205 protein-coding genes, 1 other RNA gene, 8 pseudogenes, 1 riboswitch and 1 other annotated feature are annotated in these 230,686 nt (G+C 35.2%); of the genes and pseudogenes, 87 read left to right on the forward strand and 127 right to left on the reverse strand.

The genetic code is table 11. From position 1 onward, the window contains the following. The 12 genes from EVI01_RS00005 to EVI01_RS00060 form a co-directional block, all read left to right on the forward strand. On the forward strand, positions 1 to 376 hold a 376-nt coding region (locus EVI01_RS00005), incomplete at its 5' end, for an LPXTG cell wall anchor domain-containing protein (RefSeq protein ID WP_261766368.1). Between the two features lie 854 nt (positions 377 to 1,230). After that, a complete protein-coding gene (locus EVI01_RS00010) occupies positions 1,231 to 2,505 on the forward strand; it encodes a GHKL domain-containing protein (RefSeq protein WP_010750902.1) in 1,275 nt (424 codons plus the stop codon). A gap of 2 nt (positions 2,506 to 2,507) precedes the next feature. Further along, positions 2,508 to 3,251 carry a LytR/AlgR family response regulator transcription factor gene (locus EVI01_RS00015; protein WP_010750903.1) on the forward strand — a complete coding sequence of 248 codons (744 nt, stop codon included), beginning with the start codon at positions 2,508 to 2,510 and terminating at the stop codon, positions 3,249 to 3,251. 113 nt (positions 3,252 to 3,364) lie between these two features. Then, the gene (locus EVI01_RS00020; protein WP_010750904.1) at positions 3,365 to 3,946 is read left to right on the forward strand and encodes an accessory gene regulator B family protein; all 582 of its coding nucleotides are present in this window, start codon (positions 3,365 to 3,367) and stop codon (positions 3,944 to 3,946) included. After that, entirely contained in the window at positions 3,943 to 4,101 is a 159-nt protein-coding gene (locus tag EVI01_RS00025; protein ID WP_010750905.1) for a cyclic lactone autoinducer peptide, read from the forward strand. The genes EVI01_RS00020 and EVI01_RS00025 overlap by 4 nt, the downstream gene beginning before the upstream one ends. A 675-nt stretch (positions 4,102 to 4,776) precedes the next feature. Continuing rightward, positions 4,777 to 5,340 carry an alkaline shock response membrane anchor protein AmaP gene (gene amaP, locus EVI01_RS00030; protein WP_010750906.1) on the forward strand — a complete coding sequence of 188 codons (564 nt, stop codon included), beginning with the start codon at positions 4,777 to 4,779 and terminating at the stop codon, positions 5,338 to 5,340. Between the two features lie 12 nt (positions 5,341 to 5,352). Beyond that, positions 5,353 to 5,541 carry a DUF2273 domain-containing protein gene (locus tag EVI01_RS00035; protein WP_010750907.1) on the forward strand — a complete coding sequence of 63 codons (189 nt, stop codon included), beginning with the start codon at positions 5,353 to 5,355 and terminating at the stop codon, positions 5,539 to 5,541. 12 nt (positions 5,542 to 5,553) lie between these two features. After that, positions 5,554 to 6,096 (forward strand): Asp23/Gls24 family envelope stress response protein, encoded by a 543-nt coding sequence (locus tag EVI01_RS00040; protein ID WP_010750908.1) that lies wholly within the window; start codon positions 5,554 to 5,556, stop codon positions 6,094 to 6,096. 55 nt (positions 6,097 to 6,151) lie between these two features. Further along, complete coding sequence (locus tag EVI01_RS00045) at positions 6,152 to 6,394, forward strand: GlsB/YeaQ/YmgE family stress response membrane protein (RefSeq protein WP_010735387.1); 243 nt, start codon at positions 6,152 to 6,154, stop codon at positions 6,392 to 6,394. Between the two features lie 282 nt (positions 6,395 to 6,676). Beyond that, a complete protein-coding gene (tnpA, locus tag EVI01_RS00050; RefSeq protein WP_010750909.1) occupies positions 6,677 to 7,132 on the forward strand; it encodes an IS200/IS605 family transposase in 456 nt (151 codons plus the stop codon). Positions 7,133 to 7,489: 357 nt separating this feature from the next. Beyond that, complete coding sequence (locus EVI01_RS00055; protein WP_010750910.1) at positions 7,490 to 9,250, forward strand: 1-deoxy-D-xylulose-5-phosphate synthase; 1,761 nt, start codon at positions 7,490 to 7,492, stop codon at positions 9,248 to 9,250. A gap of 217 nt (positions 9,251 to 9,467) precedes the next feature. Beyond that, positions 9,468 to 9,941 (forward strand): YbaK/EbsC family protein, encoded by a 474-nt coding sequence (locus EVI01_RS00060; protein WP_010750911.1) that lies wholly within the window; start codon positions 9,468 to 9,470, stop codon positions 9,939 to 9,941. A 42-nt stretch (positions 9,942 to 9,983) separates the two neighbouring features. Here EVI01_RS00060 and EVI01_RS00065 read toward each other — a convergent pair whose 3' ends face one another. Beyond that, positions 9,984 to 10,757 carry an ankyrin repeat domain-containing protein gene (locus EVI01_RS00065; RefSeq protein WP_025480636.1) on the reverse strand — a complete coding sequence of 258 codons (774 nt, stop codon included), beginning with the start codon at positions 10,755 to 10,757 and terminating at the stop codon, positions 9,984 to 9,986. 541 nt (positions 10,758 to 11,298) lie between these two features. Then, a riboswitch (M-box (ykoK) riboswitch) is annotated at positions 11,299 to 11,464 on the forward strand. Positions 11,465 to 11,579: 115 nt separating this feature from the next. Between EVI01_RS00065 and EVI01_RS00070 the strand changes: the two genes are divergently transcribed. From EVI01_RS00070 to pbp4, 3 genes and pseudogenes are all read left to right on the forward strand, one after another. Further along, entirely contained in the window at positions 11,580 to 12,773 is a 1,194-nt protein-coding gene (locus EVI01_RS00070) for an FtsW/RodA/SpoVE family cell cycle protein (protein WP_010750913.1), read from the forward strand. A 79-nt stretch (positions 12,774 to 12,852) separates the two neighbouring features. Beyond that, positions 12,853 to 13,737: pseudogene (locus tag EVI01_RS00075) on the forward strand (LCP family protein). 105 nt (positions 13,738 to 13,842) lie between these two features. After that, positions 13,843 to 15,888, forward strand: a complete 2,046-nt coding sequence (gene pbp4 / locus EVI01_RS00080; protein WP_146811477.1) for a penicillin-binding protein PBP4(5) — start codon at positions 13,843 to 13,845, stop codon at positions 15,886 to 15,888. 130 nt (positions 15,889 to 16,018) lie between these two features. Here pbp4 and EVI01_RS00085 read toward each other — a convergent pair whose 3' ends face one another. From EVI01_RS00085 to EVI01_RS00120, 8 genes and pseudogenes are all read right to left on the reverse strand, one after another. After that, positions 16,019 to 17,224 carry an MFS transporter gene (locus EVI01_RS00085; protein WP_010750917.1) on the reverse strand — a complete coding sequence of 402 codons (1,206 nt, stop codon included), beginning with the start codon at positions 17,222 to 17,224 and terminating at the stop codon, positions 16,019 to 16,021. A gap of 741 nt (positions 17,225 to 17,965) precedes the next feature. After that, positions 17,966 to 18,418, reverse strand: coding sequence for a MarR family transcriptional regulator (locus tag EVI01_RS00090; protein ID WP_010750918.1), 453 nt, complete (start codon positions 18,416 to 18,418; stop codon positions 17,966 to 17,968). Between the two features lie 74 nt (positions 18,419 to 18,492). Next, complete coding sequence (locus EVI01_RS00095) at positions 18,493 to 19,644, reverse strand: cation:proton antiporter (protein WP_010750919.1); 1,152 nt, start codon at positions 19,642 to 19,644, stop codon at positions 18,493 to 18,495. 336 nt (positions 19,645 to 19,980) lie between these two features. Beyond that, entirely contained in the window at positions 19,981 to 20,505 is a 525-nt protein-coding gene (locus EVI01_RS00100) for a DUF308 domain-containing protein (RefSeq protein ID WP_010750920.1), read from the reverse strand. A gap of 69 nt (positions 20,506 to 20,574) precedes the next feature. Continuing rightward, positions 20,575 to 20,925 carry a DUF2200 domain-containing protein gene (locus EVI01_RS00105; RefSeq protein WP_010750921.1) on the reverse strand — a complete coding sequence of 117 codons (351 nt, stop codon included), beginning with the start codon at positions 20,923 to 20,925 and terminating at the stop codon, positions 20,575 to 20,577. A gap of 125 nt (positions 20,926 to 21,050) precedes the next feature. Beyond that, positions 21,051 to 22,586: an alkyl hydroperoxide reductase subunit F gene (gene ahpF, locus EVI01_RS00110; protein WP_010750922.1), complete on the reverse strand. Its 1,536-nt coding sequence runs from the start codon at positions 22,584 to 22,586 to the stop codon at positions 21,051 to 21,053. Between the two features lie 11 nt (positions 22,587 to 22,597). Further along, complete coding sequence (ahpC, locus tag EVI01_RS00115; RefSeq protein WP_010750923.1) at positions 22,598 to 23,161, reverse strand: alkyl hydroperoxide reductase subunit C; 564 nt, start codon at positions 23,159 to 23,161, stop codon at positions 22,598 to 22,600. A 211-nt stretch (positions 23,162 to 23,372) separates the two neighbouring features. After that, positions 23,373 to 24,922: pseudogene (locus EVI01_RS00120) on the reverse strand (helix-turn-helix domain-containing protein). A gap of 145 nt (positions 24,923 to 25,067) precedes the next feature. Here EVI01_RS00120 and EVI01_RS13555 point away from each other — a divergent pair. Both EVI01_RS13555 and EVI01_RS00125 read left to right on the forward strand, forming a co-directional pair. Beyond that, positions 25,068 to 25,205 carry a hypothetical protein gene (locus EVI01_RS13555; RefSeq protein ID WP_010750926.1) on the forward strand — a complete coding sequence of 46 codons (138 nt, stop codon included), beginning with the start codon at positions 25,068 to 25,070 and terminating at the stop codon, positions 25,203 to 25,205. Continuing rightward, positions 25,174 to 26,121 (forward strand): LPXTG cell wall anchor domain-containing protein, encoded by a 948-nt coding sequence (locus EVI01_RS00125; protein ID WP_010750927.1) that lies wholly within the window; start codon positions 25,174 to 25,176, stop codon positions 26,119 to 26,121. Before EVI01_RS13555 ends, EVI01_RS00125 begins: the two co-directional genes overlap by 32 nt. 176 nt (positions 26,122 to 26,297) lie before the next feature. Here EVI01_RS00125 and EVI01_RS00130 read toward each other — a convergent pair whose 3' ends face one another. The 5 genes from EVI01_RS00130 to EVI01_RS00150 form a co-directional block, all read right to left on the reverse strand. Next, positions 26,298 to 27,323 (reverse strand): AI-2E family transporter, encoded by a 1,026-nt coding sequence (locus EVI01_RS00130; RefSeq protein WP_010750928.1) that lies wholly within the window; start codon positions 27,321 to 27,323, stop codon positions 26,298 to 26,300. Positions 27,324 to 27,449: 126 nt separating this feature from the next. Continuing rightward, positions 27,450 to 27,881 (reverse strand): MarR family winged helix-turn-helix transcriptional regulator, encoded by a 432-nt coding sequence (locus tag EVI01_RS00135; RefSeq protein ID WP_010750929.1) that lies wholly within the window; start codon positions 27,879 to 27,881, stop codon positions 27,450 to 27,452. A 58-nt stretch (positions 27,882 to 27,939) separates the two neighbouring features. Continuing rightward, a complete protein-coding gene (locus EVI01_RS00140; RefSeq protein WP_010750930.1) occupies positions 27,940 to 28,350 on the reverse strand; it encodes an organic hydroperoxide resistance protein in 411 nt (136 codons plus the stop codon). 391 nt (positions 28,351 to 28,741) lie between these two features. After that, complete coding sequence (locus EVI01_RS00145; protein WP_010750931.1) at positions 28,742 to 29,590, reverse strand: YitT family protein; 849 nt, start codon at positions 29,588 to 29,590, stop codon at positions 28,742 to 28,744. Positions 29,591 to 29,848: 258 nt separating this feature from the next. Beyond that, complete coding sequence (locus EVI01_RS00150) at positions 29,849 to 30,211, reverse strand: PaaI family thioesterase (RefSeq protein ID WP_025480637.1); 363 nt, start codon at positions 30,209 to 30,211, stop codon at positions 29,849 to 29,851. Between the two features lie 126 nt (positions 30,212 to 30,337). Between EVI01_RS00150 and menB the strand changes: the two genes are divergently transcribed. The 18 genes from menB to EVI01_RS00235 all read left to right on the forward strand — a co-directional run bounded on the left by menB (position 30,338) and on the right by EVI01_RS00235 (position 50,892). Further along, positions 30,338 to 31,153, forward strand: a complete 816-nt coding sequence (gene menB, locus EVI01_RS00155; RefSeq protein WP_010750933.1) for a 1,4-dihydroxy-2-naphthoyl-CoA synthase — start codon at positions 30,338 to 30,340, stop codon at positions 31,151 to 31,153. Further along, a complete protein-coding gene (gene menE / locus EVI01_RS00160; protein WP_010750934.1) occupies positions 31,098 to 32,627 on the forward strand; it encodes an o-succinylbenzoate--CoA ligase in 1,530 nt (509 codons plus the stop codon). The genes menB and menE overlap by 56 nt, the downstream gene beginning before the upstream one ends. Beyond that, on the forward strand, positions 32,608 to 32,778 hold the full coding sequence (locus EVI01_RS13935; protein WP_010750935.1) for a hypothetical protein: 171 nt from the start codon (positions 32,608 to 32,610) through the stop codon (positions 32,776 to 32,778). The genes menE and EVI01_RS13935 overlap by 20 nt, the downstream gene beginning before the upstream one ends. A gap of 2 nt (positions 32,779 to 32,780) precedes the next feature. Further along, a complete protein-coding gene (locus EVI01_RS00165; protein WP_503327669.1) occupies positions 32,781 to 33,968 on the forward strand; it encodes an isochorismate synthase in 1,188 nt (395 codons plus the stop codon). Next, positions 33,965 to 35,674, forward strand: a complete 1,710-nt coding sequence (gene menD, locus EVI01_RS00170; protein ID WP_010750937.1) for a 2-succinyl-5-enolpyruvyl-6-hydroxy-3-cyclohexene-1-carboxylic-acid synthase — start codon at positions 33,965 to 33,967, stop codon at positions 35,672 to 35,674. The genes EVI01_RS00165 and menD overlap by 4 nt, the downstream gene beginning before the upstream one ends. A gap of 73 nt (positions 35,675 to 35,747) precedes the next feature. Continuing rightward, positions 35,748 to 36,527, forward strand: coding sequence for a 2-succinyl-6-hydroxy-2,4-cyclohexadiene-1-carboxylate synthase (menH, locus tag EVI01_RS00175; protein ID WP_257006897.1), 780 nt, complete (start codon positions 35,748 to 35,750; stop codon positions 36,525 to 36,527). Continuing rightward, entirely contained in the window at positions 36,493 to 37,605 is a 1,113-nt protein-coding gene (gene menC, locus EVI01_RS00180) for an o-succinylbenzoate synthase (RefSeq protein ID WP_010750939.1), read from the forward strand. The genes menH and menC overlap by 35 nt, the downstream gene beginning before the upstream one ends. Before the next feature lie 172 nt (positions 37,606 to 37,777). Beyond that, positions 37,778 to 39,547 carry a glycoside hydrolase family 13 protein gene (locus EVI01_RS00185; protein ID WP_146811479.1) on the forward strand — a complete coding sequence of 590 codons (1,770 nt, stop codon included), beginning with the start codon at positions 37,778 to 37,780 and terminating at the stop codon, positions 39,545 to 39,547. A 98-nt stretch (positions 39,548 to 39,645) separates the two neighbouring features. Beyond that, positions 39,646 to 40,905, forward strand: a complete 1,260-nt coding sequence (locus EVI01_RS00190) for an extracellular solute-binding protein (protein WP_010750941.1) — start codon at positions 39,646 to 39,648, stop codon at positions 40,903 to 40,905. A 326-nt stretch (positions 40,906 to 41,231) separates the two neighbouring features. Then, on the forward strand, positions 41,232 to 42,530 hold the full coding sequence (locus EVI01_RS00195) for a carbohydrate ABC transporter permease (RefSeq protein WP_010750942.1): 1,299 nt from the start codon (positions 41,232 to 41,234) through the stop codon (positions 42,528 to 42,530). A 3-nt stretch (positions 42,531 to 42,533) separates the two neighbouring features. Next, complete coding sequence (locus EVI01_RS00200) at positions 42,534 to 43,385, forward strand: sugar ABC transporter permease (RefSeq protein WP_010750943.1); 852 nt, start codon at positions 42,534 to 42,536, stop codon at positions 43,383 to 43,385. Between the two features lie 12 nt (positions 43,386 to 43,397). Then, a complete protein-coding gene (locus EVI01_RS00205) occupies positions 43,398 to 44,231 on the forward strand; it encodes a maltodextrose utilization protein MalA (RefSeq protein ID WP_025480640.1) in 834 nt (277 codons plus the stop codon). Positions 44,232 to 44,355: 124 nt separating this feature from the next. Continuing rightward, positions 44,356 to 45,525, forward strand: coding sequence for an SAM-dependent methyltransferase (locus EVI01_RS00210; protein WP_010750945.1), 1,170 nt, complete (start codon positions 44,356 to 44,358; stop codon positions 45,523 to 45,525). Positions 45,526 to 45,669: 144 nt separating this feature from the next. Beyond that, complete coding sequence (locus EVI01_RS00215) at positions 45,670 to 46,296, forward strand: PepSY domain-containing protein (RefSeq protein WP_010750946.1); 627 nt, start codon at positions 45,670 to 45,672, stop codon at positions 46,294 to 46,296. 75 nt (positions 46,297 to 46,371) lie between these two features. Then, a complete protein-coding gene (locus EVI01_RS00220) occupies positions 46,372 to 47,307 on the forward strand; it encodes a dihydroorotate oxidase (RefSeq protein WP_010750947.1) in 936 nt (311 codons plus the stop codon). Positions 47,308 to 47,560: 253 nt separating this feature from the next. Continuing rightward, complete coding sequence (locus tag EVI01_RS00225) at positions 47,561 to 49,006, forward strand: amidase (RefSeq protein ID WP_010750948.1); 1,446 nt, start codon at positions 47,561 to 47,563, stop codon at positions 49,004 to 49,006. A 197-nt stretch (positions 49,007 to 49,203) separates the two neighbouring features. After that, positions 49,204 to 49,893 carry a hypothetical protein gene (locus EVI01_RS00230; RefSeq protein ID WP_010750949.1) on the forward strand — a complete coding sequence of 230 codons (690 nt, stop codon included), beginning with the start codon at positions 49,204 to 49,206 and terminating at the stop codon, positions 49,891 to 49,893. Between the two features lie 6 nt (positions 49,894 to 49,899). After that, positions 49,900 to 50,892: a sce7725 family protein gene (locus tag EVI01_RS00235; protein ID WP_010750950.1), complete on the forward strand. Its 993-nt coding sequence runs from the start codon at positions 49,900 to 49,902 to the stop codon at positions 50,890 to 50,892. Here the strand turns inward: EVI01_RS00235 and EVI01_RS00240 are convergent. Further along, positions 50,889 to 51,449 (reverse strand): guanylate kinase, encoded by a 561-nt coding sequence (locus tag EVI01_RS00240; RefSeq protein WP_010750951.1) that lies wholly within the window; start codon positions 51,447 to 51,449, stop codon positions 50,889 to 50,891. The two genes, EVI01_RS00235 and EVI01_RS00240, sit on opposite strands and share 4 nt — an antisense overlap. A gap of 202 nt (positions 51,450 to 51,651) precedes the next feature. Further along, positions 51,652 to 52,833: a NupC/NupG family nucleoside CNT transporter gene (locus tag EVI01_RS00245; protein WP_010750952.1), complete on the reverse strand. Its 1,182-nt coding sequence runs from the start codon at positions 52,831 to 52,833 to the stop codon at positions 51,652 to 51,654. 460 nt (positions 52,834 to 53,293) lie between these two features. On the opposite strand from EVI01_RS00245, the gene EVI01_RS00250 reads away from it, so the two are divergent. From EVI01_RS00250 to EVI01_RS00265, 4 genes are read left to right on the forward strand one after another with little or no spacing between them, the layout of a single operon-like run. Continuing rightward, positions 53,294 to 54,181: an ABC transporter ATP-binding protein gene (locus EVI01_RS00250; RefSeq protein ID WP_010750953.1), complete on the forward strand. Its 888-nt coding sequence runs from the start codon at positions 53,294 to 53,296 to the stop codon at positions 54,179 to 54,181. After that, positions 54,165 to 55,019: an ABC transporter permease gene (locus EVI01_RS00255; RefSeq protein ID WP_010750954.1), complete on the forward strand. Its 855-nt coding sequence runs from the start codon at positions 54,165 to 54,167 to the stop codon at positions 55,017 to 55,019. Before EVI01_RS00250 ends, EVI01_RS00255 begins: the two co-directional genes overlap by 17 nt. A gap of 41 nt (positions 55,020 to 55,060) precedes the next feature. Next, a complete protein-coding gene (locus EVI01_RS00260; protein WP_010750955.1) occupies positions 55,061 to 55,522 on the forward strand; it encodes a LytTR family DNA-binding domain-containing protein in 462 nt (153 codons plus the stop codon). Then, positions 55,515 to 55,922, forward strand: coding sequence for a DUF3021 domain-containing protein (locus EVI01_RS00265; RefSeq protein WP_010750956.1), 408 nt, complete (start codon positions 55,515 to 55,517; stop codon positions 55,920 to 55,922). The genes EVI01_RS00260 and EVI01_RS00265 overlap by 8 nt, the downstream gene beginning before the upstream one ends. Before the next feature lie 246 nt (positions 55,923 to 56,168). Here EVI01_RS00265 and EVI01_RS00270 read toward each other — a convergent pair whose 3' ends face one another. Further along, positions 56,169 to 57,671, reverse strand: coding sequence for a DUF1846 domain-containing protein (locus EVI01_RS00270; RefSeq protein ID WP_010750957.1), 1,503 nt, complete (start codon positions 57,669 to 57,671; stop codon positions 56,169 to 56,171). Positions 57,672 to 58,103: 432 nt separating this feature from the next. Here EVI01_RS00270 and EVI01_RS00275 point away from each other — a divergent pair, with 432 nt between their 5' ends. From EVI01_RS00275 to EVI01_RS00325, 11 genes and pseudogenes are all read left to right on the forward strand, one after another. Next, positions 58,104 to 58,295 (forward strand): hypothetical protein, encoded by a 192-nt coding sequence (locus EVI01_RS00275; RefSeq protein WP_010750958.1) that lies wholly within the window; start codon positions 58,104 to 58,106, stop codon positions 58,293 to 58,295. Positions 58,296 to 58,571: 276 nt separating this feature from the next. Further along, positions 58,572 to 59,459: an HlyD family secretion protein gene (locus EVI01_RS00280; protein ID WP_010750959.1), complete on the forward strand. Its 888-nt coding sequence runs from the start codon at positions 58,572 to 58,574 to the stop codon at positions 59,457 to 59,459. After that, the gene (locus EVI01_RS00285) at positions 59,456 to 60,514 is read left to right on the forward strand and encodes a hypothetical protein (RefSeq protein ID WP_010750960.1); all 1,059 of its coding nucleotides are present in this window, start codon (positions 59,456 to 59,458) and stop codon (positions 60,512 to 60,514) included. The genes EVI01_RS00280 and EVI01_RS00285 overlap by 4 nt, the downstream gene beginning before the upstream one ends. Before the next feature lie 286 nt (positions 60,515 to 60,800). Continuing rightward, positions 60,801 to 61,664: pseudogene (locus EVI01_RS00290) on the forward strand (cation diffusion facilitator family transporter); the annotation flags it as partial. Positions 61,665 to 61,846: 182 nt separating this feature from the next. Beyond that, positions 61,847 to 62,635 (forward strand): AzlC family ABC transporter permease, encoded by a 789-nt coding sequence (locus EVI01_RS00295; RefSeq protein WP_010750962.1) that lies wholly within the window; start codon positions 61,847 to 61,849, stop codon positions 62,633 to 62,635. Further along, entirely contained in the window at positions 62,628 to 62,945 is a 318-nt protein-coding gene (locus tag EVI01_RS00300) for an AzlD domain-containing protein (RefSeq protein ID WP_010750963.1), read from the forward strand. The genes EVI01_RS00295 and EVI01_RS00300 overlap by 8 nt, the downstream gene beginning before the upstream one ends. Positions 62,946 to 63,082: 137 nt before the next feature. Beyond that, positions 63,083 to 64,681 (forward strand): polysaccharide biosynthesis protein, encoded by a 1,599-nt coding sequence (locus tag EVI01_RS00305; protein WP_010750964.1) that lies wholly within the window; start codon positions 63,083 to 63,085, stop codon positions 64,679 to 64,681. A gap of 178 nt (positions 64,682 to 64,859) precedes the next feature. Continuing rightward, the gene (locus EVI01_RS00310) at positions 64,860 to 65,708 is read left to right on the forward strand and encodes a DegV family protein (protein ID WP_010750965.1); all 849 of its coding nucleotides are present in this window, start codon (positions 64,860 to 64,862) and stop codon (positions 65,706 to 65,708) included. Between the two features lie 157 nt (positions 65,709 to 65,865). Then, the gene (locus tag EVI01_RS00315; protein ID WP_010750966.1) at positions 65,866 to 66,345 is read left to right on the forward strand and encodes a DUF6530 family protein; all 480 of its coding nucleotides are present in this window, start codon (positions 65,866 to 65,868) and stop codon (positions 66,343 to 66,345) included. A gap of 19 nt (positions 66,346 to 66,364) precedes the next feature. Next, positions 66,365 to 68,608: an AAA family ATPase gene (locus EVI01_RS00320; RefSeq protein WP_010750967.1), complete on the forward strand. Its 2,244-nt coding sequence runs from the start codon at positions 66,365 to 66,367 to the stop codon at positions 68,606 to 68,608. 342 nt (positions 68,609 to 68,950) lie between these two features. Then, on the forward strand, positions 68,951 to 70,588 hold the full coding sequence (locus EVI01_RS00325; protein WP_010750968.1) for a glycoside hydrolase family 13 protein: 1,638 nt from the start codon (positions 68,951 to 68,953) through the stop codon (positions 70,586 to 70,588). 371 nt (positions 70,589 to 70,959) lie between these two features. Here EVI01_RS00325 and EVI01_RS00330 read toward each other — a convergent pair whose 3' ends face one another. From EVI01_RS00330 to EVI01_RS00340, 3 genes are read right to left on the reverse strand one after another with little or no spacing between them, the layout of a single operon-like run. After that, the gene (locus tag EVI01_RS00330) at positions 70,960 to 71,514 is read right to left on the reverse strand and encodes a TIGR01440 family protein (RefSeq protein ID WP_010750969.1); all 555 of its coding nucleotides are present in this window, start codon (positions 71,512 to 71,514) and stop codon (positions 70,960 to 70,962) included. Positions 71,515 to 71,531: 17 nt separating this feature from the next. Then, positions 71,532 to 72,026, reverse strand: a complete 495-nt coding sequence (locus EVI01_RS00335; RefSeq protein WP_010750970.1) for an ECF transporter S component — start codon at positions 72,024 to 72,026, stop codon at positions 71,532 to 71,534. Beyond that, entirely contained in the window at positions 72,020 to 72,826 is an 807-nt protein-coding gene (locus EVI01_RS00340) for a hydroxymethylpyrimidine/phosphomethylpyrimidine kinase (protein ID WP_010750971.1), read from the reverse strand. The genes EVI01_RS00335 and EVI01_RS00340 overlap by 7 nt, the downstream gene beginning before the upstream one ends. 298 nt (positions 72,827 to 73,124) lie before the next feature. On the opposite strand from EVI01_RS00340, the gene EVI01_RS00345 reads away from it, so the two are divergent. Both EVI01_RS00345 and EVI01_RS00350 read left to right on the forward strand, forming a co-directional pair. Beyond that, entirely contained in the window at positions 73,125 to 74,768 is a 1,644-nt protein-coding gene (locus EVI01_RS00345) for a hypothetical protein (RefSeq protein ID WP_010750972.1), read from the forward strand. Between the two features lie 167 nt (positions 74,769 to 74,935). After that, entirely contained in the window at positions 74,936 to 76,378 is a 1,443-nt protein-coding gene (locus EVI01_RS00350) for a DNA binding protein (protein ID WP_010750973.1), read from the forward strand. Between the two features lie 220 nt (positions 76,379 to 76,598). Here EVI01_RS00350 and EVI01_RS00360 read toward each other — a convergent pair whose 3' ends face one another. Then, the gene (locus EVI01_RS00360) at positions 76,599 to 78,119 is read right to left on the reverse strand and encodes an AMP-binding protein (protein ID WP_010750974.1); all 1,521 of its coding nucleotides are present in this window, start codon (positions 78,117 to 78,119) and stop codon (positions 76,599 to 76,601) included. Positions 78,120 to 78,270: 151 nt separating this feature from the next. After that, positions 78,271 to 79,308 carry a tyrosine-type recombinase/integrase gene (locus tag EVI01_RS00365; protein ID WP_010750975.1) on the reverse strand — a complete coding sequence of 346 codons (1,038 nt, stop codon included), beginning with the start codon at positions 79,306 to 79,308 and terminating at the stop codon, positions 78,271 to 78,273. A gap of 240 nt (positions 79,309 to 79,548) precedes the next feature. Between EVI01_RS00365 and EVI01_RS00370 the strand changes: the two genes are divergently transcribed. Further along, a complete protein-coding gene (locus tag EVI01_RS00370; RefSeq protein WP_010750976.1) occupies positions 79,549 to 79,926 on the forward strand; it encodes a hypothetical protein in 378 nt (125 codons plus the stop codon). Positions 79,927 to 80,212: 286 nt separating this feature from the next. On the opposite strand, the gene EVI01_RS00375 is transcribed toward EVI01_RS00370, so the two are convergent. Together EVI01_RS00375 and EVI01_RS00380 are read right to left on the reverse strand one after the other, a co-directional pair. After that, a complete protein-coding gene (locus EVI01_RS00375; RefSeq protein WP_010750977.1) occupies positions 80,213 to 81,547 on the reverse strand; it encodes a sensor histidine kinase in 1,335 nt (444 codons plus the stop codon). Between the two features lie 6 nt (positions 81,548 to 81,553). Continuing rightward, a complete protein-coding gene (locus tag EVI01_RS00380) occupies positions 81,554 to 82,228 on the reverse strand; it encodes a response regulator transcription factor (protein ID WP_010750978.1) in 675 nt (224 codons plus the stop codon). 279 nt (positions 82,229 to 82,507) lie between these two features. Between EVI01_RS00380 and EVI01_RS00385 the strand changes: the two genes are divergently transcribed. Genes EVI01_RS00385 through EVI01_RS00395 form a run of 3 tightly spaced genes read left to right on the forward strand, consistent with a single transcriptional unit; the run spans position 82,508 to position 84,889 of the window. Next, the gene (locus EVI01_RS00385; protein ID WP_010750979.1) at positions 82,508 to 83,581 is read left to right on the forward strand and encodes an ABC transporter permease; all 1,074 of its coding nucleotides are present in this window, start codon (positions 82,508 to 82,510) and stop codon (positions 83,579 to 83,581) included. Positions 83,582 to 83,586: 5 nt separating this feature from the next. Continuing rightward, entirely contained in the window at positions 83,587 to 84,291 is a 705-nt protein-coding gene (locus tag EVI01_RS00390; RefSeq protein ID WP_010750980.1) for an ABC transporter ATP-binding protein, read from the forward strand. Further along, positions 84,284 to 84,889: a TetR/AcrR family transcriptional regulator gene (locus EVI01_RS00395; protein ID WP_010750981.1), complete on the forward strand. Its 606-nt coding sequence runs from the start codon at positions 84,284 to 84,286 to the stop codon at positions 84,887 to 84,889. Before EVI01_RS00390 ends, EVI01_RS00395 begins: the two co-directional genes overlap by 8 nt. Positions 84,890 to 85,133: 244 nt before the next feature. Here the strand turns inward: EVI01_RS00395 and EVI01_RS00400 are convergent, their stop codons facing one another. Further along, on the reverse strand, positions 85,134 to 86,006 hold the full coding sequence (locus EVI01_RS00400) for a MurR/RpiR family transcriptional regulator (protein ID WP_010750982.1): 873 nt from the start codon (positions 86,004 to 86,006) through the stop codon (positions 85,134 to 85,136). A 195-nt stretch (positions 86,007 to 86,201) separates the two neighbouring features. Between EVI01_RS00400 and EVI01_RS00405 the strand changes: the two genes are divergently transcribed. The 7 genes from EVI01_RS00405 (at position 86,202) to EVI01_RS00435 (ending at position 91,988) form a co-directional block, all read left to right on the forward strand. Continuing rightward, positions 86,202 to 87,230: a Gfo/Idh/MocA family oxidoreductase gene (locus EVI01_RS00405; RefSeq protein ID WP_010750983.1), complete on the forward strand. Its 1,029-nt coding sequence runs from the start codon at positions 86,202 to 86,204 to the stop codon at positions 87,228 to 87,230. Between the two features lie 178 nt (positions 87,231 to 87,408). After that, positions 87,409 to 87,705 (forward strand): hypothetical protein, encoded by a 297-nt coding sequence (locus EVI01_RS00410; RefSeq protein WP_010750984.1) that lies wholly within the window; start codon positions 87,409 to 87,411, stop codon positions 87,703 to 87,705. Between the two features lie 194 nt (positions 87,706 to 87,899). After that, a complete protein-coding gene (locus EVI01_RS00415) occupies positions 87,900 to 88,130 on the forward strand; it encodes a hypothetical protein (protein WP_010750985.1) in 231 nt (76 codons plus the stop codon). A 378-nt stretch (positions 88,131 to 88,508) separates the two neighbouring features. Further along, entirely contained in the window at positions 88,509 to 89,453 is a 945-nt protein-coding gene (locus EVI01_RS00420; protein ID WP_010750986.1) for an L-lactate dehydrogenase, read from the forward strand. A 761-nt stretch (positions 89,454 to 90,214) separates the two neighbouring features. Continuing rightward, a complete protein-coding gene (locus EVI01_RS00425) occupies positions 90,215 to 91,063 on the forward strand; it encodes a hypothetical protein (protein WP_146811481.1) in 849 nt (282 codons plus the stop codon). A 272-nt stretch (positions 91,064 to 91,335) separates the two neighbouring features. Continuing rightward, the gene (locus EVI01_RS00430) at positions 91,336 to 91,581 is read left to right on the forward strand and encodes a hypothetical protein (RefSeq protein WP_010750988.1); all 246 of its coding nucleotides are present in this window, start codon (positions 91,336 to 91,338) and stop codon (positions 91,579 to 91,581) included. A 158-nt stretch (positions 91,582 to 91,739) separates the two neighbouring features. Next, positions 91,740 to 91,988 carry a hypothetical protein gene (locus EVI01_RS00435; RefSeq protein WP_010750989.1) on the forward strand — a complete coding sequence of 83 codons (249 nt, stop codon included), beginning with the start codon at positions 91,740 to 91,742 and terminating at the stop codon, positions 91,986 to 91,988. 540 nt (positions 91,989 to 92,528) lie between these two features. Here the strand turns inward: EVI01_RS00435 and EVI01_RS00440 are convergent. From EVI01_RS00440 to EVI01_RS00455, 4 genes and pseudogenes are all read right to left on the reverse strand, one after another. Further along, positions 92,529 to 94,134 (reverse strand): annotated as a pseudogene (locus EVI01_RS00440) (type 2 periplasmic-binding domain-containing protein). Between the two features lie 27 nt (positions 94,135 to 94,161). After that, positions 94,162 to 95,076, reverse strand: a complete 915-nt coding sequence (locus EVI01_RS00445) for a carbohydrate ABC transporter permease (protein ID WP_010750992.1) — start codon at positions 95,074 to 95,076, stop codon at positions 94,162 to 94,164. A gap of 16 nt (positions 95,077 to 95,092) precedes the next feature. After that, complete coding sequence (locus EVI01_RS00450; RefSeq protein WP_010750993.1) at positions 95,093 to 96,046, reverse strand: ABC transporter permease; 954 nt, start codon at positions 96,044 to 96,046, stop codon at positions 95,093 to 95,095. A 14-nt stretch (positions 96,047 to 96,060) separates the two neighbouring features. Then, positions 96,061 to 97,431: an alpha-L-fucosidase gene (locus tag EVI01_RS00455; protein ID WP_010750994.1), complete on the reverse strand. Its 1,371-nt coding sequence runs from the start codon at positions 97,429 to 97,431 to the stop codon at positions 96,061 to 96,063. 158 nt (positions 97,432 to 97,589) lie between these two features. On the opposite strand from EVI01_RS00455, the gene EVI01_RS00460 reads away from it, so the two are divergent. Both EVI01_RS00460 and EVI01_RS00465 read left to right on the forward strand, forming a co-directional pair. After that, positions 97,590 to 97,931, forward strand: a complete 342-nt coding sequence (locus tag EVI01_RS00460; protein WP_010750995.1) for a DUF624 domain-containing protein — start codon at positions 97,590 to 97,592, stop codon at positions 97,929 to 97,931. Between the two features lie 324 nt (positions 97,932 to 98,255). After that, on the forward strand, positions 98,256 to 98,756 hold the full coding sequence (locus EVI01_RS00465; RefSeq protein WP_010750997.1) for a hypothetical protein: 501 nt from the start codon (positions 98,256 to 98,258) through the stop codon (positions 98,754 to 98,756). Positions 98,757 to 98,887: 131 nt separating this feature from the next. Here EVI01_RS00465 and EVI01_RS00470 read toward each other — a convergent pair whose 3' ends face one another. The 9 genes and pseudogenes from EVI01_RS00470 to EVI01_RS00510 all read right to left on the reverse strand — a co-directional run bounded on the left by EVI01_RS00470 (position 98,888) and on the right by EVI01_RS00510 (position 110,292). Then, complete coding sequence (locus EVI01_RS00470; protein WP_010750998.1) at positions 98,888 to 101,041, reverse strand: helix-turn-helix domain-containing protein; 2,154 nt, start codon at positions 101,039 to 101,041, stop codon at positions 98,888 to 98,890. A gap of 373 nt (positions 101,042 to 101,414) precedes the next feature. Next, positions 101,415 to 101,699 carry a hypothetical protein gene (locus tag EVI01_RS00475; protein WP_174270064.1) on the reverse strand — a complete coding sequence of 95 codons (285 nt, stop codon included), beginning with the start codon at positions 101,697 to 101,699 and terminating at the stop codon, positions 101,415 to 101,417. Positions 101,700 to 101,806: 107 nt separating this feature from the next. After that, a pseudogene (locus EVI01_RS00480) lies at positions 101,807 to 103,996 on the reverse strand (type IA DNA topoisomerase). A gap of 146 nt (positions 103,997 to 104,142) precedes the next feature. Then, positions 104,143 to 105,345, reverse strand: a complete 1,203-nt coding sequence (locus EVI01_RS00485) for an LCP family protein (protein ID WP_010751002.1) — start codon at positions 105,343 to 105,345, stop codon at positions 104,143 to 104,145. 125 nt (positions 105,346 to 105,470) lie between these two features. Continuing rightward, entirely contained in the window at positions 105,471 to 106,328 is an 858-nt protein-coding gene (locus EVI01_RS00490) for a shikimate dehydrogenase (protein WP_010751003.1), read from the reverse strand. A gap of 252 nt (positions 106,329 to 106,580) precedes the next feature. Then, positions 106,581 to 107,351, reverse strand: coding sequence for an ABC transporter ATP-binding protein (locus EVI01_RS00495; RefSeq protein WP_010751004.1), 771 nt, complete (start codon positions 107,349 to 107,351; stop codon positions 106,581 to 106,583). Positions 107,352 to 107,353: 2 nt separating this feature from the next. Continuing rightward, on the reverse strand, positions 107,354 to 108,235 hold the full coding sequence (locus EVI01_RS00500; protein ID WP_010751005.1) for an ABC transporter permease: 882 nt from the start codon (positions 108,233 to 108,235) through the stop codon (positions 107,354 to 107,356). Next, positions 108,232 to 109,281 (reverse strand): tryptophan ABC transporter substrate-binding protein, encoded by a 1,050-nt coding sequence (gene trpX / locus EVI01_RS00505; RefSeq protein ID WP_010751006.1) that lies wholly within the window; start codon positions 109,279 to 109,281, stop codon positions 108,232 to 108,234. The genes EVI01_RS00500 and trpX overlap by 4 nt, the downstream gene beginning before the upstream one ends. Positions 109,282 to 109,662: 381 nt before the next feature. After that, on the reverse strand, positions 109,663 to 110,292 hold the full coding sequence (locus tag EVI01_RS00510; protein ID WP_010751007.1) for a hypothetical protein: 630 nt from the start codon (positions 110,290 to 110,292) through the stop codon (positions 109,663 to 109,665). Positions 110,293 to 110,494: 202 nt separating this feature from the next. On the opposite strand from EVI01_RS00510, the gene efbA reads away from it, so the two are divergent. Continuing rightward, entirely contained in the window at positions 110,495 to 112,207 is a 1,713-nt protein-coding gene (efbA, locus tag EVI01_RS00515) for a fibronectin-binding protein EfbA (RefSeq protein ID WP_010751008.1), read from the forward strand. A gap of 175 nt (positions 112,208 to 112,382) precedes the next feature. Here the strand turns inward: efbA and emtC are convergent, their stop codons facing one another. The 21 genes from emtC to EVI01_RS00620 form a co-directional block, all read right to left on the reverse strand. Next, entirely contained in the window at positions 112,383 to 113,198 is an 816-nt protein-coding gene (emtC, locus tag EVI01_RS00520) for a metal family ABC transporter substrate-binding protein EmtC (protein ID WP_010751009.1), read from the reverse strand. Between the two features lie 10 nt (positions 113,199 to 113,208). Next, a complete protein-coding gene (gene emtB, locus EVI01_RS00525) occupies positions 113,209 to 113,880 on the reverse strand; it encodes a metal ABC transporter permease EmtB (RefSeq protein ID WP_010751010.1) in 672 nt (223 codons plus the stop codon). Beyond that, positions 113,877 to 114,599, reverse strand: coding sequence for a metal ABC transporter ATP-binding protein EmtA (gene emtA, locus EVI01_RS00530; RefSeq protein WP_010751011.1), 723 nt, complete (start codon positions 114,597 to 114,599; stop codon positions 113,877 to 113,879). The genes emtB and emtA overlap by 4 nt, the downstream gene beginning before the upstream one ends. A gap of 845 nt (positions 114,600 to 115,444) precedes the next feature. Next, positions 115,445 to 116,350, reverse strand: coding sequence for a LysR family transcriptional regulator (locus tag EVI01_RS00535; protein ID WP_010751012.1), 906 nt, complete (start codon positions 116,348 to 116,350; stop codon positions 115,445 to 115,447). Continuing rightward, on the reverse strand, positions 116,347 to 117,051 hold the full coding sequence (locus EVI01_RS00540) for a carbonic anhydrase family protein (protein ID WP_010751013.1): 705 nt from the start codon (positions 117,049 to 117,051) through the stop codon (positions 116,347 to 116,349). Before EVI01_RS00540 ends, EVI01_RS00535 begins: the two co-directional genes overlap by 4 nt. Positions 117,052 to 117,083: 32 nt before the next feature. Beyond that, on the reverse strand, positions 117,084 to 117,725 hold the full coding sequence (locus EVI01_RS00545; protein WP_081181469.1) for a YfbR-like 5'-deoxynucleotidase: 642 nt from the start codon (positions 117,723 to 117,725) through the stop codon (positions 117,084 to 117,086). Between the two features lie 440 nt (positions 117,726 to 118,165). Next, positions 118,166 to 118,801, reverse strand: coding sequence for an orotate phosphoribosyltransferase (gene pyrE / locus EVI01_RS00550; protein WP_010751015.1), 636 nt, complete (start codon positions 118,799 to 118,801; stop codon positions 118,166 to 118,168). A gap of 2 nt (positions 118,802 to 118,803) precedes the next feature. After that, the gene (gene pyrF / locus EVI01_RS00555; RefSeq protein WP_010751016.1) at positions 118,804 to 119,514 is read right to left on the reverse strand and encodes an orotidine-5'-phosphate decarboxylase; all 711 of its coding nucleotides are present in this window, start codon (positions 119,512 to 119,514) and stop codon (positions 118,804 to 118,806) included. Then, positions 119,511 to 120,443: a dihydroorotate dehydrogenase gene (locus tag EVI01_RS00560; RefSeq protein ID WP_010751017.1), complete on the reverse strand. Its 933-nt coding sequence runs from the start codon at positions 120,441 to 120,443 to the stop codon at positions 119,511 to 119,513. Before EVI01_RS00560 ends, pyrF begins: the two co-directional genes overlap by 4 nt. After that, positions 120,440 to 121,216, reverse strand: a complete 777-nt coding sequence (locus EVI01_RS00565; RefSeq protein WP_010751018.1) for a dihydroorotate dehydrogenase electron transfer subunit — start codon at positions 121,214 to 121,216, stop codon at positions 120,440 to 120,442. Before EVI01_RS00565 ends, EVI01_RS00560 begins: the two co-directional genes overlap by 4 nt. Before the next feature lie 204 nt (positions 121,217 to 121,420). Further along, complete coding sequence (gene carB / locus EVI01_RS00570) at positions 121,421 to 124,606, reverse strand: carbamoyl-phosphate synthase large subunit (RefSeq protein WP_010751019.1); 3,186 nt, start codon at positions 124,604 to 124,606, stop codon at positions 121,421 to 121,423. A 2-nt stretch (positions 124,607 to 124,608) separates the two neighbouring features. Next, positions 124,609 to 125,685: a carbamoyl phosphate synthase small subunit gene (locus EVI01_RS00575; RefSeq protein ID WP_010751020.1), complete on the reverse strand. Its 1,077-nt coding sequence runs from the start codon at positions 125,683 to 125,685 to the stop codon at positions 124,609 to 124,611. Between the two features lie 5 nt (positions 125,686 to 125,690). Further along, positions 125,691 to 126,971 (reverse strand): dihydroorotase, encoded by a 1,281-nt coding sequence (pyrC, locus tag EVI01_RS00580; protein WP_010751021.1) that lies wholly within the window; start codon positions 126,969 to 126,971, stop codon positions 125,691 to 125,693. A gap of 18 nt (positions 126,972 to 126,989) precedes the next feature. Continuing rightward, positions 126,990 to 127,916 carry an aspartate carbamoyltransferase catalytic subunit gene (locus EVI01_RS00585; RefSeq protein ID WP_010751022.1) on the reverse strand — a complete coding sequence of 309 codons (927 nt, stop codon included), beginning with the start codon at positions 127,914 to 127,916 and terminating at the stop codon, positions 126,990 to 126,992. Positions 127,917 to 127,928: 12 nt separating this feature from the next. Next, the gene (locus EVI01_RS00590; protein ID WP_010751023.1) at positions 127,929 to 129,212 is read right to left on the reverse strand and encodes a solute carrier family 23 protein; all 1,284 of its coding nucleotides are present in this window, start codon (positions 129,210 to 129,212) and stop codon (positions 127,929 to 127,931) included. Between the two features lie 13 nt (positions 129,213 to 129,225). Next, complete coding sequence (gene pyrR, locus EVI01_RS00595) at positions 129,226 to 129,765, reverse strand: bifunctional pyr operon transcriptional regulator/uracil phosphoribosyltransferase PyrR (protein ID WP_010751024.1); 540 nt, start codon at positions 129,763 to 129,765, stop codon at positions 129,226 to 129,228. A gap of 239 nt (positions 129,766 to 130,004) precedes the next feature. Next, entirely contained in the window at positions 130,005 to 130,916 is a 912-nt protein-coding gene (locus EVI01_RS00600) for an RluA family pseudouridine synthase (protein ID WP_010751025.1), read from the reverse strand. Continuing rightward, the gene (gene lspA, locus EVI01_RS00605) at positions 130,913 to 131,377 is read right to left on the reverse strand and encodes a signal peptidase II (RefSeq protein ID WP_010751026.1); all 465 of its coding nucleotides are present in this window, start codon (positions 131,375 to 131,377) and stop codon (positions 130,913 to 130,915) included. The genes EVI01_RS00600 and lspA overlap by 4 nt, the downstream gene beginning before the upstream one ends. A 4-nt stretch (positions 131,378 to 131,381) precedes the next feature. Then, positions 131,382 to 132,080 carry a CBS domain-containing protein gene (locus EVI01_RS00610; RefSeq protein WP_010751027.1) on the reverse strand — a complete coding sequence of 233 codons (699 nt, stop codon included), beginning with the start codon at positions 132,078 to 132,080 and terminating at the stop codon, positions 131,382 to 131,384. Continuing rightward, entirely contained in the window at positions 132,067 to 132,453 is a 387-nt protein-coding gene (locus EVI01_RS00615; RefSeq protein WP_010751028.1) for a hypothetical protein, read from the reverse strand. The genes EVI01_RS00610 and EVI01_RS00615 overlap by 14 nt, the downstream gene beginning before the upstream one ends. Before the next feature lie 261 nt (positions 132,454 to 132,714). Then, a complete protein-coding gene (locus EVI01_RS00620; RefSeq protein WP_010751029.1) occupies positions 132,715 to 134,385 on the reverse strand; it encodes a formate--tetrahydrofolate ligase in 1,671 nt (556 codons plus the stop codon). A gap of 183 nt (positions 134,386 to 134,568) precedes the next feature. Here EVI01_RS00620 and EVI01_RS00625 point away from each other — a divergent pair, with 183 nt between their 5' ends. Beyond that, entirely contained in the window at positions 134,569 to 134,772 is a 204-nt protein-coding gene (locus EVI01_RS00625; protein WP_010751030.1) for a cold-shock protein, read from the forward strand. Positions 134,773 to 134,969: 197 nt separating this feature from the next. Here the strand turns inward: EVI01_RS00625 and EVI01_RS00630 are convergent, their stop codons facing one another. Together EVI01_RS00630 and EVI01_RS00635 are read right to left on the reverse strand one after the other, a co-directional pair. Further along, positions 134,970 to 135,323, reverse strand: coding sequence for a VanZ family protein (locus EVI01_RS00630; protein WP_081630625.1), 354 nt, complete (start codon positions 135,321 to 135,323; stop codon positions 134,970 to 134,972). Between the two features lie 272 nt (positions 135,324 to 135,595). Beyond that, positions 135,596 to 136,021, reverse strand: coding sequence for an EbsA family protein (locus EVI01_RS00635; protein ID WP_146811485.1), 426 nt, complete (start codon positions 136,019 to 136,021; stop codon positions 135,596 to 135,598). Between the two features lie 75 nt (positions 136,022 to 136,096). Between EVI01_RS00635 and EVI01_RS00640 the strand changes: the two genes are divergently transcribed. Continuing rightward, positions 136,097 to 136,498 (forward strand): ribonuclease HI family protein, encoded by a 402-nt coding sequence (locus EVI01_RS00640; protein WP_010751033.1) that lies wholly within the window; start codon positions 136,097 to 136,099, stop codon positions 136,496 to 136,498. A gap of 410 nt (positions 136,499 to 136,908) precedes the next feature. Here the strand turns inward: EVI01_RS00640 and EVI01_RS00645 are convergent, their stop codons facing one another. Further along, the gene (locus EVI01_RS00645; protein ID WP_010751034.1) at positions 136,909 to 137,505 is read right to left on the reverse strand and encodes an ECF transporter S component; all 597 of its coding nucleotides are present in this window, start codon (positions 137,503 to 137,505) and stop codon (positions 136,909 to 136,911) included. A gap of 358 nt (positions 137,506 to 137,863) precedes the next feature. Then, complete coding sequence (alaS, locus tag EVI01_RS00650; RefSeq protein WP_010751035.1) at positions 137,864 to 140,506, reverse strand: alanine--tRNA ligase; 2,643 nt, start codon at positions 140,504 to 140,506, stop codon at positions 137,864 to 137,866. Positions 140,507 to 140,876: 370 nt separating this feature from the next. Here alaS and EVI01_RS00660 point away from each other — a divergent pair, with 370 nt between their 5' ends. Further along, the gene (locus EVI01_RS00660; RefSeq protein ID WP_010751036.1) at positions 140,877 to 141,305 is read left to right on the forward strand and encodes a GNAT family N-acetyltransferase; all 429 of its coding nucleotides are present in this window, start codon (positions 140,877 to 140,879) and stop codon (positions 141,303 to 141,305) included. A gap of 343 nt (positions 141,306 to 141,648) precedes the next feature. On the opposite strand, the gene EVI01_RS00665 is transcribed toward EVI01_RS00660, so the two are convergent. Continuing rightward, a complete protein-coding gene (locus EVI01_RS00665) occupies positions 141,649 to 142,998 on the reverse strand; it encodes a DEAD/DEAH box helicase (protein WP_010751037.1) in 1,350 nt (449 codons plus the stop codon). Between the two features lie 99 nt (positions 142,999 to 143,097). After that, positions 143,098 to 144,248, reverse strand: a pseudogene (locus tag EVI01_RS00670) (VanZ family protein). A gap of 123 nt (positions 144,249 to 144,371) precedes the next feature. On the opposite strand from EVI01_RS00670, the gene EVI01_RS00675 reads away from it, so the two are divergent. Then, positions 144,372 to 144,698 carry a hypothetical protein gene (locus tag EVI01_RS00675; protein WP_010751039.1) on the forward strand — a complete coding sequence of 109 codons (327 nt, stop codon included), beginning with the start codon at positions 144,372 to 144,374 and terminating at the stop codon, positions 144,696 to 144,698. A 175-nt stretch (positions 144,699 to 144,873) separates the two neighbouring features. Here EVI01_RS00675 and EVI01_RS00680 read toward each other — a convergent pair whose 3' ends face one another. From EVI01_RS00680 to EVI01_RS00730, 11 genes and pseudogenes are all read right to left on the reverse strand, one after another. Further along, entirely contained in the window at positions 144,874 to 146,424 is a 1,551-nt protein-coding gene (locus EVI01_RS00680; protein WP_010751040.1) for an AbgT family transporter, read from the reverse strand. Between the two features lie 156 nt (positions 146,425 to 146,580). Then, the gene (gene sdaAA, locus EVI01_RS00685; protein WP_010751041.1) at positions 146,581 to 147,441 is read right to left on the reverse strand and encodes an L-serine ammonia-lyase, iron-sulfur-dependent, subunit alpha; all 861 of its coding nucleotides are present in this window, start codon (positions 147,439 to 147,441) and stop codon (positions 146,581 to 146,583) included. 50 nt (positions 147,442 to 147,491) lie between these two features. Further along, entirely contained in the window at positions 147,492 to 148,910 is a 1,419-nt protein-coding gene (gene pepV, locus EVI01_RS00690) for a dipeptidase PepV (protein ID WP_010751042.1), read from the reverse strand. Positions 148,911 to 148,982: 72 nt separating this feature from the next. After that, positions 148,983 to 149,393, reverse strand: a pseudogene (locus EVI01_RS00695) (serine dehydratase beta chain); the annotation flags it as partial. Between the two features lie 35 nt (positions 149,394 to 149,428). Further along, on the reverse strand, positions 149,429 to 150,784 hold the full coding sequence (locus EVI01_RS00700) for an APC family permease (RefSeq protein WP_010751044.1): 1,356 nt from the start codon (positions 150,782 to 150,784) through the stop codon (positions 149,429 to 149,431). A gap of 550 nt (positions 150,785 to 151,334) precedes the next feature. Further along, positions 151,335 to 152,012 carry an HD domain-containing protein gene (locus EVI01_RS00705; protein ID WP_010751045.1) on the reverse strand — a complete coding sequence of 226 codons (678 nt, stop codon included), beginning with the start codon at positions 152,010 to 152,012 and terminating at the stop codon, positions 151,335 to 151,337. Between the two features lie 3 nt (positions 152,013 to 152,015). Next, a complete protein-coding gene (locus EVI01_RS00710; RefSeq protein ID WP_010751046.1) occupies positions 152,016 to 153,536 on the reverse strand; it encodes a carboxypeptidase M32 in 1,521 nt (506 codons plus the stop codon). Positions 153,537 to 153,572: 36 nt separating this feature from the next. Further along, positions 153,573 to 154,730, reverse strand: coding sequence for a THUMP domain-containing class I SAM-dependent RNA methyltransferase (locus tag EVI01_RS00715; RefSeq protein ID WP_010751047.1), 1,158 nt, complete (start codon positions 154,728 to 154,730; stop codon positions 153,573 to 153,575). Between the two features lie 225 nt (positions 154,731 to 154,955). Beyond that, positions 154,956 to 155,326: RNase P RNA component class B (gene rnpB / locus EVI01_RS00720), an RNA gene on the reverse strand. 20 nt (positions 155,327 to 155,346) lie between these two features. Then, entirely contained in the window at positions 155,347 to 155,763 is a 417-nt protein-coding gene (gene gpsB, locus EVI01_RS00725; RefSeq protein WP_010751048.1) for a cell division regulator GpsB, read from the reverse strand. A 90-nt stretch (positions 155,764 to 155,853) separates the two neighbouring features. Further along, positions 155,854 to 156,393 carry an SLOG family protein gene (locus EVI01_RS00730; protein ID WP_010751049.1) on the reverse strand — a complete coding sequence of 180 codons (540 nt, stop codon included), beginning with the start codon at positions 156,391 to 156,393 and terminating at the stop codon, positions 155,854 to 155,856. Positions 156,394 to 156,455: 62 nt separating this feature from the next. Between EVI01_RS00730 and recU the strand changes: the two genes are divergently transcribed. Beyond that, complete coding sequence (recU, locus tag EVI01_RS00735; protein ID WP_010751050.1) at positions 156,456 to 157,103, forward strand: Holliday junction resolvase RecU; 648 nt, start codon at positions 156,456 to 156,458, stop codon at positions 157,101 to 157,103. Next, the gene (locus tag EVI01_RS00740; protein ID WP_010751051.1) at positions 157,093 to 159,465 is read left to right on the forward strand and encodes a PBP1A family penicillin-binding protein; all 2,373 of its coding nucleotides are present in this window, start codon (positions 157,093 to 157,095) and stop codon (positions 159,463 to 159,465) included. The genes recU and EVI01_RS00740 overlap by 11 nt, the downstream gene beginning before the upstream one ends. 46 nt (positions 159,466 to 159,511) lie before the next feature. Here the strand turns inward: EVI01_RS00740 and nth are convergent, their stop codons facing one another. The 10 genes from nth to EVI01_RS00790 form a co-directional block, all read right to left on the reverse strand. Next, positions 159,512 to 160,171, reverse strand: coding sequence for an endonuclease III (nth, locus tag EVI01_RS00745; protein ID WP_010751052.1), 660 nt, complete (start codon positions 160,169 to 160,171; stop codon positions 159,512 to 159,514). A 1-nt stretch (position 160,172) separates the two neighbouring features. Beyond that, a complete protein-coding gene (locus tag EVI01_RS00750; RefSeq protein ID WP_010751053.1) occupies positions 160,173 to 160,874 on the reverse strand; it encodes a DnaD domain protein in 702 nt (233 codons plus the stop codon). 330 nt (positions 160,875 to 161,204) lie between these two features. Beyond that, on the reverse strand, positions 161,205 to 161,492 hold the full coding sequence (locus EVI01_RS00755) for a DUF5960 family protein (protein WP_010751054.1): 288 nt from the start codon (positions 161,490 to 161,492) through the stop codon (positions 161,205 to 161,207). 227 nt (positions 161,493 to 161,719) lie between these two features. After that, positions 161,720 to 162,883 carry a hypothetical protein gene (locus tag EVI01_RS00760; RefSeq protein ID WP_010751055.1) on the reverse strand — a complete coding sequence of 388 codons (1,164 nt, stop codon included), beginning with the start codon at positions 162,881 to 162,883 and terminating at the stop codon, positions 161,720 to 161,722. 174 nt (positions 162,884 to 163,057) lie between these two features. Next, the gene (locus tag EVI01_RS00765; RefSeq protein WP_010751056.1) at positions 163,058 to 164,410 is read right to left on the reverse strand and encodes an NADH oxidase; all 1,353 of its coding nucleotides are present in this window, start codon (positions 164,408 to 164,410) and stop codon (positions 163,058 to 163,060) included. 318 nt (positions 164,411 to 164,728) lie between these two features. Continuing rightward, positions 164,729 to 165,163: a Fur family transcriptional regulator gene (locus EVI01_RS00770; RefSeq protein WP_025480644.1), complete on the reverse strand. Its 435-nt coding sequence runs from the start codon at positions 165,161 to 165,163 to the stop codon at positions 164,729 to 164,731. A gap of 180 nt (positions 165,164 to 165,343) precedes the next feature. Then, positions 165,344 to 166,279: a cysteine synthase A gene (gene cysK, locus EVI01_RS00775; protein ID WP_010751058.1), complete on the reverse strand. Its 936-nt coding sequence runs from the start codon at positions 166,277 to 166,279 to the stop codon at positions 165,344 to 165,346. 406 nt (positions 166,280 to 166,685) lie between these two features. Then, positions 166,686 to 167,567 (reverse strand): glucosaminidase domain-containing protein, encoded by an 882-nt coding sequence (locus EVI01_RS00780; RefSeq protein ID WP_010751059.1) that lies wholly within the window; start codon positions 167,565 to 167,567, stop codon positions 166,686 to 166,688. 526 nt (positions 167,568 to 168,093) lie between these two features. Further along, on the reverse strand, positions 168,094 to 170,088 hold the full coding sequence (tkt, locus tag EVI01_RS00785; protein ID WP_010751060.1) for a transketolase: 1,995 nt from the start codon (positions 170,086 to 170,088) through the stop codon (positions 168,094 to 168,096). 98 nt (positions 170,089 to 170,186) lie between these two features. Further along, positions 170,187 to 170,441 (reverse strand): DUF896 family protein, encoded by a 255-nt coding sequence (locus tag EVI01_RS00790; protein ID WP_010751061.1) that lies wholly within the window; start codon positions 170,439 to 170,441, stop codon positions 170,187 to 170,189. A 146-nt stretch (positions 170,442 to 170,587) separates the two neighbouring features. On the opposite strand from EVI01_RS00790, the gene lexA reads away from it, so the two are divergent. Together lexA and EVI01_RS00800 are read left to right on the forward strand one after the other, a co-directional pair. After that, positions 170,588 to 171,211, forward strand: a complete 624-nt coding sequence (gene lexA, locus EVI01_RS00795; RefSeq protein ID WP_010751062.1) for a transcriptional repressor LexA — start codon at positions 170,588 to 170,590, stop codon at positions 171,209 to 171,211. A 519-nt stretch (positions 171,212 to 171,730) separates the two neighbouring features. Beyond that, a complete protein-coding gene (locus EVI01_RS00800; protein ID WP_010751063.1) occupies positions 171,731 to 171,949 on the forward strand; it encodes a hypothetical protein in 219 nt (72 codons plus the stop codon). A gap of 342 nt (positions 171,950 to 172,291) precedes the next feature. Here the strand turns inward: EVI01_RS00800 and EVI01_RS00805 are convergent, their stop codons facing one another. The 7 genes from EVI01_RS00805 to obgE form a co-directional block, all read right to left on the reverse strand. Further along, a complete protein-coding gene (locus tag EVI01_RS00805) occupies positions 172,292 to 172,804 on the reverse strand; it encodes an adenine phosphoribosyltransferase (RefSeq protein ID WP_010751064.1) in 513 nt (170 codons plus the stop codon). Positions 172,805 to 172,817: 13 nt separating this feature from the next. Then, positions 172,818 to 175,115 carry a single-stranded-DNA-specific exonuclease RecJ gene (gene recJ / locus EVI01_RS00810; RefSeq protein ID WP_010751065.1) on the reverse strand — a complete coding sequence of 766 codons (2,298 nt, stop codon included), beginning with the start codon at positions 175,113 to 175,115 and terminating at the stop codon, positions 172,818 to 172,820. A gap of 232 nt (positions 175,116 to 175,347) precedes the next feature. Then, positions 175,348 to 175,782 carry a LapA family protein gene (locus EVI01_RS00815; RefSeq protein ID WP_010751066.1) on the reverse strand — a complete coding sequence of 145 codons (435 nt, stop codon included), beginning with the start codon at positions 175,780 to 175,782 and terminating at the stop codon, positions 175,348 to 175,350. 10 nt (positions 175,783 to 175,792) lie between these two features. Continuing rightward, entirely contained in the window at positions 175,793 to 176,581 is a 789-nt protein-coding gene (locus EVI01_RS00820; protein ID WP_010751067.1) for an SDR family NAD(P)-dependent oxidoreductase, read from the reverse strand. Further along, on the reverse strand, positions 176,578 to 177,519 hold the full coding sequence (gene rnz, locus EVI01_RS00825) for a ribonuclease Z (protein ID WP_010751068.1): 942 nt from the start codon (positions 177,517 to 177,519) through the stop codon (positions 176,578 to 176,580). Before rnz ends, EVI01_RS00820 begins: the two co-directional genes overlap by 4 nt. A 173-nt stretch (positions 177,520 to 177,692) precedes the next feature. After that, entirely contained in the window at positions 177,693 to 178,244 is a 552-nt protein-coding gene (locus EVI01_RS00830) for a hypothetical protein (protein WP_010751069.1), read from the reverse strand. A gap of 405 nt (positions 178,245 to 178,649) precedes the next feature. Further along, a complete protein-coding gene (obgE, locus tag EVI01_RS00835; protein WP_010751071.1) occupies positions 178,650 to 179,963 on the reverse strand; it encodes a GTPase ObgE in 1,314 nt (437 codons plus the stop codon). Between the two features lie 325 nt (positions 179,964 to 180,288). Here obgE and gap point away from each other — a divergent pair, with 325 nt between their 5' ends. Then, positions 180,289 to 181,299, forward strand: a complete 1,011-nt coding sequence (gap, locus tag EVI01_RS00840; protein WP_010751072.1) for a type I glyceraldehyde-3-phosphate dehydrogenase — start codon at positions 180,289 to 180,291, stop codon at positions 181,297 to 181,299. A 118-nt stretch (positions 181,300 to 181,417) separates the two neighbouring features. On the opposite strand, the gene EVI01_RS00845 is transcribed toward gap, so the two are convergent. From EVI01_RS00845 to EVI01_RS00855, 3 genes are all read right to left on the reverse strand, one after another. Continuing rightward, positions 181,418 to 183,334, reverse strand: a complete 1,917-nt coding sequence (locus EVI01_RS00845) for a hypothetical protein (RefSeq protein WP_010751073.1) — start codon at positions 183,332 to 183,334, stop codon at positions 181,418 to 181,420. A gap of 375 nt (positions 183,335 to 183,709) precedes the next feature. After that, positions 183,710 to 184,645 (reverse strand): alpha/beta hydrolase, encoded by a 936-nt coding sequence (locus tag EVI01_RS00850; RefSeq protein WP_010751074.1) that lies wholly within the window; start codon positions 184,643 to 184,645, stop codon positions 183,710 to 183,712. A gap of 339 nt (positions 184,646 to 184,984) precedes the next feature. Then, complete coding sequence (locus EVI01_RS00855; RefSeq protein ID WP_010751075.1) at positions 184,985 to 186,079, reverse strand: DUF871 domain-containing protein; 1,095 nt, start codon at positions 186,077 to 186,079, stop codon at positions 184,985 to 184,987. Positions 186,080 to 186,266: 187 nt separating this feature from the next. Here EVI01_RS00855 and EVI01_RS00860 point away from each other — a divergent pair, with 187 nt between their 5' ends. After that, positions 186,267 to 187,022, forward strand: coding sequence for a peptidylprolyl isomerase (locus EVI01_RS00860; RefSeq protein WP_010751076.1), 756 nt, complete (start codon positions 186,267 to 186,269; stop codon positions 187,020 to 187,022). A gap of 140 nt (positions 187,023 to 187,162) precedes the next feature. Here the strand turns inward: EVI01_RS00860 and fabZ are convergent, their stop codons facing one another. Then, positions 187,163 to 187,603 (reverse strand): 3-hydroxyacyl-ACP dehydratase FabZ, encoded by a 441-nt coding sequence (fabZ, locus tag EVI01_RS00865; protein WP_010719274.1) that lies wholly within the window; start codon positions 187,601 to 187,603, stop codon positions 187,163 to 187,165. A 216-nt stretch (positions 187,604 to 187,819) separates the two neighbouring features. On the opposite strand from fabZ, the gene fabI reads away from it, so the two are divergent. Further along, positions 187,820 to 188,575, forward strand: a complete 756-nt coding sequence (gene fabI / locus EVI01_RS00870; RefSeq protein WP_010751077.1) for an enoyl-ACP reductase FabI — start codon at positions 187,820 to 187,822, stop codon at positions 188,573 to 188,575. A gap of 74 nt (positions 188,576 to 188,649) precedes the next feature. Here the strand turns inward: fabI and EVI01_RS00875 are convergent, their stop codons facing one another. Continuing rightward, positions 188,650 to 189,663, reverse strand: a complete 1,014-nt coding sequence (locus EVI01_RS00875; protein ID WP_010751078.1) for a branched-chain amino acid aminotransferase — start codon at positions 189,661 to 189,663, stop codon at positions 188,650 to 188,652. A gap of 163 nt (positions 189,664 to 189,826) precedes the next feature. On the opposite strand from EVI01_RS00875, the gene EVI01_RS00880 reads away from it, so the two are divergent. Then, positions 189,827 to 190,744, forward strand: a complete 918-nt coding sequence (locus EVI01_RS00880; RefSeq protein ID WP_010751079.1) for a mechanosensitive ion channel family protein — start codon at positions 189,827 to 189,829, stop codon at positions 190,742 to 190,744. 108 nt (positions 190,745 to 190,852) lie between these two features. Here EVI01_RS00880 and cbpB read toward each other — a convergent pair whose 3' ends face one another. From cbpB to EVI01_RS00915, 7 genes are all read right to left on the reverse strand, one after another. After that, positions 190,853 to 191,353 (reverse strand): cyclic-di-AMP-binding protein CbpB, encoded by a 501-nt coding sequence (gene cbpB / locus EVI01_RS00885; protein ID WP_010751080.1) that lies wholly within the window; start codon positions 191,351 to 191,353, stop codon positions 190,853 to 190,855. Positions 191,354 to 191,456: 103 nt separating this feature from the next. Then, entirely contained in the window at positions 191,457 to 191,972 is a 516-nt protein-coding gene (locus EVI01_RS00890; protein ID WP_010751081.1) for a metallophosphoesterase, read from the reverse strand. Further along, complete coding sequence (gene rph / locus EVI01_RS00895) at positions 191,972 to 193,321, reverse strand: ribonuclease PH (protein ID WP_010751082.1); 1,350 nt, start codon at positions 193,319 to 193,321, stop codon at positions 191,972 to 191,974. Before rph ends, EVI01_RS00890 begins: the two co-directional genes overlap by 1 nt. 3 nt (positions 193,322 to 193,324) lie before the next feature. Beyond that, positions 193,325 to 194,146: a glutamate racemase gene (gene racE, locus EVI01_RS00900; RefSeq protein WP_010751083.1), complete on the reverse strand. Its 822-nt coding sequence runs from the start codon at positions 194,144 to 194,146 to the stop codon at positions 193,325 to 193,327. Between the two features lie 199 nt (positions 194,147 to 194,345). After that, the gene (locus EVI01_RS00905; protein WP_010751084.1) at positions 194,346 to 194,735 is read right to left on the reverse strand and encodes a DUF4430 domain-containing protein; all 390 of its coding nucleotides are present in this window, start codon (positions 194,733 to 194,735) and stop codon (positions 194,346 to 194,348) included. 49 nt (positions 194,736 to 194,784) lie between these two features. Continuing rightward, on the reverse strand, positions 194,785 to 195,345 hold the full coding sequence (locus EVI01_RS00910) for a cob(I)yrinic acid a,c-diamide adenosyltransferase (RefSeq protein ID WP_010751085.1): 561 nt from the start codon (positions 195,343 to 195,345) through the stop codon (positions 194,785 to 194,787). A 15-nt stretch (positions 195,346 to 195,360) separates the two neighbouring features. Beyond that, a complete protein-coding gene (locus tag EVI01_RS00915) occupies positions 195,361 to 197,865 on the reverse strand; it encodes a vitamin B12-dependent ribonucleotide reductase (protein ID WP_025480647.1) in 2,505 nt (834 codons plus the stop codon). A 149-nt stretch (positions 197,866 to 198,014) separates the two neighbouring features. Between EVI01_RS00915 and EVI01_RS00920 the strand changes: the two genes are divergently transcribed. Further along, the gene (locus tag EVI01_RS00920; RefSeq protein ID WP_010751087.1) at positions 198,015 to 198,542 is read left to right on the forward strand and encodes a DUF6580 family putative transport protein; all 528 of its coding nucleotides are present in this window, start codon (positions 198,015 to 198,017) and stop codon (positions 198,540 to 198,542) included. Positions 198,543 to 198,738: 196 nt separating this feature from the next. Here the strand turns inward: EVI01_RS00920 and EVI01_RS00925 are convergent, their stop codons facing one another. The 4 genes from EVI01_RS00925 to EVI01_RS00940 are packed head-to-tail and all read right to left on the reverse strand — an operon-like array spanning position 198,739 to position 201,637. Continuing rightward, positions 198,739 to 199,395, reverse strand: coding sequence for an amino acid ABC transporter permease (locus EVI01_RS00925; RefSeq protein WP_010751088.1), 657 nt, complete (start codon positions 199,393 to 199,395; stop codon positions 198,739 to 198,741). Positions 199,396 to 199,410: 15 nt separating this feature from the next. Beyond that, the gene (locus EVI01_RS00930; protein WP_010751089.1) at positions 199,411 to 200,058 is read right to left on the reverse strand and encodes an amino acid ABC transporter permease; all 648 of its coding nucleotides are present in this window, start codon (positions 200,056 to 200,058) and stop codon (positions 199,411 to 199,413) included. A gap of 12 nt (positions 200,059 to 200,070) precedes the next feature. After that, positions 200,071 to 200,886, reverse strand: coding sequence for a transporter substrate-binding domain-containing protein (locus EVI01_RS00935; RefSeq protein ID WP_010751090.1), 816 nt, complete (start codon positions 200,884 to 200,886; stop codon positions 200,071 to 200,073). A gap of 13 nt (positions 200,887 to 200,899) precedes the next feature. Continuing rightward, the gene (locus EVI01_RS00940; protein WP_010751091.1) at positions 200,900 to 201,637 is read right to left on the reverse strand and encodes an amino acid ABC transporter ATP-binding protein; all 738 of its coding nucleotides are present in this window, start codon (positions 201,635 to 201,637) and stop codon (positions 200,900 to 200,902) included. A 254-nt stretch (positions 201,638 to 201,891) separates the two neighbouring features. Here EVI01_RS00940 and trpS point away from each other — a divergent pair, with 254 nt between their 5' ends. Continuing rightward, positions 201,892 to 202,902 carry a tryptophan--tRNA ligase gene (trpS, locus tag EVI01_RS00945; RefSeq protein WP_010751092.1) on the forward strand — a complete coding sequence of 337 codons (1,011 nt, stop codon included), beginning with the start codon at positions 201,892 to 201,894 and terminating at the stop codon, positions 202,900 to 202,902. 54 nt (positions 202,903 to 202,956) lie between these two features. Here the strand turns inward: trpS and pheT are convergent, their stop codons facing one another. From pheT to EVI01_RS00980, 6 genes are all read right to left on the reverse strand, one after another. Next, a complete protein-coding gene (pheT, locus tag EVI01_RS00950; protein WP_010751093.1) occupies positions 202,957 to 205,377 on the reverse strand; it encodes a phenylalanine--tRNA ligase subunit beta in 2,421 nt (806 codons plus the stop codon). 6 nt (positions 205,378 to 205,383) lie between these two features. Next, positions 205,384 to 206,427: a phenylalanine--tRNA ligase subunit alpha gene (gene pheS, locus EVI01_RS00955; protein ID WP_010751094.1), complete on the reverse strand. Its 1,044-nt coding sequence runs from the start codon at positions 206,425 to 206,427 to the stop codon at positions 205,384 to 205,386. A gap of 48 nt (positions 206,428 to 206,475) precedes the next feature. Beyond that, positions 206,476 to 206,681, reverse strand: a binding site (T-box leader). 42 nt (positions 206,682 to 206,723) lie between these two features. Then, positions 206,724 to 207,065 carry a winged helix-turn-helix transcriptional regulator gene (locus EVI01_RS00960; protein ID WP_010751095.1) on the reverse strand — a complete coding sequence of 114 codons (342 nt, stop codon included), beginning with the start codon at positions 207,063 to 207,065 and terminating at the stop codon, positions 206,724 to 206,726. A 69-nt stretch (positions 207,066 to 207,134) separates the two neighbouring features. Beyond that, on the reverse strand, positions 207,135 to 210,851 hold the full coding sequence (addA, locus tag EVI01_RS00965; RefSeq protein WP_010751096.1) for a helicase-exonuclease AddAB subunit AddA: 3,717 nt from the start codon (positions 210,849 to 210,851) through the stop codon (positions 207,135 to 207,137). Continuing rightward, positions 210,848 to 214,381, reverse strand: coding sequence for a PD-(D/E)XK nuclease family protein (locus EVI01_RS00970; RefSeq protein ID WP_010751097.1), 3,534 nt, complete (start codon positions 214,379 to 214,381; stop codon positions 210,848 to 210,850). Before EVI01_RS00970 ends, addA begins: the two co-directional genes overlap by 4 nt. Positions 214,382 to 214,784: 403 nt before the next feature. Further along, a complete protein-coding gene (locus tag EVI01_RS00980; RefSeq protein ID WP_010751098.1) occupies positions 214,785 to 216,251 on the reverse strand; it encodes a peptide MFS transporter in 1,467 nt (488 codons plus the stop codon). Positions 216,252 to 216,612: 361 nt separating this feature from the next. On the opposite strand from EVI01_RS00980, the gene EVI01_RS00985 reads away from it, so the two are divergent. After that, the gene (locus tag EVI01_RS00985; protein ID WP_010751099.1) at positions 216,613 to 217,209 is read left to right on the forward strand and encodes a nitroreductase family protein; all 597 of its coding nucleotides are present in this window, start codon (positions 216,613 to 216,615) and stop codon (positions 217,207 to 217,209) included. Positions 217,210 to 217,389: 180 nt separating this feature from the next. Here the strand turns inward: EVI01_RS00985 and EVI01_RS13560 are convergent, their stop codons facing one another. From EVI01_RS13560 to EVI01_RS00995, 3 genes are all read right to left on the reverse strand, one after another. Further along, complete coding sequence (locus EVI01_RS13560; protein WP_010751100.1) at positions 217,390 to 217,566, reverse strand: hypothetical protein; 177 nt, start codon at positions 217,564 to 217,566, stop codon at positions 217,390 to 217,392. A gap of 741 nt (positions 217,567 to 218,307) precedes the next feature. Beyond that, positions 218,308 to 218,796 (reverse strand): hypothetical protein, encoded by a 489-nt coding sequence (locus EVI01_RS00990; RefSeq protein ID WP_010751101.1) that lies wholly within the window; start codon positions 218,794 to 218,796, stop codon positions 218,308 to 218,310. A 110-nt stretch (positions 218,797 to 218,906) separates the two neighbouring features. Beyond that, positions 218,907 to 219,104: a hypothetical protein gene (locus EVI01_RS00995; protein WP_010751102.1), complete on the reverse strand. Its 198-nt coding sequence runs from the start codon at positions 219,102 to 219,104 to the stop codon at positions 218,907 to 218,909. Between the two features lie 326 nt (positions 219,105 to 219,430). Between EVI01_RS00995 and EVI01_RS01000 the strand changes: the two genes are divergently transcribed. Both EVI01_RS01000 and EVI01_RS01005 read left to right on the forward strand, forming a co-directional pair. After that, the gene (locus EVI01_RS01000; protein WP_010751103.1) at positions 219,431 to 220,174 is read left to right on the forward strand and encodes a C39 family peptidase; all 744 of its coding nucleotides are present in this window, start codon (positions 219,431 to 219,433) and stop codon (positions 220,172 to 220,174) included. A 59-nt stretch (positions 220,175 to 220,233) separates the two neighbouring features. After that, on the forward strand, positions 220,234 to 220,659 hold the full coding sequence (locus EVI01_RS01005) for a hypothetical protein (RefSeq protein ID WP_010751104.1): 426 nt from the start codon (positions 220,234 to 220,236) through the stop codon (positions 220,657 to 220,659). 189 nt (positions 220,660 to 220,848) lie between these two features. On the opposite strand, the gene EVI01_RS01010 is transcribed toward EVI01_RS01005, so the two are convergent. Together EVI01_RS01010 and ykzS are read right to left on the reverse strand one after the other, a co-directional pair. Then, positions 220,849 to 221,220, reverse strand: a complete 372-nt coding sequence (locus tag EVI01_RS01010; protein WP_010751105.1) for a YxeA family protein — start codon at positions 221,218 to 221,220, stop codon at positions 220,849 to 220,851. Between the two features lie 197 nt (positions 221,221 to 221,417). Further along, positions 221,418 to 221,606, reverse strand: coding sequence for a protein YkzS (ykzS, locus tag EVI01_RS01015; protein WP_010751106.1), 189 nt, complete (start codon positions 221,604 to 221,606; stop codon positions 221,418 to 221,420). A 362-nt stretch (positions 221,607 to 221,968) separates the two neighbouring features. On the opposite strand from ykzS, the gene EVI01_RS14210 reads away from it, so the two are divergent. Next, positions 221,969 to 222,226: a hypothetical protein gene (locus EVI01_RS14210; RefSeq protein WP_025480649.1), complete on the forward strand. Its 258-nt coding sequence runs from the start codon at positions 221,969 to 221,971 to the stop codon at positions 222,224 to 222,226. A 146-nt stretch (positions 222,227 to 222,372) separates the two neighbouring features. Here EVI01_RS14210 and EVI01_RS01025 read toward each other — a convergent pair whose 3' ends face one another. Next, entirely contained in the window at positions 222,373 to 222,564 is a 192-nt protein-coding gene (locus tag EVI01_RS01025) for a hypothetical protein (RefSeq protein WP_010751107.1), read from the reverse strand. A gap of 255 nt (positions 222,565 to 222,819) precedes the next feature. Next, positions 222,820 to 223,254, reverse strand: a complete 435-nt coding sequence (locus EVI01_RS01030) for a universal stress protein (RefSeq protein ID WP_010751108.1) — start codon at positions 223,252 to 223,254, stop codon at positions 222,820 to 222,822. A gap of 343 nt (positions 223,255 to 223,597) precedes the next feature. On the opposite strand from EVI01_RS01030, the gene apf reads away from it, so the two are divergent. Beyond that, positions 223,598 to 224,194: an aggregation-promoting factor gene (apf, locus tag EVI01_RS01035; protein WP_010751109.1), complete on the forward strand. Its 597-nt coding sequence runs from the start codon at positions 223,598 to 223,600 to the stop codon at positions 224,192 to 224,194. Positions 224,195 to 224,258: 64 nt separating this feature from the next. On the opposite strand, the gene EVI01_RS01040 is transcribed toward apf, so the two are convergent. The 5 genes from EVI01_RS01040 to EVI01_RS01060 all read right to left on the reverse strand — a co-directional run bounded on the left by EVI01_RS01040 (position 224,259) and on the right by EVI01_RS01060 (position 229,565). Beyond that, a complete protein-coding gene (locus EVI01_RS01040; protein WP_010751110.1) occupies positions 224,259 to 224,630 on the reverse strand; it encodes a ClbS/DfsB family four-helix bundle protein in 372 nt (123 codons plus the stop codon). Between the two features lie 277 nt (positions 224,631 to 224,907). After that, positions 224,908 to 225,915 (reverse strand): bifunctional threonine ammonia-lyase/L-serine ammonia-lyase TdcB, encoded by a 1,008-nt coding sequence (gene tdcB, locus EVI01_RS01045; protein WP_010751112.1) that lies wholly within the window; start codon positions 225,913 to 225,915, stop codon positions 224,908 to 224,910. Then, positions 225,916 to 227,025: an alanine dehydrogenase gene (ald, locus tag EVI01_RS01050; protein ID WP_010751113.1), complete on the reverse strand. Its 1,110-nt coding sequence runs from the start codon at positions 227,023 to 227,025 to the stop codon at positions 225,916 to 225,918. A gap of 1,066 nt (positions 227,026 to 228,091) precedes the next feature. Beyond that, the gene (locus EVI01_RS01055; RefSeq protein ID WP_010751114.1) at positions 228,092 to 228,856 is read right to left on the reverse strand and encodes a class I SAM-dependent methyltransferase; all 765 of its coding nucleotides are present in this window, start codon (positions 228,854 to 228,856) and stop codon (positions 228,092 to 228,094) included. A 463-nt stretch (positions 228,857 to 229,319) separates the two neighbouring features. Further along, positions 229,320 to 229,565 carry a hypothetical protein gene (locus EVI01_RS01060; RefSeq protein ID WP_010751115.1) on the reverse strand — a complete coding sequence of 82 codons (246 nt, stop codon included), beginning with the start codon at positions 229,563 to 229,565 and terminating at the stop codon, positions 229,320 to 229,322. A gap of 546 nt (positions 229,566 to 230,111) precedes the next feature. On the opposite strand from EVI01_RS01060, the gene EVI01_RS01065 reads away from it, so the two are divergent. Both EVI01_RS01065 and EVI01_RS01070 read left to right on the forward strand, forming a co-directional pair. Continuing rightward, entirely contained in the window at positions 230,112 to 230,447 is a 336-nt protein-coding gene (locus EVI01_RS01065) for a hypothetical protein (RefSeq protein ID WP_010751117.1), read from the forward strand. Between the two features lie 20 nt (positions 230,448 to 230,467). Next, positions 230,468 to 230,659: pseudogene (locus EVI01_RS01070) on the forward strand (hypothetical protein); the annotation flags it as partial. Positions 230,660 to 230,686 lie beyond the last annotated feature (27 nt).

Here is a 230,686-nt window from a genome sequence, read left to right on the forward strand (position 1 = left end):
CGACAAAGCGGTACCGAAAAATTCCTATACGGTTACCTTAGATCCCGAGACAGAAATGGATACCTCTTCTGTAGGAACACGAACAGCCAAATTAGTCGTGAAAGTAGATCGTGCTTATGGCGCTTTTTCAACCACAACCGAAGCGACTTATCATGTGGTGGAAGAAGGTGCAGCAGGTGACAATGCCACTGGAGGGGATCAAGAAGGAAATGCCGACAATGATGGAGCTAATGCAGATGGCAGTGCAGACGGTAGCTTACCAAAAACCAATGAAACAAAAAATGCGACCTTTTCTATACTAGGTGCTTTCCTTGTCAGTGTCGCAGGAATGACGCTATTTTGGAAACGAAGAAAAACGAATGAAGAAAAAAAATAAGTCGTTTGTTCTTTTAGAATGAACTTGTTCGTCTCGTTAATTTCTAAAAAACACGCAATCTTAATGGATTGCGTGTTTTTTATTTTTTTATAGAGCAAAACCAATAGGATACACTAGACAACAATTAAATGGCATGTTTTCACTCATTTATTTCATTTTTTACTCTTTTTTAAAATTTATCCTCTTGCTAAGAAAATCGTTGAATATTTCACAAATATGATCAATTGCAGAAGCAAGGTGAAAAAGCTACTAGGCACATGATCAATAAAAAGAAATAGAAACAAAATCATTAAAAAAATGAACGAACGCCTTTTCTGTTTCAGAAAAGGCGTTCTAACGAATCAATATTATATTCTAAAGCTGTAAAACTATTACTAAAAATCCATTATTTCTCATTTAAACAATGTATTCCCTAACCACTAATACATCCTTGTAACCCTGAAGTTACGCCAGTGGGATTAAATTTCATCAAAATAAATGAAAGTGTCGCATAAAATACTTATCGTAATACATTAAGTATATCATAATTTATAAAAAAAATATATTTTCCAGCATAACAATTATCAAAAAATAAAAATAACTTTTTTATGTACTCCCAAAACTTCGTGAAATATGCTACAATCCCTTTAGAAAAAAAGGGGGGACAATTATCCATCGTTTAAAAATATTTTTAACAACTAGTTAGTGGTAAAAGAAATAACAAATTATTTAGTTAGCTAAATAAATGACGATAGATGAAGAATCAGTGGAACAATCATTTCAGAGTATAAAGGATTTCAAAGTATGTTAGTCGATATTTTTGAGTGTTTTTACTCTTGCCTATCCGGCAAAATAAGTTGTTAGGGGTATTAAATATGAGTTTAGAATTATTAATTATTATGCTAGTCCAAGTTGGTAGCATTACTTTAGGTGTCGGGTTTTTAGCGGATTTACTTCAAAGTAAAAGCTATTTGTTTTTTTGTTTAACAAGCACTTGTGTTTATTTGTTCTTGTATGATCACATCGACATCGTTGCCTCTATTCTTTTATGGAGTACGTTATGTTTGATTATTTATTTTATTAAAAATAATGGTCATATTGCCTTTTTTTATCCTTCACTTACCTTATTTATTTATATTTTTTCAGATAGCCTTTCGGATTACCTTTATAGCGTATTTGATTTGTCGTTAAGCATCTTTAGGCAATTTGCTTTTGGTGTTTGTTATTTTTGGATCATAACGTATTGTATAAAAAAGTTTCTTTTAAAAAGAATAGTTTATGAGGAAGAGCGCTTAAAAATTGCTTCTTATATTTTCGCTTTTACAACCGTTATTTATTTTTCCATCATTTGTGCAGATCGGTTTCCTATTTTAAAGAGACATATCGCCATAGCGAATGAATTATTTATGATCATTTATGGTGTTATGTCAACGTTAATCTTTATTACATTATTATGGATGAAGAAAAAGGAATTTGAAACTAGGGAACAACAAAAAGACTTGCAACACTTAATCGAACATAGTGAACAGATTGAAAAAAGTTATGCAGAATTATTGAAATTCAAGCACGACTATAAAAATATTTTGATTTCTCTGGAAGATTATATTCAGACCAATGACATGGAAGGCTTACAAACTTATTTTTATAAAAGTATAAAAGCAACAGAAACTATTTTTGATAAAAATAATCTTCACATGTCTTCGATATCAAACCTTAAAATCAAAGAGCTAAAAAGTATTATCCTAAGTAAATTATATATGGCAAGTCAAAAAGGGGTAGAAGTCAGGGTAATGATCCCAGAAATCGTTACTCACATTGACCTTCCTGCGATTACATTAGTACGTATGTTGGGGATTATATTGGATAACGCCATTGAAGAATCGGAATTGATCGTCGAGCCTAAAATAGATTTGATGATTTTGAAAAAAGAAAAGCATCATAGCATTATATTGATTAATCAATGCCGCCCTAATATGCCCAAATTACATGAAATCAAACAAATCAACTTCACGACTAAAAAAGGAAATCAAGGGTTAGGATTAACCAATTTAGATGAACTGGTACGTTCAAATAGAAATGTCTATTTAGAAACAGAAATAGCAGAGAAACAATTCACACAAATTATTACGGTTCAAGAAAAGAGGGAATAGTTATGTTAAAAATATTTGTTTGCGATGATGAATTTGTCTATCGAAATAGAATAACAAATATGGTAAAAAATTATCTTTTAATGAAAGATTATGACATTCGTTTTCAGTTGGCTACTGACGACCCGTTAGCTATTTTATCTTATATTTCAGAAAATAAAACTGAAGGAATTTATTTTTTGGATATTGATTTAAACTCCTCTTTAAATGGGATTGAATTAGGAGAAAAAATTAGAGAATACGATCCTGCAGCAAAAATTATTTTTGTGACATCCTATACTGATTTAGCATATTTAACTTTTATATATAAGGTCGAAGCACTAGATTATATCGTTAAAGATAACGTAGAAACTCTTCAAAAAAAGGTTACAGAATGTATCGATATTGCATTAAAACGGTACCTTAACACAGCGCAAGAAGTAAGACCACAGATTTTGGTGAAAAGTGGTCCGATCAATATCAAATTATATGTAGATGAAATCTTATATTTTGAATCCAGTCCAACACCTCATAAATTAATTATTCATTTAGACAATCGGATGATTGAATTTTTGGGGAAAATTAAAGAGGTAGAAGCAATCAATGATCATTTTTGTCGTTGCCATCAATCATTTGTTGTGAATTTATTAAACATTAAAGAAATCAATAAAAAAGAAAGAATCATCACCATGAAGAATGGCTCTAAATGCTTCATTTCAACCAGGCATTTAAAAAAAGTAGTAAAACATTTTGAAGAAATGGGAAAATGAGCATGTTATCACACCTGAATAATGCACTTTTGATTAAATAACGTGCACTTTTGAGAAAAACACCTACACTCCAAAAAAATAACTATAATATTGGTTAAAGGGAGCGATGCAAAATGTCAGAAGAATATACTTCTCTAGAAGAAAGAATCTCAAGAAGTATCAGTAAAAAATTTGGAATGAAACTGCAACTTTCTGAGCTTGATACAGCAAAAATGGAATATGGGTTATCTATTCTGTTGGTTGATGCATTTAAATTACTATTTATTTATGCAAGTGCATTCATACTTCATATTGTTCCAGAGGTTTTTATGACACATTTATCGTTTGTCATGCTTAGAAGAACAACGAAAAGTTACCATGCCAGCAATAGTACAATATGTACGGTACTAAGTATTTTTTTCCTTGTCTTTTTATCGTTTTTAGCCACCCATTTTGAACTAAATACTACACGAAGTGCTTTTGCAATTATCACATTCATACTTTGTGGCGTGTTGGGGATGAAAGGGCGAGCTATCACACAAAAACGAGTGAATTTTTTTTACAATGGAAAGATACGAATGGTTTGTGTAGGTTTCTTTCTAATGGGGATTGGCTTGATCCAACCGAGTGATCAAATCAGAACTTTGATATTTTTAGGCATGGCCGTTGCGACCTTTTTAATGTTTCTTCAAAAAAGAAAGGATGAAGTAAAATGATCAAAAAATTAAAAGGACAAAAATTTAACTTATTACAAATGATTGCTACAGTAGCGATTGCCGTAGCAACACAAGCACTAGCACTTCAAACTCCTTGTACTGTAGCAGTTTACGAACCAAAAGTACCTGAAGCATTAAAAAAAGAAATGAAATAAACCTCTTATAAAAAAATAAGGCTAAAGTCTGCGGACTTTAGCCTTATTTTTTACGATAATTTTGGAATAATAAAACAAAAATGAAAAAGAATAGTGATTCCCACAAGGTAGTGGTCCAACTAAATTCTTTAGAAATACCAAAAAATAAATTTCCCGCATTTGAAACAAGTAGATAAAGCAACGTAGTTACCGTTGCATAAAAGAATCTTTTTAGCAAGCGCCATCACCTCAGGTCTATTTTATAAGCCATTCTTTTTTTACCCAGCTTATTTTATTAAAAAGATTAAAAATCCTCTCTATAAGTATAAATCATTTCAGAAGGAATTGAAAAGGGATTCAATGTTTTGTTCTCAAAAATAAATGATATTTAAATTGAAAGGATAAATCGAAGCTTTTCAGAAAATTCTAATAGTAATAATGATATTTTTGTAATAATAACTGAGCATTATCTTTGCATTTTTTAATGTAGACTACTATCCTTTAAATATACCCAATAGAAAAAAGCGTAAAAATGCTATTGGTTGTAGTCGTTATTTATGAATGATCCATCAAGTAGAATAGAAGATAGTAAATGTTATAGAATTAATTGCATATGGTAGCGCTTTCTATAATTGTGTGGGTACATCATTCTAAATAGCAAAGGTCATTACGGTCATCAGAAGTAGGAGGTGGAAAATGAATAAAGGGTGGAAGATTATCGGTATTCTTGCAAGTTTATTCTTGCTGTCGGTGCTTTTAGGGGTTGCTATAATTAGCGCACCGTATATTATGCCGGAACAGTTGGAACGTTTTCGATTTTTTGTCATAACTAACTACTATATGCAACAATACCTATTTTGGACAGCTGTCGTATTTGCTATACTTGTGCTTATTTTGTTATTGGTTGTTCTTTTCTATCCAAAATCAAGAGGAACGTTTGTCTTAAAACAAAAAGACGGCAAACTAACTTTAGACAAAAAAGCCATTGAAGGTCTGGTTCGGTCACAGTTGCATGAAGAAGAGTTTGTCCGTTCACCAAAAGTACGTGTAAGATCAACAAAAAATAAAATTCACGTACATGTTAAGGGCGACTTAAAACGAACTTCTTCACTACTTGGCAAAACAAGTGCGTTGATGCGTGATGTTGAGCAACAAGTATCACGTGTACTTGGTACAGAACATCGGATTGCTGTTGCAGTTACTTACAGTGGGTATGAAGATCATGATACTACCGATTACAAGCATTCTCGAGTGGAATAGGAGGGCCTAATCATGAAAGAGTTATTTTCAGCATACAAGCTCCCTATTATCTTCGGGGGACTTGGATTATTACTAGCAATTCTATGGATAACAGTCGGATTTTTTAAAACATTACTGCTTTTAATTATGACTGCTATTGGGATAGGAATTGGTTTTTATCTGAAAGAAACAAAGATGTTAGACCATTATTTTAAATCTTAGGGGGAAATGAACATGGAAAACAAATCAATCAATCCTGTAAACACAACAACTGAACACAACCATATTGAAAGAGGCGAATTGACTTACGAAGACAAAGTCATTCAAAAGATTATTGGATATGCCTTGAAAGATGTGGATGGCTTATTAACTCTTGACGGAGGATTCTTCTCAAACATTGCTGAAAAATTAGTGAACACAGACAACGTCACTGCAGGCATCAACGCCGAAGTTGGGAAAAAACAAGTTGCTGTTGATTTAGACGTAGTCGTTGAATATGGCAAAGATATCGAAAATATCTATGACCAAATCAAAGAATTAATCAGCACTGAAGTAAATGAAATGACACATTTGGATGTTATTGAAGTAAATGTGAATGTAGTAGACATCAAAACTCAAGAAGAATATGAAAAAGATCAAGAAACTGTACAAGACAAAGTAACTGGTGCAGCTAAATCAACTGGTCAGTTTGCTTCAAAACAAACAGATAAAGCCAAAGCAGCAGTCAATAAAGGTACACAAAAAGTAAAAGAAAATAATGAACCACGTGTACAGTAAACAGTAAATAGAAAAGATAAAAAAACGTAGTAGAAAGAAATAGGAGGAATTTAAAATGGGATTTATTTGGTCATTAATCGTTGGTGGTATTATCGGAGCAATTGCAGGAGCTATTACAAATAAAGGTTCTTCAATGGGAATCATTGCAAATGTAATCGCTGGTTTAGTTGGTTCAGCAATTGGACAAGCTTTACTTGGTACATGGGGACCAGTCATTGGTGGTATGGCAATTGTTCCTTCATTAATTGGCGCAATTATTTTAGTCTTAATCGTATCATTCTTTGCTCGTAAATTATAAGAAACGACTAAGAGCCTCTCTGGTTGAAAAACCAATAGAGGAACTAAAAGAATTTTAGTTTAGTGATTATAATTGAATGCAAGAAAAAGATGGAGAAGCTGAGGCGATGATGCCTCAGCTTTTTTGTTATTGTCTTTAGACCTAGTTGAGCTCGCAAAGCGAGTGAAACATAAAACCACCTGCTATGCGGGTGGGGAATAAAGGGGTTCTACCAAAAAGCCCTTCAAGTCGTTAAAATATGATTGTTCAGGCCATATTGATAACGAAAGGAAGGGATAAGAAATGGCTACTAAAGCAAATAGTTTAGCCCATACAAAGTGGCTATGCAAATACCACATTGTATTCACACCAAAGTATAGAAGAAAAATCATTTATAATCAATATCGATCAAGTATTCAAGAGATTATCAAACGATTATGTAAATATAAAGGAGTAGAAATATTGGAAGGGCACATGATGCCAGATCACGTTCATCTATTATTGAGCATTCCACCTAAAATAAGTGTGTCCAGTTTTATGGGCTATCTAAAAGGAAAAAGTGCGTTAATGATTTTTGACAAACATGCGAATTTAAAATATAAATTTGGGAACCGACATTTTTGGGCAGAAGGGTATTATGTCAGTACAGTGGGATTGAATGAAGCGACCATAAGAAAATACATTCAAGAACAAGAAAAACATGATATAGCACTAGATAAATGGAGCGTTCGAGAATACGAAGACCCTTTCAAGGGTTAGAGAGTAATACAAATACCTTTTTAAAGGTGGGCAAAAGTGGCAAAGGCAATATGGCTTGAACATGAAATGAGAGAGCCAGCGTCTTTAGGCGCTGGCCGGTGTTAAGGGCTTATAGCCCTGGTGCAAACCACCCTTTTGAAGGGGGGGTTATGATTTTCATCGTAGTAATAAAGAGGAAGGCATAAAATTACTTTAGTAAAAAGCTTCATAATGGATGTTATTTATATCATGTGATTTTTTTCTCAAAAATTTTCTTGACTGATAGTGAACTCTCAATTGTACAATGGATACTGTAATAGTAACAACTAAGAATAAACCTTTTATTAGTTGATTTATTACAAAAGGAGAGAGAAGAGAATGAGTAAAAAAGCAGGAATTTTAGAAAAAATCAATGTGCCACAAGATGTGAAAAGATTAACGATGGATGAATTGACATTGTTAGCTGAGGAAATGCGTCAATTAATTTTGGAAAAAAATAGCGCAATCGGAGGTCATGTAGGGCCTAATCTTGGTGTGATCGAACTAACCATTGCTTTTCACTATGTGTTCGACTCACCTCAGGATAAAATCGTCTGGGATGTTTCCCACCAATCTTATGGACATAAATTATTGACAGGACGCAAACACGGATTTACTTCAGGTCATTATCATGAGATAAGTGGATATTCCAATCAACATGAAAGTGAGCATGACTTTTTTACGGTAGGGCATACCTCCACTTCAATCAGTTTAGCAGTTGGCCTTGCAAAAGCGCGTGATTTAAAGAAAGAAACGGGAAATATTCTCGCATTTATTGGGGATGGCTCTTTAAGTGGCGGTTTAGCCTTTGAAGGCTTGAACAACGGTGGAGCGTTACAATCAAATTTGATTGTTTTAGTCAATGACAATGAAATGTCAATTGATGAAAATCAAGGAAGTTTATATCAACATTTAGCAGAACTACGAAAAAGTAATGGTACAAGTAAGCATAATTTCTTCAAAGCGATGGGATTTGACTATCGTTATGTCGCAGATGGAAATGATTTGGCACAAGTGATTCGCACTTTTGAAGAAGTGAAAGACAGTGATCATCCTATCGTGCTACACGTTCATACTGAAAAAGGACGTGGTTATGAACCAGCAGTAAAAAACAAAATGAAGTATCATTGGCATGTTCCTTTTGATTTGTCGACTGGGGAGGTAAAAAAAGCAACGTCAGCAGAAAACTTCAATCAAATAATCATGAATTATTTAGATGAAAAAACAAAAAATAACGCTGACCCAATTGTAGCAATAAATGCAGCGATACCAGGCATGTTTGGTTTAAAAGAGTACCAAAAGAAACATCCTGATCATTATTTCGATGTTGGAATAGCCGAACAACATTCCATCACGTTCGCTTCTGCATTAGCTTCTCAAGGCGTACGTCCGGTTGTTTTTCATTCAAGTGTATTCTTACAACGTGCCTATGATCAATTGTCTCACGATCTAGCTATCAATGAAAATCCAGCAGTCCTTTTGATTGGTGGGGCAAGTATTTCTGCCAGTGACCGTACGCACCAAGGAACATTTGATATCCCATATCTTTCAAGTATCCCGAATATTAAGTACTTGGCGCCTGCAACCAAAGAAGATATGCTTTCAATGTTAGATTGGGCTTTATCACAAAAAGATAGTCCTGTGGCTATTCGTATACCTGCACATGGTGTATTTTCTGGAAAAGCTATTGCAAAAGATTACCATTTGCCACGTTATCAAGTGATCAATGAAGGTAGCAAAGTAGCTATTTTAGCTTTAGGTGGTTTTCTTGAGTTAGGAAAGAAAACGGTGAAAGAATTTGCCGATCAGAAGATTCAAGTCACACTAATCAATCCAGGAACAATTACAGAATTAGATACAAACACGTTAGAAAAGTTAAAAGAACAACATCAAGTCATTCTTACTTTAGAAGATGGCAGTTTATCAGGGGGATTTGGCGAAAAAATCAGTCGATACTATGGTAGTTCTTCCATGAAAGTCCTTAATTTTGGCGCTCAAAAAGAATTTACGGATAGTATTTCAACTCAAGAATTGTATAAACGTTATCACTTAACACCTCAACAAATCGTAGAGGATACGCAAGCCATTTTGAAGCACTAAAACCAGCTGAACAAGTTCGTTGAAAAGACGAATTTGTTCAGTTTTTTTATATTGATAGTTTTAGTTATTTATAATTTTTTTATGTAAATTAAAAAAGAATGATTCATTTTAACTACCACTCGAAAAAAACGTAAAAATTGCCTTTTCATAAAAGAGTAACATAAAATAGAAATATAGAAATTTTATACATCAATACCACGACAAAGGAGACGATCTTTTGATTCATTTAGCGGAAATATTTACACAAGAACGAATTGACTTTGAACTTTATCACCATCGACCAATTTATACCAATGAAGATGCTGTAGTTGTAAAAGAAGAACAGGGGTTTCATGGTACAGAAACAAAGAGTTTATATCTAAAAGATAAACAAAATAACCGCTATATTTTTTTAACTTTTACGACGAAAAGAAGTGATTTTAAAAAACTGAGCCAACTCGTCGGGCACAGAATTTCAGTGGTATCAGCCGAACAAATGGAGCAAGAGACAGGTCAAAAACCAGGAGCTGTTTCACCTTTTGGTTATGAAACCCAAGTTCCAGTGATTGTGGACGAAGAATTACTTTCACATGAAAAACTTGTTTTTGCTCCTGGTCGCCCTGACCAAACAATGGTAGTGAAAGTAGCAGATTTAGAAAAAATTAGCCAAATTTTAGGTCTAAAAATGTATTTGTTGCCTCAAGAAAAATAAGCAATAATTGAAGGTTTAGTGAAAGAAAAAAGTATGCCTTAGTTATTGTGTCGTACGCAATTGTTTTAAAATTTGGGAATAGCCTAATTCTTTGGCGTAATCTTCGGCTGTTTTTCCTTCATTGTCACGCAAATCTTTATTTGCTCCATACGCCAATAACTCGTGAACAATTTCTTGATAGACTTTTGAGCCATCTCTTAAGGCAACGGCTTCAATTAATGCCGTATAACCAAAATTATTTTGATGATCAATCTGAACACGACCATCAGCTAAAAGAAGTTTCACATTGGCTAAATGTCCTTTTTCTGCTGCTGGAATTAGTGCATTTCCGCCGAAGCGATTGACGATCGTTTGATCCGGTTCGCTTTTTTCGAGCATGTAATCAAGTATCTCGGTTTTTCCTTGGGCCGCTGCGTACAAATAAGGACTATCTTTTATCTCATCTTGCAAATTGATATCTGCCCCATGATCGATCAGAAGTTTCGCAATCTCAATCATATTATGGTGAACCGCCACTAATAAAGGCGATTCGCCTTTTTCATTTTGTTCATTGATGGATGTGGTTGACTGGTTTAATATTAGTTGCACTTGGTGTTTGTCTTTCGCTATAACGGCTTGCAATAAATGACTTGAATCAGTTGACATTGGTGGTCCCTCCTTCAATTTTTTGGTTGGTGATGGCATTGTGGGTCTTGCTGGTTCAGATTCTCTATGGGTGCTACTGGATGAAAGAGCTGTTTGTGGTGCTTCTTTGTTGGCGCAACCAACAAGTATTAAAAATATGCCCAACATCCACAAAACAAAATATCGCCTCATAAAAGCACCCCCTTTTTTTAGTTTATCTGAATCGGCAGGAAACAGCAAAAAGGTTACTTGATAAAAGATGAACTAAATCGCAAGTATTGTTAGGGGACAAGAAAAGACAAAAAAAAACACCATTTCAGTAAAGTTGATCGTTAAATGGGAAATAATAGCATACCTATTTTTAGTAATATTATAAAATCAGACTTGGAAAGTAGAAAAAAGTTTGGAGAATAGTCTGTCGAAATAAGCAAGAAAAAGGATAAGGTGAGGGGAAAAGACAGTTATTTCAGTAATTTAAAATGATAGGAGCAAATAAGGATAGAGAAGCTAGTCTATGTTAAAGTCAAGCTAACTTTAATTTATTCCGAAAAGTGAAAATGCTAAAACAAAATTAAATAAACCCTACAATTAGTTAGCAAAATAAGCTTGCCTTTCATACTTATAAAACTGTATAAATATATTAAAGAATAATTAATTTTGTTTTTTTATGAAAGAAATGATTGATTAAATAGTAAAAGAAGATTACTATTAATTTTGTAAAAAATAAAAATAGTAATAACCTTGTTAGGTGAGGCTCCTATACAAACACACGCTATTGCTCAGAAACGTCGAAAGACGCCAATGAGTCAAACAGGAATTGTCGGATTAAGGCTTTTTCAAATAGCTAAGAAACCTTCTTTACGTTGTATAGTGCTAAAACTCGGACGATGAGATGATGCTAGGTCAGAATTCTTGTTCGAAAAGGTTTCTGGCCTTTTCTTATGTTATTTAATCACTGATTCTATATAAACTGCTCGTGTTCACCTAACTTGTGTCATAGGAAGGAGATATGCGATGTGGAAAAATAGAAAGATCGACTGGTTGATTTTAGGCCCTTATTTGGCTTTATCAATTGTCGGTCTTTTAGAAATTTATAGTGCTAGTTCCTATCATTTATTAGTTGCAGGCAATGACCCGAAAAGTTTGTTTATTCGACAATTGTTCTTCATTATTCTTAGTTGGGGCATGATTGCATTAACGTATTCGATCAGGTTACAAGTGCTATTAAAACCTAAAATTATCAATTTTGGCTTAGGCTTATCAGTATTGTTGTTAGTTATGATGAAACTTGGAATTTTTGCTGTAACGATCAATGGGGCTCAACGCTGGGTCTCTATTGCAGGCATACAATTTCAACCTTCTGAAATTGCAACGATTTTTCTAATTTTATACCTCAGTCGATTTTTTAGAAATGGACAGACTGTTCCTCAAAATCTCCATATCCCACTGCTGGTGGTTGGAGGCATTGCGATGCTCGTACTATTTCAACCAAAAATTGCGGGAGCAATCATGATTTTAGCTATTGCAGGTGCTATTTTTTGGGCAGCTGCAGTATCGATTAAAAAAGGCCTGCTTATTATTGGATTAGCCATCTCTTTGTTGATACTGGCAGCGGATCTCGTCTTATTATTGGAAAAATATGATTTGCTTCCTTCATTTTTTGAACATGCTTACAGTCGAATCGCGATGGTTCATAATCCATTTTTAGATGAACATGGGGCAGGTTATCAGATGAGTAATTCTTATTATGCGTTGTATAATGGTGGTTTATTCGGTCGTGGAATGGGAAATAGCATTACCAAAAAAGGCTATTTACCTGAGTCAGAGACAGATTTTATTTTTTCTGTCATTGCTGAAGAGTTTGGATTAATTGGCGCATTGCTTGTCTTGTTTTTACTGTTTCTTTTGTGTCTTCGAATTTTTCAAAAAAGTACAAAACTTGAAAATCAACAAGCTACATTAATTTTAATCGGTGTCGGTACATGGGTACTTATTCAAACAAGCATCAATGTCGGCAGTATTTTAGGATTGATTCCGATGACAGGTGTACCCATGCCATTTATTAGTTACGGTGGTACAAGCTATTTGATCTTATCTTTTGCTATCGGGTTAGTCTTAAATATCTCTTCTCGACAAAAGAAGGTAAAAGAGCAACAGATAAATGAGGTAGCCCTCAAGCGTCCTGTATTACTAAAAAAGAATCATTGAAAATCTCCAAAATGAACAATCTTTATCAAAAAATTGTTATTTTTCAAGGAAGGAGTTCTTTTAGAACGAGGTAGCTAAAATGAGAACATTTCAAAAAGTAATTTTAGGTCTTTTAACGGTGGCTGTAGTCGTCATTGGTTATTTTTCTTTTGAATTCATTCAAGGGTATTCATCTGCTAATCAATCTTCTGCTGATGTGCAAAAAGTAGATGCCAAAGATGTTCCAAGTATTATTAATGTAGCTTTAATTGGTTCAGATGCTCGCTCAAATGATGAAAATGGTCGGTCTGATTCTTTGATGGTGGCGCAATACAACCAAAAAACTAAACAGGCAAAATTGATTTCGATCATGCGTGATTCCTATGTGGATATTCCTGGCTACGGACAAGACAAGATTAACGCTGCTTACTCTTATGGTGGGATTGATTTGTTGAATCAGACACTAAAAGAAAATTTTAAATTAGAAGCGCCGTATTATGCGAGTATTACTTTCCAAGATTTTATTGATTGTGTTGATGAATTATTTCCAGCTGGTGTGAAGATTGATGCAGAAAAGGATTTAGACCTTGACGGTGTTTACATCAAAAAAGGGGAGCAAACCATGGATGGAAATACCTTGTTGCAATATGCCCGCTTTAGAGAAGACGAAGAAGGTGATTTTGGTCGGATCAGAAGACAGCAACAAGTCATCAAATCGATCTCTAACCAACTAAAGGATGTCACTTCCATTCTTAAACTTCCTAAAGCAATTGGAAAACTTCTTGGTAGCATTAAAACGAATTTACCTGAGAGTATTTTGATTGATTGTGGTATGGATTTCTTAAAAGACGATAAAACAATCGATACATTATCTATACCAGTAGACGGTAGTTAGAACTTTAACGATTATACGCCTTCAGGTAGTGTTTTAGAATTAGATTTAACAAAAAATCAAGAAGCAATTAATCAATTTTTAGATAAGTAAAACAACTATTTTTCTTCAATGAAAGAAGTTAGATACTAGCAGTCGTTCTTTTCTTGTGGTAGAATAGGAGAAGTCAATAGCAGATAATAAGAGCGGAGGGACAACATGAAGCGAAGTGACACGCATCGCAAGAAAGGAAAAGGATCAGGTATTTTTTATCTAGCGGGAGCTGCAATATTGATCCTTGCGGCTGGCGGTGGCTATTATTATTATCATCAAACACAAGAAGCTTTAGCAATTTCAGAAGGAGAAAAAACGATTCAACAGTTTATTGATCGTTTAAACACTGGTGATTATGAAAAAGCAATGTCATACACTCAAATCAATTCAAAAGAAAAAGCGGCTCTTTCTGAAAAAGAAGCATTAGAAAAATACCAAAACATTTATGGCTCAGTGAATGTTAAGGGCTTAGAAATCTCTGACTTAGAGATAACTAAACAAAAGAGCAACACTTATTCTTTTTCTTATAAAGCTAAAATGAATACGAGCTTAGGAGAATTAAAAGATCTTTCATATAAAGGCACCTTATCAAAAGACAAGGAACAGTTCAAAATTAATTGGCAGCCAAACCTTATTTTTCCTCAAATGAAAGGTACAGATAAAGTTAGCTTAGTTAGTGAGGAAGCAAAAAGAGGAGATATTCTAGACCGAAATGGCAAACCTTTAGCAACGACTGGTAAGCTAAAACAATTGGGAATTGTTCCAGGAAAACTAGGGAGCGGTGATGAAAAAGCAGCTAATATTAAAGCAATTGCTGATGCTTTTGATCTTTCAGAAGATGAAATTAACCAAGCGATTTCTCAAAGTTGGGTACAACCAGATTATTTTGTTCCTTTAAAAATCATTGATGGTCAAACTCCTTCTTTACCTGATGGTGCAACAATTCAAGAAGTGGACGGTCGTACCTATCCCTTAGGAGAAGCAGCAGCACAACTGATTGGCTATGTGGGCGACGTCTCAGCAGATGACATTAAAGAAGATGCCACGTTGAGCAGTTCAGGGAAAATTGGTCGATCTGGTTTAGAAATGACTTATGACAAAGAACTACGTGGTACAAATGGCGGAAAATTAAGTATTACTGATGCAGATGGAAAAGAAAAGAAAGTTCTGATTGATCAAGAAGTAAAAAATGGGCAAGACATCAAGTTAACGATCGACTCAGATGCGCAAAAGATTGCATTTGATAGTCTAGGAGGAAAAGCAGGTTCTACAGTAGCTACTTCGCCAAAAACTGGGGACTTATTAGTACTTGCTAGTTCACCAAGCTATGATCCTAACAAAATGACGAATGGTATTTCACAAGAAGAGTACAAAGCCTATTCAGAAAATGAAGACCAACCATTTATCAGTCGTTTTGCTACCGGTTATGCACCAGGCTCGACTTTTAAAATGATCACTGCGGCAATTGGCTTGGATAACCAGACCATCAATCCAGAAGAAGCTTTGACAATTAATGGTCTGAAATGGCAAAAAGATGCCTCTTGGGGCTCTTATCAAGTGACACGTGTTAGTGATGTACCGCAAGTTAATTTGAAAGATGCACTGGTATACTCTGACAATATCTATATGGCACAATCAACATTGAAAATGGGTGAAAAAGCGTTTCGTGAAGGGTTAAATAAATTTATTTTTGGTGAAGAATTAGATTTACCAATCAGCATGAACCCTGCCCAAATCTCAAACAAAGATAGCTTCAATTCTGAAATTTTATTGGCCGATACTGGTTATGGTCAAGGGGAGTTATTAATCAATCCTATCCAACAAGCGACCATGTATTCGGTTTTTGCCAACAACGGCCAACTTGTTTATCCAAAATTAGTAATGGACAAAGAAACAAAAGTGAAGAAAAACGTTGTTGGAGAGTCTGCCGTTCAAACTATTTTGCCAGATTTAAAAGAAGTCGTCCAAGATGCCAATGGAACCGCTCATTCGTTAGCCTCATTAGGTATTCCATTAGCTGCAAAAACAGGAACTGCAGAAATCAAAGAAAAACAAGATGAAAAAGGGCAGGAAAATAGTTTTCTTTTCGCTATTAACCCCGATACAAATGGATACTTAATGGTAAGTATGCTTGAAAACAAAGCAGAAGGAGACTCTGCAACAAATCGAGCACCTGAATTATTACAGTATTTAAATCAGAATTATCGATAAGCTCGTTCAATAAAAAAAATTAGCCGATCGTTCATTCGATTGACTAATTTTTTTTATACATAATTGATTTTGATCGGATCAAACGAGTGACAATTAATGGGGTAAAAGGTTTTGTAACCTAAAGAATGGGTCATTCTACTTTTGGCGATTTTTCTCGATTAAGTAGTGCCACAGCAAAGCCAAGTAAAACGATACCCGCAATTACTGGCACCGTATGATGGAAGTGGACATACAGTTGTCCACCAAGGATAGGACCAATGACTCTAGCAAGAGCTTGGATACTCTGAGAAGCTCCTTGGATTTTTCCTTGCTCCATTTTATTCGCTTGTTTGGAAAGTAATCCATTAAACGAAGGGCTAAAAATGGCATCACCAAATCCAAAAAAGAGCATACCAAAGACGAATAGACTAACCGCTCCACTAAAAACAGAAAGAACAATCAAGAAATAACCCATGATCTCGCTGGAAATTCCGACTTTCAAGATCCGTTGGTCGTTCCAATGCCGTAATAAAACAGGCATAATCAACAATTGAGAAAAAATATCGATCACACCAATTAAAGAAAACGTCAATCCAATCATCACAGGTTTTAACGTAAAAGTATCAATAGAAAATTGGGCAAAAATGGCTTGAAACGATCCATTTGGTAGCCAAATGAAAAAACCTGATAGTAACAACCATTTCACTGAATGAATCGAAAAAATGGAACGAAACTGGAGAATAGGGTTGATTTGTTGGAATGAAAGGCGAGATGTACGGTCTTTTATTGCTAAACTTTCTGGCATGAAGAAGTAGCCATATAATCCATTGGTAAAGCTCAATAAAGCAGCGACATATAATGGAACTGTAGGACCAAATTGAGCAAACACCCCACCGATTAAAGGACCACTTGCCGTACCTATACCCACGACCGCACTGATCCAACCAAAATATTTCGTCCGATTTTCTTCGGTGGTGATATCAGCAAAATAAGCTAGAATAGCAGAGATCTCGCCACCAGTCAATCCTTCAATGATTCGGCTTAAAAAAAGCACCCATAAAGCGCCACCTAAACCAAATAGAAAATAGCCAATCGCTGAACCAAACAAACTACTAACTAAAACAATTTTCCTGCCAAATCGGTCGCTAAGTGCACCTAAAATAGGTGCAGATAAAAACATAGAGAACGCATAAATAGAAGTCAATAAGGTAACAGCTGTTGCTTGTTGCTGAGAATTATCTGTGTATTTTGCGACAATAAATGGGATAACAGGGTTAATAATTGTTAAACCTAAGCCAATCAGAAAAACCGAAGTAAAGCCAAAAACAAGTGCATGTTTATTAATGGTTGTATTCATAAAAAAACTCCTTCACACAATATTGTTTACCAAGAAACAATAAATAGATTAAAGCATTTTTGTTTCTTTGTCAACAAAAACATTTTTCAGAAGTTCTATGAAATCGCCTTATCAACTCGTAAAACACCAAAACCAAACCCCTTCATAGATGAACATACCAGAATAAATTAGTAGAAACTTTTTACAGCAGAAAATACCAAGCTAATGAAGCAAAGATCATTCTATAATTGAAAAATATCACTTATTCATCACTATTTTACTTTTGGTCGCACACAAGCACTATAAAAATGTTGTTTTTAGAGAATTAGAATGATGTATTATAAATAGAAAAACTGGGGTATTGGCGGAAAGGCTGATTGATTCTAATGATTTTTTAGATAAATAGATAATAGAAATCTAGATAAAATAATAAATTCTTATATAGTCGAATGTTAAATCGCATGTCATAGGATGTGTCTGTTCTAACAGTAATTAAAAACAGCAAAAATAATAAAAAAGTGTCACTAAATACTTGATTAAAAAATTTAGTAGTAGAATCTGTGAAGGCTATTTATAAGTAAAAAATCGAAAAAAGTTCCGTATTGGTGGAGAGGAAGGGGAAAAGAGAGGGGTGACATTCATCAGTTTTTGATGGAAGTTGTTTGGTTGTTTGTCTTCTATTTTTTTAACTAGCCCCTTTGTCATGTCCTTAGTAATGTTTGACAAAGGGGCTAATTAACCTGCTTATTTTACATATTTTTTTTACTTTTCTAGCTTTTTACTTTTCAAATTTTCTCTAAAGCGTCCAATAAAGCGAAAAACAGTATCATATTCCTCTTTTGTCATGCGTTGAAAAACCATCTCGTTTTCCTCCAAAAATTCTTGATGGAGTTTTTGATGCAACTGATTCAACCGCTGACCTTCTGCTGTTAAACGAAAATAACGTTCTTTTTTATTTTCTGGTTTTTGATAACTTTCAATTAACCCTTGACTTAGCATTTTTTTTGTTTGTTTGCTAATAGCGCCACGAGTCATATAACTAGCATTAGCTAATTTTGTGACGTTTGGATGAGGAATTTTTGCAATTTTTTCGATTAATTCGATTTCATTTAGGGAATATCCCTTAAGCGCTTGTTCTAATTTTGGTTTATTTAGCCAAGTGATTTCGTTTGCTAATTCTAACATTTCGCTAATCAAAGCGAGTCTTTTATCCATGACTTGTCTTCCTTTTTCTTCTAGTATAACGAAAGTCTATTTTGATCACAATATCCTATCTAAGAAAAGCACGCTCAATCAACATAGACTTTCTTTGTAAAATATTTAAGAATTAGAGGTGAAATCAATGTGCTTAGCAAAATAACAATCACTAGAGGAGAGTAGTAATGACTTTCGATTAATTGACTTTGTTGTCCAATCTGTAAAATGATTAGCGCCATCTCTCCTCGGGATATCATTCCGGCGCCTACCATCAAAGAACTAGTTGCAGAAAATCCAGAAAATTTAGCACCAATGTATCCGCCGAAAAGTTTGGTTAAAATCGCTACAAGTGTCAGAATCAGTATAAATAAAAGCTGTTCACTAAAATTAGAAAAATCAACTTCTAATCCGACACTTACAAAGAAAACTGGAATAAATACAGCATATCCTAAGGCTTCTACATTGTGATAAACTTCGTGTTTTACCTTTGTTTGACTAACCGCAATTCCCGCAAAAAAGGCACCAATGACCGAACTTAGACCAATTAAATCAGCCATATAAGACATACCTAAGCAAATGACTAGCGACATGATAATAATCGCAGAGTTGGCATAGATTTTTTCAGCAAATGACATTAAAAATGGTGCAATCCATTTTACTAATAAAAAGATAAATAAAAAATAAAGTAATTGTTCAAGCAATAATAAGGAGAGAGGAAGATTGCTGGATGATTTTCCAGTGAGAAAAGACAAACTGAAACTCAAGACAAGTACGACTAGAATATCATCAACCACTGAAGCACCTAGAATCGTTGAACCTTCTTTGGTATTGACGACATTTAATTCTTTCAATACTTCAACAGAAATACTAACAGAAGTAGCAGCCAGAATAATCCCAAAAAATATCGCTTCATTATTGGTTACTTGAAAAGCTTCACCCGTCAACCAACCAAAAAAGACAGGGAAAACAATACCTAAAAGCGCCACAAACATTCCTGGTTTAAAATATTTTTTTAGTAACGATAAATCACTTTCTAGTCCGGCTAAAAACATTAATAAGATTACTCCGATTTCAGAAAAATCATGGACTAAAATGTTTGGATGAACCCAACCTAAACCTGCTTGACCCAATATTACTCCTACTAATAATTGACCAATAACCGCAGGGATTCCAATTCTTCTTGAAAGATGAGAGCCAATCGTAGTAGAAATAAGAATAAGACATAATATGCCAATAAATTCCATCAATAAGTCAATCCTTTCTTCATTTATTTTCTTTATAAATATAATAACTACGTTTATTTTATTGGCGAAAAAAAAGAGTACTTCGAATTATTTTAAGAAAGAACCAAAAAAATAAAGCCACATGAATTATATAAGAAAAAAGAAGGGCAATAGCCATTGTTCAACTGGTAAAATAGCATGTGAGAAATAAAAACTCCTTTGAAAAACAAGCCGAAATTCACAAAGAATGTGAAAAGTAATTTTTGTGAATGATTTCTTATTAATGGGAGCGAAACTCATTTGTTTTAGTCGCTCTTTTTAGTAGTTAAACGAAAGAATACTTATTGCCCTTTTTTATTATGAATACATTTTTCTGACTTTGAAATAATTAACAATTTCTGAAATGCCCATAAAAATCAATATTCCACCAAATAGTTGGAATAAGATCATCACACTTGTAAATGGATTGAATAATACTAGTAAACCACCAATCAGCAGCAAAATACTATAAATACTCCAGCCTTTTGATTTTGTATTCAAACCGATGAATAGTTGGAGAATACTTTTTAGAACAATCACTAAACCTAATATAACCGGTAAAATAGAAACGATCGCTGAAGCAAAGACGAAAACAACTAATGCAGCAATGAAATAGAAGATCGCACTAATTAAATTAAATCCCCATGTTCCTGTCTGTTTTCTATATTTATTTGCTTCTAAAAAATTCAAAATGCCCAATAAAACAAAATAAGCGGTGATCAAGTAGCCAATAAAATGAAAGACAGCGCGAGGATCGATAATGATCGCAACACCAGCAATGATATAAATAGCCGCCCTTAAAATGGCATAACGTTGGATATTTTGACGGATAATTTCAAACATAACATAACCTCCTTTTTTCTATTGTACCTTCAAAGCGTATTTTCACCAAATAATAACTTGCTTTTGACTTTATTTTCTGAGGATTTTTTCCATTTTTTTTCCTTTTGCTAGTTCATCAATTAATTTATCTAAATAACGTATTTCCTGCATTAGTGGATCCTCAATAGACTCAACTCGTACACCACAAATGACACCAGTAATCAGCTGGCGATTCGGGTTCAATTTTGGTGCTTGTGCAAAAAAAGTCTGAAAATTGACTTCAGCAATTATTTGTTTTTGTAAGTTGTCGAAAGAATAACCCGTTAACCAACAGATAATTTCATCTACTTCTGCTTTTGTTCGCCCTTTTTTCTCTGCTTTTGCTTGGTAAAGAGGGTAGACCTTTGAAACGCTCATTTTAAAAATTCGATGTTCAGCCATAGAACCTCCTAGATATTTTTTCTTTTATTATCTCAATAAAGTGTACTTATCAAAAGCAAAAAGATTAAGAAAAGAATGAATTCTACTCTTTTCTTAATCTCTCATACTTATCATAATTTTGTTTCTTATTTTCTCATCAAGTAATCAAATGCACCAAGAGCCGCAGTAGCTCCTGATCCCATAGCAATAATGATTTGTTTATAAGCACTATTCGTACAATCACCCGCAGCAAATAAGCCAGAAACACTAGTTGCGCCGTGACTATCTATGAGGATTTCACCACGATCATTCATATCAAGAGAGCCGTTTAACCAATGCGTATTAGGAACTAGTCCAATTAAGATGAAGACACCAGCAACAGCTAATTTATGTTCTTGATTGGTCGATCGATCCAAATAAGTTAATGATTCGACGTGACTATGACCATTAATTTCTTTTGTCTGTGCATTTAGAATAACCGTTACATTGGGAAGGGTAGCTAACTTGTCTTGTAAAACTTTATCTGCTTTAAGTTCTGGTAGAAACTCTAAAACGTAAACATGTTTTGCTAATCCTGCCAAGTCAATCGCTGCCTCAATTCCAGAATTTCCGCCACCGATTACTGCAATTTCTTTTCCAGTAAAGAGAGGGCCGTCGCAATGCGGACAGTACGCAATCCCTTTGTTTTTAAATTCTTTTTCACCTGGAACATTGATTGAACGCCAACGGGCACCAGTCGCAATGATCGCAGTTTTTGCTGCTAATTTATTGCCACTTTTTAGAGCAATTTCAAAATGGTCCGATTGTTTTTTTAGGGAGAGGACTTGCTGATTCGTCATGACATCAACAGGATAAGAACGTAAATGTTCTTCGACTTGTTTCATTAATCTTGGTCCTTCTGTGTAGGAAGTACCAATCATATTTTCAATTCCTAAAGTCTCCACTACTTGGCCTCCAATAGAATCAGCAACAAGACCTGTTCGAATCCCTTTTCTGGCAGCATAGATAGCGGCACTACTTGCTGCGGGTCCGCCACCGATGATCATGACGTCAAATTTTTCTTTTAAGCTTAAATCCGTTTTTCCTTGTTGCGCTGGATCAATTATTTTTTCAAGAATCTGTTCAATTGTCATCCGACCACTAGTGAATTCTTGCCCATTCAGCAAAACCGTTGGCACTGCCATAATCTCTTTTTCTTTGACTTCTTCTTGATACATTCCGCCTTCAATCATGGTGTGGGTAATCAAGGGATTCAATACAGCTAAGATGTTTAATGCTTGAACCACATCTGGACAATTGTGGCAAGTCAAACTAACATAGGTTTCAAAATGTAACGGTTGATTGATTTTCACGATATCTTGGATCATGGCATCAGAAATCTTTGGTGCCCGTCCGCTTACTTGTAGTAAGGCCAATAGGAATGAAGAAAATTCATGTCCTAAGGGAACACCAGCAAAAGCAATACCACTTTCATTTTGCAAAGAGTTAATTTCAAAACTAGGTGTTCGTAAGAGTTGTTTTTTCTCAACAGATATTTTCTCACTCATAGCAGCTACTTCATTAACAAAAGCCAGGGTTTGTTGAGATGCATCTGTTCCATCGACGCTTACTGAAAAACGAATCGGTGCTTCGATTAATTCGAGATATTGCGCTAAATTTTTTTTGGTTTCATTATCTAACATAGCGCCACCTACTATATCTTTCCAACAAGATCAAAGCTAGGTTTTAGCGTTTCACCACTTTCTTTCCATTTAGCAGGGCATACTTCGCCTGGATGGGTACGTACATATTGAGCAGCTTTAATCTTATCAATTAATGTGCTTGCATCACGACCGATACCATCTGCATTGATTTCCATCGCTTGGACAATGCCATCTGGATCAATAATAAATGTTCCTCTTTGGGCAAGACCATTTTCTTCATCTAAGACTTCAAATAAGCGAGAAATATGATGAGAAGGATCACCAATCATGGCATATTCAATCTTACCAATAGCATCTGAAGTATCATGCCAAGCTTTATGCGTAAAATGAGTATCAGTTGAGCAAGAAAAAACTTCAACCCCTAAAGATTTTAATGCTTGGTAGTGCTCTTGTAGGTCTTCTAGTTCAGTCGGACAAACAAAGGTAAAGTCAGCAGGATAAAAGCAAAGGATGCTCCAATTACCAGTAAAATTCTGATCTGTGACTTCAATAAATGCGCCATTGTGATATGCTTGTGCAGTAAATTCTCCAACTTTTTTTCCAATCAATGACATAAAAAAACCTCCAATTTAAATTATATTTTTATTTATAATTAATATAATTTAATAACGCTTATAAAGTCAAAGGTTTTTTCGTTATTTAATTATATTACATAGAAATCGGAGGTTATTTATACTCTGAGAAAAAAGGATGAATACTAGGTATTATTATTTAAACCTTGAATTAACAAGGTTTGTATAGGTTGAATGTCGGACATTTGCTTTTTTATCTTTCATTAAAAAATAAGGAGGAACTGGTGTAATCATTTTCTTGTTTTAGTTCAAAAATGTATTCTGCGATCTTTGTAATAACGTTTTTCCAATCTTGAGGGGTGACATAATTATCTAAAAGATAGATTTTCTTTATATGAGAGGGAAGATGTTCTAGTGGACAATCGCTCACAACAATATCACATTCATCCATATAATTTTTCTGGATAGTCACCGATTCTGAAGAGAAAATTTGTTCAATTTTCACCAATAAATCTTTACTAACATAAAAATCTTTCGTGTAATTGATTCCGATGACAATCGAGTGTTGTGGCTTAAACCGATCATAAAGATGCAGTAAATCTTCTACGATCCATTGTACGTTTTCTCTAGCTAACACTTTTGGGAAATCCTCCCAATTTTTTTGTCTAAATTGCAAATAGAAAGTTTCAATCTTTCGTTGTAAAGTAGCAAAATTTTCCTTTCCTTCATACAAAGCAAAAGTAGGTAATGGCGTATTCGGTTGATCATGATTTAAAAAGGTGCTGAAAAGTTTATTACGTGCAAAATTAAGAGCATAGATTTTTTGATAATTGTTTGGAATGGATAAATGAAAAGATTCACTGAATGCTTCTACTAATTTTTTTGAATAAACGATATATGGGACATTTTCTTCTAGTAAGGTTTGGTAATGATGAAAACTAAGTTCGTCGCTTTCTAATTTTGAAATAGCTAAACGGGCCAATATATTGATCAACATTCGCTGTTCAGGGCAAAGAGGCAAATGACGATGAAGTAAATCAAACTCAGGTCTAATCAGATACTCGATATATTTATGTTCCTTTAATTCCTTTTGAACAGTTTTTAAAGAGGTAACAGGAAAATTTTCTCGGCATATTTTTAATAATAAGAATAACTTTTCTTTCATTCCACCACTAAGAGCAGCCAGTAAACTTTTCTTAAAATAAGCCGTTAACTCGTAGTTCATTGATTGGTCCGTATCTTTTGTGTAGGGAAAAGAAGTAGTTGAAAAGATATTCCAATACACATCTAAAAAGCAGTACTGAATCTGGACTTCCGTTCCTGAGATGATCTGTCTTCCTTTACTTGAAAACTTAAAGGCAATCCCGTAAAGAGCGAGAAATTGATTGACCGACTTCATCTTAGAATAGAGGTAAGAAGGGCTATAATTTGTTATTTGACTGATACTGACCATTGACGTACTAGAAGGCTTTAACAAAGCAGTTAAAATTTGAAAATTCGTTGATTCTAAACAATATTTTCCAAACAACTCATAGTAACATTTCGCAATATCTATCTTGCCTAAGTCTAATTGAATAAACTTCTTTTGTTTAATTAATGAAATTTCTTTTAAACCAAGAGCTGTGAAATCTTGTTCTAGTTCTTGAATATAAAGCAAAAAATTTGAATCAGACATACTGAAATAATCGGCTAAATAGTGAGTTGTAATAAAAATTGATGTTCTGATAAAAAAAGAAAAATATCAAGTTTTGTGACACTTTTTTTCTTTAATAAATACTTTTTTACTGCTTCTTGAGTTTGCATGTCATTCCTCCTGTTTCTTTTTCCATCCGTCATTTTACTAAAAAATTCGTTGTTTTGTACAAAAAAACAGTAAAAATAATTGAATGATTTATATTATCTTATCATATGTGTTGCACAAAAAAAGTGTTAGAAATGGGGAGATATAATGAAATACATCAATTTTTTATTGGTTGCTGTCGCTCTAATCGGAGGATCCTTACCGATAAGAGCAACAGCAACCAATAAACGAAAACAAGGAACCAAATTCACTTGTGGCAAAATCAAAGGAACCTGGTTGGGCTAATGTGAATCGGATTACACTCCAAGAAGAATTTTCTACTACAAATTCAGGAGTCATGAAACTTGCTGTTGGTGAAAAAATCACTGTTAAAGCAACCGTTGATTATTCAGGAGATAGTCAACCAATCTTACAATCGAGTGTTCAATTCGAAAATATTGATCCTGCTTTAAGCATCGAACATGATCCAAGTTCTCTTGTCATAAATCGAAGAAAAGCAAGTTTTTTCTTTACTATCACACTAACCCAACATTTAACACAGCCAGCATTATTTACAATCAAAGTTGCTGATCGTCATCCAGAAGATAATCAATACCTTACGCCGTACAGTCAAAGACAAGCAGTGGAAGGAGGAGCAAGTACTGGAAACAAAGATTCTACTGAACCAACAGATGAAGGAAAAACTGGTAGTTCCACATCAACATCAGAAGAAAAACCAAATTCAACTAACACCACGTCAGATGAAAATTTTGATACAACTGACACAACAACAGAAGAAACATCAGATTCAACTGACATGACGACAGAAGGAACACCAGACATCACTGATTCAACAACAGAAGAAACACCAGATTCAACTGACACGACAACAGATGGAACACCAGATTCAGCTGATATAACGACAGAAGAGAAAAAAGAACCAATTGATATTACTTCAGAAGAAAGCAATTTGACTGAGGAGGCACACCGAATTTTAACCAATAAAGAGAAATCAACGACAACAGATAGCGCATCAAAACTCTTGCTAAGTAAAAATGAAAACAAGCATGAAATAAACCATGATATTTTCTCTAACGAAGGTAACACATCGAAAACCGAGAGAAGGAGACAGTTACCACAAACGGCGGACAAAAATAATCCAGTTTTTATCTATGTAGGTTTTGCTACTATAGCTTATCTAATATTTAGAATAAAAAAATAATTCTTTGAAAAGGTAACCCACTTATTGATTGTTTACCATAAATATTTATCAAATAAAGCCCTCTATTCAATAGAGGGCTTTATTTGTTCTAATTTTTCTCCTGATAGATATTTCTTAAGGAAAATAATTTTTTCATATTAGTATTAAAAGAATAGGAGGAAAAGTCTTAAAAGATGTCATTCCTTCAATGGATGGTTAGGTATTTCTTTCACTTTTAGTACATCTAAAAAGAAAGTAAAAATAGGGATACCGACGATTAATCCCCAAACACCTAAGAAACGTTTACTAAGCAATAAGACGATAAAGGTGTAAAAAATGGGTAATTCCGTTTTACTAGACATCAGTTTTGGGTTCAAAACGTAAGATTCAATTAAATGGACGATCAAAATGGTTAACAATATATAAACAACGTCTTTGATGCCACCTTGTGAGTAAGCAATGAAGGATAAAGGGACACAAGAGACGATAACACCAGCAACTGGTATCAGACTCAAAATAAAAATCATAATTGCTAAACTTAATAACTGATGGAACCCAAAAGCAGCTAAGGCAATCGTCGTTAGCAAAGTATTTAACAATGCAATAATAAATTGCGCTTCTAACACTAATCCAAATGTATTAACAAATTTATCAGCGAAATAATAGATATCCTGGAAAAACCAAGCAAATTCCCCTTTTAGAAATAGTTTTGAAAAGACAATGGTTTTTTTCTTTTCAATCATAAAAAAGAAACTTAAAATAAAGGACATCGTAAAAGCAACTGCTAATTTTCCAACATCTTGCAAGTAACCTAACGCAATAGACGCACCATTTTGTAATTGTTCAAAAAAGTCATTTCTTTCAATATAAGTGTGAATATACTGTAATACCGGATCAGCATCTTTTGGTTGGTGCTCATAAAAATTAATGACCGATTGAATCATATCAACCGTTTGATGGATCAGAAGCGGTACATAGATCGTTAACGCCAAATAAATCAAATAAACAACCAAGGCATAAACCAGTATAGTTAATACACCTGTAGGAATTTTGATAAAACGTTGGATGATGTGCACTAAATGAATCATTAAGTAAGTAAAAATAAACGTCAGTAAAATGGTGGTAATCATGCTTTTTACTAGAAAAAGAACCACAATAATGGATAAGAGAACAGTCATGCGGCGAATTTTTTCATTCGTGATAAAACGCTGGTAAACGGACAAATCAATAACCTCCAATAATTAAGTGATAGCATACATAATTGATTATAAGTCGGAAGACAGTAATTAGAAAGAAAAAAATAAGACTACTAACGAGAATCGACCGTCAGTAGTCTTAAGGACTAATTTTTATTGATTTTTGCGAAAATTACCAAGCATTTTTTTGGTTAGTTTTTGCAAAAGAACCAGTTCATCTTCTTCTAGTGGCAAATAAGCTAAAATTTTAGCTGGGATATCCTTTGCTTTTGGTTCTAAAGCTTGACCTTTAGAGCTGAGAGAAAGGATCGTGATACGTTCGTCTGAAGTATCTCTTTTTCGTTGTAATAACCCTTTGTCTGCCATTTTTTTGACAACTGGGGTTAAGGTACCAGAATCTAAACAAAGCAGATTTCCTAACTCTTTCATTGTAAGTTGTTTATTTTCCCACAGCACAAGCATGACTAAGTATTGCGTATAAGTCAATCCTAAAGGTTTTAACAAAGGAGTATAGTATTTAATGATTTCTTTAGAGGTGGCATACAAAGGAAAGCACAATTGGTTTTCTAAATATAATTCTTCCATTTTATCCACCTCATTTCTTTTATTCCCTTGCTAGCATAGCTGAATTTTACTAAAAAGTCTAGCCTTCAACAGCTGTTAGTGTCACTTCAATATTTCCTGCCGTTGCTTTTGAATATGGACATACTTTGTGAGCTGCTTCAAGTAATGCTTGTGTCTCTTCTAACGAAAGACCTTCAATGTGACCTTCAATTTCAACACCTAAAACAAAACTCATTTCACTTTCAGCGTATAATGAAACTTGTGCACTGATCGTTGAAGCTCCAGGGATATTTTTTTGTTGTTTGATCAAATCTAATGCACTGTTAAAACAAGCGCTAAATCCAGCTGCAAAAAGTTGTTCTGGATTTGTTGCATCAGCAACACGACGTCCAGGTGCCGCAATATTTAATTCAAATGAATGATCAGGGCTATGAACTTCTCCAGAACGGCCACCAGTATTAATCATTTTTGTAGAATACATTTTTTTCATAAGAAACACTCCTCTAATTATTTATTTTACACAATTATATTGTACACAATTTAATTGTGTAATGCAAATAAATAGTTTATCATTTAATGAATTTCGAAATAACAAGCAATACTAAAAAACAAGCGAGAAGACACGAAAAGAAAATAGTGTGTCACTCGCTTGTTTAGAAACTGTCCAATAACAAACAGTTTCATAGGAGGTTAAAAAGTATAAAAAGGGAAATACGAAATGAAAAAACTTGGGCTACCATTAGGATAGAAAATGAACCTTAAAGTAAACATAAAGTAGACTATTTATCTAAAATAATCCATGCTTATTTTAGTCAACCTTTCATCAAATGGATAAAAAAGAATCGGTTAGCTAAAATGGTGAATTATTTTTATTCCCTATCTTACTCAATTGGATGATACGTAAATCCACTTCCGGTTACCTCAGCTACACTGCTAACAATCACAAAGGCTGTTGGATCAATTTCTTCAATGATTGGTTTGATTTTTGAAAATTCATGATCGGTAACTACAATTAATAGAACTTCTTTTGATTTCCGATTGTAGCCACCTTTTGCTTCTAGTAATGTAAGACCACGTCCAATTTCTGCACTTAATCGTTGACGTATTTCTTCCAAATAATTCTCACTCATGACCATAAGCGATTTTTTCCGATTCATACCGGTTTCAATATACGTCATGACAATAGAGGTGATGACGATGGAAAGAATAGCATATAAAAATTCTTCAAATCCAAAAATAAATAAATTAAGTGAGACTACAAATGCATCAGTCACTAACAAGCCAATAGAAGTATTTAGATGAAAATACTTTTTAAAAATCAGTGGAGGGATAGTTGTACCTCCACTAGAAGAATTATTTTTATATAAAATCGCTACTCCAAGAGCAAATATAGCGCTACCAAAGATAACTGATAATAATCGGTCAGGTGTCACCATGGTTTCAGGTATGAGGGCGATAATCAACGGGAAAACAAGGCTTCCAAAAAGTACCTTAAAAAAAGGCTTTTTCCCAAGAAAAACTAGCGCTAACACTAACATTACACTATTTAACACTAATATAACCAGCGCTCGATTAAAACCAAAAGCTGATTCTAAAAGAATACCTAAACCACTCACACCACCAGCGGCAATATGGTGAGGACCTAAAAACATGTTGATACTCACACCTAAAATTGTTAAAGCAAATACTATTTTTGTATAAATCCAAGTAATTGATTTGATTTGTTTCATTTATTCACATCCATTAATTATTTTATTCTAATATTCTAGCTATTTTTTCATTATAACGTATTTTTGTTCATAAGTTAATAGATATTTAAAAACAAAGTTAGGTATAGCTAACTTTGCTCATGATTTTTATTATTTTACTTGTTTTTCAAATTTTATTTGCTTTTTTATTAATTAGGAATAGGTAAGACAGCTCCATATACCAAACAAAGAGAAGCATTGCCACGATAAAAGGCACGTATTGTTAAAAAATATCTATTCTTATCCTTTGACCGTTAAAGTGCAAGAGCCATTTGCTACGATTGTTTCTCCATCTAAATAAACTTCAGCTGTCCAAAATTGAATTGCTCGACCAATTTTAACAGGCTGTGCAACTACTCGTAACTGCCCCGTTTGAGCTTTATTTAAATGATTGACATGTAAATCTAAACCAATCGCAACTTGTGAAGCTGTAAGATGTTGATTGGCACCAATACTACAAGCTGTTTCGATCAATACACCACTAATCCCTCCATGAAGATAACCAAACGGTTGGTGGTGTATTTTTGAAAGAGGTAATAACAGTTCCACACGTTCTTTAGATACGTAAGAAGTTTCGATTTTTAAATAATCAATTAAGTTCATCATTTGTCGCATTCCTTTTTTCATTTTTTGAATAGTATAACAGAAAAAGAAAAAAAATATAAAATAACAAATGTTTCCTTTTTCTTTTGTGTATAATAAGGATGTTCGAATTAAAGGAGGAAATATATGAGAGAGTGGAAAACAATCAAGCAGTATGAAGAAATTTTATTTGAAAAGTATGGAAAAATAGCCAAAATAACTATTAATCGTCCGCAGGTGCACAACGCTTTTACACCTAAAACAGTTTTTGAGATGATTGAAGCTTTTTCAATTTGTCGAGATCGTCAAGATATCGGTGTGATTATTTTAACAGGAGCAGGAGATCAAGCTTTTTGTTCTGGTGGCGATCAAAAAGTCAGAGGAAATGGCGGCTATGTTGGGGAAGATCAAATCCCTCGTTTAAATGTTCTAGACCTTCAACGATTAATTCGCGTGATCCCTAAACCCGTGATTGCTATGGTAAAAGGTTGGTCGATTGGTGGTGGTAATGTATTACAACTTGTGTGTGATATCACAATCGCTGCTGAAAATGCTAAATTTGGGCAAACAGGACCTAATGTAGGTAGCTTTGATGGGGGCTATGGCTCTGGTTACTTAGCTCGCGTAATTGGACATAAAAAAGCCAAAGAAGTATGGTTTATGACGAAACAGTATTCCGCAAGTGAGGCTTTAGCGATGAATTGGATCAATACTGTCGTTCCTTTAGATACAATTGAAGACGTCACTATTGAATGGGCAGAAGAAATGTTGAAAAAAAGCCCCTTAGCGCTACGAATGATCAAAGCCTCATTAAATGCTGACACAGATGGTTTAGCAGGTATTCAACAACTAGCAGGTGATGCTACTTTACTATATTATACGATGGATGAAGCACAAGAAGGTCGAGATGCATTTAAAGAAAAACGAGAACCTGATTTTGATCAATTCCCAAAATTTCCGTAACAAGCAACCAAAAAGTTGGTTACAAAGACAAGCTTTGCTTCATCCAAACCATTTAGCGTTTACTTCAAATAATTGTCAGTTCACTTTTAGTGAACTAAATCACTATATACAAAAATATGTTTCTTTTTTTCAAGAAGAAATGAAAAACCAGAATAAAGAATATAAAAGAGTGGCTATTTTAAGCAACAACCACCCAAAAATGTACTTCACTATCTTAGCATTATGGGAACTAGGAATAGAGGTACAGCTACTAAATACACGATTAACTAAAGAAGAGTTAATGTATCAGCTAAAAGATGCAAATACACACTTACTGATTACCGAACTTTATGAAAAGACAGAAATCAGGACCACCCTTCTTTCGTTTCCAAAAAGCGAAGAGTTGAAAAATATAATGGAAGGACATTTTATTGATCTTGGATATCAAGATGAACATATCGCTTCGATCATGTATACATCTGGTACGACAGGAAAACCCAAAGGCGTTCCCCAAACATTTGGAAACCATAAAGCCAGTAGTCTAGCTACACAAAAGAGTATGAATATAAACTCTGGAGAAAGTTGGCTTTGCTGTGTTCCTTTATATCATATTAGTGGTTTGTCGATTCTCTTACGTTCTTTAGTTTTAGGTATTGGTGTGCATTTATGTGAAAATTTTGATCCAAAAAAAGTCAACCAATTCATTCTAGAAAGTAAAGTAAATTATCTCTCACTGGTAACAAAAATGTTAAGAGAATTAATCGCTTACGTTTCAATAAATGGGTACCCAGAACATTTTAAGCAGATTTTACTTGGCGGGGGACCAGTAGAGTTATCTCTTCTTGAAACATGCAAAAAAAACAATTTATCTGTCATGTTTTCTTATGGAATGACTGAAACATGTGCGCAAGTGGTTGCTGGTCAGAACAAGTTAAGCACCGAGAAAAAAGGAACTGTAGGCAAGCCACTTTTTCATGTCCAACTAAAAATCAAAGAAGCAAGTCAACCTTATGAAGCAGGAGAAATTCTTTTGAAGGGGCCTTCCATTGTCACTCGTTATTTGAATGACCGAGAAAAAGCTTGTTGGAATGACGATGGTTGGTTTAGTACGGGAGATTGGGGTTACTTAGATCGTGATGGGGACTTATTTATTCTTAGTCGAATGAGCGAGCGAATTATTTCAGGAGGAGAAAATATTTATCCTTCAGAGATCGAAACGGTATTTTTGAAAAGTAAAAAAGTGGCAGAAGCTATTGTTGTAGGGAAAAAAGATGCCATATGGGGGCAACGTCCAGTGGCTTACATTAAATTACAAAAAATGTCAACGTTAACTCATATGGAGATCCAGGAACTCTTGCAATTTCTTGCTCCGTATAAACATCCGGATGAAATTTTTATCGTCCATGAGATACCTAAAACAGCTTCAGGAAAAACTTTAAAAAGACTTTTTTTAACAGAAGAAAGAGTGAATTATATTGACTACCAGCTTAGATAATTTAAAGCTAACAAATGTACCTAAAGAATCCTATTTGAGCTATAGTTTTGAAGTGCCTTACGAACCGTTGGAACATATTTTTGCTAAAACTACTGAATTAAAAGGTCAACGTTTTTTTGGCAAACACCCGATCGTCAGTTTGGCTTACTAGGGATTGGTCAAAATCTAATTAAAGAAAAAAGGAGCTGGTCTACAACAGACGTGATTGAAACAAAGAAAGAGTTTTTAAAAAAACTTTTATTTGTAGGAGATAAACAAGTTTCTCCGATCCTCTTTGGTGGACTGCCCTTTGATGCGAATAATAGGAAAAATGAAGTGATGTGGGGAGGGCTAGAAGAAGGTCATTTTATTTTACCAACTATCTTATTCAAACAAAAACATCAACGATTAGAAGTTGTTTTAACAGTAAAAAACCACTTTGAAACTTTAAAAAAACTCGAGTATGCATTCACTGAAAAGATCACTCAAGTAAATGAGATACTAAAAAGAAGTATCCCAACTTTTTTTAAAGGTCAAATAGATAGTGAATGTGAAAGACATGTACCTGAATTTTTACAGGCAGTAAAAGAAACCGTCCAATGCGTTTCAGACCCTAAAGAAATACTAAAGAAAGTCGTATTGGCTAGACAGCTTCAAATCAAAGGATCTTCAATTTCGACTGAAAGAATTTTATTTCACTTGATTCAGCAACAACCAAACACTTATCGTTTTGTCCTAGAAAAAAAAGAAAAAACTTTTATAGGTGCGACACCAGAACGATTAATTCAAGCGACGAATACTCATTTTTTGACAGCTAGTATCGCTGGATCAACGACTCGTGGATCAACTGAAAAAGAAGACCAAACCCTAGGAGAAAACCTTTTAAAAGACTTTAAAAACCTCTCTGAACATCAATTAGTTGTGGATCGATTATCCAAGCAGATGACCTCATTTATTGATGGAAATCTAGTCATTTCTAGTAAAAGTCTTTTAAAAAACCGTGATATTCAACACCTCCATCTTACTTTGAAGGGACTTCGTAAGAAAGAAATATCATTTTTAGAAGCGGTAAAAGAACTTCATCCCTCACCAGCTTTAGGAGGGGAACCAAAACAACTAGCAATGGATTGGTTAGCCGAAAAAGAACTTTCTGGAAGAGGGTTATATGGCGGTCCGATTGGCTGGTGTGAGGTTGTTGATGATATCGGTGAGTTCGCTGTTGGCATCCGTTCTGGTGTTGTGGATTCGTCAGGTGCACTTTTATATGCTGGTTGTGGCATTGTCAAAGATTCAACACCAGAAGCTGAATATGCAGAAACGGCTTTGAAATTTCAACCAATGCTTAGAGGAGTAAAGGAATGACAACGAAAAAAGAAACAACCGCCTATTTATTGGCTTTTATTCACGGACTAAAACAGAGTGGTTTAAAAGAGATAGTGATCAGTCCTGGTTCACGTTCTACACCCTTGGCATTACTAGTTTATCGTGATCCAAAAATCAAGTGTTACGTCAATGTTGACGAACGATCAGCAGCTTTTTTTGCGCTAGGATTAGCAAAAGGAACTGGTCAACCAGTGGGCTTACTTTATACTTCAGGAACAGCAGCAGCTAATTATTATCCAGCCATTTGTGAAGCAGAAGCTACTCAAGTTCCTTTAGTTGTCTTAACAGCGGATCGTCCACCAGAAGCTTTAGGAGTTGGAGCACCGCAAACCATGAATCAAAACAGCTTATATGGCAGTCATGTCAAAAAATACCTTGGAATGGCGGTTCCTGAAGCGGGTGAAACTTTTGAAAGATATAGTTTTTGGCATGGTTGTGAAAGTGTCTCAATTGCTAAAAAATCACCGAAAGGACCAGTCCATATCAATTTTCCTCTTCGTGAGCCTTTATTGCCAGACTTAACGCAAACATTTTCACGCACCTATAACAGAAAAGAAATAGAGCCAGAAAAGAATGGGAATTTAGAAGTTCCCGAGCTATCTTCTTGGTTAACGAAAAAAGGCTTAATCATTGTAGGTAGAGAATTGACGATCGCACAAGCCAAACAGTTGCTTGAACTTTCTGAGATACTGGGCTGGCCGATCACTGGCGATCCCTTATCGAATTTAAGTTCTTGTGCAAAAATAAGTAATAATTATCTCGCCCATACAGATTTAATTTTTTCAGCAAATAAGTTGGCTTCACCGGAAGTGATTTGGCAGTTTGGAAACTTACCATTAAGTAAGAATCTTATGCTTTATCTAAAACAGCAAGAGGTTTCTTATGTCCTAATTGATGAACGAGCTCAATGGAAAGACTGGCTACATTTAGGAAACTATTTTTTAACTATTGATCCAATGACATTTTGTGAAATCATTAAATCAGTTAAGAAGAGTTTACCTCATGCAACATGCGACAAAAACTGGCTCATCGATTGGCAGGAAAAAAGTAAGAGAGCGCATCAAGTAATTGAGTCTATTTTAACACCAACTACTTTTAACGAAAGTAATGTAAGTAAACGACTATTTGATTTACTTAAACAAAATGAGACATTGTTTTTATCTAACAGTAATGCCATTCGTTTTATTGATCGCTTGGCTGAACCTGCAAAACAGGCATTTTCAATTTATGGAAATCGTGGAGTAAATGGCATTGATGGAATTATCTCAACTGCTGCAGGCGTCTCTATGTCTAAAAAACACCATTTATTTTTATTAATAGGGGATTTAGCCCTTTTTCATGATATGAATGGTTTACAAATTGTGAAAGAATTAGAGTTATCAATAACTATCGTGGTTCTCAATAATAATGGCGGGGGAATTTTTTCTTTCCTTCCACAAAGTGAATTGGAGACATCACTTTTTGAACCTTTGTTTTCTACACCTCTGAATTTAGAATTAAAAAAAGTAGCAGATTTATATCATGGAAGCTATAAAAAACCACGATCAATGGGGGAATTTGAAGACATGATTCATCAGAGTAGAGAAAATTCCACGTGGACATTAATTGAAATCTCAGGAACTCAAAAAGAGCCAGTTGACTGCTGGTACAAAATGGTGAAAGAATTTGGGAACAGTTATGACTAAAGAAATAATAACTATCAATGGGGTGAATTATGCTTATTACTGGTTGCAAAAAAGCAATCCTTAAAACCCGGTATTGATTTGTTTGCATGGTTTTACGGGCACATCACAAAGTTTTTCCTTTTCTTTTACCGAAATCAACGTTTTAGCTATTGATTTAATTGGTCATGGTCAGACGGATGTGTATGTTCATCCATATCGCTATAAGCTATCGGTACTTGTAAAAGATTTGTCTTTGCTGACCATTCAGTTAAACATTGATTCTTTTTATTTATTAGGTTATTCAATGGGTGCAAGAACGGCATTGGCATGGTCAATTGAACAACCTAAAGGCATCAAGGGTTTGGTGATGGAAGGTGGCACACCTGGTATCCAATCGCCACTTGAAAAAATAGAACGACAAAAACAAGATAACCGTTTAGCTACAATGTTATTCACTTCTTCACTTGCTCATTTTATTGAATATTGGGAGTCGCTCCCGATATTCAATAGCCAAAAAATGTTGCCGCTATCTGTAAGAAGAAATATCCGCCAAGAAAGATTATCTCAACAAGTCATGGGGTTAGCACTTAGCCTAATGTATATGGGGACAGGACAGCAAAAAAATTACTGGCCAGACTTAAAACAACTTCAACTTCCTATCCTTTATTTAGTAGGGGAAGAGGATGTAAAATTTCAAAAAATAGGAAAACAGTTCATCGAACAAAATAAATGTTTTCGTATGATACAAGTAGCAAACAGCGGTCACTGCATCCACTTAGAACAGCCAAAAGCCTTTGAAAGATTGGTTGGTCAATGGATAAAGGAGGAAGAAACAATGCATGCGATTAACAAAAATAAGTCAACTCCAATTTAAACTTCCTTTGGTCACTCCTTTTAAAACAAGCTACGGTACCCTAACAGAAAAAGCTTTTGATTTGCTAATTCTTGAAGACGAACTAGGAAATCAAGGGATAGGAGAATTGGTCTCCTTTCAACAAGCAGATTATATTGAAGAGACGCTTGAAATGAGTCGCCTGATAATAAAAAAAGAACTCATTCCTTTGCTTACTCAGCATACGTTTACTCATCCTTTACAGATACACAAAGTTTTTACTAAAGTGCAAGGTAACTTCATGGCAAAATCAGCCTTAGAGACAGCTTATTGGGATTTATATGCTAAAAGACACAACCGTAGTCTCAATAAATATTTTGTCGGTGCCAAAACAGAGCTTTTTGTGGGTATCAGTTTAGGAATCCAACCAACCCTTGAAGAGTTATTGAAACAGACCCAAAAATATGTCGCTCAAGGATATCAACGTTTGAAGTTAAAGATAAAACCTGGGTTTGATGTTCAGCCACTGACTTTATTACGCCAAGAATTTCCTGATTTACTACTAATGGCTGATGCGAACTCAGCCTATACATTACAAGATTTGCCGATTTTTTTAGAGATGGATCATTTGAATCTCTCGATGATTGAACAACCCTTTGACCAACGTGATTTTGTAGACCATGCTTTTTTACAAAAACAGTTAAAAACAGCAATTTGTTTAGATGAAAATATTCGCACATTAAAAGACGTTCAAACGGCTTATGAATTGAGAAGTTGTCGTGCGATTAATCTGAAAATACCACGAGTTGGTGGGCTGACGGAAGCACTGGCGATTACTAAATTTTGTCGAGAACATGATTTGTTGGTTTGGATAGGAGGCATGTTTGAATCGGGGATTGGACGCGCAATTAATCTACAGTTTGCTAGTCAAGATGTCTTTACTTTTCCTGGAGATATTTCTGCCTCTAACCGTTACTACTATGATGATATTGTTGAAGAGAAAGCGATACTAAAAAATGGCAAAATAAAAGTGCCCTCAGGAAATGGTCATGGAGCTATTCTTGACCAACAAAAAGTTTTTCGTTACTGCATACATGAAGATTTACTTTTCTTTGGGTAATACGAATCATTTAAGTTGGATTATTAACTCTAGAAAGCAAAATAAAACTGCTTTTTAGAGTTTTTTTGTGCAGAGTGAAAAATTTTGTTACCGATAACATTTTTGAAAGCGTTGTCTTTTATCTTTTTGTCTTTTATAGTGAACACGTAATCTAAAAAAAGGGAGGAACAATATGAATACCGCAGCCATCTATCATCGGCCAGAAAGTGAGTATGCTTTTTTATACACAAAAGATACCCTTAGAATCCGCTTACGAACTTGTAAAGACGATGTGAAAAAAGTTTATTTAATAAGTGGAGATCCTTATACGATCAATTCTGAAAAATGGTATTTAGAAGAACTACCAATGAAAAAAAGCCTGAGTACATTAGTACATGATTACTGGGAAGTAGAGCAAACCAGTACCTCTAGAAGGTTGCAATATGGGTTTCATCTTGTAGGGATTGATGGAACTGAATGTTTTTATGGTAACCAAGGGATTTTTTCCTATGAATTGACCACGTTAACTGAACCCAATGGCTATTTTCGTCTGCCTTATTTCCATGAAATTGACCGTTTCAAAATTCCACAATGGGCGAAAGAAACCGTTTGGTATCAAATTTTTCCAGAGCGTTTCGCAAATGGAGATGAAACAAATGACCCAATTGGAACGCTTCCTTGGGGAAGCAAAGCGCCTGCTCGGGATGATTTTTTCGGTGGCGATCTACAAGGAGTGATTGACCATTTAGATTATTTAGTTGACCTAGGTATCAATGGGATTTACTTTTGCCCTATTTTCAAAGCAATGTCGAATCATAAATATGACACGATTGATTATTTAGCTGTTGATCCAGCGTTTGGGGATGAAAAACTTTTAAAAGAGCTGATTGAAAAAGCCCATCAAAAAGGGATAAGAATTATGCTTGATGCGGTGTTCAACCATATCGGAAGTGATTCTCCTCAGTGGCAAGATGTCATTCAACATGGAGAAAAGTCGATTTATAAAGATTGGTTCCACATCCATTCTTTCCCTGTTGACACTTATCAATTAACGGACACTCCTGAAACAGCCAAAAATTTGGCCTATGATACATTTGCTTTTACTCCATTTATGCCTAAACTTAACACGGCAAATCCTGAAGTGCAAAAATATTTATTAAATATTGCTTCTTACTGGATAGAAGAGTTTGACATTGATGGTTGGCGTTTAGATGTTGCCAATGAAGTAGATCACCATTTTTGGAAAATATTCCATCAAAAAGTCACAGCTATCAAACCGGATATTTATATTTTGGGTGAAATTTGGCATTCTTCCCAAGCTTGGCTTCAAGGAGATGAATTTCATGCTGTCATGAATTATGCATTTACTGATTCCATCAAAGATTATTTCGTCAAACAAAAAATAAGTGCTTCACAGATGATCAGTGGCATGAATCATCAACAGATGCTTTATCAAGACCAAGTGAATGAGGGCACATTTAACTTACTTGATTCTCACGATACGGCTAGAATTCTCACGTTATGTAAAGGCAACAAAGATTTATTGAAATCGGTCATGACGTTTATGTTTTTACAAAAAGGTGCTCCTTGTATTTATTATGGAACAGAAATTGGACTGACTGGTGAAGATGATCCCGATTGTCGAAAATGTATGGTTTGGGATGAAAACCACCAAGATTTAGAATTGTATGGTTTTATCAAAGAGTTGATCTATCTCCGAAAACGACTTTCAAGTATTTTAATTCAAGGAGCAATCAACTGGGAGTTGGTGGATGACAGCAAAGATATTATTCACTTTTCACGCGAATTGAATGGTCAAAAAATTCACGCTGTTTTCAATCAGTCGTCCCAATCCTATCTCGTTGAGCAAGGAAATGAAGTGATCTTAAGTCAAAATAGTGAACTGCTAAACGATGGAAAAGCTGAAATTCAACAAAATGGTTTTCTCATCCTAAGCGAATAACTTGTTACCGGTAACAATCAGAAAGCGTTTGCAATCAATAGATTTATAACAGTATACTTTTTATAGACAAAACATCAAGCGAAGTGGAGGAACGAAAATTGAAAAAAAGTTATGTTAAAAAAATTGGGTTAGGTTTATTATCTCTAGGTATTTTAGGTGGATTAACAGCTTGCGGTAGTGGAAAAGCTGATTCAACAAGTGGTGAGGATGCCGAAAAAACATTAACAGTCTCCGTAGACTCTGGCTATAAAGATTATATTAATGAGATTAAAGGAACGTTTGAAAAAGAGAACGACATCAAAATTAAGCTTGTAGAAAAAGATATGTTTGACCAGTTAGAAGCACTTTCATTGGATGGACCTGCTGGAAAAGGACCAGATGTAATGATGGCTGCTTATGATCGAATTGGTGCGCTGGGTCAACAAGGTCATTTAGCAGAAGTAACACTTGGGAATGATTCAGATTACGATGAAACGGATAAAGCACAAGTAACATATGATGGAAAAATTTATGGGGAACCAGCAGTGATTGAAACATTAGTTTTGTATTATAACAAAGATTTAGTTGATCAAGCACCAACTACTTTCAAAGAACTTGAAGCGTTAGCGAAAGACAAACGGTTTGCATTTGAATCAGAAACTGGGAAAAATACCGGATTTTTAGCTAAATGGACGGATTTCTATTACTCCTATGGATTATTAGCTGGGTATGGCGGTTATGTTTTTGGGGATAATGGAACAGATCCATCAGATATTGGATTAAACAATAAAGGGTCAGTTGAGGGGATTACCTATGCGACCAATTGGTTCCAAAACATTTGGCCAAAAGGAATGCAAGATATTAAGAGTGCTGGAGATTTTGTGAGTCAACAGTTTATGTCCAACAAAGCTGCAGCAATTATTGACGGTCCGTGGCAAGCACAAACCTACAAAGACAACAAGATCAATTATGGCGTGGCCAAAATTCCAACATTAAACAATGGTGAATCTTACCAACCATTTGGCGGTGGGAAAGGCTGGGTCGTAAGTAATTATTCTAAAAATAAAGAGCTCGCTCAAAAATGGTTAGATTACGTCACTAACACGAAAAATCAAGAAAAATTCTTTGAAATGGTCAATGAAATTCCTGCCAATCAATCGGCACGAGAAACAGCAAAATCAAAAAATGATGAACTCACTACAGCAGTAATTGAACAATACGAAACAGCCCAAGCAATGCCAAATATTCCAGAAATGGCTGAAGTTTGGACAGGTGCTGAAAACTTGATGTTTGATGCAGCTTCTGGTTCTAAAACACCAAAAGAGTCAGCGAATGAAGCTGTGAAAACAATCAAAGAAGCCATTGAACAAAAATATTAAACAAGTAAAGAAAAAAAGCAATTTTCAATGATGAGAAACAAAGACATTTTTCGAAGGTTCTATTTAAACAATAAAAGACGAAGTAATAAGAAGCAACCTAGAAAACGATCGTTATAGATGTAAAAATTCCAGTTGAATCAGTAAAAAATAAACCCATTTTATCTGTTTCGACTGGATTTGATCATCTAGGTCTCATCATAGGAAAAGGTAAAAAGGTGACGAAAAGGCTGAAAATTCACAAAAAAATCCTTAATTTGCGATAAAAAAAGTAAGACAAATCAGTTCTTGAACGAATGATTAAAATAGTAGTACTGGGGGACAACAATATGGAAGACGAAAAAAATAAGGTGAATGTAAAAAAAATAACACTCCTATCACTCATACCTGGACTAGGACAATTTGCAAATGGTCAAACATTTAAAGGAATTGTTTTTATAGGTTTATTCTTAGCATTTATTTTGCAATTATTTTTAGGGGGATTTCATTCTTTAGTCGGATTAGTTACTTTGGGATCCGTTCCGATGGAAGATCACTCCTTGTTTATCTTGATTCAAGGCACTTTACAATTGATCATCACCATCCTTTTTTTCATTTTTTATGGATTGAACGTATTAGATGCAAAACGTGTTGCCGTTCAACGTAAAGAAGGCAAAAAAATTAATCGAACAATGAAGGAAGTTATACATAACATAGGTGATGAGGGTTTTCCTTATTTACTCACACTTCCAGCATATCTTTTGATGATTTTTACCATCATTTTCCCAGTATTAGTAACGTTATTTACAGCTTTTACTAATTATGATTTTAAACACATTCCACCAGCTAGTTTGATTGACTGGATCGGTGCGAAAAACTTTTTTAGCATTTTTTTCTTAAGTTCTTATCGCAATACCTTTTTCTCCGTGTTTACTTGGACAGTTATCTGGACATTGTGTGCCACAACACTTCAAATTACTTTAGGGATTTTTACTGCAGTCATTGCTCATCAAAAATTCATTAAATTTAGACGTGTTTTTGGCATTATTTTTCTCTTACCTTGGGCAGTTCCGGCATTTATTACAATTATGAGTTTTTCGAATATCTTCAACGACAGTGTAGGTGCGATTAATACCCAAGTGATCCCATTTATCAACCAGTTACCATTTGTGGATATTGGAGCTATTTCTTGGAAGACGGATCCTTACTGGACAAAAGTAGCCATTATCATGGTGCAAGGTTGGTTAGGATTTCCGTATATCTACGTGATGGTGACAGGAATTTTACAATCCATTTCTGAAGATTTATATGAAGCAGCTAAAATTGATGGTGCAAATGCTTGGAAACGTTTTTCTAACATCACTCTACCAGCTGTCTTTTTAGTAGCAGCCCCAACCTTTATTACTCAATACACAGGTAATTTCAATAATTTTTCAATGATCTATCTCTTTAATAATGGTGGCCCTGGTAGTGTAGGGGGAGGCGCTGGTTCAACAGATATCTTGATTTCTTGGATCTATAAATTAACTACCGGAACATCCCCACAATATTCAATGGCTTCGGCAATTACACTGATTATTTCCGCCATCGTCATCTGCGTTTCCCTACTAGTATTCAAAAAGACCAATGCTTTTAATATGGAGGATTAAGCAATGAAAAAAATTAACTCAAGCGCCAAATTTCAACGAAGAGTTTCCCAATTTTTTACTTATGTATTCTTGATTATTCTTTCCATCATTATCATTTATCCTCTTTTGATTACTGCAAGTACAGCCTTCAAATCGGGAAATATTGCTGCATTTAGTCTAGATTTATCAAGTGATTGGACGCTAAATAATTTTAGCCGACTATTTTCAGAAACACTATATGGCACTTGGTATAAAAACACATTGATTATTTCAATTTTAACAATGGTTATCCAAGTAACCGTCGTAACTTTAGCTGGCTATACCTATAGTCGCTATCGTTTCATTGGCAGAAAATCCAGCTTGATGTTTTTCTTAGTGATTCAAATGGTGCCCACAATGGCCGCACTAACCGCTTTTTATGTCATGGCATTTCTGTTAAACGCTTTAGATAGATATTGGTTTTTAACGATGATCTATATTGGTGGAGGCATTCCCATGAATACGTGGTTAATGAAAGGCTATTTTGATACTGTACCGATTGATTTAGACGAGTCTGCCAAGCTGGATGGTGCTGGACATTTTCGAATTTTTCTACAAATTGTTTTGCCGTTAGTCAAACCAATGATTGCCGTTCAAGCTTTATGGGCTTTTATGGGACCGTTTGGTGATTTTATGCTAGCGAAATTCTTGTTACGGACGCCAGAAAACCAAACAGTTGCGGTGGGGCTTCAAACATTTATTTCTGATGTAACCAATCAACGAGTGTCATTATTTGCAGCAGGGGCGATTTTAATTGCACTACCGATTTGTCTCTTGTTCTTCTTTTTACAAAAAAACTTTGTCACTGGTTTGACTTCAGGCGGCACAAAAGGATAGGAGTTTTTTATGATGCAGATATTTCCTTTCAATTATTTTTCTCAATTACGTAACCCCAAACGCATATTTGCAGGAAGAAAACAGTTAACTTGGCCTAAGTTCAGCTTTATTTTTCTCTTTTTCGTGTCTTTGATGGTTACGCCCATCACCATGTATTACACCAGACAAGTAAACAGGATTCCGCTAGAACAATTTTTAACAGTCAATCAATTGATTGACCAAGAGGGGGTCACACGTTTTTCCGAATTAAAGTTATCAGCAGGAGAGCTAAAATCTTCACCAATGACGATTTATCATCATAAAGATTTAGTGATTGGTGTTAGCTTATCCAAAGAAATACGAAATAAAAATAAGACATATATTAATTTCGAAAAAAATCACTGGACAATTCAGCAAAAAGAAGCGGACCATATCAGAAGATATCAAATGAATTATCAGTCTACTTTTCAGCCTAAATCAATTCGGACACCAGAAGCATTTCAAACATTTTTAGAACGAGAATTTTATTTGAGTAATCGTCCCACAATTATTTTATCTTATAGTATTAGTTTAGGTGTTTTGTTATTTGTTATGACTGCTTTACTATTATTCGGTGCATCGTTCTTTCTATGGATGACAAGAAAAAGTCAGTTTTCTTCTATTCAATCATTTAAAGAAAGTGCTAATTTAATGTTACAAGTTATTGGGATTGGCTCAATTGCCGCTGCATTCATCGGTTTCATCCATTTTAACTTAGTCTGGATGCTAGGAATCCAGTCAACGATTGCTGTACTTTTACTTTTATGGATTTTTGCTAAAACTGGTTTCAAGGATGAAATAGCTGAAGCTCACCCCATTCAAATGTGAGAAATAAATGGCATAAAAAAGTTTAATAAGTATCCAAGATTTTCTCTTGAAAAATACCTTCTGAGTTGATTCTTTTCGCATTTAGTATTAACGTAAAAGAGTAGTTTTTTTAAGGAGGAAAATCATGTTAGAGAAAACATTATACAATCAATTATTTTCACGTTCTTTCTCGCTCCCAGTTCAAGTGACTTATTGGGATGGTACAACAAAACGCTATGGAGATACAGATAATCCTCCCCAAATCAAAATCAATATCCATGAAGAAATCCCTATGAAAGAAATTACAAGTAATGCATCTCTTGCTTTAGGGGAAGCTTATATGGATCATCGCATCGAGATTGAGGGAAGTATCCAAGCGTTAATCAGTGATGCTTATCAGCAAACAAACAGCTTTTTAAGAGGAAAAGATTATTTAAAATGGCTTCCTAAAAAAGAAAAGCATACAAAAAGACAAAACAAAGAAGATGTTCACGCCCATTATGATCTAGGAAATGATTTTTATGAAATGTGGCTAGATCCTACATTGACTTATTCTTGTGCCTATTTTAAAACGCCAGAGGATACTTTGGAACAAGCTCAAATGAATAAAGTACGTCACATTTTAGACAAATTGTTCATCAAAGAGAATGATACCTTACTTGACATCGGTTGTGGTTGGGGAACACTCATGTTTACAGCTGTTAAGGAATACCATGTGACTGCCACTGGTATTACCTTAAGCGAAGAGCAATACCATCATATCAACAATAAAATCAAAGAAGAACACCTTGAAGATCAATGCCGAGTTTTATTAATGGATTATCGCGACTTAAAAGACGAGACATTTGACCATATCACAAGTGTTGGAATGTTTGAACATGTTGGTTCAGATAATTTAGAAGGGTATTTCAATGTCATAAAAAATCTATTAAGTCCTAAAGGCACAGCTTTAATCCATGGCATTAGTCACCAACAAGGTGGTGCTACAAATGCTTGGATCAATCAATACATTTTCCCAGGTGGCTATGTACCAGGGGTAACAGAATTAGTGGACAACATCACTAAAAATGATTTACAACTGATTGATTTAGAAAGTTTACGTCGGGATTACCAGTTAACGCTAGAACATTGGACCAAGAATTTCCATGCTGTAAAAGACAAAGTGATTGAAATGAGAGGAGACTCATTTTATCGGATGTGGGATCTTTATCTTCAAGCATGTGCGGCTTCGTTTGAATCAAGTAACATTGATGTCATTCAATATTTATTAGTGCAACCAGGAAATAATGAGATTCCTATGCATCGTCTATCGTAAACTTAGTTCTAAAGGAAAAACGAGAATTTATTTCTCGTTTTTTTATTTTTATTCATTTTTTAAATGTTAAAAAATGACAATCCATTTTTCCTTAGGTATACTTGTATTACTTGCTTTTTTATTAAGAAAGGAAATGAATAAAAAATGAAAACTAACGTTATTTATTTTGGGCTCTTCTCATTATTATTACTAACAGGTTGTCAATCGAACCCAACAACCCCATCAAAAACACCTTCTCAGTCATCAAGTAGCACAGTACAGCAACAAACAACAAACGCTTCAAGTCAACAATCAACGGACAAAGCTACTACAGCTACGTCAAAAGATATTAAAGTATCTGCACAAAAAGCCATTGAATTGTTTCAAAGAAAATATCCTGATGCTGCTGTTACAAGTTTAGAATTAGACAGTAGTTGGGGAAGTTACTTCTACAAAGTGGATGGTGTAGACGATCAAAACGAATATGAAGTAAAAATTAATGCATCAAACGAAGAAATGCAAACGCAAAATCCTGAACGTTTAGATTTGGATGAACAAAATGGGCAAAAGAAAAAAGAAGATGCGCTAGATACATCTAACCTTATCAGTATTGAAAAAGCTGCTGATATTGCAGTAAAAGAAGTTGGTGGAGGAGAAGCCACGGATTGGGAATTAAATAAAGAACTTGGCACAATCTACTGGGAAGTCAAAGTAAAAAAAGGCAATCAAACGACACAAGTGAAACTCAATAGCCAAACCGGAAAAATTTTAGCAACAGAAATTGATGATTAATTGTTTCGATTCTATTTGCTTTTTCTCTGCTTGATGATAAACTAGAAAAAATGATTTATCAAAGGAGAGAACAACTTGACCTTAGAAACGACTTTTTTTAATCATACTTTTGCTAACCCATTCATGAATGCTTCGGGTGTTCACTGCATGACAATCGCTGAGCTAGAAGAACTTGCAAACTCAAAAGCTGGTGCCTACATTACGAAGAGCTGTACCATCAACGAACGAAGTGGAAATCCAGAGCCACGTTATTATGATGTGCCACTTGGGAGCATCAATTCGATGGGTTTGCCAAATCTAGGATTTAAGTACTATCTAGATTACGCATTAAATGTGGAACAACAATCAGATGGACAACCATTATTTTTCTCTATTGCGGGCATGAGTGCAGCTGAAAATTTAGAGATGCTAATGATGATTGAAAATAGTGACTTTCAAGGAATTACCGAACTAAATCTTTCTTGCCCTAATGTTCCGGGTAAACCGCAATTGGCTTATGATTTTGATGCAACTTTGGAATTGTTAAAACAAGTATTTGCGCATTTTACGAAACCATTAGGTATTAAATTACCTCCTTATTTTGATTTGGCTCACTTTGATCAAATGGCGGAAATTTTAAATCAGTTTCCCTTAACTTATGTCAATTCGATCAATAGCATTGGAAATGGCTTATATATTGATCCGCAAAGTGAGACTGTAGTGATTAAACCAAAGGAAGGATTTGGTGGTCTTGGTGGTGAGTATGTGAAGCCAACTGCTTTAGCCAATGTCCGCGCTTTTTATACTCGTTTAAAACCTGAGATCAAAATTATTGGGACTGGTGGTATTCGAAATGGACAAGATGCTTTTGAACATCTATTGTGCGGGGCAACTATGCTGCAAATCGGTACAGAACTTCACAAAGAAGGACCACAAATTTTTAACCGTATCACTAAAGAACTTGAATCAATTATGACAGAAAAAGGCTATCAATCAATCGATGAGTTTCGAGGAAAATTAAAAACATTATAATCAATTCATATAAATAGCAAAGACTGATGAATGAAAACTTGAATGTCATTTCAATGGAATCAAATCAGTCTTTGCTATTTTGTTGTTCTTTGGTTCTGCTTTTTGTAACTAGCAGAGGCTTATTGGGGTAGATAAAATCTTAAAATATCTCATAAATTCGATTTGTCTCACTGAACCTTTTCTCTTTACCTAAACGTTGTCTTTGTTTGTTCAAAAAAAATGTGAGAAAATAGCTAAAAAAGGAGGGGTTCGATTGAAAGATGGAGTCGGGATCGTTCATGCTTTAAAAGAGAAGAAGTTGAGTTATAAAGAATTAATAGCTGATGTGACAAAAAAAGTCGCACAAAAAAATACTGAGCTAAATGCTTTTGTCACGTTTGAACCAGAACAAGCTGTTCAAGTATATTCCCCTGAGTTAACAAAGGCACATCCTTTAGGGGGATTACCATTTCCATTAAAAATGTTAGGGCAAGAAAAAAAAGGGTGGTTCGCCACTTCTGGTTCTAAACTTTTCCAGACACATCGTGCTTCCAGAAATTCAAATTTTGTTTCACAAGCTGAAGCAATTGGTTTAATTCCTCTTGGACAAACCAATTCCCCTGAGTTTGGGTTTAAAAATATTACCGATCCACAGATATATGGTCCTGCTAAAAATCCATGGAATATCGCTCATTCTCCAGGAGGATCAAGTGGAGGCGCCGCAGCTATTGTTGCTTCAGGTATCTTGCCTATAGCTGGTGCAAGTGATGGTGGAGGTTCCATTCGGATTCCAGCTTCATTTTGTGGACTAATTGGCTTAAAACCATCACGTGGTACGATGCCTGTAGGACCTCATGCTTGGCGAGGGTGGCAAGGAGCAGCCATTGATTTTGGGTTAACCGTTTCTATGAGAGATACCAAAGCATTATTTATGGGAATGCGTGGCACTCATTCAGGAGCGCCTTATCAAGTTTCTCCGATAGAGTGGCAAAGACATTTACCGAAACAACCATTAAAAATAGCCGTTTGTGTCGATTCTCCAATTGGTACACCAATTAGTGAAGAAGCGAAAGAAGCGGTAAATAATGCGGCTCATTTTTTAGCTCAAAGTGGACATGAAATCATTGAAATCAAGTATCCTCTTAATGGCAGAGATTTAATCCAATCCTATTATCAGATGAATGGCGCTGAAACAGCAGCCATGATTCGCTCGATTGAAACAAACTTAGGACGTTCTGTCACAAAAAATGATCTTGAGCCAATGTCATGGGTCCTATTAGAATATGGTAAAAAGGTTTCTGCTGCCACCTATATTGAATCTCTCCATTTATGGGATCATGCAGCTGTAACAATGGAAGAATTATTTCAAACGGTGGATCTTTTTCTTTCTCCGACGACAGCATTCACTGCACCCAAAATCACGGCAGATCTTCAAAATAATGAGATTCGAGAAAAAATGGCAAGGATTGATAAATTTAATGAAAAAGAAAGCCTGGAAATTATTTCTGAGATGTTTGAAGAAAGTTTAAAAATCACGCCATATACGCAATTAGCAAATTTAACAGGTCAACCAGCCATTAGCCTACCAACCTATATAGGGTGTAACAGTTTACCACTCGGCATTCAATTTATGGCAGCAAGAGGAAGAGAAGACATTCTGTTTCAAATAGGTGATTTATTTGAAACAAATCAAAAATTTCATCTGCCACCAAGTTATTAAAAATAAATAAACAAAAACAAATCGAAAAAGACTTTTTTTGAAAGACGAATAACACTTACCAATAATGAAAAATGAACCTCACAGTTTTGTAGTGAGGTTTTTTTCATTATTATTTTTTTAAGAAATGAATCACAATAGATTTTTTTTTAAAACTAAGGTAAAATGAAAAAGCGAAAATACGTTCGGAGGTAGACAAATTGAAAACGCCCTTAACGATCGAGATGGAAACGTCTCTTTATCAATATTGTATTGAACAAGGTGGGATTGTTGTTGAAGAGGTTACGATGCCTGAGGAACATGGAATTGTCGATACGTTAAACTGTCTGACAAAATTTGACGGCACGAGAGAATGGCGTTGTTATGAGCTAAAAGTATCAAAAGCAGACTTTCGATCGACAGCAAAATTATCATTTGTTGGACATTATAATTACTTTGTTCTCCCAAGGACTCTTTACGAAGAAGTCCAACAGGAAATTCCAACAGATATTGGAGTTTTAGTTTATCGTCCTTATACATTAGAAGAGGAGATGCCAGCACCCGGTACTTTTGTTATCGCAAAAAAAGCTCGTAAAAAAAAGTTAGCAGTCACAGAGGAAACTTTGACTAATCGATTTATGGCCTCTTTATTCAGAGAAGTCAGAAAAGCCAAACAAATGGAACGAGGCGTAAAGTATTTCCCAACAGACCAACTTTATAAAGAATTAAAAAAACGATCAGATACTCAAGATCCATTCTCAAAAGAGCGGTATTATGAACGATTTATTGAAGAGACAGAAAATCAAGCCATTCAAGACTTAAAAGAAGAGATCCAAGCTTTGCGACAAGACTATGAATTTTTAAGACAAAATCAACAAGCCAAGCGTCTACCAACAGAACCATTGGAGTGAGTAACGATGTATTATCCTTACCTAAGAGGAAAACAATTTGATTTACTAGCGTTAAAAGAAAGTCTTCAGCGTCATGTTTTATCCCCAAAAATCGTTCCTATCATTGAACCAGTTCGAGATTCAGCAACTTTAAAAAACGTGGTCGAGATGTTTCAAAAAGTAGGGCACCCTCTAGTTATTGTCAATAACCCACAAGTGGGACAGTTTAAACTTTTTGATGAACATTTGCATAAATGGGCGCAGGCAAAAAATAGTTCTATTGAATATGCGTCGATCGTCACACCCACTAATTATGAAAAAATAATGACCGAGCCACCTAACTTCATCATTTTTGATGTCCAGCATCAACCACGTGATCCCAAAATTTGGAAAAAACTTTTACAAACAGAGGCCAAATTTTTGTTGCCAGAACAAAGTCGGCTTCGCATTTGGTTACCTGAAAATAAGATCGTAATGAAAGAGGCATTTCAACCAAGAAAACACGTGGAATCTTATCTTGAAAAAATCGATGATTTTTTTAGTGATGATTATCTATTTTTTAAAGAAGAGGGGTGCATTGGGTTTTCTGATTTTACCATCGAAGGCAGTCGTTATTTTGACAAAGGCTTCCCTAGTCGTGCGCTGGCTCTCCATCTTACTTATGTGGACGCATATGGCAATATCAGAGTCAAACACTTTGTCTCTGATACAAATGAAACTGCGAAAGATCAAGCACTAAAATTCTTTGAAGCAGCTGAAAAAATGTATAAATGGGTCATTAGAAACCAGAATCAGCTACTTATTACAAGTGGGTTATTAGAACTTATTTCTTTGTACCAGTTAAGAAAATTTCCCGGTTTAGGTGTGTTAAAGAAATGGACATTGCTTCATCACTTAGAACTAATTAGTCAGTTATTGGATCATCCGAAAAATTGGTTGAAAAAGGGTTCAAAAATAACCGAGCTCTATTCACTGATCGGTGGCATTGAGCAAAAAAAAGAAGAAGAAACGATGGGCTAGTTTTCTTCTTCCTTTTTTTGTTGGTTTATAAATTGTTTTTTTGTTTTCTCTAGATCATTGTTGTTTGTCAAAATCATTAATTGAGGAACTCTTTCTAAGAGTGTGATTTCCTGCATGTCTTTTTCAAATAAAGCCAAACGTTTTTGGATTTGTTCCTGAGTGTCTCCACGTTTTAAAAACCGCTCTTTTAATTGCTTCTTAGAAATTTTTACAAACACCGGTTGGATACAACTGCCAAAAGTATGGTAGAAAGACCAAAAACCAGCCGCAGTTAAAATGATGTAACAATCACCTTGTTCTAACTTGTGCATGACCTCCGCTTTACTTGACCCATATTTTTCTCCAGCATATTCATCCCATTCAACAAACGCATCATTTTTGATCATTTGCTCAAATTGACTTTCCGTAACAAAATAATAATCTATTTGATCTCGTTCGCCTTTTCTAGGATGGCGAGTGGTATAAGTGATGATTTTTTGGTTGGGTTCAAAAAGTTCTGAAGCTAAAGAAGTTTTTCCAGAACCAGAAGGCCCGATAAATACATAACATTTATTCATAACTATTCTTCTCCTCATAAACAATCCAATCTAATGAAATAAACGATACACGATAAACCATTCTTTCGCAACTAGTTGCTTTTTGAAAACTAAGAATACATAATAAAAAGCGAGCGTGAGGCAAAAAGTAAAGAATACTTTTGTCTCACGCTCTAAAAAAAATATACGTTTTCCCAACCTCAATAGGTGAGTCAATAAAATTTTAAACCAACAGTCCCGTCACAATGGCACTTAAAAAACTAACAAGTGTCGCTGTTAGTAAAATTTTCAATCCATGTTTTGCCACTAAATTTCCTTTTTCTTCATTTAGCCCTTTCATGGCACCAGAAATGATCCCAATAGAAGAAAAATTAGCAAAAGAAACCAAAAAGACAGATAAAATTGCAGTTGTACGTTCCGTAAAATGAAGATTGCCGGTTGCTAATTCCGTCATGGCGACAAATTCATTTGTTACAAGTTTTGTCGCCATAATACTACCGGCATTTACTGCCTCACTCCAAGGAATGCCACTAATAAATGCCAGTGGCGCGAAGATATAACCCAATATTTCTTGGAAAGAAATACCAAAAACCCCACTAAAAATCGCATTAATCATCGCAATAAGAGCGACAAAGCCGATGAGCATCGCAGCTACCGTAATCGCTACATGGAAACCATCAAGGATGTATTCTCCAAGCATTTGGAAAAAGGTTTGTTCTTTATTTTCTTCAATAATCAATTCGTCTTCTTTTTCTGCTAATTCATAGGGATTGACGATTGAAGCTAAAATATAACCACCAAATAAATTCAACACTAGAGCGGTGATTACATATTTAGAATCAATTAAAGCCATATATGATCCAACAATAGACATGGAAACAGTTGACATAGCAGAAACACTCATGGTGAACAAACGCTTTTCAGATAAGAACGGCAATTCTTTTTTGATCGAAATAAACACTTCTGATTGACCTAAGATAGCTGAAGCGATCCCGTTATAAGATTCTAATTTACCCATGCTATTGATTTTACTTAAACCTAAACCAACAGCTTTCATAAACAGAGGTAACACCTTGATATATCGTAAGATTCCTATAATTGCTGAAATAAACACAATCGGCATCAAAACGGTTAAAAAAAATGGCGCACTGCCTTTGTTTGCCACACCTGCAAAAACAAAATTAACGCCTTCGCCTGCAAAAGCTAATAAATGATCAAATAGCTTAGCAAGTAATGAAACAATTGCTGTACCAAAAGTTGTCCGCAATAAGATGAAACCGAAGATAAATTGCAACACAATCATCACAACTAATGGCTTCACTTTAATAGCTTTTTTGTTGGTACTAATCAAAAAAGCAAGACTAAAAAGAAAAAGTAACCCAATAATTCCTAAAAACTGACTCAAATTATCACCCCTAACCAAAATTCCGTTTCATTTTACCTGTTTTATTTTTAAATTACTAATGTTTAGTAAAATTTTCATTGTTTTTTTAAACTGAAACGCATTCATCATAACTAAAGAGAGTAGGTACTTTAGTTTAAATGGCAAAATTTTTAAACTCTAAATGACAAAAAATACAAAAAAATTAAACGATTTTTTGTATATCGATTATTTAACTATTTTTTGTTTCTTCGATAGTGTTTCTCCTCATTGATTTATTGAGTTAAAATTTTAAGAACTAGGACAAAAAATATAGTGTTCACAAACACCAGGTTTATGGACTTTGTTCCTTTAAAAAGAAACAACTAAACAACCTCTTTATTTTTGTCTATAGAACCACTTAACGCTATATATCAACCACTTACCGATAAGCTATATTTTAGCTTTTTTATTTCTGTTATCATTTTGGTGAGGTGAGAATACAATGAATTTAATTGAAACAAAAAATTTAACTAAAAAATACGGACAACAGATTGCAGTTAACCAATTAAATATTAAAATTTCTGCAGGAAAGTTAACTGGCTACTTAGGTACAAACGGTGCTGGAAAATCAACGACCATTCAAATGCTTACAAAAACATTAACACCTAGTTCTGGAGAAATTTTTTACTCCAATAATCAACAGAAAATAGCAATAGGTGTAGTATTTCAAAATAGTGTTCTAGACAACGAATTAACAGTCTTTGATAATTTATTTTTAAGAGGACAAATGTATCAAGCAATTGAGAAAGAAACAATTATTTCTTTAATGAAAAAAACTGGTGTATTTTTATTTGCAAAAAAGAAATATGGACATCTTTCAGGTGGCATGCGTAGAAAAGTGGACATTACGAGAGCACTAATCAATCAACCAGATATCTTATTTTTGGATGAACCTACAACTGGACTAGATCCACAATCACGAAAAGAAATATGGGAATTATTAAATGAACTTAAACAAAACGGTTTAGGTATTTTTTTAACAACTCACTATCTGGAAGAAGCCGAATTTGCGGATTACATCTATATTTTAGAAAAAGGAAACATCGTAGAAGAAGGTTCTGCTTATCAGTTAAAGAAAAAATATGAACAACCTGTTGTTCGTTTATTAAGTAATCAAATGGATCTACTAGAAAGAGAATTAAAGAATTATCATACGAATAAAAAATCAGAAGATAGCATTGATGTTTATTTAGAAAACAAAGAGGAAGTCATTTCATTATTACAGCGAATAAAAGGATTAATCCTTGATTTTTCCTATCAGACTATTGGTATGAATGAGGTATTTTTAAAAGTTACTGGAAAGGAGATTGGACATGAGAGCATTATGTAAAAGAAATTTAAAAATCTATTTTTCAAATAGTGCCACTGTCTTTTTTTCTTTATTAGGTGCTTTAATTGTATTTGGCTTATACTTATTATTTTTACGGAAAAATATGGTTACGCAGTTTGATAGACTTACTGATGGGCCTATTATTGCTGACTTTTGGGTGTTGGGAGGGATCTTAGCTACAACAAGTTTAACGACATCTTTTACTGGCTTAAGTCAATTTATTAAAGATAAAGCTGAAAATAAGTTTATGGATTTTATTATTACTGATAAGAAAGCCTCTCACTTATTAATCGGATACTTTTTAAGTGGGCTTATTATTTCATTTTGTATGCAGGTAGCCGTTTTAATTTTTTGTCTCGTCTATTTTTCCTGCCAAGAAAATAGCCAATTTACTTTTATGATGGAGTTAAAGGCATTTGGAATCATTCTACTAAGTTCTTTAAATGCGACAGCCATCAATTTAATCATTTGTACATTTATTAAGACGGAAAGCACTTTACGTACAATTAGCAGTATCTTGGGAGCTATATCCGGATTCATGTGTACTGCCTATTTGCCTATAGGCTCATTCAGTGGGTTTACTGAAATAATTATCAAAATTTTACCCATTTCCTATGCTTCATCCAGTTTTCGTCGAATCTTCATTTCTCCGATCATAACAGATATGCCTCATGAACAATTGCTGGCATTAAAAGAGTATCTTGGTATTGGTTATACTTGGGACGATCATCTTACTACAGCTACTACGGATATTAGTATTTTGATTATTACTACTATTTTCTGTTTATTAGTATTGTCTTTATGTGGTAAAAAAATAGCACAAGTGAGTATGTCGTAGTTATAATAAGTAATATTGATAGCATAATCGGAGGTGTTTATTTGAATATCTTCTTCAAAAAAAATAATCAAATTAATGAAATTTTTATTACAGTAGAAAAGAATAATAGGGATAATGAAGTAGAGCAATTATTAAGCTATCTAAATGATTTTGAACAATCTGCAAGTGTATTAATTGTCGAAAAAGAAAATCAAATTTATAAATTTCCTTTTATGGAAATATTATGGATTGAAGTGATAGGGGATTACACGAGTATCTATACAAATACAACAAATACAATTCAGCTACGTGTTAGAAAAACACTGCAATCGATTGAATCAGAATTGCCTACCAATAAATTTATAAGAACCAGTCGTAATACACTTGTAAATATTAAAAAAATTAAAAAAGTAGAAAGTAGTTTTTCTGGAACAATGTCTGCCACGTTATTAAATAATCAAACGATTCATATTAGTCGTAAATACTGGAAAAATATTAAGAAAAGGATTTTGGATAATGACTAAATTAAATAGAATCATTAAAAGTTTTCTGATTGGTGTAGGTTTTGGTAGCTTTTTTTTACTGGGAGTTCAATTAAGCTATAGCCAAATTGTAGAAATTTCAAGGAATGAATTTTTAGTCGTTATTTTGGCTAGTGGTCTTATAGGATTGTATTCTTATTTGTTTCATAGTGAGAAAATAAATTTTTTAGTAGCAGAGATATTTCATTTTATTTTGACTTTAGGAACTGTTTTATCGGTAGCTTATTTGTTTTATCATGTCACTAATTGGAAACATTATTTAATCATTTTTCTAGTTTTTATTATCATTTACGTACTAACGTGGCTAGTGATTATATTATTTACTAATCATGAAATTGAAAAAGTGAATAAAAAATTAGAAAAGAATAGAGAAAAAATATAAATTAACTTATTTTTACTTAGAAATCTGGAAATTTCTATTTATTCTAACTCGGAAACAAAATCATTCAACCGCTTTTGAATAAACTTTATATTGCCTATAGAACAATTGCGCCAAATACTGATAAACATTTTTGCCTTATAAAAATGACAAAAAGCCCATAAAAAAACTCTTAAAATTCATGTTTTTGCTTGTCTCGTCAAGCAACTAAAACAAAAACTTTTAAGAGTTTAAAAACGAATTGAAAGGTTATTGGTAATACAGGTTTTCTGAAGGATAAAATGGCGCACTTGTGATATCAATACCTAATTGTTTTAAGGTTTGTTCATCATTTTTATTGACCATGACTGTAGAGTGAGCTTGGGCTCCATCTAGTTCGGCGAGTTTCTCATAAGCAACTTGTGCAATGGGATTGGTCACTGCACTAATGGATAAAGCAATTAAGACTTCATTGAGACTCAAAGTATCGATTGAAGAATGCGAGGCAGAGGCCTTCATCCCTTGAATTCTTTCAAGAACTAGTGGTGAAAGCAAAGGAATATTATCTGAAATATGGGCTAAATGTTTCACTGCATTTAAAACGACAGCAGCAGAAGCATTCATTAATGAACTTGTGCGACCTGTTATAATGACTTCATCTGGAAGTTCAATGGCGATAACAGCAGAAGGATCATTAGTTGAATTTTGGACGGCTTTCGCATAGTTATGCGCAGGCATTACAACTTTGCGATCCTCTGGCTGTAAACCGACTTCTTCCATGATCAATTTCATGCGATTGACTGCTTCTTCATCAATTAAACCTTTTTTAAAATCGCATTCGGTTTGAAAATATCGACGAATAATTTCTTGTCTTGAAGCTTCTTGAACCACTTCGTCATCAATAATACCAAATCCGACTCGATTGACTCCCATATCAGTAGGGGAGAGGTACACTGAATCTTTCCCAGTAATTTTTTCGATGATTCTCTTGATGACTGGGAAAGTTTCGATATCACGGTTGTAATTCACAGCAACCTTATGGTAAGCATCAAAATGGAAGGAGTCGATCATGTTCACGTCCTTTAAATCGACCGTCGCTGCTTCATAGGCAATATTTAAGGGATGCTTTAATGGAACGTTCCAAACAGGGAAAGTTTCAAATTTTGAATAGCCCGCTACGTTTCCTTTTTGGCTTTCGTGATATAGTTGGTTTAAACAAGTGGCGAGTTTACCGCTACCAGGACCTGGTGCGGTGACGACCACGATCGGTTTGGTCGTTTCAATATATTCATTTTTACCAAAACCTTCGTCAGAAACGATCTTTTTGACGTTTAATGGATAATCTTCAATTTCAGAATGTTTATAGACTTTAATGTTTCTTCTTTCTAACTTGTTCACGAATACTTTCGTCGCTGGCTGTCCATTATAGCGTGTGATAACGACACTATTGACTGATAGTCCATAACCACGTAGTTCATCAATCAAACGTAAAATATCCATATCATAAGTGATTCCATAGTCGCCACGGATTTTATTGCGTTCAATATCTCCCGCATAAACACATATCAAGATTTCTGCTTGATCTTTTAATTTTTGGAGGAGTTTGATTTTTGCATCTTCTTCAAAGCCAGGTAGGACACGTTTGGCATGTTTATCATCGACCAATTTCCCACCAAATTCTAAATATAATTTATCATAGTGATTTACTCGTTCAAGAATATATGTTGATTGTTCTTCAATATATTTCTCTGAATCAAATCCAATTTTTTTCACTAAATTCCCTCCTGTATTTTTAGAAACATATCTCGTTTTTTATAATTTTTAATAAACGAGATTCAAGTAGCAACTCCTCAACAATAAGCCCTGATTTTCAAAAATATGAAAAACTATTTTAGAAAATCATTTTTTATTTGCTCGGAGCTGACCGCTACTTTCATGTCCTTACCCACGGTGTTCAAAGCATTGCTTCTACGGAATTAAGCCCAAAAATGCAAAAATATGAAAAGCTATTTTCGCATTTTCGTTCTTAATTCTTGAAGCAGACCATGCTTTTCACAACCTTTTCTACTCAAGCATTTTTTCATTTTTTTAACATTTCGTCAACTGAGAAGGGATATCCTTGTTAAAACAACAAATAAAATCAAAAAACTGGCTTGTCTCGTGGTAAATTCATTGGTATGATAGGATGGATAAGGAAGGTGTCACATGAAAAAAAGACAAAAAAAGAAAAATGCATATAAACAGTATATTCGTTCAATTTTTACCGGTTATGAAAAAATGTTAGAAAATACTGATTTAGAAGAAATGAAGTTTTCTTACTTAAATGAAGAAACGCTTTTAACACGTGATGAGAATCAACGCATCCACTTCACAACTAGAGATCTGCCTAATAAATAAACATTTACTTAGTGCAAAAGAGTGGGAAAAGCAAACTCCCGCTCTTTTTTTTCACCAATCGTAACCAAAATTTTTGTGCAAAAACTAGACGGGTAAATAACTGATTTTGATTATTGCATAAAAAAGAATTGATTTATTTCTACATAGTAAAAGAAGTCCGTTTCAACATTTTTTTCTATAAAATGGTACTATTAAATTATCAATATAATATCAAGTGTACCGATTCTATTCGTTGCATAAATGCAATGAATAGAAGAACGTGAGGAGGTAAGAATCATGAAAGAGATTGCGAACGAAACAAAGCAAGAAATGGAACATGAAAATGAGGAAAGCTCATCTTTTTATGATATTAAGGAGAAAGCCAGTACAAATTTATCTCAATTATTAGATGATTTGCAAGCTTTTGAAAAGGCTGTACGTGAAGAAAACATTCCAGAAATTTATCAATTATACAATGGACGTTTAAATGATGAATTAAAAAAGAGTTCTAATGAAAACCACGAGATTGATCAACTGTTAATGCGAAAAATCCACGATCGATTTATTCAGGAATTTCCATTTATGGAGTTAACTGAGACAGTTTCTCCTACTATGAGTTACTATAAGATTGGTACGTATTATCACGAAAGACCAACAATTGGTATTGATGCAAGTCTACCTGAAATATTTGTCTTGCCACAAATTGATGAAGAATGGGCGAAATACACTCAACAACAACCAGATGATTACAGCAAACAAATTAATCAACTAGAGGCAAAAGTGATTACGGCAAAAGAAGAGATTGAACGAATTGATGAAAATCTAAAAGAGATCACTCTTCAAATTACCAAACTAGATGATACAAAAGGCTTCTTAAATCGAAAAAAAGTGGATGAAGAAATCCAAGAACTAGAAAAGCAAAAACAAAATCTTACGAATGAAAAATTAGGCTGGCTTCCTTATATTGAAGCGCCAGAAAAGATTCAAGAACAAAAAGAAGCATTGATGAAAGAAGAAAAAGCCAAACAGCTACGTATAGCGATTGTTGAAAAAGAGCAACGCCAAATCAAACGCTACTTTGGTGGAATAGAAGGATTTAGTCAAGCGATCCATAATTTTCTAATGAATTATTTAGGTAGTGAAAATCCAGATAGTCCTTTTTTAGAAGGAGGTGCTGAGAAATGAATGAATTTGATGAACAAGAAAAAAGAGAAGAGTTAAATACGTTGTCAGAAGAAAACGAGACAACCCAAGAGGAAATAAAAGAAGCTTCATCAAAAAGCCACCTATCAGATGAAGAATCATTAATAGAAGAAACCGAACCATTTATGACGGAAGAAAATGATGAAATTCAGCTAGATCAAAAGCATGGATTAAACGAAAATCAAGTATATCTTGAAACCAAAGATAAAGACCACCAAGACATTGTTCTTTTGATTGAAACAGCTGAAGCGGAATTAGCAGATTTAAGACTACGTAAATACTTGATTGAATCTGATTTTTCCGAATTATTGGATTCATTTGAGCGTTATATAACCAAAGGAGAGACGATTTCTCCTATTGGTAAAACCAGTTTAATTGAATATCTTACTTATGAACTTTTAAAACCTTTAAATGATATTGGACTAACGATGTCTTCGAGTACTTATGATACTTGGGAAACCAGACATTTTTCAATCAACTATTTTTTAAATGAACAAAATAAATTGATTTTTTCATTTGTACTTCCAACGATCAATCAGCGTTATCAAGTGGAATCCATTCATCTTTTAGAAGTCTCCCCTGAAACAATGGAAATAACGGTTCAAGATGATCGAGTATTGTCATTGATTCGTTATTGGTCGGTTGAACGTGTATTTTCTGCTGGACAAATTACGATTTTTAATCATAAACTTAATCAAATTTTAGCCCATGCTCGGAAGCTAGGTTTCTTTATCAATCAAACATTACTTGATAATACAAAACCACTTCATTTAAACCTTCAAAGTGAATATGAACTAACGAGTCAAGTGCTGGATGATATCTTTATTGTGACAATGAAAAATTCACAATATGACTTTGAGAAAAGTGGAAAGGATCACTATAAAGTGTTGCTTGATAAAGGGCAGTCATTGGCTATCACAAGAAATGAGCATAATCAAACCATTTTAGAAATCTCGTCTGGAGAATACCATCGCTCAGTTATTGATTTCTTTATTAATTATGAATTTCTAGTTCCTTTAATGGTACGAAAGACTTAAATTTGAATGAAAAACGTGTGACAGTCAAATCAGCGATTGTCGCATGTTTTTTGTGTTCCTTTTATGCTTACTTTGAATCTTTGCAGCATGAATTGGAAAATTGTGAGAAGGAATAAGAGAAATAAACAAAAACTTTTAAAAGACTTAATAAAGAAGAAGCCAAGCAATTCACTACTAAAAATAATCTAACGCATTCAATAAAGAGCAAGGAAACAGTTTTTTCAAAGTCATTCATTTGCTTTAAAAAAATGGATGAGAGGCCATAAAGTGAAAGAGGGAATAAAAAATGGAAAATTTTAAAAAAAGTGGCATGTTCTCTGTGATTGCGGCTTTAGGTGCAATCATCTTAGTCGCTATTAGTAAATTTGTCGGTTATGCAATCAGCGGAAGTGCAGCAATGCTTAATGAAAGTATTCATAGTATCGTTGATTGTAGCAACCAAATACTCTTGCTTTTTGGAGATAAACGGGCAAATAGAGGGCAAAGTGAACTCCATCAGTTTGGGGAGGGAAGAGCTAAATATTTCTTTAGTACGATTGTCGCAACGATGCTCTTTTTTGGTGGGGGAGCATTAGGTGTCATGGAAGCTTTTGAAAAATTGACTCATCCTTCTCATGAAGTAGAAAATTCGTTGATTGTCATCATTATTTTGCTCTTTGGTTTAGTTATTGAAGGAAGTTCGTTGCGTATTGCGATGAAAGAAATTCGTGAATTAAACACAGAAAAACTATCAATCATGAAATTTTTAAGAGAAAGTCGTCACAGTGAGATTCTCATTATTTTTACTGAGGATTTTTGTGCAGTCATTGGTCTTTTATTGGCTTTAGTTGGTACCATTTTGACAAAAATTACAGGGATTGCTGCATTTGATGCGATCAGTGGGTTATTGATTGGACTTCTTTTAATGGGAGCAGCGATTTTCTTAGCTAAGGAATTTTATAGTTTGATCGTTGGCGAAAGTGTCACTACAAGTGATTTGAACAAAATAAAAAAAGCCTTTGATCGTCCTGAAGTCTCTCGTTTAATCGACGTTAAAACAGTTCATTTAGGACCTACAGAAATTCTAGTTGCAGCTAAAATTGATATTTTTGATCAGAAAGAAAATGAATCGTATACTCTTATCAATCATATCGAACAAAAATATCAGCGAAAATAAGAACAAAAACTCCCATTTTTTAGATAAAAATAGAGAAATTTCGTTCTAAAATTTCAAATATAACGCTTAAAATTAGAAAAAAATAATATTGTTTTTTAATAAAACGGCTACAATTTCGTTTTTTTATGTTACAATGAGTCCGCTGTTTATTTGTTGTAATTGAAGGAGACATTTTGATGAATAAAAAGAAAAGTGCGCCTTGGCTTCAAGCACTGCACGCAGTAATGCCACTTTGCTTGAGTTATATCCCAGTTGGATTGGCTTGTGGTGTATTATTGCAAAAAGTTGGATTTAATCCAATTTTAGCAGGTTTATTGTCCATTTTAGTTTTTTCGGGTGGAGCGCAATTTTTAGTTGCTTCGATGCTAACCACACAAGCATCTTTTGCAACCACACTTTTGATGGTATTTTTCTTAGAATTACGCTATACATTGTTAGGTTCAAGTCTTTCAGGTTTTATGAAGAAAGAAAAGCGATTTTTCTTAGCGATATTTTCGCAATCTTTAAATGATGAAAATTACGCCGTTAATTATTTAAAATATTCAACTGATCCTACATGGAATAAGCGAAAAGCTTTATATGTGAATTGGTTTTCGATGGCTTCTTGGACAGTTAGTAATATGATCGGGAACATCTTTGGATCAGTGATCCACGTAGATGCTGATCTTGTTCACTTTGCACTGACTGCCATGTTTATTTTTATGTTTGTCATGCAAATGAAGAATGTTTTACTGATTTTTACAGGAATTTTTTCTGGAGCATTAGGGGTAGTGTTCATGGTTTTATTCCAAAATACACTGGGGTTGATCGCAGCTACAGTGATCGCTTCATTGGCAGGTTTCGCCTTAGAAAAAGCCTTCAAAAAAGAGAAAGCAAAAAAACTGAAACGCCTAAAAAATCGTGGCAAACATGTCAACGAACCATTATTCAACTTCCCAGAACAGGAGAGCCAACAAAATGACTAAAACTTATTTATTGCTTTTAGTACTTAGTTTGTTTGTCGTAGCTTACGTACCAAGATTATTCCCAATGCTGTATTTCACTCATCGAAAAGTACCTTCATGGTTTAGTGAATGGATGAAATACGTGCCGGTTGCTTTATTTGCGGCATTGGCTTTTAAAGATGTGTTTATTACTCATGAGCAGCTAGACATTGCCTGGAACGCCAAAATTTTAGCAATGATACTCGTTGCGCTAGTTGCTTATAAATCGCGTTCCATGGCATTGTCTGTTATTACAGGACTTGCTTCTGTTTTTTTACTGTCTATGCTCTAAAATTTGGCCTTCTCTCTTCAATAGAGAGCGGCTTTTTTTATGTATTTTTAAAATTTGATAGAAGTTTTGTCCTTCTTTATTTTTTTGCTATAATGAGAAAGTATTGATTTTACTAAAGGATAGTTGAGGAAGATTTAATGAATAAAAAATTGATGCAAGGAACGTTTTGGTTAACTTTTGCCAATTTACTTTGTAAAGTATTAGGAGTTATTTACTTGATCCCATGGTTAAGCATGATGGGGAATAATCAAGAAGGCATGCTTGCAACAACTTTATATAATGTTGGCTACTTGCCATATGGATTGTTTTTGATGTTAGGAACAGTTGGATTTCCGAATGCGATTGCTAAAAAGGTCGCAGTAGCAACCGAAGAAAATGACGAAGTTGCTTGCCGAGTCATTTTTCGTAGTACCATTAACATTATGTTCGTCATTGGGATCGTTTCGGCAATATTGATGTATCTTTTTGCACCGTTATTAGCGGGGATTAGTCCAATTGCTAATGTGAATAATGGTATTTTAGCGATTCGTAGTTTGTGTCCATCGTTGGTTGCGATTCCTGTTTTAAGCGCTATGAGAGGATACTTCCAAGGAAAAAACAATCTGCGTCCTTACGGTACATCATTGATTATCGAACAAGTCGTTCGCGTATTAGTCATTTTAGCAGGTACTTTTTATTTAAGAGTATTAACAGATGGAACGATTTTACAGGCTGTGTTAATTAGTACAGTGGCTTCATTCTTTGGTGGATTGGCAGCCATTATCCATATGTACATTGTAGGCTATAAAAATGATTACTTTAAATTACCTGATTTCTTGATTTCTAGTCGCTACTTCCAAAAAGAGAATCGAACGGCTTCTATATCCATTATCCGTGAAACGTTACCTTTTATCTTTGTTGGCTCAGTTATCACTATCGTACAAATGATTGACCAAGTAACAATGAAACCACTTTTGCATTTTTTCAGACCAGCAATTACCAATCAGCAATTGGAATTTCTATTCAGTCGTGCTTCTGTCAATCCTAATAAATTGACTTTAATCTTGATTTCGATGGTCGGCACAGTAGCGATCAGTAGTTTACCTTTATTAAGTACCTTAAAGAAAAAAGATCGTCTGCAAATTGAAAAAACGGTAGGAGATAGCTTTTCGATCGCTGTATTGATTTTACTCCCTTCATTAGCTGGGATGTCATTATTAGCGGGGCCTTTATATACTTTGTTTTTCGGCTATGATCCTGATAGTGTTGGTTATTTCCAATTGGCGTTATTGGCTTCTTTATTCTTTTCACTATTTACCATTCTTTCAACGATGCTCCAATCACTCAATCACCATCGGTTTGCTATTCGTTTAACTGTTGAAGCGATTGTCCTAAAAATCATCTTTCAAGTGATTGGGTTAGCACTTTTTGGTGGCTATGGCATGAGTTTTTCAAACACAGTAGCTTTTGCGATCGTATTTATCAGAGGCTATTATTATATGTGTAAAGAATACCGAATTGCACCATTAGCTAGAATAAAATTTTTCTTTCTTAAAACGTTTCGTTCGACCTTATTCATGTTAGTGATTTGTTCGCTTGTCTTTATCCTATTAAACATCCGATTTACGATGACTTCAAAAGCCCATTCTGTTGTTTATTGTATCGTCATTGGTGGTGTCGGTGGACTGACTTTTCTTTTTGCTCAATTTGGTAGTGCGGGTATTCAATTGCTTAAAAAATTCCAACATAGACAGTAAGACAACAAAGTGTCGAGCAATGAGCACGAGCAAAAAAGCTAAATTAAAATGAACATAAAGTGAGAGAAACCTTGATATTTGTTTCTCTCACTTTTGGATTGAGAGGTTCAAATGTAACGTCTCTTATGATATAGTTAAATGGACTGGTAAAATTCTTTGAAATGAGGAAATTAAATAAATGAAACTTGCAGTAGTTACTGACAGTACGGCTTACTTGCCTGAACGAATCAAGAATCATCCTGACTTATTCGTCATTCCCATTCCTGTCATTTTAGATGGAAAAATTTATAACGAAGGAATCGATATTGAAGCAGATGAATATTATGGCCTTCTTAAAAAAAGCAAAGACTTTCCGACAACTTCTCAACCTGCAGTTGGAGAAGTATTAGCATTATATGAAGAACTAAAAAACAAAGGGTATGATACCATTTTGAGTATCCATTTATCATCTGGAATCTCTGGATTTGTGAATACATTGCATGCGATGAAAGATGATGTAGCTGGTGTAAAAATTGTTCCTTACGATTCAAAAATCACTAGTATGCCAATGGGACATATGGTAGAAGCCACATTGGATCTAAACAAAAAAGGGCACTCTTTAGAAGAGATTGTGGCTCATATCGACCGCATCCGTGATAATACTTATGCTTATTTAATCGTTGATGATTTAAATAACCTCGTTCGTGGAGGGCGCTTGACCAATGGTGCTGCCTTAATCGGTGGCTTACTTAAAATAAAACCCATTTTAACTTTTTTAGAAGGAAAAATTGTTTTATTTGAAAAAATCCGTTCTAGCAAAAAAGCTTTTGCTAGAGCGGAGAAAGTGATTGGCATGAGAAATGATGAGATTATGCCACCAGTAAAATTGTACGTTATCCATGCAAATAATTTAGAAGTAGCCGAAGAAGAAAGAGAAAAATTACAAAAACAATACCCAAATGCTGAGATTGAAATTGGCCATTTTGGTCCAGTTATAGGTAGCCATTTGGGAGAAAAAGCGATTGGACTGGCTATTTCAGCACAATAATTCATTTTGATATGTACAACATCGTAAGCGAATCTAGAATTTGTTTGCGATGTTTTTTTGCTTTTTTTATTTATAAGACGTATAATCTCTATAAAAGTTTAGTAAACTAGTAATTTAGTAATTTACTAGTTTACTAATGGAGGAAGGATCGATAGTAATGGAAATCCCAACAAATTTAAAACATAAACCTGTGATTGTTGTAGAAGATTATGATAAAGTTGACGGAAGAAACGCACTTCATACGGATGCAAAGGGACTCTCATTGGGATTGGCTCAATGGAATGATCGTGGGAAAGTAGACATTTCTGGAAAAGTATGGCGTCACACTGGAGAAAAATGGTCACGTCAATCGGAAGAATTACCAATTACACGTATCTTAGATTTAGCTATACTTGCTGCACAAGGAAGCCTCTATTTCCAAGATGCTTATCGCTATGAAAAATTTTATGATCCAGAAAACCCAGTTGTAGACATTATTGGATTGCAGGGAAATCGTATGACCGTAGAAGTTGATACAAAAAATCCAAAGATCGATGAAGACATTATTCTTTATTATGACACTTTACAAAAAGATGGTGAATTAATCGGAGAACGTTTTCGTATATTGAAGCGTTTATTGGATGACTTAGGTTATTAAGATAAAGGAGTACGACACGATGAAAAATTTTTCACTGACTAAGGGTCGACAATTTTCAAGTGTTGAAAAACAAATGATCTGGCAAAAGCCCGCTAGCCATCGAACAAGTAAAGAAGAATTGAGAATTGCAACGGAGATCTATGAAAATTGGCAAGATCCTGAAATGAAAATTAGCAACGTATTGCTGGAAGGAGATGCCGGTTCTGGTAAAACACAACTGGCTAAAGCACTCTCTTCAGATTTACAGCTTCCTTATACTAAAGTGACCTGTTTTGCTGACATGGATAAATCTGATGTATTTGGTGCATTGTTGCCAATTGTTGAATCTGACAGCGACGATGATCAAGAATTGATTGAAGCCATCAAACAAACAGATACACTTGAGGCTGTTTTGCAGTTAATCAAAACCCATTATAACCTCAGTGAAGAACTGGCTAAGAGAAAACTAGCCGATTTTATTCAACGGATGGAATCATCAGAAAAGAATATCATTCGCTATAAATATTATCCTTCTGAAATCGTTCGTGCGATCGAAAAGGGCTATTTATTAGAAATCCAAGAACCTACTGTTATTCGTGATGCTTCTGTTTTAGTGGCATTAAACTCTGCATTAGAACCAAATGGACTTTTAAATTTACCAACTGGTGTCGTTTTGCGTCATCCAGACTGCATTGTCATCATTACGACAAACCGAAATTATGAAGGGAATCGTCCATTAAATGAATCCCTCAGAGATCGCATGCAACACGCTGAAAAAATGGATTTACCTACACTGGAAGTAATGGTTGAACGAGCGCTAGGGAAGACAAATATCCAGCAACCTGATTTGCTATTGAAATTAGCTGAAATCATTCGTTTATTGGATGATACAGCCAAAGCAAATGCGATTAAAGGAGTTGCTGGAATGCGTTCTTATTTCTATTGGGCAAATACTTGGAAACAAGGGCAAGATTTATTAGAATCTATTTATCCAAAAGTACTTTATAAATTGACTACAGATCAAGAGGAATTAACTATTTTGACACAAGCGTTAGCGGATAGTGGCCTTTTAGAGGAACTAAGAGAATTGTTACGCATCATCAAATGGGGACATCCATCAGATCAAAAAAAGAGGATTCAGGGAAGGATTCTTAGTGAAGCCCAAGCTCAAGAAAGAAATATTGATCAAGTTGCTGATGAAACTTTTTCATTAATGGAAAAAGAAAAGACTGAAACAAAAGAAGTGGGGCATGAAGAAGATTTTGATGAAACACTTGAAAATAAAGAAACAGATGCCCATTCATTTCCTTTAGAAGAAACACGCAGTCAAGATGTGGAAGGAAAAAGTTCAGAGAGTCAGAAACAAGCAGAAGATGATTCTGGTACTATGTCTGCTTCTGACATGGAAGCTTATGACAAAGAAATCAAACGTGAGCTTAATAAAGAAGCCCGTCAAGCGATGAAAGGAACCATGCATGAAAAAGAAGGGTTGATTGTCCATCGCCCAAAATTTGATCCACAAGATCAAGAAGCGAAGCAATTAAGAAAACAAATGTCGCCAATTATTGAATCGCTAAGTCGGCAAATTATCGACTTGCTAGAAAACGACGAATCAACAACTTATCAAAAAGGAAAGTATGAGGGACAACGTTTCAATGCAAGTAGGATCGCCTATAACGACTTACGTAATTTTGATAAGAAAAATCCACCCCATGAACAGCCTTCATTATCGGTTGCTTTACGTATTGATGAGTCAGGGTCGATGATTCGCGATGGACGAATAGAAGCCGCAAAACAAGCAGCCATTGCACTAGCCGAATTTGCGAAACGTGTCAAAATCCCTTTAATGATTTATGGTGACACCGCAGATGTTTCTGTTCGTGAGAAGACTTCAATTTTTTCTTATAAAGAATTTGCTGATGATTTTAGTTGGTTAGATGAAAAATTAGTTACCATGAAACCTCGGCAAAATAATCGAGATGGCGCCACGCTGAGACTCATGGCAAATAAGTTAAGCCGAGAAGCCGCTACGACTAAACTGTTAGTATCGATTAGTGATGGGCAACCAAAAGCTCTGCCAGATTATACGGGTAAAAAAGCAAAAGAAGATATACAATCTGTTTTAGCTGAATATGATCGTCAAGAAATCATTTTTATCTCTGCCGCTATCGGACAAGATAAGAAAGAAATAAAAGATATTTATGGAGAAAATCGATTCCTCGATATCAGTAATATCAACGAATTACCTAAACAATTAATTCAATTGATTTCTCGCTATTTGTAGTTTTGACCAATGATAAATGATAGACGTTTTGTAAGCTCACACATAAAAAAATTTTTTATGTGTGAGCTTATTGTCATAGATAAAATGCTGTAGACACTCTTAGTAAAGAAGTCCTTAATTCATTGAAGTAAAAAGATTTTTCTATGTATATTTTCCCATATGTTAGTTGAAAATAAAAAAACAGGGGAGATGTAAATCTATTTCAAAACTTTAAAACAAAACAAACGGTGTCAATAACCAGACTTTTCACAAGCACTTTATATATTGTTACCGCTAACAAGGACACGAAATGAGGGGATTGTTTTATAATAAAGGAAAAAGTATGGGAGGAATGAACACACAATGACTCAAGCAAAAGCATGGTGGAAAGAAGCTATAGGGTATCAGGTTTATCCAGCCAGTTTTATGGATAGTGACGGAGATGGCATTGGTGATATCAATGGGATACGTGAAAAACTCCCTTATTTAAAATCTTTAGGGATCGACTTTATTTGGATTAACCCAATTTATTCTTCTCCTTTTATTGATAACGGTTACGATATTAGTGATTATCAAGGCATACATGAAAAATTTGGTACAATGGAAGACTTTGATCTGCTGCTTGAAGAAGCGCACCAACAAGGTATAAAAATCATTATGGATCTTGTGATTAATCACAGTTCTGATCAACATGAATGGTTTATCGAGTCAAAAAAATCATTGGATAGTCCTTATCGTGACTATTATATATGGGTAGACGGCACACCAGAACATGCACCAAATGATTGGCAATCAATTTTTGGCGGATCGGCTTGGGAATATGACGAAAAAACAAAGCAATATTATCTTCATATATTTGCCAAAGAACAACCAGATTTAAACTGGGAAAATGAAAAACTAAAAAATGAGCTTTTTTCTATGATTCGTTGGTGGTTAGATAAAGGAATTGATGGATTTCGTTTAGATGCAATCTCTCATGTAAAAAAAGATGCATACTCTGTAAAAGCGACTGAAAATCCATTTTCGCCGTTTCAAAATGTTTCAGGAATTGAAGAACACTTAAATGAATTAAAAAATGTTTTTAACAATTATGACATCCTGACAGTAGGAGAAGCAAGTGGTGTTACAGCAGAAGAAGGTCCTGAATGGGTAGGAAAAGACGGTTATTTTGATATGATTTTTGAATTTGATCATCTTTCCATTTGGAAACAAGAAAAAGAAGGAGAACTTGATGTCTTAAAATTAAAAAAAGCATTAAGTGCATGGCAAACAGCGTTAGATGGTAAAGGTTGGAATGCTTTATATATGGAAAACCATGATGTTCCACGTTTGGTTTCTGTTTTTGGAAATACAAATAAATACTGGCAAGTTTCAGCAAAAGCTATTGCGATGCTGTATTTTTTCTTACAAGGCACACCATTTATTTATCAGGGGCAAGAAATCGGGATGACTAATATGCCATTTACGTCCATTGAACAAATTGATGCGGTGGATTCAAAACGACTTTATAAACAATTGTTGAAAGAGGGGAAAAACAAAGAGGAAGCCTTAGATATTGTTGCAGATACGACTCGTGACAACAGTCGCACACCAATGCAATGGAGTTCTAATCAATTTGCAGGTTTTTCTTCCAAGCAACCTTGGTTAGTTGTTAATCCAAACTATCAGTCAATCAATGTAGCCCAGCAAGAAAAACAACCAGATTCCATTCTCACTTTTTATAAAAAAATGATTCATCTTCGTCGAACGAATGAAGGACTGATTTATGGTTCTTTTAAAGAATATCTCACAGAACACACACAAGTATATATCTATGAACGTGCACTTGATAACAATCGTTACCTCGTAATGGTTAATCTTACCAAGGAAAAAGCTTCTTATTCTTTACCAGATGAAGTTGAAGCAAACTGGCAATTGCTTTTGACCAATCAAGGAAATCGTCCATTTGAAAAAAAAGGAACACTTCAACCTTATGAAGCACAATTGTTTAAAAAAATATAGAGTTGACACAAAAAATGGAAACGCAATAAACATGCGGGGTTCAAAAGTAAAGAATACTTTCGAAAACAAATAAATAGTGTTCAAATTACGACAATAAGCCCTAACAGAGGAAAAACATGGGGAGCTGTTTTTCTCTGTTAGGGCTTATTGCTTGATGCAGAACAGCCTGTTCACGACCTCTTTCCTTAAACGGTGTTCACAGCATTGCTTCTGCGGAATTAAGTCCAAAAATGCAAAAATATGAAGAGCTATTTTCACATTTTCATTCTTAATTCTTGAAGCAGACCATGCTGTTCACAACCTCTTCTTAAACGGTGTTCAAGTAGCATCTCTTATTTGCTCGGAGCTGACCGCTACTTTCACGACCTCTTTTACTTCAAGTCATATTCTGCTCGTGGGCCGCCTATGTATTTAAGGCGTGAACGCAAAGCAGTGACGTGCGCATTTCCTAACGTTTGATTTCTTGGGCGAACAGGGACTTGAACGTGTTTGATGTGCATCCCGATCGAAGTATCTCCAATATCAATACCAGCTTGCCCAATGACATGTTCGACTTCTACTGGATCGTTAAACTGTTGAAATGCTGCAACGGAACAGGCTCCTCCTGCGTGTAAAGCGGGTACTACAGAAACGATTTCAAACTGTTTCGCCTCTGCCACAAATCGCTCCACTACAAGTGCTCGATTCAAATGTTCACATCCTTGTACGGCCAATGAAATACCTAAGGGGTCAAGAATTTCTCTTATAGTTTGAATGACCCATTGACCAACTTCAGCACTTGAATTTTTGCCAATATGTCCGCCGACGATCTCGCTCGTACTGCATCCTAGCACAAACAAGTCTCCTGGTTTTAATTTGGCCTCAGCCAAAACATCGTTCACCATTTCAGTTAATTCTTGTGTTAACACTTCTTCTGTAACGATCATTGTTTTCCTTCCTTTCATTATTTAATGAATCTTTTTTTCAATACGGTACGTTGAATAGTCTGAGTAAGAGGAAACGTAAGTCCAATTCCTACAATATTTTGGAAAAAATTACCAGGGAGAGAAGCTACACCAGCAGGCCAATCATATAAGAACCAACCGGCTAAAAAGTAACCAATAATCATAACAATACTTCCTAAAATAAGTCCTACAATCCAATTTTTAGCTGACTTTTTAGAAAAAAACCCACAGATAAAGCCTTGAAGGCCATGGATTAATAATGAAAATATCGCCCACTGAGGATACCCAGAAAGTAAATCAATCAGTAACCCACTTGATGCTCCTACAACTAAACCACCGATCGGCCCGAATAAAGAAGCGGCAGTATATATCCCCACTTCGCAAAGAGTTACAAATCCGTTAGTAGCTGGTATGGGGATCAGAATCGTTAAAGATAGTGCTACTGTTAGTGCAATCATCATCGCATAGACCGTTAAACGCTTCGTTGTTAACATTCAATCCCTCCTTTGATTTGGCCTCCTGACCAGACACTACCTGTTTGATCTTTCATTTTTACACCGTTGATAATGCATTGATACACATAAGCTTTGCTAAGATGGATCGCTTGATCAAGTGGATAGCCTTTTACAAGATTTGCTGTAATAGCTGAAGAAAAAGTACAGCCTGCGCCATTAACTGTTGGTTGCTCCAACTTATTTAATGAAAATGTTTTTACTCCGTTTTCACTATACAAAACATCAACAGCGTCATTTCCCAAGATACCCGAACCACCTTTTACAACGACCGCTTTACTCCCTAAAGAATAGATGCATTTTGCTGAATCAATCATGTCCTCCAGACTGGTACCATGCTCTTTTTCCGAGAGCATAGCTGCTTCCTTTAAATTAGGGGTAGCTAAATCAACAAGAGGAAAAAGTTCATCTATTAAACAGTTTTTATACGTTTGGTGAGCGTGTGTACTTGTTTCTTTAAAAGCCAATACTGGATCGAGCACAATTGGTATTGCTGGTTGTTTCTTTAAGAAGTCTCGCACAACGTAGATCGCTTCTATTGAATTTAATAAGCCAATTTTTATTCCATTTAATTCAGTCATTTTTGAAATGGAAACTAGTTGCTTTTCCAGCCAATCAGCAGGTAAATTCTCTAGAATAAATGCTTCGTTTTCATCTAACATTCCTACGCAGGTCAATGCGCTTAAACCAAAAAGTTGATGATTTTCAAAGGTTTTTAAATCAGACTGGATTCCACCACCAGCAAAGGGGTCTGAACCACCAATCGTTAATATTTTTTTCATCTAATCCCCTCCACGAAAGAAAGTATAGCGAAAGTTTCTAGCAAAGAAAACAGCCAATTGGCATATTTTTATATCAGCCAATTTCAATTCCCTAAAAAGCAAATTTTTTTATCTTAATAACAAGAGAAGAAACCCATTTTTTCTAGAAATCTAAAAAATAGTACTGATGATAAACTTTTTATGACTTAAAATAGGGAGGTAAATTAGGGAATCCTACCTTTTTACTTAAAATAATTATAAAAAAAATCAACACACTAGGCAAAATGAATCAATAAGTGAAGAAGAGGAGGCATTATGGATGAAAGAAATGAACAAGGAAGAAATTAAAAGTATACATAGTGGTGAAGAGAGTCATGAAGAAAGACAGAACGAGGGTCATGAAGAGAGTCAAAGCTCAACGAACAAGGATTTAAAAGCAATGATCGAAGTCTCTAAAATTTCGATTAGCACGGATCTAGATATATTAACTAATCAGTTAAAACCGATTATGATTAAAAAACAAGATGAAAAAGGGATTGAACGATCACTGGTTGTTCTACCTACACATAAAGATTATTCTGCGCTTGCTACTGCGTACATTGAGTTAGATGAGTTAAAAACAAGAGATGCTTATACATTTTTAAAAGAAGCATTACCGACAGAAAAAATTGAAACCTACAACCTTTTAAAAGATAAAATAACTTTAGAAAAAATTGATGACCCATCATATATGGAAACCATATTGAGTGAGGAAATGTATAATGATTATAAATTTACAAAATCTTCGCTCGGACAAGATATGAAACCTAAATACAATCAAGAAGAATTGAAAAATCATGTAATATTAAAAAGTACATTAACTCCTGAACAGCATGACGAATATGTAGCTTCCCTAATGGAAAAAACGAAACAATATCAAGATAAATTAAATGATTTAGCAAAGTCAGTCATTGAAAAGAATACGATCAAATATAAAAAATCAATTAAATCACCGAATAAATTGGATGAACAACACCCATTTAAACTACAGTATGTTGACAAAAACAATGAATCCCATTCAGTGATTGTTACGCCTAAAAACAAAGCGTACAAAAGGCTTAATCAAGCACATGATTATTTAAATAAATTAAAGCAAGATAAAGAGAAATCGACAATGAGGAATCAAGCAATCCCAGATTCAAAAAAAATAGAAACCAACGAAGCAACTAACAACGTAATCTTAGAAAAAATGGAAGACAACAAAACAATCAATGATGTAAGCTCAGAAAAAATAGAAAACAATGAAACAACTAATGACATAAGCTCAGAAAAAATAAAAAATATCGAAACATATGTCAATGATTTGAACAAGAGAATTATTGAAAAAGATACTTACAAAAATAAAAAAAGAAACAAAAAATTAAACCAAGAACAAATATTAGAATCAAACACTATTTCTGTGAGTTACGGAGATGAAAAATATCTATCAAATAACAAAAATTACAAGAATTTAAAAAAATCCTGCCAAAAGTTTATTGAACAAAATAAAAATATTGAATTTTTTACATTAAATTTTAAAGACAAGAATGAGATCTCAAGATCGGTCAATATTCACAAAAGCTTAAACTATAAAAAAATCGCTAAAATCTGTAAAAGGTTTTCTAAACAAAAGCAAACAAATTATACAGAACCATTAATCTTACAAGCTAAAAATAAAGATGGCTCACATCAATCAGTAGTTGTGAGACCAGAAGACAAAAAATATCAAGAACTTGTTGACAATTACAAAATAGCTGTTGAAAAAAGCCTTAGTTTATCGGAGTTAAAAACAAAAAGTCAAGAAGAAAAATTAGGAAGAGTAGCAAATTTAATTGCTAAAGCAAAAATAAAGGTAATAAAAAGTCAGATGAATAGTGCTCAAGAACGTATAAACAATCATGCACAGTCAATCTTAAAGAAACAAGAAATGGAATTAGCTAAATAAAGTGACACTTTTATATCTATATATATAAAAATCGCTATTTAAAGAGGACACTGGATGATATAAAATCAATTAGATCTTAACATTATTATCTACAATTAAAGAATGAGTAGCTTATAATTAAAAATATAGTTAGACAATGAATCAAATAAATAAAAGGAGATATTAAAATGGACGAAACTGAAGAAACTGAAAGTTCAGATGGCCATGATAAGATCGAGTACCAAAAACCGCTTATTATTGAATACGAAGATGGAAAGGGGAATCAGGGAACAATTATTGTCCCCTCTACGAACAAATACTATAAAGATCTTGATGCAGCATATAGCGAGTTAAACAAGTTAGAAAACAGCACGGATTTTTTTATGCTAAAAAACAAATTAACACCCACTCAACATCAAAATATTTTATTTTTAAAAGATCAAATATCGTTAGAAAATCTAGAAGATGAGTCCTTTATGAAAGGCCTGTTGACTCCAGAAATATTTGAAGTCTATAAGAACATGAAAGGTAAACATCCGAAACAATACTTGAAAGATTATTTAGTTTTAAAAAGTGTATTAAATCCAGAGCAATTTCGGGAGTATTTGGATTACGCCGATTCCATACATGCTCAAGATCAATCGATTAGTCTTTTAAATTTAAAAGCCAAAGCAATAGATCACGTTAAAAAACAGCTAGAGCCGTTAGAAAAAGCAATAGCAATAAAGAACAGCATCAAATATAAATATTTCGCTAAAGCGCCAAAAGATGTGGAAGAACGTAAATCGTTTAAACTTGAGTACTGTGACAAAAATGGTGTTTCACGTTCAGTATATGTGATGCCTACAAATAAAGCTTACAAAAGACTACATCAAGCCCATAATTATTTAAGCAATTTAAATAAGCTAAAATTAAATAAAGAAAATTTAACACTAACTAACGAAATAATTCCAGAAAAACTTAAGCATACCAAAACTTATATTAATGTTTTAGCAAAATTGATTATTGAAAAGGATATGCCTAAAGATAAAAAAAGAAATACGCTAGTAGAACAAGCAATAGAACCAATAACTATTCATGTGAGTTATGAAGATGAAAAATATATTCCACGTTCAATAACTCTTAGTAAAAACTACAAAAATCTTGTTAAATCCTATCGAAAATTTGCTAAACAAGGGATATTGAACAAGGTAGAATCGCTTACTATAAATCTGAAAGACGAAAATGGTGACATTCGATCGATAGCAGTATCAGAAAATAAAAGCAAAAGCTTTGCAAAAACCTGTGAAAGATTTGCCAAACAAGAGAAACTAAACAATACAGAAGCACTTGTCTTAAAAGCGAAAGATGAATATGGCTTTTCTTTACCTGTAATTGCACTCCCAGGAGATAAAAAGTATAAAGAGATTGTTGAAAATCAAAAAATAGTTGCTAAAAAAGTGATTAAACTAACCGAGTTAGAAACGAAATACATAGAAGCAAGAAAGCAAGGAAAATTAGGGAAGATAGAAAATTTAATTGCAAAAGCTAAAATAAGTCAATTGCAAGGTCAAATTAAGAGCGCCAATGATCGAATAATCAATTATACAAAATCAATCGCAAAAAAGAACGGACTAGAATTGGCTAAATAAAGTCTCGCTTTTTACACAAAGCGAACATAAAAAAATGAAGGAAAAGAAAACATTATCACTGTTGTGACCAATAGAAAATGGTTTGGCTTATAATTACACTTATTTCTTATAAGATAACGAAAATAAAAAGCGATAGTCATCATCATGTGCTGATCCAGTTGGTTTTTAGGCCTAACTTAGTGATCCGGAACAACACTACACTGTAACTATCGCTTTTTTATTAAGCTTTTAATTCTTTTTCAATTTGTAAGCGACGAACTTTCATTGTCGCCGTACGAGGGATATCTTCGTAAGCTCGAATGATTGGCGTATTCAAGCGAGGTAATTCATGGACTTGTTTCCACCAACGATCCCAATCCATTTCTTGCTTAGGAGCAAGTGCGATAATTGGTTGAGGAGCATCTTGTTTATCACGTACAATGACTACTTCTGATAAAAATTCTAATGAGTCCAATAAGAAATCTTCAATTGCCAGATTACTATTGATATGATCAATCAAGTCGACTTGGCGATCTTTTAAGTATAGGTGGCCTTGTTCATCCATACTGCCGTAGTCGCCACTATCCCACCAAGCACCATAAACATTTTCTTGGAAACGTACATCTTCTTTATAATAAGTCAGCGCACGACCTTTTGAAAGAAGCTGAATATGCCCATCCGTATTTGGCGGTAATACATGACCGTTTTCATCCGTAATACGTGCTTTTGTTAGCTCCCCAAGCCCTACACCCATATCTCTAGCATTACTTGATTGTAAACTCTCTAAAGTATGAGCTTTTAAAATCATCGGACCACATTCGCTTTGTCCGTAGACTTGTAAGAATATTGCTTCTTTATTCGTAGAAGTGTTTAGAAATGCCTTCATTGTTGAATTATTAATCGCATCAAAAGTGGAGTGGTAGTAGCGAATGCCTGCAAAAGCTTCTGGATGTTCTTTTGCTGTAAAACTCCATTGAACAAAGTTATTTGGATGAGTTTCTAGCGCAATCGGCGGATTTGCTTTTAACATATCAACCACGTTATCTTCCTGAGCACTTGCTAACGGCATCATAGGAAAACCCATTGCCATCAAAGAAGAGATACCAATATTAAAGCGAGAATGAACCGGAGAAATGTGGAATGCTACTAGTTTTTTCTCTGCAATTTTAGTAAAGACCGTTTTTTGCCATTTTGTACGCCAGCCCATGGAGTTTGCTGAGTGACAAATCAATTTAGGAATACCAGTTGTTCCAGATGTATGCGTCATATAAGAAATTTCATCGTCAGCTAGTTTTTTCTGTTCAACAGGCAGAGCAGGTTGATTTAGTAAATCGGAAACAGCTATCCGCTTTTCTTTTGAGCCGTTTGAAATTCCTGCCACACGTTCTGCAGTTTCGTCATCAAATAGGATAAAGGGATCTTCTAAGCGCTTAACAAAAACTTCTAAAGTTGGTGTTGGAAAATGATAAGAGATCATTGCAGGAACAGCTCCTAAGTAAGTCGAAGCAACAGCTAATAAATACGTGTCAAACGCTGAGCTTTTATAAATCATGACCTTATCTCCAAGTCCTACACCAAGGCTAGCAAGTTGATAGGCACGTGTTAAAACCTGTTGACATGTTTTTTTGTAAGTGCTTTTAAAACCAAGCTCAGGAAAAGCTGCCAAGGGTTGATCAAAAATAATAGGGACATCAGGTGTTGCATTGGCCGAATCTTGAAAATTTGAGAAAAGATTCAGCGGGGTATAAGTAATTGTTTCCATAGGTCACACTCCGATTTCAATTGTTAAACAAAATAGTCAGCAAAATAGATGAACCAATTTTTTTGTGAATTTTGTCATTTACTTTGCAAATTCCGCTATAATCTTAGCATAAACCTCAAATAAAAAACAGCTTTCTTTGTGAAAAAAATCATTATATTTTGTTATTCCTTGTTTTTGATACAGTAGATAGTTCCTTATAAGAAAAATTCAGCATTCTTTTATGAACTTCTTCAAAATCATGCTTATTCACGTAACGATTGCCATACAGATAATTCACAATGTCCATATCATTGAAATAAAGCAAAACATAGTAGCCAAATGTTTTGCGGCAAAGTTCTGGTGAGACGTTTTTATAAACGGTTATCTTATTTAATATTTGACGAATGGTTCGCGGTGAAATTTGTTGATCATGTGAAGAACGAAAAACAAAGGACGTCATTGTTGTTCCATTTTTTGTTTTCTCTAAATAACTGTTCAAAAAAGGAAGGGCTTCGTTAGGAATCGGTGATTGGTTCAACCGATTTTTTTTGCGCGTCACAGTGATTACTTGTTTATTTATGTCAATATCGTTTCTTTTTAATTCAACCACCTCATGGATTTTTAACCCACAGTATAAAAGGACAGCCAGAATGGCTAAGTTTCTGGTACGATTTTTCTTTTCAAAATTTGCTTCACGCGTAGAATGAAATCCTTCCACTGGTACAAATAAATTTTCAAATGAAGAAAATAGGGAAGCATCCATGTAACGTGGGGCGGCTTTTGTCGTCTCTGGTACTGTTTGTCCTAATAACGATAATTCTTCTTCTAACAACCCCTTTTGATAAAGAAAACGTAGAAAGTGATTCAATGAATATTGTTTTCTTGAAAGTCCGTAATAACCATTTTTAAATAATTGATTCGTTTGTTGATCTGCAGTGGTCTGAAATATACGTGTATGGCGATAGATTTTTTCTAAAAAATTCAAGTAATCTTGTTTTTCAAGCTGTAGGATAAATTTATCATCTACTTCATGATCAAATGCTCCTCGTAAATAGTCAACAAATAAGTGAAAGTCTTTCGCATACTCATACCGACTGCTTAATGAAAGTTTCTTTTGATTTTCTTTTAAAAATTCCTGAAAAATAGGAGGGAGAAGAGCTACACGTTGTTTTAATTTTTCTTGAATATGCTTCCTTGTTTTTTGATCCATCAGAACTCACCCTTTTTTCTATTTTTTATTATTGTAACTTATTTTTACTTGTTCATCTATTTCCTTTTCCTGTTAAGCACTTATTTAAGTAGCTTTTAAGGTTGAATTGTAAAAATAAAAACAACTGAGAAAGTGATCCTTCATCACGAAAAAACTCGAAACATTTTTCATGACGTAAAAAATAATCCTTTTGTCAGCTCGTTCTTTTAGATGCTGGATTTGAAAAAAGAGGTGCTTCTTATGGATAAAAAAGAATTAGGATTTACTTATAGTTATCTTTCGATGGGGTTGTTTATCTTTCAACTCTTTTGTCAACATTATATGCAAGAAGGAGTTTCCCAAGAAGTGAAATGGGGATGGTTAGTGCCATTATTCGGTGGTTGTTTTATTTTTAGCCTAGATTTTCTATTACAAATATTCAGTAATCGCCCAGGTTTTTGCCTCTATCATATAGGTTTGGCCACTTTTACTATTGGAATTATTGTTCAAGGAACGTTAGAACTCATTCACTTTACATCTCTTTATATGCATTGGTTTTCCATCGCTGGAATGGCTTTGTGGGGAATAAGTCTATTTATATCTCTTGCCTCATATTTATTGAAAGAAAACGAGGACTGAACCATTAATCAAGAGGTTGTGAAAAGGCTTCTCTGCATCAAGCAATAAGCCCTAACAGAGAAAAACAGCTTCTCATGTTTTTCCTCTGTTAGGGCTTATTGTTGAGGAATTGCTACTTGAATGTCGTGAAGAGGTCGTGCACAGCATAATGCAAAAACATTCTTTACTTTTTGTCTCAGTCTCTTTTGTTGTTCTTCTATTTACATAGATGAACTGTCTATATAGCAGAAACCGATCCTTTTTATTCCTCAAATAATTATCAAGAAAAAAATCTAGACGATGATCTCTAATTTAATGGAAGTTGGAGCTGAAAATCAACTCCTTGAGGCAAGTTGTCCATCACTGTAATTTTTCCTTTATGTTGTTCAATGAGTTGTTTTGCTATTGCTAATCCAAGACCATAGCCACCAGTTTCTTTTGAACGTGATTGGTCTTCCCGATAAAAGCGCTCAAAAATACGTTTTTTTTCTTGGTCGTCAATTGCCGGGCCTGTATTTTTCACATGGATTAACCAATCTTTGTGGGTAGCTTTAGAAGTCACGATGATTTGATCCTGTGAGTTTGTGTATTTCAAGGCGTTATCTAAGAGGATAACAAGTACTTGATGAATTTTTTTAGGATCAAAGGAAGCAATGATTTGTGGTTCATTTTCTAGAATGAATTCTTTCTGATCAATTTTGGCCATTTCTTGAAAGGGTTTGATCAATTCTTCTAAAAAAGTATCTGTTTGAATTTCTTTTTTCTCTAAAATTTGCTCATTCGAATCATTCCTTGCAATTGTTAAAAGATCCGTTGTCAGTCCTGTTAGTCTTCGGGTCTCAGATAAAGCTTGTGCAATACTTTCTGATTCTTCAATAATTGTATGAGTTGGTTTGGTAAAGAGATATTCAAGACTATTTTGAATGATCGTCAAAGGTGTTCTTAATTCATGAGAGGCATTTTCTACAAATTCTTTTTGCCGTTTCCAAGATGCTAGGATGGGACTCATGGTTAATTTGGACAAATAATAACTGATCCCAATAGAAAGTAACCAAAAAATCACCATACAAATGATCATGATTGTTCGAAAATTTGCCAAAGAGTCCTTGATTGGGTTTGTGTTTGATAAAACTTGAATATAGGCTACCTTACCTTGATCTACACTGGCTTTTTTTGTAATGGAACGAAAAGAGAGAGGTGTCTCGCTATTTTCTTGTTTCAATTCGATATTTTGGATGGTATCTAGATTGTTTTTATCGAGCTTCAACTCCTCAATTTGGTTAAAACGAGCACCGATTGCTTCTTTATTGAGGATCTCGCCATCGGAAGACCATAAAACAACTTGGGTATTAAAGCGATCGTTGATAGGGCCCCCCCTTGGTTGCGACGTTCCTTGTTCAGGCGGAAACAACGCTTGATCTGAATTTAAAAACGGGTTGTCTTGTTGATAACGTGCAATTTCTAATTGGACAGTCCGAGAATTTGCATCAATGTTTTTTAAGGATAGGTCTGTTTCCCGATAAGCGGATTGGTTCAAGACCTGAAGAGTGATGAGCCCAAGTAAGAAAAAGATCAAAGCAAAGGCTGCGACGTTAGCTGCAAAGAACTTTTGTCGCTGTTTCCAAGAAATATTTCCATTCATTTTCAATCACTCTCCTTGCATGATATAGCCAACGTTTCGTAAGGTTTTGATTTCTTTATCGATACCTGTTTGACGTAGATGTTTTCGCAGATTGCTCATATAGACTTCCACAACAGTAAGTGTCGTATCTGAATCAAATCCCCAAATGCGATCAAAAATTTGTTCTTTGGTTAGAATGATCCCTTTATTTTGCAGAAAATAAACGAATAGTTCAAATTCTTTGCCCTGAATAGGGAGTACTTCCCCAGAAAAACAAACCTCGTTACTGTTGAGATCACAAATGACTTCTTTATATTCAAGCGTATTTTCATTAAAGAGCCCTAAAGAACGTTTTAGTAACGCTTTAGTTCGCATGATTAATTCTTCTCGATAAAAAGGCTTCGTCAAGTAATCATCGGCGCCTCGTTCAAATCCTTCAATTTTATCTTCTAAGCCATCTTTGGCTGTCAAAATCAAGATAGGTGTCTGAATATTTTCTTTGCGGATCTTCTCTAATACTTCATAGCCATTCATTTCTGGCATCATCAAGTCAAGGATAGCCAAATCATAGATACCACTTTCTAGTTCATACAATCCTTCGCTACCGTCGTAGACTTGTTTTGTTTCTCCAATCTCTGAGAGAATATCTTTGATGTTATCTGATAACACATAGTCATCTTCTATAATTAATAATTTGATCATTGGATTTCCTCGTTTCATTGCTTCATTGGTTTCTTCCAGTTTATCATGAATACCATAAAAAATACTTAAAACAAAAAATTTCTCTTCCCATGCGTTCCATCAGGAGAATGAATAAAAAATATTTAATTTTCTTCCTAAATGATGCATTAGAATCTCATTCTTTAGATGAACATTCTGATGATTGGACTTTATATAGTGACAAAATGTCACTATCGAGTTATACTTTCCTTTAGTGACATTTTGTCACTATACGAGGGTTTAAAGGTAGGAGGATAACAAATGTTTTTAGCAATAAAAGAAATGAAATATGCAAAACTACGCTATGGATTAATCATTGGTATTATGTTTTTAATTGCCTACGTGGTTTTCATGCTATCTGGGTTAGCTAGTGGCTTAGCAGAAGAATTTAAAAAAGCCATTGATGATTGGGGAGCACAGGAAATTGTTTTATCAGAAGACGCAAATAACGTATTTGCTGCCTCGCAATTAACAAGAGAGGATTTAAATAGCGTCAAAGCCAAAGAAAAGGCACCGATCGGTTTGTTTAGCGGAGCAGTCAAAGGAAATAAGAAAGAAAATGTCACTGTTTTTGGCACAACTAACGAAGCCTTTTTGCTTCCAAAAGTAAGTAGTGGGCGTTTATTCGAAAAAGAAAATGAAATCATTATTTCTCAAAATCTTGCTGAAGGGAACTATAAACTTGGTGATCAACTGAAAATTGGAAGTTATGATCAAAAATTAACAATTGTAGGTATTTTCCCAGAAACTTATTATACTGTTTCTCCCGTTATTTATACGGACTTAGATACATGGACACAATTAAAATATGGCGATCAACCCTTTTCTTCTCCAAGTAAAAAACCAATTAATGCGATCGTTACAAAACAAAAAGCGACCATTACAAAAGAAGGTGCTTCGAAGACTTTACAAAAACTAACAATCCCTGATTTTATTGAAAGTATTCCGGGGTATTCGGCACAAAACATGACATTAAATGCTATGATCTATTTCTTATTTTTAGTTGTAGCGGCAGTAGTAGGGATCTTTATGTACGTGATTACCTTACAAAAAACGGCGATATTTGGCGTAATGAAAGCTCAAGGCATTCGTCATACCTTTATCGCAAAATCGCTTGTTGCCCAATCTTTTATCATTGGCGTTTTTGGGGTATCTTTAGCTGTCTTAGTGGCATTTTTAACTAGCTTAATCTTACCAAGTGCTATGCCATTTGCGATTATCTGGCCTCAGTGGCTGATGTATAGCGGCGTATTGATTCTTGTAGCTGTACTAGGCGGTTTATTTTCAATTCGGACCATTGCAAAAGTGGATCCAATCACAGCGATAGGTGGGTAAAAGAAATGAAAAATATTTTAACTATGAAAAATATTGTTAAAACATTTGGCAAAGGCCATACACAAGTAACGGCGTTAAAAGGGATTAATTTCAACGTGAAGCAAGGAGAATTTGTGAGTATCATTGGTCCTTCTGGCTCGGGGAAAAGTACATTTTTGACCATTTCAGGCAGCTTACAAACACCAACATCTGGAGAAATCAAAATCAATGAACAATCTTTTTCAAATTTATCTGAGACAAAAAGAGCCGATTTACGTTTTAAAGAAATTGGCTTTATCTTACAAAGCTCAAATTTGATTCCCTTTTTAAAAGTCAAAGAACAATTTTATTTAGTCAATCAAGTCAACCGTCAGAAAAAAGAAGAAGCAACTATTGATGCTTTATTAAAATCACTTGATATTTATGAATTAAAGGAAAGCTATCCGAAAGAACTTTCTGGTGGGGAAAGACAACGTGTGGCGATTGCTCGCGCCTTATTTAATGATCCTAGTTTGATTTTAGCGGATGAGCCTACAGCCAGTTTAGATACAGATCATGCTTATGAAGTCGTTCAATTACTCGTAAAAGAAGCTCATGAAAAACAAAAAGCAACGGTTATGGTTACTCATGATGAACGGATGATCAAATGGAGCGATCGTGTTTATCGAATGAAGGACGGACAGTTATTCGAAGACCGTAGAGAAGTAGAAGGAGTAAATAGACATGCCTAAAGCAACTTTTCTTAATCTTTCTTCTTCAAAGAAACAAAGAATACTTGAGATTTTGTTGCAAAATTTTTCAAATCGACACATGCAAGTAAAAGTAGCAGATATTGTAGAAGGAATTGGCATGTCTCGTGGCGCTTTTTATAAGTACTTCGAAGATTTAGAAGATGCTTATACTTACACAATCCATCATTATTCCGTTTACGTTCATCACAACATATTAAAGTCTATTAGTAATAATCAAAAAAATTTCTTTCAAGGAATAGAAAGTTATCTCGCTTGGTGCACGACATTGGATCGTTCCAGTAGTGATTGGTTGGCCATTCAATTGTTAACTAAAAGCAATGATGTAAGTACCCAAAAGAGAATCACTTCTTCTTCTGAATCAAAGATGCTCAAAGAGTGGTTCAAACTTTTAGAAATGAATGACTTTTCGATAAAAAGTGAAGACGAAGCCCTTAGTTTTTTATATTTCGTTATGGAACTAATCATCCATTCATTAACGGATTTCATCGCAAATGATTGGACCAGTGAACAACTGCTCCAAGACTTTCATTACAAAGTCAAATGGTTGACACCTGGTTTAACAAAGAAAGGAAAATAAGAAGGTTAGTGGTTAGCTACAGGTACTTAGATAACCACCTGTAGCTAACCATCATAAATTTACTGTTATTTTAGATTGGAGCTATGTTTACGCATAGCTCTCCTTTTATTTATTCTATTTTGCAAATAAGAAGAAAATGGGTAGCTACCATTCGTACATAAACTTAAATTTTTTCGTTTATCTGTCTAGATTTTTTACAAATTAGCACAAAGGATGGAACAAAATAGCAACTAGTTTTCTTCTTTCAATTCCGGTATTCCTTTAACAGTCCTTTTTGAATCAATCCTTGTTTTTGTTTTAAATTCAAAATATTTTCTTGGTAGTTTTGTGCATACATGACCGAGTAAAGAGTGTTTAATACATAGTCAAAAGCAATTTGTGACGAAAAAGTGGCTACCTTAGCAAAATCTAATTCGTCTTGTGAGACAATTAAACGCATGGTTGCTTGTTTGGCCATTTCTGAATGCTCATTACCAGTGATTAGCAATGTCGAAGCACCGACATGCTTTAAATAGGTCATGATTTTTTCATAATGATGGATTTTTCCACTATAAGACAGAAAGATTGCACAGTCATTTTCCGTTAAATTTGCCGCATTCCAAGAAGAATCACTGTATTCTTCCGCTAAAATTAAGAATTTATTGATTTTGACTAATTTGTTTTGGAATTTACGAGCGGTGATTTGCGAATCTCCTTTTGCAAAAACAAATATCCGATTTGCTTGATTCAGTCTTGTTGCAATAGAGTCTAATGGCTGGTTTTCTAGTTGCAACTGAGCTTTTTTTATGGCTTGAATAGAGAGATCTGCCATTTTATTGGCAATCGTTTGTCCATCATCCTCATCAGTAAAAGGAAAGTTTGGATCAATCACTTGGTTGAATTGTGTCATCAAGCGATGGACTTCTCGACCTAATTCAAAGCGAAATTCTCTAAACCCAGAAAATCCTAGTTTCTTACATAAACGAATAATCGCAGAATGTGAAGTGTAAGTCGCTTTTGCTAGCTCTTCAATGGTCATATAAACCGCCGTTTCAAGATTTCTGTTCAAATAATCTGCGATCCGTTTTTCTGTATTTGTAAATGTATCTTGGCGTAATAATTTATCTTCAATTAACATGTATGCTACCTCCAAATCAATCTTACTGAATAAGTTTCTTTTTAGCTACTATTTTTCAGGGAGTTTAAACATTATTTTCATTTACAAGAAAGAAAGTAAACTTTTATTGAACATTTTTTTCTAATTTTGATCAAAACATTAATAATAGATTTTTTTCATATATACTAAGAGTAATCATTGTTTGGAGGGATATTTATGTTAACAATTGCCTACTTAGGAAATGGAAAAAGTACAAACCGCTATCATTTGCCTTTTTCTCGAAAATTAACAGATAAAATCAAAATCAAGAAAATTTTTTCTCCGTCTGAACCAGTTTGGGAAACGTTTGATGATATTGAATATACGAATCAACTGGATGCTCTTTGGAATGACCCAGAGATCCAATTGGTGGTTATTACAACACCTAGTCAATTTCACTTTGAATATGGAAAAATGGCTCTTGAACACGGAAAAAATGTATTGGTTGAAAAACCTTTTGCGGAAAATTCAGAGGAAGCAAAAGAATTGTTTGATTTAGCAAAACAAAAAGGATTGTTCATCCAATGCTATCAAAATCGACGTTTTGACTCGGACTTTTTAACGGTTCAAAAAGTCATTGAAAGTGGAAAACTTGGAGATATTTTAGAAATCGAAATGCACTATGATTACTATAGACCAGAAGTCCCAGAAAACACGATGGAATTTTCAACAGCGAACAGCTATCTTTATGGACATGCTTGCCATACAGTGGATCAAGTCATTTCCTACTTTGGAGAACCTGACGATATTCACTATGATGTGAGACAGCTATTAGGTAAAGGTCGTATGAACGATTATTTTGATCTTGATTTTTACTATGGAACAATGAAAATCTCTGTAAAATCAAGTTATTTCCGCATAAAAGAACGTCCAAGTTTTGTTGTTTATGGAAAAAAAGGAATGTTTGTGAAACAAACAAAAGATCGCCAAGAAGAACACTTAAAAATGTTCTATATGCCAACAAATAAAGATTTTGGTATTGATCAACCTGAACATTATGGAACACTTACCTACATGGATGAAGACAATCGTTACCATGAAGAAAAAGTCATCTCTGAGGTAGGAGATTATAGTCGGGTCTATGAAGGAATTTATGAAACTCTTATCCATGGTGCTGAAAAAATCGTAAAAGACGAAGAGACGCTTCTTCAAATGAAAATTTTAGAAGAGGGGATTAGAGAAATTCAAGAAAAAGAAGCAAGATAAGAAAATAAAACGATGCCAACAGTCGTTTATGCAGGCAATAAAAATTACCTTATTTATGAAATTTAAAAGAGACAAATAAAATATATCAATGAGAAAGCGATTTGTTTGTATTCTTATGTTTTGTCAGTTATTTTATTTTTATGTACTATAAAATAAGTAACTATTAGGAGGAATACGTATGACAAACTACAATGAGGAAGAAAAAGGCAAACGTTTAAGAGGGTCCATGGCGCCCAAAACAGAAGAAGATGTTGCATTAGCTGGAACAAACTCTGGAGAAACACAAAACAAACAAGAGTCTTTATCTGGAACAAATTCAGGCGAAAAAAAAGAAGTCGCCTTATCTGGATCTAATTCAGTTGAAGAAGAAGAGACAGAAGGAACAAATGGCTTCGAGAAAGAAGTTGAAAAGATAACAGAAGAAGTAAAAGAAAAATTTGAACATTTGACTTCAAAACATCACTCAAAGAAATAAGCCTAATTTGTTCTCTAAAAATTTCTTTGTTGAATATTTATGAAAAAGGAACAGCAATTTCGCTGTTCTCTTTTTTTCAAGAAACAATTTTTCCTTTTCGAGAAAAAAATGTTATCTTAATTTGTTATTTTTGTATTATTCTTTATGTTGTAGGGCAAATATATTTATTTTAAATGAATAATATGGAGGAATATATGGAAAACTTTTGGTTAAAGATCACCAATTCAAGTAAGATTGCTCAAACAGATATTTTTGGGTTAGTAACGACTTTTTTATCAGATCATATGTTTTTGATTTTAGGCGGAATGGTTTTGATCGTTTTTTTCATGCTATTATTAAGTAAAAAAATGACAGATAAATCACCAAACAAGAATTTCTCATCAAAAACAACTTCAAAACAAGGGCAATATAAAAAGTTTAAATAAGCCAAATATGTATACATAATCTTGGTATTAACTTTCTTAAAAAAAGTGATACTAGAAGTGCTTACTTACAGTAAAAAACCGAAGACCACGAAAATTTTAAAAGTAATTTTCGTGGTCTTCGGTTTTTTTGTAGCGATTTCTATGGTGAAACTGTTCTCCTTGCATATTCTGTTTTATCTAAGATATTTATTATTTAAATTAGCCATGATTTTTTCCTTTTTGTTAACGTTGAAAATATGTTCAAGGCAAGCTTCTTAAATAGTTTACTATAAAAAATATTTATAGTAACTATAATTTACATTATATTGATAAATTTTCAAGCTTGAACTATAATTTTCATGAAAATAACAAAGGTTAGGAAAAGGAGTGTACAAGAGCATGAAAAAAACAAGTAGAAAAGTAGTCATCGTGGGAACTGGTTTCGTAGGAACAAGTATTGCTTATGCAATGATTAACCAAGGAATTTCAAATGAATTGGTATTAATAGACGTTAATCAAGAAAAAGCGGAAGGAGAGGCTTTAGACCTTTTAGATGGTATGGCATGGGGAGAAGAAAATGTCGCTGTCTGGTCAGGTGATTATGCTGAGTGTAGCGATGCCGATTTAGTAGTAGTTACAGCAGGAATCAATCAAAAACCTGGACAAACTCGCTTAGATTTAGTGAAAACCAATTCAGACATTATGAGAGATATCGTAAAACAAATAATGGGCTCTGGTTTTGATGGCGTACTGGTTATTGCTTCAAACCCAGTAGATATTTTAACTTACATTGCATGGAAAGAATCAGGATTGCCTGCTTCACGTGTAATTGGAACTGGTACAACATTAGATACTACACGTTTTAGAAAAGAAATTGCTTTAAAACTTGAAATTGACCCACGTAGTGTTCATGGCTATATTTTAGGAGAACACGGCGATTCTGAAGTAGCAGCTTGGTCTCACACAACAGTCGGTGGCAAGCCAATTATGGAATTTGTTGAAAAGGATCATCGTCTTGAAGAAAAAGATTTAACCATTATTGCAGACAAAGTTAAAAATGCAGCTTATGAAATCATTGATCGTAAAAAAGCAACTTACTACGGTATTGGTATGAGTACTGCACGAATTGTTAAAGCAGTATTGAACAATGAACAAGCAGTTTTACCTGTTTCTGCCTATTTGACAGAACAATATGGAGAAAATGACATCTTTACTGGAGTACCTTCCATTGTTGATGAAAATGGAGTGAGAGAGGTCATTGAACTATCCATCACAGAAAAAGAAAGTCAAATGTTCAAGCAATCAGTTAGTGAGTTAAGAAAAGTATTAAATACTGTATTGTAGTTACTTGTAAAAAATAAATCTTAAAAGTGCCTCTTAAGTTAGAATTTAAATGAACTTAAGAGACACTTTTTTTATCGTTCATTTTCTTCGTATACTTTTTATTATTTTTTCAGAAATAATTGTTCTGTTGGCATTTTATAATTGTTATAGAATGAAAGTATGTATAAAGTGATGTTTACTTTTGGATAATAAATAGAAACTCACACGAATATTTTTAGTAAATACGTTCTTTCATAGACGAAAAAATGAATGCTAAAGCCGTCTTATCCTTATTAGCTAGTAAAAGGAGGGAAAGGAGTGCCAAAAATAAAACCAAACAAATCTCTAAAAAAAATTGAACCCATTCACACGTGAATAACGAATAAAATCCCTATCAGTAAACAAGACTACCATAGGAAAAGCAAAAATAGCTATACATAAAAGCAATCATCAAAAGGCTTAACTCAAGTAATCCTGAAACTAACTTTAGTAAAAAACTATCATAAAAAACAAGAAAGGGGAAGGGAATAGCAGGATAAATGATGGACTTAAACATATTGATCCAATTAATTGAACTTGCCAGTAGTCTTTAAGTTATTACAATGCTTTCCTGTTTATTCTATTAAATATACATTTATGATAAAAAGTGCTATCTAAGAAAAGAAAAAATGTCAGTTTAACTTGATTTTAAAATAATTTTTGGAGGAGATATCATGCCCAGCGACAAAAAACAACAAAAGAAGCTCATTTATGCAGAACTAGAAAATCCAAAAAGTACAAACATGGCTAGACCCACAATGGTTGAAAATTCTGTTGTTTACGCAGAGATAAAGAATCAAAAGGTAACTGATCAACAAGAAGAAGTTAAAACTTCTTCTGTTAGAGAATTGATAAAAAAATTTGATACTGATTCTACTGAAATAAAATCTAATCAAAAAGAACAGCAAACCTACAACAAATCAGTTAAAGAAATGCATTATCTCGTATTACAAGATAACCCAGAGAAGTTTGGAAAAACACTTCTCGAATTTGATCAAAAAACTGACGATGTTATAATATTAGGCTTTAATATTTATTATGATAAAGATAGGAAAGAACTGAGACAATTTAAAGAAAAATCGAACGAAAATCATTTGGTAGCAAAAGATATACAGCTTGATGACAAAAATGAATTATTCGCTCATGAACAGACTTATAAAGAAATAATCAAAAATATAGATGAGCGTCCATTAAATATAAAAGCGGAAGAAAAAAAATCAGTATCTGATCATACTTTGACGTTATCTAGTAGTCAAGAGAAGAAAGGAAAACGTTTTACCAACTGGATGAAAAACTCTAGGCTTGGTAAGATGTTAGGCTTTAACAATTATCATGGTAAAGATAAGAAAGAGCTGAGACAACTTGATGAATCATTGAACAAAAATCGTTTGTTAGCAAATAAAGTAGAGATTGATGACAAAAAATTATTCCACATCAATGAACAGACTTACACAAAAATAATCAAAAATAGAAATGATCGTCCATTGAAGATGAGGATGGACACAGCCAAACAATCCTCTTCTGAAAATCAACAAACAACCAAACAAAAACAGCAAGATCTACAAAGAAATTTATGGTCAATCTATAAATAGAAATGATCTTTTAAAAAGACAGAAATAACTGAAACATAAAAGTAATTTACTCCAAAGAAAAAAGAATTAAAACGACCATCTGTTAAACAGAAAGTGAAAATACACGATTCAACAAGATGAAAATAACTATTTTAGTTAAGCAAGAAGAGAGAATCACTCATTAAACACACTTCAATGTCTGTGTTAAATGCCCAGATGATCTTATTCCTGGTTCTATTGCCGTGGTTTTTAGTTTAAGTTCTGAAATGTAGAAAATTTTAGGAGGATAACCGATGGAAAATGAAGTAATGGAAAAAATATCTAGTTTTATTGTGGATGAGTGTAAAGAGTTCTGGGATATTTCTGGGTCCGTATTTGATTTTTTGTTTATGGAAGGTCGTTACCAATCTTTTAATGGATATAATGAACTTTTAAAGGCATTTATGGAGTTTAGACATACATATGATCAAGCTTTTTTAAAGTTTATTGCGGAGATCGAAGACATCGAAAAACAAATAAATACAGAGGAGCATCTATAAGCGCTTCGTACATTTATATTTTTTTCTTTACTTGGTCAATAAGTACAATAAGTTTTGTACTTTTGAATTACAGGAACAAGAAGGTAAAGTTCCCTTGAAGAACCACAAATTAATAATGTAAACAAATAGATTCACAAAAATAGAATGGAGTGACTGGATTGAATCCTTCGCGAACTAAAGAACTTGAAATTGAATACTATTCATTACAAGCCAAACTCAGATTTTTAAGATCTGTTATCGAAGCTGAAAATCAGCAAACTTATTATAGAAAAGATTTAGTTGCATATAAAAATATAATTAAAGAAATTTCTGAAACAGTTATAGCAATAAACGAAATTCGACTGGAATTGACTTCTTTACCTTTTTCTAGGAATAAAGAATTAAATAAATCCAGTTCTAGCAGATGATAGAATTGAAAATTAGAAAAAACTTTAAATACGCATTTATTTTAATAGCCCTTAAAATAATAAAAAAGAAAGGAAATATATTTAATACACAAAATACATGCAATTTGAATCTACTTTGTATAATATATATTATGTAAACTAAGATAAAATAAATAAGATACTTCTTAAAAACTTCTCCCTATTTAAAGGTTTTCTTTCATTTATTATTCTTACTGATCTTTATTTGTACCAGCACATCAATACTTTATCATTCTGTTAACTTCTTAAATTACGTGTTCTTTCTATTTGACTAAATAAAAAACCTTACAAGTTACTAAATAACAGTAGCTTGTAAGGTTTCCTTACTTTAATTCATTTTATCTGCTGAAAATTTTAGTGTAACGTGATTACTATTGCTAGATTCTATAAGATTGGAATACACTCTTGCATTCATGGTAATAATTAATTTGTTAGTCCCATTAATCACAACCATGCGATTAAGTGATAAAGACTCTTTGAAATAATTGTGCCGATCTTGATGCCCTGTCTGTCACACAACCTCTAGTTCTCTTTCCAACGATCATAAGCCGTTTGGTATACTTTGACATAGTCTTTGATACCCATTGACTCAATGGTGGAAACAAATTCATCCCATTTACTTAAAGGCTCTACTCCCGTGATAAACTTCGCTTCCATTTGTTCAATATATGTACTTAGATCCGTAGCTACTGCTGAAATTTTATCATTTTCTTCCACTGTTAAATAAAGCAAAGGAAATGGTGTTTTTGCGATATTTTCCATTTTTTCTTTCGTTTCCGTAGCGACCCAATCATCAAAACGAGTATCGGGTGCTTCTTCTGCGGACGTTAAAATTTTATATTTCCCCGTATCAGTCACAATATTAGGTGTCGTCAATCCGTAAGCTGGCGTAATTTTTCCGCGTTCATCTTCTGTATTATCTAAATCAACCTCTTTCGTGTAAACACGCACTTTTTCTCCAGCACTATTTGTCTGATATTCCCAAAAAACTCCTTCTGGTCCTTGTTCTAAATACTTTGCCCCTTCTTCAGAATACAGGATTTACATTGGTTAACGCAAATGTCCCTCTAGAAATTCTAGGACTTCCTGGGATAACCGCTTCTTTCGACCATTCAGAAGTTAAGGGTTGAAACATTAAATCTTTCATCGCTTCAACTTCTGTCCTGCCAGTCGTAAAGAAACTAAAATAGTCAGCAAACAAGCCTAATTGATTATTTTGTCCCTTGGCTTTCTTTTGTTCATCCGACTGACCATAAACTTCTTTATCCAGGAGCTCTTCTGTATATAACTTGTTCATATATTCTAGATATGCTTTATAATTTTCAGTTGTTGGCGTATAGAAAACTTTGTCATCATCCACTTGTATACCTCTCGTACGAAGACCAAAAGCTGACATTAACCAAACTCTTGTTGAATTCATATCAACGTCTGATAATGGAATTTCATCCGCTTTACCATTACCGTTAGGATCTTCATTTTTAAATCGTAACAACAGATCATAGAGCTCATCAACGGTCGTTGGTAATTCTGTTATATTTAGTTTTTCCAACCATGTACCGTTATACCACATCGGTCCTTGCCACCAAATCGAAGTAGCATTTCTTGACACCATTGGTAAAGAATAAATATGGCCATCTGGTGTTGTGATCGATTTTAGCAATGTCGGGTCTTCTTGAGTCAGTGCATAAAAATTAGGCATTAATTCAGGTGTGATATATTTTTCTAATGGTAATAAAATACCTTGAGAACCATAATCAATTTCCATTGAAGAAGTTAACGTCCTAGAATCCGCACCATAAACAACATCAGGTAGCTCGCCGGATGCAAAAGCCAAATTTAGACGCGTTCCAAAATCAGCTAAAGGCGGGGTTGTGTATTTTAGCTGTATACCTGTTTTTTCTTGATAATCTTTTAAAGTAGGCATATCCTTCCATTCAGCCAAACCAGCGTTCGGAGCCATGATATGTAAAGTTAGTTCATGCCCTTTTTTTATAATCGGGAATTGACTATCTAAATTTAGTTCGACTTCTGCTTTACTCCCCTCCTCTTTTTTCTTCGTATTACCGCATGCTGAAAGAACTAAGAAGCTGCATGCCAAACAAATAGCGAAAAACATCTTTTTTTTCATTTTTTATCCTCCTAAATATTATTTTGTTTAACCTTTAATTGATCCTACCATCATCCCTTTGACAAAATATTTTTGTAAAAATGGATAAATAATAATAATTGGTAGTGTCGAAACGATCATGACCCCATATTTAATCACAGCCTCTAATTGCTGTTTACTATAAAGCATATTGGCTGTATCAGCACTGACGTTGCTAACAGTATTGGATGACATATCTTGTAAAATCAAAATTTCACGTAAAACTAATTGAAGCGGATACATTGATTTGTCTGACAAATAAATCAATGCGCTAAAGAAACTATTCCAGTGTCCTACACCGTAAAACAAAGCCATTACGGCGATGATAGGTGTTGACAGAGGTAAAATAATTTTCATGAATAAACGAAAATTCGAACAACCATCGACAATCGCAGCCTCTTCCATTTCTCTTGGAATCGTTGTTTGAAAAAAAGTTCTAGTGACAACAACATTATAAACCGATACACACCCCGGAATGACTAATGCCCAGACAGTATTCAACATTCCTAAACTTCGAATCAATAGATACGATGGAATCAGACCACCAGATAAAAACATCGTCACAAGCATAAAGTTTGTAAAAGCTTTTCGTCCATAAAAATCAGCTCGAGCTAAAGCATATGCACAAGGTAAAGTGACCAATAAATTAATCGTTGTACCAAGAGCAGTATAATAAACTGTATTTAAGTACCCTCGCCAAATATTACTATTCCCTAATAACGTGCGATACCCATCCAGTGTAATATCTTTAGGAAATAACCACATTTCTCCAGAATTAACTAGGTGCGGATTCGAAATGGATGCACTGATGATATAAAGTAGAGGATAAAGAACAATCAATAATGCAACACCCAAGAATACATAGACAAAACCTAAAAATATTTTGTCTGTTTTTGTCTCTTTTACCAGCTTCGTTTTTGTCATTTTTCCATCTCCATTTCTATAATAAACTAGAATCACTTAAGCGTTTCGCTACGTGATTAACTACAAGTAGTAAGATAGAATTGATCACTGAATTAAACAGACCCACGGCTGAGGCAAAACTATATTGTGCATCCAATAGCCCTTGCTGGTAAACAAATGTAGCAATCACATTTGACGACTCCATATTTAACGGATTTTGCATCAATATTACTTTTTCAAAGCCCACTGACATTAAACTGCCAAAACTCATAATCAACAAAATGACCATCGTTGGCATGATTGTCGGTAAATTAATGTACCACACTCTTTGGAGACGAGAAGCACCATCAATTGTTGCCGCTTCATGAAGTTGAGTGTCTACCCCTGATAAAGCTGCTAAATAAATGACAGATCCCCAGCCAGTTCCTTGCCACACTCCCGACAAAACATAAATGGTTTTGAACCATTTAGGATCCGTCATAAAATTGATCCGAGAAAAACCAAGGAAATTTAAAAAATGATTAATCATTCCTGTTGATGGCGATAAAAAAGCAATAATCATCCCGACCATAACAACCACAGCAATAAAATTCGGCGCATAAGTCACTGTCTGTGTAATTTTTTTAAAAGGACCATCTTTAATTTCATTCAACGCTAATGCCAAAATAATAGGTAATGGAAAACTCACAACTAATGAATAAATACTTATACCCAAAGTATTTTTTATAAGGTCCCAAAAATAATAAGATTCAAAAAAACGTTGAAAATGTTTGAATCCCACCCAAGGACTTCCGATAATACCAAGAGATGGCATATAGTCCTTAAAAGCAATAATGATCCCATACATTGGACCATAAGAAAAAATTAACAAAACTAAGAAAGCAGGTAAAACAAACAAATAGAGTTGTTGACTTTTCTTTATTTTTAGTTTTATTTCTTGAAATTTTGTCTTTTTACCGGCTTTTATTTGATGAGAATCATTTGATCTCATTTCACCCTCCCCCTTTAGAATGCGTTTTCAAACGAATTTTCTCCCCCCTTCGTTATTCGTAAGCCAATTGCCCCATGTTTCGGGCATGTCACTTCATTCAATGAAATACAAGCTTTGCCATTTTCATTATAAATGGTCAGTATTTCATTTGTTGCTAGATCTTTAATCGTTGATTGTTCATCTGCTTTTATATCAACTAACGGAACAAATATTGTCGATTCTTGGCGAATACTGCGAAATGCATAGTGTATTTTCCCATTTTTTTGATAAGTAAAACGCCAGTCAGTTGCAGATTCCTTTATTTGGGCACGCGTTTCATAAATACCTTCTCCATAGATAGTTAACCAAGTACCAATTTCTTCTAAAATTTCCGTTTCTTCTTTTGTGATGGCTCCTTTAGGTGTAGGCCCTACCCCTAAGATCAAATTCCCACCTTTACTCACCACATCAATCAAATTTTCAATTAATTCTTGGCTACTTTTAAATATATCATGCGGTACATAACCCCAGTCATTGCCTATTGGGATATTACTTTCCCATACTTTCGTTGGAATTTCGTGTAATTCTGGTATTTTTCGTTCAGGTGTTACGTAATTTTCATGTCTTCCACCCATCATGCGATCAACAATAATCAATTCTGGCTGATTTTTTCGAGCTAGTTCTGCCAATTGGTCCATTTGCAAATCTTCTTTTCCACGTCTGCACCATCCAGCATCTAGCCATAATAAATCAATAGAGCCATAATTACTTGTGATTTCTTCTATCTGGTGATGAACAAAGGAAACATAGCGTGCCCATATTTCAGGATGTTCAAGAGGATTATAGCTAGCAGTTCTTCCTTTTATAGTTGCATCATCTAGCCAATAAAATGGCGAGAACCAATCCGCTTTCGAGTAATAGGCACCGATTGCTATATCGGCTTGCTGGAATGCTGTAAAAACTTCTTTAACTATATCACGCTTAAACGGGCTTAACTTTCCACCAATTTTATATTCGGTTTCCGTCGTATTGTACATATTGAATCCGTCATGGTGTTTTGTAGTAAAAATACAATATTTGAACCCAGCACGTCGACAAAGATCTGCCCATTTAGTTGCATCCAAATCTACCGGATTAAATGTACGAATTAAGTTCCAATAATCTATCTGTAATTCTTCAATCGTTTCTCTATATGGGTTTCCTTCTCGTGCCCAAGTATCTTTTTCCGATAATTGCCATGATTCCACAATTCCTGCTTGAGCATATAATCCATAATGAAAAATGACACCAAACTTCAAATCCTGAAACCACTCTAGTCTCTTTTTTAACATTTCTGTCTCAGGATAGATTTCGGAACTTTCTTCCACATATTTACTTGTCTCAATGTCTTTTCGAACATCATTCATTACTTTACCACTCCCTTCCTCCTTTAAATTACCTAGGCCTTCGGGAAAATACAATATGTAAAAATTAACGATATGTAATATCCGTACAAGGATAGAAAAAAAGCGTTTTCTACTGATATGCTTTAGGTAATATATCTAAAAAGGAAGGAGTGCATATAATGCCAACATCCAATCATTTTTTTGAACTCTCATATCGTTTAGGCAATGGATTGATTTTACTTTTCAAATTGCAACTCTTATGGTTAATAATCGTTTTACAAGGGGGGATCATTTTTGGCATTTTTCCAGCGACAGCCACAGTTATGCAATTTTTTCTAGCAACGTGGACCACAAATGAAGCTCCTCCCATGCTTCGACTTTGGTTTATAAGAACCGCTAAACAAAATTATTGGATGGTCAATTGTTTAGGCTATTTCCACAGCGGACTTCTCTTATTTCTTTTAATTGATTTAAAAATTTCTCGGGAACCATTCAAAATGCCTTTCTCCATTTCATTTTGATCGTGTTGCTTATTAGTGTCATCTTAGCTGGTTTTTATCTCTTCCCTACTTTATTACGTTATCATTTATCTTTCATTCATTATTTTCTACGTGCATTTCTTTTAATTGTAATTAGTCCTTTTCAAACACTTGCTATGATTATCAGTCTTTTTCTAACTAGCGTTCTATTGATATACTTACCTATACTATTTTTTTTCGTTTCCATACCCATGCTCTTATTCCCAATTAGTTATTTTGCCTATCAGGGAATGGAAAAAGCAGAAAGCTTGGTTGATGCAAAGTGACTGATTGAAGAATTTTATTTATAGGAAAAGGAGTGGAATTATGAAAAAAACGGGCTTCTATTTTCTCCTATTAATTTTACTTATTGCTACAATATATTTTAAAGCTCCTGATTTTCCATTGAGTGATTCATCGCAACGAGAGCCACTTACAATAACTGGAAGAGTTACCGATTTGGTTGCAGCAGAAGAATGTTTCAAATTATTAAAACAATCAATAGTAGCAACGAATAAAAAAGACCTTGATTCCTACATTGATACATTGGTAAAAGACGCCCAAGAAGCAACTGCAAAACAACTTCAAATAGTCTTTGATTCCTATGATTTAAAACACGAGTTACTTTCCTTTCAAGTCTTAAATCAAAAAAAAGATTCATTATTTGTTGTTGTTTACCAGAAAACAATCAATCAAGGCAGACAGCACTATCAAAATCATATTGCTCAAATCCACTATACATTTTTAAAAGAAAAAAATCAGTGGAAGATTCAGCAATCATTTATTACTAACACTGAACTACTTGATGAATCTACACGTGCTTTCTAACTTATCTCTTTCACTAGTATAGGAATTTTATAAGTAAAAAAACTTGCTGAATGGTCACGTGGTTAAAATACCTTTAGCCATCATAGATACTATAAAAATCACTTGATGAATAAGGGTTTTTGTCGTTCCTATTATATCTTTGTTCTTTTTTTCATTTTTCGATATTCACCAGGCGTTAATCCGACAATGATTCGAAACTTTCTTGTAAAATTTGAGGTATCATAATAACCATTTTTACGAATGACTTCTTTGATCGGAAAATCAGTTTGAATAAGTTCAAGTTTAATCTTTTTGAATCTCAACTCTTGAATGTATTTCGAAAAGGAAAGTCCTATTTCCTTACGTATCATCCGACTAATATAAGAAGGAGAAACGTTAAATACCTCTGCGATTGATGCTAACGATATTTGCGCAGAATGAAAGTGATCTCCTATATAATCAATGATCATTTGATTTAAATTTTCTTCACTTTCCTTTGTAGGCTTTTGTTTTGTAGAACAAATCGTTCTCGCTAGTTTTTTTAACTGCTCTTCCAATTGTAATAAATTCGAAAAAGGAACATAGTTTTCCACTTCTTTCAAAATATTCTGTCCAATTAGTTCGTTACCTGTTTGAATGATGGCATTCAATAAATGATAGCCATACAGACGTTGAAGACTTAATGAGTTCATTTTAAAAAGACTGATCGAAATCAATTGATGAATCATCTCCAACGCACTAGTAACATCTCCTTTTTTTAAGTGATTCGTTAATTTGAAAATCTGTCCATCTGTATAATCAATGGTTGGGTATGTTTCCTCGTTAGAAATATCAGAATAATAAATAAGATGCATTTTTTCTGACTTATGATGAAGAGCAATCAGTGAAGCCACATAAGAGATATGTAATGAAAATAAGCTATCTACCGTAGAGCCTACACCCAATATCAAATCTTCATTAAGACAAAGTATCAACTTTTTTCTTAAGGCCTCAACGACTTTCATTTGGTGTCTTTCATCCATTATTCCTACTACTAATACGAGTCTTTCTGTGGGTTCAGTCACCAAGCGTTCCACTACATATGCTTGATAATCTGTTTCGACTATTTCCAATAGTTGGATGGGAAAATCTTTCTGTTTTATGCTCCCTAAATCAATAGTTAAAATAAAATATGAAACTGCTTGTAAATCCATATGTATTGCTTCCAAAAGATTGTTTAGTTCAATTTCCGTTTCTAAACGCCTATCCAATAAAAGTCGGAAAATATGTTCTCTTGCGTAGGGGAGCTGTTGTTTGTTTTTCTTTAGTAATACTTGATAATTTGCAAAAAAATCTGTCAAAATCTGGTGTAAATCTTTTAAGGATCGGATCGGCATGCTTGTTTTTAGTCTTTGGACAGAGGATTCGATTTTTATGATAGGGCTAAGTTTATATACACTAAAAATGGCCACAGCACTTAAAGAAAAGATGAAACAAAAAATGAATAACAAGAAGAAACGCCGTTTGTCCAGCTCAATGGACTTTATTTCTTCTTCCATATTGATAATAGAAAAGGTTGAAGCGTTGTCCTTATCTGTTATAGGATTAGTCAATTTCTTATTTATATTTGGGTAGTCTATTGCAGTTATTGAAGGAGAGGCTTTATTGAATGAATCGCTATAATTTTCTAAATATTTTACGGAAAGATCTGTCCTTTGCTCCAGATCGATCGTATCCATTTCGTAAATCGCTAATAAATTTGTCCCTTCTATCTTTTCTGGGATTGGCACGAGATAGAAAAAACGCGAGGGTGACACATTATCAATGGCTTTTAGAGCCATCATTTTAGGTGTTTTTGTCTCTAAATATGTAATGAACTCTTGTTGTGTAAGCTCATAATTTGCTGAATTTATAGAAAGAAAGGTCTCAAGCGAGTATCTACCGCTAGAGGAAAAAAGAATATCTGGTTGTTTTTTTATGTAATAAATATAAACTTCTTTAATCAGATGGTTGGTTGCTTTATGTGTGAATAAACTTGCTTTTCCTTCCTTTCCATAATATGGATGTTCTAAAAGAGTTAAAGAAAGTTGAGGATCCCTCACTAATTGATTTGCTAAAAAATCTAACTCTAACAGTGTCAGAGATAAAGAATAATAGAAACGTTCTGAGTGGCTTTTTCTTATTAACGAAATGTGCTGATCGAAACTTTTCATTGTTGTATAATAAAAAATCCATGAGAAGATCGCAAAAGGAAGCGTAAAAATAAGGAGCAATTTTTTTATTATTTTTGACGTACTACTTTTGTATGTTTTCGTTTTTCTATACATTTATACACCCCACTATAATCTTGTAATACCGTCATAGTAGCACAAGAAAGTAAGCGCTTCAACACGCAAAAAGAATACGGATAACTAAAATTATTTCCGCGAAAGTAATGTTAAAAGAAACAAATCGCTACCTTTTTAGAAAGCATAAGTAACCGTCTGAAAAATAAGCCAGAATTTTTAAAACTAAAAAATAGTTTTCGTAAATTCTGGCTTATTGGATCTGTGGCTATTCATCGCCGATTATTTTCTTGGGTTGTATTTTGAAACACGAAAAATATAGTCATCGATGTTACAGAAGAATCTACTTGGTTTTTGAGGTTTTACTTGCAATACTGACTTCTCCTTTAGGCAACGAACAACGAGCTAATTTTTTTCAACGAAAGTATTGATGAAATAACTGCGTAAGTACAGGTAAAAAGTAAATAATCCCCATAGCAGCTATAACCATCATCAATTGTTTTCGCTGTTTTTTTCGTTTAAGCATGCTACTGGTTTGATGCAAAAAATAGGTTGCGCTTTTTGCTCCAGCTGTCAGAGTGGATAAAATTAGCGTGGGCGAATAGGCAGTTGGGGCTTTGGTAACAGACAATAGCTTAGTGCCATATTCTGGATATTTTAACAACGCTTGGTAAATTGCGACAATCATGATCGCTCCCATAAAATAATTTAAAAATGAATGAACTTTCTTCAACAAACTAAAACTCCTTATGTTTCCCTATAGTTGTTATGTTTAAGTAAACAATCTAACACTTTTCGGAATATATTTTATTTTTCTTTGTGGTGATTATTTTCGGTTTTTTCCATCCAAGGAAATGAAAAACCAATGGATAAATCTTCCTTTAATGCCAATACAGCATCAAATTTTCCCTTTTTCCCAGTAAAACCTTTGATTACTTTACTGGTTTTTCCTTTGGATAGTAATTCACGCAGATTGGTTTTGGTTAATTTTTTCTTAGCAATTGTCGGCCAAAGTTTAAAGTCGCATTCTGAGTTAGAACAAGTGGCAACTTTAGGATACAACATGACTGTGCCTTTTTTACACTTTGGACAACGCCCTAATTGATCATTCTTCTTCTCCATTGCTTTTATTTGTCGTGTCCCATTGATTTCAGCGGATAAATCCACTTGAGGTATTTGCTTAGGTACAGCCTCCAATAAATGGAGGATAAATTTTTTGATATTTTCTAAAAAGACTTCGGGAGTACCTTCTTTATTCCCAATTTTTTTTAGATAGCCTTCCCATTGTGCTGTCATTTCTGCACTTGTTAATAAAGGTTCTTGGGCGACAGCTTTACACAACGTAATCCCTTTAGCTGTCACAGTAATTTCATTTTTATTAACTTCAATATAATGACGCTGTTTTAAATTTTCTATGATATTGGCGCGAGTGGCTTTTGTACCAATCCCCTCGACTTCTTTCAAGATTTCTTGAGCTTCTTCATCATCTAATGTTTTTCCAGCCGTTTTCATTGCGGTAATCAATGTACCTTCATTGTAAGGTTTAGGTGGTTGAGTTTCTTTTTCCAGACTCTTTAAGTCAACCTCGACAATTTGATCTTTTTCAACAGTTGGTAACACTTGTAATTCTTTCTTTTTTGTTTTTGGCGCTAAAATTTTCTGCCAACCGGGTTTAATCGGCACCCGACCAACACTTTTCAAGCGTAACTCAGATACCCCAGTATAAATAGTCGTTTCTTCATAAATATAATTTTCAGCAAACATTGCGATGGTTGTCTTCGCAACTTGTAAATAAATAGCTTGTTGTAACCTCGATAATTGAGCAAAGCGTTCTTTTGAAGGGATCGTTTTTGTAGGGATAATCGCATGATGCTCTTGAACTTTTTTTGCATCGACATATCTTTTTTTAGGATGTACTTCTGGTGTTTCTACTGTACCAATTCCCAAAAAATCTTTGTAACGCGTTAGGTTTTTCACTAAATATTGATGCTCATTTTCTGTAATGTAAGAAGAGTCTGTTCGAGGATAGCTTAAAAACTTACTTTCATACAATCCTTGTGCCGCATCAAGTGTTGCTTTTGCACTAGCCTTCATGATTTGATTCATTTTTGTTTGTAAACTTGATAGTGAAAACAAACGAGGACTACTTATTTATTTTTCTTTTTTGGTGATTTCTAAAATTTGTCCAGATTGTTTTCCTAAATGTGCTCCTAGTTTTTCAATTTCTTGACGTAACATTTCCGCGGTTTTAAAAGCTTTTTTAGGATCAAGTTTTCCAATAAATTGTCCCTGCTCACTAGTGATCTGCGCTTCTACTTCAAAATAAGGTTCTTTTTTAAAGTGTTTGATGGTCTCTTGTAGCTGATAAATCATATATAAAGTAGGGGTTTGAACACGTCCTAAAGAAAAACTGCCATCGATTCCCTTTTGTTGGAGAAGTAAACTATACAATGGGCTACCATTCATACCAATCAACCAATCAGCATTTTGCCTAGCTTTTGCTTCTTTGTATTTTGGGAAATAGTTTTCTCCAGGTCTCAGATGTTTAAATCCCTCATAGATGGCTTCTTTTTCTAAAGAATTGATCCATAGGCGAAGAATTTTTTTCTCTTTTTTGAATGCTTGGGCTTGGATAATGATTGACCAAGCAATTGCCTCTCCTTCACGATCACCATCGGTTGCAATGATAATTGTATCCGCTGATTGTAATTCTCTTTTTACAATGGAAAATTGTGCCCATTTATCTTTAGGTACTTCATAGCGAAAAGTTTCAGGGAAAATCGGTAAATTTGCTAAGGACCATTTTTTCCAGCGTTCATCATATGCACCTGGTGGCACCATATCTACTAAATGACCAAATCCATAAGTAATCGTTACTTCTCCAGTGAATAACGGATCACTAATTTCATAGTATCCCTCATGGCGCTTTCGTTTTTTGAATGTTTCAGCATAAGCTTTTGCTTGGGAAGGTTTTTCGGCCAATATGACAGTCTTCATCTTTTCTCCCTCCGTTGTCTCCGTCTTTTTTTAGACTTCTTTATTATGGAACAAACATTCGCATCTGACAATAAAAAAAGTTATTTTTGAATGAAAAAACGACTGAAGGCTTTTTGCAAACCTGTCAGTCGCTTGATAAATAGTCATTATTTACTTAAAAAATCACTGATTGCTACTTTATTGGCCTCGTTATCAATGACCAGTACACTTCCAGCATAACTACTGTTCCCAAAGTTCCAAGAACCATCTACGGGTACACTTAAACGATCAATTCCACCAACACCTCGAGCAATGGAGAAGAGGTTCTTCACGAGAAAGAAAGCTGAAACATTAGTGGAAGTATAACCAATCGCTTTCCCCGCAGCATAAGGCGAACGGATCAAATTCAAGGGATTTTTCAATTGATTGAAAATGGCATTCATTACTTGTTGCTGACGTCTGACACGACCAAAATCGCCCTCTTCATCCATTCGAAAGCGAGCATATTGTAAAAGGACATGTCCATCCATTTTTTGAACACCTTTTTTAATATCGACACCATCTAAATTTAACTCTTTTTCTGCGTCAATTTTCACTCCGGTCATAAATAAGGCATCAATCACTTTTTCAAATGATTTAAAGTCAACTTTTGCATAATATTGACAGTCGATGCCAAAATTTTCCTTGATAGTTTGTCGAACTAAATCTGCTCCGCCGTAAGCATAAGCAGAATTAATTTTATTTTGACCGACACCTGGAATCGTCACAAAACTATCACGCATAAAAGAAATTAGTTTTGGCTTGTGCGCTGGTCCATCCAACTGCAATACCATGATTGTATCTGCCCGGCCAGCATCTTCTCCTCTTGTGTCACTGCCTAATATTAAGACGTTATGCGCACCACTTGAGGATGGAACACCATTAAACGTTTCTGTCGTCACACTTTGCAAACTCGTATCATGTTCCGCTACAAATTTCCCAACAAAAAATGAAATGATTGAAAATAAAACTAGAAATAAAAAAATACCTAAAACAATTTTTTTCCAAGAACGTTTCTTCTTCGTCTTCTTAGCTTGAAAAGAGTCTTTTCCTTTTTTCCCTTTAAAAAAACTTTTTTTCTCTTGATAAGAATTCTTCTCTTTCGTGTCAGAAAATATTCGATGTGGTTGAGACGAACCGTATACTTCTTCATCCTCAAAGGAATTGGGAGCTTCTTGGTATTTTCGATAAATTCGTGTGGCATCATCTGTTTCGACTTGATGTTGCTTCTCTTTTTTATTTTTATGTGTCCTTCTAAAAAGATTATCCGTTTCATTTTTTAGAGGTTTTGCTTTTTTATGGATGTTCTTATAGCGATCCATCCGACTCATTTTTGGACCCTCCCTCTATTTCGTATGATTAAAGAATACACTATCCAAAATGCAAAAGCATCTACACCAACTATAATTTAATAAAAAATAACGAAACAAACTTTCTTTTAAGCTCATGCTTCCATTTATTTTTGTATAATCTGCTGGCGAATCACTTCAATCGGCATTGCTTTTTGCGTCCAAAGTTCAAATGCAATCGCCCCTTGATGAATCAGCATACCTAAGCCATTATAACCATTTGCCCCAATTTTTTTAGCTTCTTTAAGGAGTTGTGTTTCTTCAGGAGAATAGATCAAATCAAAGACCGCTAAATTGGGATGCAATAGATCTTCACGACAAGGTAAACTTCCTTTCTTTTCACCCATCCCAATATCTGTTGCATTGATCAATAAATCGCTATGTTTCAAATCTTTCGCAAGTTGAGGTTCATCTGCATAGTCATACAAAGAAATCGAACAGCCTGTTTTTTCTGAAACCGTGGCAAAATAAGCGCTTAAAGATAAAAATGTCGCATTTTTTCGTTTATAGATATGAATTTCTTTCGCACCATCTAAAGCCATTTGTGCCACAATCGCTTTTGCTGCACCACCTGCGCCTAAAACGGTAATCTTTTGATCAGCGATTGTGTGTCCAACCTCTTTCACAGAACGGACAAAGCCCTTTCCATCGGTATTGTAGCCAATTAAACGATGGTTTTTGTGTACAATCGTGTTGACCGCTCCAATCAATTCAGCTTCGGGACTTAATTCATCAAGGTATGTCAATACAGCTGTTTTATTTGGCATAGAAACATTTGCCCCAAGCATATTTAATGTCCGAATACTTTCAACCGCCTGCTTAAGATTGATTTGATCCACTTCAAAAGCTAAATAAACAGCATCAATCCCACAATGCTGAAAAGCCGTATTATGCATCAACGGTGATAAACTATGAGCAGAAGGTGAGGCAAAAAAAACTGCTAATTTTGTTTTTCCAGAAATCATCTTGTTGTTCCTCCTTAATCAATAAAAAGACCATCTGACCTCTCGTATAAATGACACGAGACATCAGATGGTTTCATTTTTTTGTTTACTCTTAATAAGCAATCATTCATGTATGTCTTATATCTGATAAAGACGAGTCATCAACAAGTTTAAAGGAGTTCTTAGAAACTTGTCAACTTGGAATGTGGAAAAAATGTTGGCTGATATTTTCTTTTTAAAAAAATGGGTCTTTTATCCTAAGCAAACGATCCCTTATTCAAGAATTTCTTCGAAAAATTGTAGTAAATCTGCCATTGTTAATTGGGCTTTTTCTTCTTGAGACAAATCTTTGACGATCCGTCCTTTTTGTAACACAATCAAACGATTGCCATATTTTAAAGCATCTTCCATACGGTGTGTAATCATTAAACAAGTTAATTTTTGTTCGGTAATCCGCTGATTAGTTAAATGCATCAATGATTTTGCCGTTTTAGGATCTAATGCTGCGGTATGTTCATCTAACAAAAGAAGTTCTGGTGCATCAATTGTAGCCATTAATAAACTCAATGCTTGTCTTTGCCCTCCAGATAGCTCGCCTGCTGGTGTGTCTAAATGCTGTTCCAACCCATTTCCTACTTCTTGACATAATTGATAGAAAGCTGCTTTTTGATTTTTTAGATTTCGTAAGCGCAATGGTCTCTTTTTTCCTCTTTTTTGAGCTAGAAGTAAATTCTCAGCAACAGTCATTCGTGGGGCTGTCCCCATTTTAGGATCTTGAAACACACGTGATAGAAAAGAAGCTCTTTTTTCTTCTGATTCTGTTGTTATCAATCGGTCTTTAAAAGAAATCGTTCCTTGGCTTAGGGGCAAGGTACCTGCGATTGTATTAAATAAGGTACTTTTCCCTGCGCCATTTCCGCCAAGAACCGTAATGAAATCACCCTTATGAATCGTAAAATTAATCTCTTCCAATAGGACCTTTTCTTCATGCATCCCATTACTAACCACTTTTTTACCATTTTTAATTGTAATGATTGCTGTCATGGCTAGACCTCCTTTTCAAATCCCGTTTTTAATTTTAAAGCATTTTTTAGTTGTGGAATCATTAAACACAACGCTAAAATAATCGCTGAGAATAATTTAAGATAAGTTGTATCAAAACCAAGCTTGATTACAACCAAGATTAATAATTGATAAATGATACTTCCAACAACGATCGCAATCAATCGTTCTGCTAAAGTCAGTTCATGGAAGATCACTTCACCAATAATAATGGATGCTAATCCGATAACGATTACGCCAATCCCCTTGTTTACATCCGCATACCCATCATTTTGTGCAATCAACGCACCCGATAAAGCAATCACACCATTTGAAAGTGTTAATCCTAAAATTTTCATTCGGTCTGTCTGAATCCCCAAAGAACGTGCCATTGTTTCATTGTCGCCGGTAGCAATATAACCTTGCCCTAAATCAGTATTAAAAAAGAACAACAAAACGCTAATCAATATTCCTAAAGCAATGAAACCTAATAAAACGGTATCGAAATAATTAGGTAAGTGAAGACCATGAAAGATATCTTGTAAAATTGGATAATTTAACAAGGACAAATTTGGTGTTCTCATCACAAATAATATAACTGAATTTAGCCCTGACATTACTAAGATTCCCGCAAGAATGACTGGTATCTTTCCTTTCGTATAAAGTAACCCCGTCACAAGACCAGCGATCATTCCTGCCAATACGCCAAGAATCGTTGCTAGAAATGGTGATACCCCGTGTGTGATCGCGGTCACGCATACTGCTCCTCCTAATGGAAAAGATCCTTCTGTTGTCATATCAGGAAAATCTAAAATTCGATAAGTCATAAAAATTCCTAACCCTAATATTGCCCATAACATCCCTTGTGAAATTGCCGATACAATCATTTTTCATCCTCCTTTGTTGTTTCTGTCGTTGCCGCTTTTGACACGTCTTTTGCCTCTTTTTTGATTAAGTCAGGAATAGTGATTCCTAATAGCTCTGCTTGTTTTTCATTAATAATGACATCCCCTTTATTAAACACGTAAACAGGCGTCGATTCTGGTTTTTCTTCTCCTAATGCAAGAGATGCAGCCATTTTTCCGCTTTGAACTCCTAAATCAAATTGATTGATGCCAATTGTCGCTAGACCGCCTTGTTCAACCATTGAATCAACTGATGGAATCACAGGAATTTTAGCTTTGTTTGCTTCTTTAACCACTGTTTGCATGGCATTTGCGATGGTGTTATCTAAAGGAATATAGATAAAATCAACTTGCTGACTCATTACTTGGACAGTTTGGGCAATTTCATTCGTTGAAGGAACAGCATATTTGACAGAAGAAAGTCCTTCTTTTTTAATCGCCGCTTCTGCCTGGCTCACCTGTGATTTTGAATTATCTTCTGAAGAAGCATACAAAATTCCGACTTTTTTAGCTGTCGGTAAAATATCCGTCGCTAGCTTGATTTGTGCTTCAACAGGTGGTTGGTCAGATACTCCTGTGATGTTTCCTCCTGGTTCTTTTAACGAACTCACTAAGCCTGCACTTACAGGATCCGTTACAGCTCCTAAAACAAGTGGAATCGAATCAGTGACGTTTGCTAAGGATTGAGCTGCTGGTGTAGCGATCCCAATTAAAACATCTGGATCGGCTTGAACCAACTGTTGGCTCATTGTCGCTAGCTTACTTTGATCATCTTGACCATTTTGAAAATTGATTTTTAAATTTTTTCCTTCTTCAAGCCCAGATTCTTTTAATCCCTCTTTGATTCCTTTATAGATTTCATCTAGCGCTGGATGACTAACATATTGTAAAACACCTACTGAAACAGTTTTGTTTATTTTTTCCTTTTCTTGTGTCGCCGAAGCGTCATTTATTTTTTCATAAACAAATGCTCCTACTAAATAAATCATGATAAGTGCTACTACTGTCATTAAACGTTTATTTTTCATTTTTATTCCCCCATTTTTTTATCCATTTATCCATCAAGTCTGACCTTAGTTTCTGAAATACGAACCGACAAAAAAAGACAATCACCCAAACGGTCATTGTCTTTTTACATACAAAAAACCGCATAGATCGAATCTATGCGGTAGTCAAATTTCTTGTCTAGCATAGATACAAATTTTAGATTTGTACTCTAAAAAGTTGTATCTATGGTCAAAGTTCGCCATCAATACAACTTATCTACGCCAGTTACGCCAAGCTTGATTCATTACTGCTAATTTTTGGTTTGATAAGTTCATTGTGGGTCACCCTTTCCTTAATAGTTATCTTAAGTCTACTTGAACAAAGAACATACGTCAACTACTTTTTTATTTTTTCAAAGCCAATTAATGATGATCGGTGTTTTTTTCTGGGGAAGTTTGCATGGAATTAGTAGACTCACCTTCTCTTAATTCAAGCGAAAGTTTCTTGATATTCGTTAAAGGTAACCGGTTCAATTCAGGGATCAATTCTTCTGAAAGATTGAACGATTGATCAGTTTCAAGACTTAGTCGATTCGCCTCTTTGCCCTCTTTGAAAAAAATAATCGTTATCTGCTCTTGGTTGATGTTGTAACGCTGTTCTAATTCTTTCACATTATAAAGGAGTGGATAAAAATAGATCGATCGATTTAACTCATTCATCTTCTTCGAGTTGTGAAAAATTTTCAATAGTTCTTGATACTTTTCTCCGTTAGGTACACTAAACAATACAGAAATTGCTTTACTTTCTTCAATTTTTTTGGGGGCTTCATTTAGATTCAATGGTTGAAGTTTCGGAGAGTGGATGTCCGCATACACTAAACTGTTTACTTGTTCCTCTCTAATTTTTTGAGGAAAGATAAACATGATCATCGTGATTATTAAAGATACCAGTAAGACAAATAGGAGGCGTACAAAATATTTTTTAGGATGTTCACTTAAACCATCAAAAAACGAAAATACTTTCTTTTGATCGTTCGACCGATTTCTTTCCACATACCCCTTACCCTCTTTTCCCTTTTCTTTTATTATACCGAAATTTTATGTATATAGAAAAAAATATAGCTAAATAAATTTTTTGCTCTTCTATTTTGATCATACGATGATTAAAACGTCTTATTTCTACTTCGTAAATTGGTTTTTCTAGACAATTTTCGTTATAATGAAACTACTTATGAAAAGAAATGAGGAATGAACCATGTCCTTTGACGGTGTATTTACCCATGCAATGGTCCGTGAGTTGCAGGAAATTCTACTTTCTGGTCGAATTTCCAAAATTCATCAACCTTATGAAAATGAAGTTGTTTTAGTGATTCGCTCTCGTGGAAAAAATCATCGCTTACTATTGTCTGCTCACCCTAGTTATGCACGCATACAAATCACTCAAATCGATTACCAAAATCCTGATACACCTCCTAATTTTGTCATGATGTTACGCAAGCATCTGGAAGGAGCTATTTTAGAAACCATTGAACAAATTGAAAATGATCGAGTGATCCACTTTCATTTCACCAAAAGAGATGAACTTGGTGATTTACAAAATATCATTCTCATCGTGGAATTAATGGGGCGCCATAGTACGATTATTTTAGTCAACAAAGAAACGGGGAAAATTTTGGATGCCATCAAACATATTGGTAGTTCACAAAATACCTACCGTTCGTTACTTCCAGGGGTAGATTATATTGCACCACCTAAGCAAAATCAATTAGATCCGTTCTGTCCAGAGAATGAAAAAATCTTTCAACGTCTTTCTCAAAGTGAACTTACTGCCAAAAGTTTACAACAACAATTTCAAGGGCTCGGTTTTGATACAGCACAAGAATTGGTTACTCGTTTGGCTGAATGTCCGAATGAAAAGATGTTTGTCTGGCGAGAATTTTTCACAGCAATCGAAAACCAACTATCTCCTTGTCTTTTTGAAGTAAAGAATAAAGAATATTTTACGCCAATTTTTTATCAATCATTAGAACAAGTTGCGTTGCGAAAAGAGTCTTATTCCACTCTCAGTTCCTTGTCAGATGCCTATTATCAAGAAAAAGCAGAAAAAGACCGAGCGAAGCAACAAGGCGGTGAACTGATTCGTAAAATTGAGAATGAATTGAAAAGAAATAAAAATAAATTGAAAAAACGGGAACAAACATTAAAAGACTCAGAAAATGCTGAAAACTATCGTAGAGATGGTGAGTTATTAACGACCTTTATGACACAAGTACCTAGAGGCGCCAGTGAAGTAACTTTACCAAATTATTATGAAGAAGATCAGCCGATCAAAATTGCTCTTGATCCAGCCTTGTCGCCTAATCAAAATGCCCAAAAATATTTTCATCGGTATCAAAAACTGAAAAATGCGGTAAAATTAATTGGGAAACAAATCGAAGACGCCAAAAATGAGATTCAGTACTTGGAATCAGTCCTTTCTCAATTAGAAATTGCCGGTCCCATGGATATCGACGTGATTAAAGAAGAATTATTAGCAGAAGGTTACTTAAAAAGAAATACTGCAAAGAAACAAAAACGAAAGAAACCTTCACAACCTGATCACTATCTTTCAGACGATGGAACACTCATTTTAGTAGGGAAAAACAACTTACAAAATGATCAGTTGTCGCTAAAAACTGCTAAAAAAAACGACTATTGGTTACATGCTAAAAATATTCCAGGCTCTCATGTAATTATCAAAAGTGATCATCCAACAGATGAGACTATTACCCAAGCTGCCGAACTTGCCGCTTATTTTTCAAAATACCGTCATTCTGCGCAAGTTCCTGTAGATTTAGTACAAGTCAAACACCTACGCAAACCAAATGGTGCAAAACCCGGATATGTCATTTACGAGAATCAAAAAACGATCATTGTCACACCAGAAGAAGAAAAAATTAAAAAGATGAGCAAAGAGTCATTCGCTTAAAGATTTATTCACAAGCGTTTTTTACTTTATTGCCGAAAAAACCCCTTTCGTTAGTCAACAAATGGCAGTTTTCCTACCATTAAACCGAAAGGAGTTTTTTCTTTGCTCATTTTTAGTTGTTCCACTTGCCTAAGTGAGTAACAAACCAATAAAATATTTGCTACTGGTTTTCATTTTAAAAAGCTGGAACATTTGAGCCTTTTGAGTTATTTTTAATATAATCTGCCACTTCTTTTGTTGTCATCGCCTTTTTTAATACCTTGATTTTTTCACTATCTTTTTCACCTTCTCTTGTGACAAGTTGTAACGCATAGTGTTTACTTGCAGCAATATCTTCTAACAAGATCGCATCTTTGGTGGATAATCCTGCGGGCTCTAAATAAGCTGGATAACAAAAAACCATCGCAATATCTTTTTCATCATAAGCTTTCACCAAATTCAGCAAGTCGATTCGTTCAAATTTTAGATTTTTAGGATTCTCCACAATATCATCTACTGTTCCATTAAAACCTGTATTCTCTTTTAATTTGATTACTCCATTTTTGTCCAAAATAGCTAGCGCACGTCCTTCATTCGTTGGATCGCTAGGAATACCTACTTTTGCATTTTCTGGCAAATCATCTGCATTTTTATAAGACTTAGAATAAAATCCGCCTGAAAAATAATAAATGGGTTGTACAGCGACTAAATCTGCTTTTTTCTCTTTATTAAACATCGCCATAAACGGTTCATGTTGTGCAAAATTAGCATCCGCTTCATCGTGTTGTACAGCATCGTTGTAAGCTACATTATCGCTGACTTCCATAATTTCAAGTGTGTATCCTGCTTTTTCGACTTCTTTTTTTGCAATTTCTAAAATATCTTTTGATGATTCCAATTGAACAGCTACTTTGATTTCTTTCTTATTTTTTTCTGCTTGATTGGCTCCTCCACAAGCAGCTAAGATGATAACTGAAAGAATAGCCAAACTAATTAGATAAAATTTCTTCATTTTTTTCCTCCTATTTTCGTTTATCTAGCCTTTGAGCAATAAAGTTCCCAAACATTTGTAAAACAAAAACCAAAGCGATCATAATCACTATAGCCACATACATAACGCCATATTCGTATCGTTGGTACCCCACACGAACGGCAAAATCACCAATGCCACCCCCTCCTATTACGCCCATCACAGTAGAATAAGAAACCATACTGACAGTGGTTGTGGTATAAGCTAAAACTAACCCACTTCTTGCTTCAACTAATAAAAAATGCCACACGTATTGTAAGCGAGTGGTACCCAAAGAATTAGCTAACGCATACGTTTCTTTTGAAACATCCAATAAGACTTGTTCGACTAAGCGTGCAAAAATTGCAATAGCGATAATACTTAGCGGAACAGAGGCTGGAATAGGACCAAATGCTTTTCCTAAAACCGAACGAGTAACTGGAATCAGTGCAATAACAAACAATAGATAAGGAAATGAGCGAATAACCGTCACAACAAAATTTAACACCCAATAAAGCCAAGGGTATTTATTTTTTACTTTGGGATTTGCTAAGAACAAGCCTAAGCCTAGAGGTAACCCACCTAATAAGCACATTCCCATAGAAATAGACATCATAATCCCTGTTTCGGTTAAGCTTGTCAATAATGATGGCCAATACTCCATCAAGTTCTTTGAAAAAGTCATTGAGCCAAACTCCTTTTTATTTTTTCAAAATAGGTCAAATTCTCTTCTTCATATTGCTTCGGATTATTGGTTAATTCACCGATCAATTGACCATTCTCCATCACTAAAATTTTTTTACACAAACTTTTCACTGTTTCAAGCTCATGACTGACAAAGAAAATAGTTGGCTGAAATTCCTCATGCACCTTATGTAGTAATCGAATAACACTTTCTGTATTCTCTTCATCTAATGAACTCGTCGCTTCATCACATAATAAAATTTCCGGATTGCGGCTTAACGCTCTAGCAATCGATACGCGTTGTTTCTCTCCCCCTGAAAGTTTGACTGGATAAGCCGAAGCTTTATGAGACATTCCAACAAATTCCAATAATCGATTGATTTTGTCTGTCTCTTTTTTCTTCTGCAACTTCAAAGGCAATGCAACATTATCAGCTACTCGCAAATTTTCTAATAAATTATAATTTTGAAAAATCATCCCCATTTTTTGTTGCTGATGGCGACGCTCTTTTTTATTCAAGGAATGAACATCTACGCCATCAATTAAAATTTTCCCTTCACTCGGTTGTTCCATTAAATTTAGTAAACGCAACAAGGTCGATTTGCCAGAACCACTTTTTCCCACGATACCAACAATTTCTCCTGGTTCGACAGTAAAACAAATATTATTAAGCGCTTTCGACTCTTCATATATCTTAGTTAGATTCATTACTTCAATCATGTGGGCCTCCCATCCAAAAATATAACAACCTAAAAACTGTGTGATAATCTGCTAATAAAATACGCACATCTTACTCTTTATATAATGGCTTAATAGAAAAGAAAAAGCAACTTTTTTACATAGTCAATCTCTGTTTTTTAACTGTATTATTTTTATATTTTAAGAATGACTGCTTTTTCTGTTTATTTCATGAAACATTCAATATTTTTTTCAGATATCTTAAGACACTCAGAAAAAGGTTACTCCCTTATTTTTACTTTTTGAATAGCAAATAAAAAATAGGCTGGGGCAGAAGCATCTAGCTCCGAGAAGTAAGCTGAAATTCACGAAAATTGCTTTTAATATTTTTGTGAATTTCAGCTTATTTCCGAAGCAGTTGCTTCTGCTCCTGCCGTTTACTTATATTTAGAAAGTGAGGCGAAAGAGTTTCTTACTTTTCTCACGCACTTGATGATCCATGGGAAGGAACAATAGAATGTTAAACAAATAATCCTCTTCTAATAGCAGATAAAAAAGAACAGGAATGATTGTCAGTAAAAGCTCAATTCCAGTTTTGTCACTAGTTTTCCTTTCTTCAGTTCCTTTCATGGCACAAGCATAAGCACGATCCCACTTGAAGAAAAATGAACAAAAGAAACGAAAGAAGCAGATAAAAATTTTGTAGCTTACGAACAAAAATATTTGGTGGGAATGTCTAATCGGCGTTTTCTTTTAGCAAATAGCTTTGCTTGAAAAAGCCATTTGCTTATCACCCAGAAATAAATAGCTCACTCAAAAACAATATTTCAAGACTCCATAGCTTTTTGTGGAATAACGCTCAAAAAATCAAACATATAAAGCGTTCATTATTTTTTTATTTGATCCATCAAAAAAGACAAATCTTTCATAAATTTTTGTGCCATGTCACTTAATGGTTGTTTGGCTGAATAAATCACGTACAACTCATTTTTTGGGCTATCAGCTAAAGGGATCAAGCGAAGGTACTCTTTAATTTCTCCAATGACTAATCCTGAGCCAGAAGCATAAGCGTTGGTTTCTAGGACGATATTCATTAACGTTCCACGGTCACTGGTGTAGATAACTGTTTCTTGATCTGGAATTTCAATCAAATCTTCGTAAAAATAGGGAAAATTATTGCCATCTTGAGTAAATCTTACCTGCGGATAAGGCAACAGTTCTTCTTTCACGATTTCCTTTTTTTCACTTAATGGATGTCCCTGTCGTAAAAAAATATGTGTTTTGAATGCTCCTAAGGAATGAGCCAGAAGTTCTCCTTGTTCAAGGTATCTTTTAATCCCTGCTTGATTGTACTCGTTCATATAAAGAATCCCGATTTCACTATGCTGTTTTTTTACTTCTTCAATCACATTGGCTGTCGTTGTTTCAATAATACGAAATTGCTTGATCTCTTTTTTAAATGAAGTGATTAATTTAGCAGTTAATGGTCCTAAAAAATCATAATGTTGGGATGCAATTGAAAAGCTTTCTCGTTTTTCATTTGTCAAATAATAATTTTCTAAAGCTTCTAGTTGTAATAAGATCCGCTCTGCTCTTTTTAGAAACTCTTGCCCCTCTTTTGTCAAATAAGCCCCACGATTCGTACGAGTAAAGATTGTGATCCCAAGTTCTGTTTCGAGTTCTTTAATCCCCGCTGAAAGACTCGGTTGTGCGACATATAGTTTTTTTGATGCTTCTCTAAAGCTTCCATTATTTGCCACTGCGATCACATATTTCAACTGTTGAAAATTCACTGATTGTCCTCCGCATAATATTGAATGTTCCGATCTTTTAAAGGTTGCAAAGGTCGATTATTAGGCTGTGCATACTGCCCTTTAAAGGGGATTAAAAAGTCTTTATTTAAATGTTGTATATGATCCATCACAAACCACTTGATTGGGCCACTTGTCGGCGGTGTGGTCAACGAACCAATGTAGTGATAATGACTTTTTTCTTTTGGTAAAAGTACCATCGGATTCGTCCAATGTTCATGTTTATCTAAATCCCAAACATCTCCATTGTCACGATCATATAGCCACCCCTCATCTGTAGTTAATTGGTACATCACAGCAACAACCAAGTTTTCTTTTTGCGCATTCATGTGAACAAAATGAAATTCGATGTCTTCTTGTGAACCATTGATAAGGTGTTCAGAAGGCATATGGAAATGGATATCTGTGAGAAAATATTTTTGGCCTTTCAGTTCGACATAACTAAGCTGGTCATATGGCACAAGATGGATCGTATTTTTAAATTCTTTATCTGTAAACCGTTGTTTTTCGTAATGAAAAGCAATTGTTTCTTTAGGATTTCCAACTTCTTTACAAGTGGTTAACGAAATGGGCGACTGTAATTCAAATGCAGCTCCTTGAGCAAACCAGTCACATAATTCAGCCCAATGTTCAGGCCCTCTTTCTCCTGAGTATCCCCATTCAACATCCATATTCTTTTTCAAAATCTTTCCTCCTGAGTCTTTGCAAAATTTATCTAATGTTGACTATTTTTGACAATGGTAGAAACAGTTGCCAAAAAATCTTCTTTACCGTAAAATTCTTGGTTCAATAATTCCGGGAAAATTTCATTAAAGAAATAGTTGACGGAAGGACGATGTTCAAATGCTTTAATTGTTGTCACTGCTTCAACAAACATTTCTTTGTAAACTTTTTCTGGATTGTTCTTGATTATTTCTTCAAAAGATTCGTACAATAAATCTACTTTATCTGAAATAGCTAATAATTCACCTTCAATTGTTTCATCTTTGCCTTCAAAAAGCCTTCTACGATAAACAGCTTGAAACTCTTCAGGAATCTCTTGCTTGATAAATTCATCCGTCATTTTTTCTTCAACTGTTTGTAACATCCCACGCAATTCTTTACTTGCATACTTTACTGGTGTTTTGATATCACCAATGAAACGCTCAGTATAATCGTGATTTAATGCTTTTTCATAAAGCAATTTCCAATCAATTTCATAGCCATTCGCTTCTTCAATGTCCCCTAACACTTGAGCAATCGAAGCCACTCGATAAGAATGAGCAGCAACAGTATGTTCAGTAAATTTGAAAAAACCTGGTGCGCGCGTGATTTTTTCTAAATTATTCAACCCTAATATAAATTCATTTAATCCCATGAATAGCCCCCCTCATGAAGTTACTTTTCGGATGATTTTAACATTAAATAACTGATTTTCGCAATCATCGTGTTTGTACCATAAAAAATGTTAAACCTTTAACAAAACGCTATATTTATAAAAAATAGAAACTAGAAGAAAATCTCTAGTTTCTACATAAAAATAATATCATTCAAACAACATAGCTCTAAAACTTAATTTTCCGCTTATGTTCACGTCACCAAGTTTTGGAAGCATTCAAAACAACATAGCTCTAAAACCTCGCAGAAAAATTTTTCTATGCGGTTTATCTTCAAACTACTCGTCCATAGCAAAACTTTTGTCTTGAATGCTTCGATATTTTCTTGCTTTAAAATAGGTTGTTTGGTTTATAATATATCATTTGTTTGAGCGGATCAACACATTTTTTTATCTGTTTTAAAAAACAATTTAGGCGTGTGTTAATTTTTTTGCCAGTTCGTTGGGTCTTTTTTCCATTCTTTCAATAGCGTTAATTCTGCTTCATCAATGTATTTTTCTTCTAAAGCAGCTTCGATCAATTCTGAATAGTTGGTTAAGGTGAAAAGAGGCAGTCCAGCTTTTTCAAAATTTTCTTTTCCTGCAGGTAGTTCATAGGTGAAAATTGCTGCAACTCCTAAAACATTTGCGCCTTCTCTTTTAGCAGCTTCTGCAGCTTCTAAAACACTACCACCGGTTGAAATCAAATCTTCAATCACCACCATTTTTTGTCCTTCAAAAATACGCCCTTCGATTTGATTTCCTTTGCCATGTGCTTTTGCTTTGCTACGAATATACACCATAGGTAAGTCTAAGATTTCCGCTACCCACGCAGCATGAGGAATGCCGGCAGTCGCTGTTCCAGCAATCACTTCCACTTCGGGAAAAGCTTGCTTGATTTTTTCTGCTAGACCTTTGGCGATCTCTTTTCTTACCTTCGGATAACTCATGGTAATACGATTATCACAATAAATTGGGCTTTTTAGACCACTTGCCCAAGTGAACGGTTCATTTGGACTAAGAAAAACAGCTTGAATTTCTAATAAATCTTTGGCAATTTTTTGTTCGATCGATTTCAAATTTATCGACTCCATTCTTCTTTGATTGTTTGATAGGCTTTGTATGGATCTTTCGCTTGCGTAATTGGACGTCCAACAACAATAAAAGTTGAACCAATCTCATGTGCTTTTGCCGGCGTAACGATTCTGGTTTGATCTTGGGCAACTGTTCCTTCTGGTCTGATCCCTGGTGTTAAACAAACAAAGTCTGTTCGTGTTTTTTCTTTGATGGCACTGACTTCTAATGCAGAGGAAACAACACCATCCAGTCCTGCTTCTTTGGCACACTGAGCATAATGGATCACACTTTCTTCCAAAGGAACTTGAATTAATTGATCGTGATGCATTTCTTCTTCACTAGTAGACGTTAATTGCGTAATAGCTAACAATAGTGGGCGTTTTTTCCCGACAGGTGTTCCATCTTCTAATCCTCTGAGCGCTGCTTGCATCATTTTTATCCCACCAGCCGCATGAACACAAGTGATATCCACGCCTAATTTAGCTAAGCCACGCATTGCCTTTTCAACTGTATTTGGTATATCATGCAGTTTTAAGTCTAAGAAAACTTCATGGCCTGCATCTTTTAACCAACGAACAATAATAGGGCCTTCTTGGTAAAACAATTCCATCCCGATTTTGACAAATAACTTTTCATCTTCTGGAAATAACTGCAGAAATTGCTCCACTTCTTGCCAAGTTGAAAAGTCTAAAGCGATAATTGGTCGTTGATTCATTGCATTCGTTCCTCTCTTACTTCTCTGATTAGTTGTTCAAGGGATTCGATCCCTAACTCCGCCATTCTTATAGGTAGTTCATTGATCAGTTTAGGACATATATAAGGATCCGTAAAGTTTGCTGTACCTACAGCAACCGCACTGGCACCAGCCATAAACATTTCTAAAACGTCATCCACTGTTTGCACGCCACCCATCCCAATAATTGGTAAGTCAGAAATAGCCGCCACTTGGTTAATTAAACGAATAGCTACCGGTTTAATGGCCGGTCCTGACAAACCACCCGTTTGATTAGCTAAGATTGGTTTACGAGTTTTTAAGTCAATGCGCATTCCTAATAATGTATTAATCATTGTAAAACCATCTGCCCCACCACTTTCAATCGCTTGAGCGATTGGAACAATGTCCGTCACATTAGGCGAGAGTTTGACATAAATTGGCACACTTGCTACTTTTTTGACTGCCTGTGTTAAGTCAAAAGCAACTTCTGGATCCGTTCCAAAAGCAATCCCTCCATGTTTGACATTGGGACAAGAAATATTTAATTCAATAGCTTTAACATTTGGCGCTTGACCAATTTTACGACAGACTTCCACGTAATCTTCTTCACAGGCGCCAGCCACATTCGCAATGATCGGTAAGTCTGGATAAATCTCAAGTTCAGGTAATAACTCATTCATGACTACTTCTAATCCTGGATTTTGTAGTCCGATCGCATTTAACATTCCTGAGGGTGTTTCTGCTACACGTGGGGTCGGATTACCAAATCTCGCTTTTGGTGTCGTGGCTTTCACCATGATGGAACCAAGCTGATTCAAATCATAGTATTTTCCGTATTCTTTACCAAAACCAAAACAGCCGCTTGCAGGCATGATTGGATTTTTTAAATCTAGCCCAGGTAATTGGACCGCTAAAGGATTGTGACTCATAAAACGACCTCCCCAGCTTTAAAAATTGGTCCTTCATCGCAAACTTTGACACTTTTTGTTCCTGTGTCATCATCTGGTTTGTGGCAAACACAGGCATAACAAGCCCCAACGCCACAAGCCATTCTTGATTCAAGTGACAGCTGTACGTTAGGATGGTTCACAAAAAGTTGCTCCACGGTTTTTAAAAGACCATTTGCCCCACAAGCAAAAACTGCTTTTGGCGTTTTGTGGGTACTCAACAACAAATTACCTACATTTCCATGAATGCCATAAGTACCATCATCTGTTGCGATTCTGGTCTCACCAAGTGCTTGAAACTCCTCTTCATAATACATGACTTCTTTGGATGCAAATCCCAAAAAGTGTGTAGACACGATTCCTTTTTCTTTCAATTGCTTTGATAATTCATACAGTGGTGGAATGCCTATGCCACCGCCAACGATAAATACTTCGTCGTCTTTTGCTAAACCTGATAGATCAAATCCATTCCCTAATGGTCCTAAGACATCTAAAAAATCACCCTCGTTTAACTGGGAAAAAATTTTGGTTCCGTCTCCTTCGATTCGATAGATGATGCGGCAAGCGTTATTTTCTCGATCAATGGAATTGATACTGATTGGTCGCCGTAAAAGCAAATCCGCTCTAGGTACTCGAATGTGTAGAAATTGGCCAGGAAATTTCATTTCTTGAACCAATTCTCCTTCTAAAGTCAATTCATATATGCGAGGTGCTAAGGGTCTTTGCTGAACAATTTTCATTATTTCTTGCTTCATATCTACTCTCCTCTTTGAGACTTATTGTGAACAATTGTTCGATAAAATTTGAGACAAAAATGCACCGCTCCAATATAAAAACACGATATTTTTATAGCGCTGGTTCCACTAAGGAGAAAGAGCACTTTTGTCCCTTTTTTCATCTATAATCGATCGAGTTTTTTCTTGGACGAAATGATCGATCTTCTTTAGAAAAAATCTGTTTTAGATTGCTTTTGTTGAGAAAGCACGTGATTCCATTACCCGAATGATCGCATCTGCTGTATCAAGCGAGGTAAATAATGGAATACCATGTTCCACTGCTTCTCGGCGGATAATAAAGCCATCTTTAGAAGCATTACCCCGATCCTTATCAATCGTGTTGACCACCACTTGGGCTTTGCCTTCACGAATCAGCTCTACCACATTTTTTTCCGTTGCATTTTCAGAAATTTTAGCTACTGGTGTGACGATTAATCCATGTTTTTCAAAAAAGGCAGCTGTATGTTTCGTTGCTAATAAACTATAGCCGATTTCTGAAAAACGTTTAGCTAATTCTAGCGCTTCTTCTTTGGTTTCATCCGCAATAGTAAATAAGACAGCTCCATAATCTGGCAAACGTAGTCCTGATGCTTCAAATGCTTTGTATAGTGCTTTGTCTAAATTCTGATCTGATCCCATTACTTCCCCAGTTGACTTCATTTCTGGTCCTAAATAGGTATCTACTTGTTGTAGTTTGGTAAATGAGAAGACAGGAGCTTTCACGTGAACATTTGGAGCTTCTGGGTACAATCCATTTTCATAACCTAAGTCTGTTAATTTTTCACCTAAAATCACTTTTGTCGCAATCTGAGCCATTGGAATGCCTGTCACTTTACTTAAAAACGGAACTGTACGACTAGCTCGTGGATTCACTTCAATGACATACACTTGATTTTCATGAATAACGAATTGGATGTTCATCATCCCGATACAGTTTAATCCTCTAGCCAAGCGAATCGTATAATCTTCAATTGTTTGTTTAATTTCAGCTGATAGGAACTGTGGAGGATAAACAGCCATGGAATCACCAGAATGCACTCCAGCCCGTTCCACATGTTCCATAATCCCAGGAATTAAGACCGTTTCACCATCACAAATGGCATCCACTTCACATTCACTTCCAAGCAAATATCGATCGATTAAAACTGGGTGTTCCGGAGACGCCTTAACTGCATGTTCCATGTAATCTTCCAGATCATGCTGATTTTCAACAATTTCCATGGCTCTGCCACCTAAGACGTAACTTGGTCTTACTAAAACAGGATAACCGATTTTTGCAGCGATTTCGACGGCTGCTTCTTTACTTGTTGCAGTATCTCCAAGCGGCTGAGGTACTTCGAGATTTCTTAAGGCTTGTTCAAATAAGTCACGATTTTCTGCACGGTCTAAATCTTCAATTGTCGTACCTAAAATTTTCACTCCAGCTTTTACTAAAGGCTCTGCTAAATTGATCGCTGTTTGTCCGCCAAATTGGACGATCACACCAATAGGTTGTTCCAATTCAATGACATTCATCATATCTTCAAAAGTCAGTGGTTCGAAATACAATTTATCAGAAATGGAAAAATCAGTAGAGACTGTCTCTGGATTGCTATTCATGATAATTGCTTCATAGCCAGCTTGTTGAATGGCTTTAACAGAATGAACGGTCGCATAATCAAATTCTACACCTTGACCAATGCGAATCGGTCCAGATCCTAAAACCAATACAGAATCTTTGGTTGATTTTTTACTTTCATTCTCTACTTCATAAGAGCTATAAAAATAAGGAGTCTGTGATTCAAATTCAGCGGCACAAGTATCAACCATTTTATAGACAGGTTTAATGTTGTGTTTCATCCGTAATTCTCTGACTTGTTTTGCTTCAGTTTTCCACAATTCCGCAATTTTTTTATCTGTAAAGCCATTTTGTTTCACAACTTGTAGCAAATGCTCGTCATAAGGATGCGCCGTTAATTCTTGTTCTAATTCAATAATGTGAAGCAATTTATCTAAGAAAAATAAATCAATCTTTGTTAAGTCGGCAATATCTTCAATTGGATACCCACGGCGAATGGCTTCGGCTACATAAAACAAGCGGTCGTCTTGTGCTCGTACAACTTTTTGGATCAATGTGCTATCATCTATTTCTTTTAATTCTGGAAGTTCTAGATGATGCGTTCCAATTTCCAGAGAGCGGACTGCTTTTAAAAGAGACTCTTCAATATTTCTACCAATAGCCATGACTTCACCAGTCGCTTTCATTTGTGTTCCTAATACTCGTTCGCCATTTTCAAATTTATCAAAAGGCCAACGAGGTATTTTGGCTACAACATAATCAAGTGCTGGTTCAAATTCAGCATAAGTTGTTCCTGTGACTGGATTTTTCATTTCATCAAGGGTTAAACCTAAAGCAATTTTCGCTGCTAATTTCGCAATTGGATAACCGGTGGCTTTACTCGCTAATGCAGAAGAGCGTGAAACACGTGGGTTAACCTCGATGACGTAGTAATTGAAGCTATGTGGGTCAAGAGCTAATTGAACATTACAACCACCTTCGATTTTTAAAGCACGGATAATGGATAATGAAGCATCACGCAACATTTGGTATTCATGATCAGACAACGTTTGACTTGGAGCAAATACGATGGAATCTCCCGTATGAATACCCACTGGATCAAAGTTCTCCATGTTACAAACAACAATAGCGTTATCTGCTGAATCTCGCATCACTTCATATTCAATTTCTTTAAACCCAGCGATACTTCTTTCAATTAAACACTGAGTAACGGGTGACAAACTAAGACCATTTTCAGCAATTACACGAAGCTCTTCTTCATTTTTACACATACCACCACCTGTACCACCAAGCGTGAATGCCGGGCGGACGATGATCGGATAACCAATTTTATTTGCAAAAGCAACAGCATCTTCCACTGTTGTAACGATTTCAGATTCGGGGATAGGTTGGTTTAATTCTTCCATCAACTTTTTAAATAAATCACGGTCTTCTGCTTGATCAATTGCCGATAATTTTGTTCCTAACAGCTCAATTCCTAGTTCATCTAAGATTCCAGATTCTGCTAGTTCCATCGCCATATTTAGTCCAGTTTGTCCGCCTAATGTCGGCAACAAAGCATCTGGACGTTCTTTTCGTAAAATTCTTGAGACAAATTCTAATGTAATTGGTTCAATATATACTTGATCCGCAATTTCTTTATCGGTCATGATGGTTGCAGGATTGGAATTGACTAATACCACCTCATACCCTTCTTCTTTTAAAGCCAGACAAGCTTGTGTTCCTGCGTAATCAAATTCTGCTGCTTGTCCGATAATAATCGGTCCAGAACCAATGACCATAATTTTTTTAATATCTGTACGTTTTGGCATGTTTATTTCTCCTCTCCTGCATCCATCATTTCCATAAATTCATCAAATAAATGAAGGGCATCATGTGGACCCGGAGCTGCATCAGGATGAAATTGCACACTAAAAGCTGGATAATGACGATGCTTAACGCCTTCGACCGTTCCATCATTGACTTCCACGTGTGTCACCATTAAACGTTCAGGATCGACTGTTTGTTCATCTACTGCGTACCCATGATTTTGAGATGTGAAATCGATTCTACCCGTAGCAACTTCTCGAACGGGATGATTCAAGCCACGATGACCAAATTTCATTTTATAAGTGTCTGCACCATTCGCTAATGCAAACAGCTGGTGACCTAAGCAGATACCAAAAATTGGTATTTTCCCTTGGATTTCACGAATCATTTCAATTGCTTCTGGTACATCTTTTGGATCACCAGGTCCATTGGTTAACATCACGCCATCAGGAGCAAGAGAAAGGATAGTTTTTGCATCTGTATTATATGGTAAAACCGTTAAATTGCAGTTTCTTTTACTTAATTCTCGTAAAATACTATGTTTCAATCCAAAATCAATTACCACGACATTTTTTCCTGTTCCAGGACTTGGATAGGGTTTGTTCGTTGAAACTTGTTGGACTTGATTAGTAGGAAGAACGGTCGCTTTTAATTGATCAAATGCATGTTCAAAGGAATCTCCTGCATCGACAATACTCGCTTTCATCGTACCAACTTGACGAATTTTTCTCGTTAATGCGCGGGTATCAATTCCTGATATTCCAGGAATTCCTTTACGTTTTAAAAATTCATCTAATGTTATTTGACTGCGCCAGTTAGAGGCAACTCGTGCATGCTCTTTCACTACTACACCTTTACAAGTAGGTGAAATCGATTCATAATCATCACGGTTGACCCCGTAATTTCCTACCATTGGATAAGTAAAAGTAATAATCTGACCGTTAAAACTTTGATCGGTGATCGTTTCCTGATACCCTGTCATACTGGTTGTAAAAACAATTTCACCAAATACATTAGCGCTTGCGCCAAACGCTTTTCCTTTAAATACTGTGCCGTCTTCTAGAATCAACATTCGTTCCATTTTTCTTACGCCTCCTTTTGCCACGCTAGTTTTCCATCTACAAAGGTGAATAAGGTTTCACCTTTCACATTCCAACCAACAAAAGGCGTATTTTCTCCTTTTGATAAGAAATCCTTTTTATCAATGGTCGTTGAATGTGCAATATCGAAGATGGCTAAGTCTGCGGGTGCACCGATCTTCAGTACTCCTGCATTTAGCTGGAAGATTTCAGCTGGTTTTGTGGCCATCCAATTGATCACTTGTTCTAATGTAAAACGATTTGTTTCAACAAAATGGGTATAGATTAATTGAAAGGCTGTTTCACTACCCACAATACCAAAAGGTGATTCTAAGAAACTCTTGCTTTTTTCTTCTAAGCCATGAGGCGCATGATCAGTGGCAATGCAGTCAATCGTGCCATCCAGTAAACCTTCAATCAAAGCTTCCCGATCTTCTTTTCCTCTTAATGGAGGATTCATTTTCCAAAATCCAAAGTCTTCTGGGATATCTTCATCAATCAAAATCAAATGATGCGGAGAAACTTCTGCTGTCACATGGATTCCTGCTTTTTTAGCATCACGAATCACTCGTACACTTTCTTTTGTCGAAACGTGGCAAACATGATAATGAACACCAGTAGCTTCTGCTAAAAGTAAATCCCGTGCGATTTGTGAAGATTCAGTGACACTTAAAATTCCTGGCAACCCAAGTTCTTTGGCTTTTTCACCTGCGTGCATCACTCCCCCAAATAATAACGATTCATCTTCTGTGTGAGCAACCAGTGCTTTCTTATTTTTTGCTGCTTCTTTCATGGCTAAATACATCGTTCCAGCAGTTTGAACACCGACACCATCGTTAGTAAACGCAAAGGCTCCTTCTTGAATCATCGCTTCTTGGTCAACTAATACTTCACTTCGTAGATTTTCGGTAATCGGTGCATATTGTAATACTTTTACTACAGCGTCTTGTTTGATCAACTCGTAGACTTGTTTCAACTTCTCTGGTGTATCAGGTACAGGGTTCAGATTAGGCATAGCACATACTGTGGTAAATCCACCTCTAGCCGCAGCTTTTGTTCCAGCTGCGATTGTCTCCTTGTATGTAAATCCTGGCTCTCTTAAGTGGACATGCACATCCACTAAACCAGGTGTAATCAATTGCCCCTTTGCATCAAACACTTCATCAAATTCAGTCTCGGAAAAACTTTCCCCAATGGCTTTGATTCTTCCTTCTTCGATCCAAATTGCTGCTGTTGTTGTTTCATTTTTTCTTGTATTGATTTGACCGTTTTTAATGAGTGTTTTCATCTTTTCTTCCTCCTAGTTCTACGCTTTTCCGTTTAATACCGCTTCTAAAATAGCCATTCTCACAAAAACACCGTTGCTCATTTGCTGAACAATTCGTGACTGTAATCCTTCCACGAGTGAATCTGCTAGTTCCACGTCTCGATTGACAGGTGCTGGATGCATGATAATAGCATGTTTTTTTAATTTCTTCGCTCGTTCTACTGTCAAGCCGTATTCTTGATGATATGACTCTTTTGAAAAACTTTCTTTGCCATCGTGACGTTCATGCTGTACACGTAACATCATCATTACATCTACTTGGTCTAATAATTCATCTAACGGAAGATAGTGTCCGTAAACTTCAAATTCTTCATCATACCATTCTCTAGGGCCAGAGAAGAAAACTTGCGCTCCTAAACGCTTCAGCATCTGCATGTTTGATTTTGCTACACGTGAATGCGTAATGTCTCCAACGATCGCAACTTTTAATCCTTCAAAATAACCAAACTCTTCATAAATTGTCATCAAATCCAGTAAACATTGTGTAGGATGCTGGCCGCTACCATCCCCACCGTTGATAATTGAACATTGGATCGTCTTACTTTGGATCAATTCATCGTAGTAATTTTCATCGCCGTGGCGAATAACCGCAACATCAACGCCTAAAGCAGACATCGTTAAAACGGTATCGTATAATGTCTCGCCTTTTTGTACAGAACTCGTACTTGCTTCAAATTCAATGACTTCTAACCCTAATTTTTTCTCCGCAACATCAAAACTTTTATGTGTTCTTGTACTATTCTCAAAAAATAAGTTAGTGGCAAAATATTGAGATTTTTGTGGCGTCCAATTGGCTCCTTGTTTTAACTCTTGACCGCGACGGATCAAACCCATGACTTCCTGATCTGTTAAAGCTTCCACTGTCAATAAATGTTTTAAACTAATACGTTCTGATTTGATGATCATGATGATTCCTCCTTAGTTTTCTTCGCTACGTGAAGTGTCTGGTAAGATAAGATTTAAGATGATGCCTAAAACTGTTGCTAAGGCCATGGCAGATAAAGTAAATGTTCCTACTTCAAAGACTAAGCCTCCAATACCAACTACTAAAATCACTGAGGCAATTAACAAGTTTTTCTTTTTATCAAAATCGATTTTATTTTCAATTAATATTTTCATTCCGCTTGCCGCAATGACTCCGAATAAGATAAAGCTAATTCCTGAGATCACTGGTCCAGGGATACTTAGAATCAGCGCACTTAATTTGCCGACAAATCCTAAAATAACTGCAAAGACAGCTGCGCCACCGATGACGAATACGCTGTGTACCCTAGTGATTGCCAAAACACCAATATTTTCTCCATAACTAGTAACTGGCGGACCACCAACAAAGGCTGCAACAATTTGTGCTAGACCATCACCCATCAGCGTTTTGTGTAATCCTGGTTCTTCAAAAAAATTACGTTTTGTCAATTTATTCAATACCATTAAATGACCAATGTGTTCCGTCATCGTGACAAAAGCAATTGGAGCCATGGTAGTGATTGCGCCTAGATAAAGCTTAGGCTCATACTGAACAAAGGGAATTTCGAAATTTGGAAAGGCTAACCAAGCAGCCTCTGCAATTGGTTTTGTATCAACGATCCCAAACAATAATGCCACGATATAGCCACAAATAATGCCTAGTAAAATGGGGATCAATCCTAAGAATCCTTTTAACCACATATTGAAGAAAATGGTTAATGCTAATGTAATCAACGCGACAGCGATATATTTAAAATCGTAATTTCCTTGATTGTACATGGCGTTACTTGCCGCATTGGCCGCAAGCCCTAGACCGATAACCATAATAACTGGTCCTACAACAATCGGTGGTAAGATTTTATCTAACCAAGCAGAGCCAATTTTTTTAATGATCAAAGCAACAATCAAGTAAACAAGGCCTGTGGTTACAGCTCCTTGGGCAATTGCTGGGTAACCGTCTGTCTTCATCAGCATTTGCATGGCTGCAATAAAAGCAAAACTACTTCCTAAATAAGCTGGGATTTTCCCTTTTGTAGTAAAAAGATAAACGAGCGTTCCTAATCCTGAACTGACTAAGGCAATTCCTGGATCGATTCCTACTAAAATCGGAACAAGGACAGTCGCACCAAACATTGTAAACAAGTGCTGTAAGCTTAATCCCACCCAATGCCCTACTTTTGGGCGATCATGGATATCTAAAACTACACTGTTATTATGAAATTTTTTCTTTTCTGACATGATTTTGCTCCTTCTATTCTTCCTCTTTTAAGATCATGATACGATCCTTCCCGTCTAATTCTTGCATCTCTACGAGGATTTCTTCTGCTTTAGACGTTGGAATGTTTTTACCCACGTAGTCTGCACGAATGGGTAATTCTCGATGTCCACGATCGACTAGAACAGCCAGAGAAATTTTCCGTGGACGACCAAAGTCCATGACTGCATCCATCGCCGCTCGTATCGTTCTCCCTGTATAGAGTACATCATCAATCAAAATGACTTCTTTTCCTTCTAAGGAAACAGGAATGTCAGAAGAGTGAAGTTCAGGTTCTTCGGGTGTTTCTTTTTTATCGTCTCGGTAAAGCGTAATATCTAACTCACCAACTGGTACATCAATTCCTTCCAGTTGCTTCAAACGTTCCGCGACTCTTGCCGCAATATAGATTCCTCTTGTTTTAATTCCAACTAAGACAATGTCTTGAATATCGTGATTTCTTTCAATAATTTCATACGTAATACGTGTCAATGCACGCTTCATTGTGACTTGATCGATCACTTCTTTTGCTTGCATGTTTTTCCCTCCATTTTTTACACAAAAAAACTCCTGCCCTATAGAGGACAGGAGGAATGTCTAGACTGAGTGTACACTTAGATACACTTATAGTTATACTACGTCATTGAACAACTTTCGATATGGCGCACCATATGACTTTTGCTCACACCCTTCTTAGCCTCACGGGACTAAACTTAAAGGAACCAATATGAAGTTTTTTTATTCTTTCGTTGTTAAATACTATACCGTTATTTTATTTAAATTGCAACATTTTTCCTTAATTTTTCTAATGTTTTTTCGAAGATCTCTGGAAGAGGGGCTTCAAATACCATTTGTTGTCCAGTGACTGGATGCGTGAAGCCTAATAATTTAGCATGAAGAAATTGTCCGTTCCCCTTTAAAGTCTTACTTGGGCCATAAACCGGATCACCTGCTAAAGGATAGCCAATATATTTCATATGCACGCGAATCTGATGGGTACGGCCAGTTTCTAACGTTAACTCTACCAATGTAAAATCATTAAAACGTTCCAAGACCTTAAAATGAGTCACTGCCGGCTTTCCGTCTTCTCGAATGGCTTGCATTTTACGATTCACTTTGGATCGGCCAATCGGCGCATTGATCGTTCCTTTTTCATGAGGGATCACCCCATGGACAAGAGCCACATATTTTCTTAAAGAGGTTTTATCTTTTAATTGTTTTGCCAAAGATTCATGTGCCTGATCATTTTTTGCCACCATTAATAATCCTGAAGTATCTTTATCAATTCGGTGAACAATTCCTGGACGAATGACGCCATTGATGGTAGAAAGTTTTTTTATGTGATACATCAATGCATTGACCATTGTTCCATTCGGGTGTCCGGCAGATGGATGAACCACCATCCCTTGTGGTTTATTGATAACGGCCACAGCTTCATCTTCATAAACGATTTCTAACGGAATGTCTTCTGCTTGAATCGATAATTTTTCTGGTTCCGGCACGTCAATAATTACTTCATCCTTTTGTCTCACTTTGTAATTAGCTTTCACTACTTGTCCATTGACCGAAACAGCTCCTTCTTTTAACCAAAGTTGGACTTGCGAACGACTGTAGTCATCAAACAAATGCGTAATTACTTTATCGATTCTTCCCGACTCTTGTTGAATCGTTGCTTTTAATTCTGTCATTTTTTCCCTTGTTCCTTTTCATCTAAAATTATATATATCAAAATACAAACGACACCACAGACCAGCGTGATATCTGCTACATTAAAAATAGGAAAGTTCATAAAATCGGTTTGGAACATGTCCACCACATAACCAAGTCGTACACGATCAATAAAATTACCGATCGCACCAGCTAAAATTAAACTTAAACCGATCATTAGCCAACGACTCCCTTTTCTTTGATTTTTAATCATCAAAGTGACAACGACAATAACCGCAATGATTGTGATTATAGCAAATAACCACATTTTCCCTTCTAACATACTCCAAGCAGCACCTGTGTTTCGAATGTGATTCAAAGACAATACGTCAGGAATCAAGTTTTTCGTTTCTCCTAATGACAAATCATTGACGATCCACCATTTTACCCACTGATCTAATCCGATCAGTAATCCACTGATAATAAAATAAATTGCTAACAAAAAATCATTCCTTTTCTACATGTTGATAAATATCTCTTGGCCTAATGATTCCTAATAGATTTCCATTGGGATTTCCGTCTTTAGTAATCAAAACAGCTTCCAACGTTCCTTGTTCACGAAACATCGCTTCCACTTCAAGAATATGAGTCTTTGCCGAAACAAAACGATAATTCGTATATTTTCCATCTTTAAAAATCAAATCTGCCGCTTTTTTATGGGTCAAATCAATGGTTCCTTTCTGGCTTTCTTTTGCTAACCAAAAACCAATGATACGTAACGTCACTAATGCTTCGAATTTTCCTTTATTGTATAAAGGAAATTGTGAATATCTCTTTTTGGCTATGGTGTCTAACAACTCAAGCAAAGGTAAATCTCGTTCAAATCCAGTGACATGTTTGGCAAAACGAGGTAAAACCATTTCAGGTCGAATCAATTCCTGTTCAATATGTTGGATCTTATTTACTGCCCACTCGTTTGGCTCAGCAATTACGAAATCAACAGCAATCCGATCATGAACAATGGCATTTCTTAATTGTGCCAGTTGTAGCAAGTCTTCTTCATACTTACGAATGACTCCATTTTTTCTTTGAGCAAGTCGACGAACTAGTTCGGTAAATCCCATATTTTTCGCATCGCCGATTTTGTCTCTCATCCATTTTTCAATTCGATTAAAACTGCTCAAAAAAATATCAGAGTTGGCCATTGTATTCCTCCTTGATCACGTAAGCTTTATTTTTGATATAAAAAAAGAAACCAATCATCCCAAGTATAACAAATAAACGATATAAAAAGTGTGGCACGTAGAATGTACTTACGCCACTAGCCAAAAATAATAATGGATACATTTGTAGTAACAAAAGATTCATCGTGATGACATATTGCTTACTCGGATGCGTTATGGTATATACAGGACTTTTTAACCAATAAAATGAAACTTGCATAGTAAATGGTGGATCTACTTCCAACAGAACAGACTGATTATGAGCCAAAAACTGCTTTTTCTTGCCATCTATTCGTAATTGGATGGGGCTCCCCATTCCATAAAAACCGGTTCGTCTTGACAATTGAATTTCCATCATACGCCTCCTTATTATTATTTAGTATACCTTAAAATAGAAGAACAAGGAAGGGAATGTCTATGAACCATTGAATGAAAGTACTAAGAGTCGTTTCTCGAAAATCGGCCATATTTATCCTTAGCTTTCATCTTACGACTGTTCACTTTTTCATTCATTGGTGAAACTCAAAAATATTTCATCCAAATCATAAGAAAGAATGAGAAAAAAACACAAGAAACAAGAGCAGTTTTCTCTGCTCTTGTTAGGAAACTAATTTAATTAGAACAACCCAATGACTTCTCCATCACTAGTTACGTCCATATTTAAAGCAGCTGGTCTTTTAGGAAGTCCCGGCATGGTCATGACATCACCTGTCAATGCCACAATAAATCCTGCACCTAATTTAGGGACAAATTCACGAATCGTGATCGTAAAGCCTTCTGGTGCACCTAAAAGGGTCGGGTCATCAGAAAAAGAATATTGTGTTTTTGCCATACAGATTGGCAATTTATCCCAGCCATTCGTAACAAATTCTTTCGTTTGTTTTTCCGCTTTTTTACTAAAAGAAACGCCCACTCCACCGTAGATTTTTTTTACGATGGCTTCTACTTTTTCTTCAATTGTATCTTCTAGCTGGTATAACGGTCGATAGTCTGCTTGCTGATTCTCTATTGCTCTTACCACAGCTTTTGCTAGTTCAATGCCTCCATCCGCACCATGTGCCCAGACACTTGTACGCTTAGCAATTACTCCCTGATCTTCACAAAGATGCTCTAATAAAGAAAGTTCCGCTTCAGTGTCTGTCACAAATTCATTTATTGCTACAAGTACAGGGATACGATAGGTTTCCATATTTCGGATGTGACGTTTTAAGTTACTAAAACCTTTTTTCAACGCTTCTAAATTTTCTATTTGTAATTGATCTTTCGTTACTCCTCCGTGCATTTTTAAGGCACGAACAGTTGCTACAATGACAATGGCATTAGGCGCTTTTTTTAAATTAGGGACTTTAATGTCCAAGAATTTTTCTCCACCTAAATCTGCACCGAAACCAGCTTCCGTCACCACATAGTCACTTAGTTTCAATGCTGTTTCTGTAGCTAATACACTATTACATCCATGTGCAATATTCGCAAAAGGACCACCATGAACAAAAGCTGGCGTGCCATAAATGGTTTGAACCAAATTTGGTTTAATGGCTTCTTTTAATAAGAGTGTCAATGCTCCTTCAACTTTAAGATCACCGGCAGTAATGGGGTGGCGATCAAAAGTATAGCCTACAACAATACGAGCTAAACGTGCTTTTAAATCATCAATGTCTCTAGCTAAACACAAAATCTCCATAATTTCACTGGCCACTGTTATATCAAACCCATCTTCTCTTGGAACACCTTGAATTGGACCACCTAATCCGACAATTACTTTTCTAAGCTCACGGTCATTTAAATCAACCACCCGTTTCCAAATCACGCGTCGAGCATCGATATTTAATTCGTTTCCTTGGTGAATATGATTATCTAAAAAAGCGGATAATGCATTATTCGCAGAAGTGATCGCATGCATATCGCCAGTAAAATGTAAGTTGATATCTTCCATCGGCAAGACTTGGGCGTATCCTCCGCCAGCTGCTCCACCTTTGATTCCCATTACAGGTCCAAGAGATGGCTCTCTTAAAGCAATGACCGCTTTTTTTTCAAGCTTATTCAAGGCATCGCCTAAACCAACTGTAACAGTTGATTTCCCTTCACCTGCAGGAGTCGGATTAATCGATGTCACTAAAATTAAGTGGCCCTCTGACTTTTCCTTTAATTGATTCATTGTAGAAAAATTGATTTTTGCTTTATATTTTCCATAAAGCTCTAAGTTATCTTCTTCGATACCTAATTTTCTAGCAATTTCAATTATCGGTTTTAGCTCTGTTTCTTGTGAGATTTGTAGATCACTCTTCATCAAATTACCCCTTTACACGAACTTTAATTTCACAAATAAAAGAATTTGTTCAGTTATCGTTATTATACCTTGTTTTAAATTAAAAAAAAATAGTAAAAATTGTTTTTTTAATTTAATTGACGTATATATAAATACTCTTTATAATGTAAGCTATGATCAGACTTTAGAAAGGTCGTGAGAGCTTTGACCACAGGAACAGTGAAATGGTTTGACAATAAAAAAGGCTATGGATTTATTAGCTATGATGAGACAGAAGAAATATTCGTCCATTTTACCGCAATCGAAGAAGACGGTTTCAAAACTCTTGAAGAAAATCAACTCGTAGAATTCGAGGTAATTGAAGGAAACCGCGGAACACAAGCGGCTCATGTAAAAAAAATGATCTAAGAAAAAAGTAAGAAATTAATAAAAAATATTGCCTTTTTAAAACGAAATAGATAAGAAGTTCGTATGAACATGTTAAAAATAGAGGACAAATTCAGTTGATATTGAATTTGTCCTCTATTTTTGTTACTAAGAATGTCAGTGTTGATGCTCGCTTTCTTCTTCCTCATCGCAATTGAACGCTTCGATTAACGAGGGTCTCATGAAACGCTTCTTTTTGTTTCAAACAAACTCACTATTTTAACTACGTCTTGATGAAACAAACCTTTCTTTATGATGGTTCCCACGACAAAACCCGCAGTATTTGTCAGTATGTCTCCTGCATCGAATATTCCTAAATAAAAAACATATTGCGCAACTTCGATTAAAAAAAGACCTAGAATCACTAGCCCTAAATTTCTTTTATTTAACGCTAATATCCATCCTAATGGTATAAACATGAGTAGATTTAGCCAAACGATTATTGGATCTCCATTTATAGAGTCTGAAATAAAGAACAATGGATTGCCTTCAAATCCTCGTATTCGAATATTTTTGAAAAGAAGTAGGTAAATTTCCTTTTTCTATTTTTATCCTTTTAATGGTCATCTACTTTTCCTTGTTCTTTTTTATTAACTATAAGTACAAACGCTTTTTCGAATAATGAAGCGTATGAAAAATATTGTCTTTTTTATGTATATACGTAAAAAAAGGCAATATTTTATTTACAGTGTGGATTAAGAAAATGAAATAAAAGGATTATTCCTTGTGTCTTCCAAGAAATAATCCATTGAATACTTTACAATTGAAATTGACAATGATAGTGCGATTGAAGAAAGATACTCATTCAGTTTTCGTTTGTTTGCGTATTTAATTTTTGGATGTTTTTTTCTTCGTTTGTCTGAATATATAACAGAAAAGCCGTTTCCCCTTTCTTAGGCATAAGGTAAAGTGATGGTTCTTTTTGTCCAATATATTTTATTTTAATGCCCTTTTTCATTGGAGTCACTGAATCGATTTCTTGAAGTCGAATGACCTTATCTTTCCAAAAAGCTGCATAGCGAACTTTGATGGACTGAGTGGTTAAAATAAAAGAGCGTCTATACCCAAGAAATAAAAAGACTAAAAATAAGCCCATTATTAAATTACTTTTCCAATAAGGTCGAGTATTTTCAAGAGATAAAATCAAACTGAAAAAGAAAATGATCAAAGATAATGACCAATAGATGATCGTCTGCGCCCATTCTGGCTGCCAGCGAATTATTTTTTTCATTCTTCAACCTCACATTTATTTTATAATGGTATAATTATAGCATAACACCATTTTTATAAAAAGGAGAGTTTCCTTATGTTAAAAGTATACATTGATGCTTCTACAAAAGGCAACCCAGGACCAAGTGGTGGCGGTATATTAATTGTTCATGAAAATAAGCAAGAACAACTGTCTATCCCTCTTTCAAAAGGTTCCAATCATCAAGCAGAGTTCGAAGTCTTTTTAAAAACTTTAGAATTTCTAAAAGAAAAAGGTTTAAATAATGAAACAATTTTGTGCTATTCCGATAGTAAAGTGTTAGTATCAACTGTTGATAAAAATCATACAGAAAATAGCAGTTTCTTTTGCTACTTAGAAAAAATTAAGCAATTACTTCCCAATTTTCATTTGTTAATTTTGCAATGGATTCCTGAAAATAAAAACAAAGGTGCAGACAATTTAGCTAGACAAGCCTTACAAAAACAATTGAAAGCATAAGTAAAAAGACTTTTCGGTTTAACCCAAAAAGTCTTTTTAAAGTCTTACACACAACAAATAGTTATGCTTCAACTAATGAATGATCCTATATCTTTCGTTCCACTTTTTTAATGCCTCAGCTGTTGATTGAATTTTTGCCTTTATGGACGACAAACGAATCCAATATCAAGAGTCTTTTTGAAGTCTTTTAAAAGTCCTTTCCTATCCTAATCTTGATTTCGTTGACTTTAGTTAAGTCTAAATGATCATATCCTCTAGTTCAACGATTATTTCCATCTGTACTACTAAATACATTACTTGAAATCAGTGCAATCTCCACAACCTGATAATGGTCTATATACCAATCAACAACTGCTACTTTGTCCGTTGCAAATCACGATAGGGTTTTACTTTCCTCTATCTTTATAGAGTTATTCTGGTTTAAGTGGTGTGGCTGCAAACAACACTTTAGCTAGAAGAGGTGTAATTACTCCTGCACCAATTGCTTCAGGAATCCCATTAATAGCTGCCACTCCTGCTAATGTTTTAAATAAAAGCGATGCATCTACTCCATAAGCGCTGGCAGTCGCACCGGTATAAAATAAACCCATAAATCCTAAAACAAGGATAGTATTAACCAATGAACCAAGGACTCCTGCAAGGACAGATCCCACAACCACCGAGTGATAACGACGATAAAGAAAATGAAACACAATACCTGCCACCAAACCGACTAATACACGTGGCACAACAGAGATGATCGGATTTGTAAAGACCAAGGTATCAAATGGTGTGGTTGGCATAGCATAAGCTCTAATGATCGTCGCAATCCCCCAAAACAATCCGATCACCATTCCATCTTTTGGTCCTAAAACAACAGCTGCTACAATAACAGTGATGTGAATAATAGTCAAACTAATAAACCCTAGCGGTATAAATCCCAACCATGGCACCATTGCTTGAACAATGATAATGGCTAATAAAATAGCTCGAAGTACTAAGCGAAAAGTTTTATTTTTACTATTCATTTTAACGCCTCCTTTTATATTAATCGTAAAAGGTTTTAGCTGTTTGTCAACTAATCACTACCACATACAAAAAAACTCCTACAATAATCAATGATTGAAACATACTCCCCTCTACCTTGGTCATCCTCTAAACTCATTGATAGTATTCACTTTACTTCCTAAAGTTTTGCTTACTTTCTAAACAATCGTTAGTGCTCAAAAAAACCGAAATTTTCGAAAGACTGGAAAATCCATTTTCCGAAAATTTCGGTTTTACTTTGACTAAATCACTAAAAGTCATTTACTGTCTTCTTTGAGAAAATAAACGCCAGAGAAGGCCAAACTTTCTATGATCCGTTCTCATTAACAATAAAATGAGTTATTGATTTTCTAGCCAAGTTTTTGCTTCTGCTAAAGCATCAGAAATACCTGCAGGATTTTTTCCGCCTGCTTGAGCCATATCAGGACGACCGCCACCGCCGCCACCTACTTTTGGCGCAATTGCTTTGATCAAATCACCTGCTTTTAAGCCTGACTCATTGGCTTCTTTTGTCATAGCAGCCAATAAATTAACTTTTCCTTCTTGATCATTTGCCAAAACAAGGATATCAGAAATAGCTTTTTGTTTCCATTGGTCTGCTAATTGACGTAATTGATTCATATCTTTTACTTTTACCTGTGCAGTAATGATTGTTTTTCCATTCACAGTTTCAATATTTTTGAAAACATCACCTGCTTGTTGGTTCGCCAATTTACTTGCTAACTGTTCGTTTTCTTTTTGTAAATCTTTTAACTGTTGTTGCAATTGTTCTGCTTTGGCTACAACCTCTTTTAATTGAGGTGATTTGACGATTGTTGCGACTTCTTTTAACTGCTTTTCTTCTGCTTCTAGTAATTCATAAGCTTCTTTACTTGTTACTGCTTCAATACGTCTTACACCGGCGCCAATACCAGATTCAGAGACAATTTTGAAGATACCGATATTTTCAGTATTGGAAACATGTGTACCTCCACATAACTCAATTGACCAGCCACCTACATTGACTACACGGACTTCATGTCCATATTTTTCGCCGAATAAAGCCATCGCTCCCATGTTTTTAGCTGTATCAATGTCTGTCTCGACCGTTTCAACTGGAATAGCTTCCCAAATTTTTTCATTGACGATTCTTTCCATCTTTGCTAGTTCATCACTTGTAATTTGACCAAAATGAGTAAAGTCAAAACGTAAGTGTCCAGGAGCAACTAAGGATCCTGCTTGATTGGCATGCTCTCCTAGTACTTCTTTTAATGCTTTGTGTAATAAATGAGTTGCGGTGTGATTCTTAATGATTCGATTTCTCATGGGTACATCAATTAATAAATGGTAAGTTTCACCTTCTTTAATAGTAGAAAGAAGTTCAACTGTATGCATGAATTGTCCGTTTGGTGCTTTTTGTACATCGATCACATTTGCAACGGTTTCCCCAGAAGAATCAATTATCCAACCTTGATCAGCCACTTGTCCTCCCATTTCAGCGTAAAAAGGTGTTTGGTCAAAGATCAATTGTGCTTGTCCTTGCGCTAATTCACTAACTAGTTCTTCTTCTTTAACGATCACTAGTAGCTCACTATCTGATTCCACATGATCATAACCGATAAATTTACTTTCAACCTTGATATCTGTTAATAACGCAGATTGAACGCTCATGGATTTTTCTGTACTACGCGCAGAACGAGCGCGTTGTCTTTGTGCTTCCATTTCTTTTTCAAAGCCTGCATGATCCACACTTAAGCCTTCATCCTCGGCTACTTCCTCAGTTAATTCTACTGGGAAACCATAAGTGTCATATAATTTAAAAATATCTTTACCAGAAAGAGTTGTTCCATTGGCTTTTTTGACTTCCGCAATCACTTGATTCAAGATTTCTAAACCTTCATTGATTGTTTCATTAAATCGTTCTTCTTCCGTACGAACCACTTTCTCAATAAATTCTTTTTGTTGAAGAACTTCTGGATAGTAACTAACCATGATTTCGCCAACGACGGAAACAAGCTCATATAAGAAAGCTTTTTCAATTCCTAATTTCTTACCATGCATCACTGCTCGGCGTAATAAACGACGAAGAACATATCCACGTCCTTCATTTGAAGGAAGTGCCCCATCACCGATTGCAAAAGATAAAGCACGAATATGATCAGCAATAACTTTATAAGAAATATCAGTGGTTGGATTTTCGCCATATTTCACTTGGTTGCTTAGTTTTTCTACTGCATGGATAATTGGTAAAAATAAGTCCGTTTCAAAGTTGGTTGGTGCATCTTGAACGATTGAAACCATTCGTTCAAGTCCCATGCCCGTATCAATATTTTTATGAGGAAGAGGTTCAAACGTGTTATCTGGTTTATGATTAAATTCAGAGAAAACAAGATTCCAAATTTCTAAGTATCTTTCATTTTCTCCACCAGGATAATTTTCTGGATCATCTTCTGCTACATCGTTATATGCTTCTCCACGATCATAAAAGATTTCAGTATCCGGACCACAAGGACCAGCACCGATATCCCAAAAATTGTCTTCAACATCCACGATATGATCAAGCGGTAGGCCGACTTCTTCGTGCCAGATGCGTTTTGCCTCAGTATCTTTTGGATAGACTGTCACATATAATTTTTCAGGGTCAAAAGCCATCCACTCAGGACTTGTTAAAAATTCCCATGCCCAATGAATCGCTTCTTTTTTGAAATAATCCCCGATAGAAAAATTTCCTAACATTTCAAACATCGTGTGATGGCGTGCTGTTTTCCCAACATTTTCAATATCGTTTGTACGAATTGATTTTTGCGCATTCGTAATTCTTGGATTTTCTGGCACAACTGAACCATCAAAATATTTTTTTAGCGTTGCTACGCCTGAATTGATCCATAATAGTGTTGGGTCGTTGACTGGAACCAATGAAGCACTAGGCTCAATTGTGTGGCCTTTTGTTTGAAAGAAATCTAAAAACATTTGTCGAACTTGTGCACTGCTTAATTGTTTCATTTTATTACCTTCTTTCTTTAATTTAAACGACAAAAAAACACCCTTACAGCCAAGGACGAAAACTCGCGGTACCACCTTGGTTGCAATGATGTTCGATCATTACCTCTTAAACTCGATAACGCTGAGTTGCGTTGATATTTCTATCAAATAAAAAGGGAGCAATTTGATGTTTAGACTATTCTTTTTTCAGCCTAGAAAGAATTTTCTGTCAGTCTTACACAAGCAAACCATATCCTTTTCGTACTTCACAAGTATACGTATTCTATTTTGTTCTGTCAATAACCCTTGATCGTTTTCTTTTGGTTCTATCATTATTTCTTTTTCTTTGATATGCTTTTTTTATGTAAAGAAGAAGAAAGGAGCACGAACAATGAATGTGCATTTTGGATCCCAAAAATGGATTAGTGGCGCAAGTTTTTATTTACGATACCAAGTATTTGTTCTGGAGCAAGGAATCCTGCCTGAATTGGAATTTGACGAAACAGATGCGGTCTATTCTTACTTTCTTTTAATGGATGATCTCAAACCAGTTGCTACTTTGCGTTATCAAAAAAAGTCTGCCACTTGTTTCCAACCAGATCGTTTTTGCGTGGCTAAAGAATATCGTCACCAAGGTTTTGGCAGCAAGTTATTGGCCTTAGCTGAGAAAAAAGCACAACAAGAAGGTTATCTAGAAAGTTATCTGGTAGCCGAAATGTCTGCCACTGAATTTTACATCAAACAAGGCTATTTGATTTGTACAACACCGTTCCTTGAAGACGGCATTTCCTGCGTAGGAATGAAGAAAATATTGATTTAAGAGGTTGTGAAAAGGCTGTCCTGCATCAAGCAATAAGAACGAACAGAGAAAAACAGCTTCTCATGTTTTTCCTCTGTTTGGGCTTATTGCCGCAGATGCAAGCCTTTGAACACCGTTTACGCCAAGAGGTTGTGAGCAGCATGGTCTGCTTCAAGAATTAAGCCTAAAAATGTGAAAATAGCTCCTCATATTTTTGCATTTTTAGGCTTAATTCCGCAGAAGCAATGCTGGGAACACCGTTTAAACATATTTAAAGTGTGGGTCAAAAAGTATTCTTTACTTTTTGCCCCACACTCTTGTATGTTATATCGAACAGAACTTTATGACTTTTTACTTAGTTCCACTACTTATTTGAATTTTTTTTATTTTTTCTAGCGGTCCTTGTTTGTTGTCTACGTTCTAACTTACGTTCTTTTTTATTCTTTTCAGCAATTGCCCAATCGATTTTCTTTTTATAACCGGGTTTAATTTTTTTCTTTTTCTTTTTCACTAAACCAATTAATGTAGGATCTAACGTATCTTTTGATTTTTCACGTTTAGTACGACGGTTACGATCGTAAGTTTTTACGATCTCATCATTTTTAATTTCCATCGGTTCAAAAGTAACACCGATTTTTTCAATACTGTCAATAGCTTGTTCATCATTTGGTGAATATAAAGTGATAGCCGTTCCTTTAAGACCACTACGCCCTGTACGCCCCACACGATGAATAAAGAAATCTAGATCATCTGGTACTTCTGCATTGATGACATGAGAAACGCCTTCAATATCGATCCCACGTGCCGCTAAATCAGTTGCGACAACATATTGGTATTCTAAGTTTTGTACTTGTCGCATCACGCGTTTTCTCTCTCTTGGTGTAATGTCTCCATGAATTTTCGCCACTTTTAGGCCTTGATTTTTCAAGTAATCAGCAATCTCATCGACATGTTGTTTGGTATTTGCAAATACGATGGCTAGGTATGGATGACCAATCGTTAAAAGTTGATAAATCATCCGATTTTTGTCTTTCCCTTTAGTAGAAATCAACCAATTTTCAATGTCTTCAGAAATCACCGCTTTGGGTTTGATTTCTTCAATAATTGGATTTTCCATATATTTACGTAAAAATGGACGCAATTTCTCTGGAATAGTCGCTGAAAAAACAAGGAATTGTAATTTTTCAGGTAGACGACTAGCAATCTGATCAACTTCATTTAAAAATCCCATGTCTAGTGTCATATCTGCTTCATCAACAACAAAGGCAAAAGCAGTGTGGATTTTTAATGCTTGTTCATTCATCATATCTAGAATTCTTCCAGGAGTTCCTACGACAATGTGTGGTTGTTGATGATTTAATCGGTTTAACTGACGTTGTTTATCTGTTCCACCAACGAAATTTGTTACCCTTATTTCAGGAGTTGAAAATTTGGCGATTTGGTTAGCAGCTTCATAAATCTGCGTAGCCAATTCACGACTAGGGGCAGTAATAACGACCTGTACTTCCGCTTTTTCTGCATTTATTTTTTGGAATAAAGGCAATAAAAATGTGTGTGTTTTACCAGAACCAGTTTGTGATTGACCAATAATATTTTTTCCTTTTGCAATCAAAGGGATCAATCGTTCTTGCACTTCAGTGGGTTGATTAAACCCTTTTTCCATTAAGGCTTCATTGATATATGGTTTAAAATTGAATTGTTCAAAATTACTCATTTAGGCACCTCTTCTCTTTCTTTGTTACACGACTTTCGCATTATACCACATACTAGAGCAATTTGCTTGCGCCATTTTACAAGAAATTCGTTTTACAGACTATTCATTGTCATTTTTCACTTTAATCGTACTGATTGTATGGGTATGGCTAGCTTTTTCATAAAACAAAACTCATTTTTTCGAAGAAAGGACAAAATGATGTTCAAGACAAAAATAAATTGAGCAAAAGAGATACCCAAAATAACGAAAATACCGCTAACTTGTAAGATGCCAGTCGTATGATTTGTTACTTGTTGTAGCATCTGATTAAGCCAACCTAACCCATAAAACAAAAAATAAAGATAGCCGTATCTAATAACTAAAGCTTTAAATGAAAGACGCTCTCTATTTTCTTGAATCACGCGGATACGCACGATTTTCTTACCTAGCGTCAATCCATTCGTTAAATAAGGAACGATCATAAAATAAAGAATGACTTCAAGAAAGATCCACCAACTACTAGAAGTAATATCATCGACACTTAACGTTAATTGAAGAGATAGCGCAATAAAAAATGTGAGAACGGATAAAAAACTCCAATCAATGAGATAGGCAACCGCTCTTCTAGTCAAAGAGACTGTTTTTCCTCTTTCATAAGAAACTTCGTCCATACGTGCTCTTGTTGGCAACATAAAAGTGAAAATTGGTGTCATGATAAATCCTAATGTTCCTCCAATCGTATTGGTCAACAGATCATTTACATCAAACAATCGATAAGGTCTAGGATAAATAAAATATAGACCACTTAATTGTGTCAACTCAAAAAATAATGAAAGACAAAAACTGGCAATGATCGTTTTAACAAATGACAGACGAAAATAATATCTTAAATAGATACCAAAAGGGAAAAGAAGTAAAACATTAAAGACTGGTTCTAAAAACACACTTTGCCTCATTGCAGGTAAATACGTACTTGGTTCAGATAAAACAAGAACAGTATTTCTTCGGAAATTTTCCCACGAAGCAAATAAATGCCACTCTATTTTTGGCCCTGTCATTTGTGCGACCACTTCTTTTGGTGGTAACGGTAAAATGACTAAAAAATAGGCGCACAATAGATAAAATACAAATGAATACAGAATAACGGCTCTTGATATAATGAATGTGCCATATTTACGATATTCATAAACAAAAAAAATAGTAGAAATGGCTAATGCTAAAAATGGAAAAACGACAATAGCAAAGCGAATCGGTTCCATATAACTACTCATAGTCTCCTCCTTTGATCCTCTTTCTCATCTTATCAGTACAGTTATAAAGTATGCAAGTGATGGAGTTATTGTTTTAAAAATTATATCGATTGAAGTATGATTAACAAAAAGGAGGTTACTAGCATGCTCAATGCGTATTTTGTTTTTGGCGTTCCTATTTTTTTACTGGTTCTCTATTTTATTTTTGCGTACATACGGAAAAAAAATACGATCCATTATTTGGGATTTATTCTACTGATTATTTCTGGATTCATGTTAGCTTTCAATCTTCAAACGTGGCAACAAGCATTACTCGAAATGGATCAACATTCCACACAACATTTATCAGATAAAGTGGGATATCCGATTTATTTGATTTGGGTACCTATCCTCATTGCCAGTGGCTTAGTGTTACTCAACCTTTTTCGTGCTTGGCGTCGCCTGCAACAATTGAGGAAAGAAAAAAACTAATGGACGATACAAAATAAACGTAAAAAAGTGCGTCCCCTTCTTTGGGTAACGCACTTTTTTTATTTTCAAGCGAATTTTATTTGAGAAGATTCGTTTGTTTACATCTCAATAAAGCCAGCTGATTTTACTCACTTATTCACGTTTTGAATGAATAGTATCCTTATTTATTCTAAGATTAGCTTAAACTCATACTAATACCTGGTCCTAATGGGATATTAAATACGTAGAACAAGATGAATAAAATGATCCAAGTAATAAGCAAGCCAACTGAGTGAGGAAGCATCATGGAAATAATGGTTCCCACACCAGTTTTTTTCTGATATTTTGCTGCAAACGTAACAATTAAAGCAAAATATGGCATCAAAGGTGTAATAATATTAATTGGTGAATCAGCGACACGATAAGCAGCTAAAACAGCTTCTGGTGCCACGCCTAATTGGTAAAGCAATGGCACAAAAATCGGTGTTAAAATTGCAAATTTTGGCACCGCACCTACTAAAACAAAATCTAAAAGCACGACTAAAGCAAGAAAACTTAATAGTAACGCTAAACTACTGAGATTCATCTCCTCAATAAGCGAAGCAGAATTAACAGCCCATACTGTACCTAAATTCGTAAAATTAAAGTAAGCGATAAATTGGCTAATGATGAAAAGTAAAAAGATCATCCCGCCTAAATTACTAAATACCTTAATAATTGGTGTCACTACATCTAAACTAGATTTAATTTTTCCAATCGCTTTTCCAAAACAAATTGCTGGAATCAAAAAGATCAATAAAATCAAGGAAATCAAACTATCCATAAATGGAGTAGAACCAATTAGATCACCTGTCTCTGGGTGACGTAATGCTCCATTACTTGGAATTGTTAGAAATAAAATAAAAGCTAATACAATTAAAAAGCCAATGAATGCCCAACGCAACCCTTTTGACTCATCCTCAATCTCGTCACTATCAATCGCTTCTTCTTCTTTATACGTTCCTAGACGAGGTTCAATGAGCTTTTCGTTGATCAAAGTACAGACAATTACCACTAATATAGTGGAAGCAATTGAAAAATAAAAATTAGCCATCAAATCTACCGAATAACTTGGATTAATAATGTGGATTGCATCATTTAATATTTCAGTTAACATTCCATCAATAGGTGTAATAACTAAATTGACACCAAATCCCCCTGATACACCAGCAAAAGCAGCGGATAGGCCTGCTAAAGGATGACGACCAACTTTATAAAAAACTGCAGCACCTAATGGGATCAATACAAGATACCCAGCATCTGAAGCGATACTAGATAATACACCTAGTAAGACTAAGACAGCTGTCAAAGAAGATTTAGGTACTACTTTGACAAGCTTGCGGATCATTGCGCCGATCAAACCAATTTCTTCGGCAAAACCTACCCCTACCATTGCTACTAACGTCACACCTAGCGCCTGAAAACCCATTAAATTGGAAACTGTTGAGGTTAAGATAAAGCGAATACCTTCTCCACTAAGTAAACTTTTCACATGTACTGTTGTGAACTCCATCTTATCTAATTCTGCATTGTATATTTCATAAGTGGCATTTTGACCCATCATTTGAAATATTTGGGAAAGGACCATCACAAACACAATCAACAATAAGAAAATGATTGCTGGGTGAGGCACTCGATTCCCCAGCCTCTCCACACCATCTAATAGTTTATCTATTTTTGAGTGATTCTTTTTTACGCCTTCTTTCATTTGAATTATCTCCTTTAAAATGAACGGATCATCCATCCTCGCTCATAAACCAACCTTGCCATGCGATTGAGTTAAGAATTTTTTTAATGCTTTTCTTCTCTCATTTTATTGCGCCTATTGATAGATGATCCATTCTTCTCCTATTTCATTTTTATTTCATTTTCCGAATAATTGTTCCGTTATTTTTAAGCCAGTAGGCGTAGTAGCTAAGCCACCCTCTGCGGTTTCTTTAAAGCAGCTTGGCATTTTTTTACCTACTTGATGCATGGCTTGTATCACTTCGTCTGCTGGAATCACACTTTCTATACCAGCTAATGCCATATCTGCGGTCATCAAAGCCAGAGAAGCACCCATTGCATTACGATTGATGCAAGGAATTTCAACTAAACCAGCCACTGGATCGCAAATCAAACCCATCGTATTCATTAACGTTAAGGCGACTGCATGACCACATTGTTCAGGCGTACCACCGGCAATTTCTACCAGACCTGCACTTGCCATCGCACTTGCTGAACCTATTTCAGCTTGGCAGCCACCTTGTGCGCCACTTATAGAAGCTTGATTTGCAATGGATAACCCTACAGCACCTGCTGCGAATAAAAACTTAATCTGTTGCTCGTGAGTCAAATTTCTGCTTTCTTTCACCATATTGATTACTCCAGCACAAACACCAGCACTGCCTGCTGTAGGCGTAGCGCATATGACCCCCATTGCAGCGTTTACTTCATTCGTAGCAATGGCATTCCTAGCTGCTTTTATCGTTTCAATTCCACTAAAAGAACGGTTATTTTTTAGATAAATATCTAATTTTTCAGCATCTCTACCAGAAAATCCCGTCACCGATTCCACGCCTGTAAGACCTCTTTGCACCGCAGCATTCATCGTCTCGAGATTTTTCTCCATTTCCTGCCAAATTTCTTCTCGTGTTCGTCCACTTTCTCTAGCTTCAAAATCGATGATGACATCAGAAAAACTACTAGCGTTCGCTAAAGAAATCAATTCAGCTATTGTTAACATATTTTCCCCCTTCACCTTTTTCTTTAAAAGTAAGCAGTAAAAAGTTAGCTTTATTTAACCAAACGATAAATGGCATCCGCATAAATCGCTGTTGCTTTTAAAATATCCTCTACATACATATATTCATTTGGTTGATGCATGACATTTTCTCTTCCTGGGAAAAGAGCACCGTAAGCGCATCCTTTTTCTAAAATCCGACCATAAGTACCACCACCAATCGTACGTTCATGACCTTTTTCACCAGTATGCTCTTCGTAAACAGTCATTAATGTTTGGATAAATGGATCTTCTCCAGAAACGTAATGCGGCAATTTGATATCTCCGATTATTCCAACAGTCACATTCAACGGTGTGAGTAGTTGGCTTATTTCTGCTAATATGTCATCTTTAGTGATCCCTTTAGGATGGCGAATATTGATGACAATCTTTTTATCTTGATGAGCCGAATACTGGAAGATATTTCCGCTAGTCGTTACTTTCCCCATCACGTCATCTTCTAGATAAACATTCAGCAATCGTCCATTAAAATCAAGATGAAGGTGCTTTGCAATGACAGATAAATAATTAGAAGCTGTCGCATCAAATGAATAACGGTGTAAGAAATCACCAAGATATGTCGCAGCATTGACACCAAGACTTGGTTCTTGCGCATGAACAGCTTTTCCATAAATGGTAAAAGTAGCTGACGTTTCACTACCTTCAAAATGACCTTTTACCTCATGCTCTAATAAATAATTATTAAAATCATTACTTAAACGGTTGATCATCTCTTGATTTTTCACCGTAACTACAGCAGTTGCTTCGCTTGGCACCATGTTCGCTCGTAGTCCTGAAACAAAACTTTCTAAAAATAAATCTCCTTGTGTAGCTTCCACGTTGTCAAAAACTAATTCATAGGAAAGAATCCCTTTTTCGCCGTTGATGATGGGAAAATCTGCATCTGGAGAGAATCCCATTTCAGGCATTTCTTCCACTTCCATATAGCGATGAATTCCCACCCATTCACTTTCTTCATCTGTTCCTATTATAAAACGGATTTTCTTGGTTATTGGAAGCTGTAGCTCTTTGATTATTTTCATCGCATAATACGCTGCTATAGAAGGTCCTTTGTCATCGCTAGCCCCTCTAGCAAACAATTTGCCCTCTTTAATCACTGGTTCAAAAGGATCCGTATCCCATCCTTCTCCTGTCGGAACCACATCTACATGACCAAGGATACCGAGCATTTCTGCTTCTGAATTTCCATAATCGATGTGCCCAGCTAGATTATCAACGTTTTTCACTTCAAATCCATCTCTTTCACCAAATGAAAGGACTTTTTGTAATGCCAGTGCAGGTCCTGGACCTAAAGGATATTCTGTTGTTCGATGCTCAATGTCTCGCACGCTATCAATGCTTAACAATTCATTTAAGTCTTTTAGTAATTCTTCCTTTCGTTGTTCCACTTCTTTCGTCCAATTAATTTTCATAGTATTCTCCCCATAAATTTTATTTTATACATGATTGCTCATGCTAATCCCCTTTTTATTGATGGTTTCTTCTACTTTTGAAATTTCGATATTCCCACCACCGATGGAAATACCTGTTACAGCCAATCTTTTTTCCAAAGATTTCATCAGTATCTTCACTGTATTTGGATGCGCCATTTCTTTTTTAGAGGGAATGAAGCAGACTTCGATTCCTTCTTTATAAGCAAGCGCTAATGATTCTGGTAACCTCGGATCATCTGGTAACATTTGAAGTAATCCGCCAACTAAGGCTATATCTGTTCCATGACCACGATACGTTTTGCCAAATGAACCATAAAGATAAATATCTACCTCGATAGGTTTTTGTTTAAATATTTGGCGGGCGTAGTAGCCAATTCTTGCTGCTCCCGCCGTGTGAGAATTGCTTGGACCGACCATTATTGGACCAATGATATCGAATACACTTTTATATTTTGCCGTCATTGTTTTTCTCCTTCATGATCATTTCTTCATTCTCTTCAGCTGTATTTATTTTTTAAATATAAATAAACAGGAATGCCAGCTAAAGTCATTGCAATCCCGCTAAGCGCAAGAAATGTTTGCGTTAATAACGTACTAACCACGATAAATCCTCCACCTATAATGGCAATTAACGGAATAATAGGATACAAAGGAACTTTATAAGGTCTTTTTAAAGACGGTTCGGTTTTTCTCAAAATGATGACTCCAATAAATACCATCGTATAAAAAATCCAAATAACAAAAACGAGCATATCTGTGAGCATGTCAAGCCCACCAACCATCATCATTAAAATTGCGACTACTAATTCCAAAATACCGGCTGATAACGGTACATTTGTACGTTCTGTTAATTTTCCTAAATGTTTACTAAAAGGCAAGCGATTTTCTTGTGCCATCACATAAGGTAAGCGCATACCAGTTAATGTATAGCCGTTGATCGTTCCATAGACTGAGATTAAGATCCCAATCGTTACTAGTTTTCCACCAAAGCCACCAAAAATCATCGTAGCGACTTCACTAGCTGCATTACTATTCCCACTTATTCCTTCGATCGATGCGGTTTTTAAAAAGACAGCATTAACTAATAAATAAACAATCATTATACCGATAATCCCCATCGAAATTGCTTTTGGTAAATCTTTCGCCGTTTTTTTTAATTCCCCTGCAATATTTCCTACATGGATCCAACCATCATAGGCAAACATGGTGGCTAAGAGCCCCGCCCCTAATGCTGAAAAAAAAGATAAATCTTTTCCAGCTACGATGGGAAATAATTGAAAATCAACACCACCACTTCGGAATAAGCCAAATAATACGATGACAAACAAAGGAATCAGTTTACAGACTAATGTAATAGATTGGAAAGCGCCCCCAATTTTCGATCCCAAAAGATTAATCAACAGGATTGTCACTGCTGCTAGAATGGCAACTGGTACAATCATTGATTGACTTAAATCAAATAAATTAACAAATTGTGTACCAAAGATAATAGATAAAGCAGCAACATTGGCTGGGAAATAAATCACTACTTGTGCCCAGCCCAACAAGAAAGCAGCAGTTTTACCATAAGTCCGTTCAATATATTTCACCATTCCTCCTGTCTCAGGAATTGCTGCTGCTAACTCTGCACCAGTTAAACCAGCACAAACAGAAATTACACCTCCTAAAAACCAAGAAAACATATGTAAACTTACGGAACCTGTTACTTCTGCTACACTTGCAGCTTTAAAAAATACCCCAGCACCAATAACTGTTCCCATCACCGTTGACAAGGCAGTGAAAAAACCCATCGTTCGTTTTAACTCTGACCTATTTTCCCCTAACTCATCAACAATTACCTGATTACTCTCCATCTTTTTTCCTCCTTTACCGTAAATTTTTAATTAAGAATAAGAATATTAATTGCATTATATAGACCATGTTCTTTTAATAACACTACTTATCTATCCAAATATATAATAATACTAGAGCACACCTCTTTTCTTTTCTGTATTTTTCTTTCATGATCTAGGAATGAAACCAAACATTTCACCGTTCATACCCATTACAAGTATAAACAATTTGGATAACGCTTACTTAAATTATGAGAGTTATTTAACCATATTTTTTCCACATAACGGAAAAATAGCATACAAATTTTAGTTTGTTCTTTTATCTTAACTTATTCATTATATGTTATTTTTTAAATTTGTTCCTTTTAGAGCGGCTTGAAAGTTAAACGTAGTAAATGCCACAAAAATAGTATTTATTTTCTGAATTTTTAGTATTTAATTTTTTATTCTCTTTTGGTGTGCAAAATTGAAAAACATAGAAATACCCACTTTATTAGTCTTTTCTCATTTTTAAGAGCGTCTAGACGAAAAAAAGCCCGAGTGCCTAAACCGCACTCGGGTTCGTTCTATTTTATTGTTTCAACCAATTTTCAGGAGTAAAGTCAGGGTCATCAACTGACCATTCTTTAAAGAACTCCTCTAAAAATTCACGCATAAAAAGCTCTCGTCTTTTTGCTTCTTTTTTCCCATACTGAGTATTCATCATGTCCGGAAGCAAGAATAATTTTTCATAGAAATGATTAATCACAGTGGTTCCCTTACGATAATCTTTTTTACTATTAAAATTAACTGGTTGTCGCTCTTGGTCAAAAATCGGGTGCCCATGTCCCCCACCAAAATAGGCTGTACGCAAAATACCAATCGCTCCCAAAGCTTCAATTCGATCCGCATCTTGCACAATTTTTCCTTCAAGAGACAACTCAGGAACCTTATCTGATAACCCTTTTGAGAAAGACATATTATCGATAATAAAAAAAATTTCTGCAATTGTTAGCTGGTCAAGTGGAATACTCTGTAAAAAATGTTCTAAATCTTCTTTTGCTTTTGCTTCATTCTTTACCACCTTATCATCGATCGTATCATGTAGATAAGCTGCAGCAAGTGTGATCAATGGATCTGCATGAGGTTCAGTCAAAAGAATTTTTTCAGCAAGTTTAACCACTCGTTTCGTATGATCAAACCCATGCCCTGTCAGATCGTTAGCTAATTGTTGCCTACTATATTCAGCAATTTTAGTGAGTTCATCCATTCTTTATCCCTCTTTTTTCTTAACGATTTCTTCTACTTGATAAACGGAGAAATAGATTTTTTTCATATAATCAATCAAATATTGAGGATTTAATGTTTCCTTTGTGGCATCCAGAATCAATTGAGTTGGCTTTCTTGATGCTCCATATTGGTGAATATGCTCTTTCATCCACTCTTTGATTGGTAAATAATCATCAGAAGCCAATACTTCATCTAGTGATACTTCTTGTTCTAAAGCATGAAGAAGTTGTGCTGCGTACATGTATCCTAAAGCATAAGATGGGAAGTAACCAAAACTTGCTCCAGACCAGTGAACATCTTGTAAGATTCCCTCTAAGTCATTTTCCGGACAAATCCCAAGATATTCTTCATATTTTTGGTTCCAGATAGCTGGTAATTGAGCGACTTCAACGCCTTCGTTAAAAATCATTTTTTCGATTTCATAACGGATAATGATATGCAAAGGATACGTTAAACTATCTGCCTCGATACGAATCAAACTTGCCTTTGTTTGCTTCAACGAACGGTAAAAGTCAACGAATGAAATATCATCGAAAGTTCCTTGGGCACATTCTTGGAAAAAAGGATATTGTTTTTCCCAAAAACTTCGATTGCTACCAATAATGATTTCATTGAATAAAGATTGAGATTCGTGGATACCCATAGAAGTTCCTTGATAAATTGGGGTATAGGCAAATTTTTGATCAATGTTTTGTTCATACATCCCATGTCCAGCTTCATGAATCACACCGAAAATAGCCATTTGGAAATCATGCTCATTCCAACGAGTAGTGATGCGCGCATCATTATGATTTATACCAATCATAAAAGGATGAATTGTATCATCTAAACGCCCTCTTGAAAAGTCGTAACCTAACTGTTTGATCACACCGACTACAAATTTTTCTTGTTGTGCTTTTGTCATTTTTCGTGAAAGGAAACTAGTATCTGGTTCTTTCCCTTTTTCTTTTAATGTTTCTCTGATACTCAAGATTCCTTCTTTCAATTGTTGAAAAACCTGGTCTAAAATTTCAACTGTCATACCTGGTTCATACTGGTTGAGTAGGACATCATAGTTTGTTGCTTCTTCTTTTTTCCAATAGGGAATCAATTGTTTCGTTAACTCAATATTTTTCGTAAGTGCCTCTTGAAAATCAGCAAATGATTTGGTTTCACGCGCCTTTTGCCACTGGACATGAGCAGTAGAAGTAGCAGTTGTCAAGGCACTCATCAATTCTTCTGGTACTTTATATTCAAGCTCATATTCTTCTTTTACCTTTTCAAAGACTAATTTTCCAGTGTCAGACAGTTCATCGGGATGTTTAGAAAAATATTGGATGGCTTCTTTTATCTTTGGACCAATTTTTTTTGAAAAATAAAGACTATAAAGATATCCGTTGACCTCGCTACGTTCCTTACTTGCTTTTTCAGGCATACCAGTTTGAATATCCCAGTCTAAAATACCTAATGCTTGTTGCAAAAAATTGATTTCTTTTAGTTCTTTCAAAAATTCTTTCTCATTCATCTCTATTCCTCCAAACATCCTGTTTTATTTTTAGATCTATTTTTCTTTTCTTGGTGGGCGTGTTCCCCAATATTGGAATAGATCCGTTCGTAAAGCTCCATTATATAACTTACGTTTTTTGGTTGCTTTTTGTCCATAATATTCTTCAAAAGCAAGATCGCTTGTTAGAATGTACTTACTCCAAGTTTTCAACGGGCGAAAAACGTCACCCATCTCTTCGTATAAACGATGGACGGTTTCTTCTTCACCTAGGCGTTCACCATAAGGAGGATTTGCTACCATCACACCATATTCTTTTTCCGTTTTGAAGTCTTTGACTGCCTGCTGTTTAAATGTGATTGAAGAGCCCAACCCAATTTCTTCCGCATTTGCTTTTGCAATCTCGATCATACGACCATTAATATCAGATCCAGTAATGTCTAATTCAATATCGTAATCTGCTTTTTCTTCTGCTAAAGCTCGAACATTTTCCATGATGCCTTGATTGAACCAATCCCATGATTCACAAGCAAATTCACGATTGAATCCTGGAGCAATATTATGTCCGATTAAAGCCGCTTCAATACAAATTGTTCCTGAACCACATACAGGATCATAAAAAGGGCGGTCTTTTCGCCAGTTTGTCAGCATTACTAACGCCGCTGCCATATTTTCCTTCAGAGGTGCACCACCTTTTTCTAAGCGATAACCACGCTTAAATAAACTAGGTCCAGTGGTGTCTAAAGTAATCATCACGTGATCTTTTAACAAAGCTACTTCTAATTGAAAGTGAGCGCCGGTTTCTGTTAAAGGAACAGAAGCAGGTCGGTGGTAATATTTGCGTAAACGCTCCACTATTGCTTTTTTAGTAATGGCTTGACAATCTGGTGTACTGTAAAGTTTTGATTTAATTGATTTTCCTGCAACAGGAAATTCTGCATCTAATGGAAGAAAATCTTCCCAAGGTAAAGCTTTGACTTTTTCAAATAACTCATCAAAGGTAAACGCATCAAATTCACCAACAACAATTTTCACACGGTCGGCTGTGCGTAACCACAAATTAGCTGTCGCGATTGTTTCCATCGTTCCTTTAAAACGTGCGCGCCCATTTTCAACTTGACAATCAATTCCTAAGTCACGTAGTTCTTTTCCAACAAGGGCTTCTAACCCACTTGCAGCGGTTGCTACAAGATTAAATTCTCTAGTAATGTCCATAATAATCTCCTTATTTATAAGAAAAGCTGAACGAGATCGTCCAGCTTTTGAAAAATCAAAACCAAAAATGATTCAGTGCTTCTAAGATTCTATTTTTTAATCTATCGTCATTGTCTCAATCTGTAAGGCTCATGCCATCTATTCAGCATTAGCTAGTCGTAGTACTTTGATGTGAAAAAAACCTTCACAACTTGGTTGGAAGGTATTCCCTGTTTTATTGCGGTTTTCTATAAGCCATGTTCTGTACGCTATTATTTCCAGGGAGAAAAAATAGCGTGGTAACCATCTATCTGCAGTTAACCTGCCCTTTTGTCTCGTTCTTAATTCCCAACAAAAAGCGCCCCTACCATTGTTTGGGTTGCTCGCTCGAGGGGTTTACCGCGTTCCACCGAATCAGTTTCCTGATTCGCTTCGTCACTGTGGCACTTTCAAGGATACTTAAGCATAGTCAAAGACCTTAGCTTGTTTTCCTGCCGTTACTCCAAAGAGTACCTTAGCTTATTTTTTCGCTAAGCACGAACACTACAGGCATCACAGCCTGTGCGAGCATGGACTTTCCTCAGCCTGATCAAGTCAGACCGCGATTACCCAAAAACCGCAAAGTATGAGTCAATCTTTAAAATTGACGTGTTGATTCATTGTCATCATCGTCACTTGTATTTGTATAGTTATTTGGGTTAGGTTGGGAAACTTTCACTGTTGATGATTGTTGATCCAATTTTTTCCCAAAAACTTCACGTTCAAGATTTGACAAACGTTTTAAGATATCGAAGTTTGTTACTGCAGCACTTTTCGGCGCTTCAACTTGTTGTGTACGCGTTTGAGTTGCTCCTTGTGTTTTTGATAATTGTGCAAGCTTTGCACTTAATTTATCATTTTCTTCTTGTAAAGCAAGGATTTCTTTGTTATAAGTTTCGTAATCTTTGATGATATTGTCTAAGAATTCATCTACTTCAATGGGGTCATAGCCACGCATCTTCGTTTTAAATTCTTGTTGTAAAATGTCTTTAGGACTATAAACCAAGCTCGCCATATTTACACCTCTAGTTTTCATTTACATAATAACATATTCTACCTATACCATTGTATCGGAAATAAATTGATAAATCAAACACTATCTTAGTTATTCACTAAAATTTTGTAAATCATCCATATTGACTAAGCGAATTTCATACGGATGTTTTTGTTGAAACATTTGGGCATCGTTTAAAAAAAACTGAGTTTTTCCTGGAAATTCTGTATCATAAATCAGTAAACAGCCATCTGTATGTTCAAGTAGAAATTGTGTGTGATTTTTTAACTGACTGGGTGATTGGTAAGTTTGATGACTCACCGATTCAACATAGTCAGATAGCTGTTGCGCTAATCTTTTCTTTTCCTGATTTGTTTCATTCCAATTTTGACCAAATTCCCTAAAAGGATAAATGATGCCAAGTTTTAGTTCAGCATACTCTGACTTCAATTCAGCAACTACTTCAGTTGCCCATAATTCTACCCCCAGATTCCCACTTACAAGCACCCATTCTAGTCCTTCTTCAATCAATTGTTGTAATTCTATTTTTAAGACTTTTTTAATAACTGTTATTTTAGGATCGTTTTCCTTAAAAACACCGAGTTCAAAACTTTGATACCCAGAAATATAAATTACTTTTAATCTGTCCATTTGAGTTTCCTTTTCTTTCTTGCCCCATTTTTGTTATAATATTGGCTAGGAGTGTGATTAAAATGGTCTTACGCTATCCAAACGGCCAACCATACCATAAGAATGCCTCTTTGAAAGAGAAAATTCAAGAAAAAAGAGAAACACCGATTGAATTTGGCAATCGAGGGATGCGTTTTGAAGAAGCAATTAATGAAAGTAATAATTATTACTTGATGCGCGAATTAGCTGTTATCCATAAAAAACCAACCCCCATTCAAATTGTGAAAGTAGATTATCCTCGACGTAGCGCCGCTGTTATCAGGGAAGCATATTTTACTCAAGCTTCTACAACAGATTATAACGGTGTATATCGAGGTTTCTATTTAGATTTTGAAGCAAAAGAAACAAAGAATAAAACTTCTTTTCCCTTCAAAAATTTTCATACGCATCAAATCAATCATATGGAAGCCTGTATAAAGCAACATGGAATTTGTTTTGTGCTTTTATGGTTTTCATCATTGAAACGCTGTTTTTATTTGGACAGTGCTCATCTGATCGATTACTGGCACGCCCAAAAAGAAGACGGAAGAAAATCCCTTCCTATTTCATTGATTGAAAAATTGGGAATTGAGATCCAACCAGGGATTTCTCCACGTATTCCTTATCTCAAAGCAGTGGATCAATACCTGTCAACATTAACTATCGAAGGAGCACGCAAGAATGGCAAATAAACAAACTAGAACGTCCAGACGAAAAAGCCCACCTTCTTCTGCAAAAAACAATCAAACAAGAACAAAAAAAGCTGGGAAGGGTCCTAAAAAACATAGAAAAGGTATTATCACAAAAATTCTTTTAATCTTATTATCTTTCATATGTGTAGGTTTTCTGGCAGGTGTTGGACTTTTTTGGTTTTACGCAAAAGATGCGCCAAAATTAACTGATACGGCATTAGATGCAACAGTTTCTTCTAAACTTTATACCCAAGATGGGGAGCTCTTTGAAGATTTGGGAGCAGAAAAAAGAGAAAAAATTACAGCGAATGAATTACCAAAAACTTTAGAAGATGCGATTGTTTCCGTCGAAGATCGACGTTTTTATAAACACATCGGGATCGATCCTGTGCGTATCATCGGCTCAGCATTATCTAATTTTACTTCTGGTGGGCTTCAAGGGGGAAGTACATTAACCCAACAATTAATCAAACTTTCCTATTTCTCCACCAAAGCCTCTGATCAAACGCTTAAACGAAAAGCACAAGAAGCTTGGTTAGCTGTGAAGTTAGAACAAACTAAATCAAAACAAGAAATATTAACTTACTATGTCAATAAAGTATATATGTCTAATGGGCTTTACGGGATGGAAACGGCCGCAGAGATTTATTTTGGTAAGAAGTTGCCTGAACTTTCCCTGCCGCAAACCGCTTTATTAGCCGGAATGCCACAGGCTCCTTCCGCTTATGATCCTTATCAGTATCCAGAACAAGCAAAAAAACGACGTGATACGGTTTTATATACCATGTTACAAAATGAAAAAATATCGCAAACGCAATACGATGCTGCGGTAAACACGCCAATAAATGACGGGCTGCAAGAAATGAAAAAAGAAGACGATAATTCTAAAATTGTTGATAATTATGTAAAAGAAGTCATTAATGAAGTTCAAGAAAAAACAGATAAAAACGTCTTTACTGATGGATTAGATATCTACACTAACTTAGACTTAGATGCCCAAAAACATCTCTATGATATTGTCAATTCCGATGAGTATGTTAATTATCCAGATGATAAAATGCAAGTTGCTTCCACCTTGATCGATGTTAATACAGGGCAAGTAAAAGCACAAATTGGTGGTCGACATGTTGCAGATGATGTGACTTTGGGGATGAACCTTGCTGTCAATACTACTCGTGATTTTGGTTCAACAATGAAACCTGTCACAGATTATGGCCCTGCTTTTGAATATTTAAAGTACTCTACAGGGAAAACAATTAGTGATGCACCATATAATTATGAAGGCACTTCTACCCCTGTAGGAAACTGGGACAATCAATACATGGGAACAATTACCTTGCGACAAGCTTTATATCTTTCAAGAAATGTTCCTGCGGTTAAATTATTCAACGAAGTCGGTGCGGATAACGTAAGTTCATTTTTAAAAGACTTAGGTATTGAATATAGTACCATCCATCAATCGAATGCTATTTCAAGTAATACGGAAAAACAAGATGGCACAAAATATGGAGCCTCTTCTTTAAAAGTTGCTGCTGCTTATGCAGCTTTTGCCAATGGCGGTACGTACTACAAACCTCAATATGTCAATAAAATCGTTTTTCAGGATAGAACAGAAGAAACGTTTGATGCGGATGGAAAAACAGCAATGTCACCTGAAACAGCTTATATGATCACCGATATACTGAAAGATACTTTGACAAAAGGAACCGGTACAAATGCACAAATACCTGGTCTTTATCAAGCAGGTAAAACGGGTACTTCAAACTATACAGATGATGAGTATGCGAAATTAGGTACTTCTAGTGGTGTTTATCCTGATATTTTATTTGCAGGTTATACACCCAATTATGCCATTTCTGTCTGGACTGGATATAATGAGAAAATGACACCCGTTACTTCGCAATCGTCTCATGTAGCATCGGATGTTTACCGTGAATTAATGCAATATGTATCAGCAAATGTGACCAATAGTGACTGGACAATGCCAAATGGTCTCATTCGATCTGGTGGCGAATTGTATTACAGGGATCAGCTAAGTAGAACACCAAGTACGACGACGCCTTCATCGACCATTCCTTCGTCTTCGGTGGTGCAAATACCTGATAGCTCTTCTACTGACTCGACGATATCAACGCCAGAAACTACTTCGACAACCGAGTCTTCTGTCGAATCTTCCGTAACATCGTCTACAACAACTCAAAATACAAATAGTCAAAATAATGATGAGCAGTCATCAGAAACAACGAATAATTCAACAGAATCTGAGACGCCATCTACTACAGCACCATCCACTCAGGTCAATCCTGAAAACAACGCCAATACTGGTCAATCGAATAATAGTTCAACGGCATCAGGAACTTAATAAAAAAGGAAGTTGAGTGAATGCTCAACTTCCTTTTTTATTAAGTTTACTTTTTTTGAGAATTGAGCTTCATCCTGACTTTCCCATCTTGACACATTTCTAATAAAGGGCATACTTCGCATCTTGGACTTCTAGCAGTACAATGATAGCGTCCAAAAAAGATGAGTGTGTGATGTGTTCTCACCCATAATTCTTTGGGAATTTTACGCATCAATGTTTCTTCTACTTCTAATACGGAAGCATCGAGTTTACAAATTCGTAGTCGTTTCGTTACCCTTTCCACATGCGTATCAACTGCGATGGCAGGAATACCAAAAGCATCCCCTAAAACAACATTTGCTGTTTTTCTGCCTACACCAGGTAATGAAATCAATTCCTCCCTTGTTCGTGGAACTTTACCATCAAAACGTTCGATTAATTGCTGGGCACATGCCCGAATATTTTTGGCTTTGTTACGATAAAGACCAATTGTTTTGATCTTTGGAATAATTTCATCAATGGATGCAACAGCTAAAGATTGAGGTGTTGGAAAAGCATTGAATAGTGCAGGAGTAGCTTTATTCACTGACACATCAGTTGCTTGCGCACTTAATATGACAGCGATCAATAGTTCATAAGGATTCTGATGTATCAATTCTCCATGAGCTTCAGGAAACATTTTAAACATTTTCTCGATGGCTTCCATCGTTTTTTGTTTACCTAACATATCATTCCTCCAACCAATTTTTCAACGAAACTTTTGGTAATTCTTCTGGTTGCACATTCGTTGCTTCAACTTCTTTTTGTAGCAATTGCTGTTTGCGTCTTTTTTGCTCTTCTTCTACTTGTTGTTTCGTTTTTAAATTTTTACGCTCCCAAGACAATAAAATTCGATCGACATAATTAAAACTATAGGCTTGATTTAATACAGCTTCTCGTAGAGCCAATTTTAAAATTTCAGGTTGATAATGATCTTCTTCCAACCATTGCCCAATTCGTTGAAATTCAATCGCTGATAACGGCCGTCCAAATTCTTGTTCAAAGAGCTGATAAACAGATTGAACTTCTTTTTGTTGGCTTATTTCTTCTCGCTTTTCTTTTTGGCTTTCTAAAAAATCCCCTAACAGTTGATACATTGGGTATAAATTGTAACGATCGACTTTTTTCCCATCAACCGTCACCGTATCGATCTTTATAAAACCATTGCTAATCAACTGGTTTAAAATTTGATAAACTCGTTCTTGTTTTACGCCCATATTCGATGCAATAATCTGTAAATCTGGAAAATCATCACCTTCAAGTTGAGCCATATGAAGCTGTAAAATAAATAAAAATTCTTCAGAGCCTAGACCTAGGCGTCGATAGTTTTTTAGTAACAAATTGGATATGATTGTTTGTCCAGCTTTTAAATAATTTTCTAAATTCAACATGGTTTTTCCCTCACTTCCATTTCAGTATACGTAAAAAGCCAGCTTGAGGCAAGGCAACATTTCTGTCCTAATATTTTATATTTTTTAGTTCTTTTTATTTCTCTTTTTCACTTTTCGGAATAAATAAATCTATCTGACATTTTTTTTATCTAATTAAGTGCTCAGTGCAATAAAACAAAAAAAGGATTATCGTTTTGAGATAAGTCCCAAAATGGTAATCCTTTTTTACCTTCTCTTTATTTTTCTAGCAAACAGATTTTATAAAAACAGTAATCAAAAAGATTTTTTTGTTCTCTTAATTAGAAATTAGATGAGACAGAACGGCCAAAATCATTTGTCTTCTTCTGTTTGTAAAATGTAAGGTTCTCCTTCATAGGTGTATTCCGTATTGATCGTTCCGTCGTTTTCATCAGAATAGATTCTCCGACTAAACGGAAAACGATGAGAAATACCATCTTTTGCTTCTTCTGCGCTCATTGTATAGTAATCTTCTTGCGTTTCATTCAAGTGACTGATGACTTGATCAGCTAAAACATCCATATCTATATTTTCTTTTTTTGCGACATTTTTATAGTCTTTAAGAAAAACGGCTTGTTGAATAAAATATTCTTTTTCCATTTGCTTCCCCTTCTTCACTCAGTATAGGTATACACACGTTCCTATATTTATTTTGTCAGAAAAATCTTTCTGAGACAACTAATAACGTTTATAAGAAAATGGAAAATAAAAGTAGAGATAATTTCTTAGTGTTTAGTTTAAAGCCTACACAAATAACAATTCTATCCACATCCATTGTTTCTTTGACAACTAGTAACATATACAAAATCAAAAAACAAAAAATTTAGTTACCTTTGGATCGAAAGTAGCTTCTTTTTTTCTATTGTTTGTACTGTACTCTTTTCTTCATTTATTTTTTGTAACAAACCACTGAACTGCTGTTGATTACTTAATTGAGAAAATTTCCATTCAGCTAATATTTTATTTAGTTTTTCTTCTAGTTTCGGAGATTCTTCTGATGAAAAGACTCTAAAAATAGGATACGTGGTTTGGCTAATTTTGAATGCTTCTGGTGTTAGCGGATCTTCGACAAATTTCGTAGCAAAATCAACAGTTAATTCAAATTCAGAAAATGTTGGATGTTTAGAACAATTTATCTTTTCCATTTTTCGTTCAAGATAATATTTCCAAGCATGTTCTAACGCTTGATTATGTACCACGTTTTCTGTTTTAAAGGCATAGTGTAAATAATTATAAAATGCTTTAGCTTCCCCGATTTTTGGTTTTATAGATTTTTCTTTCGTTCTCATTTTCTTCAATTCCACATTCATCGTATGATTAAAAATGTTCACCTGACAATTAAATAGAGCCGTCTTTAAAGAACCCAATATCTCAATAACAGGACAGTTAGCTACCCCTTTATACTCATTCATTGTAAGATTCAAGTGTTCACGACCATATTTTCCTTCCCCTAGTTGATAAATGATTCGTGAGAGATTACACTGACTTTTTTTATGGTATTCAAATTTTGTATGGAAAAGAATATCACATAAAACATTCAAGTTTTCTTTCTTTATCTTTGAAAAAGCACCACATGAATGTTTGTCAGAACCCTTGCCTAATTTGTCTATCATTGTTACTACATAATGATCTGTTTGTTGATAAAGGATCAAACTGTATACATGGTCGTATTCTTTTGAGGTAATATACGCTGGGATAATCATAAAATTGGTTGGATCATCCTTCTTCATACTTTCAATCAGTTGTTGTAATTCTTTAGGACTGTTTGTGTGATAAAAATCAATGGTTCTTTTTAATGAAGAAATAATTTCTGGCTTTCTTGTTTTATCAATAAAAAACTCATTTTCATCCATTTCAATCATTTTTATCAGGGTTGAAAACAGCAATTGATAATTTTTCTTTCCTTCTTCGCCAACTACTCTAAAATTACCAGCATCGCCTAATCCTAATGCAAGTGCAAACATATGAAATTTACGATCAAAATCGTCCATTTTTTCCTCTCCTTTTAATCGATTAATAGTTGGATTGTATCATGACAAAACCATTCGCTCGCACAATTTTTTCTTTTTACAGAAAAAGGAGTATACAAAAAAGAGTGGATTTCTCCACTCCTTAAAAAAGAATTGATCCGCATTTTTAATTATTTTACAATGTTACAGCGCATTTTATTGTGCTGTTTCAATCTCGCCTAAAGCAGCTTGAGCCAACAAGTTCAAGTAATTCCAAGGGCGATCAAAATGTGGTTGGAAGAAGAAATCAGAAAGTGCTAAATCTTCCACAGTCATTTTGTTTTGAACAGCTAGAGACATCGTATTAGCAGATTGTGTGATATCATATTTTGACATAAACTGTGCGCCTACAATACGATTCGTGCCTTTTTCATAAACTAGTTCCATCATTACTTTTTCAGTAGTTGGCATAAACTCTGGACGATAGTTGTCTTCAAAAACAGTGGCTTGTACATCTAAGTTATTCATCGGCGCACTTTCTTTCGTCACACCAGTTGAACCAATTGTCCAACCAAACAGATACAAACCTGAAGTACCTTGTGTTCCACGGTAGGCCATTTTATGCTTCGTTAAATTATTTCCTACTAATAAACCTTGACGTACCGCATTGGTTGCTAATGGAATATAATTTTGTGTGCCACTAGGATTATAGCTTACGACAGCAGAATCACCTGCAGCAAAAATATCTGGGTTGCTTGTTTGCATGTACTCATTAACTTTAATTGCGCCATTTGGCAAGGTATCTACTTTTCCTTCAACTAAAGTAGTATTTGGTCTAAACCCTACACAAAGAATGACTATATCTGCCTCAAATGTTTCTTTTGCTGTTGCTACTTGCTTCACTTTTCCATCTTCATCTGCAATAAACTCAGAAACATTTTCACCTAAAGCTAGCGTTACACCACGTTCAACTAGTTCTTTTTCTAACACATCTGTGAATGGTTTATCAAGATATTTATTTAAAATACGATCTAAACCATCAATCAATGTGACTTGTTTACCTGATTCAACAAATGCTTCAACTAATTCAATACCGATATAACCACCGCCTACGATTACCACACGTTTAGCATCTTTTGCTTGTGCAATAATTTCATTTGCTTGGTTGTAATTTTTGCATAGTAAAATATTTTTTGATTCAATTCCTTTAATTGGGGGAATGATCGGCCAAGAACCTGTTGTCATTACCAACTTGTCATAAGAAACTGTTTCAATTTCACCTGTTTTTAAATCTTTGGCAGTAACTTTTTTATTCTCGGTATCCACGTCAGTGACATCATGTTCCATTTTCACCGTTGCCCCTAAAGATTGAAGCTCTTCAGGATTAGAATAGAATAAGCCCGTTGGATCTTTTACTACCCCACCAACATACAATGCAATTCCACATGATAAAAAGGAGATATTATCATTGCGCTCGTAAACAGTCACATCTGCTTCTGGGTGATTTTTTAAGATACTTTTTACAGCTGCCGTACCTGCGTGCGTGCAACCAATTACTACAACTTTCATATGTGAATTCCTCCGATTAACAATTTGTCCTTCGACATGCTTCATTATAGCAAAAAGTAAAACGGATACAATAATGAAATGCTTGTGAATTCACAAAGAAGACTTTGTTGTTTTACACTCATTACCGAGCAAGAACAGTGATTTCACAGCTTTGTTTTTGTGAAAATAGTCACTTTTTTCCAGTCGTTTGTGAAAAAAAGAAAAAGCCAGCAACTTATTTTATAATTTCTCTCCAAAAAATAGATTTTTAGACTAATTTTGGGTACTTTATTCATTGCGCTAGCTTTTTCTCTATTTATTTTTTCTACTCATTTTAACCTACTGCTTTTTTTGACACTCAGCACATCGTCCATATAATTCTAAGCGATGTTCACTGACTTCAAATTCTGTTAAGCGACTAGCAGCCATTTCGATATCCTCTAACCCCGGATAATGAAAATCGACAATTTTACCGCAACTTTCGCATATTACATGATAGTGACGTTTTGAACTAAAATCAAATCGACTGGATGAATCCCCATATTTCATCTCTTGTACAAAGCCGATAGAAGTAAACAATCTCAAATTATTATAGACGGTTGCAACACTCATATTAGGAAAGCGATGCTCCAGAGCACGATAAATTTCGTCAGCAGTTGGATGTGAACGATGTTCGATTAAATACTCTAATACTGCATACCTCTGAGGTGTGATCCGAATATTTTCTTTTTTTAATTGTTCAATTGTTTCTTCTACCAATAGTTTATTCTCCATTTTTAACACCCCGCGTTGTTATTCTCGTCTTATCATACTATTTTTACTTTTTAAAATCTACTTTTCATGAAAAGAAATTTTAAATTAATCATAAAAATACAAAAAAAGAAGCAAATAAGAAGAAATTTTTTCCTTATCTTGCCTCTTTTTTCGTTTATTCATTTTAAAAATCGTTTTTTATTACTCTTTTTGTTCTTCTTGATATAAAGCAGTTGATAAATAACGTTCTCCATTATCCGGTACGATTGCCAATACCTTTTTGCCTTTACCTAAAAATTTGGCCTCTTCAAGAGCCGCAGCAATCGCCGCTCCAGAAGAAATTCCTACTAAAATCCCTTCTTCTTTCCCAACCATTCTAGCTGTTTCCATCGCTTGATCACCCGTAACAGAGACCACTTTGTCATAAACGGATGTATCCAATGTATCAGGTACAAAACCTGTACCAATTCCTTGGATTTTATGGGGGCCAGCTTCTTTTCCTTCTAAAATAGCAGATTCTGCCGGTTCAACCCCAATGATTTCAATTGCTGGGTAGACTCTTTTCAATTCTTTTCCAGCACCTGAAATTGTTCCACCAGTGCCGATACCTGCGACAAAAGCATCTAATCCATTGACACCAAATGCCTCTTGAATCTCATGACCGGTTGTCTTTTCATGAATAGATGGATTTGCTGGATTTTCAAATTGAAGCGGAAGAAAATAACCATGTTCTTTTGCCAAGCGTTTCGCTTCCTTAATTGATCCACTGATTCCTTCTGATCCAGGCGTTAAACGCAATTCAGCACCATACCCCTTCATAAGCAGGCGACGTTCGATACTCATCGTTTCAGGCATAACAATCATCACTTTATACCCTTTTGCTACCCCTACCATGGCTAATCCAATACCTGTATTTCCAGAAGTAGGTTCAATGATCGTATCCCCAGGTTTAAGAAGACCGTCATGCTCAGCTCTTTCGATCATACTTAAAGCAATGCGATCTTTTACACTTCCTCCTGGGTTAAAAAATTCTAATTTTACATAGACATCTGCTGAATCTTCGGGAACTAAATGATTCAGTTTAACAATTGGTGTTCTTCCAATCAATTCCGTAATAGAATGATAAATTTGTGTCATTTTCTATTCCTCCTCACTCTCTTCTTCTTAATGATAATACAACAAAGAAACTTCTGGCGAATGATTTGTTTTTTATGTAAAAAACAAATCATTTATTGCTCACTCTTTGCTTTTGAGTCATCATCCTCGTCAACTACCAGTCAGCTGAATCAAACACTTTCTAACGTTTGAAGTGGATATCTCTTAGAAAACAAGTACACGTAAATATTTTTTACTCACAGCAATTGTTCTCGTTTCCCAAGCAATCTCTTTCCTATCGTTCTTTGATGTGATTTAAGACAGATGAACGAAGCTATCGAGAAAAATGAAAAGAGGTCTACACCTAATTAATGGTTTTCGAATCACTCTCTATAAAAATAGCATTCACCATCCTTAATAGATATTGGACGATGAATGCTTGTTAAAATTAAATATTTAATTCTTGTCCCACCAATAAAGAATAGTTAGACATTGACATGCCATTTTTTGCCATCAAATCATCAACTGACATACCGAATTTTTGCGCGATATCCCATAAAGTATCACCTGATACTACTTTGTATGTCTGAGCGCTACTTGATGAGACAGACGTTGTTGTTGAAGTCGTTGTTGTTGAAGTCGTTGTCGTTGTACTCGTCGTTGTTGTAGTGGTTGATCCAGTTGAAGGTGTATCAAATCTAGTTAAATTATAAGTATTAATCAATGCATTCAATTTCGCACCATAACCAGGATCTGTCGCATAACGCCCTGTCAAATAGGCTGTAGCATCATAAAAACTTGTTGTGTTACTTTTCCAAACACCAGCATAATGATAGTCTCCAGTTGAAAAACTAGTAGAACGCAACACATTCGCATGATCTTGTAATGACTCCCAGTAAGAAGAATATTTACGGAATGGTTCATTCATCGTGACCCATTGACCATTAATATATTCTTTAGTAGCCATATAGACGACCTGTCCACCATAACTTCCTTTCACCCCGAACAAGTTATAATTCGGTGCACTTGCTAAACCAGAAGTACCATATGCACTTTCCAATAAAGCTTGAGCAATCATGACAGAAGCATATAAATCATTACTTGCAGCTACTTCAGAAGCCGCCCATCCGATTTGATTGATGAAAGCTTGAGGATCCGTTGTATTTTGTGTTGCTTGCTCGTCTGCACGAACATTTTGCGGTACTGCTGTAACCATCATGGGCCCAACTAAAAGAGTCGTCCCCATTAAAGGAGCAATCGCTTTTTTATTAATCACCATGGTTCTTTTATTCTTTTGGTGTCGGGCACTGCGGGTTTTCAGCTCTTGCATTCAAATTCCTCCTCAAAAAAATAAAAAGCTTTAAATAAAATTTTCTTCTTTAAACATTCTTAATCATTTAAATTATACTTATAATTTAAATGAAACTCAAATCAATCTTCACTATTTCTTTTTTTGTAAAGTTACTGTAATCTTAAAGAAACATTCGGTAACATTTGTTCGGTTGAACAAGACAATATAATATATATGAACAACTTGCCACTTAGCTAGGATATAATACGATTTTACGATTCGTTCAATATTGATTCTTGCATCATCAGATATTTCGTTATCAATTCCTTGTCTAAGATAGTTTGTGGCTAAAACAAGAAGAGATGAGAGAAGAAATACCGAATGCTGATTATAACACTGAGTAAAATAAAAATAAGCCTTCTATCAAAGGCTGTATCCTCTCCCTATAGAGTATGGGTGTCTTCTGCCTATTTTCGTTAAAATTTTAAAAAAAGAATAGCTGAAAACGATACTTTCAGCTATTCTTTTCTAATTTTTTATAACAAATAAAGCAACTTTTTTAATTTTATAATTGATTGAAGGTTGCTACGACATTTTCAACAGTGAAGCCAAATTCTTCGAGAATTTTGTTTCCAGGAGCAGAGGCACCAAAATGATCAATAGTGATCGTTGTTCCTTCTGTGCCCACATAGCGTTCCCAACCAAATGAAGCTGCGGCTTCAATTGCAACACGTTTCTTCACGTCTTTTGGTAAAACACTTTCTTTATATTCAGCAGATTGTTTTTCAAACAAATCAAAACTTGGCATTGATACCACGGAAACATCTTTACCAGCTTCTGCTAATTCTTTTTGAGCTTTGACTGCTAGATTGACTTCCGAACCTGTAGCAATCAAGATCCCTTCTGGTTTATCACCTTTAGCTGGTGATAAGACATAAGCACCTTTTTTCACCATTTCGTCCGCTACTTCTTTAGTGCTTGGTAGAACTGGTAAGTTTTGGCGGCTTAATACTAAAATTGTTGGTGTATCTGTAGATTCCATCGCAACTTTCCAAGCTGCACGCGTTTCATTTCCATCTGCCGGACGAATCACATGCACACCTGGCATACATCTTACAGAAGCTAATTGTTCAATCGGTTCATGTGTTGGACCATCTTCTCCGACAGCCACTGAATCATGCGTCAATACATAAATAACCGGAGTATTTTGAATGGCTGCTAAACGAACAGCAGGGCGTAAATAATCCACAAATACAAAGAATGTTCCTCCATAAATTCGTGTTCCTCCATGAAGTTGGATCCCGTTCATCGCTGCTGCCATTGCAAATTCACGTACACCAAACCAAATATTACGTCCTTCGTAATGTTCTGAAGTAAAATCTTTATCTGCGGCCACCATGGTATTATTCGAACCAGATAGATCAGCAGATCCGCCCCAGAAACTTGGAACAGCTTTAGATAATTCTTGAATCACTTCTTTACTTGAAACACGACTTGCTTGGCTGTCTCCTACTTCATAAGAAGGAAGCTCAGCATCCCAGTTAGCAGGTAGTTTTCCAGCAAATGCATCTTCAAATTGTTGGGCTAATTCTGGGTAAGCATGCTTATAATTACGGAACATTTCATTCCAAGTATTTTCTGCTTCTTGTCCCTCTTCGATCATGGTTTGACGGAATCGTTCAGCCACTTCATCAGGAACAGTGAAATCTGGGTATTCCCAACCATAAACTTCTTTTGCCATTTTAATGCCTTCATCGCCAATTGGTGCTCCGTGAACAGCAGATGTGCCTTCTTTAGGAGCGCCATAACCAATCACTGTTTTCACTTCAATCAATGTTGGTTTTTCTGTTTCGGCTTTTGCTGCTTCAATAGCTTTAGAAATCGCTTCTAAATCATTGCCGTCTTTAACTAAGATATGTTGCCAGCCATATGCCTCATAGCGCGCGCCAACATTTTCTGTAAATGCTTTTGAAGTTGGCCCATCCAAAGAAATATCATTTGAATCATATAAAACGATCAATTTTCCTAATTTCATGTGTCCAGCCATCGAACTAGCTTCTTGAGAAACACCTTCCATCAAGTCGCCATCGCCACAAATAGCGTACGTATGGTGGTCTACTACTTTAAAGCCTTCTTTATTATATGTCGCTGATAAATGTGCCTCTGCCATTGCCATTCCGACAGCCATAGCAATTCCTTGTCCAAGTGGTCCGGTCGTTGCTTCCACACCATCCGTATGGTTCACTTCAGGATGTCCAGGCGTCTTTGAATCCCATTGACGGAATTGTTTCAAGTCATCAATTGATACTTGATAGCCTGATAAATGTAACAAACTGTATAACATTGCTGATCCATGACCAGCTGATAAAACAAAACGGTCGCGGTCCACCCATTTTTTTGAAGTGGTTGGATTTACTTTCAAATGTTTCGTCCATAACGCATAAGCCATCGGTGCTGCGCCCATTGGAAGACCAGGATGTCCTGAATTTGCTTTTTGAACTGCTTCAATACTCAATGTACGGATTGTGTTAACGCCAAGTTGGTCAATTTTGTCAAACAAAATAACCCCTCCTATTATTTTAGGTTTTTTTTACCTTTATTTCTTACTTACTAAGTTTATTAGATACGTCAAGAAAAAGCAATGTTTTTTAGTACTTTTTACTCAAACTTATTTCCTCGACTGTGTAAGCCTTTTTTCTTTTGGATTTCTTTCAATTTATTTGGAGTGACATCGTTGCCTTTTGGATCTACAACTTTCATTCCTTCAATGTGGTGTCTCATCCCCGAACGAAAAGCGGTTAAATATTCTTCCCTTAACGTGAATTGTTCTTTTTCCTCTTTTTCCGTTAAGCCTTCTTTTTTCTTTTTTTGGGCAAGCTCGTTGATGCGTGCAATTTTTTCAGGTGATAACATAGTAGGACCTCCTTTTACTCTACTTCATATTATATAAAAAACAAAAAAAAAACAACTAGGTAAAATAATTTATATACGAACATTTGTTTGAAAGAAGTAATTTTATATGGTACTATTTATTTATTAATTGAAAGAAGGTGTACTCTGTGGCCCGACAAACTGAAACTAGACAAATTGAAGTCTTACGATATATTCATGAGCAAGTCTCTCAAAAAGGCTACCCACCAACTGTACGCGAGATCGGAGAAGCTGTTCAGCTTTCTTCCACCTCCACCGTCCATGGTCATCTGGCACGACTTGAAAAAAAAGGATTCATCCAACGAGACCCAACAAAACCGCGAGCAATTGAGTTAACTAAACAAGGATTAGCAAAGATTGGGATAAAACCTTCCACGATTCCGGTACTAGGAGTTGTTACTGCGGGAGAACCTATTTTAGCCGTTGAAGATGCGTCAGATTTCTTTCCTATCCCACCAAACCTTTCGTCGGAAGAAGGTAGTTTGTTCATGTTAACCATTCGTGGAGAAAGCATGATCAACGCTGGTATCTTGGATGGAGATAATGTGATCGTTCGTAAACAAGAGACGGCCCAAAACGGAGATATCGTTATTGCAATGACGGCAGAAGATGAAGCGACTTGTAAACGATTCTATAAAGAAAAAAATCATTTTCGTTTACAACCCGAAAATGACCTGCTTGAGCCTATCATTTTAGATCAAGTATCGATTTTAGGTCGTGTTGTCGGCTTATATCGTAGCCACATCTATTAGCAACAATTCAAATTAATCGTTAGAAATTCACTCTAATTTATTAGATGTTTAAAAGGCTGAAACATTTTTGTTTCAGCCTTTTAAGGCTTCTACAAAATAAAAAGTAGTCTATTCAAAAATCATTTATTTATATCGAGGTGATGATAGAGGCGCTTTGTTTCAAAGCGTAAGAAGGTATCTCCATCGATCTATTATAATTCTTCGCGTTTTCTGAACCACAAGCCTCATCTACAAATGAAAACGTGAATAGTCTTTTTATTTCGAAGCTGACAATCTGATGTCTCTTCCACATTCCATCTCATCGTTTTTTTCTCAATACAACGCCATTTATCCTGCCATCGTCAGAAGATCCGTTAATGTTTTGACAGAAGATCATTTATAAGAAGTTTGGAATATGGATGATTTTTTCTCTTTTTTCAAAATTTATCTTTTTTTGATTTCCCTCTTTACAAAACGAACAAAAGTTCGTATACTATTGGTACGAACTTTTGTTCGCATAAAATAATGAGGTGAGAAATCATGAAATCAATGAGACGTCTTGGCTTAGTATTAATGGTATTATTTTTAGGTATTATTATTGGTAATTTTGGCATTCGACCAGCGTTGTTAGTATTTGTTCCGTTGTTTGCTTTATGGTTTATGTTATGGGATGAGAAAAAATACCGTCAGTCTGAAAGACGTCGGATTCATGAAGATGCTTTTTATCGCGATCCCTACTATCATTCCAGGCACTCCTAAATATTACCAACAAGCCAATTGCAAGAAAGAAGAATCGAACTAGACAAAACTTAGTTCTCAAAAACATTCATACAGTCATTCATTTTTTAATAAAAGCTAATCATGTAACAAATGATTTCACAATTGTTACATGATTAGCTTTTTGATCTGACTTGCTATCAATTCTTACTACTTGTTTTTTATGATTCACTGTTAACAAAAATAGAACAATGGTCAAAAGCTTACATCTGCGACAATAAGCCCGAACAGAGAAAAAACAACTTTTCATGTTTTCTCTATTCGGGCTTATTGCTTGAGGCAGTTAGCCTTTTCACAACTTATCCTTTTCTTTATGCAACCAGTTTAATACTCCATCAATGTGATCATGTCATAACCTTCGATTTTTTCACGACCATCTAAGTCTGTTAGTTCGATCAAGAATGCACAACCAACCACGATCCCACCTAGTTCTTCCACTAAATCAATCGTTGCTTTAATTGTGCCGCCTGTAGCTAATAGATCATCACAGATCAACACCCGTTGTCCCGGTTGAATGGCATCTTTATGAAGGGTCAATGTATCTGTTCCATATTCTAGTCCGTAAGTCACTTCAATCGTTTCACGAGGTAACTTTCCTTTTTTACGTACTGGAGCAAATCCTACGCCTAACTCATAAGCGACTGGGCAACCCACAATAAAGCCGCGAGCTTCTGGTCCTACTACTATATCAATTCGTTTCTCTTTTGCATAGTTAACGATTTGTTTCGTTGCTTCTCTATAAGCATCTCCATCTGCCATAAGTGGCGAAATATCACGAAAAATAATTCCTTCTGATGGGTAATCGGGAATACTTGCAATATATTTTTTTAAATCCACTATTTGTTTCCTCCTAGGTTGTTAACCTTTTTTTAATAGAGGAAATATCACTCAATAGCAAAAATTCCTCTACTTTAATTTTTTTTATTCGTTGCTGATAACGTTCACTATCCATTAAAGGATGACTTTTAGGATTAGCAACTTTTTGTAAAACGCCATCTTCTATTGTAACAAATTTCAGTTCAAAAAACACCTGAATCATAAAAATTAGTAATTTTTGAGGTATTTTCAAATACTGAGAAATAGCCTCCAATTTGTAGCGAATATCTATTTTTTCGTGTGAATGGATTAATTTAAACAATTTTGCATATTGTTCTCTTGAACCAGCACCATTCAAATAAGCTTCTTCATAAGAAATGCCTAATAAATACATTCGATCGAACGTTCCGATTTTTAGGATTTCTTTTAAAATAGCTAGGTCATCTGGACTATCAACAATCAATAGCGACTGATAATCATGGGTGTTGATGAGACGTTCAATTTGTGTCATGTCTTCAAATACCACAATATGCTCTTCGTCCATTCCCCTTATCTCTTTTATTGAACGTTTATCAAATGCAAGATAAAGCGTCCTTTGGTCAATCGTCGTCATGGTGCGATAGCGTTTGGAACGCCAATTGAAAATTTGAAATCCATCTACTACAAAATCAGAAATCATTAATTGTGGTTTCTTGCGACCATTCCATTCATTGATTGACAATTTCCCAACAATGTCAACAGGGTTATTTAGCCATTCATTTTCTTGATCACCAAAGCCAAACGCTACGGCATCCAAAGAATGAGAAGCTTCGACTAGCGTTAACTTTAAATGTTGTTGATTCGCTCCGATTTTTTTAACATTTTCAGCAAATAATTGGCGGAACAAGAAGGTCGGAACGGCATTATCGGTCCCGTACGGCGCTAATAACTTTAATTCTTCAATTAAATCAACGGTCACCTCTTTTGGTGTAAGAACCTCGTCAATGAATAACGAAGCCCCTTTCGTCAAATCAATCTTTTTTTCAAGTACATAACGGTTCATACGCGTTTGTAGTGCATCAATATTTTCTTTAGGCATCGTTAAACCTATAGCCGCATGATGACCACCGAAAAAAGTAAATAAATCTCTCATCGTATCTAGCATTTCATAGAGATTTAAAGCATCAACACTGCGCCCTGATCCTTTCGCCGTACCGTCTTCTTTAATGGCTAAAATAATTGTTGGTTTTCCTGTTTGATTCATGATCTTGCCAGCGACGATTCCTAAGACTCCTTCATGCCAACTAGGGTCTGCAAGTAGATGAATGGCATTTGTTTCATCAATCATTGTCAATGCTTCTTGTGTGATTTTCTCAACGACTGATTTTCTTTCTTCATTGATAAGCGTTAGTTGTTTCGCATGACTAATCGCTTTTGTTTCGTCAAAAGTGGCTAACATCTCCACTGCCGGATTTGGGTCTCCCATACGTCCAATTGCATTTAGCCTTGGCGCAATCGAAAAACCAATCATCATTTCATCTACTTCTTGTAATGTTAACCCACTTTCAGTAAATAAAGCTTGTAAACCAATACGCTCAGAATGTTTGATCGTTTCTAATCCAAGAGCCACAAGGGTACGATTTTCTCCTGTCATTGAAACCAAGTCCGCAATCGTTCCAATGGCCACTAAATCTAAAAATTCCGCCGGTGGTTCTTCTAACAAAGCTGTAGCTACTTTAAAAGCAACACCCACTCCTGCTAGATCCGGAAAGGGATAATTCCCTTTAGGATGACGAGGATGCACAATTGCATAAGCTTCTGGCAACAAATCTGGTAGTTCATGGTGATCAGTAATAATCACATCCACCCCTACTTTTTGCGCATAAGCAACGGCTTCATTCCCAGCAACACCATTGTCGACTGTAATAATTAATTGGCTACCTGCTTCGATTTTTTCTTGATAAACGGTTTTATTTGGCCCATATCCATGGATGAACCGATTAGGTAAGAAAGTCTCCACGTTAGCGCCTAACAGTTCAAGTGTTTCTTTCATGACCGTCGTACTAGTAATACCATCTGCATCATAGTCACCATAAACTAAGATTTTTTCTCCATTAATTACCGCATGTTGAATACGCGTAATCGCTTTATCCATATCATGCATCAGATAGGGATCGTGTAATTCTTGTTTTTTGGGATTTAGAAATTTCTGTAGTTCTTCTTCTTTTTGATAGCCTCGTTGCCAAAGTAATTTGCCAATAAAAGGCGATAAATTGCATTGCTGTACAATTTGAAGAAATGTTTCAGACGGTTCTGATTCACTTAACTTCCAGTTATAATTTGCTTGTCTCACATGCTCACCCCTAACCTAGTCATTATAGCAAAGGAAAAGTTTAAAAAAAAGATGGAAGTTCATAGAAAAAACACAAAAATTACCCTCAAAAAGTTAACGATTGGTTTAACTTTTAGCGGGCAATCGGCAATCATTAAATGATTTATTTCTTTAGCTTTATACAAATACGAATCTCATTTAGAGAAACAACAACTATTTCACTTAAGTGTTAAATCGCTCTGGGCAGACAGTACTAATCAAAGTAATTGTAACTTTGTTTGGCAGAGATTCCATTTGTATCAGGAGATGTTTGCGTTTGTTGTGATTGTTTCTTTGTTGCTTGAATTTCTGCTTGGTAAGCAGCTTCTAGTTCTGCTCGTTCATTACGAAATTCGCGTTGTTGTTCCTCTTTGGCTTCAGCTATTTTTTGGTCGAGATTATTTTTACTCTCTGTTAAATCTCGTGTCAATTGTTTAATTTGTTTTTTTTGCTGCCAGAGAGCGGTAGAGGTTGTAACAAAAACGATTAAAGCTCCAATAATCGCAGACCCAATAATGACTAAAATTAACGGTGCAGAAAAAGAAGCAATACCAAAACTCACAGGCACATTTTTGTTATTCAGAACCGCAAATAAGACGATAATCAACACCAGTAAGAAACCGATAATCACACTACTTTGTTTTTTCATTTGTTTTCACCTACTTTTTATTAAAAATACCACTTGCAAGGTAATCACCAAGAGAAGGAAAAAGCGTATAAAATTTTGCAGCTATTTCAAGAAGTACTGGTCGATTCACTTCACGCTTGGGATATTTCATGCTTCTCACAATTGTTTTTGCTAATTTTTCAGGTTCCAAAACAAGTTGGCTCACCTTTTCTAAGTAGTTACCACTTGGATCAGCTTTATCAAAAAAATCTGTGGCAATTGGTCCAGGATTAACAGTTGTGACAGCCACACCAAGAGGTTTTAATTCTAATCGTAGTGCATTGGAAAAACCTAAAACTGCAAATTTTGTCGCTGAGTAAATAGTTGACTTTGCTGTAGCCATTTTCCCAGCCATTGATGCGATATTAATAATATGCCCATGTCTTCTTTCAGCCATATCAATCGCAAATTTCTGTGTCAATACCATCATCCCAAGTACATTTACCTCGAACATGTCATAAGCTTTGGCTAAATCGAAACTTAAGAAATCTTCAAAAATACCAAAACCAGCATTATTCACTAAGATGTCTACACGTCCGATTTCTTGCATCACTCTTTCATATAACTCATCCACACTGTCAGGATCACTTACATCTACTAAAAAGGCATACGCTTTTCTTCCACTTAATCTTTGACATTCTTCTTTGACTTCATTGATCAATGACTCTCGTCTAGCACAAGCAACAACTATTGCGCCTTCTTTAGCTGCTTCATAGCAAATTTGTGCACCCAATCCACCAGAACTGCCCGTAACTAATACAACTTTATCTTCTAAATTCAATTTTTTTCCTCCTCGTGAAATGGAATATCAAATGTATCAAAGTCTTTCATAATTTTCGTATTTGGAAAGATTTCTTTTGCTTCTTCTTCTAATTCCAAAGCTGTTTTCCCTAAATATCTGGCACTGATATGAGTCAGTAAAAGCTGTTTTGTACCAGCTTCTTTTGCTACTTCTGCCGCTTGATAAGTGGTTGAGTGGAAATAGTCTTTCGCCATCTTTGCTTCATTTTTATTAAACGTACTTTCATGCACAAGAACATCACTATTTTTAGCTAAAACAACAGAATTATTTGTCTTTCTTGTGTCTCCTAAAATCGTGACGATACGTCCTTTTTTATCGGGACCAACAAACTTCTTCCCATCAATCACTGTGCAATCCTCTAATTGAATCGTTGCCCCATTTTTTAATTTCCCATACAATGGACCGGCTGGGATATTTAATTCTCGCAACTTTTCTACCTGCAATTCGCCTTTATGATCATGTTCGACTACACGAAAGCCAAAGCTATCAATCCCATGATCTAATTTCTTGGTATAGACAGAAAAATCTTGATCTTTAAAAATCGGCTGTTCTTCATTTAATTCTATAAATTTCAGCTGATAACCTAAGCGTGTTTGGGAAACAGCTAAAGAGGTTTTAATAAATGTTTCAATTCCTTTTGGTCCGTATATTTCTAGTGGCGTATTTCCACCTTGAAATGAACGACTACTAAGCAGACCCGGCAACCCAAAAATATGGTCTCCGTGCAAATGAGTAATAAAAATCTTTTCAATCTTTCGCGGGCGAATATTCGTGCGTAAAATTTGCATTTGCGTTCCTTCTCCACAGTCGAATAGCCAAACCTCATTTCTTTCGTCTAATAATTTTAATGCAATACTTGTTACATTTCTATGTTTTGCAGGAACCCCTGCACCTGTTCCTAAAAATTGTAGTTCCATAATTTACCTGACTTTCTTTATACTCACTATTAATTTTATGGTAAAACCTATGGATAATCAACCGAAATCAAAAATGCTTTGCCATTCGATTGTCAATTGTCATAGTCCAAAAAAAGAAAAACGCTTGTTGACCATGCGTTTTTCTTTTTTGATCTTTTGTTCCTCTTAGTTAATCATTGAGGATGTTTGTCGTTCCAAGTTTTTTGAGCTGTTTCTTTTGCTTGTTTTTCCACTTCTTTGGCATCTTGGACATCTTTTTCCACTTCGTCATAGTCTAAGCGAGTAATTTCACCACCGAGCTCCATCATCACTAATTGGTTTAATGGACGATTGTCTTCTTCTTCAGCGATCAGAATCAAGCCAGTTGCGCCTTCACCAATTTTATTTCCTACAAAATCAAATACCGTTTGTGCATCTTGTATTTCTTTTGCATCCTGCGTAGCACCAATCATTCCCCCAGCGAACCAGCCTAAAAGAATACCTAAAGGACCACCAAGGACACCAACTAGCATACCGATCAACCCACCTTTTGATGACTTATTATTGCCAGTAAAGTCCAAAAAGTCTTCTATTTTAAATTGATGGGTGCCATTTGTTTCGTGGCTAATTACAGCCATTTGTTCACCTTTTAGCGCACGTGTTGCATGTAATTTTTTTATTTCAGAAAATGCTTGATAAGCTTGACTTTCTACAGGAAAGTTCAGTATAATCACTCGTTTGCTCACATCACCACTCCTTTGTTCATTTTCTTCATTTTACCTTCTATTCCAAAAAAACAAAAGGGATAACCCTTCAAAAAATAACAAAACAACTATTAGGTAAAGCAATGAATACTTCTTCACCATTGGATCATCCATTCATAACTAAAGTCCAAAAATTATTTAGTGAAAACCCTAGCGAAAATGGAATTTTTGCTCGCATCGGTTTCTTTTATTGGTTATATGATTCTCGTCGTTTTATTGATTGTTGATTTGTTTTAAATTCAAAAAGAACTTTTTGTGAAAAAGTCTATAACCAATTATTTTTTAATAGATAATTTGAGGATCACAAAAAAACGTTCAAAACAAATTTTACTGTTTTGAACGTTTTTTTAGCACTTAACAGATAGAATACTATTTTCTGATAAATGATTATTCGACAAACTCGAACTCAAATTCACCGATTCTTACTAAATCGCCGTCTTTTGCACCACGAGCACGTAATGCTTCGTCAACACCCATTCCTCTTAGTTGACGAGCAAAGCGCATGACTGTTTCATCATGATCAAAGTTTGTCATTTGGAATAGTTTTTCAATTTTTTCACCTGATAAAATCCAAGTCGCATCAGAATCACGGTCAATTTTAAATTCAGGGCCTTCTGGATTAAATCCATATTGGACCGTTTCTTCTTCGATTTCTTCATCGTATAACGGAAATTCTGGGGTAACGTCTAATAGATCCGCTGTTGCATTTAATAATGGATCAATCCCTTTTCTAGTCACACCTGAAATTGGAAAAACAGGAATGTCATCGGCGAATTCATCTTCTTTTTCTTTCTTTAATTGTTCTTTGAATTTTTTTAGATTTTCTTCCGCTTGTGGCATATCCATCTTATTGGCTACAATGATTTGCGGACGTTCTAACAAGCGGAGATTGTAAGAAGACAACTCATGATTGATTGCTACATAATCTTCATAAGGGTCTCTACCTTCCATCCCACTCATATCAATCACATGTAAAATAACACGTGTACGCTCAATATGTCGCAAAAATTGCGTTCCTAATCCAACACCTTGTGAAGCTCCTTCAATCAAGCCTGGTAAGTCTGCTGCAGCAAAACTTCGACCATCACTGGTTGTGACCATCCCAAGATTTGGAACAAGTGTGGTAAAATGATACGCACCAATTTTAGGGCGAGCAGATGAAATAACAGAAAGTAATGTTGATTTCCCAACAGATGGAAACCCAACTAACCCTACGTCTGCTAAAACTTTTAATTCTAATTCAATTTTTCTTTCTTGACCTGGTTCGCCGTTTTCAGCAATTTCAGGGGCTGGATTACGCGGAGAAGCAAAACGGATGTTGCCTCGTCCGCCACGCCCTCCTTTAGCGACAATCAGCGTTTGACCATTTTCAATCAAATCACCTAATAAAGCGCCTGTTTCAGCATCACGGACAGTCGTTCCTTGAGGGACTTTGACATACGTATCTTCTGAACCACGACCGTGCATTCCCTTACTCATCCCGTTTTCCCCTGGTTGAGCCTTAAAATGACGGTTGAAACGAAAATCCATTAAGGTACGTAATCCTTCATCAACGATTAAAATGACGTCACCACCACGCCCACCGTCTCCTCCAGCAGGTCCTCCATCTGGGACATATTTTTCTCTTCGAAAAGCGACCATTCCGTCGCCACCTTTACCGGCTTTCACATCGATCGTTACTTGATCTAAAAACATGGACATCTTTAAGTCCTCCTAATTTATCATTATCTAATATTCATTCTTTGACTGCCTGAATTTCCACAATAAACAAAAGTCCTATTTATTTTAGCGGTCAAAAGCTATTTTGTCCATCTTTTCAACTAAAATTCCCTTCTTTTTTATTCTCTCTTTCCCCTATGTCAAAAATTAAACGAGCCATCTTTTTCATGACTTTCATTTTTTATGAACACTTTTCTTTTGTAAGTATCTTTTTTTGACAAATTTATGAAACAGTAGAAAAATGACATTATATTAACCAAGGATGCAAGCTTGCACCCTCAATATTGCTAAAGGAGGAACTTTGATTATGACAGTAAAAGTTGGTATTAACGGATTGGGACGTATTGGACGTCTAGCATTTCGTCGTATTAAAGAGGTATCAGATGACATCGAAGTAGTAGCAATCAACGATTTAACAAGTCCTACGATGTTAGCACAATTATTACAATTTGATTCTACACATGGCACATACCCAGGGACAATTACTGCTACAGAAGACTCCATCGTAGTAGATGGTGAAGAAACTCGTGTTTATGCTGAACCAGATGCAAGTAAAATTCCATGGGTAAAAGAAAATGGTGTGGATATTGTCCTTGAATGTACAGGTTTTTACACGTCAGAAGAAAAAGCACAAGCGCATTTGAATGCTGGCGTGAAACGAGTGGTTATCTCTGCCCCAGCTGGAGCAATGAAAACAATTGTCTATAACGTCAATGATGATACATTGGATGCGGACGATAAGATTATTTCAGCTGGCTCTTGTACAACTAACTGCTTAGCACCAATGGCCTATTTTTTAAACAATGAATTTGGTATCGAAGTAGGAACGATGACTACGGTTCATGCGTATACTTCCACACAAATGTTGTTAGATGGTCCTGTAAAAGGTGGCAATTTGCGTGCTGCTCGTTCTGCTGCTGATAATACCATCCCTCATTCAACTGGTGCGGCTAAAGCAATTGGACTTGTTATTCCTGAATTACAAGGAAAATTACAAGGACATGCTCAACGTGTCCCAGTAGTAGATGGTTCATTGACAGAACTAGTGGCTATTTTAAAAACAAAAGTCACTGCTGAACAAGTCAACGAAGCAATCAAGAAACACACAGTGGACAATCCATCCTTTGGTTATGATGACCGTCAAATCGTCTCTGGCGATGTGATCGGTACGACGCAAGGTTCTATTTTTGATCCAACACAAACCGAAGTAACGACGGCTGGTGATTTCCAATTAGTTAAAACCGTTGCTTGGTACGATAACGAATACGGCTTTACTTGCCAAATGATTCGTTTATTAGAAAAATTTGCCAATCTCTAACATAACGACTAATTAAAAAAGAAGAACTTAGACAGCTTGCCCTCTTGATGAGTCCATTCATGAAGAGGCAAGCTGTCTTTTTACATTTTGTTAGTTTTCACCTAGAGAATAGAGAATTTTAGTATCTTTCCTGATCATACATTTTCCGCTGTTGACTTCTTTCTAACGGTTTGTATCGCGGATGATCTCTTTTTTCAAAAGAATCAGGATAATTGTTTCTAAGAGTCCTTTCATTTTTAATATGCCCAGCAATATTTGGTTGACCAGCTTTTTTTAGCGACTCGCAATCGCCTAAGTAAACATAATGACCTAATTGATGGGTACTAGTAAAAATAGCAAATTTGATTGCCTCGGGAAAATGATGCAAGTCCTTCCCAACTGATTCTACCTTTCTTTGCTCAATAGCATATTCCGTTACTTTTCCAGAATCTCTAGTAATCATGGATAAAAGACGTTGCAGACCAAAACTTCCTTGTGTCTTTAAATAATCTTTTACTTTCAATATATTGGCTAGTTTTCCACGATTTAGTATGGATACTTCAAACTCATGAACATATGGGATTTTCCCATTTACTTGAGTCAATTTTTGATAGTAACCGGTAGGATCAACAAATGAAATCAAAAAATCTCCTGATTCTTTTTTTCTAATCACGCATCCTATTTCTTGTTTTTCTAAATCGTTTCCTTCTTTTTGATGTATACCTATTAAATGCGAAGTAACGAGAAAAGATGTTTTACTGCCAGGAACTAGTAAATCTAACTGTTTAGCAACCGAGGCCTCTCCTTGAAATATTTTTTTGCTATTTTCAAGAGATTGAATAATCGGTTTTATTTCCTTCGGCAAAACAAGGCCATTGGAAAGTGACAAATGCTTTACTGCATCTTCTAATAATTCTACTTCTTTTTTCTCATTCGAATCCAGTGTCATCCCTTGACCCACACGCTCTTCTTCTTTTTTTATGGGCTGAGCATGTTCTGGTGCTGTTTCTAATTCTTTTTCTAATTCGTTTAAGTTCTTCTGCCATTTTTTTAACAACAAATCTTCTTGATTTGCTTTACTATGTACACGATTCATGGAATCAATGATCGTTTCTGGATATTGAAGAGTTCTTATTCTATAAACAGCCGCTTCATGAAATTCGTTCATCCATTTTTTTTCATCCCCTAAATGTATGCCTAAAAATTGATGTTGCTCTTGCGTATTTTGTCGACAAGCAAATAAGATCATAGGAGAAAATTGGGGAATCAAGAATTGATGTTGTTTTAAATGAATACCATCATCTTGAATTTTCTGTTTAGGTGTTTGAGCTCGACTAATCACCCCCAATTTTTCATCTAAACTGGTTTCATGAGCCAGGTCAAAATGAATGAGACTTCCTAAAATAGCAGCTAATTCTTTTTTTCTAGTTTCATCAATCAAAAATTCCTGCAACGAACCGTTTTCGATATTCATAAGTTTCACTACGTATTGATCTTTTTGCTTTTCAATATAACTGCCTAATAAATTTGCAAATGCTAGTTTTTTCCCTAAAAGCCCTTCTACTGTGTTAGTAGCGAGGGATTTTTCTTCTTCATTTAAAGGGATAGATGCAAGGTGAGGGAAAATTAAAAAATGGTTCTTCTCACTTTTTAAATCTGAGAGCATTTCCTCTATTCTTTGGTTGTTATTGAGGGCATAACCACTATTTTGAATAGAGTTTCTAAAATCATAGATATATTGTTTGTCCTCCAATTCATTTGCTTCTTTCTTCGGATCAAAAACAAGACTCCAAGTTTCTAGATATTCTCTAAACATAACATGAAGGGTATTTAAATTGGGGATTTCGCGAATATCTCCTACTTGTAGATCAAAAAACTGTTCATACATCTTAAAATTACCAAACTTATCCAATTTGATTACTTCAGGTAATTGTACTTTTTTTGAAGGTAAAAATCTTTTGAAGATTGACTGATTGGACATTTCATCTTCATTTATGATTACTTGTGCTAATTTTGAATCCGGTAGTTGATTTATTTGTGGCGTTTCTTTAACCATGTTCATTACTTCCTTTCTTCGCTAGTGATCTGCGTAAAAAATAATTTTATCTTCCATTTTCTTAGCTAAAATTTCTATGTTTTTATCATTAATCATTGCAGTTGATTGATCAACACTCTTACTGGCATATTCATCTCATAAAATTCGCTAATGATTGCGCTTTCTTTTCGTTACACTACATACTTGTTCTATAATTTACAAAACATTTAATACCAGGATGTTATTTTATTGAGTTAGTATTGCAATTGTTCCTTTTACTTCATGTCATGTTTCTAATTTTGTACAATCTTATATGTATAACGGTAGCCAGCTCTATTATATAAAAAGAGCTAGCTACCAGAAGTTGTTAAGCAACATTTTGTCGCTATTGCTTAACTAATCCACGTATTTTGCTAAAAAGCCTTTTAACACTGATTGATATTTTTCAGGATCTTCTGTGTAGGCTTTCGCATGTTCTGCTCCTTTGACCACGTACTTTTCTTTTGGTCCTTTTGTTGCATGATATACTTTATCTAACATATCATACGGAACAAATGTATCGGTATCGCCATGAATAAACAACATCGGTCTTTTATTTTTTTCTAGTTGTTTGACTGCACTAGCTTCACCAAAAAAGTACCCCGCTCGAATTTTTGTGATTAAACTTGTTACTTGTATGAGCGGAAAAGAGGGAAGACGAAACATGTCCTTTAATTGATAAGCTAGTTCTTCGTTAACAGAAGAATAGCCACAATCTTCAATAATGGCTTTTACATTCTCTGGCAATGACTCGCCACTTGTCATCATGACCGTAGCAGCCCCCATACTTACCCCATAAAGAACAATTTTTTGAGAAGAGCCATTTTCTGCTAAGATTTTATCCACCCATTGGACATAATCTTTACGTTCTGGCCATCCAAAACCAATATAGTTTCCTTCGCTATTTCCGTGACCACGTGCATCTGGAACTAACACATTGTATCCTAGATCGTGGAACAGCTTTGCATAATTTGCCATCGTTTCAGCGTTTCCCATATAACCATGCGCAACGATCACCGTTTTGTCACTTTTCTTTTCTGCTGGAAGATAAATTGCAGATAATTTTAAGTTATCAGTCGAAGTCAGTTGCCAATTCGTCCGATTCTCTTTATGATTAAACCATTTTGACGCTTCTGTGTCTTTTGGTGTTTGTGATGTTCCAGGTGTATCACTTTCTAAAAAATCTTTTTCTGATGGTACAACTGCGTAATTGTAAAAATAATTTCCTGCAAATATTAGAGCGACTACAATGACTAAAATAATTCCGATAACAATCTTGATCCAAAGTTTCATTTTTTTCCTTCCTTACTACTCAATTCTACTAATATTGAATAAGTATAAACAAAGAATTAGGACGATGCAATCCTCAAAAAAGATAATTACAGGTGCAATGTTCGAAAAAAAAATAAAATCATTTTTCGATTATCAACTTTATCTCTAGAGGTAATCCTTGCCAACTTTTCAGTATTAAATTGAAAAAATAATAACAGACAGGTACCACTTTAAAACACAAAGCAAAAACTGCGACCACAACACTGATGAAGTAAAACCAGCGCCGTACCCGCAGTTCAATAATTAATACTTTCCCCTTTTTTATAAAAATCAAAGGTCAAGATTCACTTATATGATGGACTATTTTTTGTTTTCAGTTAATTTAAAGATTGACCAAGGTTTTAAGAAATCCAATAAAAATAATTCATCGTCTGAAATGCGTCCAACCACATTTACGCGACCATCGTTTTTCATTTCTCGTAAAGCAATTTGTGTCTCACCTTTGTATTGATCGTAACCGACGTTATCAATCAAAACATCACCACGTTTCATATCCCGTGTATTGTGAGCTGGAAATGGTTTATCTTTATAGTAGATACGAGTCATGGTGGAACGCAGAATATATTCCGAGCGATCGCCACGATAACCATGAAGATTATCGAATAAACAAATCCGCTCGTCTTCTGTAATATCGGCTTCCACATCTACTTTTAGTGTAGGATACGCTGCATGAAAAGCCTCTGACATCGCTTTTAATTCTTCTTCACTGGCATAAGCATTGCCAATTGAAATATCATCAATCAAACCAGTCAACATAAAGTGTTTGACTTGGGTGGCGATATCTAATTCACGATGATCTTCTAAAGTACACAAGCCATCTTGCGTTGGCCATGGACCGAAATCAGCTGTTTGTGAATTCACAAAAGCCATGGTGTTTAGATTATATTTTCTAAATTTTTTCGAACAGTAAACAAAATGATCGTAACTTAAACCAGAGTATCGATGAGGATAAAAATTATGCGAACCTAACAAATTATCCGTATTAGGCGAATAGCTCATGATATTGTCTACATAGCTTGTTCCAGAGCTCATATTAATCTCAATTTTTATACCATATGGGTTACGAGTCATTTTCGCTTCTTCTGCTCCAGTAAAACCAATATCTAAGCGTATCCCATAGGCACCCATTTTATGGAAAAAGGACAGATCGTCATATGAAATTTCCAACTGTTCAAATAAAGCTGGATTAATGTCTACCATGACTTCCATACCTAGTTGGTTAGCATATTCTACTACTTTGGTAAATTCAGATAGAACCTTCTCTTTATCATCTTCTATTTGTAATAAACTTGTAAATACGCGTTTAAACCCGTATTTTTGTGCTAAATCTAAATAAGCTTTATCCTTTTTAAATGTTGAACGTTCTGGATAAATTGAAACACCTAATTTTCCCATGAATGAAATCCTCCTGTGCCTTCTATTTTGTATCCACTTACATTATAACAAAAGCGCTTTAAATGGTCTACACCTTTTCTCTTAAGATAGAAGAAAATAAGTTTTTATAAGAAAAAAGATAGGTATTTTTTCTATAGTTTGTTATCATTATAGATAACAACACAATTAATTTTGAAAGGATCCTACAATGAAAACAAAAAAACTATTGTTAAGCATGGGATTAGCTGCAACATTCCTTTTGGCAGCTGGTTGTTCCCAAAATAATACAGACAAGTCAGCTTCTTCTGCTGAAAGTTCGACTGAAAAAACAACAGATAGCAGTACAAAAGAAAGCGTAGATTTAAACTCACTCACCCTTCCTCAATTAAGCAATGAAGTGGCCGCTGATGAAGACTTGGTCGAAATGGTGACATCAAAAGGAACAATCAAAATCAAATTGTTCCCTGAAATTGCCCCTAAAGCGGTTGAAAATTTTATGACGCATGCAAAAGATGGTTACTATGATGGTTTAACTTTCCATCGTGTTATCAAAGACTTTATGATCCAAGGTGGTGATCCAAAAGGCGATGGCACTGGTGGAGAAAGTATTTGGGGGAAAGGCTTTGAAACAGAGATTTCCAACAAACTCTATAACATACGTGGAGCTCTATCTATGGCGCGTGCGCAAGATCCAAGTAGTAATGGAAGTCAATTCTTTATTGTCCAAAACGCAGATGATGTTCATGATGGTCTTTTAAAAGATGATTATCCTCAAGCCATTATTGATGCCTATAAAAAAGGTGGTTCTCCTAATTTAGATGGTGAGTATACCGTGTTTGGGCAAGTCATTGAAGGAATGGATGTCGTTGATAAAATCGCCAACGTCGAAACAGATAGCTCTGATAAACCGACTGAAGATGTAAAAATCGAAAAAATAAATATTTTACAAGAAGCAAAAGAATAATTAGCTGACTATTTAAACAAAAAAAGAGCGAAGTTTATCAATCCATTCTTCGCTCTTTTTTGATTGCTTTTTAAGGTTGAACCTTTACCAGACAGCTTTTTCTTCACAAAATTTCTGACTGCCCTACTTCGCTTTTTTTATTAAGCATCTTTATTGACGATAAACGTAAATTCGCATTCACAAACTTTTTTATCCTCAACATAGGCAGCTGACAAAGCGGTTCCGACTGCACCCTTCATCTTAGTGATCTCAAAATGACATTTCATCACATCTCCTGGAACCACTTTTTGGCGAAATTTCGCTTTATTGATTCCACCAATATAGGCTCTTTTCCCTAAAAATTCTTCGGACTTTAAAATTAAAATAGAGCCAGCTTGCGCTAAGGTTTCTAAAATTAAAGCACCCGGCATGACTGGATTGTCTGGGAAATGCCCTTGAAAAAAATCTTCATTGATTGTCACGTTTTTTGTCGCAACAATTTTCTTTCCTGGCTCTAATGTATCGACATAATCGATATAACAAATAGGATAACGGTTAGGAATCAAGTCCATTACTTCAGTAGCAGATAATACGTAAGACATAATATACTCCTTCTTTTGGCTAGTCGCCTTATTCATTACTTTGATTATCAAAGTATCATATTCTTAAATTTTTAGCAATCTTTTTTTACTATCCAAAAAAATAGTTTGACAATCAAAACATTTTGACTAATAATAGAAAATCAAGAGGTTATTATTTTGCAATTATTATTTATTTTACGACCGATTAAATCTTTTAAGAATCAAAGGAGTGTCAATATGTCATTTTTAGAAGGAAAAAAAATTGTCATTATGGGGGTCGCAAACAAGCGTAGTATCGCTTGGGGCTGTGCCGAAGCAATGATGAAACAAGGTGCTGAAATCATCTATACTTATCAAAATGAACGAATGAAAAAATCGTTGATCAAATTAGTTGGCGAAGAGGCTTTTACTGTAGAATGTGACGTTGCTAGTGATGAAAGTATTGAAAAAGCAATGGATACCATCGGTGAATATGCTGGAGAAATCCATGGTTTAGTTCATGCTATTGCCTATGCAAATAAAGAAGAACTATCAGGTAACGTATCTGATATTTCACGTGACGGTTATCAGTTAGCTCAAGACATCAGTAGCTATTCCTTAATTGCTGTCGCTAAGTATGCACAAAAATACCTTGCTCAAAATAGTGGAATTGTGAGTATGTCGTATTTAGGTTCACAACGCGCTATTCCAAATTACAACATGATGGGCATTGCAAAAGCTTCATTAGAAGCCGCTATTCGTTATTTAGCCGCTGAATTTTCGCCTAAAGGCATTCGTGTGAACGGAATATCAGCTGGTGCCATCAAAACACTAGCAGTTACTGGAGTAAAAGATTATCAAAAATTAATCCAGCTATCTGAGTCACGTACGCCTGACCAACAAGGTGTAACTATTGAAGAAGTTGGAAATGCTTGTGCTTTCTTGATTAGTCCACTATCAAGCGGAATCATTGGCGATATTATTTATGTCGACAAAGGTGTCCACCTTTCTTAATTTAAATACTCAATCAAAAAGAACGAATCGATAAACCGATTCGTTCTTTTTTCATTTGATGATCTCATTTTTCATTACTCGACGACTTGAATCCAGCCTTCTGGTGCTTCAATATCCCCAAATTGGATCCCAGTCAATTCATCATATAGACGTTTGGTCACAGGACCGACTTCAGATTCGCTATAAAAAACATGGAGATGATTTTTATAGTAAATACCTCCAATTGGTGAAATGACTGCAGCTGTTCCGCAAGCACCGGCTTCTGCAAATTGATCCAGTTGATCAATAAAGATATCTCCTTCAACCGCTGTTAAACCTAAACGCTCTTGCGCCAATTGTAATAATGAATATTTGGTTATACTTGGCAAAATCGATGGAGATTGTGGCGTAATAAATTGCCCATCTTTTGTGATCCCGAAGAAATTGGCAGCACCTACTTCTTCAATTTTCGTATGTGTTGCAGGATCTAAATAAACACAATCTGAATAGTCTAACTCTTTTGCTTGTGTGCCTGGTAATAAGCTAGCTGCATAGTTTCCGCCAACTTTTGCAGCACCCGTTCCATTAGGGGCTGCACGATCATAGTCAGACACAATGAAATTCGTTGGTTTTAACCCACCCTTGAAGTAAGCTCCTACTGGTGTACAAAAGACCACAAATAAGTATTCTGGCGCCGGATGGACACCAATATTTTCACCTACACCAATCAAAAAAGGACGTAAATAAAGTGTAGCGCCTGTTCCATAAGGCGGAACAAATTCCTCATTGGCTTTGACTACTTGTTTTACCGCATCAACAAACATTTTTTCTGGCACCATCGGCATTAATAACCGTCTTGCACTTTGATTCAAGCGACGACTGTTTTGATCTGCTCTAAACAGATTGATTTTTCCGTCTTTTCTTCTATACGCTTTTAATCCTTCAAAACATTGTTGCCCATAATGAAGTGCAGGGGAGCCTTCATGGATTGTTAAATAATTATCTTCTGTCAACTCACCTTTTTCCCACTGTCCATCCTTCCATTTTGCTACGTAACGCCAAGGAGTTTTGATATATGAGAAACCTAAATTATTCCAATCCAATTGCATATTCATTCCACCAATCATTGTTTTGTGAATATTTTAGCACTGTCGGTTCCGTTTGTCATTTTATTTTTAGAAAATTTCTCTACTTCAAACTTTTCTTGCCATTTTTCTTTTTGCTAGGTTCTTGTTACAATACGTATAAGTCTATATTAGAAAAGAGGATTTTATGTTTTTACAATTGGCGACAAATTCAACGACAACGTCTACTGGTGATACGCTCACCGAACAAGCGGTTCACCAAGTCAATGCTTTCCAACGCTTTTGGAATACCATCAACTGGGATGCTATTTTAGCGACTTTTATTCAAAAAAGTCTTTATTTAGTTTTTTTAATCATTTTATTTGGTTTCATTAACCGTATTGGAAAATATTTGATTGATAAGTCTTTTAAACAGTATGCTAAAAAATCGATTTTAAACGAAAGTCGTTTAAAGACCTTACATAGTCTTTTAAATACTATTTTTCACTATACCATGGGCTTCTTTTTCATTTATGCGATCTTATCGGTCGTTGGCGTGCCGATTGGTTCTTTATTAGCAGGAGCTGGAATTGCTGGGGTAGCTATTGGTTTAGGTGCACAAGGTTTTATGAGCGACGTGATTACAGGTTTCTTCATTATTATGGAACAACAAATGGATGTAGGTGATTACGTCAAATTAGCAAATCTATCCATTGAAGGCACCGTAGCTTCTGTTGGGATTCGGACATTGCAACTAAAAGCAGTTGATGGGACGATTCACTTTATCCCGAATCGAAATATCACCACAATCAGCAATCTTTCAAGAGCAAATATGCAAGTCTTATTAGATATTCGGATTGTTCCAGAAGAAGGATATGACCAAATCTATGAAATCATTGAAAAAGTTAACCATCAGTTAACGAAAAAATATCGGGACGAACTACAAACAGAGCCAACAATTTTTGGGTTGGTTGATTTAGGTAATAGTAATTTTGCTATCCGTACAGTCTGCTATGTATTAAATGGAAAACAGTATACGTTAAAAGAAGAATTTCTAAGTTCTTATGTAAAGGAATTGTCAGCAGCTGGCTTTACGATTCCTAACACTCCTATTATTTTAAAATAAAAAAGATTGAGACAGGAATACATGTTCCTTTCATTTGGACCATTTTGTCCATTTGAATCCTCATGTATCTTCTTTGTCTCAATCTTTTTTAGTAGTTAACTTTCTTGGTCATCCCACAATATTCATGCTTTCTTTTAGTTCTTCTATTTTGGGCGAAACGATATTTCGTCGTTCCAATTCATGAACCATGAAATTCACAGCTTTCAATAGTTCTTTTCTTGTAATGATCCCTTTAAAAACTTTTTCTTCTGTCACAACTGGTAAAAAAGGGGAATCAACTAGTAAATGCAGTACTTCTTCCAGTTCCCAATTTTCATCAATAGTTGCGACTTCTGTTTCCATGACGTCAGCAACAGTCAATCCTTCTAATGGATCCATACTGATGGTTTGAAGATCAATCATTTTGTTGACGACGTCAGATAAACTGACCAAACCGACAAAGCGGTCATCTTTTCCTAAAACTGGAATTTTCGTATAACCTACTTTCGATAAAACAAGTAAACCATGTGATAACGGATGTTGATACATGACATTTGCTACGTTTTCAGCAGAGATTAAAAAAGTTTCTTGGTTTTGTAGCAATAATTCTCTTACAATAGGTCCAATCATCGGATGGCCTCCATTTCTATTTCATTCAACACTCATATTTTACCGAAAACGGATGCAAAGTTCATATAAAATAATCGAGATTTTAGTAAAATTTAGAGAAATTTTACTTAGCTTGAAAAGTGAATGCTAATTCTTCCACTGGTTGATGCGCACGATTATAATATTGAACATGGATTTGTTCTTTTGTATGTTCAATACGGGCATAAGAAGGGATTTGTATAGGGCCTCGTGGCTGTGAAATGCTCCCAGGGTTTAAATATAAAACCCCGTCGACCATTTCACAGCCAATTTGATGAGTATGGCCAAAAAAGGCCATGTTTGCGCCACTTGCTTTTGCCTCAATTGCTAATTGAGTAAGACCAAAACGAACGTTTGCCAAATGTCCATGAGTTATAAAGATTTTATCAATTCCAGTATTGATGACTTGCTTTTCTTTAAACTCTGAACTATAGTCACAATTCCCTTTTACCACATGAAAATGCGACCATAATTGGTCTTCAAAAGATAATTCAGAATCACCACAATGAAAGAAATAATCGACTTCTTTTTGATAGCGGTCAACTAAATCAACTAAAATTTCACGATCCCCGTGATTATCACTGACAACTAAATAGTGCATTATTTTTCACCTTCTAACCAGTTTTGCCATTCTTGGCTTAATTTAGCCATTGCTTGTGCCCGATGGCTGACTTTATTTTTTTCTTCGCTAGACATTTGTGCGGCTGTTTTATTTGAACCATCCGGAAGAAATAGAGGATCATAGCCAAAGCCATTCTCTCCTTGTGGAATCCTTCCTATTTTACCAGGCCATTGCGCTTCTACCACTAAGCTTTCTTTATCTGGCGCAGCAAAGACTAACGTGCAATGGAATTGAGCTGTTCTTTTCTCATCCGGAACATCTGTCAATTCAAAAAGTAGTTTTGCATTATTTCCTGCATCACTTTTATGTTCACCGGCAAAACGAGCGGAATAAATTCCTGGCATACCACCTAAAGCATCCACTTTTAAACCAGAATCATCAGCTAGTACTGGTTGATTCAACAAATAGGCAATAGTTTCAGCTTTTAACCGCGCATTTTCTTCAAAAGTTGTCCCGGTTTCTTCTACATCAGGTAGTTCAGGGTAGTCAAACAGTGTCTTTACTTCATAACCAGCTTGACCAAACATTGCCTTAAATTCTTCTGCTTTTCCAGCATTTCGTGTCGCAATCACTATTGTTTTCAAAGGTTCTTCCTTTTCCTGATCCCATTGTTTGAATAAAACTCTTTTTTGTTCCAGGATCAATTCCTCAATTGCTGTTTTGCCGTAAAAAAGCATTTCATTTAACTCTTCACCGTCAAAAGTAGCCCCTTCTCCGGTTCCTTGGATCTCAACGAACTTTCCTGATTCAGTCATCACAAGGTTCATATCTACCAAAGCTTTCGCATCTTCTTCATAATCTAAATCGGCCACACACATTTGACTTGGTAATATGCCTACACTGATTGCTGCTAAATGTTCAATAATGGGATCTTCTTGCAATACTTTGGTTTGTAGTAATTTTTCAATTGCTAGTTTTAAGGCGACAAAAGCCCCTGTAATACTAGCAGTACGCGTGCCTCCGTCTGCTTGAAGAACATCGCAATCGACAATAATACTGCGTTCCCCTAATTTTTCCAAATCAACGACTGCTCTTAAGGAACGTCCAATCAATCGTTGAATCTCCATGGTGCGTCCAGAGAGCTTTCCTTTGCTACTTTCTCTTTTATTTCTTGTATGAGTAGCCCGAGAAAGCATACTGTATTCTGCTGTGACCCAGCCTGTCCCTGTATCTCTTAAAAAAGGCGGTACATGATCTTCGACTGTTGCAGAACAGTGAACGATTGTATCTCCGAATTGAATCATGACAGAACCTTCTGGATGCTTCAACACATTGGTTTGAATCGTTATTTTTCTTAATTGTTGCGGACTTCTTCCATCATGGCGCATCTATTATTCTCCCCCTAATTCGATATGATCGACACTGATCGGACCAATCGGCAACCAATCTTGTGCAATTTCTCTAAATAACTTCGCTGAGCCTGTCGTATAAAAATGACAGAATGTTCGCCCATTCTTTGGCGAGTTACTAATTTCAAAATAATCTAATAACATAGAGACTTCACTCACTGTTTCTGCTCCTGAATCAATCAAAGTCACATTTTCCCCCATGACATTTTGTATAATCGGACGCAATAAAGGGTAATGCGTACATCCCAAAATAAGCGTGTCAATTTTTTTGGAAAGTAATGGTACTAAAGTTTCCGCAACAATTTTCTTTGCGACAGAAGAATGGTATTCATTACTTTCTACCACAGAAACGAATTTTGGACAGGCTAAACTAGCTACCGCTAGTTCAGGTACTTTTTCTTTCAATGCTATTTCATATGCACGACTCTTCACAGTACCGAGAGTTCCGATAATGCCAACTTGTTTATTTTTTGTTTGTTTGACTGCGGCTCTTGTTCCAGGGAGGATTACACCGATAACTGGAATGGGAAGCGTTGCTTTGATCTCTTCTAAAGCAACTGCGGTCGCTGTATTACAAGCAATCACTAACATTTTAATTCCTTGTTTCATCAAACAATTAGTCATTTCCCAAGTAAATTTAATTACTTGTTCCGCTGGTCTTGGACCATAAGGACAACGTGCAGTGTCTCCCATATATAATATATTCTCATTTGGTAACTGTTTCAGGGCTTCTTTTACTACAGTCAATCCGCCAACACCTGAATCAATAAAACCAATCGGGCGATTATCAGTCAATAGTCTCATCCTTTTTTCTCAATAAATTCTATCTTCCTTATTGTGGACTTTTTAAGTTGATTTTTCAAGTACTACCTTTTCAAAGGAGTGCCAAAAATAAGTCGGCGACCTCTTTAAAAAAGAAAAACAACTGCCAACTTGGATCAAAGAAAAAGATCTGGTTGTAACAGTTGTTTGGTTTCATTTATTTAGGAATTTTGACTACTCGTCATTTGAACGGAGCCAAATTGAAGACAACTTTATCATTATTGGCTAGTTTTATTTCATTTGCGCCCTTTTCTGCCATATGCCCATTAATCGTGAAGGTCCAATATATCCCTTTGTCTTTGTCCTGGGTATGATGATCAATTGCTGTAATAAATCCATTATCTTCTTCCACTGTAAATTGTTGTTTCAATAATTGCAATAATGTTTGCTTCGGCTGATAATCGACTGTTTTTTTTGTTAGCTCTTTTCCTTCTTGCGCCAAGATAATCGTGACTTTCTCCGTTTTAGTTTGAGAGTAGGTACTAGACTGCTCCGTAGCAGTAGGTGATTGGCACCCAGAAACGACAAACAGACTGATAATTGTGACTAAAAATAATACAACTTTTTTCAAAAGAAACACTCCTCTTTGTTCATATAAATACTCAATTGTTCAATAATAACTAATGAAAGACTTTCCCGGCTCGCTCATAAAATAGTTCTTTTATAGAATAAACCACATTTATATAACGTGCCAAGACAAAAAAGAGATCCGATAAACGATTGATAAATTTATAAGCTATCTCATTCGTTTCTTCTTTCATGATCAACTCTGTGATCTCTCGTTCTGCTCGTCTAGTTACTGTCCGTGCAATATGAAAATATCCAGCAACCAGATGTCCACCAGGTAAAATAAATTTTTCAATGATAGGAAGTTTGGATTGATAAAAATCAATCATTTTTTCTATTTTATCTAAGTCCTGTTGATTAATGAGCCATTCTTTCCTCTTTGCAGGTGTAGCAAAATCTGTTCCTGCATCAAATAATAGTATTTGTATGTGTGTCAATTCTTCAATTAACTCAGAAAATTTTGCAGAATCTAATTCTGCAATGATTGTCCCTACCCAAGCATTGATTTCGTCAGTACTGCCGTATGCACGTACCCGAGGGGAAGATTTCTTTAATCTTTGGCCACCAATGATACTGGTCATACCCTTATCCCCGCTTTTGGTATAAATTTTCATTTTTACGCTCCTCTTTTATAACCCACATTTTAACTGAATTTTACAGTGTGTACAGGTACTGCAACCACCAATCTCTTCAATCGTTCCTTCGTGACAGATCGGGCATCGCTCATCTTCATGATCAATCGTTTGATTTATGACAGGTTTATCTTGAGCATCTTCAAGCAAAGATTTTTCTATGTCAAAATCATTTGCAAAGCTGTTTTCTTCAGCTGATAGCGTCAGCACTTGAGAATCACGACTCCCGTCGACATACACTGTCCCACCTTTAGCACCTCCTTGATAAAGTTTTTCATAAATCGCCGCTACTTCTTTGACGCTATACCCTCTAGGTGCATTGACAGTTTTTGAAATGGAGCTATCTATCCATCGTTGAATAGTACATTGTACATCCACATGCGCCTCAGGAGAAAGTTCCATCGCTGAAACAAAATACTCTGGTAAGTGAGAAGCAGTGGCTTCAGGATGGTCAGCTAAATATTCGTCCACAATTTTAGCATGTACTTCAATAAATTTCCCCAAACGACCACTTCTAAAATAAGAGAATGAAAAATATGGTTCTAAGCCAGTGGATACGCCTGTCATTGTTCCTGTGGAGCCTGTTGGTGCAATGGTTAACAAATGAGAATTACGGATGCCATAAGTTAAAATACCTTGTCGAATATTTTCTGGCATTTTTTTCATGTACCCTGATTCAATAAAACGTTGACGTAACTGTTGTGTCTCTTCTTTCGTTTGACCGATTAGATAAGGAAAACTCCCTTTTTCTTTTGCCAATTCAATGGATGTTTGATAGGCTGTCACTGCAATGGTTTCAAACAATTGATCAATCAATATCGCGCTTTCTTTAGAACCATAAGTCTTTTCACAATGAATCAATAAATCAGCCAATCCCATCACACCTAAGCCAATTCGACGTTCGCCTTTTGCTTGTTGCTCATTTTTATCAAAGAAATAAGGTGTCGCATCAATCACATTATCTTGAAAACGAACGCTAGTTCTGACTACTTCTGCTACTTTTTGTAAATCGATTGTTTTTCTATGTTTGTCGAACATATTGGCTAGATTAATCGCTGCTAAATTGCAGACAGCATATGGCGTAAGAGGCTGTTCGCCACATGGATTCGTTGCGACTACTTTTTGTCCATAAGCTGTAGCATTTGTCATTTCATTAGCATTATCAATAAAAAAGATGCCTGGTTCTGCAGAATAGGTGGCACAGTAAGTGATTAATTCCCAAAGCTCTCTTGCTTGAATGGTTTGATAAACTTTTACCCTTCGTCCGGTTGCTTCCCATTCTCGAACATCCCCTATTTCAGCCCAATGTTGGTCATAATCCTCCATTTCTTCTTTTGTATATTCTTCAATAGCAGGAAAACGCAGTTCATAGGTGCCATCTTGTTCGACTGCTTGCATAAATTCTTTGGTTAAGCAAACGGAAATATTGGCTCCAGTTAAAAAATCGGGGTCCTTTACACTATAGGTTCCACCTTGTTTTAATTTTTGGCGAACTTCTTTCACTAAAGCATGGTTTGCATATTGAGAAAATTCTTCATGCGTATTCAACACTTCAAATAACGCTTTTTCGTCTGAGGATAATGGTAAGAAAGAGAGCTTTTCACTTGCCAGTTGTTTGATTTTTTCATTTTTACTATGAACTATTAGCTGTTGTAAGATCATCGGGTTTTGGATTTTTGAAATAATAAACTCAAAAATATCAGGATGCCAATCATTTAGCATGATCATTTGCGCTCCTCTTCGGCTTCCTCCTTGTTCTACTAAATGCGTCAAATTTGCTAGATCATTTAACCAAGAAACTGCTCCAGAAGATTTTCCATTGACTCCGTGTACGACAGCAGATTTTGGCCTTAAAGTAGAACCATTTGTTCCCACACCTCCACCACGGCTCATAATTTCCATTACCTCTTGTCGATGAGTAGCTAAACCTGTACGAGAATCTTTAATAAATGGCATCACAAAACAATTAAAATAAGTCACTTTGGTATCGGTTCCTGCGCCATACAAGACTCGACCAGCAGGAATCAAGTTTTGTTCCGTTAGTTGTTTATAAAAATCATTATAGAATTTTTCTTGTTGTGATCCTTCGACCCCAGAAATCCCAAAAGCTACACGAGAAGCAATTTGTTCAAAATACAATTCTAGTGGCTTTTCAACTTCGCTTTTTTGTCTAATTACAACACCACTATTGGTTTCTTTAGGATCGGTTAGAGAAGACTGAAATTCTTCTTCCACTTTGATTATTAACTGTTCCCCTACTTGTTCTTGAATGATCCCAATCCCTCGTGCTGGATATTTTGGGTCTGCTCGTACGGTCAAAATGACGAGATCACCAACCGTTAACGTTTGATTGTGTGGGTCTTTATACGTATAACGATCCAACATGATCAAACGTGAAATTCCTTCAAAAGTTAATTTCATTTGAGAATCAATGGGGGTTACTTCTGAATAGTTTCGAATATCTTGATTTAACTTTTCTATATATTTTTCTGTATAATTAATCATTATATTACCACCTCTCTGACAAAAAAACTATATATAGTGCGTATAAAATGTTAACACACTATATAATGTGTTATCAAACCTTGTAATAATTTTTTTCTATGATACAATGGGAACTAATACCAATGATAAAAGGAGTATTTTTCGTAATGAATCCATCCAATCCTCGTTTTTCCATTCAAAAATTTGCTTATCTATCACTTTTAACTTCTGCTTGTGTCGTCGGCAGGCTCTTTTTTGTTTGGCTGCCAAATGTTCAACCGATGACTGCTATTCTTTTGTTACTTGCTTTTTACGGTTCATTAACTGATACATTGCTTGTATCCTTGTTAAGCTTATTCATTACAAATTTATATTTAGGATTGGGCACATGGACAATTAGTCAGATGATTGCTTTTAGTGGGATCATTCTTTTTTTCCATTGTATCCGTAAGCTCCCATTGGTGGCTAAACACGTGAGTATTCAAGCCGTTTTCAGTTTTTTTTGTGGCATAATCTATGGTTTGATTGTTTCTCGAATCGAAACTTTTATTTATCAAGTTCCTTCTTTTTGGGTTTATTATTTTCAAGGACTACCATTTGATTTCGCTCATGGAATGGGGAATTTTTTCTTTTATATTCTACTCTTTCCATTATTTCAAAGAATTATTTTCCCGCTGTACCGTAAGCATTGTTGATTTTTAGTTTTATCAACTTTTTATGCTTTTTTGAAAAACAAAAAAACCAAGTCTTACTGAGACTTGGCGTTTTTTTATTTAAAGTGATTCAATTTTCTTGTGAACGTTTATATTCTAAAAAAAAATAGGAAAAATAAATTTCCTATTTCTTATATTTACATAAATGACTCATGTAATTGTTCTTTTTTTTACAAAATCAATAACTGTATTTTCTTTTTTCCAAATAAGAAGACAGTAGAGACAATGCATAACAAACAACAAAATACATAAAGGTCATCATAATAAATACAGGTAAGACATAATTCGTATTTTGACCGTAAACAATTCGCGCTTGGTGTGTTAATTCTGGTAAGGAAATAATCACAGCTAATGAAGTATCTTTAATTAAAGAAATTAATTGACTGACGATAGCTGGGATCATTGACTTAAATGCTTGAGGTAACACAATAATTCGCATCGTTTTCACGTAAGACAAACCTGTAGAAAGACCAGCTTCCATTTGCCCTTTAGGTACAGCATTCAATCCGGCACGGAAAATTTCTGATAGCATAGCAGATTCAAAAATCGTCAAAGCAGCGACTGCTGACCAAAAAATATTCATTTTGATTCCAATCTGTGGTAAAGCAAAATACGTAAAGAAAATAATCAATAGCAAGGGTAAATTTCGAATAATATCAATCAATATTCCTAATATTTTGGAAAGATAAGGTATATTAGCAAAACGAACAACTCCGAATAAACCACCAATCAAAAAACTAAAGATGATTGAAAATAGTGAAACTTCCACCGTTACTTTTAAACCTTCTAGTAAAAAGCGTACATTCATCCATGAAAAAGCACCGCTAAAATCCATTCTGTTCTCCCCTTTCTATGAACGAACTGCCCATTTTTTCTCAAGATATGACATTAAATAGGATAAAGGTAGTGTAATCACTAAGTAAAAAAGTCCGACAATAATGTAAGTATCAAAAGTATTGAACGTTTCACTAGCAACTAAATCTCCCTGATACATCAGATCCAAACCAGCAACAATGGCTAATATGGAAGAATTTTTTACCAAGTTAATAAATTGGTTACCTAATGGTGGAACGACAATCTTAAAAGCTTGTGGCAAAATAATGTAACGCATGGTTTGTGCATAAGTTAGCCCTGCCGATAACCCCGCCTCTGTTTGCCCTTTTGGTACTGTTTGAATACCCGAACGAACAGTTTCTGCAATAAAGGCAGACGTATAAATGGTCAAACCGATTGTCCCAGCTTGGAATCCATCAAAGCTGACCCAATAGATAGGTACAACTACGTAAAAAAACATTACGATAATTAATAATGGGATATTTCTAAAAAATTCCACATAAGCTTTTGCTAAGCCACTAATGACTTTATTTTCTGACAATTGAAAAATTGCCATAAGTGTGCCAATAATTAAGCTAAATAATAAAGCGAGTACACTTGCATAAATGGTGATTTTGAACCCCTCTAAGAAGGTAGATCCATAAGTTTGTATCAATTCACCCATTTTTTCTCCTCCTTAATCCACTTTTCCTTGCGTTGTATCTGGGAACCATTTGTGAAAGATTTTATCATAGGTGCCGTCTGCAATCATGTCTTTTAATGCTTTATTGACGGCCTGTAAGAAGTCTTTTTGTCCTTTATTGATTGCAATACCATATGGTTCATTCGTAAATGCCTCACCTGTTAAAGTATAAGCAGGATTTTCGGCTGCCATTCCTAATAGGATAGCATTATCTGTTGTCATTGCATCTCCTTGACCTGATTGTAACGCAGTAAATGCTTCTGCATAGTTTTCTAATTCTAAAACTTTTGCATCTGGCGCATGTTGATGAATATTGTCTGCTGAAGTTGAACCTTTGACAGCCAATACTGTTGTATCAGCATTTAGATCATCGACACTTTTGATTGGGCTCCCTTTTTTGACTAATAAGGATTGACCAGCATCAAAATAAACTTCAGAAAAATCAACTTGTTTTTTTCGTTCATCTGTAATCGTCATAGTAGCGATGATCGCATCAATATTTCCATTTTTCAATAAGGGAATACGTGTCTTAGAAGTAACTTCCACAAATTCCGCTTTCCCATCTTTTCCTAAAATCTTTTGGGTAATCGCTTTAGCAATATCAATATCGAATCCTTGAACTGTACTGCTTTTAATGTCCATCATACCAAACAAACGAGTATCGTACTTTACGCCCCAAGTAATCGTATCTGTTTGTTTACTACGATCCAAAATATTTTCTTCTGCAACACTTTTTCCTTTACAGCCACTTAAAATAAAAAAGACAAGTCCTAAAAGGAAAAACAAACGAATCATTGTTTTCTTGCGCATATTATTCCTCCTATCAATGATTAATCACTTTACTGATAAATTGTTGCGCTCGTTGTTCTTTAGGATTTTCAAAGAAATTCTTCACATCGCGACTATCTTCTAACACTTGACCATCCGCCATAAAGATGACACGATCAGCTACTTCTTTTGCAAATCCCATTTCATGAGTAACCACAATCATGGACATGCCATCGCGTGCTAATTTTTTCATAACATCTAGGACGTCACCGATCATCTCTGGGTCTAAGGCAGATGTTGGCTCATCAAATAACAGCATTTCGGGATTCATCGCAAGACCACGAGCAATCGCGACACGCTGTTGTTGACCACCTGACAACATTGATGGATAAGAATCTTTTTTATCCAACATATTGACTTTATCTAAGAATTTTTCTGCATTTTTCACTGCACTTGCTTGATCTTGTTTTAATACTTTGATCGGTGCAAGCGTGATATTTTCTAATACAGTCTTATTAGGATAAAGATTAAAATGTTGAAAAACCATCCCAATATTTTTTCGCACTTCTGTCAATTTTGTATTTTTATCGTGCAAATCGATATCATTGATCAATAATTTACCTGAAGAAATAGTTTCTAATCCATTAATACATCGTAACATTGTACTTTTACCTGAACCTGAAGGACCAATGACAACGACAACTTCCCCTTTCTCAAACTCGAGGTTTATGTTTTTCAAAGCATGGAATTTGCCGTAGTGTTTTTCCACGTTATCAAATTTAATCATTGCCATATCATTACACTCCCATTATTATTTAGTAAGAAAACATCTAATCATGTAGAATAGACCATATTATATATGATACTTAAGCAATTTGTAAAGTTTCTTTGAAACTTTCTTTCGTCATTTTCTATCTTATACATTCTTTTTGTTGTTTTTTTTCAGCATTTTTAAGTGTCTTTTGACTTCGAACAGTTGTTTCTTCCTCTAAAAAACGGTAAGATATTAAGTGCTTAGTCTTACTAATCGTAAAGAGGTGTTTTTTTTTGAAAAATATTATTTTAACTGGGGATCGCCCTACTGGTAAATTACATTTAGGACATTATGTAGGGTCATTAAAAACAAGGGTTGAAATGCAAAGAGACGACAATAATCAGTTATTTATCATGATTGCCGATATGCAAGCCTTAACGGATAATGCAAAAAATCCAGAAAAAGTTTCTTCTAATGTCTTAGAAGTTGCTTTAGATTATTTAGCTGTTGGTTTAGATCCAAACAAATCGACACTTTTTATTCAATCACAAATACCTGAGTTGGCTGAATTGACCATGTATTATTTAAACTTGGTTAGCGTTGGTCGTGTCCGCCGTAATCCGACAGTAAAAACAGAAATCGAACAGAAAAAGTTTGGGGAAAGTGTACCAACTGGTTTCTTTATTTATCCAGTTTCTCAAGCTGCTGATATTACCGCTTTTAAAGCAAATCTCGTACCTGTTGGTGAAGACCAAAAACCAATGTTAGAACAAACACAAGAAATTGTTCAAAGTTTTAACCATACGTATGGGGATGTTTTGATAGAACCAAAAGGTGTTTTTCCACCTAAAGGTATGGGCCGTTTACCTGGAATTGACGGGAATGGAAAAATGAGTAAATCATTAGGAAATGGCATTTATATTTCTGATCCTGCTGAGGTAGTCAAGAAAAAAGTCATGAGTATGTATACTGATCCAAATCACATCCACGTGGAAGATCCTGGCCAAGTAGAAGGCAATATGGTGTTTACTTATTTAGATGTTTTCGGAAAAGACAAAGAAGCCATCGAGGAAATGAAATCTCATTATCGTCGTGGCGGACTTGGCGATGTTAAAATTAAACGTTATTTGATTGATGTTTTAGAAGAAGAGTTTGCTCCAATCCGTGCTAGACGTGAAGAATTGGCAAAAGACCCTGCTGGTGTTATGGACATTCTACGAAAAGGGAGCGAAGAAGCCGCAAAAGTGGCCGCTCAAACGCTCACAGAAGTAAAAACTGCTATGGGCATCAATTATTTCAACTAATAAATAAGCAAAAAAACAATGACTGAATCTGATTCAGTCATTGTTTTTTCTTTTTTAGCGGATATTCGCTTTAACCGTTTCACTTAAGGCTTTTTCGATTTTCGCCATTGAACGATTGATTTCTTCATCTGTCATCGTTGCTTCGGGATTTTCAAAAGTTAAACTATAGGCTAGTGATTTGTACCCTGGCTCAATATTTTCTCCTTGATAGACATCAAACAGTTGAATATTGGTTAAGAATTTACCTGCGGTGCTTCTGATAACTGTCAAAATTTCTTGATTTGTCACTGTTTCTTCCACTAACATAGCCATGTCACGTGTAACGCTTGGAAATTTTGTTACAGCTTGGAAAGTAATTCCTTTTTGTGAAGCCTCAATAATGGAAGCTAACGCCAATTCTGCTACGTATGTTTCAGGAATATCATATTCTTTTGCCGTATTTGGATGGATTTGCCCCACAAAACCGATAGAGTGTTCACCTAAATAAATTTCAGCTGTTCTCCCTGGATGCATGTCTTCCATCTCAGCAGTTGCTTGATACGTGATTTCTTCTGAAATAGCTAATTGCTCAAATAGATTTTCTAAAAGACCTTTAATGGTATAAAAATCCACTGCTTCGTATGGATGTTGCCAACTTTTTTCTTGCCAAGTACCTGTCAGTGCCAGCGCTACATGCTTCACTTCTTGTGGCAAATGAGTCAACGGATCCTTCTCCTGATAGAAGACACGTCCGATTTCATACAAAGCAACATCGCTATTTTTTCTCGCTACATTATAGTTTACATTGTCAAGTAATCCACTAATCAAGTTCATTCTTAACACTGAACGGTCTTCGCTCATTGGCCAGTCCAGACGTGTCACCATTGAATTTTTAGTAGTGAATTGTCGTGATTTTGCTTCAGTAGTTAAGGCATAGCTGATAGCTTCATTTAACCCGCTGTCTTCTAACAATGTGCGAACTTTACGAGTCGTTGCTTGTTCATTCGTTAAACTTCCGGCGACGGTTTCACCGCTTGGTAAAGTTGAGGGCAATCGATCATAGCCATAGATGCGAGCCACTTCTTCAATGATATCTGCTTCAATTTGGATATCCCAGCGTCTAGGAGGAACTGTCACTGTATATGTTTCACCTTCCAGTTGGTACCCAAATCCTAAGGCTTCAAAGATTTCACTGACTTCTTTGTCCGTTAAGTCTGTTCCTAAATAACGATTAATCCGAGAAAGTGTGATCGCTATTTCTACTTCTTTTGCTTGATATGTTGATCCTTTTACAGCTCCTTGGAGTACTTCGCCACCTGCCAAAGAAACAATCATCGCTGCCGCAACCTCACATGCTTTGTCAACTGTCGCTTTGTTAATTCCTTTTTCAAAACGAGCGGAAGACTCACTTCTTAAATTGAACTGTTTTGCTGTGCGTCGAATCGCAATTGAATCAAACAAAGCAGCTTCTAATGCAACGGTTGTCGTGGTTTCTGTAATTTCTGAATCCAATCCTCCCATTACACCAGCTAAAGCTACTGGTGTTTGGCCGTTGGTAATCACAAGATTTTCTGGTGATAGTTCACGTTTTTCACCATCCAATGTCACGATAGTTTCTGCTTTTTTCGCATGACGAACAACGATTTCTTTTGAACCTAATTTCTCATAATCAAAAGCATGTAATGGTTGCCCAAATAATAATAGAATATAATTAGTCACATCGACTACATTATTAATGGGGCGAATCCCTTCATTCATCAAAATATTTTGTAGCCATTGCGGACTAGGCTGAATTTTAACATTTTCAATAATTCGAATTTGATAAGCTGGTACCAATTCATGGTCTTCCACAGTTACTTTGATTTTATCTGACGCTAAACGATCAACTTCTACTAATTTTTCATCATCAAATTGTGGGGTTTGGCGATAGATGGCTCCTACTTCATAGGCAACACCACGCATGGATAAAGCATCCGCACGGTTAGGCGTAATCGACAATTCAATGATCGCATCATCCATATCTAAATAAGAAAAAACAGGTTCGCCGTTGACACAATCTTGAGGAAGATAATAAATTCCTTCTGCGTATTCTTTAGGAACCACACTGTCAGAGTAGCCGATTTCTTGTAAGGCACAAATCATTCCATTGGAGACTTGACCGCGCATTTTGCCTTTTTTGATTTTTACATTTCCGGCAATACGTGAATTTGGTAAAGCAACGATCACTTTAATTCCTTTTTTCACGTTTGGAGCCCCGCAGACAATCTGCGATAGTTCTTCTTCACCAATATCTACTTGGCAAATTGACAAATGATCAGAATCAGGATGTGGCACACATTCCATCACTTCACCAACAACGATTTTCTTCAATCCTTCTTCTGGATATGTGATTCCTTCCACTTCAATTCCTGTCACGGACATTTTATCAGCCAGTTCTTTGGGTGTTACTGCTGATAAATCAACGTATTTATTTAGCCATTTATAAGAAACTAACATCTTTTTTTACTCTCCTTTGAACTGACTTAAGAAACGTAAGTCATTTTGATAGAAATTACGGATATCATTGACACCGTAACGTAACATTGCTACTCGATCTGGACCAAGGCCAAAGGCAAAACCAGTGTACTCTTCTGGGTCAATCCCTGACATTTTCAACACATTTGGATGAACCATTCCTGCACCTAAAATTTCAATCCAACCTGTATGTTTGCAGACATTACATCCAGCTCCACCACATTTAAAGCAGCTAACATCTACTTCAACAGATGGTTCTGTGAATGGGAAATAACTTGGGCGTAAACGAATTTCACGTTCTTCACCAAACATTTTTTTCATCACGACTTCTAATGTCCCTTTTAAATCTCCCATGGTGATATTCTTATCAATAACTAAGCCTTCTATTTGATGGAATTGATGGCTGTGTGTCGCATCATCTGTGTCACGACGAAACACTTTTCCAGGTGAGATCATTCGTAACGCACCTTTTGAAAAGTCATGTTTTTCCATGGTACGAGCTTGAACAGGCGAGGTATGTGTACGAATCAATATTTCTTCGGAAATATAAAAAGTATCTTGCATATCTCTGGCAGGATGATCTTTTGGTAAATTCATTCGTTCAAAATTATAATGATCGGATTCCACTTCCTCCCCTTCAACGATTTGATACCCCATACCGACAAAAATATCTTCGATTTCTTCCATTATTTGTGTCAAAATATGACGTGTGCCTTGTTTCACTTGACGCCCTGGTAAAGTAACGTCAATGGTTTCTTTTGCTAATGAAGCTTGTAAAGCTGTGGCTTCTAATTCTTGTTTTTTTCGTTCGATTTCTGCCGTCAGATAATCACGGATTTCATTGGCAAAACTTCCTACTTTAGGTCGTTCTTCTGGACTTAAATCTTTCATTCCTCGTAAAACTTCGGTAATGGGACCTTTTTTCCCTAAAGTTTCTACACGGATTTGATTTAATTCTTTTAAATCCTGTGCAGTCGTAATTTTAACAATCGTTGCTTCTTTCAAGCTTTCTAGTTGGGCTTGTAAAGACATTGTCTGTTTCCTCCTTCAAATTCAAATACAAAAAAGACCTCATTCCTATCAAGGAACGAGGTCTTCGCGTTACCATCCTAATTTACGGTTAAAAACCGTACACTTACTTTTTTTAACGACAATTGCCGGTCTGAAACGATCAGACGAACTCAGAAAGTGAACTTCATTTTTCAAACACAGGATCTGCTTACAGTCTCTGACAGACCTCCCTGAACTGGTTTAGCCAAACTACTCTTTTTCTTCAACGTTCTTTATCTATTTATATAATGCCAGTTTACAAGATTTTATTGACAAAATCAACTGCATTCTTCTTCCGTTACCCATTTTTCACTCCAGACTTGCAATTGAATCATGGCTTTTTGTAAGTCTGCACCTTTTTCAGTTAACATATACTCTGAACGACTCGACTCTTTACAAGCAAAATTTCTTGTAATAATCTTTTCTTTTTCAAGTTCTTTTAATCGTTCGACTAAAACACGATCACTCACCATCGGTATTTTCGCTGCGAGATCAACAAAGCGTTGCGGACCATTTTCGAGCAAAACATCGATAATCAATCCATTCCATTTTTTACCCAAAACAGAAAAAGTTTTTTCAAATTTAGGACATAGAGCGAAATCTGTCTGTGTTAGCTCCATTTTACTCACCTCTTTTTAAGAGTATAACATATTACTTACAAAGTGTAAGTCTTAGTTGCTCAATCATTATTATTTATTAAGATTTATTATTTTCTTCGCTCGTAACAAAACAAGAAAAACATCACTGACAGGCTTTTCTAAAGATTCCGATAGAGCTTGCTGATACAAATTCAATTGACCACGATATTTTTGTACAATCGAATCAATCGCTACTTGGCTTTCACTATCTAAAATATAATCGGTCTTAAAATCATATAATTGAATGTGGGTTGGAAATTCGATATAGCCATCGACGATTCCGTGGACTAATAATTCGTCTTCTTCATTTGAATAGTCTTTAAATACCTGATTTGCTGGTAGTAGCATCGAAAAAGGTTGCTCTCGTTTGACAAGTTCTTTGTGCTTGATTAATTCTTTCCCTAATGCTGTTTCAAAAAACCAAAGAATGGCAGAAAAATCTATTTGTTTGGCTACTTTAGAGTCTACCAGACGTTTTTCAACCAATTCATCTAATAATGTTTGCAATGATTCGGTCGTTGGCCTCTCTAGAGGAAGCAATTGCAATAAGTAATGCGTGGCTGTCCCTACAGCGGCTGCGGATACCCTCTGTGATTTTTGCAAAAAACGCGGTTGTGCTAACGTCTCTTGCGTGTAACGAAATTGACGATTCAATCCTCGTGTCTCATTGCTTTCCCAGACAAGTTTTGCATCCATCGTGTCATCTGGGTCCTCAAATAATCGCTTGATTTCAGAAACAGATTGGTAACTGGTCGTTTGCGTCGATTCTTTGAAAGGATAACGATAGTCTAAACGTGCTTTTAAAGAAGCAGCTAATTGTGTTTGATCAACCATTACGTTTTCTGCTTCCAAATTTTCTTTATTAGCCAAAAATTGTCTCTTTTCTAACATGGTTTGTTGATTCATCCAAGTAATGGAAAAGCGACTGTCATTGTGATTCAGTTGAGAAAAAACAGTGGTGTGTTCATTGTAATTTTTCATCAGTGGGTGTCGCATCAAGCTAAAGCCGATCCAATTCATCAAGCTGCTTTTTCCTTTTAAGCGTGTGGTTGGCTCTAAAACAAGGTTGGTTTGTTCAGAAGCTTCTGCCCAACTTTTCAACGTATCTTCTTTATTTTTATAAGAACCGACGATGAATAATTTTTGTTCTGCTCTGGTGAGACCCACGTATAATTTACGCATTTCTTCTGATAATAATTTGTTTTGTTTCGCTAATTTAATAGCCTGATAAGGGAGCGTATCATATAACACCCTCGTGTCAGGTTCCATATAACGAATACCGGCTCCTGTCTTTTCATCAAACACATATCGTTTTCTTAAATCTTGTAAATTGAATTGCTTAGTCATATCTAATAAGAAAACAATGGGAAATTCTAGCCCTTTACTTGCATGGATTGTCATCACTCGTACTGCATTATCTGCTGAAGTGATCACTGGTTCTGCTAAATCTTTGTCTTTTTCTTGCATTTTCTCAATAAAACGCACGAATTGATACAACCCTTTAAAGGAGCTTTGTTCATAGGACTTGGCACGATCAACTAAAGCATACAAATTGGCTTGTCTTTGCGCCCCAGCTGGTAATCCTGCGACATATTCCAAATAACCCGTTTGGAAATAGACTTCCCATAAAAGATCTGTAATGGAAGAACGACGGGCAAGTTCTCGCCAATTTTCCAATTGTTCATTGAAATGACGTAATTTATCTGCCAATTCATCCTTATTTTCTAATTGATACACAAGAACAGCTTCATAATAAGTATGCGTTCGATCCGCTAAACGTATTTGAGCAAGTTCTGGTTCAATCAACCCGACAATTGGCGAGCGTAAAACAGAAGCCAACGGAATATCTTGATAAGGGTTATCGATCAACTGTAACAAAGAAATCATCGTTCGTAGTTCGGTCGATTGGAAATAATTTTGTGCATCATTCATTTCTAATGGGATCTCAAGTGTTTTAAAAATTTCAAGTATGGTTAAATTATTTTTCTTTGTTGGTGTTAAAAGAACAATGTCTTTATATTCAACCGGACGATTTTGTTTTGCCTTCTTATCATAAATCATAAATTTCCCATCAATTAATTCACGGATTTTTAAAGCAGTCATAAAAAGTTCGCCTTCTGTTTTGTCTTCTAAGCTTTCATCCATTGGTAAATCCAACGTAGGTTCTTCTTCTTTTTCATAAATCAACAATTCGGGTTCAAACTGTTTACTTTCAGGAAAATCAGAAAAACCTAAAATTAATTGTGCTGCCTCATCATAAGAAATCTGTCCTACGACAGGATCCATGAGTTGTTGAAAAATTAAATTGGTAAAACTCAAAACTTCCTTTCTTGATCGGAAATTTTCTGCCAAAACGATACGACGCCCTCCATTAGACGTTGAAAATGCCTCATATTTTTCGACAAATAAACTAGGATCAGCTAACCGAAAAGAATAAATGGATTGTTTGACGTCTCCAACCATAAACATATTTCCTTTGGTATCATTGGGGTTTCTAAGCCAATAAAGAATGGCTTCTTGTAATTGATTAATATCTTGATATTCATCCACCATGACCTCTTTAAATTGCTTACGATAATGGTCTGATGCTTCACTTGGCAACCATTCTTCATCTGCTTGTTCAGTCAAAATTTGCAGAGTAAGGTGCTCCAAATCATTGAAATCCAATACGCCTTTTTCTCTTTTTCGTTGACTAAACCCTGCCATGAACTGTTTCGTGATTTTCGTCATTTCTTCGACTAACGGAGCGGCTTTTTGGGTAAATGCTGTGATTTGTTCAGGAGACAAAGGAAAGTAATTCTTTCCAATTTGTTGAATGATTTTTTTTGCTTGATCTCTTAGATTTTTCACTTCAGCCGAGCGTTCTTTTAATTCTGCTTTACGACTACTTTTGAAGGTTGAAAAAGTTAAAGATTCCAAGCCATCATAAGCTTTAATCAGTTGATCTTGTAATAAATTTTCATAGATCTGCTGAATTTGTTTTTTTTCTTCCGCGACTTGATCGAACATTTTTTCAAGACCATCTTCTTGCGCTAAAGCAATCATTTCTTCGTAAAGGCGGACACATTGTGCCATATCAGCTAGTAAAAGTGGTCGAAGTTGGCTTTGATATAATGGTGAGTTTTCCATTCCTTCTTTTAAATCATAACTTGTCACTAATTGATCTAACCATTTGTTTGGATCAGGATTAGCACGAGCAAATTCATAAAGGGAGAAAACGAGATTTGTTAAACCATCATCTGAGCGATCATTCGAAAAATTCATCGTTAATTGGAAAAATTCTTCACGATTTTCCGCATAAAATGACTCTCTTAACTCATCCCATACGTCTTCTTTCATTAAAATTGTCTCCGTCTCATCAGTTAACATGCGAAAAACAGGATCAATGTCGATTAAATAATAATAACGCCGAATAACGGTTAGACAAAAGGCATGGAGTGTTGAAATATTGGCATTAGGTAATAAAACCAGCTGTTTGGTAAAATGTTGTTGATTGAGTGGATCGCTTTCGCTATTTACCGCTTCTTGTAAGGCTTCTTGGATACGCTCCTTCATTTCTTTTGCAGCAGCTTCCGTAAAGGTAACAATCAATAGTTCATCGATATTGAACCCCATCTTCAATTTTTCAATGACACGACGGACAAGCACGGTCGTTTTTCCAGAACCGGCAGATGCTGATACAAGTAAATTGTCCCCTTGATCGAATATGGCTTGCCATTGTTCGTCGGTGAATCGTTCATTTTCTGGTCTTAAAGGAATTTGAGTCATTCTTCTTCCTCACTCCTTTTTATTATTCTTCGCAGTGCTTCTTCTTTGTTTAACTTTTCAAGTCGATGGTAATTATTTTCTTTTAACATCACATCAAACGTACAAATACTTCTGAAAGGACAAAATTGACAAGCAAGTCGTTCTTTGTCTTTATAGGCAGGGTTTAACTTAATTTCTCCAGAAGTAATTTTCTCACCAGCTAAACGCATATTGGCACGGTTATGTGCCATGAATAGCTGCAATTCTTCTTCAGAATAAAATTTTTCTTTACTAAAACTCCCTTTTTGATATTCCTCTTTCGCATTCTTTTTCACAGGATAAATCAAAGAATTTTCTTTAGCTTCCAATGAATGGTCCAGCACTTCCAATAATTGAGGGTCATCTACAAAAATACCGTCATAACTAAATTTCTTTAATGTCTCTTTTTCTATTTCTTTCGTATCAGTCAAAATCGGATTATGAACATGTAAGTAATACGATCCGGCTGGTCGAACTGCAGCTTTCCCAGTCAGTCTAACCGCATCCATCAATGCCACATCCAGATAAGTTAACAATTGCATCGCCATTCCATAATAGGCTTCGGTCACATCAAATGAACGCCCGCTTGATTTATAATCTACTACGCTAAGCCAAGTATCTGCTTGTTCAACTGCGACATCTACTCGGTCAATTTTCCCCCGAACATGTAATTTTCCACCATTATTAAGGGGTAGTTCTAGACCAGGAATTCCTTTGGCTCCTGCAATTTGTCCAAATAATATTTCTGTTTGCAAAGGTTTCATTCCTGTGTTTTTACTTTGTTTTTGTAAAGCCCAAGCGACTTTTTGAATCGTTTGTCCTAATTGATAACGAATATAATTCATTCGGGCGGAACTATCCAAAATCTCAAAACGCAGTTCACCAAATACCTCTTGTAATACTTTTTCCGTGAATTCTTTTCGCTGTTTTTCTGACATTTCCACTAAAGACAACTGATTCGAAAATAATAATTTAAAGAAACGGTCCAATGATTCATGGTAGAAGTCACCCGTCGCAGCTGGTGTTAAACCATAAACCATCCGCTCTTTCAGTTTCAAACCAAATTGCACAAAATATTTGTATTCGCAATTATAGAAATTTTCTAACCTAGAAATAGATGTATAGATATCTTTTCCATAAAGCTCTTCTGCCATTTTTTGTGGTAATGAAACAGGTAGATTTAGATGGTCTTGGCTTTCAAAAACTCTTAAAGCAAAGTTCCGCCATTTTGATTGTAAAATTCTTTCTCTTAGTTCCAACCAATAAACAGGGATCTTTTTTTTCTCTTCTTTTGCGATGCGGTAAATATGATTAATCGTGTTAATGCCACTTCGATACGTACCAACATGACAATCTGGGTCACTTTCTAAAAGAAGGTGTTCTTTCCTTTCGATGGATACGCCCAAATAATCATGAATACGTCGTAAATAAGGAGACATCTTCAAAGTATTCGTATCATAGCTTTGCGAATAACTTAAATAGAGTCGTTCTGTTGCAGAGGAAAAGACTAGATAAGCTTGTAAAGGCTCAAAAGTCAGGTTCTCTTTTGCTGGGTCAAATAAAAATTTTTCATCTGCTAAACGGGTGTTTAATTGTTCTCTTTCTTCACTTGTTAGCAAACCTTTTGTCTCTTTGCGATCAGGAAATACCTGATCATTTAATCCGATAGCAAACGTAATTTTTGCTTGATTTGCCCGCACGAGTTCTAATCGGTTAATAAGCACTTGATCAATTGCTGTAGGGATCTTACCATAACTTAAATTTTCAAGTCCACTCATTATGATTTCTTGAAACAACGACCAATCGAAATCAGTATCGCCATAAATCAAAGAATATTCATCAAGTAAATCAATCAATGCGCCCCATGTTTGTTCATGGTTTCGTGCCGCTGCTAAATTGCCCCGTTCAACTTCTTGGTTACGCCAAAATAGCAACTGTTGCTGTACGCCACTAGAGATTAAAAAGCGATAAAAAACAGTTGCGCCTTCTTGTCCTGTTTTACATCTTTTGATTTCTTCAAAAAATGTGGGAACTTTCTCTTTGAAAAAATGTCTGATTTCATTTGAGTAATTTTCTAGTTGCTGCACATCTTCTAACTGTTCCGCCTCAAAATCATAAGAAACAAATTGCCAATCTTTTTCTCTTGTCCAATAAGTCCCTTGATAGTTGTAGGCAAGCGCCACATTTTCTGTCATATCTAGTTTTGTGCGGAACTGATTTCTTTGCTTTCGCCAACTTTCTAAATCAAGGGTTTGATCTTCTTCACAAATAAATAATTCGGTTTTAAAAAATCGCATGATATCATTTAATCGATACGCATAACGGTCAAGCGAAAACAAGCTGTTGATCCATTCGATCAATGGATGGTTTTCCATTAACTGCTCTTCATCAATATAATACGGTATCGCCATTTCTTTAAAAACAGGTTGGATCAAATTCCCATAAAATCCCATATCTTTTGTTAAAATTTGAATGTCACGATACCGATAATGTTCTTCACTCACTAATCGCCTAATTTCAACAGCCAACTGGCGCACTTCTTCTGTCGCGTTTTCTGCTTCCCATACCTTCAATGCCTCTTGTTCTTCTAATTTTATGGGTTTAATTTTTTTATTACTAGACGTGTCTTCCCACATTTTTTGCAAATTTTGAAGAGCAAATGGCAAGGAATGCGCGGGTGCGTACTTTTCAACAAAAACGGGTATTTTTCGTTCTTTTGCGCTAGAAATTAATTGAAAATATAGTTTTCCTGTTTCATGAAAAAGTGTCAATAGCTCAGGCATTTCAGTAATATAAGGGCGATCTAGTAGTAAGTCAACAACTAAACGTCCTTTTTCCATCATGACTTGCAACAATTGATATTCTTGTGCATTCACCCGAGTAAATCCGCTAACGATGAACTTTACTTCTGACATCTCTTGCGTCTGCATATAATTGGCTAGAATTGTCAACGCGTCTTCTACTTGTAATGCTCTTTTAAGGAGTTCTTCTTCAAAAGCGGTAAAGATCAATTGTAAATCCTTCATTTTCAATTGTTGATTTTCTTCCTTTGGTGATTCAGTCGGTTGTGAAAAAACTAAATCTTCTGGAGCAATCTTTCCAATCTGTAGTTCATTGTAAAGCTCTTGTAATTGCTTGATAAATCCCTTTTTATTAATTTCTCCACGAAAAATGGTTAAGTTCTCTTCATTTTTTTCTAGTATTTGGCGTAAGATCATTGCAGAACCAGATTCTGTCAGCTCATTTCCACTAAGTAAAGTTGTTTGTTGGAGCAAATACCAAGCAAGTCGGTAAAAACTAAAAACTTGAACGTTTGTCGTGCTAAAGGCTGATTTTCCACTTTTTTTACGTAATTGCGCTAATATTTCTTGTTCCTGTTCAAATTTATTATAGTTCGGTACAAGGAAAAATACTTGATGATTTCTATCTTCTGCAAGCCAATCGACTGCTTCATCGATCAACATTGCTTGGTGATCTTTTCGAGCGGTTCCGAGAATAAATTGTAAAGACATTTTCCCTCTCCTTATCTGTTGAAGTCACTTTCTTATTCATTATACCAAAAAATCTGAACATTTGTTCTTTCTGTTTCTAATTTTACAATTATATTTGATACAAAAATAGAGTGTGAGACAAAAAGTAAAGAATACTTTTTGTCTCACACTCTAAATATGTGTAAACGGTGTTCAAGTAGCAACTCCTCAACAATAAGAGATACATTTCTAAAATATGAAAAGCTATTTTAAAAATGTATCTCTTATTTGCTCGGAGCTGACCGCTACTTTCACGACCTCTTATCAAACGGTGTTCAAAGGCTTGCATCTGCGGCAATAAGCTCGAACAGAGGAAAAACATGAGAAACTGTTTTTCTCTGTTCGTTCTTATTGCTTGATGCAGGGCAGCCTTTTCACAAGCTCTTTAACGAATAGAACCCATTAATTTTTTAATTGGTTCTTTGATTGTAAATAATACGATTCCTCCAACGATTGCTACGATACCAACAACCCCAAAATATGTGGATTCAGTACCAGGTGTATAGAATCGTGCGATTTGCGCATTAATGGCTTGAGAAGAGGCATCCGCTAAGAACCAAATAGCAATTGTTTGTGATTCAAAAGCTTTAGGTGCTAACTTCGTCGTTGCGGATAAGCCTACTGGTGACAAGCATAATTCAGCAATAACTACGATAAAGAAACTTCCAATTAACCACAATGGGCTTACTTTTCCATCTGTTCCATAAAGCATGCCAGGTAACATCAATAGTAAGAAAGATAGACCAGCAAATAATAACCCTAAAGAAAATTTCACAACAGTTGATGGTTGACGTTTGCCTAATCTTGTCCACAATGTAACAAATACTGGTGTTAATGCGAAAATAAAGATTGGGTTCAATGACTGATACCAGCTGGCTGGAATGTTCATACCAAACAACGTAGATTGTGTACGTTCACTTGCAAACAAAGCTAAAATAGAAGATCCTTGTTCTTGTAATGACCAAAAGATGATTGCAGCAATAAACAAAGGAATATATGCCCATACTTTTGGTTTTTCTTCCGCTGAAACGTCTTTTGATGTCAACATTTTTACAAAGTAGTATAAAGGTAACAAAATACCTAACACACTAATTGTATTAATGAAGAAATCAATGGATAAGTGGCCTGTCAGTTGTGCTCCACCGAAGATCGCTGCAATCACGATCAAGGCAATCACTAAATTACGAATAAATCCTTTGCGTTCTTCGGGTGTTAATGGGTTAGGTGCAACTGTTCCCACACCGTCCAAAGTTTTACGCCCTTGAATGACATATTGTAAAAGACCAAAGAACATACCAATTGCAGCCAATGAGAAACCTAAATGATAGTTATATTCTTGTCCAATTGTTCCTACAACGATTGGTGCGATCATCGCACCTAAATTAATTCCCATGTAAAAAATTGAAAAACCAGCATCACGTCTTAGATCCGTTTTTGAATACAAATGACCGACCATACCGGAAACATTTGGTTTCAAAAAGGCGGTTCCGATGATGATTAATGCCATCGAGATAAACAAAGTAGAGACACCAAAAGGCAATGCTAAAACGATGTGCCCGAGCATGATAAAAATACCACCAAAGAAAACTGTTCTTTTCGAACCTAATACTCGGTCAGATACCCAGCCACCAATAATACTAGACATGTAAATTAGTGAACCGTAAATTGACATAATTGCTAGTGCAGACGCACGTGGTAAACCAAGTCCTCCATTTGTTACTGTGTCGTACATGTAATAAATAAGTAATGCACGCATACCGTAGTAACTAAATCGTTCCCACATTTCTGTAAAGAACAATGTGGACAACCCCTTCGGCTGACCAAAGAAGCCTTTGTCTTGTTGTTTTTCCATAATTTATACCTCAATTCTTTAAATTTTCAGAAAATACTATAAATATTCACTGAAAAATTTAACTAAAAAACTTATTTTAGAAATATATACTTATTTTCTATAAAAACGAATAAATTTTGATTGGAAAATGATAATAAAAAATAAATAGATATTTAATAATTATATAGATTCGAGCGATCAATTTTTATCATTGCTTATTTAGCAACAATGGAAACGCTTGTTAAAATAAATCTATATTTCCCTAAAATCTCACAAAAAAACTTATTTTTAGTGAGCATATTATTTAACTTACTTTTTGTAAGATGATATACTTCGTTTGTACTCATAAAATATGCATTTTATAACAAAAGGAGATTTTTACATGACAACTTTTACTGAAACGCTACAAAAACGCCGTTCAATCTATGACTTGGGACGCAATGTGTCTTTATCCAATGAAGAACTTACTTCACTGATCCAAGAAGCAATTAAAGAAAGCCCAACAGCTTTCAATGCGCAATCCACTCGAGCAGTTATTCTTTTTGGCGATGCTCATGAGAAATTATGGGAAATCACAGAAGAAGCTCTTCGCCCATTAACACCCGCCGAAGCTTTTCCAAACACACAAAAAAAATTAGCGGGTTTTAAAAACGGTTATGGCACTGTATTGTTCTTTAAAGATACAGATATCATTAAAAACCTACAAGAACAATTTACATTATATGCCGATAACTTTCCAGATTGGTCCGAACAATCAAACGGAATTGCGACTGCCAATACTTGGGTAGCCTTAACAGAACAAGGACTAGGTGCTAATTTGCAACATTACAATCCAGTGATTGATGAAGCTGTTGCTAAAGAATGGTCGATCCCATCAAACTGGAAATTACGTGCACAATTAGTATTTGGTTCACCAGAAACACCTGCTGGAGAAAAAGAATACATGAACGATGAAGATCGCTTCCGTGTCTTTGATTAACAACTCAAATCATTACTATTTCTATTCATAGATTTAAAAAACAAGCCTGATTTTGACCTAGTTTCAAAATCAGGCTTGTTTTTTTGTTTTATACTTTGCTCTTCTTTTATTTGAATTGTTCAGCCTAATGGGTCTCCTAATTTTCATTTGAGAACGCTGTTTCTAAATATTCAACGAGTACTAATTCTCTCTTCCTGAATCGCTTTGCGTTTGCTGTTTCAATTTTCCCTTGTCTTTACTACTGGTAATTTGACTTGAAGACATCGCCTTTTCTACTGCCCTATCGGTAATATCTTTTATTTTTATCTTAACTTCCCCAGTTTCTTTACTATACATTTCATTCCATTGCTTTTTCAATTCCTCTCTCCTTTCTTATCTATTTTTGAAAAGAATTTTATCATTTTTCTCGCCTTTAGCTATAGGTTATTCCCAATTTAGCAACGATTCATCATTAACGAACTAGAAACTTGTTCCTAAACAATCATCCGATAAAAGGAATGGATAAACCGTTTAAAAATAATCTCACTAATGATTAAACGAAAAGCCAATCTCTTCTTTCCCCCTCTCATTTTTAGAACACAAGCAACTATTGTCATTAGAGTGAACAATCAATATAGCCGATGGTACAAACCTCAATATTCAGTTACTAATCAAAACGATCGGCCGCACACTTTTGTAAGAAATGCGTCAAAAAGATCGTTAATTTCTCATAGATACATTTTTCTACATTATACTAAAGAAAACTTTATCTTATTGTATATTTATTTCATAATGTTAGAAATAAGTGGTGTTTGTTTCTAGAATCCATTGATTAGAAAAGAAGCCCAGCCATTATGAAAACGAAAATTTTTACTGAAAGAAACGTTTCTATTGTGTCAGTACTATTATATTTATGCGATTCACCGAAAATTTTGGTAAAAAATAACCAATCAATTGGAAATTGATTGGTTTAAATGAAGGTCTATTATCTTAGTACGTTTAAAATATATTCAAAAATTCTTTCTTAATATCTAAATAATATGACACGGATATCCGTCCAAAAAACTAAGAGCCCATTATTTACGACTACTGGTTCCCATTTCCGTAAGCAGATGATGTTCACTCTTGATCCGAATCAATCATAATATCAATCTCTGCCTCTTCATTTAGATGCTGAGCTAAAAAAGTTACTAGTTCTTCCATTGAAGCAGAAAATTTTAACATTGGACCACGCCAACCATTACGAAAAAAATTCATTTTTATTTCAGTAGAACCTTGTGGCTGATACAATACAATTTTATTGATTTCAGAAAAAGGTACACCTTTAATATCAAAACTATTTAAAACAAGTCCTTCTTCCGTCATCCCACGACTATCTATTAAAAAACTAATGAAGATCATCGCTGATAAAACACCCTTAGCTAATTCATCCAATGTTGGCTGACTAATAAGAGTAAACCAAAGAACTAAAACTGCAAGAAAAGGAACAACTAAGTAAACCCAACGATTTCTTACGGTTCGGTAAACAATTTCTCTTCGTACAAGCCATAAAAATAAACACATGACTAAGACAAATAGAAACAATAACAAAGTAAATATACTGATCATTTCACTATCCCTCTTTTACCTTTTTAAAACGTTAGAAAAAGAAATAAAAATTACAAAGCAAAAGGACGTGCAGTATCGATTTCGTTACCGCATGTCCAAAATCTTTTTTCTTATTCAAATGTATCATATTTCGCTACAACCATACTTGCTTTTTCTTCTAATAATTCTTGGTCTTCTATTGCACATTGAGCAACTTTGACTACGGCACAATTCGTCATTTTTGAAACAACTTCTCCCATGACTGTTTTTGTAAACCCAATAGGCTTACATAAATATTGCTCACCCAAATTAATCATCTCTTCCGTCATCAAAATCCTCCTAAACTGCAAAAAATTTATTGTAAAAGGTTCTTATCTCTTGATTTCTCATTTTTTGAATACTTTCCAACTAAAATTGATGTCAGTCCATTTCCTCTTCACAGGAACCTTACTGGCATTATAGCGCACTGTTTTCGTTTTCACAATTAAAATAGTCGATGAATGCAAAAGATTTTTCCATCATAAAATAATATTTGTTTATTTTAAACAATTTGTAAGCGGAATGGTTTATTCTATCATGATAAAATAAATTTTTTATTTTATTTTTAAGAAAAAACATTATAATAGTAAAAAGGCTAGACAAAAGGAGTAAACAAATGAAAAAAAGTGTTGGTAAAAAAATTCTATTCTTAGGCGTTCTAGTATTTATTGTTTTTTCTAGTCTCACTTATTTATTTGATCGAAACGATAAAGAGTCAACGACGATTACCTCTGGAGAAAAAGTAAGTTCGACTGATAAAAAACAAGTATTACTAGATGTGCCTTTAGAAAACCAATTGGAGGAACCAGCGTTAGAGAATGGGTGTGAGGTTACTTCTTTATCCATGTTACTCTCTTATTACGGGTATCAGACATCAAAAAATCAATTGGCTAAACAGTTAAATTATGTTCCTGTCTTCAATGCAGACGGCACGCATGGTGATCCTAATGAAGGATTCGTTGGTGATATTACTGGTGGAGATTGGGCAATGGGCGTTTATGTCCCCCCGATTGCTTCATTAGCGCAACAAATCGTAAAAACCGATTACCATACGGAATCAAAAACTGATGCTACCTTAAAAGATATTAAAAAAGCTTTACAAAAAGGACATCCAATATGGACTTCTGTTACATTAGACTTCCAAGTTCCCAGTGAAAACGACTTCCTTACTTGGCAAACAAATAACGGAAAAGTCAGGGTCACGCCACTCGTTCATGCTTGCGTGGTCACGGGTTATGACAAAGACACCATCTATGTGAATGACCCTTATGGAAAAAAAGACCGTGCTGTACCAATCAAAGACTTTGAAGCTATTTTTACAGCAATGGGCGGGCAAATGCTCACTTTGGAGAAAAGCTAGTATTTAGTTAAAAAATACCTTATACTCTAGCTAAATACCATTCGAAAGGACGGCAAGAGGTGGAAAGATTTATTCATAAAAAAAGAGATCCTAATGAAATACCCATTATTTTCGTTCGTGATGCCAGAGGAAACACTCCATTTAAAGTCTCAGTAAATGAGTGGACCAACCGCTACAGCCCTCTTTCTCTTAATGAACTAGAAATCAAACTATATCGACAAGCTTTAGCTTACTATTCTGAAAAGGACTATTCCAAAGCAATCGATTTATTAAAATATCTGATTTCACAAACTAGTTATACACATTTTGAATATATTGAGCGTCTAGCAACAATCTATCAAATCATTGATGAACCCATAAAAGAACTCCAACTTCTCAATTCGGCTTTATCTGTCGCTGAACTGATTTCTCTTCCTTCTGCTTTGATAAAAAAATTAGAAAAAAGAAGGACTCACGTGAAAGAAAAACTTTATAGTAACTGGTAATTTTTAGGGAATGAATGCCAGATGTGTTAAGGATAAAATTTTACAACTATTAGAAAATAAAATAAGTAAAATAGACACAACAATGTTCTTATAAATAAAAATCATACAAAATAAAGTCCAACCAAAGAGGAAAAATACTTTCCTTTTTGGTTGGACTTTTAACTTTTTGTTTACATAATAAAAATATAGTTATTCAATAATTGCTAAAGCTTTTTTAGGAACTTCTTGTCTTTTGACTTCTTCATAGCTTTCAACATGGGCACCTTTATTCGTTAATTTCAAATAGCGTCCTTCTTTTAAGACGGTCAGACCATTAAAGGAAATGGTCCGTTCATGACCATTTTTATCTGCAGCTTTTTGTATATAAGTAGCAGTGCCATATGAATTGACTTCATCTGGTTTTTTCGTCTTTACATAGACTTCTCCTTTGGTCACCAATGGATTTAGCTGATCCAATACCCCAGCTATCTCGTCAGATGAATGAAGTGTATAAAACTTCAAACCAACTAATGCAATTCCAGAAAATAACACGACACCAATGATACTTTTTATTACTTTCATCTTCCTACCTCCTATTTCTCTTTTATTATAGAAAGAAAAAGAAATTTCTTCATCCGCCTTTGGATGGAATTTTTTCTCAGTCTTTAGCTTGTACGCTCACAAAAAAAAACACCCAAAACAGAACAAACTGCTTTGAGCGTTTTTGACTGTTTCACTTCGAAACGATCATTTTCCAGGCTACTTAGATACTTTTCTTATTAATATAAACGCGTTGGATCATAATGATAAGTGACCTGACCATTTAACCCTGCCTTGCCGACTATATACTTTCGATTTTCCAATTTTAGCCAAGCTTCACGAAATAGCAGGACTTCTTCTCTTTTAACATCTATTTTTTCAATTTTTCCATCAATTAATTCTTGGATAAGTGATTCGTATGGATTCATTATTCCCCTCCGTTACATCAGTTGGCTGTAAAGATCAATTCATCATCCATCCTTTAGTTTCTAGTTTCTGAATCACTATGTACATTCGTGTCCAGTATTTTACGTTTAGCGTACCTTAAATGCTTTTTGCTCCTATTTATGAAATAAGTCGGCAAATTAGATGAGAACAACGACAGACAATGATTATTATTTTACTCCATGAAAGTTTCATTTTTTCTCTCCATCCAATTATAACAAGAATAATTTTATTAATCAAAAGACCCTCTTTTCCATTTGCATTCCTTCCTTTATAGAAATACTTGCATCATTTAATACAAAGTGTTATTTTGTATGATAGACTATTTAATAGGGGAGGAACATTCGTGGTTACAATCGGTCAGCTCGTTTTTTATATTCCTTTTTTTATCATGTTAAGTATCCTTCTTTATTACATAAACTGGACCAAAAGAAAGTTATCTGTTTTATTTTTTTCGCTCCCATGCACTTACTTTACTTATCAAATCTTTTCATTTCGCCATTGGGAAACGCCAGCGACACTCATTAGACATATCATCGGTTTTGTTTTTTCAATGATTCTTTTGATTTTTTGGCTTTTCTTTTTGTACAGAAATCAAAAATAATAGCATAGATATCCTATTTTCTTAAATAAAAAAGAGAGACAACAAAGAAACAAATGAACCGACCTCCAAAAAGTTAGACCAAAAATCTAATTTTTTGGAGGTCGGTTCAAAATCAAGTAACTTCATTTACTCTCTATTTTTATTTGTTATTCATTGACACCGAAAAAAGATTTAAATCGTTCAAAAATAGAACCTTGCTTTAATTCAATGAATTTTTGAGCTACAGGAAATTTATCTTCCAATACTTCTTTATTTGAGTCAATCAAATTTTTTGCTTCTTCGTATTTTTTTTCCTTGCATAATTGTTTGACTTCATTTAATACATCACCAGCACTCATTTTCTCACCTACTTCAGCTTATTTAAATATTTTTGCTTTAAGTTTTTTTTAAGGTAAAACCCTTATGATTCATTTATCCCAAATAAACTTTTTTCATTTTTTACTCCGAAGAGAAACTGTATCCCTGTGATACAGTTTTCTTTTGGTCTTTTTTTAAAACAGTAGTTTTTTCACTTACCTATTCTTACTTATATAGAGAAATTCATCAAATGGACAATCAATTATCGTAGCGAAATGATGAATGTTTCATACAAACTATTTCACGACAAGAACACTACAAGGTGCATGGGTAACAATATGAGACGCGGTAGACCCCACTAGAGCTTGCTGAATCGCACCTTTTCCTGTTGCACCTAGCACAATTAAATCAATGGCTTCTTGTTGCGGAAACACCGTACCGATTAGATTACGTGGATCGCCTGTTTCGACAATTGCATGAATATCAGTGAGTCCATACTCTTTTGCATCATGAATTTTCTTTAACATTTCTACTTCTATTTTTTGTTTTTCTTCCGCATAGATTTTTGAAAAGGCATATGCACTATGGGTTAATTCCACTTGATTGATCACCGAAACAATAAATAATTCTGCTTCATTATCTTTGGCTAAATCGAGAGCTTCCAAAAAAGCTTGTTCGGATTGCTTTGAACCGTCCACTGCTACCATTATTTTTTGATACCTCTTACTCATGAAATCGCCTCCTTGTTTCTATTATTGTAACATCACTTACCAAATTAAAAAAAAATTTACACTGTTTGTGTTTATTTTTGTATTTTTTTCGAAAAATGTAGCTTTTTTTTATTTTTTTCAGTGTTTATTTTTCTCATCAAAACGGTTTGTGAAATGTTTATTTTAACCGTTTATGACGGTTTTCTCATTATTTTTCACATTTTATGATAATCTAATTGTTACAAAAAACGTATCTTTGTTACAAAGTGTCACAAAGCTTTCACCTATGAAATATTTTCTCATGGTAAAGTATTCCTCGTTGAACACAACAAATTTATTTTTTAACTTACGAAGGAGATTCTACATGAAATCACTTAAAACATTACTACTTGGAACAACTTTGACTGCCGGCGCTTTATTCTTTATGGGAACATCTGCACATGCGGACGAAGCTTATACTGTCCAATCAGGTGATACATTATCAACGATCTCTCAAAAATACGTTGGTGATAACTCTTTGATCCAAACGATTGCAGAAAAAAATTCAATTTCAAATATTAATTTGATCTATGCAGGTCAACAATTAACTATTCCTACAGGTAGCCAATCTGTGGCAGCTCAACCAGTACAACACACACAAGCACAACCTGCGGCTCAACCTGTTAAACAAAATACAGCTGCAAAAGCAACTCCTGCAGTGGCTCAAACAACACAAGCTACACAAACAACTACTGCTACAAGCACAAATGCAGCGAAAGAATGGATTGCACAAAAAGAATCAAGTGGTTCTTACACAGCAACAAATGGTCGTTACATCGGACGTTACCAATTAGATTCTTCTTACTTAAATGGTGACTATTCAGCAGCAAACCAAGAAAGAGTTGCTGAACAATACGTAGCATCTCGTTATGGTTCATGGGAAGCAGCGAAAGCTTTCTGGGAAGCAAACGGTTGGTACTAATATAAAAAGGAAACTTTTAAAGGCAAAGACTCATGGTGAGTCCTTGCCTTTTTTATTTGTGTTTTTATTTAAATTTTCTTACTTTGTATTTTTTATATCGTTTCACTTTTTTGATACCCCACTCGTAATGACTTGCAGTAGACGAAATGAAATAACTTCCTAGTGTTGTATTCCCTATCCAAGCAAATTGCTTTTTCTGAAATAACTCCTCGTTTTTAAACAAACGCAACATGGACATAACTTGTTGATGGCTTTCTTTCAATAATTTTTTTGCAGTAGCTAAAGATGTTCCTTGATATTTTTCAACAAATTCTTGATTCATCTCTCCATAGTTGCGCCAATTATAAGGTTCAGGTAAAAACTTTTTTCCTTCTCCTTGAAGATTACTATTGATCCATTGTAGTAATAATTGATGCCGCTCATAAAGATGAATCAATTAAATTCCATAATTCATCAAAACGTAATGTGGCTGCTTCCAGTAATTCTTCTTTCGTCTTTGGACGCAATGGAATCACTCCTTTATCAAACATCTTTACATCCATTATATCATTTGTTTTTTTTAATACTATTTTACAGAATATAAAAAAAACCTCACCTTTTGATTTATTCCCTATAAGTGAGACAATAAAACAAAACGGCTTTTGATATGATGCATCAAAAGCCGTCTTGTTTTATTAAAGTATCCAATCTATTCAATTTTCCTCGATGTTTTTTCACTTTAGTTCATTAGCTAAAGTGAAATGTCCGATAACGTCGATAATTTTATTTAAATCAACATTCCCACCAGATACTATCGCGATCACTTTTTTTCCATGAACATACTTGTCCACTTTTCTTGAAAGGATAGCGGCGGTCGCTAACGCACCAGAACCTTCTACGATAATTTTCGTTCGTTGAATTAAATCTTTCATTGCGACTTCAATTTCTTCTTCTGTTACGGTAATCATATCATCGACGAGTTCTTTGACCACCTCAAAAGTTAATTTTCCAGGATATTCAACAGCACAACCATCCGCAATTGTTGGATTGATCTTGTGCCCAATTCGTTTTCCTTCATTATAAGAAGCAGTCATTCCATGAATGTTTTCTGCCTGAACGCCAATGACTTGGATATGCACATTAAAACTTTTTAGTGCGGTCGCTATGCCTGCAATTAAGCCACCTCCGCCCACAGGTACAAGAACCGTATCAACATCCCAAGCAGCATCTAAAATTTCTAATCCTACCGTTCCTTGCCCAGCCATCACATAGGCGTCATCATAAGGAGGAATATATGTCACATCTGTCTGTCCCACCAACATTTCACAATACTCTTTTGCTTCATCAAATCCTTTGCCATGTAAAATGACCTTTGCTCCATAGTTTTCTGTTGCTTTCACTTTTGCCATTGGCGCTGTTTCTGGCATGACAATGGTGCTTTTTATCCCTAGTAATTTTGATGTCAATGCTACTCCTTGTGCATGGTTTCCAGCAGATACAGCGATGACCCCTTGACGTTTTTCTTCTTCTGTCAGTTGCACAATTTTATTAAATGCGCCTCTAAATTTAAAAGAACCTGTTAACTGCATATTTTCTAATTTTAAAAAAACTTGGCCGCCAGTAAAAGCAGAAAGAAACATGGTTTGAATTAACGGGGTTGTTCGAACATATTCTTTGATGTTTTTTTTCGCTTCATTAATCGTTTCAATAGAAATAGGTAATTTTACCGTCTCTTTTATCATTTACAAAACATCTCCTATTCTCGTAAATGGAACATCAATTGATTCTGCCAAAGCTTTAGAGACAACTTTTCCTTTATATAAACTTATTCCTGACAAAAGCGATTCATTTGATTTCAAAGACTCATCAAGTCCTTTTTCACTTAGTTCTTTGAGAAATGGAATATTCCCTTTAGCCAAAGCAATCGTAGCTGTTCTCGGTGTCGCACCCGGCATATTTGGTACACCATAATGAATGACGCCGTGCTTGATATATACCGGATCAGCATGAGTAGTAGGACGATCAAGTGTTTCAATTGTTCCACCTTGATCGATCGAAATATCAATCACAACACTTCCGGGTTTCATCGTTTTTATCATATATTCTTTGACTAGTTTTGGTGGTTTCGCTCCTGGAATTAATACGGTTGAAATAAAAACATCTGCTTTTTTTATCGCTTCTTCCAAGTTTGTTGTATTCGATTCAAGAATATCTACGCGATCATTTTTATATTTTGCTTTTAATTGCTTGATTCTTTCTTCACTCACCTCAAGAATTATAACTTGACAGCCTAGTCCTACCGCCATATCAGCAGCATTTTCCGCAGCGTTTCCGCCCCCAAGAATGACAACCGTTCCAGGATCAACTCCTTCGATTCCAGGAAGTAAAATTCCTTCACCACCATGTTGTTTCTCTAAATAATATTGACCTAGATTGACTGCACGTCTTCCAGCAATTGCACTCATCGGTTTTAATAACTTAAGTACGCCATTCACCGAGATATTTTCTCCTGAAATGGCCGTGATGCCTGCTTCCATCATTTTCTCTACGCAAGTTTTATTTGCTGCTAAATGTAAAAATCCCCAAATCATTTGTCCTTCTTTAAAATAATGGTACTCGCTTTCCATTGGCTCTTTCACCTTAACAATTAGCTCCGCTTCCCATGCTTGAGCAGTATCCACAATCGTTCCGCCAACTTCTTCATATTGTTCATTTGTAAAACCAGAACCAATTCCAGCATTATGATCAATTAAAACTTCATTTCCAGCATTCACTAAGATTTTCACATTCTCTGGAGTCATCGCTACTCTCGATTCTCCCTGCTTTGGATCTTTAATTACGGCTATTTTCATTTTTTTCTGCTCCCCTATCTATTTTTTAAACAAATTGTGAACTACTTTACTTATCTATGCCAAACGTTTTTTACGTTTGAAGTGAGCGTTTCTTGGAAAGAGAGAGACTTGTAAGTTCATCTTTTACTCACAGTGATTTCTCTTGCTGACCAAGCGATCCCCGTCGTTCTTACAGTTCTTGATATTACCTAAAACAATAGTTATATCCGTAAACTTTTAGACAAAATATTTCCCTTCATTCCTTGATAAGGATAATCAATTTCAGTTATTTGAATAAAAATTTTTCACTTGCTTTTTCTTTTATGTACCAAAAGTTTTACACCCATCCAGTTCAATAGGTTTACTTTTTTCATGGATGCCACGATCTTTTTTATTTTTAGTAACTATACAAAAAAGAAATAGCAACTATTCAAAAATTCATTATATGTTCCAAGTGTCAATTTCATTTTTGAAGAGCCTAAACAATTATCACTCCCTTGCACAATTACAAGGTAATTAGACCAATTTAAATAACACAATAAATTATACTCCACCCCCTTATAAAACGCTTTCAGAAACAGCGAAAAAAATAAGGAAAAAGAACGTCCATCTATTCTAATGCCGATAAAACAAAACAATAGAAAAAATATTCTCCCAAACAAAATATACGTTACTAGAAGCAATAAGTCAATATAAAATGACAAAACATTCGTTACTTATGATCTTTCAGTTTTATTAAAAAATAGAAATGCTAAAACATTTGGTGAAAAAATACATGAGTTCAACAATAAATCCATGACACTCACTCATAAAAACATTGTCCTATCTCTTGTTGCACATTATACTAAAAAATTAAATATTTTTTATCTAACTATAAAGGAATTTTTTCGGTATCTATCTTTTCTCTTCCTTCATTCACATTCGCAACTGCTCACTCATTTTCGATAGACTCTCTTTTCTTTTAGTCAATCACTTCAAGCACCGCGAATTTTCCTAAAATAAAATAAGAAAAACTAGAGAGTCATCCACTAGTTTTTCTTATACCAAACAATTAACTTTTTTTAATTATATGATATATTTCAACGAACTATTTTTTATTACAAGCGACAAAAACAAAACGATGTTGCAAATTATAAATAAATCCATGGCGTTTTAATTCTTCATGTAGCATCTTAAGTTCCTTAAAATTTTTTTCAACTGAGAAATTAGAAAATTCCCATGGGATCGTGCGAACATAAAAAATTAAGCCATCCATGTCAAAAAAACGCTGATTCAGATAATCTTCCTCACAAAATAAAACTTGAAATTGATTTCTTTCTAGCTCCTCTTTTACTAAAGACAAATGAAAAGAAAAATGATCTTTTTTAGCTTCTGGTATCAATCTTGAGGCTAAGTTTAGACCATTGAAGTCGCCGACTTGTTGAGAGATAAACAAGCCATTTGATTTCAGTACACGTTTCACTTCAGTTACCGAAAATGATTCATGAGAATTAATCACTAGATCAAAAGAATCATCTGCAAAATTCAGTAAATCATCTTCATCAACAAATTGGACATTCACTCCCAAAGGTTGAAGTTTTTTTAATAATAAATGATAGTTGGGGAGATACCCTTCTGTTACTGCGGTTTTATGATAAGGATGAGCAAATGTTTGCAATAATTCTCCGCCACCCGTTCCCATATCCAAGAGAACCATCTCCTTTTTTAGATGAGACAAAACCAATTGTTGATAATCCCATGAAGGAGTTTCACAAAACCATTTGTTTTCCAGATAAGAAAAATCCCAACCAGAAAAGTTTTTTTGATTTTCTTCACTTTTAAGCCATTCTTTTTTTAAACATTCTTGATCCATTTTTATCGCTCCAGTCAATTTTTTCTAATGAATGACTGCGATACAGTTTATTGGATAATTGCTACTCGATATAGGCTTATCCATTAAACTATATCGAGTAGCTACCTCGTTCTTTTTTCATCTTCGTTCTCCTATTGTGTGATTAGGCATATTATATCATGAAGACAGAAATTTTAAAACGCTTTCACGAATACTATTATTTAATATCATTTCAAAAGGAGTCCATACTTCCTCCTCTATCAGAGATTTCCGTGATTCAGCTCCACAAAAATTTCTTCGTTGTTCTGTGAGATTCATAAAAATAATACATAAAAATATTGTTTTTTCATTTTAATCAAGAATAGTTCATCTAAAACTTTGAGATAGATTTTTTAGACCTTTATAAATAGAAAATCAGACACAACTTATAGAAAAAAATCTTTCTTTTAGAATATGTATAGGTTGCTTAGCTCTACCGACTTTTTTAATAAATGTCTAAACCATTTCTTGTCCAGCTCAATTCCATACTTTCCGTATCCTTTGTTATTCGTTTTTGGGTCTCCATCAACATATTTTCTATTAAATACTTACACTCTCTCATAAGGTTAAACAAAGTATTGGCACTTTGCTTATAAGGATTATAACCCTGTCTCCCAACGTCAATTATTCTCTCTTGTGTCATTCTCCCACCAACTAAACATTTAGTAAAATTTCTTTTTAATATTTTCATTAATACAACCCTAACCCTATATTACTCTAAGCGCTTTTACGTATAAACGTACAAACAAACTATTTATTTTACACAACATGCTCGACCATTAGAAAGGCTTTATATATTGAAAGAAAAAAATAGATATTCAAGTATACTCTGTTGTGCGTATCTTGATAAACGAAAGAGACACAAGCTAACTGTATCTCTTTCGTTTAAAGGATGATTTCTGGGCAATGCATTCTGTTTCTTAAAAGATCAAATGACAACAGGTAATGATTATGACCGCAAAACAACTATTTGTGATTTTTTTCACTTTTAAAATCAGTTACATGTTATAGTCAATTTGTAAATACATAACTTACAATTTATTTAAAGAGGTGAACATCATGAAAAAAACATTCTTAAAAAGTTTGCTATTATCAACCTCGTTATTAACTTTGGGCTCAACAACTCTCCCAACTGGAATGGTTTTTGCTAGCGAACAAAATTATCCCCGAAAATTCAAGTTATTCTAGCAACGATAATGTGGGTGTATCTATACAAAAAGACGAGAATGGTGATCTTATGGTAGTAAAAGTTGAAACAAAAGCTCGTGCTAATGTTGCAAGATGGGGAGCATGGCAATATACTCATATTGCTTTAAGTACTGGCGTAACAGCTGGAGCTATAAATACTGCCTACTCTAAAGGAATTGGTTCTGTTTTAGGTATCTTTGGACTGCCTGGCTGGGCAATAGGAAATCTTCTAACTGCAGCTGGTTGGACAAATTATGGTAATTCCCCAGGAAATTCAGTCGCTCGGCTGTGGGATAAAAATCATAATGGCTGGGTAGGCTTTTACAAACGAACTGGTTATGATGGAGCTGGAAGAGCTGTGGCCACTGCTTATAAAACAGAGTAAATAATACAAAAGGAGAACCTATGAAAGATAAAATAGATTTATTTTACAAAAAACATCCTTATCTCACGCTTTTAATCAATTTGTTGTTAGGTAGTATTATCGGAATTTCTGTTGAATATTTACTAAATAAAGACTTTATAGGTTCTGGTTTCTATACGGTATTATTTTTAAGTCTTCTTGAAGCTTTTTCAATTTACAGGAAATCAAAAAAAATAAATAACTTCAAAGTCCCTTTTATT

Source organism: Enterococcus villorum (genome assembly GCF_007990225.1).
GTDB classification, from domain to species: Bacteria; Bacillota; Bacilli; order Lactobacillales; family Enterococcaceae; genus Enterococcus_B; species Enterococcus_B villorum.

What these genes read in the sequence shown, in the direction of transcription:
- EVI01_RS00925 (WP_010751088.1), bottom strand. Translation starts at nt 199,395, where the DNA reads ATGGATTTTAGCGGTGCTTTTTCATGGATGAATGTACGCTTTTTACTA.
- tnpA (WP_010750909.1), top strand. Translation starts at nt 6,677, where the DNA reads ATGGCTACTAAAGCAAATAGTTTAGCCCATACAAAGTGGCTATGCAAA.
- EVI01_RS00710 (WP_010751046.1), bottom strand. Translation starts at nt 153,536, where the DNA reads ATGAATGAGAAAGAATTTTTGAAAGAACTAAAAGAAATCAATTTTTTG.
- EVI01_RS00875 (WP_010751078.1), bottom strand. Translation starts at nt 189,663, where the DNA reads ATGCAATTGGATTGGAATAATTTAGGTTTCTCATATATCAAAACTCCT.
- EVI01_RS00185 (WP_146811479.1), top strand. Translation starts at nt 37,778, where the DNA reads ATGAATACCGCAGCCATCTATCATCGGCCAGAAAGTGAGTATGCTTTT.
- EVI01_RS00240 (WP_010750951.1), bottom strand. Translation starts at nt 51,449, where the DNA reads ATGAATAAATGTTATGTATTTATCGGGCCTTCTGGTTCTGGAAAAACT.
- EVI01_RS00980 (WP_010751098.1), bottom strand. Translation starts at nt 216,251, where the DNA reads ATGGAAAAACAACAAGACAAAGGCTTCTTTGGTCAGCCGAAGGGGTTG.
- EVI01_RS00640 (WP_010751033.1), top strand. Translation starts at nt 136,097, where the DNA reads ATGTTAAAAGTATACATTGATGCTTCTACAAAAGGCAACCCAGGACCA.
- EVI01_RS00400 (WP_010750982.1), bottom strand. Translation starts at nt 86,006, where the DNA reads ATGTTAATTGAAGATAAATTATTACGCCAAGATACATTTACAAATACA.
- EVI01_RS00850 (WP_010751074.1), bottom strand. Translation starts at nt 184,645, where the DNA reads ATGAAACTTTGGATCAAGATTGTTATCGGAATTATTTTAGTCATTGTA.
- EVI01_RS01025 (WP_010751107.1), bottom strand. Translation starts at nt 222,564, where the DNA reads ATGAGTGCTGGTGATGTATTAAATGAAGTCAAACAATTATGCAAGGAA.
- EVI01_RS00620 (WP_010751029.1), bottom strand. Translation starts at nt 134,385, where the DNA reads ATGAAGAGTGATCTACAAATCTCACAAGAAACAGAGCTAAAACCGATA.
- EVI01_RS00420 (WP_010750986.1), top strand. Translation starts at nt 88,509, where the DNA reads ATGAAAAAAACAAGTAGAAAAGTAGTCATCGTGGGAACTGGTTTCGTA.
- EVI01_RS00025 (WP_010750905.1), top strand. Translation starts at nt 3,943, where the DNA reads ATGATCAAAAAATTAAAAGGACAAAAATTTAACTTATTACAAATGATT.
- EVI01_RS00010 (WP_010750902.1), top strand. Translation starts at nt 1,231, where the DNA reads ATGAGTTTAGAATTATTAATTATTATGCTAGTCCAAGTTGGTAGCATT.
- EVI01_RS00330 (WP_010750969.1), bottom strand. Translation starts at nt 71,514, where the DNA reads ATGATCGTTACAGAAGAAGTGTTAACACAAGAATTAACTGAAATGGTG.
- EVI01_RS00790 (WP_010751061.1), bottom strand. Translation starts at nt 170,441, where the DNA reads ATGTTATCACCTGAAAAAATTGCACGCATCAACGAGCTTGCCCAAAAA.
- EVI01_RS00445 (WP_010750992.1), bottom strand. Translation starts at nt 95,076, where the DNA reads ATGACAAAAACGAAGCTGGTAAAAGAGACAAAAACAGACAAAATATTT.
- EVI01_RS00045 (WP_010735387.1), top strand. Translation starts at nt 6,152, where the DNA reads ATGGGATTTATTTGGTCATTAATCGTTGGTGGTATTATCGGAGCAATT.
- EVI01_RS00560 (WP_010751017.1), bottom strand. Translation starts at nt 120,443, where the DNA reads ATGAGTCACAATCCTTTAGCGGTCCAATTACCTGGGCTAGATTTAAAA.
- EVI01_RS00325 (WP_010750968.1), top strand. Translation starts at nt 68,951, where the DNA reads ATGACTCAAGCAAAAGCATGGTGGAAAGAAGCTATAGGGTATCAGGTT.
- EVI01_RS00985 (WP_010751099.1), top strand. Translation starts at nt 216,613, where the DNA reads ATGACAACTTTTACTGAAACGCTACAAAAACGCCGTTCAATCTATGAC.
- EVI01_RS00200 (WP_010750943.1), top strand. Translation starts at nt 42,534, where the DNA reads ATGAAAAAAATTAACTCAAGCGCCAAATTTCAACGAAGAGTTTCCCAA.
- EVI01_RS00930 (WP_010751089.1), bottom strand. Translation starts at nt 200,058, where the DNA reads ATGGGTGAATTGATACAAACTTATGGATCTACCTTCTTAGAGGGGTTC.
- ykzS (WP_010751106.1), bottom strand. Translation starts at nt 221,606, where the DNA reads ATGAATCCATACGAATCACTTATCCAAGAATTAATTGATGGAAAAATT.
- EVI01_RS00615 (WP_010751028.1), bottom strand. Translation starts at nt 132,453, where the DNA reads ATGGAAATTCAATTGTCAAGACGAACCGGTTTTTATGGAATGGGGAGC.
- EVI01_RS00855 (WP_010751075.1), bottom strand. Translation starts at nt 186,079, where the DNA reads ATGGGAAAATTAGGTGTTTCAATTTATCCAGAACGTTCAACATTTAAA.
- efbA (WP_010751008.1), top strand. Translation starts at nt 110,495, where the DNA reads ATGTCCTTTGACGGTGTATTTACCCATGCAATGGTCCGTGAGTTGCAG.
- EVI01_RS00495 (WP_010751004.1), bottom strand. Translation starts at nt 107,351, where the DNA reads ATGACAGCAATCATTACAATTAAAAATGGTAAAAAAGTGGTTAGTAAT.
- sdaAA (WP_010751041.1), bottom strand. Translation starts at nt 147,441, where the DNA reads ATGTTAACAATAGCTGAATTGATTTCTTTAGCGAACGCTAGTAGTTTT.
- fabZ (WP_010719274.1), bottom strand. Translation starts at nt 187,603, where the DNA reads ATGTCTTACGTATTATCTGCTACTGAAGTAATGGACTTGATTCCTAAC.
- EVI01_RS00770 (WP_025480644.1), bottom strand. Translation starts at nt 165,163, where the DNA reads ATGGAGAATAAACTATTGGTAGAAGAAACAATTGAACAATTAAAAAAA.
- EVI01_RS00145 (WP_010750931.1), bottom strand. Translation starts at nt 29,590, where the DNA reads ATGAAACAAATCAAATCAATTACTTGGATTTATACAAAAATAGTATTT.
- EVI01_RS00940 (WP_010751091.1), bottom strand. Translation starts at nt 201,637, where the DNA reads ATGGCAATGATTAAATTTGATAACGTGGAAAAACACTACGGCAAATTC.
- EVI01_RS00040 (WP_010750908.1), top strand. Translation starts at nt 5,554, where the DNA reads ATGGAAAACAAATCAATCAATCCTGTAAACACAACAACTGAACACAAC.
- EVI01_RS00960 (WP_010751095.1), bottom strand. Translation starts at nt 207,065, where the DNA reads ATGGAGCTAACACAGACAGATTTCGCTCTATGTCCTAAATTTGAAAAA.
- EVI01_RS01000 (WP_010751103.1), top strand. Translation starts at nt 219,431, where the DNA reads ATGAAAAAAAGTGTTGGTAAAAAAATTCTATTCTTAGGCGTTCTAGTA.
- EVI01_RS00090 (WP_010750918.1), bottom strand. Translation starts at nt 18,418, where the DNA reads ATGGATAAAAGACTCGCTTTGATTAGCGAAATGTTAGAATTAGCAAAC.
- EVI01_RS00085 (WP_010750917.1), bottom strand. Translation starts at nt 17,224, where the DNA reads ATGAATACAACCATTAATAAACATGCACTTGTTTTTGGCTTTACTTCG.
- EVI01_RS00430 (WP_010750988.1), top strand. Translation starts at nt 91,336, where the DNA reads ATGGAAAATGAAGTAATGGAAAAAATATCTAGTTTTATTGTGGATGAG.
- pheS (WP_010751094.1), bottom strand. Translation starts at nt 206,427, where the DNA reads ATGTCTTTACAAGCCCAACTAGAAAGCTTGAAAGAAGCAACGATTGTT.
- trpX (WP_010751006.1), bottom strand. Translation starts at nt 109,281, where the DNA reads ATGAAAAATAAACGTTTAATGACAGTAGTAGCACTTATCATGATTTAT.
- EVI01_RS00465 (WP_010750997.1), top strand. Translation starts at nt 98,256, where the DNA reads ATGAAAAAAACGGGCTTCTATTTTCTCCTATTAATTTTACTTATTGCT.
- EVI01_RS00565 (WP_010751018.1), bottom strand. Translation starts at nt 121,216, where the DNA reads ATGAAGCAAGAAATAATGAAAATTGTTCAGCAAAGACCCTTAGCACCT.
- EVI01_RS01030 (WP_010751108.1), bottom strand. Translation starts at nt 223,254, where the DNA reads ATGAGTAAGAGGTATCAAAAAATAATGGTAGCAGTGGACGGTTCAAAG.
- EVI01_RS00315 (WP_010750966.1), top strand. Translation starts at nt 65,866, where the DNA reads ATGGAAATCCCAACAAATTTAAAACATAAACCTGTGATTGTTGTAGAA.
- pyrF (WP_010751016.1), bottom strand. Translation starts at nt 119,514, where the DNA reads ATGAATCAACGACCAATTATCGCTTTAGACTTTTCAACTTGGCAAGAA.
- EVI01_RS00455 (WP_010750994.1), bottom strand. Translation starts at nt 97,431, where the DNA reads ATGAATGATGTTCGAAAAGACATTGAGACAAGTAAATATGTGGAAGAA.
- amaP (WP_010750906.1), top strand. Translation starts at nt 4,777, where the DNA reads ATGAATAAAGGGTGGAAGATTATCGGTATTCTTGCAAGTTTATTCTTG.
- addA (WP_010751096.1), bottom strand. Translation starts at nt 210,851, where the DNA reads ATGACTCAAATTCCTTTAAGACCAGAAAATGAACGATTCACCGACGAA.
- EVI01_RS00425 (WP_146811481.1), top strand. Translation starts at nt 90,215, where the DNA reads ATGGCTAGACCCACAATGGTTGAAAATTCTGTTGTTTACGCAGAGATA.
- EVI01_RS00320 (WP_010750967.1), top strand. Translation starts at nt 66,365, where the DNA reads ATGAAAAATTTTTCACTGACTAAGGGTCGACAATTTTCAAGTGTTGAA.
- EVI01_RS00300 (WP_010750963.1), top strand. Translation starts at nt 62,628, where the DNA reads ATGACTAAAACTTATTTATTGCTTTTAGTACTTAGTTTGTTTGTCGTA.
- EVI01_RS00415 (WP_010750985.1), top strand. Translation starts at nt 87,900, where the DNA reads ATGGAAAACTTTTGGTTAAAGATCACCAATTCAAGTAAGATTGCTCAA.
- cbpB (WP_010751080.1), bottom strand. Translation starts at nt 191,353, where the DNA reads ATGATTGGACCTATTGTAAGAGAATTATTGCTACAAAACCAAGAAACT.
- EVI01_RS01060 (WP_010751115.1), bottom strand. Translation starts at nt 229,565, where the DNA reads ATGAAAATATTAAAAAGAAATTTTACTAAATGTTTAGTTGGTGGGAGA.
- EVI01_RS00150 (WP_025480637.1), bottom strand. Translation starts at nt 30,211, where the DNA reads ATGAACTTAATTGATTATTTAAAAATCGAAACTTCTTACGTATCTAAA.
- EVI01_RS00275 (WP_010750958.1), top strand. Translation starts at nt 58,104, where the DNA reads ATGAAAAAAAGACAAAAAAAGAAAAATGCATATAAACAGTATATTCGT.
- EVI01_RS00305 (WP_010750964.1), top strand. Translation starts at nt 63,083, where the DNA reads ATGAATAAAAAATTGATGCAAGGAACGTTTTGGTTAACTTTTGCCAAT.
- EVI01_RS00755 (WP_010751054.1), bottom strand. Translation starts at nt 161,492, where the DNA reads ATGGAAAAAGAATATTTTATTCAACAAGCCGTTTTTCTTAAAGACTAT.
- EVI01_RS00405 (WP_010750983.1), top strand. Translation starts at nt 86,202, where the DNA reads ATGTTAACAATTGCCTACTTAGGAAATGGAAAAAGTACAAACCGCTAT.
- EVI01_RS00370 (WP_010750976.1), top strand. Translation starts at nt 79,549, where the DNA reads ATGGATAAAAAAGAATTAGGATTTACTTATAGTTATCTTTCGATGGGG.
- EVI01_RS00920 (WP_010751087.1), top strand. Translation starts at nt 198,015, where the DNA reads ATGAATCCATCCAATCCTCGTTTTTCCATTCAAAAATTTGCTTATCTA.
- emtB (WP_010751010.1), bottom strand. Translation starts at nt 113,880, where the DNA reads ATGACTTTTTCAAAGAACTTGATGGAGTATTGGCCATCATTATTGACA.
- emtA (WP_010751011.1), bottom strand. Translation starts at nt 114,599, where the DNA reads ATGATTGAAGTAATGAATCTAACTAAGATATATGAAGAGTCGAAAGCG.
- EVI01_RS00500 (WP_010751005.1), bottom strand. Translation starts at nt 108,235, where the DNA reads ATGATTGTATCGGCAATTTCACAAGGGATGTTATGGGCAATATTAGGG.
- EVI01_RS00375 (WP_010750977.1), bottom strand. Translation starts at nt 81,547, where the DNA reads ATGAATGGAAATATTTCTTGGAAACAGCGACAAAAGTTCTTTGCAGCT.
- EVI01_RS00860 (WP_010751076.1), top strand. Translation starts at nt 186,267, where the DNA reads ATGAAAACAAAAAAACTATTGTTAAGCATGGGATTAGCTGCAACATTC.
- EVI01_RS00035 (WP_010750907.1), top strand. Translation starts at nt 5,353, where the DNA reads ATGAAAGAGTTATTTTCAGCATACAAGCTCCCTATTATCTTCGGGGGA.
- EVI01_RS01010 (WP_010751105.1), bottom strand. Translation starts at nt 221,220, where the DNA reads ATGAAAGTAATAAAAAGTATCATTGGTGTCGTGTTATTTTCTGGAATT.
- emtC (WP_010751009.1), bottom strand. Translation starts at nt 113,198, where the DNA reads ATGAAGAAATTTTATCTAATTAGTTTGGCTATTCTTTCAGTTATCATC.
- ahpF (WP_010750922.1), bottom strand. Translation starts at nt 22,586, where the DNA reads ATGTTAGATAATGAAACCAAAAAAAATTTAGCGCAATATCTCGAATTA.
- EVI01_RS00285 (WP_010750960.1), top strand. Translation starts at nt 59,456, where the DNA reads ATGAATGAATTTGATGAACAAGAAAAAAGAGAAGAGTTAAATACGTTG.
- EVI01_RS00970 (WP_010751097.1), bottom strand. Translation starts at nt 214,381, where the DNA reads ATGTCTTTACAATTTATTCTCGGAACCGCTCGAAAAGATCACCAAGCA.
- EVI01_RS00715 (WP_010751047.1), bottom strand. Translation starts at nt 154,730, where the DNA reads ATGGACATTACTAGAGAATTTAATCTTGTAGCAACCGCTGCAAGTGGG.
- EVI01_RS00205 (WP_025480640.1), top strand. Translation starts at nt 43,398, where the DNA reads ATGCAGATATTTCCTTTCAATTATTTTTCTCAATTACGTAACCCCAAA.
- nth (WP_010751052.1), bottom strand. Translation starts at nt 160,171, where the DNA reads ATGTTAGGTAAACAAAAAACGATGGAAGCCATCGAGAAAATGTTTAAA.
- EVI01_RS00410 (WP_010750984.1), top strand. Translation starts at nt 87,409, where the DNA reads ATGACAAACTACAATGAGGAAGAAAAAGGCAAACGTTTAAGAGGGTCC.
- pepV (WP_010751042.1), bottom strand. Translation starts at nt 148,910, where the DNA reads ATGAAAATTAATTGGACGAAAGAAGTGGAACAACGAAAGGAAGAATTA.
- alaS (WP_010751035.1), bottom strand. Translation starts at nt 140,506, where the DNA reads ATGAAACAATTAAGCAGTGCACAAGTTCGACAAATGTTTTTAGATTTC.
- EVI01_RS00585 (WP_010751022.1), bottom strand. Translation starts at nt 127,916, where the DNA reads ATGATCATCAAATCAGAACGTATTAGTTTAAAACATTTATTGACAGTG.
- EVI01_RS00545 (WP_081181469.1), bottom strand. Translation starts at nt 117,725, where the DNA reads ATGGGATTAAATGAATTTATATTAGGGTTGAATAATTTAGAAAAAATC.
- EVI01_RS00140 (WP_010750930.1), bottom strand. Translation starts at nt 28,350, where the DNA reads ATGAAAAAAATGTATTCTACAAAAATGATTAATACTGGTGGCCGTTCT.
- EVI01_RS00590 (WP_010751023.1), bottom strand. Translation starts at nt 129,212, where the DNA reads ATGTCAGAAAAGAAAAAATTTCATAATAACAGTGTAGTTTTAGATATC.
- EVI01_RS00385 (WP_010750979.1), top strand. Translation starts at nt 82,508, where the DNA reads ATGTTTTTAGCAATAAAAGAAATGAAATATGCAAAACTACGCTATGGA.
- EVI01_RS00910 (WP_010751085.1), bottom strand. Translation starts at nt 195,345, where the DNA reads ATGAAAATTTATACCAAAAGCGGGGATAAGGGTATGACCAGTATCATT.
- EVI01_RS00990 (WP_010751101.1), bottom strand. Translation starts at nt 218,796, where the DNA reads ATGATCAGTATATTTACTTTGTTATTGTTTCTATTTGTCTTAGTCATG.
- EVI01_RS00310 (WP_010750965.1), top strand. Translation starts at nt 64,860, where the DNA reads ATGAAACTTGCAGTAGTTACTGACAGTACGGCTTACTTGCCTGAACGA.
- gpsB (WP_010751048.1), bottom strand. Translation starts at nt 155,763, where the DNA reads ATGGCGAGCTTGGTTTATAGTCCTAAAGACATTTTACAACAAGAATTT.
- EVI01_RS00450 (WP_010750993.1), bottom strand. Translation starts at nt 96,046, where the DNA reads ATGAGATCAAATGATTCTCATCAAATAAAAGCCGGTAAAAAGACAAAA.
- pheT (WP_010751093.1), bottom strand. Translation starts at nt 205,377, where the DNA reads ATGTTAGTTTCTTATAAATGGCTAAATAAATACGTTGATTTATCAGCA.
- menB (WP_010750933.1), top strand. Translation starts at nt 30,338, where the DNA reads ATGAGAGAGTGGAAAACAATCAAGCAGTATGAAGAAATTTTATTTGAA.
- EVI01_RS00460 (WP_010750995.1), top strand. Translation starts at nt 97,590, where the DNA reads ATGCCAACATCCAATCATTTTTTTGAACTCTCATATCGTTTAGGCAAT.
- obgE (WP_010751071.1), bottom strand. Translation starts at nt 179,963, where the DNA reads ATGTCCATGTTTTTAGATCAAGTAACGATCGATGTGAAAGCCGGTAAA.
- EVI01_RS00575 (WP_010751020.1), bottom strand. Translation starts at nt 125,685, where the DNA reads ATGGAACGAATGTTGATTCTAGAAGACGGCACAGTATTTAAAGGAAAA.
- EVI01_RS01055 (WP_010751114.1), bottom strand. Translation starts at nt 228,856, where the DNA reads ATGGATCAAGAATGTTTAAAAAAAGAATGGCTTAAAAGTGAAGAAAAT.
- EVI01_RS00680 (WP_010751040.1), bottom strand. Translation starts at nt 146,424, where the DNA reads ATGAAAGAAGGCGTAAAAAAGAATCACTCAAAAATAGATAAACTATTA.
- EVI01_RS00995 (WP_010751102.1), bottom strand. Translation starts at nt 219,104, where the DNA reads ATGACGGAAGAGATGATTAATTTGGGTGAGCAATATTTATGTAAGCCT.
- racE (WP_010751083.1), bottom strand. Translation starts at nt 194,146, where the DNA reads ATGAGACTATTGACTGATAATCGCCCGATTGGTTTTATTGATTCAGGT.
- cysK (WP_010751058.1), bottom strand. Translation starts at nt 166,279, where the DNA reads ATGACACAAATTTATCATTCTATTACGGAATTGATTGGAAGAACACCA.
- pyrC (WP_010751021.1), bottom strand. Translation starts at nt 126,971, where the DNA reads ATGAAAACACTCATTAAAAACGGTCAAATCAATACAAGAAAAAATGAA.
- EVI01_RS00065 (WP_025480636.1), bottom strand. Translation starts at nt 10,757, where the DNA reads ATGAGGCGATATTTTGTTTTGTGGATGTTGGGCATATTTTTAATACTT.
- EVI01_RS00100 (WP_010750920.1), bottom strand. Translation starts at nt 20,505, where the DNA reads ATGTTTGAAATTATCCGTCAAAATATCCAACGTTATGCCATTTTAAGG.
- EVI01_RS00765 (WP_010751056.1), bottom strand. Translation starts at nt 164,410, where the DNA reads ATGAAAGTTGTAGTAATTGGTTGCACGCACGCAGGTACGGCAGCTGTA.
- EVI01_RS00095 (WP_010750919.1), bottom strand. Translation starts at nt 19,644, where the DNA reads ATGGAATTTATTGGCATATTATGTCTTATTCTTATTTCTACTACGATT.
- EVI01_RS00360 (WP_010750974.1), bottom strand. Translation starts at nt 78,119, where the DNA reads ATGGAAACAATTACTTATACCCCGCTGAATCTTTTCTCAAATTTTCAA.
- rph (WP_010751082.1), bottom strand. Translation starts at nt 193,321, where the DNA reads ATGCGCCATGATGGAAGAAGTCCGCAACAATTAAGAAAAATAACGATT.
- EVI01_RS00760 (WP_010751055.1), bottom strand. Translation starts at nt 162,883, where the DNA reads ATGGACGATTTTGATCGTAAATTTCATATGTTTGCACTTGCATTAGGA.
- EVI01_RS00055 (WP_010750910.1), top strand. Translation starts at nt 7,490, where the DNA reads ATGAGTAAAAAAGCAGGAATTTTAGAAAAAATCAATGTGCCACAAGAT.
- EVI01_RS00740 (WP_010751051.1), top strand. Translation starts at nt 157,093, where the DNA reads ATGGCAAATAAACAAACTAGAACGTCCAGACGAAAAAGCCCACCTTCT.
- EVI01_RS00470 (WP_010750998.1), bottom strand. Translation starts at nt 101,041, where the DNA reads ATGTATAGAAAAACGAAAACATACAAAAGTAGTACGTCAAAAATAATA.
- EVI01_RS00280 (WP_010750959.1), top strand. Translation starts at nt 58,572, where the DNA reads ATGAAAGAGATTGCGAACGAAACAAAGCAAGAAATGGAACATGAAAAT.
- EVI01_RS00660 (WP_010751036.1), top strand. Translation starts at nt 140,877, where the DNA reads ATGAATGTGCATTTTGGATCCCAAAAATGGATTAGTGGCGCAAGTTTT.
- EVI01_RS00475 (WP_174270064.1), bottom strand. Translation starts at nt 101,699, where the DNA reads ATGGGAGCGATCATGATTGTCGCAATTTACCAAGCGTTGTTAAAATAT.
- tdcB (WP_010751112.1), bottom strand. Translation starts at nt 225,915, where the DNA reads ATGATAAAAGAGACGGTAAAATTACCTATTTCTATTGAAACGATTAAT.
- EVI01_RS00935 (WP_010751090.1), bottom strand. Translation starts at nt 200,886, where the DNA reads ATGCGCAAGAAAACAATGATTCGTTTGTTTTTCCTTTTAGGACTTGTC.
- EVI01_RS00135 (WP_010750929.1), bottom strand. Translation starts at nt 27,881, where the DNA reads ATGGAAGAATTATATTTAGAAAACCAATTGTGCTTTCCTTTGTATGCC.
- EVI01_RS00705 (WP_010751045.1), bottom strand. Translation starts at nt 152,012, where the DNA reads ATGGATGAACTCACTAAAATTGCTGAATATAGTAGGCAACAATTAGCT.
- EVI01_RS00070 (WP_010750913.1), top strand. Translation starts at nt 11,580, where the DNA reads ATGTGGAAAAATAGAAAGATCGACTGGTTGATTTTAGGCCCTTATTTG.
- carB (WP_010751019.1), bottom strand. Translation starts at nt 124,606, where the DNA reads ATGCCAAAACGTACAGATATTAAAAAAATTATGGTCATTGGTTCTGGA.
- EVI01_RS00015 (WP_010750903.1), top strand. Translation starts at nt 2,508, where the DNA reads ATGTTAAAAATATTTGTTTGCGATGATGAATTTGTCTATCGAAATAGA.
- menE (WP_010750934.1), top strand. Translation starts at nt 31,098, where the DNA reads ATGCATTTAAAGAAAAACGAGAACCTGATTTTGATCAATTCCCAAAAT.
- EVI01_RS01065 (WP_010751117.1), top strand. Translation starts at nt 230,112, where the DNA reads ATGGTAGTAAAAGTTGAAACAAAAGCTCGTGCTAATGTTGCAAGATGG.
- EVI01_RS00750 (WP_010751053.1), bottom strand. Translation starts at nt 160,874, where the DNA reads ATGTTGAATTTAGAAAATTATTTAAAAGCTGGACAAACAATCATATCC.
- menC (WP_010750939.1), top strand. Translation starts at nt 36,493, where the DNA reads ATGCGATTAACAAAAATAAGTCAACTCCAATTTAAACTTCCTTTGGTC.
- EVI01_RS00250 (WP_010750953.1), top strand. Translation starts at nt 53,294, where the DNA reads ATGAATTTAATTGAAACAAAAAATTTAACTAAAAAATACGGACAACAG.
- EVI01_RS00635 (WP_146811485.1), bottom strand. Translation starts at nt 136,021, where the DNA reads ATGAAAAAAATAATTCGCTGGCAGCCAGAATGGGCGCAGACGATCATC.
- EVI01_RS00730 (WP_010751049.1), bottom strand. Translation starts at nt 156,393, where the DNA reads ATGGACAGATTAAAAGTAATTTATATTTCTGGGTATCAAAGTTTTGAA.
- EVI01_RS00365 (WP_010750975.1), bottom strand. Translation starts at nt 79,308, where the DNA reads ATGGATCAAAAAACAAGGAAGCATATTCAAGAAAAATTAAAACAACGT.
- EVI01_RS00255 (WP_010750954.1), top strand. Translation starts at nt 54,165, where the DNA reads ATGAGAGCATTATGTAAAAGAAATTTAAAAATCTATTTTTCAAATAGT.
- EVI01_RS00485 (WP_010751002.1), bottom strand. Translation starts at nt 105,345, where the DNA reads ATGAGTCGGATGGATCGCTATAAGAACATCCATAAAAAAGCAAAACCT.
- EVI01_RS00350 (WP_010750973.1), top strand. Translation starts at nt 74,936, where the DNA reads ATGGACGAAACTGAAGAAACTGAAAGTTCAGATGGCCATGATAAGATC.
- EVI01_RS00345 (WP_010750972.1), top strand. Translation starts at nt 73,125, where the DNA reads ATGAAAGAAATGAACAAGGAAGAAATTAAAAGTATACATAGTGGTGAA.
- EVI01_RS00610 (WP_010751027.1), bottom strand. Translation starts at nt 132,080, where the DNA reads ATGGCCAACTCTGATATTTTTTTGAGCAGTTTTAATCGAATTGAAAAA.
- EVI01_RS00020 (WP_010750904.1), top strand. Translation starts at nt 3,365, where the DNA reads ATGTCAGAAGAATATACTTCTCTAGAAGAAAGAATCTCAAGAAGTATC.
- EVI01_RS00235 (WP_010750950.1), top strand. Translation starts at nt 49,900, where the DNA reads ATGTATTATCCTTACCTAAGAGGAAAACAATTTGATTTACTAGCGTTA.
- EVI01_RS00265 (WP_010750956.1), top strand. Translation starts at nt 55,515, where the DNA reads ATGACTAAATTAAATAGAATCATTAAAAGTTTTCTGATTGGTGTAGGT.
- EVI01_RS00295 (WP_010750962.1), top strand. Translation starts at nt 61,847, where the DNA reads ATGAATAAAAAGAAAAGTGCGCCTTGGCTTCAAGCACTGCACGCAGTA.
- EVI01_RS00340 (WP_010750971.1), bottom strand. Translation starts at nt 72,826, where the DNA reads ATGAAAAAAATATTAACGATTGGTGGTTCAGACCCCTTTGCTGGTGGT.
- ald (WP_010751113.1), bottom strand. Translation starts at nt 227,025, where the DNA reads ATGAAAATAGCCGTAATTAAAGATCCAAAGCAGGGAGAATCGAGAGTA.
- EVI01_RS00195 (WP_010750942.1), top strand. Translation starts at nt 41,232, where the DNA reads ATGGAAGACGAAAAAAATAAGGTGAATGTAAAAAAAATAACACTCCTA.
- EVI01_RS00215 (WP_010750946.1), top strand. Translation starts at nt 45,670, where the DNA reads ATGAAAACTAACGTTATTTATTTTGGGCTCTTCTCATTATTATTACTA.
- pyrR (WP_010751024.1), bottom strand. Translation starts at nt 129,765, where the DNA reads ATGCAAGCAAAAGAAGTGATCGATCAAGTCACAATGAAGCGTGCATTG.
- gap (WP_010751072.1), top strand. Translation starts at nt 180,289, where the DNA reads ATGACAGTAAAAGTTGGTATTAACGGATTGGGACGTATTGGACGTCTA.
- EVI01_RS00780 (WP_010751059.1), bottom strand. Translation starts at nt 167,567, where the DNA reads ATGCAAGAGCTGAAAACCCGCAGTGCCCGACACCAAAAGAATAAAAGA.
- rnz (WP_010751068.1), bottom strand. Translation starts at nt 177,519, where the DNA reads ATGGAACTACAATTTTTAGGAACAGGTGCAGGGGTTCCTGCAAAACAT.
- EVI01_RS00395 (WP_010750981.1), top strand. Translation starts at nt 84,284, where the DNA reads ATGCCTAAAGCAACTTTTCTTAATCTTTCTTCTTCAAAGAAACAAAGA.
- EVI01_RS00600 (WP_010751025.1), bottom strand. Translation starts at nt 130,916, where the DNA reads ATGACAGAATTAAAAGCAACGATTCAACAAGAGTCGGGAAGAATCGAT.
- recU (WP_010751050.1), top strand. Translation starts at nt 156,456, where the DNA reads ATGGTCTTACGCTATCCAAACGGCCAACCATACCATAAGAATGCCTCT.
- EVI01_RS00380 (WP_010750978.1), bottom strand. Translation starts at nt 82,228, where the DNA reads ATGATCAAATTATTAATTATAGAAGATGACTATGTGTTATCAGATAAC.
- EVI01_RS13555 (WP_010750926.1), top strand. Translation starts at nt 25,068, where the DNA reads ATGAAATACATCAATTTTTTATTGGTTGCTGTCGCTCTAATCGGAGGA.
- EVI01_RS00815 (WP_010751066.1), bottom strand. Translation starts at nt 175,782, where the DNA reads ATGAAAAAACAAAGTAGTGTGATTATCGGTTTCTTACTGGTGTTGATT.
- ahpC (WP_010750923.1), bottom strand. Translation starts at nt 23,161, where the DNA reads ATGTCATTGATTGGAAAAAAAGTTGGAGAATTTACTGCACAAGCATAT.
- EVI01_RS00210 (WP_010750945.1), top strand. Translation starts at nt 44,356, where the DNA reads ATGTTAGAGAAAACATTATACAATCAATTATTTTCACGTTCTTTCTCG.
- EVI01_RS00665 (WP_010751037.1), bottom strand. Translation starts at nt 142,998, where the DNA reads ATGAGTAATTTTGAACAATTCAATTTTAAACCATATATCAATGAAGCC.
- pbp4 (WP_146811477.1), top strand. Translation starts at nt 13,843, where the DNA reads ATGAAGCGAAGTGACACGCATCGCAAGAAAGGAAAAGGATCAGGTATT.
- EVI01_RS00490 (WP_010751003.1), bottom strand. Translation starts at nt 106,328, where the DNA reads ATGATTTCTGGAAAAACAAAATTAGCAGTTTTTTTTGCCTCACCTTCT.
- EVI01_RS00645 (WP_010751034.1), bottom strand. Translation starts at nt 137,505, where the DNA reads ATGAATAGTAAAAATAAAACTTTTCGCTTAGTACTTCGAGCTATTTTA.
- apf (WP_010751109.1), top strand. Translation starts at nt 223,598, where the DNA reads ATGAAATCACTTAAAACATTACTACTTGGAACAACTTTGACTGCCGGC.
- EVI01_RS00890 (WP_010751081.1), bottom strand. Translation starts at nt 191,972, where the DNA reads ATGCACTATTTAGTTGTCAGTGATAATCACGGGGATCGTGAAATTTTA.
- fabI (WP_010751077.1), top strand. Translation starts at nt 187,820, where the DNA reads ATGTCATTTTTAGAAGGAAAAAAAATTGTCATTATGGGGGTCGCAAAC.
- EVI01_RS00800 (WP_010751063.1), top strand. Translation starts at nt 171,731, where the DNA reads ATGAAATCAATGAGACGTCTTGGCTTAGTATTAATGGTATTATTTTTA.
- EVI01_RS00845 (WP_010751073.1), bottom strand. Translation starts at nt 183,334, where the DNA reads ATGGTTAAAGAAACGCCACAAATAAATCAACTACCGGATTCAAAATTA.
- EVI01_RS00700 (WP_010751044.1), bottom strand. Translation starts at nt 150,784, where the DNA reads ATGGAGAGTAATCAGGTAATTGTTGATGAGTTAGGGGAAAATAGGTCA.
- EVI01_RS00335 (WP_010750970.1), bottom strand. Translation starts at nt 72,026, where the DNA reads ATGTTAACAACGAAGCGTTTAACGGTCTATGCGATGATGATTGCACTA.
- EVI01_RS00675 (WP_010751039.1), top strand. Translation starts at nt 144,372, where the DNA reads ATGCTCAATGCGTATTTTGTTTTTGGCGTTCCTATTTTTTTACTGGTT.
- EVI01_RS00390 (WP_010750980.1), top strand. Translation starts at nt 83,587, where the DNA reads ATGAAAAATATTTTAACTATGAAAAATATTGTTAAAACATTTGGCAAA.
- EVI01_RS00880 (WP_010751079.1), top strand. Translation starts at nt 189,827, where the DNA reads ATGTTTTTACAATTGGCGACAAATTCAACGACAACGTCTACTGGTGAT.
- menD (WP_010750937.1), top strand. Translation starts at nt 33,965, where the DNA reads ATGACAACGAAAAAAGAAACAACCGCCTATTTATTGGCTTTTATTCAC.
- EVI01_RS00105 (WP_010750921.1), bottom strand. Translation starts at nt 20,925, where the DNA reads ATGGCTGAACATCGAATTTTTAAAATGAGCGTTTCAAAGGTCTACCCT.